The organism is Vibrio sp. LB10LO1, from assembly GCF_010092875.1.
Lineage (GTDB): Bacteria > Pseudomonadota > Gammaproteobacteria > Enterobacterales > Vibrionaceae > Vibrio > Vibrio campbellii.
The window spans coordinates 1-229503 of the sequence record NZ_JAADJW010000004.1; the positions used below are offsets into that span (position 1 = coordinate 1).

General features: G+C 45.6%; 206 protein-coding genes and 1 pseudogene. 124 read left to right on the plus strand and 83 right to left on the minus strand.

Annotated elements, in window-relative coordinates; translation table 11 throughout:
* A partial coding sequence (locus GXP65_RS25205) for a hypothetical protein (protein ID WP_240334960.1) occupies positions 1–358 on the plus strand: 358 nt, incomplete at its 5' end.
* Positions 359–796: 438 nt separating this feature from the next.
* Positions 797–1216: a VOC family protein gene (locus GXP65_RS03830; protein ID WP_162092060.1), complete on the plus strand. Its 420-nt coding sequence runs from the start codon at positions 797–799 to the stop codon at positions 1214–1216.
* A 107-nt stretch (positions 1217–1323) separates the two neighbouring features.
* Here GXP65_RS03830 and GXP65_RS03835 read toward each other — a convergent pair whose 3' ends face one another.
* From GXP65_RS03835 to ltnD, 5 genes are all read right to left on the minus strand, one after another.
* Positions 1324–2781: a TRAP transporter large permease subunit gene (locus tag GXP65_RS03835; RefSeq protein WP_038871418.1), complete on the minus strand. Its 1458-nt coding sequence runs from the start codon at positions 2779–2781 to the stop codon at positions 1324–1326.
* Positions 2782–2894: 113 nt separating this feature from the next.
* Entirely contained in the window at positions 2895–3671 is a 777-nt protein-coding gene (gene otnI / locus GXP65_RS03840; protein ID WP_162092061.1) for a 2-oxo-tetronate isomerase, read from the minus strand.
* The gene (locus tag GXP65_RS03845) at positions 3671–4318 is read right to left on the minus strand and encodes an aldolase (RefSeq protein ID WP_029388722.1); all 648 of its coding nucleotides are present in this window, start codon (positions 4316–4318) and stop codon (positions 3671–3673) included. Before GXP65_RS03845 ends, otnI begins: the two co-directional genes overlap by 1 nt.
* 11 nt (positions 4319–4329) lie before the next feature.
* Entirely contained in the window at positions 4330–5586 is a 1257-nt protein-coding gene (otnK, locus tag GXP65_RS03850; protein ID WP_162092062.1) for a 3-oxo-tetronate kinase, read from the minus strand.
* A 25-nt stretch (positions 5587–5611) separates the two neighbouring features.
* A complete protein-coding gene (gene ltnD, locus GXP65_RS03855; RefSeq protein ID WP_162092063.1) occupies positions 5612–6520 on the minus strand; it encodes an L-threonate dehydrogenase in 909 nt (302 codons plus the stop codon).
* A 276-nt stretch (positions 6521–6796) separates the two neighbouring features.
* Between ltnD and GXP65_RS03860 the strand changes: the two genes are divergently transcribed.
* The 3 genes from GXP65_RS03860 to GXP65_RS03870 all read left to right on the plus strand — a co-directional run bounded on the left by GXP65_RS03860 (position 6797) and on the right by GXP65_RS03870 (position 9838).
* Positions 6797–7561, plus strand: coding sequence for a DeoR/GlpR family DNA-binding transcription regulator (locus GXP65_RS03860; protein WP_005429062.1), 765 nt, complete (start codon positions 6797–6799; stop codon positions 7559–7561).
* Positions 7562–7782: 221 nt separating this feature from the next.
* Entirely contained in the window at positions 7783–8478 is a 696-nt protein-coding gene (locus GXP65_RS03865) for a VC0807 family protein (RefSeq protein ID WP_005533925.1), read from the plus strand.
* A gap of 274 nt (positions 8479–8752) precedes the next feature.
* Positions 8753–9838, plus strand: a complete 1086-nt coding sequence (locus GXP65_RS03870) for a methyl-accepting chemotaxis protein (RefSeq protein WP_162092064.1) — start codon at positions 8753–8755, stop codon at positions 9836–9838.
* 92 nt (positions 9839–9930) lie between these two features.
* Here the strand turns inward: GXP65_RS03870 and GXP65_RS03875 are convergent, their stop codons facing one another.
* Both GXP65_RS03875 and GXP65_RS03880 read right to left on the minus strand, forming a co-directional pair.
* Complete coding sequence (locus GXP65_RS03875) at positions 9931–10944, minus strand: zinc-dependent alcohol dehydrogenase family protein (RefSeq protein WP_162092065.1); 1014 nt, start codon at positions 10942–10944, stop codon at positions 9931–9933.
* Between the two features lie 95 nt (positions 10945–11039).
* Positions 11040–11639 (minus strand): LysE family translocator, encoded by a 600-nt coding sequence (locus GXP65_RS03880; protein WP_005429054.1) that lies wholly within the window; start codon positions 11637–11639, stop codon positions 11040–11042.
* A gap of 120 nt (positions 11640–11759) precedes the next feature.
* On the opposite strand from GXP65_RS03880, the gene GXP65_RS03885 reads away from it, so the two are divergent.
* Positions 11760–12242 (plus strand): Lrp/AsnC family transcriptional regulator, encoded by a 483-nt coding sequence (locus GXP65_RS03885; protein WP_162092066.1) that lies wholly within the window; start codon positions 11760–11762, stop codon positions 12240–12242.
* 71 nt (positions 12243–12313) lie between these two features.
* On the opposite strand, the gene GXP65_RS03890 is transcribed toward GXP65_RS03885, so the two are convergent.
* The 3 genes from GXP65_RS03890 to GXP65_RS03900 form a co-directional block, all read right to left on the minus strand.
* The gene (locus GXP65_RS03890) at positions 12314–13969 is read right to left on the minus strand and encodes a DUF5011 domain-containing protein (RefSeq protein WP_162092067.1); all 1656 of its coding nucleotides are present in this window, start codon (positions 13967–13969) and stop codon (positions 12314–12316) included.
* 324 nt (positions 13970–14293) lie between these two features.
* Complete coding sequence (locus tag GXP65_RS03895; RefSeq protein ID WP_162092068.1) at positions 14294–16444, minus strand: DUF5011 domain-containing protein; 2151 nt, start codon at positions 16442–16444, stop codon at positions 14294–14296.
* Between the two features lie 300 nt (positions 16445–16744).
* On the minus strand, positions 16745–17554 hold the full coding sequence (locus tag GXP65_RS03900; RefSeq protein ID WP_086371340.1) for a helix-turn-helix transcriptional regulator: 810 nt from the start codon (positions 17552–17554) through the stop codon (positions 16745–16747).
* A gap of 84 nt (positions 17555–17638) precedes the next feature.
* Between GXP65_RS03900 and GXP65_RS03905 the strand changes: the two genes are divergently transcribed.
* From GXP65_RS03905 to ompV, 5 genes are all read left to right on the plus strand, one after another.
* On the plus strand, positions 17639–17881 hold the full coding sequence (locus tag GXP65_RS03905; protein ID WP_050913836.1) for a hypothetical protein: 243 nt from the start codon (positions 17639–17641) through the stop codon (positions 17879–17881).
* 55 nt (positions 17882–17936) lie between these two features.
* Positions 17937–18629, plus strand: a complete 693-nt coding sequence (locus GXP65_RS03910) for an MOSC domain-containing protein (RefSeq protein WP_162092069.1) — start codon at positions 17937–17939, stop codon at positions 18627–18629.
* A gap of 200 nt (positions 18630–18829) precedes the next feature.
* A complete protein-coding gene (locus GXP65_RS03915; protein ID WP_162092178.1) occupies positions 18830–19336 on the plus strand; it encodes a GNAT family N-acetyltransferase in 507 nt (168 codons plus the stop codon).
* A 118-nt stretch (positions 19337–19454) separates the two neighbouring features.
* A complete protein-coding gene (locus GXP65_RS03920) occupies positions 19455–19664 on the plus strand; it encodes a hypothetical protein (RefSeq protein WP_050904451.1) in 210 nt (69 codons plus the stop codon).
* 200 nt (positions 19665–19864) lie between these two features.
* Positions 19865–20641, plus strand: a complete 777-nt coding sequence (ompV, locus tag GXP65_RS03925; RefSeq protein WP_162092070.1) for an outer membrane protein OmpV — start codon at positions 19865–19867, stop codon at positions 20639–20641.
* Positions 20642–20721: 80 nt separating this feature from the next.
* Here the strand turns inward: ompV and GXP65_RS03930 are convergent, their stop codons facing one another.
* The 3 genes from GXP65_RS03930 to GXP65_RS03940 all read right to left on the minus strand — a co-directional run bounded on the left by GXP65_RS03930 (position 20722) and on the right by GXP65_RS03940 (position 23311).
* Positions 20722–21960: a DEAD/DEAH box helicase gene (locus GXP65_RS03930; RefSeq protein WP_162092071.1), complete on the minus strand. Its 1239-nt coding sequence runs from the start codon at positions 21958–21960 to the stop codon at positions 20722–20724.
* A 162-nt stretch (positions 21961–22122) separates the two neighbouring features.
* A complete protein-coding gene (locus GXP65_RS03935; RefSeq protein WP_162092072.1) occupies positions 22123–22665 on the minus strand; it encodes a peroxiredoxin-like family protein in 543 nt (180 codons plus the stop codon).
* A gap of 109 nt (positions 22666–22774) precedes the next feature.
* Positions 22775–23311, minus strand: coding sequence for a nuclear transport factor 2 family protein (locus tag GXP65_RS03940; RefSeq protein WP_038871481.1), 537 nt, complete (start codon positions 23309–23311; stop codon positions 22775–22777).
* A gap of 149 nt (positions 23312–23460) precedes the next feature.
* Between GXP65_RS03940 and GXP65_RS03945 the strand changes: the two genes are divergently transcribed.
* Positions 23461–24351 carry a LysR family transcriptional regulator gene (locus tag GXP65_RS03945; protein WP_162092073.1) on the plus strand — a complete coding sequence of 297 codons (891 nt, stop codon included), beginning with the start codon at positions 23461–23463 and terminating at the stop codon, positions 24349–24351.
* A 62-nt stretch (positions 24352–24413) separates the two neighbouring features.
* Here the strand turns inward: GXP65_RS03945 and uxuA are convergent, their stop codons facing one another.
* The 3 genes from uxuA to GXP65_RS03960 all read right to left on the minus strand — a co-directional run bounded on the left by uxuA (position 24414) and on the right by GXP65_RS03960 (position 27613).
* Positions 24414–25601: a mannonate dehydratase gene (gene uxuA, locus GXP65_RS03950; protein ID WP_162092074.1), complete on the minus strand. Its 1188-nt coding sequence runs from the start codon at positions 25599–25601 to the stop codon at positions 24414–24416.
* Between the two features lie 129 nt (positions 25602–25730).
* Positions 25731–26522, minus strand: a complete 792-nt coding sequence (locus GXP65_RS03955; RefSeq protein WP_010453760.1) for an FCD domain-containing protein — start codon at positions 26520–26522, stop codon at positions 25731–25733.
* Positions 26523–26629: 107 nt separating this feature from the next.
* Positions 26630–27613, minus strand: coding sequence for a TRAP transporter substrate-binding protein (locus GXP65_RS03960; protein ID WP_061009026.1), 984 nt, complete (start codon positions 27611–27613; stop codon positions 26630–26632).
* 322 nt (positions 27614–27935) lie between these two features.
* Here GXP65_RS03960 and GXP65_RS03965 point away from each other — a divergent pair, with 322 nt between their 5' ends.
* From GXP65_RS03965 to GXP65_RS04005, 9 genes are all read left to right on the plus strand, one after another.
* Positions 27936–28448 carry a TRAP transporter small permease gene (locus GXP65_RS03965; protein ID WP_009706639.1) on the plus strand — a complete coding sequence of 171 codons (513 nt, stop codon included), beginning with the start codon at positions 27936–27938 and terminating at the stop codon, positions 28446–28448.
* Positions 28449–28462: 14 nt separating this feature from the next.
* Positions 28463–29764, plus strand: coding sequence for a TRAP transporter large permease (locus tag GXP65_RS03970; RefSeq protein ID WP_009706640.1), 1302 nt, complete (start codon positions 28463–28465; stop codon positions 29762–29764).
* An 81-nt stretch (positions 29765–29845) separates the two neighbouring features.
* Entirely contained in the window at positions 29846–31309 is a 1464-nt protein-coding gene (locus GXP65_RS03975; protein ID WP_162092075.1) for a fructuronate reductase, read from the plus strand.
* 12 nt (positions 31310–31321) lie between these two features.
* Complete coding sequence (uxaC, locus tag GXP65_RS03980) at positions 31322–32734, plus strand: glucuronate isomerase (RefSeq protein ID WP_162092076.1); 1413 nt, start codon at positions 31322–31324, stop codon at positions 32732–32734.
* Between the two features lie 3 nt (positions 32735–32737).
* Entirely contained in the window at positions 32738–33715 is a 978-nt protein-coding gene (locus GXP65_RS03985; RefSeq protein ID WP_162092077.1) for a sugar kinase, read from the plus strand.
* A 9-nt stretch (positions 33716–33724) separates the two neighbouring features.
* Positions 33725–34354, plus strand: a complete 630-nt coding sequence (locus GXP65_RS03990; protein ID WP_005429019.1) for a bifunctional 4-hydroxy-2-oxoglutarate aldolase/2-dehydro-3-deoxy-phosphogluconate aldolase — start codon at positions 33725–33727, stop codon at positions 34352–34354.
* 323 nt (positions 34355–34677) lie between these two features.
* Complete coding sequence (locus GXP65_RS03995; protein WP_010453753.1) at positions 34678–35202, plus strand: YgjV family protein; 525 nt, start codon at positions 34678–34680, stop codon at positions 35200–35202.
* Between the two features lie 318 nt (positions 35203–35520).
* Positions 35521–37572 carry a glycoside hydrolase family 3 N-terminal domain-containing protein gene (locus tag GXP65_RS04000; RefSeq protein ID WP_162092078.1) on the plus strand — a complete coding sequence of 684 codons (2052 nt, stop codon included), beginning with the start codon at positions 35521–35523 and terminating at the stop codon, positions 37570–37572.
* A gap of 67 nt (positions 37573–37639) precedes the next feature.
* Positions 37640–38035 (plus strand): hypothetical protein, encoded by a 396-nt coding sequence (locus tag GXP65_RS04005; RefSeq protein WP_005429015.1) that lies wholly within the window; start codon positions 37640–37642, stop codon positions 38033–38035.
* 51 nt (positions 38036–38086) lie between these two features.
* On the opposite strand, the gene GXP65_RS04010 is transcribed toward GXP65_RS04005, so the two are convergent.
* Positions 38087–38680, minus strand: coding sequence for a lysozyme inhibitor LprI family protein (locus GXP65_RS04010; RefSeq protein ID WP_162092079.1), 594 nt, complete (start codon positions 38678–38680; stop codon positions 38087–38089).
* 452 nt (positions 38681–39132) lie between these two features.
* Between GXP65_RS04010 and GXP65_RS24990 the strand changes: the two genes are divergently transcribed.
* Positions 39133–39309, plus strand: coding sequence for a hypothetical protein (locus GXP65_RS24990; protein WP_005429013.1), 177 nt, complete (start codon positions 39133–39135; stop codon positions 39307–39309).
* Between the two features lie 79 nt (positions 39310–39388).
* Here GXP65_RS24990 and GXP65_RS04015 read toward each other — a convergent pair whose 3' ends face one another.
* Positions 39389–44131 (minus strand): Ig-like domain-containing protein, encoded by a 4743-nt coding sequence (locus GXP65_RS04015; RefSeq protein WP_162092080.1) that lies wholly within the window; start codon positions 44129–44131, stop codon positions 39389–39391.
* 264 nt (positions 44132–44395) lie between these two features.
* On the minus strand, positions 44396–45397 hold the full coding sequence (locus GXP65_RS04020) for an arginine deiminase-related protein (RefSeq protein WP_005429011.1): 1002 nt from the start codon (positions 45395–45397) through the stop codon (positions 44396–44398).
* Between the two features lie 406 nt (positions 45398–45803).
* Between GXP65_RS04020 and GXP65_RS04025 the strand changes: the two genes are divergently transcribed.
* A complete protein-coding gene (locus GXP65_RS04025; RefSeq protein WP_162092081.1) occupies positions 45804–47642 on the plus strand; it encodes an ABC transporter ATP-binding protein in 1839 nt (612 codons plus the stop codon).
* Positions 47643–48278: 636 nt separating this feature from the next.
* Positions 48279–48986 carry a hypothetical protein gene (locus tag GXP65_RS04030; protein ID WP_038888680.1) on the plus strand — a complete coding sequence of 236 codons (708 nt, stop codon included), beginning with the start codon at positions 48279–48281 and terminating at the stop codon, positions 48984–48986.
* Positions 48987–49066: 80 nt separating this feature from the next.
* Here GXP65_RS04030 and GXP65_RS04035 read toward each other — a convergent pair whose 3' ends face one another.
* Positions 49067–49543: an Lrp/AsnC ligand binding domain-containing protein gene (locus GXP65_RS04035; RefSeq protein ID WP_005449899.1), complete on the minus strand. Its 477-nt coding sequence runs from the start codon at positions 49541–49543 to the stop codon at positions 49067–49069.
* Between the two features lie 322 nt (positions 49544–49865).
* On the opposite strand from GXP65_RS04035, the gene GXP65_RS24995 reads away from it, so the two are divergent.
* Positions 49866–50033, plus strand: a complete 168-nt coding sequence (locus GXP65_RS24995) for a hypothetical protein (protein WP_005428989.1) — start codon at positions 49866–49868, stop codon at positions 50031–50033.
* Between the two features lie 7 nt (positions 50034–50040).
* Here the strand turns inward: GXP65_RS24995 and GXP65_RS04040 are convergent, their stop codons facing one another.
* Entirely contained in the window at positions 50041–50289 is a 249-nt protein-coding gene (locus GXP65_RS04040; RefSeq protein ID WP_038888678.1) for a hypothetical protein, read from the minus strand.
* Between the two features lie 600 nt (positions 50290–50889).
* Between GXP65_RS04040 and GXP65_RS04045 the strand changes: the two genes are divergently transcribed.
* A complete protein-coding gene (locus tag GXP65_RS04045) occupies positions 50890–51423 on the plus strand; it encodes a GNAT family N-acetyltransferase (protein WP_045371333.1) in 534 nt (177 codons plus the stop codon).
* A gap of 146 nt (positions 51424–51569) precedes the next feature.
* Positions 51570–51929, plus strand: a complete 360-nt coding sequence (locus GXP65_RS04050) for a hypothetical protein (protein WP_045416343.1) — start codon at positions 51570–51572, stop codon at positions 51927–51929.
* Between the two features lie 151 nt (positions 51930–52080).
* Here the strand turns inward: GXP65_RS04050 and GXP65_RS04055 are convergent, their stop codons facing one another.
* Positions 52081–52320: a hypothetical protein gene (locus GXP65_RS04055; RefSeq protein WP_005428980.1), complete on the minus strand. Its 240-nt coding sequence runs from the start codon at positions 52318–52320 to the stop codon at positions 52081–52083.
* 148 nt (positions 52321–52468) lie between these two features.
* Here GXP65_RS04055 and GXP65_RS04060 point away from each other — a divergent pair, with 148 nt between their 5' ends.
* A complete protein-coding gene (locus tag GXP65_RS04060; RefSeq protein WP_162092082.1) occupies positions 52469–52999 on the plus strand; it encodes a GNAT family N-acetyltransferase in 531 nt (176 codons plus the stop codon).
* Positions 53000–53049: 50 nt separating this feature from the next.
* Here GXP65_RS04060 and putP read toward each other — a convergent pair whose 3' ends face one another.
* The 4 genes from putP to GXP65_RS04080 form a co-directional block, all read right to left on the minus strand.
* On the minus strand, positions 53050–54543 hold the full coding sequence (gene putP / locus GXP65_RS04065) for a sodium/proline symporter PutP (protein ID WP_051117699.1): 1494 nt from the start codon (positions 54541–54543) through the stop codon (positions 53050–53052).
* A gap of 137 nt (positions 54544–54680) precedes the next feature.
* Positions 54681–55388 carry a 1-pyrroline-5-carboxylate dehydrogenase gene (locus GXP65_RS04070; RefSeq protein ID WP_038888670.1) on the minus strand — a complete coding sequence of 236 codons (708 nt, stop codon included), beginning with the start codon at positions 55386–55388 and terminating at the stop codon, positions 54681–54683.
* 11 nt (positions 55389–55399) lie between these two features.
* Positions 55400–58531 (minus strand): bifunctional proline dehydrogenase/L-glutamate gamma-semialdehyde dehydrogenase PutA, encoded by a 3132-nt coding sequence (putA, locus tag GXP65_RS04075; RefSeq protein WP_162092083.1) that lies wholly within the window; start codon positions 58529–58531, stop codon positions 55400–55402.
* Positions 58532–58931: 400 nt separating this feature from the next.
* Positions 58932–59744 carry an AraC family transcriptional regulator gene (locus GXP65_RS04080; protein WP_162092084.1) on the minus strand — a complete coding sequence of 271 codons (813 nt, stop codon included), beginning with the start codon at positions 59742–59744 and terminating at the stop codon, positions 58932–58934.
* 770 nt (positions 59745–60514) lie between these two features.
* Here GXP65_RS04080 and GXP65_RS04085 point away from each other — a divergent pair.
* The gene (locus tag GXP65_RS04085; protein ID WP_005428959.1) at positions 60515–61234 is read left to right on the plus strand and encodes a helix-turn-helix transcriptional regulator; all 720 of its coding nucleotides are present in this window, start codon (positions 60515–60517) and stop codon (positions 61232–61234) included.
* Between the two features lie 68 nt (positions 61235–61302).
* Here the strand turns inward: GXP65_RS04085 and pdxH are convergent, their stop codons facing one another.
* The gene (pdxH, locus tag GXP65_RS04090; RefSeq protein ID WP_162092085.1) at positions 61303–61938 is read right to left on the minus strand and encodes a pyridoxamine 5'-phosphate oxidase; all 636 of its coding nucleotides are present in this window, start codon (positions 61936–61938) and stop codon (positions 61303–61305) included.
* A 128-nt stretch (positions 61939–62066) separates the two neighbouring features.
* Between pdxH and GXP65_RS04095 the strand changes: the two genes are divergently transcribed.
* From GXP65_RS04095 to GXP65_RS04125, 7 genes are all read left to right on the plus strand, one after another.
* Entirely contained in the window at positions 62067–63965 is a 1899-nt protein-coding gene (locus GXP65_RS04095) for an ATP-binding protein (protein WP_162092086.1), read from the plus strand.
* Positions 63958–65184: a response regulator gene (locus GXP65_RS04100; RefSeq protein ID WP_162092087.1), complete on the plus strand. Its 1227-nt coding sequence runs from the start codon at positions 63958–63960 to the stop codon at positions 65182–65184. Before GXP65_RS04095 ends, GXP65_RS04100 begins: the two co-directional genes overlap by 8 nt.
* Before the next feature lie 112 nt (positions 65185–65296).
* Positions 65297–66688, plus strand: coding sequence for an HlyD family type I secretion periplasmic adaptor subunit (locus GXP65_RS04105; protein WP_045371313.1), 1392 nt, complete (start codon positions 65297–65299; stop codon positions 66686–66688).
* Between the two features lie 113 nt (positions 66689–66801).
* Complete coding sequence (locus GXP65_RS04110) at positions 66802–67485, plus strand: transglutaminase-like cysteine peptidase (protein ID WP_012130390.1); 684 nt, start codon at positions 66802–66804, stop codon at positions 67483–67485.
* A 5-nt stretch (positions 67486–67490) separates the two neighbouring features.
* On the plus strand, positions 67491–69404 hold the full coding sequence (locus tag GXP65_RS04115; protein ID WP_162092088.1) for a LapD/MoxY N-terminal periplasmic domain-containing protein: 1914 nt from the start codon (positions 67491–67493) through the stop codon (positions 69402–69404).
* A 16-nt stretch (positions 69405–69420) separates the two neighbouring features.
* Entirely contained in the window at positions 69421–71535 is a 2115-nt protein-coding gene (locus GXP65_RS04120) for a type I secretion system permease/ATPase (protein ID WP_005428951.1), read from the plus strand.
* Positions 71536–71932: 397 nt separating this feature from the next.
* Positions 71933–72520: a mechanosensitive ion channel family protein gene (locus tag GXP65_RS04125; protein ID WP_162092179.1), complete on the plus strand. Its 588-nt coding sequence runs from the start codon at positions 71933–71935 to the stop codon at positions 72518–72520.
* A gap of 55 nt (positions 72521–72575) precedes the next feature.
* Here GXP65_RS04125 and GXP65_RS04130 read toward each other — a convergent pair whose 3' ends face one another.
* From GXP65_RS04130 to GXP65_RS04140, 3 genes are all read right to left on the minus strand, one after another.
* On the minus strand, positions 72576–73025 hold the full coding sequence (locus tag GXP65_RS04130) for a hypothetical protein (RefSeq protein ID WP_162092089.1): 450 nt from the start codon (positions 73023–73025) through the stop codon (positions 72576–72578).
* 58 nt (positions 73026–73083) lie between these two features.
* Entirely contained in the window at positions 73084–73512 is a 429-nt protein-coding gene (locus GXP65_RS04135; protein WP_162092090.1) for a hypothetical protein, read from the minus strand.
* A 1614-nt stretch (positions 73513–75126) separates the two neighbouring features.
* A complete protein-coding gene (locus GXP65_RS04140) occupies positions 75127–75756 on the minus strand; it encodes a hypothetical protein (protein ID WP_162092091.1) in 630 nt (209 codons plus the stop codon).
* Between the two features lie 729 nt (positions 75757–76485).
* On the opposite strand from GXP65_RS04140, the gene GXP65_RS04145 reads away from it, so the two are divergent.
* Positions 76486–77070 carry a flavodoxin family protein gene (locus GXP65_RS04145; protein ID WP_162092092.1) on the plus strand — a complete coding sequence of 195 codons (585 nt, stop codon included), beginning with the start codon at positions 76486–76488 and terminating at the stop codon, positions 77068–77070.
* 64 nt (positions 77071–77134) lie between these two features.
* Here GXP65_RS04145 and GXP65_RS04150 read toward each other — a convergent pair whose 3' ends face one another.
* Complete coding sequence (locus GXP65_RS04150; protein ID WP_162092093.1) at positions 77135–78760, minus strand: ABC transporter substrate-binding protein; 1626 nt, start codon at positions 78758–78760, stop codon at positions 77135–77137.
* 187 nt (positions 78761–78947) lie between these two features.
* Between GXP65_RS04150 and mpaA the strand changes: the two genes are divergently transcribed.
* A complete protein-coding gene (gene mpaA, locus GXP65_RS04155) occupies positions 78948–79658 on the plus strand; it encodes a murein tripeptide amidase MpaA (RefSeq protein ID WP_346265898.1) in 711 nt (236 codons plus the stop codon).
* A 20-nt stretch (positions 79659–79678) separates the two neighbouring features.
* Here mpaA and GXP65_RS04160 read toward each other — a convergent pair whose 3' ends face one another.
* A complete protein-coding gene (locus GXP65_RS04160) occupies positions 79679–80530 on the minus strand; it encodes an SIS domain-containing protein (RefSeq protein ID WP_162092095.1) in 852 nt (283 codons plus the stop codon).
* 242 nt (positions 80531–80772) lie between these two features.
* On the opposite strand from GXP65_RS04160, the gene murQ reads away from it, so the two are divergent.
* From murQ to GXP65_RS04180, 4 genes are all read left to right on the plus strand, one after another.
* Complete coding sequence (gene murQ, locus GXP65_RS04165) at positions 80773–81675, plus strand: N-acetylmuramic acid 6-phosphate etherase (protein WP_162092096.1); 903 nt, start codon at positions 80773–80775, stop codon at positions 81673–81675.
* Between the two features lie 28 nt (positions 81676–81703).
* Positions 81704–83158 (plus strand): PTS N-acetylmuramic acid transporter subunit IIBC, encoded by a 1455-nt coding sequence (gene murP / locus GXP65_RS04170; protein WP_162092097.1) that lies wholly within the window; start codon positions 81704–81706, stop codon positions 83156–83158.
* A gap of 152 nt (positions 83159–83310) precedes the next feature.
* Positions 83311–84369, plus strand: coding sequence for a porin (locus GXP65_RS04175; protein ID WP_162092098.1), 1059 nt, complete (start codon positions 83311–83313; stop codon positions 84367–84369).
* 224 nt (positions 84370–84593) lie between these two features.
* Positions 84594–84842, plus strand: a complete 249-nt coding sequence (locus GXP65_RS04180) for a hypothetical protein (protein WP_132698235.1) — start codon at positions 84594–84596, stop codon at positions 84840–84842.
* On the opposite strand, the gene GXP65_RS04185 is transcribed toward GXP65_RS04180, so the two are convergent.
* On the minus strand, positions 84839–85741 hold the full coding sequence (locus tag GXP65_RS04185) for a LysR family transcriptional regulator (RefSeq protein WP_162092099.1): 903 nt from the start codon (positions 85739–85741) through the stop codon (positions 84839–84841). The two genes, GXP65_RS04180 and GXP65_RS04185, sit on opposite strands and share 4 nt — an antisense overlap.
* Positions 85742–85833: 92 nt before the next feature.
* Between GXP65_RS04185 and GXP65_RS04190 the strand changes: the two genes are divergently transcribed.
* The gene (locus tag GXP65_RS04190) at positions 85834–86487 is read left to right on the plus strand and encodes a CatB-related O-acetyltransferase (protein WP_162092100.1); all 654 of its coding nucleotides are present in this window, start codon (positions 85834–85836) and stop codon (positions 86485–86487) included.
* A gap of 66 nt (positions 86488–86553) precedes the next feature.
* Here the strand turns inward: GXP65_RS04190 and GXP65_RS04195 are convergent, their stop codons facing one another.
* From GXP65_RS04195 to GXP65_RS04210, 4 genes are all read right to left on the minus strand, one after another.
* On the minus strand, positions 86554–88233 hold the full coding sequence (locus GXP65_RS04195) for a FapA family protein (protein WP_162092101.1): 1680 nt from the start codon (positions 88231–88233) through the stop codon (positions 86554–86556).
* Between the two features lie 412 nt (positions 88234–88645).
* A complete protein-coding gene (locus tag GXP65_RS04200; protein ID WP_162092102.1) occupies positions 88646–90664 on the minus strand; it encodes a GNAT family N-acetyltransferase in 2019 nt (672 codons plus the stop codon).
* 115 nt (positions 90665–90779) lie between these two features.
* A complete protein-coding gene (locus GXP65_RS04205) occupies positions 90780–91754 on the minus strand; it encodes a ParB/RepB/Spo0J family partition protein (RefSeq protein ID WP_162092103.1) in 975 nt (324 codons plus the stop codon).
* Between the two features lie 7 nt (positions 91755–91761).
* Complete coding sequence (locus GXP65_RS04210; protein WP_162092104.1) at positions 91762–92979, minus strand: AAA family ATPase; 1218 nt, start codon at positions 92977–92979, stop codon at positions 91762–91764.
* Positions 92980–94220: 1241 nt separating this feature from the next.
* On the opposite strand from GXP65_RS04210, the gene GXP65_RS04215 reads away from it, so the two are divergent.
* Entirely contained in the window at positions 94221–96191 is a 1971-nt protein-coding gene (locus GXP65_RS04215) for a replication initiator protein RctB domain-containing protein (protein ID WP_012130354.1), read from the plus strand.
* 324 nt (positions 96192–96515) lie between these two features.
* Here GXP65_RS04215 and GXP65_RS04220 read toward each other — a convergent pair whose 3' ends face one another.
* Genes GXP65_RS04220 through GXP65_RS04230 form a run of 3 tightly spaced genes read right to left on the minus strand, consistent with a single transcriptional unit; the run spans position 96516 to position 98766 of the window.
* On the minus strand, positions 96516–96983 hold the full coding sequence (locus GXP65_RS04220) for a transcriptional regulator (RefSeq protein WP_162092105.1): 468 nt from the start codon (positions 96981–96983) through the stop codon (positions 96516–96518).
* Positions 96983–97915 carry an ATP-binding cassette domain-containing protein gene (locus GXP65_RS04225; RefSeq protein WP_039986455.1) on the minus strand — a complete coding sequence of 311 codons (933 nt, stop codon included), beginning with the start codon at positions 97913–97915 and terminating at the stop codon, positions 96983–96985. Before GXP65_RS04225 ends, GXP65_RS04220 begins: the two co-directional genes overlap by 1 nt.
* Positions 97912–98766, minus strand: coding sequence for an ABC transporter ATP-binding protein (locus tag GXP65_RS04230; RefSeq protein ID WP_045399602.1), 855 nt, complete (start codon positions 98764–98766; stop codon positions 97912–97914). The genes GXP65_RS04225 and GXP65_RS04230 overlap by 4 nt, the downstream gene beginning before the upstream one ends.
* Positions 98767–99127: 361 nt before the next feature.
* Here GXP65_RS04230 and GXP65_RS04235 point away from each other — a divergent pair, with 361 nt between their 5' ends.
* Entirely contained in the window at positions 99128–99325 is a 198-nt protein-coding gene (locus GXP65_RS04235) for a hypothetical protein (RefSeq protein ID WP_005428900.1), read from the plus strand.
* A gap of 164 nt (positions 99326–99489) precedes the next feature.
* Positions 99490–100548, plus strand: a complete 1059-nt coding sequence (gene ribA / locus GXP65_RS04240) for a GTP cyclohydrolase II (protein WP_080637460.1) — start codon at positions 99490–99492, stop codon at positions 100546–100548.
* Between the two features lie 80 nt (positions 100549–100628).
* Here the strand turns inward: ribA and GXP65_RS04245 are convergent, their stop codons facing one another.
* A complete protein-coding gene (locus GXP65_RS04245; protein ID WP_045371263.1) occupies positions 100629–101384 on the minus strand; it encodes a transporter substrate-binding domain-containing protein in 756 nt (251 codons plus the stop codon).
* Positions 101385–101452: 68 nt separating this feature from the next.
* On the opposite strand from GXP65_RS04245, the gene GXP65_RS04250 reads away from it, so the two are divergent.
* The 3 genes from GXP65_RS04250 to GXP65_RS04260 all read left to right on the plus strand — a co-directional run bounded on the left by GXP65_RS04250 (position 101453) and on the right by GXP65_RS04260 (position 104534).
* Positions 101453–103378 carry an ATP-binding protein gene (locus GXP65_RS04250; RefSeq protein WP_162092106.1) on the plus strand — a complete coding sequence of 642 codons (1926 nt, stop codon included), beginning with the start codon at positions 101453–101455 and terminating at the stop codon, positions 103376–103378.
* 94 nt (positions 103379–103472) lie between these two features.
* On the plus strand, positions 103473–103682 hold the full coding sequence (locus GXP65_RS04255) for a DUF3283 family protein (RefSeq protein WP_005428896.1): 210 nt from the start codon (positions 103473–103475) through the stop codon (positions 103680–103682).
* 135 nt (positions 103683–103817) lie between these two features.
* Positions 103818–104534, plus strand: coding sequence for a YebC/PmpR family DNA-binding transcriptional regulator (locus tag GXP65_RS04260; protein WP_005428886.1), 717 nt, complete (start codon positions 103818–103820; stop codon positions 104532–104534).
* Between the two features lie 82 nt (positions 104535–104616).
* Here GXP65_RS04260 and rodA read toward each other — a convergent pair whose 3' ends face one another.
* From rodA to GXP65_RS04275, 3 genes are all read right to left on the minus strand, one after another.
* Positions 104617–105699: a rod shape-determining protein RodA gene (rodA, locus tag GXP65_RS04265; protein WP_005428884.1), complete on the minus strand. Its 1083-nt coding sequence runs from the start codon at positions 105697–105699 to the stop codon at positions 104617–104619.
* A gap of 316 nt (positions 105700–106015) precedes the next feature.
* On the minus strand, positions 106016–107026 hold the full coding sequence (locus GXP65_RS04270; RefSeq protein WP_162092107.1) for a DUF2955 domain-containing protein: 1011 nt from the start codon (positions 107024–107026) through the stop codon (positions 106016–106018).
* A gap of 10 nt (positions 107027–107036) precedes the next feature.
* Entirely contained in the window at positions 107037–108086 is a 1050-nt protein-coding gene (locus GXP65_RS04275) for an HlyD family secretion protein (protein ID WP_162092108.1), read from the minus strand.
* A gap of 119 nt (positions 108087–108205) precedes the next feature.
* On the opposite strand from GXP65_RS04275, the gene GXP65_RS04280 reads away from it, so the two are divergent.
* From GXP65_RS04280 to GXP65_RS04315, 8 genes are all read left to right on the plus strand, one after another.
* Entirely contained in the window at positions 108206–109126 is a 921-nt protein-coding gene (locus GXP65_RS04280) for a LysR family transcriptional regulator (protein WP_162092109.1), read from the plus strand.
* A gap of 84 nt (positions 109127–109210) precedes the next feature.
* Positions 109211–109879, plus strand: coding sequence for a hypothetical protein (locus GXP65_RS04285; protein ID WP_162092110.1), 669 nt, complete (start codon positions 109211–109213; stop codon positions 109877–109879).
* A 9-nt stretch (positions 109880–109888) separates the two neighbouring features.
* Entirely contained in the window at positions 109889–110587 is a 699-nt protein-coding gene (locus GXP65_RS04290; RefSeq protein ID WP_162092111.1) for an ABC transporter ATP-binding protein, read from the plus strand.
* Entirely contained in the window at positions 110575–111843 is a 1269-nt protein-coding gene (locus tag GXP65_RS04295) for an ABC transporter permease (RefSeq protein ID WP_162092112.1), read from the plus strand. Before GXP65_RS04290 ends, GXP65_RS04295 begins: the two co-directional genes overlap by 13 nt.
* Positions 111836–112621: an outer membrane lipoprotein-sorting protein gene (locus tag GXP65_RS04300; protein ID WP_162092113.1), complete on the plus strand. Its 786-nt coding sequence runs from the start codon at positions 111836–111838 to the stop codon at positions 112619–112621. The genes GXP65_RS04295 and GXP65_RS04300 overlap by 8 nt, the downstream gene beginning before the upstream one ends.
* 45 nt (positions 112622–112666) lie before the next feature.
* Positions 112667–113995, plus strand: a complete 1329-nt coding sequence (locus tag GXP65_RS04305) for a hypothetical protein (RefSeq protein ID WP_162092114.1) — start codon at positions 112667–112669, stop codon at positions 113993–113995.
* Entirely contained in the window at positions 113996–115018 is a 1023-nt protein-coding gene (locus GXP65_RS04310; RefSeq protein WP_162092115.1) for a sensor histidine kinase, read from the plus strand.
* Positions 115019–115034: 16 nt separating this feature from the next.
* A complete protein-coding gene (locus tag GXP65_RS04315; protein ID WP_162092116.1) occupies positions 115035–115826 on the plus strand; it encodes a LytTR family DNA-binding domain-containing protein in 792 nt (263 codons plus the stop codon).
* Positions 115827–115966: 140 nt separating this feature from the next.
* Here the strand turns inward: GXP65_RS04315 and GXP65_RS04320 are convergent, their stop codons facing one another.
* The gene (locus tag GXP65_RS04320) at positions 115967–116461 is read right to left on the minus strand and encodes a peptidylprolyl isomerase (RefSeq protein ID WP_162092117.1); all 495 of its coding nucleotides are present in this window, start codon (positions 116459–116461) and stop codon (positions 115967–115969) included.
* A gap of 353 nt (positions 116462–116814) precedes the next feature.
* On the opposite strand from GXP65_RS04320, the gene GXP65_RS04325 reads away from it, so the two are divergent.
* Together GXP65_RS04325 and GXP65_RS04330 are read left to right on the plus strand one after the other, a co-directional pair.
* Positions 116815–117261 carry an ImmA/IrrE family metallo-endopeptidase gene (locus GXP65_RS04325; RefSeq protein WP_162092118.1) on the plus strand — a complete coding sequence of 149 codons (447 nt, stop codon included), beginning with the start codon at positions 116815–116817 and terminating at the stop codon, positions 117259–117261.
* Between the two features lie 47 nt (positions 117262–117308).
* Complete coding sequence (locus GXP65_RS04330; RefSeq protein ID WP_162092119.1) at positions 117309–118031, plus strand: hypothetical protein; 723 nt, start codon at positions 117309–117311, stop codon at positions 118029–118031.
* Between the two features lie 65 nt (positions 118032–118096).
* Here the strand turns inward: GXP65_RS04330 and GXP65_RS04335 are convergent, their stop codons facing one another.
* The 3 genes from GXP65_RS04335 to GXP65_RS04345 form a co-directional block, all read right to left on the minus strand.
* On the minus strand, positions 118097–119758 hold the full coding sequence (locus GXP65_RS04335; RefSeq protein WP_162092120.1) for a methyl-accepting chemotaxis protein: 1662 nt from the start codon (positions 119756–119758) through the stop codon (positions 118097–118099).
* Positions 119759–119933: 175 nt separating this feature from the next.
* Positions 119934–120320: a DUF393 domain-containing protein gene (locus GXP65_RS04340; RefSeq protein ID WP_162092121.1), complete on the minus strand. Its 387-nt coding sequence runs from the start codon at positions 120318–120320 to the stop codon at positions 119934–119936.
* A gap of 41 nt (positions 120321–120361) precedes the next feature.
* Positions 120362–121135, minus strand: a complete 774-nt coding sequence (locus GXP65_RS04345; protein ID WP_162860250.1) for a DUF4344 domain-containing metallopeptidase — start codon at positions 121133–121135, stop codon at positions 120362–120364.
* Positions 121136–121333: 198 nt separating this feature from the next.
* Between GXP65_RS04345 and GXP65_RS04350 the strand changes: the two genes are divergently transcribed.
* The 4 genes from GXP65_RS04350 (at position 121334) to GXP65_RS04365 (ending at position 125465) form a co-directional block, all read left to right on the plus strand.
* On the plus strand, positions 121334–121966 hold the full coding sequence (locus tag GXP65_RS04350) for a CatB-related O-acetyltransferase (RefSeq protein ID WP_162092123.1): 633 nt from the start codon (positions 121334–121336) through the stop codon (positions 121964–121966).
* 560 nt (positions 121967–122526) lie between these two features.
* The gene (gene gltS, locus GXP65_RS04355; RefSeq protein ID WP_005428854.1) at positions 122527–123762 is read left to right on the plus strand and encodes a sodium/glutamate symporter; all 1236 of its coding nucleotides are present in this window, start codon (positions 122527–122529) and stop codon (positions 123760–123762) included.
* A 285-nt stretch (positions 123763–124047) separates the two neighbouring features.
* Positions 124048–124818, plus strand: coding sequence for an SDR family oxidoreductase (locus GXP65_RS04360; protein WP_051118038.1), 771 nt, complete (start codon positions 124048–124050; stop codon positions 124816–124818).
* 101 nt (positions 124819–124919) lie between these two features.
* Positions 124920–125465, plus strand: a complete 546-nt coding sequence (locus GXP65_RS04365; protein ID WP_162092124.1) for an OsmC family protein — start codon at positions 124920–124922, stop codon at positions 125463–125465.
* A gap of 95 nt (positions 125466–125560) precedes the next feature.
* On the opposite strand, the gene GXP65_RS04370 is transcribed toward GXP65_RS04365, so the two are convergent.
* Positions 125561–126088: an RNA methyltransferase gene (locus GXP65_RS04370; protein ID WP_162092125.1), complete on the minus strand. Its 528-nt coding sequence runs from the start codon at positions 126086–126088 to the stop codon at positions 125561–125563.
* Positions 126089–126302: 214 nt separating this feature from the next.
* The gene (locus GXP65_RS04375) at positions 126303–127400 is read right to left on the minus strand and encodes an FAD-dependent oxidoreductase (protein WP_162092126.1); all 1098 of its coding nucleotides are present in this window, start codon (positions 127398–127400) and stop codon (positions 126303–126305) included.
* 135 nt (positions 127401–127535) lie between these two features.
* Here GXP65_RS04375 and GXP65_RS04380 point away from each other — a divergent pair, with 135 nt between their 5' ends.
* Complete coding sequence (locus tag GXP65_RS04380) at positions 127536–128105, plus strand: TetR/AcrR family transcriptional regulator (RefSeq protein WP_162092127.1); 570 nt, start codon at positions 127536–127538, stop codon at positions 128103–128105.
* A 74-nt stretch (positions 128106–128179) separates the two neighbouring features.
* The gene (locus GXP65_RS04385) at positions 128180–129541 is read left to right on the plus strand and encodes a tetratricopeptide repeat protein (protein WP_162092128.1); all 1362 of its coding nucleotides are present in this window, start codon (positions 128180–128182) and stop codon (positions 129539–129541) included.
* Positions 129542–129637: 96 nt separating this feature from the next.
* Here the strand turns inward: GXP65_RS04385 and GXP65_RS04390 are convergent, their stop codons facing one another.
* Genes GXP65_RS04390 through GXP65_RS04400 form a run of 3 tightly spaced genes read right to left on the minus strand, consistent with a single transcriptional unit; the run spans position 129638 to position 131693 of the window.
* Positions 129638–130468, minus strand: a complete 831-nt coding sequence (locus tag GXP65_RS04390) for a hypothetical protein (protein WP_061066069.1) — start codon at positions 130466–130468, stop codon at positions 129638–129640.
* Positions 130468–131325 (minus strand): ABC transporter ATP-binding protein, encoded by an 858-nt coding sequence (locus tag GXP65_RS04395; RefSeq protein ID WP_162092129.1) that lies wholly within the window; start codon positions 131323–131325, stop codon positions 130468–130470. The genes GXP65_RS04390 and GXP65_RS04395 overlap by 1 nt, the downstream gene beginning before the upstream one ends.
* Positions 131322–131693 (minus strand): GntR family transcriptional regulator, encoded by a 372-nt coding sequence (locus GXP65_RS04400; protein WP_162092130.1) that lies wholly within the window; start codon positions 131691–131693, stop codon positions 131322–131324. The genes GXP65_RS04395 and GXP65_RS04400 overlap by 4 nt, the downstream gene beginning before the upstream one ends.
* 447 nt (positions 131694–132140) lie before the next feature.
* Between GXP65_RS04400 and gltS (GXP65_RS04405) the strand changes: the two genes are divergently transcribed.
* Positions 132141–133367, plus strand: a complete 1227-nt coding sequence (gltS, locus tag GXP65_RS04405) for a sodium/glutamate symporter (protein WP_005448891.1) — start codon at positions 132141–132143, stop codon at positions 133365–133367.
* Positions 133368–133649: 282 nt separating this feature from the next.
* Here the strand turns inward: gltS (GXP65_RS04405) and ulaG are convergent, their stop codons facing one another.
* Positions 133650–134717 (minus strand): L-ascorbate 6-phosphate lactonase, encoded by a 1068-nt coding sequence (gene ulaG / locus GXP65_RS04410; protein WP_162092131.1) that lies wholly within the window; start codon positions 134715–134717, stop codon positions 133650–133652.
* Between the two features lie 124 nt (positions 134718–134841).
* Positions 134842–135597 (minus strand): HTH-type transcriptional regulator UlaR, encoded by a 756-nt coding sequence (gene ulaR, locus GXP65_RS04415; RefSeq protein ID WP_162092132.1) that lies wholly within the window; start codon positions 135595–135597, stop codon positions 134842–134844.
* A gap of 386 nt (positions 135598–135983) precedes the next feature.
* Here ulaR and GXP65_RS04420 point away from each other — a divergent pair, with 386 nt between their 5' ends.
* The 16 genes from GXP65_RS04420 to GXP65_RS04495 all read left to right on the plus strand — a co-directional run bounded on the left by GXP65_RS04420 (position 135984) and on the right by GXP65_RS04495 (position 153535).
* Positions 135984–137744 carry a PTS ascorbate-specific subunit IIBC gene (locus tag GXP65_RS04420; RefSeq protein ID WP_162092133.1) on the plus strand — a complete coding sequence of 587 codons (1761 nt, stop codon included), beginning with the start codon at positions 135984–135986 and terminating at the stop codon, positions 137742–137744.
* A 123-nt stretch (positions 137745–137867) separates the two neighbouring features.
* Complete coding sequence (locus GXP65_RS04425) at positions 137868–138344, plus strand: PTS sugar transporter subunit IIA (protein WP_009702554.1); 477 nt, start codon at positions 137868–137870, stop codon at positions 138342–138344.
* Between the two features lie 9 nt (positions 138345–138353).
* A complete protein-coding gene (locus GXP65_RS04430) occupies positions 138354–139046 on the plus strand; it encodes an L-ribulose-5-phosphate 4-epimerase (RefSeq protein ID WP_039986419.1) in 693 nt (230 codons plus the stop codon).
* A gap of 4 nt (positions 139047–139050) precedes the next feature.
* Positions 139051–139872 carry a Cof-type HAD-IIB family hydrolase gene (locus tag GXP65_RS04435; protein ID WP_017818330.1) on the plus strand — a complete coding sequence of 274 codons (822 nt, stop codon included), beginning with the start codon at positions 139051–139053 and terminating at the stop codon, positions 139870–139872.
* A 5-nt stretch (positions 139873–139877) separates the two neighbouring features.
* Positions 139878–140525, plus strand: coding sequence for a 3-keto-L-gulonate-6-phosphate decarboxylase UlaD (locus GXP65_RS04440; RefSeq protein WP_005434690.1), 648 nt, complete (start codon positions 139878–139880; stop codon positions 140523–140525).
* Between the two features lie 8 nt (positions 140526–140533).
* Entirely contained in the window at positions 140534–141415 is an 882-nt protein-coding gene (locus tag GXP65_RS04445; RefSeq protein WP_038898432.1) for an L-ribulose-5-phosphate 3-epimerase, read from the plus strand.
* A 183-nt stretch (positions 141416–141598) separates the two neighbouring features.
* Entirely contained in the window at positions 141599–142027 is a 429-nt protein-coding gene (locus GXP65_RS04450) for a hypothetical protein (protein WP_162092134.1), read from the plus strand.
* A 625-nt stretch (positions 142028–142652) separates the two neighbouring features.
* Positions 142653–143198, plus strand: a complete 546-nt coding sequence (locus GXP65_RS04455) for a hypothetical protein (RefSeq protein ID WP_162092135.1) — start codon at positions 142653–142655, stop codon at positions 143196–143198.
* A 68-nt stretch (positions 143199–143266) separates the two neighbouring features.
* Entirely contained in the window at positions 143267–143791 is a 525-nt protein-coding gene (locus tag GXP65_RS04460; protein WP_162092136.1) for a hypothetical protein, read from the plus strand.
* Complete coding sequence (locus GXP65_RS04465; protein ID WP_162092137.1) at positions 143788–146577, plus strand: CS1-pili formation C-terminal domain-containing protein; 2790 nt, start codon at positions 143788–143790, stop codon at positions 146575–146577. Before GXP65_RS04460 ends, GXP65_RS04465 begins: the two co-directional genes overlap by 4 nt.
* Before the next feature lie 14 nt (positions 146578–146591).
* The gene (locus GXP65_RS04470; RefSeq protein ID WP_162092138.1) at positions 146592–147317 is read left to right on the plus strand and encodes a hypothetical protein; all 726 of its coding nucleotides are present in this window, start codon (positions 146592–146594) and stop codon (positions 147315–147317) included.
* Positions 147301–148353, plus strand: a complete 1053-nt coding sequence (locus GXP65_RS04475; protein WP_162092139.1) for a hypothetical protein — start codon at positions 147301–147303, stop codon at positions 148351–148353. The genes GXP65_RS04470 and GXP65_RS04475 overlap by 17 nt, the downstream gene beginning before the upstream one ends.
* Positions 148354–149226 (plus strand): OmpA family protein, encoded by an 873-nt coding sequence (locus GXP65_RS25465; protein WP_162092140.1) that lies wholly within the window; start codon positions 148354–148356, stop codon positions 149224–149226.
* Positions 149227–149413: 187 nt separating this feature from the next.
* Positions 149414–151324: a hypothetical protein gene (locus GXP65_RS04485; RefSeq protein WP_240334962.1), complete on the plus strand. Its 1911-nt coding sequence runs from the start codon at positions 149414–149416 to the stop codon at positions 151322–151324.
* Between the two features lie 245 nt (positions 151325–151569).
* Positions 151570–152514 (plus strand): helix-turn-helix transcriptional regulator, encoded by a 945-nt coding sequence (locus GXP65_RS04490; protein ID WP_162092141.1) that lies wholly within the window; start codon positions 151570–151572, stop codon positions 152512–152514.
* A gap of 154 nt (positions 152515–152668) precedes the next feature.
* Positions 152669–153535: a glycerol kinase gene (locus GXP65_RS04495; protein WP_162092142.1), complete on the plus strand. Its 867-nt coding sequence runs from the start codon at positions 152669–152671 to the stop codon at positions 153533–153535.
* A 126-nt stretch (positions 153536–153661) separates the two neighbouring features.
* Here the strand turns inward: GXP65_RS04495 and nagB are convergent, their stop codons facing one another.
* Entirely contained in the window at positions 153662–154462 is an 801-nt protein-coding gene (gene nagB, locus GXP65_RS04500) for a glucosamine-6-phosphate deaminase (protein WP_005531216.1), read from the minus strand.
* A 375-nt stretch (positions 154463–154837) separates the two neighbouring features.
* Between nagB and GXP65_RS04505 the strand changes: the two genes are divergently transcribed.
* The gene (locus tag GXP65_RS04505) at positions 154838–155089 is read left to right on the plus strand and encodes a DUF3081 domain-containing protein (protein WP_005428828.1); all 252 of its coding nucleotides are present in this window, start codon (positions 154838–154840) and stop codon (positions 155087–155089) included.
* A gap of 147 nt (positions 155090–155236) precedes the next feature.
* On the opposite strand, the gene GXP65_RS04510 is transcribed toward GXP65_RS04505, so the two are convergent.
* Entirely contained in the window at positions 155237–155590 is a 354-nt protein-coding gene (locus GXP65_RS04510) for a DUF413 domain-containing protein (RefSeq protein ID WP_010453583.1), read from the minus strand.
* A gap of 148 nt (positions 155591–155738) precedes the next feature.
* On the opposite strand from GXP65_RS04510, the gene GXP65_RS04515 reads away from it, so the two are divergent.
* Entirely contained in the window at positions 155739–156632 is an 894-nt protein-coding gene (locus GXP65_RS04515) for a LysR family transcriptional regulator (protein ID WP_050906632.1), read from the plus strand.
* Positions 156633–156791: 159 nt separating this feature from the next.
* On the opposite strand, the gene GXP65_RS04520 is transcribed toward GXP65_RS04515, so the two are convergent.
* Together GXP65_RS04520 and GXP65_RS04525 are read right to left on the minus strand one after the other, a co-directional pair.
* Positions 156792–157235 carry a DoxX family protein gene (locus GXP65_RS04520; protein ID WP_005428503.1) on the minus strand — a complete coding sequence of 148 codons (444 nt, stop codon included), beginning with the start codon at positions 157233–157235 and terminating at the stop codon, positions 156792–156794.
* A gap of 347 nt (positions 157236–157582) precedes the next feature.
* On the minus strand, positions 157583–157786 hold the full coding sequence (locus GXP65_RS04525) for a hypothetical protein (protein WP_005428499.1): 204 nt from the start codon (positions 157784–157786) through the stop codon (positions 157583–157585).
* Between the two features lie 204 nt (positions 157787–157990).
* Here GXP65_RS04525 and GXP65_RS04530 point away from each other — a divergent pair, with 204 nt between their 5' ends.
* From GXP65_RS04530 to GXP65_RS04540, 3 genes are all read left to right on the plus strand, one after another.
* Positions 157991–159358 (plus strand): Ada metal-binding domain-containing protein, encoded by a 1368-nt coding sequence (locus tag GXP65_RS04530; RefSeq protein ID WP_162092143.1) that lies wholly within the window; start codon positions 157991–157993, stop codon positions 159356–159358.
* Positions 159355–159837: a methylated-DNA--[protein]-cysteine S-methyltransferase gene (locus tag GXP65_RS04535; protein ID WP_045371156.1), complete on the plus strand. Its 483-nt coding sequence runs from the start codon at positions 159355–159357 to the stop codon at positions 159835–159837. The genes GXP65_RS04530 and GXP65_RS04535 overlap by 4 nt, the downstream gene beginning before the upstream one ends.
* Before the next feature lie 98 nt (positions 159838–159935).
* Positions 159936–160760 carry a hypothetical protein gene (locus tag GXP65_RS04540; protein ID WP_162092144.1) on the plus strand — a complete coding sequence of 275 codons (825 nt, stop codon included), beginning with the start codon at positions 159936–159938 and terminating at the stop codon, positions 160758–160760.
* A gap of 84 nt (positions 160761–160844) precedes the next feature.
* Here the strand turns inward: GXP65_RS04540 and GXP65_RS04545 are convergent, their stop codons facing one another.
* The gene (locus GXP65_RS04545) at positions 160845–161453 is read right to left on the minus strand and encodes a YitT family protein (RefSeq protein WP_162092145.1); all 609 of its coding nucleotides are present in this window, start codon (positions 161451–161453) and stop codon (positions 160845–160847) included.
* Positions 161454–161669: 216 nt separating this feature from the next.
* On the opposite strand from GXP65_RS04545, the gene GXP65_RS04550 reads away from it, so the two are divergent.
* The gene (locus tag GXP65_RS04550; protein WP_038888560.1) at positions 161670–162065 is read left to right on the plus strand and encodes a GFA family protein; all 396 of its coding nucleotides are present in this window, start codon (positions 161670–161672) and stop codon (positions 162063–162065) included.
* Between the two features lie 26 nt (positions 162066–162091).
* Here GXP65_RS04550 and nhaD read toward each other — a convergent pair whose 3' ends face one another.
* Both nhaD and GXP65_RS04560 read right to left on the minus strand, forming a co-directional pair.
* On the minus strand, positions 162092–163522 hold the full coding sequence (gene nhaD / locus GXP65_RS04555) for a sodium:proton antiporter NhaD (protein WP_162092146.1): 1431 nt from the start codon (positions 163520–163522) through the stop codon (positions 162092–162094).
* Positions 163523–163942: 420 nt separating this feature from the next.
* Entirely contained in the window at positions 163943–164968 is a 1026-nt protein-coding gene (locus GXP65_RS04560) for an acyltransferase family protein (protein ID WP_162092147.1), read from the minus strand.
* Positions 164969–165222: 254 nt separating this feature from the next.
* Here GXP65_RS04560 and GXP65_RS04565 point away from each other — a divergent pair, with 254 nt between their 5' ends.
* Positions 165223–165813 (plus strand): TetR/AcrR family transcriptional regulator, encoded by a 591-nt coding sequence (locus GXP65_RS04565; RefSeq protein WP_162092148.1) that lies wholly within the window; start codon positions 165223–165225, stop codon positions 165811–165813.
* A 122-nt stretch (positions 165814–165935) separates the two neighbouring features.
* The gene (locus GXP65_RS04570; RefSeq protein ID WP_077262566.1) at positions 165936–166790 is read left to right on the plus strand and encodes an alpha/beta hydrolase; all 855 of its coding nucleotides are present in this window, start codon (positions 165936–165938) and stop codon (positions 166788–166790) included.
* A 118-nt stretch (positions 166791–166908) separates the two neighbouring features.
* Here the strand turns inward: GXP65_RS04570 and GXP65_RS04575 are convergent, their stop codons facing one another.
* On the minus strand, positions 166909–169443 hold the full coding sequence (locus GXP65_RS04575; RefSeq protein ID WP_051117561.1) for a glycosyl hydrolase family 18 protein: 2535 nt from the start codon (positions 169441–169443) through the stop codon (positions 166909–166911).
* Between the two features lie 370 nt (positions 169444–169813).
* Positions 169814–170317, minus strand: coding sequence for a DUF2850 domain-containing protein (locus GXP65_RS04580; RefSeq protein ID WP_012130287.1), 504 nt, complete (start codon positions 170315–170317; stop codon positions 169814–169816).
* 220 nt (positions 170318–170537) lie between these two features.
* Between GXP65_RS04580 and GXP65_RS04585 the strand changes: the two genes are divergently transcribed.
* Both GXP65_RS04585 and GXP65_RS04590 read left to right on the plus strand, forming a co-directional pair.
* A complete protein-coding gene (locus GXP65_RS04585) occupies positions 170538–170822 on the plus strand; it encodes a pyrimidine/purine nucleoside phosphorylase (protein WP_012130286.1) in 285 nt (94 codons plus the stop codon).
* A gap of 140 nt (positions 170823–170962) precedes the next feature.
* Positions 170963–171244, plus strand: coding sequence for a hypothetical protein (locus tag GXP65_RS04590; protein ID WP_005428352.1), 282 nt, complete (start codon positions 170963–170965; stop codon positions 171242–171244).
* Between the two features lie 22 nt (positions 171245–171266).
* Here GXP65_RS04590 and GXP65_RS04595 read toward each other — a convergent pair whose 3' ends face one another.
* The gene (locus tag GXP65_RS04595; RefSeq protein ID WP_045455750.1) at positions 171267–172451 is read right to left on the minus strand and encodes a GGDEF domain-containing protein; all 1185 of its coding nucleotides are present in this window, start codon (positions 172449–172451) and stop codon (positions 171267–171269) included.
* Positions 172452–172896: 445 nt separating this feature from the next.
* Here GXP65_RS04595 and GXP65_RS04600 point away from each other — a divergent pair, with 445 nt between their 5' ends.
* Positions 172897–174195, plus strand: a complete 1299-nt coding sequence (locus GXP65_RS04600; protein WP_038888546.1) for a carbohydrate porin — start codon at positions 172897–172899, stop codon at positions 174193–174195.
* A gap of 211 nt (positions 174196–174406) precedes the next feature.
* On the opposite strand, the gene GXP65_RS04605 is transcribed toward GXP65_RS04600, so the two are convergent.
* Together GXP65_RS04605 and GXP65_RS04610 are read right to left on the minus strand one after the other, a co-directional pair.
* Positions 174407–174898, minus strand: coding sequence for an ankyrin repeat domain-containing protein (locus tag GXP65_RS04605; RefSeq protein WP_162092149.1), 492 nt, complete (start codon positions 174896–174898; stop codon positions 174407–174409).
* A gap of 4 nt (positions 174899–174902) precedes the next feature.
* On the minus strand, positions 174903–175358 hold the full coding sequence (locus tag GXP65_RS04610) for a hypothetical protein (protein WP_162092150.1): 456 nt from the start codon (positions 175356–175358) through the stop codon (positions 174903–174905).
* A gap of 406 nt (positions 175359–175764) precedes the next feature.
* Here GXP65_RS04610 and GXP65_RS04615 point away from each other — a divergent pair, with 406 nt between their 5' ends.
* The 7 genes from GXP65_RS04615 to GXP65_RS04645 all read left to right on the plus strand — a co-directional run bounded on the left by GXP65_RS04615 (position 175765) and on the right by GXP65_RS04645 (position 183596).
* The gene (locus GXP65_RS04615) at positions 175765–176769 is read left to right on the plus strand and encodes a LacI family DNA-binding transcriptional regulator (protein ID WP_045455755.1); all 1005 of its coding nucleotides are present in this window, start codon (positions 175765–175767) and stop codon (positions 176767–176769) included.
* 22 nt (positions 176770–176791) lie between these two features.
* On the plus strand, positions 176792–178039 hold the full coding sequence (locus tag GXP65_RS04620; RefSeq protein ID WP_162092151.1) for an extracellular solute-binding protein: 1248 nt from the start codon (positions 176792–176794) through the stop codon (positions 178037–178039).
* A gap of 62 nt (positions 178040–178101) precedes the next feature.
* A complete protein-coding gene (locus GXP65_RS04625) occupies positions 178102–179091 on the plus strand; it encodes a sugar ABC transporter permease (protein WP_162092152.1) in 990 nt (329 codons plus the stop codon).
* A 1-nt stretch (position 179092) separates the two neighbouring features.
* Positions 179093–179977 (plus strand): carbohydrate ABC transporter permease, encoded by an 885-nt coding sequence (locus tag GXP65_RS04630; RefSeq protein ID WP_009706754.1) that lies wholly within the window; start codon positions 179093–179095, stop codon positions 179975–179977.
* Between the two features lie 25 nt (positions 179978–180002).
* On the plus strand, positions 180003–181352 hold the full coding sequence (locus GXP65_RS04635) for a GH1 family beta-glucosidase (protein ID WP_162092153.1): 1350 nt from the start codon (positions 180003–180005) through the stop codon (positions 181350–181352).
* Positions 181352–182446 carry a sn-glycerol-3-phosphate ABC transporter ATP-binding protein UgpC gene (gene ugpC, locus GXP65_RS04640; RefSeq protein ID WP_010453536.1) on the plus strand — a complete coding sequence of 365 codons (1095 nt, stop codon included), beginning with the start codon at positions 181352–181354 and terminating at the stop codon, positions 182444–182446. The genes GXP65_RS04635 and ugpC overlap by 1 nt, the downstream gene beginning before the upstream one ends.
* 130 nt (positions 182447–182576) lie before the next feature.
* Entirely contained in the window at positions 182577–183596 is a 1020-nt protein-coding gene (locus GXP65_RS04645) for a substrate-binding domain-containing protein (RefSeq protein WP_005428256.1), read from the plus strand.
* Between the two features lie 55 nt (positions 183597–183651).
* Here GXP65_RS04645 and GXP65_RS04650 read toward each other — a convergent pair whose 3' ends face one another.
* Positions 183652–184431, minus strand: coding sequence for a transporter substrate-binding domain-containing protein (locus GXP65_RS04650; RefSeq protein WP_162092154.1), 780 nt, complete (start codon positions 184429–184431; stop codon positions 183652–183654).
* Between the two features lie 525 nt (positions 184432–184956).
* On the opposite strand from GXP65_RS04650, the gene GXP65_RS04655 reads away from it, so the two are divergent.
* From GXP65_RS04655 to GXP65_RS04680, 6 genes are all read left to right on the plus strand, one after another.
* A complete protein-coding gene (locus tag GXP65_RS04655) occupies positions 184957–186591 on the plus strand; it encodes an ABC transporter substrate-binding protein (protein ID WP_045383137.1) in 1635 nt (544 codons plus the stop codon).
* A gap of 103 nt (positions 186592–186694) precedes the next feature.
* Positions 186695–187669 carry an ABC transporter permease gene (locus GXP65_RS04660; RefSeq protein ID WP_005428401.1) on the plus strand — a complete coding sequence of 325 codons (975 nt, stop codon included), beginning with the start codon at positions 186695–186697 and terminating at the stop codon, positions 187667–187669.
* An 8-nt stretch (positions 187670–187677) separates the two neighbouring features.
* Positions 187678–188670, plus strand: coding sequence for an ABC transporter permease (locus GXP65_RS04665; RefSeq protein ID WP_009706761.1), 993 nt, complete (start codon positions 187678–187680; stop codon positions 188668–188670).
* Positions 188667–189620, plus strand: a complete 954-nt coding sequence (locus GXP65_RS04670; protein WP_162092155.1) for an ABC transporter ATP-binding protein — start codon at positions 188667–188669, stop codon at positions 189618–189620. The genes GXP65_RS04665 and GXP65_RS04670 overlap by 4 nt, the downstream gene beginning before the upstream one ends.
* A 13-nt stretch (positions 189621–189633) precedes the next feature.
* A complete protein-coding gene (locus tag GXP65_RS04675; RefSeq protein WP_038888527.1) occupies positions 189634–190617 on the plus strand; it encodes an ABC transporter ATP-binding protein in 984 nt (327 codons plus the stop codon).
* Between the two features lie 65 nt (positions 190618–190682).
* A complete protein-coding gene (locus tag GXP65_RS04680) occupies positions 190683–194132 on the plus strand; it encodes a hypothetical protein (protein WP_162092156.1) in 3450 nt (1149 codons plus the stop codon).
* Between the two features lie 89 nt (positions 194133–194221).
* Here the strand turns inward: GXP65_RS04680 and GXP65_RS04685 are convergent, their stop codons facing one another.
* A complete protein-coding gene (locus tag GXP65_RS04685; protein WP_162092157.1) occupies positions 194222–195226 on the minus strand; it encodes a LacI family DNA-binding transcriptional regulator in 1005 nt (334 codons plus the stop codon).
* 952 nt (positions 195227–196178) lie between these two features.
* On the opposite strand from GXP65_RS04685, the gene GXP65_RS04690 reads away from it, so the two are divergent.
* On the plus strand, positions 196179–197477 hold the full coding sequence (locus GXP65_RS04690; RefSeq protein ID WP_005428254.1) for a carbohydrate porin: 1299 nt from the start codon (positions 196179–196181) through the stop codon (positions 197475–197477).
* Positions 197478–197676: 199 nt separating this feature from the next.
* Here GXP65_RS04690 and GXP65_RS04695 read toward each other — a convergent pair whose 3' ends face one another.
* Positions 197677–198555 (minus strand): AraC family transcriptional regulator, encoded by an 879-nt coding sequence (locus GXP65_RS04695; RefSeq protein WP_162092158.1) that lies wholly within the window; start codon positions 198553–198555, stop codon positions 197677–197679.
* 259 nt (positions 198556–198814) lie between these two features.
* Here GXP65_RS04695 and GXP65_RS04700 point away from each other — a divergent pair, with 259 nt between their 5' ends.
* Positions 198815–201589: a glycoside hydrolase family 3 protein gene (locus GXP65_RS04700; protein WP_162092159.1), complete on the plus strand. Its 2775-nt coding sequence runs from the start codon at positions 198815–198817 to the stop codon at positions 201587–201589.
* A gap of 197 nt (positions 201590–201786) precedes the next feature.
* Positions 201787–203127, plus strand: a complete 1341-nt coding sequence (locus GXP65_RS04705) for an MATE family efflux transporter (RefSeq protein ID WP_005434790.1) — start codon at positions 201787–201789, stop codon at positions 203125–203127.
* An 85-nt stretch (positions 203128–203212) separates the two neighbouring features.
* Here the strand turns inward: GXP65_RS04705 and GXP65_RS04710 are convergent, their stop codons facing one another.
* Positions 203213–204892, minus strand: coding sequence for an RluA family pseudouridine synthase (locus GXP65_RS04710; protein WP_162092160.1), 1680 nt, complete (start codon positions 204890–204892; stop codon positions 203213–203215).
* 194 nt (positions 204893–205086) lie between these two features.
* Between GXP65_RS04710 and GXP65_RS04715 the strand changes: the two genes are divergently transcribed.
* Positions 205087–205884 carry an HAD family hydrolase gene (locus GXP65_RS04715; RefSeq protein ID WP_162092161.1) on the plus strand — a complete coding sequence of 266 codons (798 nt, stop codon included), beginning with the start codon at positions 205087–205089 and terminating at the stop codon, positions 205882–205884.
* Between the two features lie 129 nt (positions 205885–206013).
* On the opposite strand, the gene GXP65_RS04720 is transcribed toward GXP65_RS04715, so the two are convergent.
* The 3 genes from GXP65_RS04720 to GXP65_RS04730 are packed head-to-tail and all read right to left on the minus strand — an operon-like array spanning position 206014 to position 207981.
* Positions 206014–206418: a hypothetical protein gene (locus tag GXP65_RS04720; protein ID WP_162092162.1), complete on the minus strand. Its 405-nt coding sequence runs from the start codon at positions 206416–206418 to the stop codon at positions 206014–206016.
* A gap of 10 nt (positions 206419–206428) precedes the next feature.
* Entirely contained in the window at positions 206429–207520 is a 1092-nt protein-coding gene (locus tag GXP65_RS04725) for a GGDEF domain-containing protein (RefSeq protein ID WP_038888511.1), read from the minus strand.
* A complete protein-coding gene (locus tag GXP65_RS04730; protein ID WP_162092163.1) occupies positions 207517–207981 on the minus strand; it encodes an oxidoreductase in 465 nt (154 codons plus the stop codon). Before GXP65_RS04730 ends, GXP65_RS04725 begins: the two co-directional genes overlap by 4 nt.
* A 281-nt stretch (positions 207982–208262) precedes the next feature.
* Here GXP65_RS04730 and GXP65_RS04735 point away from each other — a divergent pair, with 281 nt between their 5' ends.
* Positions 208263–208634 (plus strand): DUF805 domain-containing protein, encoded by a 372-nt coding sequence (locus tag GXP65_RS04735; RefSeq protein ID WP_005428270.1) that lies wholly within the window; start codon positions 208263–208265, stop codon positions 208632–208634.
* 49 nt (positions 208635–208683) lie between these two features.
* On the opposite strand, the gene GXP65_RS04740 is transcribed toward GXP65_RS04735, so the two are convergent.
* The 3 genes from GXP65_RS04740 to GXP65_RS04750 form a co-directional block, all read right to left on the minus strand.
* A complete protein-coding gene (locus GXP65_RS04740; protein WP_162092164.1) occupies positions 208684–209874 on the minus strand; it encodes a BamA/TamA family outer membrane protein in 1191 nt (396 codons plus the stop codon).
* A 202-nt stretch (positions 209875–210076) separates the two neighbouring features.
* Positions 210077–210916 (minus strand): S-formylglutathione hydrolase, encoded by an 840-nt coding sequence (fghA, locus tag GXP65_RS04745; protein WP_005428252.1) that lies wholly within the window; start codon positions 210914–210916, stop codon positions 210077–210079.
* Between the two features lie 156 nt (positions 210917–211072).
* A complete protein-coding gene (locus GXP65_RS04750; RefSeq protein WP_005428461.1) occupies positions 211073–212221 on the minus strand; it encodes an S-(hydroxymethyl)glutathione dehydrogenase/class III alcohol dehydrogenase in 1149 nt (382 codons plus the stop codon).
* A gap of 294 nt (positions 212222–212515) precedes the next feature.
* Between GXP65_RS04750 and GXP65_RS04755 the strand changes: the two genes are divergently transcribed.
* The 4 genes and pseudogenes from GXP65_RS04755 to GXP65_RS04770 all read left to right on the plus strand — a co-directional run bounded on the left by GXP65_RS04755 (position 212516) and on the right by GXP65_RS04770 (position 215151).
* Positions 212516–213331, plus strand: a complete 816-nt coding sequence (locus tag GXP65_RS04755; protein ID WP_162092165.1) for an arylamine N-acetyltransferase — start codon at positions 212516–212518, stop codon at positions 213329–213331.
* A gap of 64 nt (positions 213332–213395) precedes the next feature.
* Positions 213396–213581 (plus strand): annotated as a pseudogene (locus GXP65_RS04760) (hypothetical protein); the annotation flags it as partial.
* 119 nt (positions 213582–213700) lie between these two features.
* Positions 213701–214213, plus strand: a complete 513-nt coding sequence (locus GXP65_RS04765; RefSeq protein WP_162092166.1) for a GNAT family N-acetyltransferase — start codon at positions 213701–213703, stop codon at positions 214211–214213.
* Between the two features lie 68 nt (positions 214214–214281).
* The gene (locus GXP65_RS04770) at positions 214282–215151 is read left to right on the plus strand and encodes a LysR family transcriptional regulator (protein ID WP_162092167.1); all 870 of its coding nucleotides are present in this window, start codon (positions 214282–214284) and stop codon (positions 215149–215151) included.
* Positions 215152–215225: 74 nt separating this feature from the next.
* Here GXP65_RS04770 and GXP65_RS04775 read toward each other — a convergent pair whose 3' ends face one another.
* Complete coding sequence (locus GXP65_RS04775) at positions 215226–215999, minus strand: siderophore-interacting protein (RefSeq protein WP_162092168.1); 774 nt, start codon at positions 215997–215999, stop codon at positions 215226–215228.
* Between the two features lie 319 nt (positions 216000–216318).
* Here GXP65_RS04775 and GXP65_RS25215 point away from each other — a divergent pair, with 319 nt between their 5' ends.
* The 3 genes from GXP65_RS25215 to GXP65_RS04795 are packed head-to-tail and all read left to right on the plus strand — an operon-like array spanning position 216319 to position 219576.
* On the plus strand, positions 216319–217242 hold the full coding sequence (locus GXP65_RS25215) for a phytanoyl-CoA dioxygenase family protein (RefSeq protein WP_240334964.1): 924 nt from the start codon (positions 216319–216321) through the stop codon (positions 217240–217242).
* A 44-nt stretch (positions 217243–217286) separates the two neighbouring features.
* Positions 217287–218426 carry an MFS transporter gene (locus tag GXP65_RS04790; RefSeq protein WP_240334966.1) on the plus strand — a complete coding sequence of 380 codons (1140 nt, stop codon included), beginning with the start codon at positions 217287–217289 and terminating at the stop codon, positions 218424–218426.
* Complete coding sequence (locus GXP65_RS04795) at positions 218407–219576, plus strand: ATP-grasp domain-containing protein (protein ID WP_045455823.1); 1170 nt, start codon at positions 218407–218409, stop codon at positions 219574–219576. Before GXP65_RS04790 ends, GXP65_RS04795 begins: the two co-directional genes overlap by 20 nt.
* Positions 219577–219653: 77 nt before the next feature.
* Here GXP65_RS04795 and GXP65_RS04800 read toward each other — a convergent pair whose 3' ends face one another.
* On the minus strand, positions 219654–221585 hold the full coding sequence (locus tag GXP65_RS04800) for a S9 family peptidase (protein WP_162092170.1): 1932 nt from the start codon (positions 221583–221585) through the stop codon (positions 219654–219656).
* Between the two features lie 271 nt (positions 221586–221856).
* On the minus strand, positions 221857–222441 hold the full coding sequence (locus GXP65_RS04805) for a LysE family translocator (RefSeq protein WP_162092171.1): 585 nt from the start codon (positions 222439–222441) through the stop codon (positions 221857–221859).
* Between the two features lie 148 nt (positions 222442–222589).
* Between GXP65_RS04805 and GXP65_RS04810 the strand changes: the two genes are divergently transcribed.
* Both GXP65_RS04810 and GXP65_RS04815 read left to right on the plus strand, forming a co-directional pair.
* Positions 222590–223030, plus strand: coding sequence for an Lrp/AsnC family transcriptional regulator (locus tag GXP65_RS04810; protein WP_010645422.1), 441 nt, complete (start codon positions 222590–222592; stop codon positions 223028–223030).
* Between the two features lie 211 nt (positions 223031–223241).
* Positions 223242–224420, plus strand: coding sequence for a lytic polysaccharide monooxygenase (locus GXP65_RS04815; protein ID WP_162092181.1), 1179 nt, complete (start codon positions 223242–223244; stop codon positions 224418–224420).
* A gap of 78 nt (positions 224421–224498) precedes the next feature.
* Here the strand turns inward: GXP65_RS04815 and GXP65_RS04820 are convergent, their stop codons facing one another.
* A complete protein-coding gene (locus tag GXP65_RS04820) occupies positions 224499–225113 on the minus strand; it encodes an HAD family hydrolase (protein WP_162092172.1) in 615 nt (204 codons plus the stop codon).
* A 16-nt stretch (positions 225114–225129) separates the two neighbouring features.
* Positions 225130–225459 carry a multidrug efflux SMR transporter gene (locus tag GXP65_RS04825; protein ID WP_005428450.1) on the minus strand — a complete coding sequence of 110 codons (330 nt, stop codon included), beginning with the start codon at positions 225457–225459 and terminating at the stop codon, positions 225130–225132.
* Between the two features lie 193 nt (positions 225460–225652).
* Here GXP65_RS04825 and GXP65_RS04830 point away from each other — a divergent pair, with 193 nt between their 5' ends.
* Positions 225653–226399, plus strand: a complete 747-nt coding sequence (locus tag GXP65_RS04830; protein ID WP_162092173.1) for a hypothetical protein — start codon at positions 225653–225655, stop codon at positions 226397–226399.
* Positions 226400–226567: 168 nt separating this feature from the next.
* On the opposite strand, the gene GXP65_RS04835 is transcribed toward GXP65_RS04830, so the two are convergent.
* Positions 226568–227458: a LysR family transcriptional regulator gene (locus GXP65_RS04835; RefSeq protein ID WP_162092174.1), complete on the minus strand. Its 891-nt coding sequence runs from the start codon at positions 227456–227458 to the stop codon at positions 226568–226570.
* Positions 227459–227563: 105 nt separating this feature from the next.
* Here GXP65_RS04835 and GXP65_RS04840 point away from each other — a divergent pair, with 105 nt between their 5' ends.
* The 3 genes from GXP65_RS04840 to GXP65_RS04850 all read left to right on the plus strand — a co-directional run.
* Entirely contained in the window at positions 227564–228958 is a 1395-nt protein-coding gene (locus tag GXP65_RS04840) for an MATE family efflux transporter (RefSeq protein WP_162092175.1), read from the plus strand.
* A gap of 4 nt (positions 228959–228962) precedes the next feature.
* Positions 228963–229190, plus strand: a complete 228-nt coding sequence (locus tag GXP65_RS04845; protein WP_162092176.1) for a hypothetical protein — start codon at positions 228963–228965, stop codon at positions 229188–229190.
* 39 nt (positions 229191–229229) lie between these two features.
* On the plus strand, positions 229230–229503 hold a 274-nt coding region (locus GXP65_RS04850; protein ID WP_162092177.1), incomplete at its 3' end, for an ISAs1 family transposase.

The window sequence follows — 229503 nt, forward strand, 5'->3', positions numbered from 1 at the left end:
TTGCAAGCACCTTACCCAACATTCAGCTTCAAACCAACAACCCCACCTAACCTCCCCTTGTATCAAACTCCAAAGCTCTCAATATATCGAGCTCAAAGGGGAGGGACTGGTCCTGCAATCGCGGACAATTCAATTCACAATGCAACATCACAACGCGCTGAAAGTAGATTCTGAATACTCGCTTAGGCTCCTTCAGAATGACGGTGGGAAAGCACTAAGCTCACAACAACAAAGAATAACCCTCCCCTTTGATAGCCGCATTCAAATGCTGGGCAAACCATGTCGAGAAAAGGGGGAGTTGGAGGGGGTTGCAAGCACCTTACCCAACATTCAGCTTCAAACCAACAACCCCACCTAACCTCCCCTTGTATCAAACTCAAAAGCTCTCAACACTCCGATTTCAAAGGGGAGGAACTGGTTTCGTGTTCGCAGATAGTTCAATTCACAATGCAACATTACAACGCGCTGAAAGTAGATTCTGAATACTCGCTTAGGCTCCTTCAGAATGACGATAGGAAAGCACTGTTCTCACAGCAGCAAAGAACACTCTCCCCCTTGATAACCATATTCAAATGCTTGGCAAACCAAGTTGAGAAAAGGGGGAGCTGGAGGGGGTTGCAAGCGCATAACCCAACATTCAGCCTCAAACCACAAACCACAAACCACACCTAACCTCTCCTTCTATAAAGCTTCAAGAAGCTCATATAAAAAATCCCAAAAAAGCCCTTTACCTAAACTTAACTTGAGGTTTTAGCATGTTCATCGTTGGCTAGAAAATGACAAAAAGGAGCAAACCATGATCCAGCTAGAACACGTGAACTTAGTGGTAAAAGACATCCCTGAAATGCTGAAGTTTTACCAAGTGGCCTTTCCGCATTGGTATGTGCGTGATGAGGGGGAAGGCACATGGAGCGGCAAGCACAGAAACTGGCTGCACTTTGGCGATGAGTATCAATACATTGCGTTGAGCGACCACGGCGAAGGCAACAATCGCGATTTAGATGCTCATCAAGTTGGGTTGGCGCATTTCGCTTATGTGACCAATAACGTTGACGCGGTGGCGAAAAGACTGGTTGAAGCGGGCTACCCAATCGCCCAATCCGGCGCGGATGAGCCATACCGAAAGAACGTCTATTTTGTTGACCCTGCCGGTTTTGAAATCGAGTTTGTAGAATACCTGACCGATGATCCAAAACTGCGTAACTCGACAAGTTAAGTTCTAACTTTTATCTCTCTTTTATCAAGAAAGAGCAGCGTCTTAGATACCCAAAAGCCCCTAACTTTTCAGCTAGGGGCTTTGAACATTTTACCTTGAGCGAGTGATTAGCTAGCGGCTAATTCAGGCTTCGCTGCCTTGTTGCTTTTTGACTTCATCCAAACGATGACGGCCGCAAGCACTAAGATTGGTACCAGTGGGTCGATGAGCGTGCCACCCTTACCAAAGACTAGGTTTAGCGCCATAATGATCGATGCACCAATCGCCCACGCCACGGTTGACGATACTGACCAGATTTTAATTTGGTCTGCCAACTCTGTAATGCCTAGCGTACGGTTGATGATGTGGAAGTAAGAGTCATTAAGGTGTGAGAAACCAACCGGGCCAACCGCACACGCCAGCGCCACGAATACAGGATCCAGACCTAATGTCTCGACTAGAGGTAGCGTCATTGTCGCAGCAACCATCATCGATGCTGTAGCCGAACCTTGAATCAATCGAAGCATAGACGCGATAGCCAATGGCACAAGTAGTGGTGGGATACCGCTGCTAGCAATAGCTTCTGCCACTTGTGGGCCTGCGCCAGACGCTTTAAGTACCGCGCCCATTGCACCACCACAGCCCGTTACCACTAGGATAAGACCCGTTGTTGATAGCGCATCATCCATCGAGCCAACCATGTCTTTACGTTCGATGTTGCGAGTAAGACCGTACAACGCCATTAATACACCAAGACCTACAGCAACAACTGGGTTACCAAGCAGCGACAATGCCGTATGAAGGAATGTGTCTCCTGAACCAACTAAAGTGTTGATAAGGATAAGTGCAATCGGAACAAGAATTGGACCAAAAGAAAGGAAGTTACTTGGCAGCTCTTTGTCGTCCGTTGCTTCTACTTTTTCTAAGTTTGCCCAATCCGCTTGGTTAGTGATCCAACCATCACCATTTGGTACGCGGTAGTATTCATTACCCACACGGCGGATGTAAATCATCGAGAGCAGCATCATAGGTACAGACACCATTAGCCCCCACAGCATGTACTCACCTAGGTCGACACCAAGAATACCGGCTACCGCAACAGGACCCGGTGTTGGCGGCACAAGTGCGTGAGTGATAAGCAGACCAAGTGCGAGCGTCACACCAAGACCAACGGCAGATTTACCCGTATCTCGTGAAATTGCGCGAACAAGAGAGTGCAAAATGATGTACGCAGAGTCACAAAAAACCGGGATTGCCACCAGCACACCAGTAAAGCCAAGCGCCAAGTCTTCACGGCCTTTACCACAGATCTTAACGAAGGTTTTCGCCATACGAACCGCCGCACCAGAGCGCTCAAAACACGCGCCCATGATGACACCAAAGGCAATGATCAAACCGATACCGCCTAGCACGCCGCCGAAGCCCGCTTTAATCGCATCAATGAGTTCTGTCGGCGCCATGCCTGCAAATAGACCCATGATAATGCTCGCAATTACCATTGCCAGTGCGACGGGAATACGTGTTTTTATGATCATTCCCATCATGGCAAGAATACCGATGACAATGCCGATTAATGCTCCATCCATTTTTATGTTCCTTTTGTTTCTGATTCTGTAGGGTGCGTGCGGCTAGGCGATGAACTCTCATCACCTAGTACACGTTGTTGCGCAAGCAACTGAAATTGTTATAAGTATTTTTATTAGAGGTAAGGACGAACCCAACCAAGACCTTCTTCAGTACTGTGCCTTGGGTTGTATTCGCAGCCAATCCAGCCTTGATAACCTGAGTCATCCAACACGTTGAACAGGTGTGGGTAGTTCAACTCACCTTCTGACGGCTCATGCCTTTCAGGTACTGAGGCGATTTGAATGTGGCCGGTGTAAGAAGCGACTTCACGGATTAATGTGCTTAGGTCGCCATCCATAATTTGAGCGTGGTAAAGGTCAAGTTGCAGTTTTACGTTTGGACGATCCACTTGCTTAATCAGCTCGACCGCTTCGCGTTGATGGGCGACAAAGTAGTTCGGTACATCGCGATTGTTGAGTGGCTCTATCATCAGCTCAACACCTTGCTCGGCAAACTTATCCGCTGCATAACGAATGTTTGAGATGAAGGTTTCAATATGCTGCTCACGAGTGAAACGGGAATCAACGATGCCAGACATAGCGTGAACCTTTTTACACTTCAGTGCTTTGGCGTACATCAGCGCAGTATCGACGCTCGCCTTAAACTCATCCTCTCGGTCCGGAATCGCGGCGAAGCCACGTTCACCAGCATCCCAATCACCCGGAGGCATGTTGAAGAGTGCTTGTTCAAAACCGAATTGCTCCATCTTGTTGGCCAGTTCTTGCGCCTCGAATGCGTATGGGAAGAGGTACTCTACCGCTTTGAATCCCGCTTGATGCGCTTTCTCAAAACGCTCTAAAAACGGCACTTCTGTGAATAACATGGTTAGGTTTGCTGCGAACTTAGCCATTATTTACCTCTCCCTTTTAGGTCTTGAACCTCGGCATCCGTTAGGTAGCGGATGTTGCTGTCTTTAAGAATGAACGCCAGTTTTGCGGTTTCTTCCAGCTCTTCAGCGTTGTCTACTGCATCTTCAAAGTCTGTGCCTGTAATGACCGGGCCGTGGTTAGCCAGTAAGAAGGCACGATAGTCACCAGCACGTTGTGCGAGCTCTTCTGCGATTTGTGGATCCCCCGGACGCAGGTAAGGGATCACTGGTAGCTCACCAATGCGCATCACAAAGTAAGGTGTGAATGCTTTGATGGCATTGGCGCGGTCTAACTCTTCAAGGCAAGACAACGCCGTTAGGTACGTTGAATGCAAATGCACGATGGCATTGCATTGCGAATTATTGCGGTAAATGGCTAGGTGAAATGCCACTTCTTTCGACGGCTTTTTACCCGAGATATGGTTGCCATCGATATCCACTACAGACAGTTCTTCTGCCACTAAACGCCCAAACGAGGAGCCCGTCGGCGTTGCCAAAAAATGGCCATTCGGTAATTTCACAGACAAGTTACCAGCACCGCCCGTTGCGTAGCCGCGCTCAAACATAGAGCGAGCCATGGTCACCATTTGATCTCGCAGTTGCTGCTCTGTCATTAAATCTTTATTCATCACAATTCCTGCTATTCAAAAAGCGACTGCGCTTTGGCAAAGAAATGCTCATCACCAAAGTTGCCGGATTTCAGCGCCAGTGAAAGCTCGCCATCGACGGATTTCACCCAAGGCACGCCCGGCGCAATTTGAGGACCAATATGGAACCCTGTTACCGCGAGGCTTTGCGTAACAACGCCAGATGTTTCGCCACCAGCAACGATGAAGTTCTTCACACCGTGTTGCTGCAGTTTGATAGCCAACTTACTGAAGAATTGCTCAACGGCATGGCTAGAGGCTTGTGCGCCAAACTCTTCTTGAATGGCTTTTAGAACTGTTGCCTCTGCGGTTGCGTAAACCAGCGGAGCAAATTCACTGTCGATATTGGTCATCACCCAATCAAACACGTGATTTGAGTACGCTTCATCGGTAAGGCAGGCTTTCACATCAATCGCGAAGTTCGGTGCTTGTTGTTTGTAAATGGCAACTTGTTGATTGGTCATCACAGAACATGAGCCAGAGAACACCACCGTCGGCGCCTTGGTTGGGTTGCCCGCTTTCTTAGCATCGCTTTGATCGGCCAGATGTTCTGCCCAGTTCTTAGCAATCCCCGCCGCTAGGCCAGAACCACCGGTAACCAGCTTAAGAGATTTCGCTGCCTGACCGAGCGTCACTAGATGATCGGCATTGAATGCATCGACAACAGCATAGCGAACACCTTGTTGTTTGAGGGTTTCAAATCGCTCAGACACCGCTTGGGAGCCTTGCTCAATCACTTGGAAGTTCACCAAACCAGATGAGCCTTGTGACTGCGCATCCATCATGCGAATCAAGCTAGAATCTGTCATTGGCGTCACTGGGTGATTGCGCATACCAGAATCACTGAGCAGGTCTTGGAATACAAACAGGTGGCCGTTGTAAACCGTGCGGCCATTAACCGGCAACGCAGGACAAACAATGGTGAAATCTTCATTCAACTCGGCTAGCAACGCGTCAGTAACAGGCCCAATATTACCTTCAGCGGTGCTGTCGAAAGTTGAACAGTACTTAAAGTAGAACTGCTGGCAACCATTGGCCTTTAGCCATTTTAGCGCTGCCACCGAATCGTTGATTGCTTCATCGACAGGACAAGAGCGAGATTTAAGACTGATCACAACCGCATCGGCATGGATATCAACCTCTTGCTTTGGAATGCCGTTAAGCTGCACGGTGCGCATGCCATTTTCTACAAGGAATCCGGCAATATCAGTTGCGCCAGTAAAGTCGTCTGCAATAACACCTAATAACATAATTACTTCTCCACTTTACTTGCGCTTATTTGTCTTTGCTTTCCACACCAGGAAGCTCAATACCGTTAAAGATTTTGATAACGGCACTGTCGTCTTCCTGACCAAAACCCGCATTGCTTGCGCTTACAAACATGTTTAGGGCGGCACTGGAAAGTGGCAGAGGGAATTTCAGATCTTTCGCGGTATCTGACACAAGGTTTAGGTCTTTAACGAAAATATCGACCATTGATTTAGGCGAGTAGTCACCGTCGACGACATGCTTCATGCGGTTCTCAAACATCCAAGAATTACCCGCGGCATTAGTCACCACGTCATACATCAAATCCAATGGAATGTTTGCACGAGCGGCAAGCGCCATCGCTTCGGCACCTGCTGCAATGTGAACACCAGCAAGCAGTTGGTGAATGATTTTCACTGTCGCGCCAAGGCCTACAGCTTCACCAATGTTGTATACCTTGGCAGCCGTTGCACTCAGTACAGGCTCCAGCGCATCAAAGGTGCTTTGCGCGCCCGACGCCATAATGGTCATCTCACCAGCTTCTGCTTTTACTGCGCCGCCAGATACAGGCGCATCGAGCATCACAAGATTGTGCTCAGCCAATTTGGCTTCAATTTGCTTGGCGTCTTCTGCCGAGATAGTGGCTGATACCATGACAGGCGTATTGGGTTTAAGCGCAGCCGCAAGACCTGTTGTGAACAATACGGTGTTAACTTGCGCCGCATTCACAACCAAAACCAACACAGAATCAAGTTGATCGGCAAACTCGACTGCGTTGGTAGAAACCGCTTTCGCGCCAAATGCACCCAGATCTTCCAAAGCACTAGGATTCAGGTCGAAACCATATACATCAAGGCCAGCACGCACACATGACTTCGCCGCGCCCATTCCCATAGAGCCTAAACCGATAACACCGACAGATTGAACTTCGCTCATAACAACAATGCCTTCTTGGTAAATTGAATTTTGTTAATTCTTGTTTAGTTGGTGTGATTATATGTGAAGCACTAATCCGAGACTTCGCTTTAAATCACATTTTTTCACACAAATTAACAAGAAAGTGATATTTACCCCTTTATGGGCAGAGATAACCCGATCAGTTAACACAAGGGAGGGCAAGGCTTATTAGGTTGAGAACAGATATTCACAGATATTCACAAAAAGCGAAAAGGTTGGTAGGATACTGAAAAACAAGAATATAGAAGTGAAATCATGATCCCTGCAGAACGTCAAAGAACCATCTTGTCCCTGTTATCACACCAAGAAGTGTTAAGCATTTCAGATTTAACCGACCACCTTGGCGTATCACATATGACCATTCGCCGTGACATCGTAAAACTGGAATCCTCAGGTAAAGTCGTCTCTGTTTCTGGTGGAGTGCAACTGGCTCAGGCTTTACATTCTGAGCTTTCCCATGACGCTAAAGTCGAGCAACAAGCGGATGAGAAGGTTCAAATTGGCAAACTTGCTGCCACGTTAATTGGCAAAGACGCTACGATTTACTTGGATGCGGGAACCACTTCTCTAGAGATCGCCCATCAAATAGCGGATCGTGACGATCTATTAGTGATCACCAATGACTTCTCTATTGCGGGTTTCCTGATGACGCACAGTCAATGTGAGCTTTACCATACTGGGGGCAAAATTGATCGTGAGAACCAATCCACAGTTGGTGGAAAAGTCGCAGAGTTCTTGAACGGATTGAACATTGATATTGCCTTTATCTCTACGTCTTCTTGGAGTTTGAAGGGCTTATCAACGCCAAACGAAAACAAAGTCCTTGTGAAAAAGGCCATCATCAAAGCGGCACAAACTAACTACCTTGTTTCTGACTCCACCAAATACGGCCAAATTGCCAGCTTTCATGCATTAAATATCGAGCAATTAGACGGCATCATTACCGATTCCAATCTGTCTGACGTAGTAACACAAGAACTGATGGACAAAGGGTTAAGTGTGATTAGAGGCGACCAATAACTCCCCCTTCTCGCCTCAAAAAACAAAGAGGCTTACCCGTTTTAGGTAGGCCTGGTTAACCTACCCAATAACACCTAAAACCCTGCCCAATGAGGGCTCATTCGCTGTTTATTTCATAAGTCGTTACACAACTCGGGGCTTTAAGGCTTTACATCTGGCGCAAGGAGTAGAACACTTCCCCCAAAGTAAAATTCAGCCGACATAGTAGAGTCAGTAAAGTTATGAGTAACACCACGGCGAAAAAGTCGAATCCCCTATTCGAGATCCTGTTTAACGTCATCATCCCTTCATTCATTTTGATGAAGTTCAGTGGTGAGGAGCACCTAGGTACAGCAATGGCACTGGTTGTCGCCTTGATGTTCCCATTGGTGTATGGCGGCATGGACCTTATCCGCAACAAGAAATTCAACTTCATTTCTGCACTTGGTTTTATCAGTGTGCTGTTAACTGGCGGCATCGGCTTGCTAGAGTTAGATACGCGTTGGTTGGCATTGAAAGAAGCATTAATTCCGGGTTTGATTGGTATCGCGGTACTTGGCTCTACCTTCACCCGCTACCCGCTTATGCAGAAGATGCTGCTGAACGACACGATTTTGAACCTACCGCTGATTAACGAGCGTTTAGAACAGAATGGCAAAACTCAGGCGTTTGAACGTTGCTTGATGTCTTCTAACTACCTATTCGCAAGTACCTTCGCGTTCTCATCAGCGATGAACTATTTCCTAGCAACTTGGATTGTGACTAGCCCTGCAGGTACTGCCGCGTTCAATGAAGAGTTGGGCAAGCTAACGCTTTACAGCTACCCAATGATTGCGATTCCGAGCATGTTGATGATGTTTGGTATTTTCTACTACATCTGGCGCCAAGTTCGCGCAATGACATCGCTAGAGACTGAGCAGATTTTTCATACCAAATAATGCTCGTTCCGCCTCGGTAGGCAAAGCGAGATAAAAAGACCCCCGATAGTTGATCACCAATTATCGGGGTTTTGTTTTTAGAATGAGGACACTACGACGCACGTGTAAAAAAGAGTTGTTAAGCCCTGATTCTCTAAAGTTCATATCTCTTGTTTCAATAAACCTTACAGAAAAAGTGTGATTCAGCTTGGCAAATATATGAATGTCATCGTGTATTAAATACTCAACTCGATTAGCATGGATTTTTTAACATCTCGTTACATTTATAAAATCTATGTTTGGATTAAAACGAATCAAATCGGAAAATGAGGCGCTTAAGCAAGAGCTCGCAGACCTCAAACAGAAGTACCAAACTGACGTTACTGCTCTGGAAAAACAGCTCCAAGAAACACAACAGCTTGTTCGCACTGCACAGCAAGAGCACCACAATAGCGACGAGTTGATGTCGAGCAGTTTGAAAGGTGGGGACATGCTCCAAACCATTCGAACCGAGATGGTTGAAAGTGCACAGTCGATGGCGCATGAAAACCAAGAGCTGCAACAACTTGATGAGATGTTTAAACAAACGCATCAAGCTCTTGCCCGCCTTGATAACCGAGCAGTGAAGATCAGCACTCAAGCTTCCCAAAGTATTGAATCGGTTCAAATATTAGATAACACCGCCACTTCTATCTCTCACCTTGTATCGACGATTCAAGAGATTTCTGATCAAACCAATTTGCTCGCCTTAAATGCAGCGATTGAAGCTGCGCGTGCTGGCGAGGCTGGGCGTGGGTTTGCGGTGGTGGCTGACGAGGTAAGAAACCTGGCAGGTAAAGCCAGCGAGGCTAGTGAACAAATTGATTCGTTGGTGAATCAAGTGCTCACTCAGGTCAACGCGATTAAAACCTCTATCGATGAAAACCAGACCTGTGCAGAAGAAGTTTCAGCCTCTTCCGCACAAATTGGTTCTATCGTGAACGAAGTCGTCGTGAAATCGGAACACATGCAGCAGGTGATCCATATTGCATCCACCCGTGCTTTCTTGGACACAGTGAAACTTGATCACGCCATCTGGAAGAACAACATCTATCGCTTACTACAGAGCGGAGCATTTGGTGAAACGGTGAATAGCCACTCAGAGTGTCGCTTAGGCCAGTGGTACTACCGTGGCGATGGCAAGGCTTACAGCCACCTAAGAAGCTATGCGCTACTTGAAGAACCACATAAAGGCGTGCACGACAGCGGACGTGAAGCAATGAGCCAAGCTAAATCTGGCAACATGTCAGCGATGGTGACCGCGATTAACGCCATGGAAGATGCCAGCGAACAAGTGGTAGTGCAAATCGATCGCTTGATGGATGAGATTATCGCGAGTTAACAGCTGCTCAATAACCCCCAACTAAAACGCAAAAAGGGATGGTGAATGCTATCCCTTTTTTGTTCTTCAAAATACCCTATGCTTTAATACAGCTACTGCATGGTCAGAATGATTTTGCCTTGCAGCGCAACCGATTCATCTTCTATCAGCTCGAATGCGCTCTGAAATTGTTCCAACGGAAGGTAGCGATCCACATCAAGTTGTATCTGGTGTTCCATAAAGTGTTCTAGCATCTCAACAAAGACTTTTTTGCGAACGCTCTTACCAACTGATTCTTCCCAATAGCGCAAAAAGAACGTACTAAAGTCGATATTGTGCTGCTTCATACAAGCGAAGAAAGCAGGCTCATAAGGGGTGAGAGAAAGCGTTCCGTAATTAATATACGTTCCCGAACTAAGCAGAACTTGGATTAGTTCGGTGCCAAACTTGCCGCCAATGGCATCGAACGCGACATTGGGTTGAGGTAACTTTCGTGCATCGATTTGAGATTGCAGATCTTGCTTACTATCTAACACAGCAATGGAATCGTATGGATAACGCTCGGGCGCGGAGCTTATCGCAATCAAAGTAAATCCGAGCGAGTGCGACAACTGAGCGAAGATCTTGCCAATAGCAGAATTGCCCGCGTTGATGATCACCACATCGTCTTTGCCCAACTTGGCAACGTGAGTGGTGATCACCCAAGCCGTCAGGGCATTGATGTATAGCTGGCAAGCGTAGCCGCTCTCAAGACTTTCTGGCACTACAAAGACATTCTCCGCAGGCGCATCGACATAGCTTTGCCAAGTCCCGCTTTGTGCCACCAGAACCTTTTGCCCAATGTGAAACTCGGTTTGATGCGGATCGTTTATCTCAACCACACGCCCTACCGCTTCAAACCCTGGCACTCGCGGCGGTACATGGGTACGACGATACTGCCCTACTCCCTGAATCGATAATCGGTCGCTTGGATTAATGTTCGTGGCTTCGATTTGCACGCGAACGTTACCCAAAGCCAGTGGCTCTAGCTCAACATGCTCCAACACCAACGATTCACTTGGCAAACCAAAGCTCAGTTGATTAACGCGAGTGTTTGTCTTGGTCGAGTTGGTCTTAGTTAAGCTCATCTGGATACCACTGAATTGCTTGAGGGAATATGGCGCACCATAGCGAAACGGGTATATAACGTTTTCTCGGCGCGCACGTCAAATTGGATAAGAGCCTAAACTGGCTGACTCAGCATAAACACCACTACTAACGCTAGGCTGCTGCCCATGCATCGGTTTACCCACACTACCTTTTGTGGTGACTGAATAAAACGGTTTAATACGGTGCCAAAGTACGCCCACGCAAACATCCCCAGCACACCGGTTCCCACCATTACGCTAATGATGATCACCACCTGAGTCAGGTAATCATTGTTTGGTGAGATGAATTGAGAGAACACTGTCAGTGACGCAACCCAACTTTTTGGATTAAGGATTTGCACCCAAACGCCAGATAAAAAGCCGGACTTTTTCGCATTCGAATCATTATCGAGTTCCATTGTGGCAATCGACCATGCGAGATACAGCAGGTACGCCGCACCAATCCACTTTAACGCCGTGTACAAATCTGGGTAAAGGGTAAACAAACTGACAAGCCCCACACTTGCCCCAACCAACATGATGATCACCCCGACTGCATTACCCAATACAAATGGCACGGTCGCAGAAAAACCATATCGGCTAGAAATACCTAACAGCGCGACGTTGCCTGCTCCCGGCGTTAAAGAAATAGAAACGGCAAACAACAAAAATGCCGCCAACAATTGAGCACTCATGCACTCTCTCCCAAAAAGTAATCAACAACTATGGGAACAGTCTAACGATTTGGGTAGAAAGAAAATTGCTATCTGCGCTACGATAAAAGCCAATTTGAGCAGACTATTTCTAAAATAATTATGAAAAAGAAAGAATCCACCAACTTTGAATTGGATAGTACCGATTTCGCCATTCTTGACCATATTCAGAAAGATGGTCGCATGAGTAACTCTAAGCTTGCCGAGACCGTTAACCTGAGTGAAACGCCCTGCTGGCGACGCTGGAAAAAGATGGAAGAGGAAGGCTACATTGAGGGTTATGCCGCGAAGCTGAACCGTAAAAAGCTCGGTTTCCAAGTTTCTGGTTTTACTCTGGTTACCCTCGGCAGCCATGAGGTAGAAAACACCACGCCTTTTGAAGACTTTGTCGCTGAAACCGACTGGATCTTAATGTGTCACTGCATTGCTGGCAGCGCAGATTATATGGTGCAAGTGGTGGCTCGAGACTTAGACGAATACTTTGACCACATCAGTGCGATTCGCCGCGTGAAAGGCATCAGCGCCATTCAATCCAACGTATCCGTAAAGGAAATTAAGAGTACCTTTCAGTTGCCAATCGGTTAGGAAAACTTTTCCATACCTAAAGAAAAGCCAGCGACACAGCGCTGGCTTAGGGTATTCATATTAAAACTGGTTTAGTGGTTATCGCCCCAGTAAAATGGGAGTATAACGTCATCTGCTCTCGTATGCATATAAATACGTCCTTTGTACATGAATGGGTTAGAAAGCCCAACATCCAAGCGTTCCTCTCCGTTCTCCCACATGTGATTAGAGAGGCTATATCTTCTCAAAGTTTGTGTTTTCTTAGTTTCTTTGTTCTCTTTAACGGATTTATACATAAAGTCATAAACATATTGACCAATAAATAGAGAATCACCATCTAATTCCGAGCCCAATGACGATGAATTAACGTTTTCCGACCACGTATTTTTTGTCGTATCAAAAATCATTCGAGATTGAGTAGAGTAAACATGAATCTTATCGTTAACTACTCTCGTTGCTTCCACTTTCCCAAACACCAGTTCTTGAGCATCCAAAGATGGATGCGGAAGCGGTTCCCACATGTTCAGTTTAAAATCAAAACTGTAGTTAGATTCTTCTGAAAAGAGGTAAAGCTTACCATTTACAACTTGTGCTGCGTGTCTTTGGAGTTGAACTATATTTAGATCCTTAGGGGCCTCACTTATCACCTCCAAAGAAAGGTCACTGTTGTGTAAACGATAAAGATGCGTTTCATCAAACAAATAAATTTCACCTTGATTGACCACAACATACATGTTTTCTTTATTCTTATAATCTCCTTTATTAATAGCAATCTTGATCTCTTTCTTTTGAATAAGGTCATACTTAGCTATTAAATAAGATACATCCCACTTACCACGGTCCTGATGAGATTCAACATCACCTTTATCTAGAATTCGATAAATTGAATACAAGTTATCACCAACGGCGATGTGACTATCATCTTTAACCCAATGGCCTTGTTCGATAATCTCAGACAGTGGTTTATCAGAAATCTTGTAACCAGGAATATTTTTTTCATCAGTATCATCTAATTCGATACTCAATTCCTTTACAAACACGTCATTGCTAAATACTTCAGCAACAACCATTTCTTTACCCTCAAACTCTTCATCATCATGAATCGCTAGCGTAAAGTACCCACTCTTTGATGTTGAATTCTTCACCTCAACCAACTCAACATCCAGCACCTTACCTTGTTCTTTCTCAACCGTCGCTGTGGATTGGTTTGAAAGCTTAACTGTTATTGTCGACGCATCGATGTTGTCTGACTTTACGTCATACCAAATTCGGTGCTGGTATTCATTCTCATACAGAGTAATCTTGCTGTCTCTAAAGACAATGCCTTCAACAACTTCAACGACTCGTTTTGCCGTTGCCTCATTGCCTGCGGTATCTGTGACCTTGTACGTTAGTGTGTAGGTGCCAACAGTACCAGTATCTATCTGTTTGTAGTCGCTAATCTTAACGCGCTTACTAATGTCACCATCCACGTTATCCGTTGCACTGTAGCCAGGATCCTCAAACACATTACCGAGATAAATGGTGATGCTGTTGCCTCCCTCTAACGTGATTACTGGTGGAGTTTCATCTTTCTTATTCTCAATTGGAGGTTTTGCAGCAGGGGTGGAATCAGAGTCCCCACCACCACCACATCCAGACAACAGGCTAGAAACAGCCAAGGTCGCCAACAACTTATTAACATTACTCGCAGTCCAAGCGATATTTCTCACGTTATAAACCTCTGTTACATTGTTATTATTCGTCACTGCTGCTCATCAACTCCGTTGTTATCACGAGCTCACATTAACGTCTTCAATCTACTTCAAACCCATGATATGTATAACTTTTAGGCGAAAGCATCATAAAGTAAATGCAACTCGTTTAATGTCAGGCTGTGTATTTTTTTGTCATTCACGACATGAATTTAAAAACAGAAAATGATTCAAATAAAATGTTAAAACTCGGTTAGATTGGGCTTACTAGGGGTGAAGCTTATCGCTCGGTGTTCGAACTTTTTTTTTGGGGGGGGGGGGGGGGAAAGAAAAGCCAGCGACAAGGCGCTGGCTTAGGGTCTTCATATTAAAACTCGTTTAGTGGTTATCGCCCCAGTAAATAGACAACAAATCAGTGCTTTTACCATCGGTCATGTACAAACGGCCTTTATACATAATAGGGTCATAGTCAAAGTAAGGTATTACTCGTTCATCAACACTTGTTACCTTCATATCGGCATCAAACTCATAACGAGTGAAATACTTAACTTTATCGCGATTTAAAAAATCGTACGCAAAGCTACCAGAGAAGTGAGCCCGGTGAGAAAGTGTCGCTTCAACCGCCGACTTACCTTTATACCCTTTACCAACCTGTGACCATGTCCATTCTTTTGTGTTAAAAACACTAAAATACTTTTCCTCTAGGATGTATATATCATCGCCCACGACCTTAGTCCCAGAAACGGACATCGCCCAATGCTTTCCATATACTCCTTCATCTGGAAAATCAGGAAGGCCTAGCCACTCACCAGTTTCAAAATCATAACTGTGGTATCCGTGTCCGTGGAGAAGGAAACTTTCATCGTCAAGTCCGTTGTCAAACACGTAGAGCTTATTACCTAAAATGGCTAAGATTTTTTGGCTTGGGCGAGACCCATGCTGAAAGTGTGCAGGTACTAAAGAGACAAGTCTCGGAGTTAAGTCGTTTTTATCAACTTGATATAACTTATTCTCGTTAAGCCAGTAGATCTCATCTTGATAAATAACAACTTGAGGCCAATAGGGTTGAATATCAAATTTGATTGACCAGTGCGTCAAATCAAGATATTTCACTCGGCTCTGATTGATTAGGTCATATTTCGCTATCTTCAAACCATCAAAGGCGTAAAGCATATCATCAAGAACAACCCTTCTATAGTATGGCACTTGCCCAATAGCAGTTAGAGCGCCGTGCTCAACTAGTCCTTTAGAATCAGTATCATCCAGATCAATATTCAGTTCCTTAACAAACGCCTTGTCGCTCAGAACGTTTACCACGATCCTTTCTTTACCTTCGAACTCTTCGTCATCATGAATAGCCAACGTGAAATATCCGCTTTTAGACGTCGAATTTTTCACCTCTACCAACTCAACATCCAGTGTCTGGCCTTGTGCTTTATCGACCGTTGCTGTGGATTGCTCGGACAGCTCAAATGTTATTTTCGACGCATCAATGTTGTCTGACTTTACGTCATACCAAATTCGGTGCTGGTATTCATTTTCATACAGAACAATATCGCTGTCTCTAAAGACAATGCCTTCAACAACTTCGACGACTCGTTTTGCCGTTGCCTCATTGCCCGCGGTATCTGTGACCTTGTACGTTAATGTGTAAGTGCCAACAGTACCAGTATCCGGTTTGCCGCTAACCTGTACACGCTTGCTGATGTCACCATCCACATTATCTGTTGCAGTAAAGCCTGGGTCCTGAAATTCATCATTCAGATAAACGGTGATTTCTTCACCACCTTTTAGTGTGATTTGAGGCTTCTCGATATCTGCAACCGCTTTACTCTTTACCGTCACTTTACGAGATGCCGTTGCTTTGTTACCCGCTTTATCCGTTACCTTGTACGTTATTGTGTAGGTACCCACAGTGTCAGTATCCGGTTTGCCGCTAACCTGTACGCGATTGCTGATATCACCATCCACGTTATCTGTTGCACTAAAGCCTGGATCCTGAAATTCATCGTTCAGATAAACGATGATTTCCTCACCACCTTTTAGTGTAATTTGAGGCTTCTCGGTATCTTTGTCGCTCTCTACATCTGGGGCCGGAATCGCTTTGCTTTCGACCTTCACTTCACGAGATACCACAGCTTTGTTACCCGCTTTATCCGTGACTGTGTACGTTATTGTGTAGGTGCCCACAGTGTCAGTATCTATCGGTTTGTCGTAGCTAACCTTAACGCGCTTACTGATGTCACCATCCACGTTATCTGTTGCAGTAAAGCCTGGGTCCTCAAATTTATCATTCAGATAAACTGTGATGCTTTTGCTCCCTACTAACGTGATTACTGGTGGGGTTTCATCTTTCTTATTCTCAATTGGAGGTTTTGCAGCAGGGGTGGAATCAGAGTCCCCACCACCACCACATCCAGACAACAGGCTAGAAACAGCCAAGGTCGCCAACAACTTATTAACATTACTCGCAGTCCAAGCGATATTTCTCACGTTATAAACCTCTGTTACATTGTTATTATTCGTCACTGCTGCTCATCGACTCCATTGTTATCACGAGCTCACATTAACGTCTTTACTCTACTTTAAGCCCATAATAAGTATAATTTTTTAGGCGAAAGCATCATAAATCATGTGCAACAAGTTTAATGTCAGATTATGTATTGCTTTGTCATTCGCGACATGAATTTAAATACAGCAAATGATTTAAATGAAATGTTAAACAACTCAGTTAGATTGGGCTTACTAGGGGTGAAGCTTATCGCTCGGCATTCGAATTTTTGAGGGAAAGAACAATCTGCAATACAGCTTCAGCTTTGAAAACAGAACTTATCGGCTATTCATTCGAAACTGCTGTGGGGTGACATCAAAATAGGCTTTAAACGCTTTGATGTAGGAAGAGTCATTTTGATACCCCACTTGATCGGCAATGCTTTGGATAGAAAGCTCTTCGTCAAGCAAAGAGAGCGAATAAATCAGCCGAATTTGTTGCCGCCAAAGTTGGAACGAGGTGTTGAACTCTTTGGAGAACAAGCGCGACAACGTTCGCTCGGATGCACCGACTTTCTCTCCCCACTGTTTGAGTGACCAATCCAATGCTGGCGTGTCGGTCAGCGCTTCAAATATCAGCTTTAATCGCCTGTCTTCTGGCAGCAATAACTGAAAGGTCTGCACGTTGTCTTTCATGATTTGATCGTGGAGTACGCCAAGCAAGCGTGATACTTCCTCATCACTGACAAACCCTTCGCATTGGCGGCGTATTTCCTGTAGCAGCTCGTTCAAGAACGGTGTGAGAGTGATGGTCCGCACTTGATGCTCGTACTCAGTACCGAACTTAGGGTTTAGATAGATACCGACAAATGTCGTATGGCTTAGCGCGATGGATTCATGTTGAATACCCGCAGGTACAAACAGCGCAGAGGTATGGGGTACAAGGTGTTGGTAGTGATCGGTTTTGGTTTGTAATAACCCTTTGATCGGGAAGATGACTTGATGCCACGTGTGTTGGTGCAGCGCATCAATGTAACCTTTCGGCATGTCGATGGTCTTAACCAAAGCTGGTGAGTGAGGATTAGCAGCCATCATCTCATTGGAGGTCATAACACCGGAGTGAGAATCGATTTGGCGGGTTAGCATCATTAACTGTCCTTACATCCCTATTCTGACACAAGCTCACTAGGCTATCATGCCCGGCAAAGTGAATGAAGCCGTGAGGTGTGACGTATGCGATATCAAGTGGAAATATCCAAAGAAAACCAACTCTTATTCAAAGTCGATATTGATAACATCAACCAAAATAAATGCGAAGCATCGCTTGAAACCGTGTTAACCAAGTTCCCTAAAACGGAAGGTTATCAACGTCATGTGTTGGTTTCAGATAGCGAAACGCGCTACTTAAAAAGCACAGAAAAGCGCATTGAAGTACTGGCAGCGATTCCGGTATTCAAATCACTGGGCGAGCGCTAACGCGGCCTTGTCTCATACCGTTTGGCAAATCAGTTTCAGGCGATAAGGAAAGAATATGAAGAAGTTAGGCGTAGTTAACAGCGTATTAGCAGGTAAAACCGTTGCTTTTGCACATGGTGCGAAAAGTGCGATTAACAAACAGGTTCTGCCGCAGCGTCAGCATGCAACAGAACTGGGTTTTACCAATGATGAACAAGGCGATCCACGCTTTCATGGTGGGATTCAAAAAGCCCTTCATATTTACCCAAGCGAGCACTATCCAGTTTGGCAGCAGGAGCTGGGCGACAAAGCGATTTTCCAATCAGCTGGGGCGTTCGGTGAGAACTTAAGCTCAAGCGGCGTAACAGAAGCGTCCATTTGCTTGAAAGATAAAATCCGAATCGGAACAACCTTATTGGAAGTATCTCAAGGTCGCATGCCTTGCTGGAAACTCAACGTCCGCTTCGAGCAAAACAACATGGCGAGAAGACTACAAGACACGCTTCGAACAGGCTGGTACTTCCGAGTGTTGCAAGAAGGCGATATCGGCGCTGGTGACGAGATTATTCTGTGCGAAAGACCTTACCCAGACTGGTCATTGGCTCGCATCATGGGCGCTGTGTTTACTGGTTGCCTAGATAAAACAGAGCTAAGCCAACTGGCGGAACTTCCATTAGTTGAATCTTGGGGCAAGCTTGTCGAACGTCGCTTGGAAACGGGTGAAGTCGAAGATTGGGAAATGCGTTTGGTTGGCCCGACTGCGGGTTAATTCCCTTTCTGACTCCCCGATAGATCGGAGCGTATCCCTTCTAATATTAGCCCCACAACCAAGTCAGTGGGGCTTTTGCTTTTTAGCCGTTCAATACAGCAAATCTGTATTTAAGCTGGAGCTTGGCAATTAACAAAGGTTAATGAATCCCGTACAAATACTCTTTATGTTGTACCCCAAATAATACAAGGGGAAGCATGATGCTCGAATGGAGAATTAAGAAATTCGCAAACCTGTCTGTTCAAGAGCTTTACGATTTTTTGCAGCAAAGAGTCAATATTTTCATCGTAGACATGAACACGCCATACAGCGATTTGGATGGTAAGGATAACCATCCCGACACCTACCACGTAATGGGATATGATAACGAACGTCTGGTGGCTTATAGTCGTATTATGCCTCCGAAAATCGGATACCCCGTTGACGTTTTACCCTTGCTGAACTCTGATGCCAATGACGTGTGTATTGGTCGCGTTATCGTCGCAGAAGATTACAGAGGGAAAAGCATCGGTAACCAATTGATGCAAGTGAGTTTCGATGCCACAAGAAAGATCTACCCGAACGACAGCATTTTTATATCCGCACAAGCACACTTGAAAGACTACTACGGAAAGTTCGGCTTCGATGTTGTCACCGATAGCTACTTGGAAGATGGGTGCACAATGTTAGGTCTAAGACACACTCCGAAAGTTATCTGCTCAGCATAAAAACCATTCATCATCCTATACGTTCACTTATAACGCTATTAGGCGTTTTATCTCAAAGCCAAAACCGTCATCACTTTGCTCTGTATCGTGTATTGAAACAAAGCAAAGGAGAAAGGCAATGAGCGGACAGTTAGTAAGATTGGCTTTAAGATGGATGCATATATTGTGTGCGCTGTTGGTGGGTGCAGCGCTTTATTCACCGCTGAAGGCAAATGAAATGTTCATGACTTTAACGTTATTTGTACTTGTTCCCGTTGTCGCCATCACAGGCGTTATGATGTGGAAGCAAGGGAAAGTCATGAAGTACCTTCACCGCAAACCCAGTTAAACCATCTCAACGGCGATAGAGATCATCTATACCAACGTCTCAACCATGCCTTCATAGCGGGCATGGTTCTACGTCTTAGCATTTTTTAGGTGAAACCATACATTTCTTAAAGTCATCATTACACTTCCATACGCTCTTCTGATAGAGGGTTACAACTTTATTTTGTACAGTGTTCAAAACCAAATAACTGGGACAGAACAATGAACAAAACAATTATTGCATTATTAACGTTGACGGCTGCAGGCACGGCAACAGCGGGTGATACTTACATTCGTAACGGTAACATCTACAACAACGAAGGTGGCTGGATGGTCGAAGCTGGCATAGTACAAGCGAGCGATCTTTTCAAAGACCAAAAACACAACACTGCGCCAGTTCTAAACGGTGGTTACCATGGTGAAGACTTCAACGCTGATTTAGGCGGTATTAACTACCGTTTCCTAGGTGACAACGATGAACTACTTAACATGAGTGCTTACGTGGTAGGTAGCGGTGTACCTCGTGATAGCGATGTAGCGAAGAGCCTAAAAGGTACGAAACGACGTGATATCGCGATCGATCTAGGTTTGAACGCAGATTTCAGACTTGATCCAAACAACGTAGTTTCAACTTACCTACAACATGATGTATCAGGCGCTTACAAAGGCTTCCAAGGTGGTGCCACTTACTTCCATATCATGAATATCGGTAATGCTGATTTCGTACCATTTGCGAGCGTGTCTTACCAAAGCAAAGATTACGTTGACTACTACTTCGGTGTAACAGACAAAGAAGCACGTACAAACCGCAAAGTATACACAGGCGACGCAACCGTAAACTACGGTTTAGGTTACAAACTGGTAGTGCCAATCACTGAGCACTGGCAAATCAGCCAAGTATCACAATATACACGTCTAGGTAGCGGCATCAGCGATTCTTCTATCGTAGAGAGCGCAAATCAATGGGCAGTAGGCGCGACAGTTTCTTACAACTTCTAAGCAATCCCCCCTATTTAGACACACTCTCCATTTAATTAAAAAGCCATCATTACGATGGCTTTTTGTTTATTTGAGCTTGTCTACTTAGCTTGAGGCGCTTGGCGTTTCGGCTTGCCTTGGAACTGCTTAATGCTCTTTTTGGCATTGGTTCGGCGATTGGCTTTTTTATCACGTGGGGCACGTTTGCTTTCGCCTGTTGATGGCTTATCCGTTACTGGGAAACCTTCTAGGTCTTGCGTTGGCAATTCACGTTGCGTCAGGTTACGGATCGCGCTAAGCGCTTCGGCTTCGCCATGGCAGACCAGCGACATTGCAACACCTTGCTCGCCTGCACGGGCTGTACGTCCTACTCGATGAACATAAGTCTCTGCGTGCATTGGCAACTCAAAGTTAATCACTACTGGTAGTTGCTCGATGTGAATACCGCGCGCCAGTAGATCGGTGGCAATTAGCACCTGTGTTTGCCCAGATTTAAACTGCGCCAGCGCTTCTTCTCGCTCTGCTTGGCTCTTATTACCGTGCAGCGCATTAGTTGTGATCCCCGCTTTGTTCAACTTCTTCGCCAAACCATCAGCGTTCTCTTTCGCGCCAATAAATACCAATACCTGCGTCCACGCATTTTGCTTGATCAGTTCAATCAAAGCTTTGGTTTTACTGCCTTTGTTGACGAGATACAGCGTTTCGGCAATAGCTTGATTGGTGCTGTTTTCTTGATGCGCTGCTACCTGCTTTGGTGCGTGCATCAGCTGCTTGGCTTTGCCCTTCAACTCATCTGAAAACGTTGCTGAAAACATTGCGGTTTGACGCTGGTTTGAAACCTGCCCTGCAATATTTTGCACGTCAGGCCAAAAGCCCATATCCAACAAGCGATCCGCTTCATCCAGCACTAGGTAATGGATATTACTCAGGTCCAAACCGTTGTTCGCCAGATCAACTAAACGGCCTGTTGTCGCCACAAGAATGTGAGGATTTGACGCAAGTGCTTGTAGTTGAGTCTCTTTATACACACCACCACACAAACACACTGCGTTGAGGCCAATAGCTTGACCAACTTGGTTAATCGCCTCGCTCACTTGTGTCGCCAGCTCACGTGTTGGTACTAGAATCAGCGCTTTTTGCTCTGGATTTATACTTAGCTTTTCCAACAAAGGCAAACCATACGCAAGGGTTTTGCCGCTGCCCGTGTTTGCTAATGCCAATACGTCTTTACCACTGAGTAGTTCAGGAATTGCCAAAGCCTGAATATCGGTTGGCTTCTTGAAGTCTTTTGGCAGTGCGTGAATCAGCTCAGAACTCAAAGAGAGAGTAGAAAATGGCATTAGCTTAACCTTGTGCTTTTAGTTGAAGAGGCAGTAAAACAATATAGATGCAGTAAATCGCAGGCGCGGACTTTACCACAATCCAGTAGACGAACAATCCCATTTTAGAAGAGGAAGTCTGCAAACGTCGTTGGTTTTTAATGCCTCAAACCAAAACAGTGATTAGATCGCCGCTTGGTAGGTACCACGAATAGGGTAATCATTTTCAGGGTTGCGGATAAATGCTAATCCCGAGAGCAAGACTTCCAGATCAGGTCGAGCGAATGGACCATTGGAAATATCGACTAACTGAACTTGTCCTTTGCTGTTCACCACAAACAGGCCCGGCTCTGCAAAGAGATGGTCTGTCTCTTTTTCTGAGCGAGGCTCCGAGATGTACAAACCTAACGTTTGCATCTGCCCTACTGTCAGGTCATAAGCGATTGGGAACGTGACGCTCAGTTGTTCCATATGCTGCTCTAGCTGTGCTTGGCTATCTGCGGACACCGCTACGATGTCCATCCCGAGTTGTAAGAATCGCGCTTTTAGTGTCTCTAGCTCGTTGAGGTAACGAGTACATAAAGGGCAATGTTTGCCGCGGTAAACCACCACTAAGCGCCAATCGACATTCTCAGAAGGTGTACCCAGCTCGATAGCTTCGCCACTTAGCGTTGGCAGAGTGATGGAGGGGAACAAGTCACCTGCGGTAAATTTTGTGGTTGTCATTATTCAGTCCTATTTACTTCACGTTGTTTAAGATAAAACGAGCGCGACACAGGTTGGAGTGGATAGCATTGCTGCCCTCACATGTCGCGCTCCAACTAACAGACCAGAGTTATCGTTGAATGTATTCGTAACTTTCGTCAGATTTATTGCGTTTACCTACGTACTTATCTTCAAAATCTGGAGACCACACTGCGCTCGCATCTTGGTTTTGGTTCCAATCAAAAGCGGTAAAACGGTGTACCATTTTCCAAACACCATCACGACGTTCAAAACGGTACAGGTGGCGACCACCTAAAATGCCTTCTTTGTCCACGCCATCTTCTTCATGCACGTGGTACGCCCACACATAGCTCTCTGCAGTTGCTGTATCGCCATCCACTTCGATGAGAACGTTGCTGATGCGGTGCTGTGTAATTTTGATCGCTTCAAACCCTTTCATTGCTGGTTCAACAAAAGCGTGGGCATTGTCGTTATAGAAAAACAAATCTGGGAAGATTGGGTCTTGATGGTCTTCAATAGCATCTTCCCAGTAAGTGGACTTCATCAGCTCTGCGTCCATACGATCTAAAGAGCGAGCATGACGGAAAATCACTTCAGTAATATCTTGTTTATCAAGTAGTAGTTGTAGTTTTTGTTGCATGTCCATAAGCGCCTCCATTTGCGAATCAATCTTGGTTAATCTTTCTTACCGATTTGTCTTTCGGCTTGGGATGTATCTTAGAACCAACCAATATCGACTAAAACTGAGCTACAATGACTAGTATCTATGCTTATTTGGAATAATTGAGAACACTAATGGACCAACTAAGTGCAATGCGCGCATTTGTTCGAGTGGTACAAACGGGCAGCTTTTCTGCCACAGGTCGTGAAATGAATACCTCACAAACGACGATCAGTAAAAAAGTGGCAGCGTTAGAAAAGAAAATCGGCGTCAAACTCCTCGCTCGAAGCAGTCGCGATCATGCTTTAACGCCTGCGGGCGCGAAGTATTATCAAACTTGCGTTGATATTTTAGGTGAACTGGATGAAGCCGAAGCTGAGGCAAGATCGGAGGTGGCTTCTCCACAGGGAACGATTCGCATCTCAGCACCAGTAGCGTTTGGTCGCATTCTGCTTGCCCCTATCATGGCAGAGTTTTTCCAACGTTATCCTGATATCAAAGTGGATTTACAGCTCAGTGACCAGCACACAGACTTGATCAGTGATGGGATAGATGTCGCAATTCGAGCTAAACAACTGGAAGACTCGACGTTGATTGCGCGCCATTTGTTTGATAATCCAATGCTCGTTTTAGCGGCGCCGAGTTATCTACAACAGCACGGTGAACCCAAAAATCCTGAAGACTTAAAACAACACAATTGTTTGGTTTATTCGCGGATGAAAGACATTAACGTATGGAGCTTTACCAAGCAAAATCAAAAACATGCCGTCGCGGTAAATGGTAATTTTCAAAGCGACAATGGGGATGTATTACTAGAGGTCGCATTAACTGGAATGGGGATTGTCATTCTTCCGATTTGGATGGTTGAACATCACTTAAAAGAAGGTCGACTGACGCAATTGATGAGCGACTACACAGGGCAAAACTTGCCTTTTAATGCGGTGTACTTACAAAGCCGTTATACGCCTCTTAAGGTTCGCTGCTTGATTGATTATCTCAAAGAAAAGCTGCCCAACGGCGATTAGAAACAAGAAAAGCGCAGAGCTAAAACTCTGCGCTTTTAAAAGTGGTTTTACATTGTAAATCGTTACTTGGTGTAGAAAGCGCGTTTTAGTGCCATTTCCAGACCGCGCACTTCAGCAAGGCCTTTCAAGCGACCGATGGCTGAGTAGCCTGGGTTGGTCTTCTTCTTCAAATCATCCAGCATTTGGTGACCATGGTCAGGACGCATTGGGATCAAACGGTGATCGCCTACTTCTGCGCGGCGTTGTTCTTCATCCAGAATCGCCATCACCACGTTGTACATATCCACATCGCCATCTAGGTGCGCGGCTTCATGGAATGTCATTGGGTTACTTTCTTCACGCTTGGTTGAACGCAAGTGAGTGAAGTAAACACGATCGCCATGCTTTTTAATCATCTTCACTAGGTCGTTGTCACCACGCACACCGTAAGAGCCGGTACACATGGTTAAGCCGTTCATCTTGCTCGGTACTTTTTCGGTTAACCAATCGATGTCTTCGATGGTTGAAACAATGCGCGGCAAACCAAGAATTGGGCGCGGTGGATCGTCTGGGTGTACAGCCAGCTTCAAACCATGCGCTTCACACACTGGCATAAGTTCTGCTAAGAAGTGCGCCATGTGCTCACGCAGCTTATCTTTGCTGATGCCCGAGTAACGGTCTAACTGTGCTTGGAACTCTTCTAACGTGTAACCTTCTTCAGCACCCGGCAAACCAGCAATGATGTTGCTTGTCAGTTGTTGGATTTGCTCCGCCGTCATGTTGTTGAAGTACTCAAGCGCTTGGGCTTGCTCAGCTTCGGTGTAATCCGCTTCTGCGCCAGGGCGTTTAAGAATGTGCAGCTCAAATGCCGCAAATGCGATTTGGTCAAAGCGCAGTGCTTTAGAGCCATCCGGCATTTCAAACTCGAGGTCGGTACGTGTCCAATCTAGCACTGGCATAAAGTTGTAGCAGACCGTATCTACGCCGCACTCTGCAAGATTACGCAGCGTTTGTTTGTAGTTGTCGATCCATTGTTGGAAGTTGCCCGTCTGAGTTTTGATTTCTTCGTGAACAGGAACACTTTCAACCACCGACCACGTTAAGCCTTTCTCTTCGATGATGGCTTTACGTTTTAAAATCTCATCTTTCGACCACACTTCACCATTTGGAATGTGGTGTAAGGCATTCACGATGCCTGTTGCGCCAGCTTGACGAATATCGTCTAGCGACACTGGGTCATTCGGACCGTACCAACGCCAAGTTTGTTCCATGACACTCACCTTTTTTAAGACGCACTCAACCCGCTCGAATTATTCAAGCTAAGTGCACAACGACTTCTTAATATGCAGCCACGATAATGCAGCTGCGCTGACTAGAGCCGACCGAAGCCGGCAATGTGGTTAACTGTTTTCAGCGCCCTGCAGAACAACAGGGTTGGAACTGAATAAGTAACCATCAAAATTCGGGTCATCGATGTCAGACAGCTCCAGCAGGCGCTGTTTAACGTTTTCAAGGTGTTGCCACATGGCATTTTTTGCAGCGATTGGATCTTTACGCTGCAATGCGGCAAGGATTTTGGCGTGATCGTCTAACCACTCTTCACGGTAGTCTTGACCAGCAATGCGGGAATGAAGTTTCTTCCACATTGGGCTGCTCTCGCGTCGCTCCCAAGATTGCTTCAGCATGTCCACCAACACAGAGTTTTGAGTTGCCTCTGCAATGCACATGTGAAACTTCTCATCACCGTTACAATCTGCGGTGCCACTGGCGAGTTCTTCTCGTTCTAACTCAAGGGCTGCACGCATTTTCACGATGTCGCCTGGCGTTACTTGCATCGCTGCAAATTCCGCAATGTTACTTTCAAGCAACTGGCGAGCTTGGAGCATTTCAAACGGACCGGCATCATCGCTGATCACGTTTTCACGGGAGTTCGGTTGAGATGGAATATTGATGACATACACCCCAGAACCTTTCTTCACTTCGACAAGGTTTTCCAGCTCAAGCATGATGATCGCTTCACGCACTACTGTGCGGCTAACGTCGAGACGTTCTGCGATATCGCGCTCAGGCGGCAACCTATCACCAACCTTGTACAGGCCGTTGATTAACTCTTGTCTTAGGACTAGACCGGTTTCTTGATACGGTCTTTTCGGTTCAAAAGGCATCATGATGATATTATCACTATATTCCATCTAACTTCTCACGCCATCATAACGACCAATAACAATTGGTCAACCTCTATGTACCAGAATGTGGTAACACCTTGTTTTCGATTGTTTCGTACTAATTAAATTGTGAATTATTGAACGGCTTTAATTTTCTCAACCAATTCATTTAATTCAGGATTTGTCTTTTCTAGGTCCGCATACATTGGTTGAACCGCTTCAGCAAATGCTGCTTTATTTGGCTCCACAAATGTCACGCCCATCTTCTCTGCTTTCGCGCGCTCTTTCGCTTCAGATTCAGCCCATAGTTTCTTCATGTATTCCGAAGAGTCTGCTGCTGCTTTCATCAGTGCTTTTTGCTGCTCTGGCGTTAGCTTGTCGTAAGTCTTCGTTGAGATAACCAAAACATCCGGAACCATAGTGTGCTCATCTAAGCTAAAGTACTTTGATACCTCACTGTGACGGCTCAAGCTGAACGATGGGATGTTGTTTTCCGCAGCATCCACAACACCTTGTTGCAATGCTGTGTAGAGCTCACCGTATGCCAATGGTGTTGGGTTACCACCTAACGCTTTTACCATCGCAATCGCTGATGGGCTTGGCTGTACGCGCACTTTCAGACCTTTTAGATCTTCCGGCGTATTGATTGGTTTATTGGTGTAGAAGCTACGCGCACCGGCATCGTAGTAAGTCACACCAATAAAGCCGCTGTCCGCTGAAGAATTCAGGATTTCACGACCTACTTCACCGTCTGTCACTTTGTAGTAGTGGTCTTTATCGCGGAACAAGTAAGGCATGTTGAATGCTGCGTAAGCTGGGGAGAAAGCTTCCAATTCTGCCGCGTTGCTCTTCACCATATCTAGAGCGCCGTTTTGCATTAGCTCCATCGATTCACGCTGTGTACCTAGCTGTGCATCAGGGTAAATGCGGATACGAACTTCACCGTCTGTCATTTCACGAACTTCTTTTGCCATAAAGTCCATTGCTTTATGCACGGCATGGTCACGAGGGTGGTTGTGACTCAGCTTCAAAGTGGTCGCAGCATAAGCAGAAGCGGTGGCGCCGAAGGTCATTGCAGCACCGACTACAGCGCTTAAAAGAGTCTTACGCGTCATCATTGTTCTATTCTCCTTGGATTGGTTGTCCAATATGTAGGGTAGTTTTAATTTTTTAACGGTATTTCTTGTTTCGAGGCCATTATTGGCGATCAAAAAACCTATCGTCAAAACAAAAATGCAAATTGATTGACCAAAATCACAATCACAACCCTTAAATTGGTCAACCAATCCAATTGTGAACCTGCTCACGTGACAACCAAATCGGCTAACTTATAATCCGACCAGAAAGATTAGCGTATGTTACTGCCCTACACAGAAACAACTTCTTACATTGGTTAACCAGTTGTTATGAGGTACGCGTATTTACTTAAAGGAAATAAAAATGAATAAATTGGTCAAATACATCAACAGGGGGCTGGCCGCCTTTACGGTCTCTCTCTCGACCTTCCTCGTCATTTGCGTAGTCTGGCAAGTGTTATCACGCTATGTGATTGGCAAACCAAGCACCGTTACTGACGAACTTGCTCGCTATCTCTTTATGTGGGTTGCGTTAATTGGCGCGGCATACACCACTGGTCTTAAACGTCACCTTGCGATCGACTTGCTAACAATGAAGCTGCAAGGCAAGCGCAAACTCATCAATGAAATCGTCATCCAAATTGCCATCGCACTGTTCTCTTACGTGGTGTTGGTTCACGGCGGTACACAACTGGCACTGAAAACACTGGCAACTGGCCAGTTAACACCAGCGCTTGGCTTGGAAATGGGCTACATCTACTTCTGCCTACCAATCAGTGGCGCACTGATGATCTTCTACTCTGCGGTATTTGCTTTCGACCGTGTAAAACAATTGACGTCTGGTGAAGCCCTACTCACCGACACACAACTTGATTAATCGAGGGTTCCACAATGGAATGGCAATTAATTCTCACCCTATTCGGTAGCTTCGCGGTCTTATTGACGATTGGCGTACCGGTTTCTTTCGCTATCGGTTTGTCATCGCTAGCCACTATTTTAATGAGCTTACCGCTAGAACCTGCTATCGCCGTTGTGGCGCAGCGTATGGCAGCAGGCCTTGATAACTTTGCTCTACTAGCAATCCCGTTCTTTATCTTGGCGGGTAACATCATGAACCAAGGTGGTATCGCACTACGTCTTATCAACTTTGCAAAAGTGCTTGGTGGCCGCCTTCCTGGTTCACTCGCACACGTGAACGTAATGGCGAACATGATGTTTGGCTCGATTTCTGGCTCTGCGGTAGCGTCTGCAGCAGCGGTTGGCGGCACCATGTCTCCTCTGCAAAAAAAAGATGGCTACGATGAGAACTTCTCTGCAGCAGTGAACATCACTTCTTGCCCGTCTGGTTTGTTGATTCCGCCAAGTAACACACTGATCGTGTTCTCATTAGTGTCTGGTGGTACGTCTATCGCGGCATTGTTCCTAGCGGGTTACATTCCTGGCATCTTGATGGGTCTAAGCATCATGGTGGTGGCGGGCATCATTGCAAAACGTCGTGGCTATCCAGTGGCAGCACGTCCTTCTCTGGCAATGGTTTGGAATACCTTCTTGAAAGCAGCCCCATCTTTGGCACTGATTGTGATCATCATGGGTGGCATCATTGGCGGTATCTTTACGGCAACAGAAGCCTCAGCTATCGCGGTGGTTTATACCTTTGTGCTAGCGGTGTTGATTTACCGCGAAGTGAAATGGCGTGACATTCCAAAGATCATCCTAGAGTCTGCGGTGACCACTTCTATCGTATTGCTACTGGTTGGCGCATCAATGGGCATGTCTTGGGCGATGGCAAACGCCGATATTCCTTACATGATTGCAGACGCCCTACTTGCTATCTCTGACAACCCAATGATGATTCTACTTATCATCAACGTCATTCTGCTGATTGTCGGTATCTTCATGGACATGACACCAGCGGTACTGATCTTTACGCCTATCTTCCTGCCAATCGCACTGGATATGGGTATTGACCCTGTACACTTCGGCATCATGATGACCTTCAACTTGGCTATCGGTATCTGTACCCCACCAGTAGGTAGCGCGTTGTTCATCGGTTGTTCTGTGGCGAACGTTGCCATCGACAAAGTGATTAAGCCTCTACTTCCATTCTACGTTGCACTGATTGCAGCCCTAATGGCCGTAACCTTTATTCCTCAGCTAAGCCTGTTCTTGCCTAACCTTGTTCTTGGCTACTAAGCGCTTGGTTATAAGTTTTAGATTACGCATTACTAAAATACACCATCCCGCAGGTTCGCCTGCGGGAAAAGGGATACCAAAATGAAGACTATTTCGAACTCCACTCTGAATGACCACGTTCTGCTTCCGGACTACGACCGCTCAACACTTAAAAGCCGTATTGTTCACCTTGGTTTCGGTGCTTTCCACCGCGCACACCAAGCTCTATTCACCAATGAAATGCTGAGCAAAACAGGCTCTGACTGGGGCATTTGCGAAATCAACCTATTTGGTGGTGAAGACTTAATTCAATCGCTGCGCGCCCAAGACCACCTCTACACTGTGGCAGAGAAAGGCGCAGAATCGACAGAGGTAAAAGTGATTGGGTCAGTGACTGAATCACTCCATCCAAGCCTCGACAGCATTCAAGCGGTGTTAGAAAAAATGGCAGAGCCACAAGTAGCGATCGTTTCAATGACGATTACCGAGAAAGGCTACTGCGCCGACCCAGCGACGGGCACGCTTGATAAAAACAACCCGCTAGTCATTGCTGACCTTGTCAACCCAACTGAACCAAAGTCAGCACTGGGTTACATCGTGCAAGCACTGAAGATACGCCGTGAACGCGGTCTGACGCCATTTACCGTGATGTCTTGCGATAACGTGCAAGAGAACGGTCACGTAGCAAAAGCAGCGGTACTTGAGTTCGCTCAACTGCTCGACCCAGAATTGCGCGACTGGATTGAAACCAACGTTACCTTCCCTTGCACCATGGTTGACCGCATTGTGCCAGCAGCAACCGAAGAGACGCTGACTGAAATCGCTGAGCTACTTGGCTGTGAAGATCCATGTGGCATCGCTTGTGAACCATTCCGCCAATGGGTTATAGAGGATAACTTCGTGGCAGGTCGCCCAGATTGGAACGTGGCTGGCGCAGAATTTGTTGCCGACGTTGTGCCTTACGAAGAAATGAAGCTGCGCATGCTAAATGGTAGCCACTCGTTCTTGGCCTACCTAGGCTACCTTGGTGGTTATGCGCACATCTCTGACACCATGACAGATGAAGGTTACCGCAAAGCGGCATTCGACATGATGATGCAAGCACAAGCCCCTTCTCTGACCATGCCAGAAGGCACCGATTTAGAAGGCTACGCCAAGCTGCTTATCGAGCGCTTCACTAACCCAAGCTTGAAACACAAAACATGGCAAATCGCGATGGATGGCAGCCAGAAGATCCCACAACGCATGGGCGGCAGCTTACGATTCCATCTTGCTCAAGGTTCTAACTTCTCTTGGTTAGCAACAGCGATTGCAGGTTGGATGCGCTACGTATCTGGCGTGGACGAGCAAGGCAACGACATTGATGTTCGCGATCCAATGGCAGAGACACTACGTCAGATTTGCGACCAACACGGCTTGAACGTTTCTGTTGTGCCTGCGTTGCTCGCTGTTGAAGCCATCTTCCCTGCAGAGCTTGGTCAAAACCCACAAGTGATTGATGCGGTGAGCAGTGCTTACCAATCGCTAATCGATAACGGTGCTCGTGCCACTGTCGCTGCGTTGTAATAGGAGTTAACGATGAAGAATTTCTTGTGTGAAGACTTTTTACTCTCAAACGAAACTGCACGTCGCTTGTACCATGAGCATGCGTTCCACCAGCCAATTTATGATTACCACTGCCACCTAAACCCAGCGGAAGTGGCGCAAAATCGTCAGTTCGATAACTTGGGTCAAATCTGGCTTGAAGGCGATCACTACAAATGGCGTGGCATGCGCTCGGCAGGCATTGAAGAGCGCTTGATTACGGGTGATGCGAGCGATTATGACAAATACATGGCGTGGGCGAAGACGGTTCCTCAAACCTTGGGCAACCCGCTTTACCACTGGACGCACCTAGAACTGCGTCGCCCATTCGGCATTACCAATACGCTGTTTAGCCCAGACACCGCTGACCAAATTTGGCATCAATGTAATGAGCTGCTTGCGACACCTGAATTTACGGCTCGCGGCATCATGCAGCAAATGAACGTCGTAATGGCGGGCACGACCGATGATCCTATTGATTCACTAGAACACCACAAAGAGATCGCAGAAGACGACACCTTTAACGTTAAAGTGCTGCCGAGTTGGCGTCCGGATAAAGCGTTCAAGATTGAATTGGACGTGTTTGCGGATTACATGCACAAATTGGGCGAAGTAGCAGACATTGAAATTCGCCGCTTTGATGATTTATTGAGTGCGCTTGATAAACGTTTGGCACACTTCGATGCACATGGCTGTCGTGCGGCAGACCACGGCATTGAGATCGTCCGTTACGCGCCAATTCCAAGCGAAGCTGATTTAGATGCGTTGCTGACCCGTCGTTTGAGTGGCGAAGTACTGTCAGAGCTTGAATGTGCGCAATTCTCTACCGCAGTTCAAGTTTGGCTCGGCAAACGCTACGCACAATTGGGCTGGGTCATGCAGCTTCATATTGGCGCACAACGCAACAACAGCACACGCATGTTCCAACTACTAGGTGCTGATGCTGGCTTTGACTCGATTGGCGATCGCCCATTTGCTTTTGAACTAGCACATCTATTGGATGAAATGGACCAAACCAATGAGCTGCCTCGCACCATCCTTTACTGTTTGAACCCTCGTGATAACGAAATGATGGCGACCATGATTGGCAACTTCCAAGGTGGCGGCATCGCGGGCAAAGTGCAGTTTGGCTCGGGTTGGTGGTTCAACGATCAGAAAGATGGCATGCAACGCCAAATGGAACAGCTTTCTCAACTTGGTTTGCTCAGCCAATTCGTCGGCATGTTAACGGACTCGCGCAGCTTCTTGTCTTACACTCGTCACGAATACTTCCGCCGCATCTTATGTGACATGGTCGGTCGTTGGGCAGAGAACGGCGAAGTTCCAAATGACCTATCGTTACTTGGTCCTATGGTCGAAGACATCTGTTTTGGTAACGCAAAACGCTACTTTGAAGAGAGGGCGTAACCAATGAAGCACATCGCCATTATTGGTGAATGTATGATTGAGCTGAATGGCAAACCGTTCGGCTCAATGCATCAAACATTTGGTGGGGATACGCTCAACGCTGCGGTTTATTTGAGCCGCGGCTGCGAAGCCAATAACAAACCTGATGAAGTCAAAGTCTCTTACGTTACAGCGCTTGGCAAAGACCCAATCAGCACGGGTATGCTGACTCGCTGGGAAGACGAAGGCGTCTCAACAGATTTAGTGCTGCGCGATGAGATTCGCACGCCGGGTTTGTATTTGATTCAGCTTGATGACCAAGGCGAGCGTACGTTTCTATATTGGCGCAATCAATCAGCAGCACGTTACTTACTTCAACATCCTAACTTTGGCCTGGTTAAGCAAGCATTAACTCAAGTGGATGCGGTGTTTCTCAGCGGTATCTCTTTAGCCATCTTGCCAGAAGAAGACCGAATTTCACTGCTCAACTTATTGGTCGAACTTAAAGCCCAAGGTGTTGAAATCGCTTTTGATAGTAACTTCCGCCCAGCACTATGGCCTCAAGACAATAATCAAACCGTCAAAAACGTTTACCAAGCCATGTATCAACTGACGGACGTTGCCTTGGTGACTTTTGATGATGAGCAATTGATCTGGGGTGACGAAACACCAGAGCAAACCATTGAACGCCTTACCTCTCTTGGCGTGGGCAAATGCATCGTCAAGCTCGGCGCAGATGGCTGCTTAGTTCAAGACTCAACAAATCAGGGTTCGAGCGCGGCTCTGGCTCCACAAGCCGTGCCAACCCAACCTGTCGCTCAAGTGGTGGACACCACATCGGCGGGCGACTCATTCAATGGTGGCTTTTTATCGGCTTACCTTGCTGGCGCCGATCTCGCGACTTCATGTCAAAGAGGCAACGCCCTAGCAGGTGCTGTGATTCAACATCGCGGTGCCATCATTCCCAAAGCATTCACACAACCGGCGCTTGGCGTCGTTTAAGGAACATTCATGTCTAGCATTAAAGAACAATTGAAAGCTCTGAAAGTCATCCCAGTTATCGCCATTGATAAAGCAGAAGACATTATCCCACTGGGTAAAGTACTGGCAGAAAACGGATTACCAGCGGCTGAAATCACCTTCCGTTCAGCAGCGGCTGCAGAAGCGATTCGTCTACTGCGTGAAACCCAGCCAGACATGCTGATTGGCGCAGGTACGGTACTGAACCGAGAGCAAGCAATTGCAGCAAAAGAAGCAGGCGCAACCTTTATCGTATCGCCTGGCTTTAACCCAAATACCGTGAAAGCGTGCCAAGAAATCGGGATTGATATCGTACCGGGTGTAAACAACCCAAGCACAGTTGAAGCCGCACTGGAAATGGGATTAACCACCTTGAAGTTCTTCCCTGCCGAAGCCTCTGGCGGCATCAACATGGTGAAATCACTGCTCGCGCCATACACCGACATCGAACTGATGCCTACTGGTGGCATTAATCCTGCGAACATCAAAGATTACTTAGCTATCCCGCGCGTATTGGCATGTGGTGGTACGTGGATGGTAGACAAGAAACTGATCGAAGCGGGCAACTGGGAAGAGCTTGCACGCCTGACTCGCGAAGCAGTAGCGCTTGTGAATGAGTAATGATTGGTAAGTAATCTCAGGCTCTTGAGTAACCCCTTAGCGAATTAGATAAAGTGCCCAGCCCTCCCTTTGTGGAGGGCTGATTCGTTCAAAGCATTACTCAATTGATTGGGTTATCGCGGTAAGTAGATTCCTGATCTCGCCGAGGCTCGTCGGAATGACAAATATCTCCCTATTCGTCATCCTGAAAAGCGAGGCACGAGCGTGATTCAGGATCTACTCACAGAGTGAATCAAACTCTAAAAAATTGGCAACTTTGAAGGATGACCATTGCTTACTCACTTAATGGAAATAACTCAAAGAACAACACTCTAGGGAAATAAATGGAAAACTGGTTAGCACAAGGCATTGGTGGCATCGCGTTTATGGTTGGCGTAATGGCCTTCTGGCAGAAAGACGACATGCGCTTTCGCTATCAGATGATGGCGTTTTGTTTCATCATGGGTATTCACTTTACCCTGATGGGCGCAACCGTCGCCGCCATTGGCGTGATCATTAATGGCATTCGCAGTTTCGCCTCAATCAAAACTCAATCACGTAAAGTAATGTGGTTCTTCATTGCTCTTATGTGGCTGATGACCCTACCAAACATCACTCACTTTTTTGAGCTACTCACGGTAATCGGATCGTCCGTCGCCACTTGGGCGCTCTTTTCCAAACAAGGCATCACGCTACGTAGCTTAATTTTGTTTAATTCCTTCTGCTGGGTCAGCCACAATATTTGGCTTGGCTCTATCGGTGGTTCATTAGTCGAGAGTACATTTATCATCACCAATTTACTGACCATATATCGCTTGTATCAATCGAGTAAAAATAATAACCAAACACAAACTTTAAATCAGGGCTAATGTATTTAGCCCTTTTTCTCACCTGATAATAATTTTGGCATAAGCGATAACAACCATAGCGTTACATAGAATTTGGAATCGACATAACACAAACTTAAGGTGCTGATTTTAAACGATTTAAACAACAATGAGTAGACTACAAAACTAAGATCACATTTAATTTGGTCAACCTATTTTTAATTATATATTGAGTTAAATCACCTAAATAAAAAATATGGTGATCCAAATCTTCAGTTTAATTTATTTTGGTTAACCAAAATTGCACTAATTACTAATATTGGTCTGGAAAAACAACTATACCAACATTAGGACAGCGACATGAAACGCCTTACCCAACTCACTCCTATCGCAGTGGCGCTTGTTCTCGCAGGGTGTAATTCATCCGACGATGACAACAGCTATGTTCAACCAGAAGTCTTCTCTCGAGTACACGACGTACTCAGCGTTGACGGCTATCAATTTAGAGATTCCAATGGCAACGGAACGTTAGAGCCGTTTGAAGATTGGCGTCTCACACCGGAAGAACGCGCCACCGATCTTGTTAGCCGAATGACGCTTGAAGAGAAAGCCGGCATGATGCTTATCGACACACTAAACTCCGGTGAAGGCGGTGTCGTGACAAGCAAAGGTCAAGACATGATCGCCGATGCTCAGATGACCCGTTTTATCTTCCGTAACAACGTGGTGGAAACCCCAGTAAACGCGCCAAACTGTGATAGCGGGCGCTCTGGCTGCCAGATTTCACCTAAAGAAGCAGCGACTTTCATGAACAGTGTTCAAGAGCTGAGAGAGAAAACCCGCATGGGTATCCCTGCTCTATTTAAGTCCAATGCACGCAACCACATCGACCCATCCGCAAAAGCGGGTATCAACGTCTCTTCGGGTGCATTCTCGGCTTGGCCAAAAGAAGCTGGACTTGCAGCCACTCGCGATATGGCGCTGATTGAAGAGTTTGCGGGCATCATGAATGAAGAATGGTCATCGATTGGTTTACGCAGTATGTATGGCTACATGATGGATTTGGCGACAGAGCCTCGTTGGTACCGCGTACATGAAACCTTTACAGAAGACGCGGATCTTGCGGCAGATATCATGCGCTCTTTGATCAACGGTCTACAAGGTGGCGGAGCCATTGACCAAGACAGTATCGCCCTTACGATCAAACACTTTCCTGGTGGTGGCCCTCAAGAAAACGGCGGTGATCCTCACTACGACTTTGGGCAAAACCAAGTCTATCCAAAAGACAACTTTGATTATCACTTGATCCCGTTTATTGCCGCAATTGATGCTGGTGCCTCTTCGATCATGCCTTATTACGGCATACCAGTAGATCAAAAGTGGATGCCAAATGATGTGGGCATGTCCTTCTCTAAAGGCATTGTGACCGATCTGCTGCGTGGTGAGCTGGGCTATACCGGCAACGTTAACTCCGATACAGGTATCATCGGCGACCGTGCGTGGGGTGTGGAAGATAAAACCATCGACGAGCAAGTTGCGATGGTTATCGAAGCTGGCGTCGACGTTCTCTCTGGCTTTAACGATAAAGACGTCATCGTAAATCTGGTCAACAAAGGACTGATTGACGAAGAGCGCGTCGATCTTTCAGTGACTCGTCTGGTCAAAGAGCAGTTCCAACTTGGTTTGTTTGAGAACACGTATGTGGACGTCGATAAAGCCCAAGAGATTTTAGGCAACGCCGAACATCAAGAACGTGCAGACTACGCTCAGAAGAAATCCGTGGTTCTGCTGCAAAACACAGACAAGACACTGCCGCTCGCCAAACCAAGCGCCGACAAAGCAGTTTCGCTCTACGTGATGGGTATGGATGAAACCATCGCTGGTGACGAGCGCTATGGCTTTGATGTGACCTCAGGTGATTATGAAGATGGTGAAGCTCGCCCACCAGTACCAGCAGGCACCGATTACGCCGTTATTCGCGTGCGTGTTTCCAATGAAGGTGCGGACCCTGAGCTTATCTTTGGTGGTGCAAACCCAGATGAACTCGACCTGTTGGCATTCAGCCAAATGGCAACCGCAGCATCTTGGAAAATTGAGCCAAGTCTGACCGATATCCAAGCTGTCATGAGTGAAGTTGGCGCAGAAAATACCGTGCTTTCGATTAACTTCCGTCAACCGTTTGTATTGGATGACGCAAGTAACATGAAAAAGTCGGGCGCAATCTTAGCCACCTTCGGTGTATCAGACAGCAACTTAATGGAAGTCCTTTCAGGCAACTTTGCTCCTCAAGGCAAGCTTCCATTTGCACTGGCAAACAGCGCGCAAGCGATTTTGAACCAGCACTCTGACTACCCAGGTTATGACGAAGCCGACACCTTGTACGAATTCGGTCACGGGCTAAGTTACGAATAACCTTTTACCCACCTAACTAGGCAGTGTCTCGGCGCTGCCTTTGTTGGATCTACTTTAGGAATAAACCATGGAACACATACTGCAGTTAGACTGGGTTGACCAAAGCATTCCCCATAAAGTTTGGGTGGAGCAATACTACGACGGTTGCCGCATTTGTTTAAAAGTCGTCAAGGATGTTGAGCCAGAAATGCTCTCACTGATTGTGCCTAATATTGATGTAAAAAGCGTTCGTCAGGCATGGCAAGGCAAAGCTATCAACGTTACACCTGCTTATGATGATGGCGTACTTTTCACTCAAACCCGTTCATTATTCAACCTCCCTCATGGGTGCGTGATTTGGGCAGTGACTCATATCAAGATGCAAAATGGTTTGAAGATGTCCGCAGACAAACTCTGTTTTGTACCAAAACACTCAAAGCAAGATTCTCGCTTTCAACAAGAGCATCATGCTGAGGCATGTTAAATCAGCAAGGTCAGCCCAGTAGCTGACCTTGTTTTTGTTTATTCTTGAAGGTTAATCTCTGAGCTTACACTTCATAAGAGGTGCCTCATATCCCCATTGAACGGCAACCATTCCTTCGTCCTCGTATTGAACTTTTTCGTTTCGACCCAAGAAGAGACCATCTTTATCTGAGGCTGCCATAAAAACGGAACTGTCACCAAACTCAGCCATCAGGGTAGTTGGATCCGTCATATAACGTGTTAGCACCACTTCTTTCGCTTTATTTCCGTCACAAGCGTAAAATTCCGCCCCAAAGTTACCGACGAGTCTATAACGCGTTTGAAGTTCTGCAATTCGGTATTCATATTCCTGCTTCAAACATTGTTCTTCATCATTACTCTTCCAACACTCATTTCGCCCTCGAATCCAACCAACTTGCTCAGCTTTCAGCGTGTGTTGACCAGCTTGTTTATCGTCCACCGCTTTCGCCTTTTTGTAGACTTCGGACATCTGTCTATCAAGCTGGCTCAACATTTCACTTTGACAAATGGCTTGCTCAGCTCCACTTAAAGAATCATTGTTGCAATCGAATGATGGACTGGCTGCACTAGCGCCAGCAGTGAAAAAACTCATCGTCAACGCCACTAAAATGTTGGATACCTTCATAAAATCTCTCCCTGATCTTCCGTCATCTTGAGTCTAGTCAACTTCTTTTCAAACTGAGAAACAGAGACTTGTTCAACGTTTAAATGATGAAGTAAATAAGGTGAGTTCAAGGCATGTGATTAGTGCCAATAAAAAATATATTTATCCCCAGATCCCAATGACAGTATTTGTGATATGGCTTCGAAAAGTTGCTGAAAAAATAGAGGGGAATACAGCCAGGCATAGAGTAAACAAAGCACGGGGAAATTATTGCTTTTCTTTTGAAATCATACGCCTAAGAAGTACCTCGCAATATGCACCAAGCCTCCTATTGTCAGAGCTTTGTCAAGACTCGTTAAGCGGGCTGATCCACACATGAAACCTTCACACCACGGTCATAATCTAGGGTCTAAAATTACTCTTGAACTCGTGTCTACGGACGAAATTTTCAATCGCTATTGTGGGAGGTTGTAATGGAAAAATACTGTCCAGTTTGTCAAACCGAGATGATTGATCGCAGCAATTATTTCATCTGTCCGAGAAATAACATCGGCGAATGTGCTTACGACGGCTACGAGGACCACCACAGTCACTGCTGTCATGATAACCAAGAACACACTCATGAAAGAGAGTTGGTTACTTCGGTCTAAACAATCTTAGAAAAACGACGTATAAAAATGCCACTCAGTGTTGAGTGGCATTTTTAATAACAAAGCGTAGCTGATTTAATTAAGGACAACTCAACGGGATAGTAGCCACCACATCACTATAATCATCCACCTTAACCGACACGTTATAACTATCGCCCTCAGTCGGAGTAGTACATGTAACCGCTACATCATACGTACCGTCTAGACTATTGAACTGAGCATCACCGAATGTTGCAATGCCCAATTGATTGATAATGCTACTCGCAAAGCGAACACTAATATTATGCCCTCCATGCGTAATGATGTTGCCAGAGCTGTCTCGTAAGGTAACAGTTATCGTTGTTGAATCTGTTATCGAGGCAGGAGTCGCGCCACTTTGAGCAACATCGACTTGAGTAACAGTGAGCGACACCGTATTTGTCAGTACTAAATCCCCAACGGTAGCACTCACGACATAACTGCCAGCAGTATCTGCAGTAACTGACACCGTGTACGTACCATCACCATTATCTACAGGAGTACCATAGCTTAGCCCCGTACCTTCCGGGCTCAACACCAAATCACCGTAGCTTTCTGTGTAAGCACTGCCATCAGCTTTCTTTAAAGCAACCGTGATAACTGCACTATGATCGCCACCCACACCAAAGGTAGAAATATCACTTGTGATGGTAGACTGAGAATCACTTGGCGGTAAAGCCTCAAATGTGAGGTTTAGCATGCCAACGGTTCCTGAGTCATAGGTCGCAGTAACAGTGACCTCACCAACAACACTAGAGCTAATGTTGCTTGTGTACACCCCATCGCTAGTATTCACTAAATCAGTCATATCAGCAGAGCCCGCTGTAATCGTGAGCTCAGGACTGTTCGATGCTGGAACAAACGCATTGCCAGCGTAGTCTTGCAGCGTGATGGTCAATTGAGCAGTACTACTGCCATCTGCCGCGATGGTGGTGATATCGGCTTGCAATGTCGACTGTGATAAATCAATGACGGCATTAAAAGTAAGCTCAATATCATTAGCCAACTGAGTGCCACCTATACTCGCACCAAGGGTATAAGCACCTGCGTTCACCGTTGTAAAGACAGCCGTATACGAGCCATCACCGTTGTATGTTTTTGATTCTTCCGTTACCCCACTAGGCACAGAGAATGAAATCTCCCCCGCGGACGATGTATAGTCAGCACCATTGGTGTCTTTTAGCTGAACCGTTACGGTGATCTGGTCACTACCATCTGCATTCGCGGAGTCTTTATCACGGCTGAACGCTGCTGCAGATAGATTTAAGACTTGAGCATAAGACAAAGAAATAGAGCTGGATAAATGGGTTCCCCCAATAGATACTCCTGCTGATTTAGTACCGGAGATCGAACTAGAGAAACTCACAGTATAAGTACCATCACTATTATCTTGAGAAGTAACTACACTCACGCCTGCTGGTAATGAGAGGTCCAGAGTACCGCCTGAACTTGTGTAGTTGTTACCTTCCGTATCTTTCAATTGAATGGTTACTGTGATCACATCGGATCCGTCGGCATTGGCAGAACTCTTGTCCGCGCTGAACGCTGTATTTGCTAGATCAAGGACAGGAGAAAATACGATGTCGATTGAATTACTCAATCTGTCGCCAGCTAAAGAGGCACCAATAGTAAAGCTCCCTGAAGTCGTACTTGAATACTTCGCCGTATAGCTTCCATCGCCGTTATCTGTCGAAGAGATCAGAGTCAATCCTGAAGGTTCATCAAACGATAAAGTACCTGCGGAGCTAGTGTAGCTTTGCCCTTCAGAGTCTTTCAGTTGAACCGTCACCGTGATCACTTCACTACCGTCAGCATTTGCAGAACTTTTATCACGAGTAAATTCAGTGTTGCTGAGGTCAAGAACTGAAGTAAATTCAAAGGAAATGGATTCAGTAAATTTACTGCCATCCAGTGATGCCCCGACAGAGTAAGATCCTGAAGTCAAACTCTTGTATTTCACTGTGTAAGAGCCATCCCCATTATCTTGGCTACCAACCTGAGTTAACCCAGTTGGTGTATCGAATGTGACTGTACCGCCAGAGCTGGTGTAATCATTCCCTTCTTTGTCTTTTAGCTGCAAGGTGACAGTGATAACGTCAACGCCATCTGCACTAGCTGAACTCTTATCAACTGATAGATCTGCGCTGTCGGTATCTAACACCGGAGTAAACTCGATATCGATGTTATTAGATAGCGCACTACCGGCAATGGAAGCCGTGATATTGAAGGTTTGTGACGTTTTACTAGTGAACACTGCGGTGTAAGTGCCGTCACCATTATCTTGAGAAGACGCCAAAGTTAGCCCTGTGTGCTCGCCAAACGTAATTTCACCACCAGACGATGCATAGTCATTTCCATCCGCATCTTTGAGCTGAACAGTGACCGTTATTTGCTCACTTCCATCAGCATTGGCGGACACTTTATCTCGGCTAAACACGGCATTTGAGAAATCGACCACAGCCACAAATTCCACCGTAGCAGAGCCTCCTAATGCATTGCCATCAATCTCTCCGGAGATAACCACTTCTTGCGCTTTTGTTGAGGTTACTTTAGCGCTGTATGTGCCATCACCATTGGAGGTAACATCTGAGATGACTACCCCTTCAGATGGCTCAGCCGTCAATGTCAGAGTGCCGGAATTTGATTCGCGAGCCGTACCAAACTCATCTCGTTCCTGAACAGTAATAATGATTTCTGCGACACCGTCCGCCAGCGCTTCTGTGTTCTCAGCAAAAACGAACGTTTGAAGGTAATCAATCGGCAATTCAGCAAGACAATATTCGTTAGAGCTTGGTAACTGAATATCAAAAGTTATCGCGTTATCCGCACTGGTCGTAACGGTTGTACGTTCACCCCAGTAGTAACGGCTCTCGAAGTAAGAGTAGGCGGAACCGATGTATTCAATTGACTCGACCGCATCACCCTGCGTGCTGTTACCGTCAGCGTCTGTTCTTCCCCATAGGTAATGAGAATAGTCTCGGTTGTACATCCAGAAATACGTATCAGGTGCTGCTTTAAAGCGTGTGACAGCCATATCATCGTCGGTACATACCAAACGGGTCTTGATGGCTTGTTCAATTTTGTCACAAAGCTGAAGCGACATAAGAGAAATGTTGGTGGTATCTGCTTTGGCAGTAAACTCCACTTGGGCCCAAGTTTGTCCTCCGTAGTAGTAGAGACGATATAACCCGTCTTCGACCAAGTTGGAGAAAGTGATGGTATCTCCATTCATTTGGCCCGAAGTTTCGTAAGAATAACCAGAGTAAAGGTAGTAGTAACCTGAGTCGACGGTTTGAGTTTTCGTTTCATCGATTGGACAAACTAACGACAGTCCGGTTTCGATATCAATACGAGGAGGGTTTACAATATTTAAGGTCACCTTGAAGGATTTAGTCGAGTCACTCGATACACCAAAACAGAAGTCATCGAGATCGAGCCCCTCTGTTCCATCGGCTACTTCAATGACCTCACCGTCCACTTCAATCGACGCTAATAAACTGTTGCCTTGGCTATCCAGTAAATCAAAGTGACCAGCGAAGGCAGGTACTCGATTGATATTTAGCTTCTCAGGGTTATCACCCCAACCCGAAGGTTTGTAAGCCCAACCACCGCCAGCTTTGGCAAAGGAAAGGCGCAGTTTTTGATTATTGGGGTCACCATTTGCATCCACAACATCGACATCAAGTTGACAGCGATCTTGTCCGTACCAATCCAGATTGTAGTATGAGAGGTGAGTGATTGGTTTCGAGACGGTAAAGGTGTTTTCGTTTTCTTGCTCTATAACGGCATCACCTTCGTAGCGCCATTTACCCATTGAGTCGGTGTAACTCCAAATAGGGATCGTGCCATCGTCTAACGCCAAAGGCTCGCCCGTTTGCGGGTTCACCGTGGATTTTGGCACTTCAAACTCCAAATTGACGCCTTCTCCATCGAATGAAGACACTTTGTTACCGCTTTCATCGCCAATCTCAATCGCCACAAAACCGGCAGAAATAAAGGTCACGCTGTCAGGTGAGGTGATATCGCTTGGGAGCTCGCCATCAAACCCGTCTGGCGATAAACCACCAGGGAAAAGGTATAGCGGGTTATTCTCATCGTCAGCTAGGCCTTTTGGATCCGCTGAAAATAGCATCATCGAAACAGAAACCTCTCCTACAGGCGTAAAAGGCTGTCCATCTTCACCGATGAATCCTGTTCCTGCAGGAATCGACAACTTAGCGGTCGCACCATCAAGGATTTTACCTCCGTCCGTGCTGTCATCTTTGGCCACCGTTGCAACATCAACGGAAGAGCGGGTCACGTGCCCATCTAGCTCAACACGTTCTTCAACAAATGTGGTCGCCTCCTCCGCTGTTTCTGACTTAGGGACAATCTCAATCCAGTAATTATCCGACATGGTGGTTTGGGTAAGATCAAACACTTGAGAGTTAGAGAAGAAGCCATCACCTCTTACAATCACCGTCATTTTAGCCACTCCACTATTCACATCGCTGGCGTTATCGACGTCAAAGGTGAATGGCACAATTCCAGACTCAGGAACCACCACGACATTACTTTGAAATGCTTCCCCTTGATGGAAACCAGCCACTTCTCTTCCTAAAACATCTTGCACTCGAACGGCAAACGTCTCATCCTGATTAGCAACATCAAAAACAAACAGCAGTTCTAGATTGGACATTTCTGTCTCATCGACTCGATTAGAGACGTTAAGTGATAAGCTTTGTTGGTGAGAAATTTGAGATGTTAATGAGGTGGTCGTTTCAGTGATAGAGTCATTACAGCCAAAGACGGTAAATAATGACATTACTCCTATCAAACAATACAACCACGCCCTTCTGCACGTGTTGATCGTAACCATAAACTAGCCTTTATATTTATATGAAACACAATACATATAAATAGCAGCTAACTAGTACACCTGCAGGATGTATGGATAAAATCATACTCAGAGCACATTAAGATGAAACGAATGGTTTGGTATTCATTCTCAGCGTCTTACTTAGATAAAACGAATAAAAAACACCACATCTTTCAACATGGTGCTTTTTGGGGGAAACTCAGGGTTGGTTTACAACACGGCTTTGCGGCTTGGTAGGAACACTTCGCCTAACATACAGCGTACAGAGCCACCACCAATCGATTCTATGGTAGAAACGTCAAATGGCAGCAATTTACCGTGTGTCGCTAGTTGATTTCTTTGTGCTGGAGAGAACGCATCGTAAGCTGATTGAGACATAGCAATGACCTTATCGCCGCGTACCGTTTCCAGTTGTAGAATGTTGCCGCAGAACTGGTTCATCTGCTCAAGTGAAATCGAGATAACCTGCTTGTCTTTCGCCAACGATTTAAGCACAAAGCGGCGCTCAAACTCAGGGATCACCTCATCACAAATCACGCAGAACTGCTCACCCACCGCCATCATCACGTTAGTGTGGTAAATCGGTGCGCCAGAAGGCAAACGAGTTTGGAACGAAATGACACGATCATAGCCAATGCGCTTGGCGTAATCTTCTAACACCAGACGATCACAACGTTGCGAGAGCGCGGCATAAACGGTCTTATTGAAGTGGTCAAACACCATCACGCCTGTGCTTTCTAGATAGGCTTCTTCATCTAGATATTCGGTCAGTGAGTCTTGTTGATGCACTTCTCGACCCGCGTGCGCTAATGCAGCGACCAACGCATCTGGGCGAACCTCATGCTGACGGTTTTCACACGCCATCGGGAAGGTATACAAAGTACCTTCTGGGGTAGTGCTAAACCAGTTATTCGGGAACACTGCATCTGGCGTAGCGATGTCAGATTGAGGGTAATCAAACTCAACCACTTGCACGCCTTCGTTTCGCAAGGTCTCAACCATCGCAACAAATTCAGCCATGGTATTACGTGAGACTTCTTCTTGGGTTAGCGATACTTGGTGTTGAAACTCGTTGTCTTGCGCAGTTTCTTCGTTAAAACGAAACTCTTTCGGCGGCACCATCACAACACAGTTCGCGGTATGACGCAGAGCACTTTGCGTGCTTTCTTCTTTTCCATGTGCATTCTGAGGCACTGATTCGTGTAATAGCATCCAATACATTCCTTTTCACTAGAATGATGAGATTGTAAATTTATTGTTAACTTCAGTTTTGCTGTTTTTAATAATAATTCCCTCACGCAGAAGTAATAATTACTGGAAAAGCCACCATTAACCCGACTTTTTATTGTCACTTTGCCGATTTACTGTTTTGTGACGCGTGAATGGTCATCTCAAGAATAATGCACTAGCGAATTCTTTATAACCAACTAGTTACATTTAAAAAGCAATCGGTTAGACTATTTTTTCGCCTCTCACACATACGCAAAAACGTCTGCTTTTCTGGCTAGCAGACCACAATATGTCTTATCTCATACTCGGTATTAACTGCTTCGTCCAAGGCAGGAAGAATTGATGGATTCAATTACTGAGATGGCAACTATTAACTTTAGGATGAGTTATGTTTAAACGATTTGAAGGCTTTACTGAGCCGTTCCCCAAATCACAGCCTGATCAACCCCCTGCGGGGATCTTTGCGTTTTTACGCCATTACACGCGCGGCTTTGAGAAACCGCTGATCATTATGTCGATCATGTCGACGATTGTGGCTATCGTAGAAGTCTCTCTATTTGGTGCCATGGGTCAGTTGGTTGATTGGCTGTCCACCAGCAACCCAGAAACCTTTTTGCAAGACAACAAAGCGGACCTTATTTTCTACGGCACCTTACTGCTGGTTATCATGCCGATTTTGGTGGTGGTTTACTCTCTGCTGATCCACCAAACTCTGCTGGGTAACTACCCAATGTCGGTTCGCTGGCTTGCGCACCGTTACTTGCTCAATCAAAGTCTGAACTTCTATCAGGATGATTTTGCAGGTCGTGTTGCCACTAAGGTGATGCAAACCTCTCTGGCGGTGCGAGAAACCGTCATGAAGACGATGGATGTTTTCGTCTATGTCTTGGTTTACTTCACCAGCATCATCGTGATGTTGGCCGCCGCTGACTGGCGCTTGATGATCCCAATGTTGGTTTGGCTAATGGCGTACATCGCGATTCAGATCCACTTTGTCCCGAAACTAAAGGCCGTGGCTACGGAGCAAGCAGATGCACGTTCAACCATGACAGGTCGCATTGTAGACAGCTACACCAACATTCAAACCGTTAAGCTTTTCTCGCACAGTAAACGAGAGACCGAGTACGCCGAAGAAGGCATGAAAGGCTTCTTAAATACCGTGTATCGACAAATGCGGTTGGTAACCGGCTTCGACGTTGCGGTGGAGATCTCCAACTATCTATTGGTGTTCTCGGTAGCTGCGCTATCGATTTATTTGTGGTTGGATAGTGCGATAAGCGTTGGTGCCATTGCGATTGCTGTCAGCTTAGCCCTGCGTATCAACGGCATGTCGATGTGGATCATGTGGGAAGTCGGTGCCCTATTTGAAAACTTGGGTACCGTCGTAGATGGCATTAAGACGCTGTCTAAACCTATCGACATCAAAGACAAAGCCAATGCGAAAGATCTGCAAGTGCCTCAAGGCGGTATTCACTTCGACAACGTGAGCTTCCATTATGGTGAGAAAAAAGGCGTGATTAACAACCTCGACCTTAATATCAAACCGGGTGAGAAAGTGGGCTTAGTTGGGCGCTCTGGCGCAGGTAAATCAACCTTAGTGAACTTGTTATTACGTTTCCACGATGTGGAAGAAGGCAGCATCAAGATTGATGGGCAAGAAATCTCAAGCGTCACGCAAGATTCTTTGCGCTCGAAGATTGGTATGGTGACACAAGATACGTCCCTGCTGCATCGCTCAATCCGCGATAACATCTTGTATGGCAATCCAGATGCAAGTGAAAAGGACCTGATTAAAGCGACCAAGCAAGCGCACGCACACGAGTTTATCGAAACCCTAACCGACCCGTTCGGCAACGTGGGTTACGACGCACAAGTGGGTGAGCGTGGTGTGAAGCTGTCTGGTGGTCAACGCCAGCGTATTGCGATTTCACGCGTGCTGCTAAAAGACGCACCTTTACTGGTGCTTGATGAAGCGACTTCAGCACTGGATTCAGAAGTTGAAGCCGCCATTCAAGAGAGCTTGAACGAGCTGATGCAGGGCAAAACGGTTATCGCCATCGCGCACCGTTTGTCGACCATTGCGCAGATGGATCGCTTGATTGTGCTCGATAAAGGCAACATCGTGGAGCAAGGCACGCACAAAGAGCTTATTGCCAACAACGGCATTTATGCACAGCTTTGGGCACACCAAACGGGTGGTTTCCTTGGTGAAGAGTTAGAGAGTTAATGCGCTTCAATACCAATAAATACCCCAAAAAAACGGCGCTCTAAGCGCCGTTTTTTCTACGATTTTACTATATCCACTTAAGCCATCCAATATTTCACCACACACAATTAGTGATCACGATCACTAAAAATCTCATTTATGAAACACTTTTATGGGTGCAAGTCACAAAATTTCTGGTAGTATAGCGCCCCGTTGCGTAATCGTTAGCAGTGGACACAACGCAGAGTAGCAAGCTGGATTCATTTGTAATTTCACTTTTTGAGAAACAGCTATACTCAATTGATGGCTTAGTTATTAATCTAATAATAAGGTAATTAGCTTATGTGTAAATGTGGTTCAATGCAGATCGTACAAGTAAAACAAAGTTGGGCGGATAAATTATTCGGCTACTCAGAGCGCTGGAAATGCCAACTTTGCCGTAAGGTCTTCCGCTTCTAAAAGCACAATAAAAAATAATCTTAGAGTTTCTAAGAAAAAGCAGTGGCCCGACAATGATTGTCGGGTTTTGTTTTTTGGCGCATTCCAATTCTCCCTCCCCAAATAAATCCAAGTGAGCTCAACCTAGCATCTACCTATCGCTTAGGTATAAAATCATGCCCACTTATTACTTCATCAATTCATAAATAATCGGTCACTATGAACAAAAGTTTGCTGACTAATATCCTTGCTATCGCCATGATGGGTGCGGGATATCACATTCAAAATGATTACCTTTGGTACGCGGGTCTGTTCGCTTTTTCTGGCGCTATCACTAACTGGCTAGCCATTCATATGCTATTTGAAAAAGTACCCGGCTTATACGGATCAGGCGTCATTCCAGCACGTTTTGAAGAATTTAAATTGGCCATCAAAAACTTGATGATGGAGCAATTCTTTACTGAAGCAAACATCGACCGTTTCCTAAATAAAGAAATGGCAGGCGGCATGAAAATCAACCTTGAGCCTGTGATCGAGAAAGTCGATTTAAACCCAGCCTTTGATTCATTGGTCGAAGTCATCGAAGGCTCTCAGTTTGGTGGCATGCTTGCAATGTTTGGCGGTGCAGAAGCACTGCAACCCATGCGCCAACCGTTCGTGGAAAAAATGCAAGAGTCGATTATTGAGCTAAGCAAGAGCGACACCATTAAGGAAGCACTAAAAGAGCAAATGGAATCGCCTGCAATGATGGATGAAATCAAGCAGAACATTGAAAGCATCATTGACCAGCGCCTGAGTGAGCTGACACCCGCTTTGGTTAAAGAAATCGTGCAGAAGATGATTAAAGAGCACCTTGGTTGGCTCGTGGTTTGGGGCGGTGTGTTTGGTGGCCTTATCGGTGTACTAACCACATTCGTAAGCGCATAAAAAACTAACCAGAACTTGATATACGAAAGGAGCCTCATGGCTCCTTTTTTGTGTCTGATATCGACGTATCCCCAATCTTATTAACCGAGTAATTCAGGGTTCACACCAAATCCCGTCTTATGTTCTTCGATAACCACTTCACTTCGAGTTTGGATCACGCCCGGTAGTGTCCCAAGCTTACTCGACATAAATTCCTGATAAGCCTTCATGTTCTTTACTCGAACTTTAATCATGGTGTCGAAATCACCTGACAACGAATAACACTCTTCAATTTCAGGCATGAGCTCTACCGCTTTGGCAAATTTCTCGAAAATCGAGAAGCTGGTTTGATCAAGACGAATATGAATAAACACCTGTACATCTAGGCCAAGCTTCTCTGCATTGAGCTCTGCGTGATAGCCATTTATGTAGCCTTCTTTCTCCAGCCTTTTTACGCGTTCAGAGCATGGTGATGTGGTCAAGTTCACTTGCTTTGCTAATTCCACCACTGGAATTCGCCCTCGAGAATGCAACACTCTCAAAATTTGTAAATCAATTCTATCTAGTTGATAACTCATTAACCACATCCTTGTAACAACCCAGGAGCCACCAGATTAATAGTAACTATTCAGTTTGCAAATAGTGAAATATACATCGTGTGAAACCCATATAAATTTAACGATTGCCCCGTACAAAAAAGCACCAACCGTTCCAAAAATGAAAACTTTTATGTATGTAATTTATAAATATATTGAGCAAACTAGGTAACTTTATTTATTAGATAAATTTGTTAACAAAAAAATGGAATGGTGAACTTTGAAGAGAAAAATATGAGCTTTTAAGAAAAGAATTGAGCCAAATTGTAAGGCAATAATAGGCAAAAATATCAAGGAGAAAGCAATGTTAACCCTACAACTCGCGTACAAGCCGTTTGGTGTTGGCGAATGGACGTACACGACCGTTTCGCACGAGGTCGCAAAGTCACTGGCGTCTGAATATGCCTCTTATGGCTGGCCAGTCATGATCGATGGATTACCTTTCGCAACAGAAAAAGAGCTGGCTGCGTAAACGCCGATTACATGATCGCTGATGTCTGTCGCGCTGGATGTTGAACCACTTCACCAATAGCGCGATGGTTACAACAGCGACAGTAGTATTGTGGTTCCATCTCGTAATAATGTTCACCAGTTACGAACTTGGCCATTAATTGTGTGAAGCTCACCACTTTCCCTGTCAGTGTTTGGATTTGCTCTGGTTCACAACGCTTCATGATCACTTTGTGCTGCGTTGCTCTTCTACAAGCTGAGCAATAGATATCCGGCATTACAATCTCTCCCTGTATTTTTCGTTACTACTGACAATTGACATATTTTGTTCAAAATAATTCCACAATAAAAAAGCCCCTTCTCTTTTTTGTGTCCTAACTCCAAAAATTTCCGTACACGCGCCCGAAAACTGAGACCTTGGTCAGTCCGCCTGCTTTCGGACCGAACAATGAAAAATAACACCTATGTATGCAATACAATGAACCATCACACACTACATATTATTGAGTGCTTATCTTTACATTTCTCTACAGAAAACTTCACACATTGGATTGAAATAGAAGTAAGGGGGTCGTTATGCGAATTTAAGCAATTTACAGTGTGAATTATGTCCTAATCAGGTCAAATTTCATGTGCAGAATGTAATTTCAAAACACATGCTAGACTTCATCACCCCATCACCAGACGCGTTAGTGATCGTGACTTAGTAGTGTCCCACGCTCTCTCCCTCAAGAACGATGTTTAACGTGATTCGCGGTGCCCAACCCAGAACCAATGAAGCGGGTGTTCAATTCCCATTTAGCTATTTAAGATACTTGGATGCTACTTCTGACCAGATCTTGATGTCTGGAGCACCCAATCCGTGAGGTAAAACCAAGATGCCAGCACAACCCACTCTCTTCACCGAACGACTTATTCTTCGCCCATTTCATCACAACGATTGTGAGCGTGTAGCTTTGCTCGCTGGTGAAAAAATCATCGCAGATATGACCGCTAACGTCCCACACCCTTACGAACCACCAATGGCAAAAACATGGATAGATGGGCATGGCCCTATGTTCTATGAGCGCAGAGGTGTCGTCTATGCCATTACATCGCGTAGCACAGGGGAACTGCTTGGTGCGGTGAGTTTACCGAGAATAGAAGACGGGTACGGTACATTGGGATATTGGATTGGCGTGCCTTACTGGGGAAAGGGTTATGCTTTTGAAGCATCTAAAACCCTAGTTGAGTTTGCTCAATCATATTTCGAACTCGTCGGTATTCGTGTGATGCACTTAGCAGAGAATCAACGCTCAAAGTCAGTGATAAAGAAACTAAATGTGCCTTATATAGGAAACAAAATCCTTGGCATGCAAGGCGTAGAACGCGAAGTTTGCGTCTACCAATGCAGATTTGATGCGAGTAACTAAACCTGAAAGCGTTCCGCAAACTAAAGAAAGCACTGAGTGTACGGTGGGACTTGCCTCTTAGATTTGTTGTTCAGCGAAACTAAGCGGCTCTCATCGTGACATTATGATGTGCAAAAGATAACTAGATAGAACATGGAGTCATTGGCATGGAAAGCCTCGCGAAATCTCTCAATCAACTAGGGTTCCGCTGTCATGCGTTAGATAGAAAAGTCAAAGTAGAACTCGGTAGCTTCGGGCAGTTTGTTTACATTGTAAAAGATTACCAAAGCGGTTGTTATATCGTTCAAAGTCACGTAACCATACAACTGATAAGCTTTGTTTTAATGCTTGGTGTTGGCTTATATGGTTTGGCTGCTCAAGGAAGTGCTCTTAGTGCGGTGATTGCAGCGATTTCTCTTGGCGGCTTAATCAACCTAATCTTAATCGAAGTAAAAACGCTTCCGCTTAAACGAAACTTACAACAACTATCGAATATAGGCTTAGAAGAGGTGGAGAATAGTCATTGATACGCTACACCACGAAGGAACCCTATCAGTTTCCTCACACTTACTCCGATAAAAGTGGTTAGCGCAATAAATAAAATAACTTGAACATAAGAGTGATAACTGAGAATGCTTAATACAAAAAAGCCAGCAGTGATGCTGGCTTTTCTCTCTCTTAGTCTTGAGCGACTTTCACGCGAATCTTGCTTTTCGCTACGCTGGTCATGTTCAGCGCTTCCAGTGCAGCAATCGCTTCTGCTTCATCTGGCATGATCACAAAGCCGAAGCCTTTTGATAAACCGGTTTCTTGATCAAGAACCAATGTACAAAGTTCCACTTTGCCGTGCTCAGAGAACAGTGCACGCATGTCTTGCTCAGTCGTTTGACGAGCCAAGTTTCTTACTAAAAGTTTCATAATGAACCTAGTGATTTGAATAACCATACAATTCTCTCAGGTTCTTCCAAGCAAACCAAGTGAATAATATTGTGCGAACAACTAGATCATTCTAAGTACATCTGTTTAAATGATTTTTCGTTTATTTTTCACCCAAAGGAGAGCCGGAATGGAAACGAAACGTCTTAAGCTAATTCCCGCTTGTTTAGAGCGTGCAGAAGAGGCACATCAAGCGGTATTACGAAGCCAAAAGACACTCGAAGTGTATCTTCCTTGGGTACCACATGTGCTCACACTAGAGGCCATGATTGAGGGAACAGAAAAAGCCATCGCGAACTTTGAAAATTTCGAAGAGGAATTACGTTACTTCATCATTGAAAAAGAGAGTGATCGCTTAATTGGTGCCGTTGGCTTAATGATTAAAGATCAGGAAGTACCCTCATTTGAAATCGGTTACTGGCAGGATGATAGCGCTGTAGGTAATGGCTATATTTCTGAAGCGGTGCTTGAACTAGAGCGCTACGCGTTCGAGGACCTTGGTGCGAGACGCATTGCGATTACCGCAGATGCAAGCAATGCTAAAAGCCGTGCCGTCGCAAAGCGTTGTGGTTATGACTTTGAGGGTGAGCTTAGACACGATCGTGTTTCTACCTCAGGAGAACTGAGTAACACGGTAGTTTACGCCAAAATCCGTCATTAAAAGCAAAAAAGCCCGCGATGGTCGCGGGCTTTGTTTTCACTTGAGAATGATTAGTCTAGCTCAACCAATTTCTTCTCGTATTCTTTGTGTTGCTCAAGCACTTCTTGCGCTGCACCACCAGTCAACTTACTTACAACAACGATCGCAATTGTTGAGAAGATGATACCTGGTACGATTTCGTAAACGTCGAACCAACCGCCTGTTAGCTGTTTCCAAACAACGATAGTCACGCCACCAATTAGGATACCTGCTAGTGCGCCGTTACGGTTCATACCACTCCAGTAAAGGCTAAGCACAACTGCTGGACCAAACGCAGCACCAAAGCCTGCCCAAGCGTAAGATACAAGACCAAGAACAGAGCTGTCTGGCGTCATTGCTAGGAATAGCGCAATAAGAGAAATCACGATAACGCCTACACGACCGATCATTACCACTTCTTCAGACGTTGCATCTGGCTTAATCACTTGCTTGTAGAAGTCTTCTGCTAGAGCTGATGAAGATACTAGAAGCTGTGAATCCGCTGTACTCATTACCGCCGCTAGGATTGCCGCCAATAGGATACCTGCAATCACTGGGTGGAATACCGTGTTCACCAATAGCATGAAGATTTTCTCGCCATCATCAACCTGCATACCAGGGTGACCAGTTACCCACACTAGACCAACAAGACCAACTAGCATTGCACCCGCCATAGAAAGCGCAGTCCAACCCACAGCGATACGACGCGCTGTTGTTAGATCTTTGTTTGAACGAGAAGCTTTAAAACGCGCTAGGATGTGCGGTTGACCAAAGTAACCAAGACCCCATGCCACCAAAGAGATGATCGCGACAGCCGATAGAGGCTCACCTTTTACGTCGTTCCATAGCGTTAATAGCTCTGGGTTGATGTTGTGCATATCCGTCGCTAGTTGACCTAGGCCACCATCCATAACGGCAACAGGCACGATCATTAGCGCCGCCGCCATCAATAGACCTTGTACCAAGTCCGTCCAAGATACCGCTAGGAAACCACCAAATAGCGTGTATGAAACCACACACACCGTACCAACGATAACGGCAATGCTGTAATCCAAGCCGAATACGGTCTCAAACAGTTTACCCCCTGCTACCAAGCCTGAGCTGGTGTAGAAAAGGAAGAATAGAAGAATGAAGAACGCAGAGATTGTCTGAATCAGTTTCGACTTATCGTTAAAGCGACGCGACAGGAATTCAGGCAGCGTTAGTGCATCCGTTTGAATGCTGTACGTACGTAGGCGTTTTGCACTGATTAACCAGTTTAGCCATGTACCCACAAGCAGACCACCTGCTAGCCAGAATGCTTCAATACCTGCTGCATACGCATACCCCGGAAGACCAAGTAGCAACCAGCCACTCATGTCTGATGCGCCCGCAGAAAGTGCCGCTGGCCATGGACCAAGGCTACGACCACCTAGGAAGTAGTCAGATGAATTGGAAGTCCTCTTATACGCGTAAACGCCAATGGCAACCATAATTAGTAAGTACGCCACGAAAGTGGTCGTGATAGCAAAGCTATTTTCTATCATTTGATAGTCCTCGTTATAATTATTTCCTTCCTTGCCCTCTTTGATATTTTGCCATCGCAGCAATACATCAAAGCAAGAGATACCAATCCGGATAAGCTCTCAGGCCCTTTTGATTCAGATTGGTATCACAAGTCAGGTTAGTGGGAGTCGCTTCCCAACTCGAGTAGAGTCGCGTTACCGCCCACTGCTGTAATATTTATCGTTCGAGTACGCTCAGTAATGAAGCGCAACGACAGATGAGGATCATGAGTCAATGTCGGTGACTCTAAATCCGTTTCAGAAACTAAGCCGACGATGGCACCGTCACGCTTAGCCAGTTGCAGGTTAAGCGCGTGCTCAACCTGTGAATGCCCAACATAACCCACACTACGTACGTCACTGTCTAACAACGGGGAAGACGCATCGTACGCAACCACTTGGACTAAGTTAGATGGGAAGTTTGCTGACGCCACAGCATGCTTAACCAATTGATTAAGCTCTGCATTGTCACTGCAAATCACCACACTGTTGCCTGCAATCAAAGCACAGGTGATCATTGCAAATGTGCTGTACAGTGCGTTCTCTGTGTGTTCTAGGTTGTTTTCACAAACGACCAAAGCCACACCGCGACCCGCTGTGTACAGCTCGTTAGTTTCACCCGTAGGGCCCACTAACTGATGAGTTTCTGCCAACAGAGACGAGGCTTGCTGTAAGTGGTAAGACACCACTTTGCCAACCACGCTATGCTGCTCTTCAATGGCAGATTTAAATGCCAGCAAATGCTCGCATTTGTAATCAAAATCGGTCAGATTCCACTGCTCCCACGCAGAGAATGCATCTTTAAAAAACGTGATCTGATGAACCATAATGCGACTCCTTACGCCTTATCTGCTTGAACAAGATGTTGTTTAGTAAAGCGGTATAGGTAGTGAGGACCACCGGCCTTCGGACCCGTACCCGACAAACCTTGACCACCGAATGGCTGAACGCCAACGACCGCACCGACCTGATCGCGGTTGATGTAGCAGTTACCCACGCGAGCGTGTTTTTCAATCCAACGGTAAGTGGTTTCGTTACGGCTGTGGATGCCCATTGTGAGACCAAAACCAGTTTGGTTGATTTGCTCAACCACATTTGGTAACTCAGACGCTTTAAAGCGAACAATGTGCAAGATAGGACCGAATTGCTCTTCTTTCAGAACATTAATGCCCGAGATTTCGAACGCACTTGGTGATACAAAATCACCGTGCTGACACGCTTCATCCAATTGCAGCTGTGCAACTTTGGTTTGCGTGTTTGTCATGTGCTCTAGGTGAGCAAGGAGTTTATTTTTTGCATTGCTGTCGATAACCGGACCCACATCGGTTTTGTGTAGGTAAGGAATACCAACATGCAGTTCATTCATCGCACCTTGGATAAGGTTGATGATGCGATCCGCAACGTCTTCTTGAACGAACAGAACGCGCAGGGCAGAACAACGTTGACCAGCAGAAGCGAAAGCAGAACGAATCACGTCACGCACAACTTGTTCTGGTAGTGCCGTACTATCCACAATCATGGCGTTTTGACCGCCAGTTTCAGCGATAAACGGTACTGGCTTCGCGCTACGCTCGGCAAGCGTCACATTGATGCGTTGCGCCGTTGCTGTCGAACCAGTAAATGCCACACCAGCAATCGCATCGTGAGATGTCAATGCATGACCGATTTCACCACCACGGCCCGGCAATAGCTGAATCACGCCCGCCGGGAAGCCTGCTTCTAGCATCAGTTCAATCGCACGCGCCGCAATTAAGCTGGTTTGCTCAGCTGGCTTAGCCACAACTGTGTTACCTGCAACCAATGCCGCTGTGACTTGACCAAGGAAGATCGCCAGAGGGAAGTTCCATGGGCTAATACAAACGAATACACCCAAGCCTTCGCGGCTAGAAATGCGTTTCACGCCATCAAAGCCTTCTAATTCGAACGGTTGAAGGTTTTGCGCTTGTTTCGCGTAGTAACGACAGAAATCGACCGCTTCACGCACTTCATCAATACTATCGTGAATCGTCTTACCCGCTTCTTGGTGACAAATCGCCACCAGCTCAGCCAAGTTTTCTTCCATCAGATCCGCAAGCTTATCTAGGCACGCCGCTTTTTGTTCAATTGCGGTGCCTTTCCACTCTGGGAATGCAGCATCAGCCGCTTCGATTGCAGCGGAAACATGATCAAGGCTTGCGAAAGCCACCTGACCCACTTCAATACGACGATCGTAAGGGGCAGTAATGATCTCTGCAGAGTTTTCCTTGATCATGCTTTCGGCATGTTTTTCGCCGTTGATGATCGGACCCGCGGTCCACTTCTGGTTCAGGAAACTTTCAACCTGCGCTTCAAACGGCTTCGCTTCGCTATCGATATCAACGTTCACACCGTACGAGTTTTTACGCTCTGGGAAGATGCCGGTTGGCATTGGAATTTGACCGTTGTGTAGCGTCTCAAAAGAGGTCAGCACATCAACAGGATGATGCGTCAGCTCTGAAATAGGACAACGCGCATCCACCAAACGGTGCACAAACGAACTGTTTGCGCCGTTTTCTAGTAAGCGACGAACCAAGTAAGGCAGTAGATCCGCATGGCTACCGACTGGCGCGTAAATACGTACTGGCTGACCATAAGTGTCCATTACATGGTTATAAAGCGAATCACCCATACCATGCAGACGTTGGAATTCGTAATCTTTGTGCTCTGCCATTACAGCAATCGCAGTAACAGTGTGCGCGTTGTGACTAGCAAACTGCGGGAAGATATTACCGCGCACGCCTTCACTCAGTAGGAAACGCGCACACGCTAGGTAAGCAACATCCGTCGCTTCTTTACGCGTGTAAACAGGGTAGTTCTCGTAACCCGCTTGTTGCGACCACTTGATTTCGCTGTCCCAGTACGCGCCTTTTACTAGACGAAGCGGGATCAAATCACCCTGCTCTTTCGCTAGACCGTTTAGCCATACGAGTACAGGCAGTGCACGTTTCGAGTAGGCTTGAACTACTAGACCAAACTTGCCCCAACCTTTCACTAGGTCGCTGCGGTACAGTTTTTCAAACAGTTTTAATGACAGCTCAAGACGGTCCGCTTCTTCTGCGTCAATCGTGATGGCAACATCCACTTCGATAGCGCGTTTAAGCAGTTGCGTTAAGGTGTCATAAAGCTCTGTCATCACGCGTTCTTCATTCGCCACTTCGTAACGTGGGTGAAGTGCAGAAAGCTTAATAGAGACAGAAGGCGCAGGGCTCGTATCACTGCCGTACGTTTCGCGGCCAACGGCTTCAATCGCCATTAGGTAATCTTTGAAGTACTTGCTTGCGTCTGCCGTGGTCAGCGCCGCTTCACCCAACATATCGAATGAGTAAGTGAAACCTTTGTCGCGCATTGGACGACCGTTCTTCTGCGCTTCTTCAATAGTACGACCACGTACAAACTGATGACCCATGATCTTCATTGCCTGATACATGGCTTTGCGAATCACAGGTTCTGAGAATTTGTTTACCAGACGGTTTACAGCCTGACCTGGGCTCTGGGTTTCTTGCTCACCAAGACCAATCACTTTACCCGTTAGCATTAAGCCCCAAGTTGAAGCGTTAACGAACACGGAATCAGAACTCTTAAGATGAGATTTCCAATCCGCTACGCTTAACTTATCTTTAATCAGTGCATCCGCCGTTGCTGAATCAGGAATACGCATCAATGCTTCTGCAAGACACATCAGCAAGATACCTTCATGAGTATCTAAGCTGTATTCCAGCAGTAGCGCATCAATCATCTGAATTGACTTCTTATCCGCACGGATGGCTTCGATAAGCTGGGTTGTTTGGATCGTGATTGCCGATTTTTCTTCCGCTGTCGGCGTCGCTAGTGGCAATAATTGCTCTAGCCATTGAGACTCGTCCACCATGTACAATGGCGAGATCAGTGACCACAACTTATCAAGCGGCTGCTCGATAAATTCCGGTGTTAACACGTTCGTTGCAGTAAACATGCGTTTTCCTCAATCTCTCTCCTCGAAAACCGCTTCGAGGATCATCAATGGCTGGCAGTGTATTTTGAGCCCGAGAAGAATACTTGTCAAAAACTCCGAGCTTTTTGCTAAAAACTCGCTTTTATAACAAAACATCTACATAGTCACACGCAATTACATAATATATTGTGTTGTAAAAATTCATCTTTGCCCGTCATTTACAACAAAGGTAGATAGGTTTTGAGCAATTTTTGTTTGAATAAGAAGGATTTAGATTGCGCTTTTGTGAGGAACGGACAAAAACAATGAAAACTTTCGGAGAATTACGCAAAAAAGTTCGACTTTCCTGTACAAAACGCAAGCACAAAAAAGCCGCGACTCATGCGCGGCTGTCATCAGATAAGCAACTATACCAATATAGTTAGCCAACCTGTTTCTTATACTGAGAAGGCGATAACCCTTGTAAACGAGTAAAAGTATGCGTAAAGGTACTTTGGCTCGAGAAACCTGTGAATTCAGCAATTTGTCCCAAGGTTAAGTGACCTTGTTCAATCAAATCGCGCGCCATGTCGATGCGTTTGCCTAGCACGTACTGATGCGGCGTAATGCCCATCTGATCTTTGAACAAGCTATGGAATTGGCTTTCGCCCAAAAACACACTGCCCGCCAGCTGCGCCACACTGATTTTGTGGCTCAAGTGCTGCTCGATGTAACGGTCAATCGCATCCAGATCAAAGCGAGACTCTTTCCTCGACGTTTCAAATGCTGAGATATGACGCTGCATCAGAGCAATCACGGTATCGTTACACGCACGGCTTAGCAGTAGGTCATCTGGGTGATTACGCATCTCTTGCACCAGCATCTGAATCAGCTTTTGGATTTGACCATCCAACTGGAAGTAAAGATGAGAACGCTCTAGATTGTTGATTTTCTGCAGCATCTCGGAGTCATCATTGGCTGGCTTTGGCATATTGAGCACCAAAATATCTGATTGATGAATCACGCCGCCGAAAGCATGATCAGAAGACGCTGTTACGATACAACCTTGTCCCGGACCAACCAGGTTGCCCTGTCCACGCACTTCAAATTCCGCTTGTCCTTTCAAGCCGATCACGATCTGGGTGTAAGCATGATCATGGCATTCCATATAAGACGGAAGCGTGATCAATTCTGCTGGCTTAGGCAGCATGATCTCTTTATGCAGCAGGGCTTTCGGGTTATCTGGGTTACTCATTTCAACAGTCGTCTTTACACGGTCAGCTTACACCTTGGCATCATATACCTTCTCGGTTGGGTTGCAACTCCTCCCCGAGTCAATCGCACAAGATCAAACCAACACGATCAAGGCTCTCTACATGATCATAGTTCCGGAACGATGATCATGTAAGAGTAACTTACGGTCAATGTGCAACCAATTTTTTTAACAAAAACGGGCAGATAGCAAAAATTACCAAAGGTGAGACAAACACTTAGCAAAGATCCTCGCAATTAAAATGCACATTAATGTAAAAGGTAAGATGAAAATTACGATCGAACGCGCACGAAATGCCCGAAAAACAGTGGCATAGAGGGATTTCCCCCCTTACTAACCTCTTCTCGATTCAATACATTAGACCTCGAGCTCTAGGATGCATACGACCCTGAGCTCATCGGTATCTACTTGATACCTCTAACTTACTTAGCAGACCCTCGCTACGTAATTTAGAACCTCTTCTACACGTCGACAAGATTATATCTTGTGTTGCCAGCCCGTCTTCAGGCTGGCTTTTTTTTGCCTATCGCCAATGAAAACAATGGCATAAGCTGCTAATATATCGGACATCTCACTGTATCCTGACGTTAATCATCACGCAGAGCTATCTTGATAGACCTTCTCTCTTCCAGTTCTATCTGGCGCGATTCTCGAAAGCATGATCAAGGTAATGCGATAATGTAAACGCAGGCAAAGCAAAGTGAGGGAACGACCTGTAATCATGCAGGCGATATAGCAGTAGTGAGTCCCTTGTGAATATTCCAGTCAATACCATAGAACAGTCGCTCCTTCGACAGCTACCGGGTTGTTGGGGATGCAAAGATAAAGATTCGGTATTCCGCTATGTGAATCAGGAATACGCCGAGTTAATTGGGTACGATTCGCCCGAAGCTTGTATCGGTAAGACAGACTTCGAAATGGCTAGCCCTACCATTGAGTGCGCCCAAGACTTTCAAGAACAAGACAAGCATGTGATTGAAACCGGCGAGTCGCTGAAGATCCTTGATATACATCCTTATCCAGATGGCCATTGGCGCGCGCACATTTTTACCAAGACACCTTGGAGAGATGAAGACGGCAACATCATTGGTACCATCTTTTATGGCCGTGAGCTAACGGACACCGCTGTGATTGAAGTCGGCTATTGGGTTTGCCGAGCCATTGGTGGTGCACCAAATCAACAGTCTATCTTCCGTTTTTCTAATCTTAAACCCGAGCCAGAAAAGCTGACCTGCCGTGAGCAAGAGACGCTATTCTTACTGCTCTATGGTAAGAAACCGCAATTTATCTCTCAAGTGATGGGGATTTCAACCAAGACAGTAGAAGGGCATGTCGCTCGTCTGCGCACTAAATTTGAAGCCAACAGTAAGAACGAGCTTATCGATAAAGCGATGGAAGCAGGTTACGGCTCCATCGTGCCAAAGACGCTGCTGAAACATCAGTTGTCTGTTGTTCTCAATGGCGAACGTTGAATTTCCAAACTCGAAAACAAAAACACCGCCCATTTCGGCGGTGTTTTTTTATCTCGTCATCGAAGTGACTACGGCGCAAGACGGTCGATGTTCCACTCACCTTCTTGATTTGAGAACAAGAAGCGGTCATGCAGACGGTGTTCACCACCTTGCCAGAACTCAATGCTTTGTGGCTTAACGCGGAAACCGCCCCAGAAGGTTGGCATAGGAATCTCACCTTTAGCAAACTTCTGCTTCAGCTCTAAAAACTTACCTTCCAATACGCCACGTGCAGAGATGCGGCTGCTTTGCTTGCTTGCGATCGCCGCTAATTGGCTCTCTTTCGGGCGAGAAGTGAAGTACTTCATGTTCTCCATCGGTGTTAGCTTTTCTGCCACGCCCGTGATGTGAACCTGACGCTCAAGGGGGTGCCATGGGAAATGCAGGCTGATGTTGCTGTTATGCCCAAGCTGCTGCGCTTTGCGGCTGCCCAAGTTGGTGTAGAACACAAAGCCATCTTTATCGACACTTTTTAGCAGCACGATACGTTGAAACGGCATGCCGTTTTCGTCCACTGTTGCGACCGTCATCGCCGTAGGATCCGTTAGCCCCGCTTGTACCGCTTGCTCTAACCATAGGTTAAATTGATCAATCGGATCTGCTTTTAAATCTTTACGACGCAGGCCACCTTTTGTGTACTCACGACGAATATCAGCAAGTTCCATCTTCACTCCTTCACTCGTTTTTGTCGATTGTGCGCCCGATACTAAGGAAATACAAGGACAGCAAGCAAGAACCCTGATTGCAGTTTTGTGCTGTGTCACGTTGTCGCAGCAGCTCACAACATCATTAAATGCCTTTTGATAACATGGCGTTAAAAACCAGTGAGCCAATCGTGAACCTACTTAACCCCAAAGCTCTGCGCCATTTTTTGTTGGTCTTGCTCGCCATCGGTCTGGTCGGGCTAATGTTGACCCATAAATACGCAACCCAGCATCAACATGATCAGTGGCAAAGCAAGTTACAAACTCAAGCTTCACAGGTCGCCCAAGAAATCGATTATGAATTGGCAAAGTTTGAGCAAATCCCGAACTTACTCAGCCATGATCCAAGATTGCTTGAAGCCGTCAAAGTAGGTAAGCCATCAAAATCGCTCAACTTATTGCTCGCCGATTGGTTAGCACAAAGCCTCGCTGATACCATCTATGTGCACGACAAAACCGGCTTAGTTATCGCATCTAGTAACTACCAGCAAGACGACAGCTTTGTGGGCTCGAACTTTGCCTTCCGTCCATACTTTCAACACGCCTTAAATGGGGAGAAAGCTCAGTACGTTGCCCTTGGCGTACGTTCCAACAAACGCGGCTACTTTTTCTCATCCCCGCTTTGGGTTGAGGGTGAGGTCGCTGGCGTCATTACGGTTAAAGTAAACTTGGAGCAACTCGAAAAAGGGTTAACCCAAGAAAATGGTGGGTTACTGGTTACCGGTGTGCACGATGTCGTCTTCATGAGCAACTTGCCCGATTGGCGCTACCGAGCCCTATTCCCATTGTCTGAACAGGCAAAACGAGAGCTTAACCAGACTCAACAATACGGTGATACCTTGCCTCAATATCGTGGCGAGTTGACTGGACAAAGCGGCGCGACGCAGTTGGAGAACAATCAGCTATTGGTTTCACCCAACTACCTCGCTTACGCAACAAACTTATTCGACAAAGGTTTTCGTGTTGTCGCTCTGATTAGCCAACAAGAAGTGTTTGCTGCGGTATTGCAAGCGGATGTGATTTACCTTTTGCTGTATTCGCTCGTTGGCCTAATAGCCTTAGCGTGGTTTCAAATGCTAGTCAACAAAGCACGATTAGCAAATATGAATACAAACTTGGAAGAAAAGGTCACGGAACGCACCATAGTACTGAGCCAAGCCAACCACCAGCTGCAACAAACCGTGCACCAATATGAACAAAGTCAACAAGCGCTCAAGCAAACCCAACAAGAGCTCACTCAAGCCGCGAAACTCGCACTATTGGGCGAGCTGTCTGCCAGCATCAATCATGAAATCAACCAACCACTTGCTGCACTTCGCACCTATACAGAAAACTCTCAACGTTTAATGGCGATGGAACGCTACTCTATGGTGACAGATAATCTCGGCAAAATGCTCTCTCTCAATGACACCATTGCCGAAGTCATTGCTCGTTTGAAAGTCTTTACGCGCAAAACGGACAATAATTCGCACAACGAGGTGTCCGTGCTACACGACGCGGTACATAACGCAACGCGCATTCTGAGCAGCAAGCTGATCAAACAAGGGGTGACGCTAAAAGTGCCAAATATTGAATGCGACGTGAAACTCGCCATTCACAGCGTCGAGCTAGAGCAAGTACTGATAAACCTCTTCCATAATGCAGCCCAAGCGATGGAAGGACACTGTGTCGATCCACAAATTTCGATCGCGATACAGTGCAATGAAAACAACTGCGATATTCTGATTTCCGACAACGGACCAGGTATGTCAGAACAAGCATTAGCCAAAGTATTCGATCCATTTTTCACCACTAAACCTGAGGGACTTGGGCTGGGTTTAACCATTTCAAAACGTATTTTAGAAAGCTATCAAGGCTCTCTAAGTGCTTACAATCACAGTGCTTTCAGTGATATGGATACGCAATCCCAGCAGTCAGGCGGCATGACCTTTATTGTCAGCGTGCCTTTAGTCCCACCTCGTCCTGCAGAGGAACACTCTCATGCATAATCCCGTTTTCTTTGTTGATGATGAACCCCATATCCGAGATGCGGTTACTCAAGCGCTATTAATCGAAGGGATTGACGTCACTTGCTTTCCAAACGCAGTTGAAGCGCTGCAACAAATAGACCCAAGCGCACCGGCATTGATCATCACTGATATCCATATGCCCGTGATGAATGGCCTAGAGTTTATGCGCACACTGCTAGGCAAAAATAGTCACTTTCAATTTATCGTCTTAACCGGCCATGGCGATGTGAAAACTGCCGTCGAAGCGATGAAGAGTGGTGCGTACGATTTTCTCGAAAAACCCTTCTCTACCGAACAGTTACTTAAGTCACTTAATAACGCTGGTGACAAGTTGGCCTTATTACGAGAAAACGTCTGGCTTAAAAAAGAACTCGACATGCAAACCCATGTTGGTCCCAAGATGATTGGTCACAGCCAAGCCATGGTCGACATTCGCCGTACCTTGATCAGCACCCCGCTCCACCAGCCGCTGATTTTTGTCGGTGAAGATGGAACAGGAAGAAGACTGGCTGCGCAGTTTGCTCACGATATTCACGCCACACCGGAAAATGAATTGTTCATTGCTTCTGGCGAAGATTTGTACGAGCTTTCTCTCGATGCACTAGACAAAGCCATACATCATCTTACGGACGGTAAAAGCCATTGCAGTTTGTACCTGCACAGTGCAGAACACATCTCGACAAAACAGTGGCAATGCTTATTTGAACACCCAAAACTGCAACGTGTCTTTGGCGCAGCCAACACAGTCGACAAAGACATTGAAAGCTCAGTAAGGATAATTCGTATGCCAAGCTTGAATGAACGCAAAGAAGACATCGGTCCCCTATACAAACACTTTGTGCGTCACGCAGCGAGTCGCTATCAACTCCAACCTCCTCAGATTAGTCTCGATGAGGTAAAACGCGTTACGGAACTCGATTGGCCTGAAAACATCAAACAATTGAGGCAATTTGCGGAGTTAAGAGCGCTAAAACCCGATGTGTTTCGTATGGAGGATTGGAGCAGTGAAAAGAGCATCGAAATCCAAAGTATGACTCAACGCACAGAACACTTTGAATACTGCTTATTGTTTGACGCCTTGCAACGACACAGAGGCAGACTCAAAGAGGTTCAACTAGAATTACAAGTGTCGCGCAAAACCTTGTATGACAAACTAAAAAAACATCAGTTGGACAAAACACAGTTCAAGGCACAGTAAACAAAGGGATGCTTACCCTTTCACACATTTTTATTAACCGAGCATGCTGACATGCTCGGTTAATAATAATAAGATCAAAAAGATAAACCGTCTTTATAGAACAAGGAATGTGATGAGCCGAGACAACTACAACAAACTGAGCAGCGACGAGCTAGACTTTGTTGATGACAAAACCGCTGCTTTGCTCTTAAACACGCCAAATAGTGCCCGCTTAATGCTGTGGGTGATGGTGCTGTTTTTTGTTGCGGCCATTGGCTGGGCATCATGGGCTGAGATCGACAAAGTGACCGTAGGCCAAGGCAAAGTCATTCCATCTTCTCAAATCCAAGTGGTGCAAAACTTGGAAGGTGGTTTGGTCAAAGAGATCTTAGTCAAAGAAGGCCAACAAGTTGAGAAAGGTCAGCAACTGCTGCTGATTGACGATACCCGCTTCCGCTCCGATTTTCGTGAGCGCGAACAGCAAGTTGCCAACTTAACCGCCTCGGTACTGCAGCTTTCAGCCTCAATCAACAGTGTCGAAGTCAATCGTGATTTTGACGACAGCAACTGGGAAAAGAATGTCGTTATCGACTACGGCAAACTGACGTTCCCACCAACACTTGAAGAGAACCGCCCTCGCCTGACTCAACGTCAGAAAGCAGAATACCGCGAAGACTTGGATAACCTGCGCAACCAAATTTCGGTCATAGACCAACAAGTTAAGCAGAAACAACAGGATTTGGTGGAGATTCAAGCGCGTGTGAGCAACCTTCGTCAAAGCTATCGTTATGCAAAGAAAGAACTGGATATCACCAAACCTCTGGCTGATGAAGGCGTCGTACCTAGAATTGAACTCTTAAAGCTGCAACGTCAGGTGAACGACACCCGTCGAGAAATGACGTCTAGCGAGTTGAAGATCCCTGTCATCAAATCGGGCATCCGTGAATCGATGCTCAACCGTATCGATGTCGCGTTGAAATTCCGCTCCGAGCAACAAGAAAAACTCAACAGCACGCAAGACCAGCTCTCAGCACTAGTCGAATCAGCGGTGGGCTTGGAAGACCGAGTAAACCGAACCGTGGTGGTTTCTCCAGTAACGGGCACCATCAAGACATTGAATGTCAACACCGTCGGTGGCGTTATCCAGCCGGGTATGGACATTGTAGAAATCGTGCCGACCGAAGACACCTTATTAGTGGAAGCGAAGATCGCGCCGAAGGACATCGCTTTCTTGCGTCCAGACCTTCATGCCATCGTGAAATTCACTGCGTACGACTTCACTAAATACGGCGGCTTAGAGGGAGAGTTGGAACACATCAGTGCCGACACCACACAGGACGAAGAAGGCAACAGCTTCTACATCGTCCGTGTACGCACAGAGAAAACAAGTTTCGGACAAGATGCGGACTTACCTATCATTCCAGGTATGACAGCATCTGTTGATATCATCACAGGGAAACGAACGGTACTCGAATATCTACTCAAACCGATTTTGAGCGCCAAAACCAACGCACTGAAGGAGTAAGTGTTTGCAAGGTACAAACAATGTGTTCTTACATGATGACAAGTGGTTAAATAAAAAGCACTTTTCTCACCAACGAACCCATTTCAAGGGTACACTTGTGATGTGAGTCGAATATGCCATCCAAATTGAAGCGTAAAGTTACATTATTAATCAGCATCAGTTGTTTTTCGTTCCAAATTGGGGCGCTCAACAGCAAAGAGCAACGATGGGTCGATACGGTCACTTCAGTTTATGGTGAACGGGCAGGGCAGCGCGTCAAAACATGGCGAGAGAATTTGGATTCCTTACAAGTCCAGAGCAATAAAAAGAAACTCTCCGGTGTGAACAACTTTTTTAACCAACTCTATTTTGTCGATGACATCAATTTGTGGGGCAAAAAAGACTATTGGGCAACACCACTCGAGTTTATAGGCAGTAATGCCGGTGATTGTGAAGACTTCACGATAGCAAAGTATTTCTCATTGCTCGAACTCGGAATCCCAGATTCAAAAATGCGCTTGGTGTACGTAAAAGCGATCAGACTAAATCAATTTCACATGGTGCTGGCGTATTACCCAACACCAAGCTCTGAGCCGCTCATCCTCGACAATCTCAACCCAGAAATTGTTCGAGCTTCCAAGCGTAGCGACTTACTACCGATTTACAGTTTTAATGGTAAAAACTTGTGGCTAATGAAGTCTTCTGCCAGCAGTGGAGAGCTAGCAGGAAAAGCCTCACGTTTGAGCCTTTGGAATGACTTACGCTCGCGCGAACGTAAGTTGCAGTTAAAGAAACCTAAAATTAACTATGACGAGTGAAAAACATGACCCTATATAATAAGCTTGTAGTGGGAATGGTTACGGTCTTTTTACTTTTGATGGCATCAGTATTCGTAATCCAGTTCAACACTACTCGAGACAGCTTGGAGCAGCAGCAACGTTCAGAGGTCAACAACACCATTAACACCGTTGGTTTGGCACTGGCACCGTATCTAAAAGACAAAGATAAGGTCGCCGTTGAATCCGTGATTAATGCGTTGTTCGACGGCAGTACTTATTCTGTCGTACGTCTCACCGCGTTAGATTCCGATTACCAAATCGTACGTTCATACCCGGTTAAACCGACAAGTGTGCCGCAATGGTTTATCGATTTAAATCTGTTCAAAGCTATTCACGACAAACGCGTGGTAACCAGCGGTTGGATGCAGCTTGCAGAAGTGGAAATCATCAGCCATCCAGGTGCAGCATACGAACAGCTATGGCAAGGCTTTGTTCGCCTGCTGACTGCGTTTGGCGTTATCTTCCTAGCAGGCCTTTTAGCAATTTCTTACATCCTACGTCGCTCACTCAAACCTTTAGCGGCCATCGTGAAGAAAATGCACGAGATTGCTAACAACCAATTTGGCGACCCACTGGCTCGTCCAAAAACCAAAGATTTGATTGCAGTCGTCGACGGCATCAACTCGATGTCGGCACAAATCGAACTGTCATTTAAAGAACAGGCAAAAGAGGCGCAGCGTCTGCGTGCTCAAGCTTACCTAGATCCAATCTCCAAACTGGGTAACCGCTCGTTCTACATCAACCAAGTTGATCAATGGCTGGCAGAGCAAACGCAAGGGGGTATCGCGCTACTCCATGCTGAGTACATTGGTGACATTTACGAGACCAAAGATTACCAACGCGCCGATGCCCACGTGAAAGAGTTATCTCAACGTCTCAAGAACACCATCGATGTACCGGGAGCAACCATTGCTCGTCTGTCTAGCGACGAATTTGGTCTACTATTCCCGCACATGGATGAGAGCGAGTTGCGCATTCTCGCAGACAGCATCGTCAACTGTGTGAATGGCCTTAATACCGATCCTACTGGCATGGCGAAACCAAAAGCGTCACTGGGTGTCGCGCACAGTAAAGATCAGAAAACACGTACAGAAGTGCTATCGATGGTGGATAACGCTCTATCAAAAGCCAAAGCGCAGCCAGATAAAGCTTACGGCTTCGTGGGTGGTGAAAACACCTCGAACCTAATGGGTAAACAGCAATGGAAAGCGCTGGTTGAAGAAGCGATTCACAGCGACTGGATTAAATTCCGCTTCCAGTCTGCGAAGAACACTTGGGGTAAAGTGTTCCACAATGAGGTGTTCTCAAGCATCGAAAAAGATGGTGAAACCTACCGTGCGAACCAATACTTGTTTGCTCTTGAACAGTTAGAAGCAACCAACATCTTCGACCAATACGTCATCGAGTCGATGATCAAGATGCTTGAAAGTGGCGAGCTAAAAGAGCCAGTAGCCATCAACATTGCCCAAAGTAGCTTGTCTCAACCATCGTTCATTCGTTGGACCACTAGCATGCTAGAGAAGCACTCAAAAGTGGCTCCTATGTTGCACTTTGAGCTTCCAGAAGCGTGTTTCATTGACCATCCGCACCACACGGCTCTGTTGTGTAATGCGATTCGTCAAGCGGGTGCGGAGTTCGGTGTTGATAACTACGGCCGTAACTTCCAGTCACTTGAGTACATTCAGGAATTCCGCCCGAATTACGTAAAACTGGATTATCTGTTCACCCACAACTTGCACGACGAGAAACAAAAGTTCACGCTGACATCGATTTCTCGTACCGCTCATAACTTGGGTATTACGACGATTGCATCGCGTGTTGAAACACAGATTCAGTTGGATTTCCTAACCGAGCATTTTGTTGAAGTCTTCCAAGGCTTCATTGTCGACAAGGAATAACGAAGGTACACCAAGGATGAAAGACCCTTTACTGAATTCGCTCATTTACGTTAGCCGATACTTCGGGCTAGCCAACTCACCGGAAGCACTGATTAACGGCCTTCCGCTCTCTGATGGCAAGCTCACTCCGTTTCTGCTACCACGAGCGGCGGAAAGGGCCGGATTGGTTGCCAAGGAAAACCGTGCAGAATTAGACAAGATCTCGAGCCTGATTCTGCCGGCTATCTTACTTCTCAAGGGTGGCGATTCTTGCGTTCTCAATAGCATCGATGTTGAGAAACAAGAAGCTGAAATCACCACCCTAGAAAGCGGAATGGTGCCTATCTCCATTCCGCTAGAAGACCTACTTGAGCAGTACACTGGTCGCTACTTTTTAGTTAAAAAGCAATTCCGTTATGACGAGCGCTCTCCCGAAGTGCTCAAAACCAAAGAAGGTCACTGGTTCTGGTCAACATTGTGGCAATCGAAACGCATCTACCGCGATGTACTTATCGCTTCTCTCCTCATCAACATCTTTGCCATTGCGGCACCAATGTTCACTCGCTTGGTGTACGACAAGGTAGTACCAAACCTCGCGTTTGAGACTTTATGGGTGTTGGCGAGCGGTATCTTCGTGGTGTTCCTGTTCGACTTCTTACTCAAATCGCTGCGTAACTACTTCATCGACGTTGCGGGTAAAAAATCCGACATCCTGATTTCCTCCAAGCTGTTTAGCAAAGTGATGGGTATCCGAATGGAGTCCAAGCCACCTTCAGTGGGTGCTTTTGCTCGACACTTGCAAGAGTTCGAATCCATTCGTGAGTTCTTCACCTCGGCCACGGTAAGTGCGCTAATTGACTTACCTTTCGCAATTTTGTTCCTAGTCATCATCTGGCTGATGGCGGGCGATCTGGTTTACGTACCAATGATTGGTGTGGTAATTCTGATGATTCACTCGGCGCTGATTCAAGGTCCACTTCGCCGCTCGATTGAAGAAGGTTCTCGCCTTGCTTCACAGAAATACGCCAACTTGATTGAGAGCTTATCTGGCTTAGAAACGGTGAAAATGCTAAGTGCACAAAGCCAATTCCAATACCGTTGGGAAGAAGCCGTTGCGCACATGGCAAACTGGAACATCAAGAGCCGTCGTATCACCGACAGTATTCAAAACGCAGCGGGCTTTGTGCAGCAAAGTAGTAACGTCGGCATGATCATTCTAGGCGTGTACTTAATTGCCAATGGTGACCTAACCATGGGTGGTTTGATTGCTGCAACCATGCTGAGTGGTCGAGCGATTGGTCCTATGGTTCAGCTTTCTTTGCTTTCAACTCGATACAACCAAGCGAAATCTTCAATGACCATCATCAACCAAGTGATGGAAATGCCAGACGAGCAAGAAGAAGGCAAACGCTACATTCACCGTCCTATCGTACAAGGTAAGATTGAGATTGACCGTGTGACCTTCCATTACCCAGATGCGCCAGTGGCATCGATTCGTGATTTAAGCCTAACGATTAATCCAGGTGAAAAAGTCGCAATCATCGGTCGTATTGGTTCGGGTAAAACCACGCTAGAACGCTTGATAATGGGTCTGTACAAGCCGACAGAAGGTCACGTGCGTATTGATGACACTGACATCGAACAACTTCACCACGTGGATGTACGACGCAATATCGGCTGCGTACCGCAAGATTCGAATCTGTTCTTCGGTTCTATTCGCGACAACATTACCCTAGGTCGCCCGCTCACCGATGATCGCGATGTATTAGACGCCGCCAACCGTGCGGGCGTGACCACCTTCACTCAATCAGATCCTGCGGGTCTAGAGCGCCAAGTGGGCGAAGGTGGCGGCATGTTGTCTGGTGGTCAACGTCAAGCTGTGACCATTGCAAGAGCGTTCTTGGGTCGCCCTCCTGTGCTCTTAATGGATGAACCAACCAGTGCAATGGATAACCGTTCAGAGATGCACATCAAGCATCAATTAGCGCAGTTAAAACCAAGTGAAACGCTGATTTTGATTACGCACAAAACCTCAATGCTCGATATTGTTGATCGCGTGATTGTGATGGAGAAAGGCAGCGTGATTGCTGATGGTCCGAAAGCACAAGTGCTGAATGACTTGAAGCAAGGTAAGGTTCGCGCCGTAAGCTAAAACCGCATAAGCAGAAAATCAAAGCCCCGTCGAACCCAGAGTTTTACGGGGCTTATTTATAGAGGGTTAATAAACCAAAGTAACCAAACTCTTCGAGGAATATCCAAAGCAGCACAAAACCAACAATAGCCACTAACCCCATGATGGCCCTTTCATCTTCTTCCATTGCATCCCCCCTCTCTGTACGTAACATCAACAAGCTACTGATCTAGATTAGCAGCTGCCGACACACCAGATATCAGGGTTCATTCCCTCTCAATTCGGAACTGAGATATAGGTCAAAATTCGTTCAGCAATAATCGTGCTCTGCATTGAAAATAGTTAATTACTTGCGAGCCAAAATCGGCTATAACTCGCGCCTTCTTAATATTCTCGAGTTGAAGAAATGAATCATTGGATGCATTTAGAGCAAATCAGTCAGTATTTCACGGCTGGCTCTATCGGTTATAAAGTGTTGATGGGCGTCATCATTCTGATCGCTTATCGCTTGCTAAAGAAAATCGCCAACCGTGCGATCCTAAATTTGGCAGAAGCTAAAGGCGTAAACAAAGCACGCTTGAGCTTTATTCAGCGCTGCTTCAACGTCGCGTTCTTGTTTTTGTTTGCTTCGCTTTTCGCCATCGTAACCGGTATTGGCTACGGCGATGTGTCACTCTTCCTATCGTCTATCTTTGCGGTATTGGGTGTGGCTTTCATCGCACAGTGGTCGATTCTAAGTAACATCACAGCAAGCTTTCTGATCTTCTTTGTCTTCCCATACCGCGTCAGTGATCGAATTAAAGTCGTGGATAAAGACGAAGACATCAGTGGTGAGATTCAGGAAATCCGCATGTTCCATGTGCTGATCAAGCACGACAACGGCAACCTAATCACTTACCCAAACAACTTGATGCTACAAAAAGCGGTACTCAAACTGGCAAAAGAGAAAACCAAGCTTGAGGAGCCAAAAACCGCCTCACGCATTTATACCCGCAGAAAGAAATAGCCCATAAACAACCGATGTATCTACATTGGCTTTTTACTTAGATAAATTAGCCAGTTTAATCGGAGCCACATAGCCGGAATGGAAAGTAGTTACAGAGATCTCTATCACTTTCTATCTTCGTTTCCAGCTTGATTTTACGTTTACCGAGATAGAGATAAAAAATAGGCCTTCTTTCTATTAGATAGTCTTCTAAGATTGAATCATCATCAAGTATTCTCGTCTCGACTTCAATTTGCTGGTATGCCTTGAGCGTTGTTTTTAGATCGTTGCATTTATCAACTGACATGCCAGCATTATATCGTTGAGCTCTGTCCTTTCTTGCATCGAGGATTTCGATATATGAGCCAGAGCGAGTGTTGTATTCACAAGTGACGCGACCAATTTCAAATGATTCTGTCAAATACTCAACGCGCTCAGGCGGCACATAGCCATACCACAATGTAAACAAAACAAAGATGATAAAAGATACGTGCCAACGATCTAATTTTATTATTTTCTTTCCCAAGTTTTTTCTGCTCCTTTCAGCGACAGAGCTAGCACCAACATTTCTGTAATACACTAATTCATATACATGCTACTAAAGGGATATACTTACAAAATCCTGCTTCGGTTGTATATTGATCTTGATAGATCATTTCTTTTCCTAAATATATCTGTTGTAACTCAATATTTTTTCCCTGATCATAACTTGCATCATAGGCACCGGAAGCAACTAATGTTGTTGTGCTTAAAAGTTGTGTTTGTAACCACCTGCACATCCGTGGTGATAGGCTATCTGCATAATATTGTAGATTGTTTTTTTTATCTTTAATTATCGCAACTTTTGTCCCATTTCTCCATCCCCTAGAATCAGCACAAAGCACCTCATCCAAGCTCAAGTTTACAGTCTTAAATGTACTAGTATCAGGTGTTGTACAAAATAGCCAAACTAAAAATATGCTGAAAAGCGTAAAGAGAGTACCTATTTTCAAAAGTCTTACTGTTGTATTCATTATATTCTCCGATTGTTTTATTTTACCAACGCCATCAGCTAAATTAGAGGTGGAATACTAATTATTTTCCCGAAAAAACTTATACTAAATCGTCTTTTGATATCACTTGGTGGTCACAAACAAACCAAAATTAATGGCAAAAAACAGTGAAGAGAAAGAACGCATAAGCTGAAGGTCACCACTGTATTCTTTCATGATAAAAACATGACACATTGCCGAAACCAATAGCGCCACTTTAACTAGAGGAAGCTTCTTCTTGGAGAACCTTAAATACATGCAGAAAATAGAGATGGCGCAAGCAAAGAAAAAAATCGTCATGAATAACCCTAGCTATAACAACCTGTTTATCTGTTATTTTTATCTAAAGCATATCAAAGCAGTGGGAGCAAAAAAGATTGAGAAAAGCAATCTAGCATTCAAGTCTGGATCTGATTGACCTCGCTCTTCCATTAACTGTCGCATAGAGAAAAACACGTTAGACAAAATGTTCAAAGTTTGGTCTCCAGTATTATTTGAACAAATATTATCTCTTATTGAGCATAAGAGGTACCCGTAAAGTCACGAACTTCTTCTTTCACTATGAAAACTGCTCGATAGATCAAAATAAAATTTCCATCCTTTAAGCCATTTGTACCCCTCTAATGCTCATAGAACTGATACCCAAGAAGAGGAAAGATTGCTTTACTTTGTACTAAGTAAAAATCAACCAAATCAAGCTATTTACTAACACTAATCTTCTCATCATTTCGAACTCGGTAAATCAGTAAACCAAACAAAGGGAGATTAATAACGCAAAAATGCTTAACGGCTAAAGTAGCTAACCCAGGCAGGTTAAACCATATGTAAGCATGGGAAAATATAGAGACAACAAAAACAAAAAATATAAAGTGCCGAATTTTATATATCGTCAGATTATTTAATAACGGAAGAGAAAGTGTTACATACAGGTATAACGGTATCCATATTGGTAGTTGATAACCATATGAATAAAACTTTACCATCATAATGGTTATCATTATGAGAAATAGTCCCGCAAAAACTCTAGAAATTATAACCATGTTTATTCGCTTCTCTCTTTATCTTCGTAATAGATATCACGCTGCCACTTAGGCATCCAAACAAACCGCTACCGAACTCACCAACATGATCACGGGTATACATCAGCTATTTTTATTCCGCTTTCACCCTCTGATAAAGGGTCAAAAATATTGGTATGTTAATTACGAAAAAGTAACCGATGACAGCTCCCCTTGTTGCAGGGAACGTTAACCAAACACCGAAACACAGCACCACAGAGACCACGAAAGCCATTATGATTATTACTTTAATTTTGACCAGAATCGAATTAGGGAACAAAGGTAATAAGTAAACTAGTGCAAAAGGAATGAAAGCATAAAGATTGGTATTACCGTCGCTAATTGAAAGCTCGGTGTGCAGCATAACTACCAACATCAATAGTAGAAACAGTGATACGACCCTCGATAAAACGATCATCTACTCATCCTTTTTAAGATATTCCTTTAACGCTTTTATACACGACATACCAACGCTACATCGTTGAACTCTATCCTTTATGCTACGAGAGCTAGCACCAATACTTCAGCAATAAAAACATCACTTACATGTGTTCTTCTTTTTCAAGGAGATATACTCATCTATATACCCGACTCCACCATTCTCTATAGACTTAATCAAATATTTCATAGCCTTACATTCATTATTTTCTTTTAAGTACACCTGGCTCATTATATATAGAGGAAAAGCTGGGGCAGCATTTTTGTACTCCAGAATTTTTTCCAATAACCTAATAACTTCATCGTGATCATAATTTTCTTTATTATAGTATAGAAAATAAGCATAATTTGCTGAAGTTATTGGGTCGTTATATTCATCTCCTTTCTTATACCAATGCGTCAAACTATCTTCAGAAAAAAACTTCTCCTCTGAGAAATGTGCCACAAGCTGTCTTATGGCGTATTTATTACCGCAATCCCCAGCAACCTTCAAGTTTAATAAAGCCTTATCGAGTTTTTGTTCAAAAACGATACCTCGATAATAAAACATTCCTTTAATATAGTGATAACTACACTCATCTTTATACTTTATTTCTTCAAGGTTATCGTATACATCATAGCTTGTAGTGTTGAGGACTTCACTAAAAATATCCAGATAAAGATCATTACTATATGAAAACCTACTAAATAGAATAGTAAGAATCCAAAAAACCTTTCTATTTATGCTCAAAATTAAACTCCCTGTTATTGCATTCTGATTTACAGTAATTAATTAAATCATCTAGCTTAGATATGTTATTTATAGCCTCATAGATTCCGTTACTTTCAACTACTAACTTTGTGATCACTCTAATTCTATTATTATTCGTAACTTCAGATGTGAAGCTTAACACTTCAGCCGATTCACTTAAACCAGGAATATCAATAACTGCTTCAGAACCAATTTTGTCAGGGTTATGATAACCAACAAAAGTACAAACAACCATGCTGCCCGAATTACATTGCCTCACTCCACTATATTGCGTAAGTTGTGCTGCCTCATACGTTGCACCACCTCTTTCTTACCAATAAACTTCAGGGCCAATTACTTGTGAACTTGCTATTCTTGGCAAACCACGAATATCCTTTTGATTCCCTAAACCATCACCACTAAATCCTTTAATAGGCTCATTCAACATCCTAAAAACTGCAGCGCTTACCACACCATTGTAGAATTCTCCTCTAATCAAAACGGACTTGAATGTTCTCCCGGTTACCACCCCGAAAGCAAACCGCTCAATAACAAGGTCCCCTGCGGATAAGTTAGCGATCGCGGTTACTTCAAAAACAACTACATTGCTCTTAAATCAATCAGCAAACATTTAGTTAACTCATTTCAAACCATCTCTTGACCTCAACCAAGCTTGAGGTTTTAGCCTTATTCGCACGATTCAAAATCAACAATGAAAAAGGAACCATTGTGTCTAAAATTGCGATTATTTATTTCTCTAAAACCGACGTTACTGGTCAGCTTGCTCGCGCGATTGCCGCTGGCGTTGAACAACAAGACATTCAGCAGCAAGGTGAATGTGAAATCCTCTCTCACCGAATTGAAGGCAGTGAGATTATTGAGGGACGTTTTGTGAACCCTAGCCTAATGAATGAACTTGCTGAGTGCGATGCGATTATCTTTGGCTCACCGACCTATATGGGCGGCGTAGCAGCGCAGTTTAAAGCATTTGCCGATGCAAGCAGTGAATCTTGGTATTACCAAAAATGGGCGGGCAAAATCGCGGCTGGCTTTACCAGTGGTGGGGCAATGAATGGCGATCAGTCAATGACGTTGCAATACCTGCAAACGCTAGCTAGTCAGCACGGTATGATGTGGGTCGGATTGGATAAGATCAGCAATTCTGGCGAGCAGAATCTGAATCGCTACGGGGTGCAAGGTGGCATTGTTGCTCAAGGTGATGATTGCGGCCAGTTGCATGCCTCAGATGTTGCAACAGCGGAGTATCTTGGCAAACGAATCGCCATTCTCGTGAATAAGCTCTCCACTCGCTAGCAATAAAAAGAAGCCCCGCTAGATACATCTTCGGGGGCTTCTTATTTATCGCTTATGTTGAGCGCTACTTCTTGATGTAGAGGTCTTTCGAGTAAATGCGACCCTCTACGTTGTTCTTGGCAAAACCGCCAACCGTAGGACGAACCAAACGCGCTTGCATGTAGTAGTAAATCGGTGCGATTGGCATATCTGCCGCCAACAATTGCTCGGCTTGGTCATAGAAACCTTGGCGCGCTTTCTCATCCGTTGCGGCCAATGCACTGTTCATCGCCTTGTCGTAAGCTTCACTGCTGTAACGCGCAAAGTTACCTGATGAACCAGAGCGCAGTAGACTCAAGAAGGTGGATGCTTCGTTGTAATCTCCACACCAAGAAGCACGCATCACATCGAAGTCCCCTTGCTTACGGGCAACGAGATAAGATTTCCACTCTTGGTTTTCTAATTCGACTTTCGCGCCCAAGTTGTTCTTCAACATGGAAGCAATCGCCACTGCTATGGCCTTGTTCGATTCACTGGTGTTGTACAGCAATTTGAAATCCAGAGACTTACCATCACCGTATCCTGCTTCTTTCAGCAGCTCACGCGCCTTTTCATCACGCTGTTTCTGCGTCCATGTGCTGTATTCTGGCTGAGTCGCATCAAAGCCGGCGGTGTATTGGTGTGCGAACGTATAAGCAGGCAGGTTACCCACTTGCGTGACACCATTCGTGATCACATCACGCATCATCGAATAAGACACAGCTTTACGAACTCGCTCATCATCGAACGGAGGACGTGTTGTGTTAAACGCGTAGTAGTAAGTACAGAGTAGCGGAACCGCGGTATACGCTTGCTCGTAATCTTTCTTCAGCTTTTGCGCCATGTGGGTTGGTACATCTGAGGTAATGTCCACTTCGCCCACCGCATAGCGATTGATCGATGCGTTTTGGTTCTCAAATGGAATGTATGTCACTCCAGTGAGATGAGTATCCGCGCTATCCCAGTAGTTTGGGTTCTTTTTCAGTTCAATGCGTTCATTCACCACCCATTTATCCAGAACAAATGCACCGTTGCCAACAAACTGCTGTGGGTCACTCCACGGCTTTTCGCTGTTCTCAACCGTTGCTTTGTGTACCGGCATCATCGAGGTGTGGCCTGTCATTGCAACAAAGTACGGCACCTTGCTATCAAGTTCGAAGCGTAGAGTATGTTTATCGACGGCGGTGATACCAAGATCATCCAGTGGCTTTTTACCTTCTGCTACGTCGGCGATGTTTTTGATCTTAGTAAGTTTGAGATACCAAACATTGGGAGAAGCGGTTTTCGGGTCTACTGCACGACGCAGTGAATAGACAAAATCATCCGCTGTCACAGGATCACCGTTCGACCATTTGGCGTCTTTACGCAGCTGGAACACAAAGGTTTGGTTGTCTTCGGTTTGCCAAGATTCCGCAACACCAGGAACGATATTGCCATCGCGGTCTTGAATGACTAATCCCTCAAACAAATCACGAATCACGTGCATCTCTGGTAAGCCTTCGGCTTTTGCAGGGTCTAGCGTCGCCGCTTCTGCATCGTTTGCTCGTACTAAGTGTTGTTCTGGTGCGAGTTGCACACCATCAGGTAAAGAATCAGCTAAAGCTGAAGCGGATAAAAATGGGGTCAATAAAGAGGAAACCAGCAACGCTGTTGAATGCTTTTTAAAATCCATATCGTTTTTCGTTCTCCTAACACGTCTTTTGAAGCAAGTACCACAATTCATCATACAAGCATTGACGAACTTTAAGTGTTCAGTTTATATCCGAGTAATCTCAAGATGCTAAGTTCAACGGCTGTAACATGAGTTATATATAGCTTGAGTGATGAATAGATACTACTCGAACAATCAGGAGATTACGGTGAGTCTAATTCCAAGAACGGAAAGAGCGGCATTTTTAATTACGCCAACATCATATGGAAAATCGGTACTGGGCGCGCCGTTGTTGTACTTCCCAGCACAAGTAGAAAGTAACTCACGAGGCCTTATTCTCGCGGGGACACACGGCGATGAGACAGCCTCAATCGCCGGATTGTCGTGCGCGTTAAGAAGCTTGCCAGCGGAGTGTCTGAAGCATGATGTGATTTTATCGATGAACCCAGATGCAAACCAACTGGGTACACGAGCCAACGCCAATCAAGTCGATCTAAACCGTGCGTTTCCTACACAGAATTGGACAGAACACGGCACGGTCTATCGTTGGAGCTCGCATACACCGGTTCGAGACGTGAAAGTAAAAACAGGCAACAAAGAACAGCTAGAGCCAGAAGTTGACGCACTAATTAGGTTGATTGAACTGCGCAAGCCAAAATTTGTGGTCTCGTTTCATGAGCCATTAGCGTTTGTCGACGACCCTGCTCATTCTGATTTGGCCAAATGGCTCGGCAAGCAATTCAATCTACCTATCGTTGACGATGTTGATTACGAAACGCCGGGGTCTTTCGGTACTTGGTGCAATGAACGCCAACTACCTTGTATTACGGTAGAATTGCCCCCGATCTCGGCGGATCTCACGATCGAAAAGCATCTCGATGCGTTTATTGCTTTGTTGCAGCACGATCCAGATCTTTAATTTCTAACTATACGAAGCGATCAAGTAAGGATCTGCTTGATATCGGTACTGATATCACTGATCAACTGACGCGCGCTTTCGTCTCTTTGCTGCACCAAAATAATAAACAGCAGATCCGTAATCACGTTTTGTGCCGTACGCGAAGCAATGGAAGAGCTGCGATGCTCTGTTTCATTGGCGATGGTATCAAACGTGATGTCCGCGATGTCTCTCAAGCGGCTTCTCCCCGGAGCTGACAAAGCAATCACCTTTGCTCCCTGCTCTTTCGCCGCTTCCGCAGCCACCAGAATCTCTTTGCGTTCTCCTGAAAAAGAAATCGCGATCTGCACGTCTTGTGAAGAGAGCGTGCGCGCAACCGCAATTTGTACGTGACTGTCTTGTTCTGATAGTGCGGTAATCCCAAGCTTAAGCAGTTTAAAACTCAAATCTTTTGCCGTAAGCGCAGAGCCGCCAATACCCACCACTTGCACACGGCGCGCTTCACTCAACCACTTCACCGCTTGATGACACGCCTCATAAGAGAGCGCATTGGTCGTTTGGAACATAGCGTCGGTTTTCGCTTTAACCAGTTTTTGCGAAATCACCGCAATCGGGTCATCCGCCAAAATGTCACTGTGCAGAGGCGTGGATTGCATCGCTTGCTTACGACCAATCTCTTCGTTCAACGCCAATTTGAACTCGCTGTAGCCTTTATAGCCAATTCTCTGGGTGAATTTGACGATGCTTGACTGGCTCACTTGCACTTGCGCAGCAAGCTCTTGACTGGTCAATTGCGCGGCTTTCGCTGCATTTTCGACAATCCAATCGCCAACCAAACGACCACTTTGAGAGAGTTGAGTACGTCTTGCGACGATTTTATTGATAACGGACACGACAAAATTCCAAAAACTTTAAATAAATTATTCCAAAACAGAAATAATCACACTTTTGTTTAACTGCCTGATTAACTTAACAACCCTTGTTTCTACGTAGGTTATCTCATCAGTATTCTCTGTCATTATTCCAAATTTTCACTGAACAAAGAATAACCTCAAGTGTGATTTTTATCACCAAACCTGAATATTTTATTCCATAGAATCGCCCTCAGATTGAACATTTACGAAGAGTACAAAACATGAAAATTGATTTAAGCCGATTGGTGACAGAAAGCCGCAATCCAGCGAGCGCAGAGATCGATACGCTTTCTACCATCGAGATGCTGCAAGTCATTAACCAAGAGGATCAGAAAGTCGCTTTAGCGGTGCAAGCCGTATTGCCACAAATCGCGCAAACCGTCGATGCCATTACTGCAGCGTTCGCCAATGGTGGCCGTTTGATTTACATGGGTGCAGGTACATCTGGCCGCCTTGGTATTCTTGATGCGAGTGAATGCCCTCCAACTTATGGCACACACCCAGATATGGTTATTGGTTTAATTGCTGGTGGTCATCAAGCGATTTTGAAAGCGGTAGAAAACGCAGAAGACAACGCTCAAATGGGCCAAGACGATTTAAAAACGCTGAATCTGACTCAGCATGATGTTGTGGTTGGCATCGCTGCCAGTGGCCGTACTCCTTATGTTTTAGGTGGTTTGGAGTACGCAAAATCTGTTGGAGCAACAACGGCATCAATCGCATGTAACCCTGAATGTGCAATGGCAGAAGCGGCCGACATCGCCATTCTTCCGGTAGTGGGCGCAGAAGTCGTCACCGGCTCTTCACGCATGAAAGCGGGCACAGCACAAAAATTGGTGCTGAACATGCTGACTTCTGGCGCAATGATTCGCAGCGGTAAAGTGTTTGGCAATTTAATGGTGGATGTAGAAGCCACCAACGCCAAACTGATTCAGCGTCAAACTAACATTGTGATTGAGGCAACAGGCGCAACAAAAGAACAAGCAGAAAAAGCCCTTGAAGAGTGTGAACGTCACTGTAAAACCGCAATTTTAATGATTCTGGCTGATTTGGATGCTGAGCAAGCCAAGTCTCGCCTCGCCGAGCACAACGGTTTTATTCGTGCAGCACTAAATAATAACTAAATAGCCCTAGTCCTGAAGGATAGTCCCTATGGCCAAAATTACCTCTAACACCGTATCGCAATTGCTCGCCGCAGTGGGTGGCAGTAACAACGTAAGTAAGTGCGGTAACTGTATGACGCGTTTGCGTTTATCTCTCGTGAATAACAGCTTGGCGGATCAATCCGTCATTAAACAAATTCCCGGCGTAATGGGTGTGGTAGAAAGCGACGAGCAATTCCAGATCATTCTTGGTCCCGGTAAAGCTCAGCAAGCTGCCGATATGATGAATAAGTTGATCGACAGCTTAATCTCTGGTGACAGCGAAGAGCCTGACGCACCACAACAGGATCTTTCTGCAGTCGCTGCAGAGCAGAAAAAACAGATGAAGAGTAAGCAAACCAGTGCGGTTCAGCGTTTTCTGAGTAAGTTTGCCACCATCTTTACACCGCTGATTCCCGGCTTTATTGCTGCGGGTTTGCTGCTTGGTTTTGCCACGTTATTGGAACAAATCTTCGTGCTCGACCAAACGCCCAGCCAGTTTATGTTGGATTTGATTGCCTACATGAAGGTCTTTGGTAAAGGCCTGTTCGCTTTCTTAAGCATTCTAATTGGCTACAACGCTCAACAAGCTTTCGGTGGCTCAGGTGTCAATGGCGCCATACTCGCTTCGCTATTTGTGTTGGGTTACAACCCCGATGCAACGTCGGGTATTTATTCAGGAATGAATGAGTTCTTCGGTTTTGCGATTGACCCGCGCGGTAACATTATTGGCGTTTTGATGGCAGCGATCATTGGTGCTCAGGTCGAGAAAAAAGTGCGTCAGTATATGCCCGACGATCTGGACATGATCTTAACGTCAGTTGTCACGCTTTTGATCATGGGTGCAGTAACGTTTTTGATCATCATGCCAATCGGTGGTGAGCTATTCAAAGGCATGTCTTGGTTGTTCCTAAACTTGAACGACAACCCATTAGGCGCCGCGATTTTGGCAGGTTTGTTCTTAATTTCCGTGGTATTTGGTATCCACCAAGGGTTTGTGCCGGTGTACTTTGCCCTGATGGAAGCACAAGGTTTTAACTCGCTGTTTCCTATCCTAGCGATGGCTGGTGGCGGTCAAGTAGGTGCTTCTATGGCGCTGTACTTCAAAGCCAAGAAAGACGCACTGCTACGCACACAAGTAAAAGGTGCCATCATTCCAGGTCTACTTGGCATCGGTGAACCCCTGATTTACGGCGTGACGCTACCGCGCGTTAAACCGTTCGTAACCGCTTGTATTGGCGGCGCAGCGGGTGGCTTCTTTATCGGTTTTGTCTCTTACCTTGGCCTGCCTGTCGGTTTAAACACCGTCTTCGGACCATCTGGTATCGTTGCAATCCCTCTGATGACCTCGGCTAGCGGCATATTTGCCGGCATGATGGTGTTCGTTGGTGGCCTACTTATCTCTTACATCGTTGGCTTCCTAGCTACCTACTTCTTTGGCTGCAAAGACGTTGATTTAAGCTAAATCATTCTAACCCCTATAGGAATGGACTAGCTCGCGTCCTTGAGCTTTCAAGGGCGCATCCTCTCTCTACTTCTCACGACATTGATTTTATTCCGTTATTCGGAATGGGCTTTGTCGTGCTTAAAAACAATAGAAACGAAAAGGTCGTTCACATGAAAAAGCACATTTTGACTCTACTTCTCCCTACTCTGATGGCATCGAACGCAGCGATGGCTGCTCAACTTTACCAAGCAGAAGACGGGTCGGTTTTGAACATTTACTCTCGTCTTGGTTTTAACGTCACCAATAAAAATGATGAACACGGTGATGCCAATGGCGAATTTGATGGCCGTATTGGTTTGAATGGCTCACAAACCATCAACGAACACGCCTCTGTCATTGGCCAAGCGCAATACCAAGTGGGTGCAGCAGAATACGCCAACCAAGTGAACGACAAGCCTTCTCTGACAGCGCGTTACGTTTGGGCTGGTATTGATGCGCAAGATTACGGTCGAATCACAGGTGGTCGTGTTGCGTCAGGATTAATCATGTTCACCGACATTGGTGATGTATTTGCGTCGTCAGACGTATCTATGGCACGCCAAGCAAATAAAGTGGATAAAACCGCGACACAAGTTTTCCGTCAAGACGGTACGCTGCAATACCAAAACCGCATTGGTAACTTCGATGCATCTGTGGCTTACATTATTGGTAACAGCACCTCTGAACTCGATTACGGCTACAACGCAGCACTACGTTACACCCTAGAAATGGGCGATTTAGGCACACTAGCTCCTGTAGTTGCAATGCAAAAGAGCAAGGGCGATACGCGTGAAAATAACGATACCGATTACACCTTCTGGGGTGCAGGTACGCGTTACTACTTGGGTGATTTGATGTTAGGCGCGCTTTACTCAGAAGATGAGCTAGAAGGTTACTTCTCGGAAACCAGTACCGATAAAGTCATGGAGCTGACCGCAGTTTACAGTGTAAATGACAAATGGGCGCTACGTGCAGGTTACCGCTCTCTAGAAAACAGCGACGGCGACGATCTTGAGCTGAAAGATACGACAGTTGAAGTGCAATACAAACTGACCCCTCGCTCTTCTATCTACACAAGTTACGTTGACCGTAATGGCTCACGCGGTTACGACAACGCACAAGAAGTCTCGTTTGGTGGTGCACATGCAGATGAAAGCTACTACCACTTCGGGCTACGTTACGAGCTGTAAATGTCCATACACTCGTTTTAGTTAGCTAAGATTTCCTCCTCGATATTTTTCCTGCCTTTAAAATATCGAGGAGTGAAATCTTCCTTCTTTTCAGTTACTAGCCACTCTATGAGTTTCCTAATAGGCATTGCTGTCAATTATCATTACATGCATGTTTACTTTTTCATCATTCAGCAAAGTACTCTCTCATCAATTAATCATCACTGAATCAATATGAGAGCCTTATGCCTGTAAAATTCTGCTCACACTGCAACAAACCGACTGAACACAAACGCGTGATGAAACGCATCAACACTCAACCTGAAAACATCAACGGCAAAACAGCCCGTTTAATGGTGTTGGTATCACGCTGTTTTACCGGTAACCACTATCACGAGTTAACGCCTCAATTCTACTGCCGCACTTGTAATCAACACTTTCAAGGCACTGCAGAGATTAAAGACCTGCACGCTCAAGACAACCTATCTATTTAAAATGATTGCTTTTTGAAATGCTCAATAAACGCCTGCGTTCGCTTTGGTAAATGCTCACGTTTAGGATACAGAATATAGAGCGGTAGGATCGCATCAGTTTGCCATTCAGGGAGTAACGGCACGAGTTGCGATAGCTCTTCACCGCTAAGTTTCTCCAATGCGAATTCATCCAACATTGCAACGCCACATCCCGCAAGAGTGGCTTCAAGCATAGATTGAACTAAATTAAAGCTAAGTACACTTTGCAAAGCCACTGAAACTTTTTGCTTGGTTTCCCTATGATGAAAGTGCCACGTATCGAGGTTCAATGCTTCATTGCGATACACAATATGGTCAAGCTGATGAAGTTCTTCCGGCGTAGTTATGTTTGGTTTGTTAGACAAGTACGCTTTGTGTGCGAACGGTTTACAGTGTAAAGAGCGCAGATGGTGGCCAATATAGCCCTCGGGTGGATTATTCGTGAAGAAAAACGCCACATCAAAGCCAGACTCAATAAGATCCAAAGGCGTTTCTGAAAAGATCACTTCGAACGTCACTTCAGGATATAACTGGCGAAACTCGATCAAGGCTCGGTTCAATAACGCAGCCCCAAATGACGCCGACGCGGCGATGCGCAAATGCCCGGCGACTCGGTCACTTTCCATCACTTGTTCATTAATCTGCTCCGCTCCTTCCATCAAACCCTTTACTTGCTGATAAAAGCGCAGCCCATCGTAAGTAAGATTAAATTGCCTTGTTGTACGCTGAATCAACTGCACTGACAGAATCTCTTCTAACTGCCTCAATTGACGGCTCGCGTGCGCGTTTGAGCAACGCAGTTTTTTCGCCGCACCAGCAATACTCTTCTCTTCACATAGAGCGATGTACATCGGCACATAGCTTAGCCACTTTATTTCCATATGGTAATTATGATTCTCTAAAAATAATCTACTGGAAATAATAGAAAGGCTCTACACTGCTTACAACTTAAAATTGGAACGGAGAATCACGAATGAACGTATTCGATACTTGGTTAAAAGGGCAAGTGATCAAAGACCATGTCACTAACCCGAATATTGAGGTAGGAGACTACAGTTATTACTCGGGGTTTTATCACGGTAAAACATTTGAAGATCAATCGGTTCGTTATTTGATGGGCGACAGCGTTACCCAACAAGAGTGGCAAGATGGCGCTTATGGTGAAGTGGACAAACTGATCATTGGCAAGTTCTGTTCAATCGCTTCTGGCGCGACCTTTATGATGGCTGGCAATCAAGGCCACCGGGTAGATTGGATTTCGACCTTTCCATTCTCTCCTGAAGAGTTTGGAGAAGATGTACAAAGCGGCTTTGAACGCGCAGGTGATACTGTAGTTGGTAATGACGTGTGGATTGGTAGCGAAGCGATGATCATGCCGGGCATCAAGATTGGAGATGGTGCCGTGATTGGTGCGCGCTCAGTCATCACTAAAGATGTCCCGCCCTACTCGATTGTTGTTGGTCACAATCATATTGTTCGCCAGCGCTTTGACGACGAATGTGTTGCCATGTTGTCAGAGATTAAATGGTGGGATTGGCCCATTAACCATATTAAACAAGCAATGAAGATAATGTGCAGCAGTGATGTACGCGCGCTTGGTGCTTACTACCAAGAACACATTGCCTAGCGTTTAAAAGCAAAAGCCCGTGTACCTCTCAATACACGGGCTTTTTTCAATCTTCCAATTAAAGAGTTAAATCGCGACGACGTCTTCTTCCTCTAAATTTGCCGCCACTTTGATTTCGTATTGGTTAAAGCTAAACACACAACCGCCATGGGTGCGTTTGGTTGTCACCTGCTCGTCTCCAAATTGCACCGTAACACGGGTAAAAACGCGATCTTTGGCTTCGACAATATTCTCTTCCAGTGAGACCTCAAAGTCGTGCTCTGTGTGTTCTAGCTTCTGTTTAACCTCATCAAGACGCTCATTGTTTTGTGCCTTTAATACTTCGATTTGAGCTTGTTCTTCGTCGGTACGTTCTGCTTTCGGGCGCTTCTTAAATTCAAGCTCCTTACGAATCACATCCATCGTGCCTTCTTGGGCGGACTTGTATTCTTCTTTTAAGTTGGTAATACGCTCTTTGAATACAGCGTAACAGGCAAAAGCCTCGATTTTCGTTGCTGTATCACCTTCTACACCAAGCTGAGAACAAAGTACCTTACTTCCTACTTTGGCATCACCACCGCTTAAAGTGCCGTTTTTACCGCTGGCATCAAGTACCGTCAGGTTGCGTCCACACACAATGTCGTTATTCATACTGTGTACAGCGAGCTCTATATCCTCGCCAGACTGCAATTCACAATACTGGGCGTAACTGGCACGAATCGATGTTTTGGTTCGAACGTGGCAACTCTTCGGCTGACCATCACTCACTGTGTGGCCAATAATGCCTTTCGCCACTTGGATGTCACCCTCAGCTTGTACGTCCGCGGATTCAATAAAGCCACCAACGGTAATAGAGCCGGTCGCTTTAACGATCATGCCAGATTCAATATTGCCGCCAATGATGACGTTGCCTTTAAACTTAACGTGTCCGGTATTTACGCCCACACTGTTCAGACACAGCGCATTATCAACTTCAATGGTTTTGTCTTTGATGAGAGGCGTACCAGACACAGAAGCAATCAGAAGATTAGGATCGGCTTTGCTGATTTCGGTTCCTTTGCCCGGTTTGATAGGGCTGTCTTTGCCTGCTTGAGGAGGAATCACGCGACCTTGCACAGTAAAGCCTGGAATACCCTTGGTAGCAGGCGTTCGATGCATGACCTCGTCGCCAATATCAACGGCAATGGTTTCACCTAAGTTACGTAAATCAATCTTATCGCAAGTGGTTTGGCCTTCTTTTGGCTTGAGGATACGTTTGGTGATGTCTTTGACGAGAGGCGTAAAGATAGCGTCTTTACCTTTGACAGGTTGTTTGCCAACGGCGACAGGTTGAGTGAAGGTTTCTCCGGGTTTAAGTTGATTACTGACGACCATGACTTTTTTGAGCGCCAATTTGTTGATGCCTTTCGACACTCGCGCATGAGCAAGCGCTTGAACGATTTCAGGACCACGCAAACCGCGGCCACCATAAGCGCCAGTGATGTTCATACTAGCGAGCATGTCGTTGTTCGACAGTTCAACTTCTACCTGAGCATTCTTAATCTGTGCGACGACGATGCCTTCGTATGCTTCAGCTTTACGCTCACGAGCACAGTTAATGAATCGAACCACTTCAGCGTCATCCACAAACGCCTGACTGGCATTCATTGCTTGAAGCTGTTCAGGCAACTCCTTTTGATTTAGCTCACTTCCCAGTTCAACATCTCCTGGTAAGCGGGCAAAAATCCTCGTTTTGTCTTCCGACCATTCAAGGCATATCTTCCACATAACCAATCCATCTGCTACCCATCACCTAACTCAGTCTAACCAAAATCATTTTCTGAACAAACCTCTCAATTCTCAGAATCAGGCTCACATCACTAAAGGATGTCCCGCAATTTCTGAGCTTGAAGCAGACAAACACAGAATTTCTAAATCGAGTTTGGATTCATTTATTAGCCACACTGCCTAAGTTTGACTGGTACATAGCAAGCGATATCTAAATAAAAGTGGAGGTATGCTTAATGGCCATAGTGACTAGACTACAAATTGCTTATTTAGCTCAAATATCAATATCATTCAAAAGAACGAGTTCCCATTTACAGTGTAAATTGAGATTGTCTTTACACCTTGCCGTAGCCCTTGACTAAAAAGTGCCAAATCAAAAGGGAGGATTTACATTGTAAATTACTCGCTCTGTTTACACTGTAAATTTAGCTATCAAAACTTGTAGCTCGTTTCTTATATGTGCTTCAACTTGCTTACGTCCCGGCAAGCCATATTGCTTAGCGCACTCACTCCAGTCTTTGTTTAAGAATAATTTACTGATCATCAAGTCAGACACATCAGCCAAACCACATTGCAGTAACCATTGCTGAATCCAAACAGAGACCGATTCAAAGTTATTACCACCTTGAGCATAACACTCGATTAAAGTGCGCTTCGTTAAATGGGACGGGCAAGTAGATACCGAGGTTGGTAATAGCGCGCGAAGCAAACTTGGCTCTAACTTAGGATACGTAGACGCTGCACTCAATGGCAACAGTTCTTCGAATAGCAACTTGGCTTCGTTTATCCAAGTTTGTTGTGAGCCACATTGACGAACCATCAACAACGAGTAACACCCACTTGCCGCATCTCGCATACTTCCAAGACGAATGGATTCAAAACCAGATAGCTTCCAAAACGCAATCAGTTCTTCTGTTGCTCCAAAGCTGGTGGACAAATAAGAGATATGTGGCGCCGTAGTTTGTTCCAGCAGCTTCAACATTTGTTGGCCAATCCCCTGACCTTGCAAGTCTGGATGAACTGCAATTCGCATCACTCGCAAAGTAGAAAGCGCACCCACATCAGCGTAACCAAGTTGATTGATGAGGGTCACTGGCGTCAGATGCCCTTTCGGACGACGTTTCCCAAGCTGAATATCTTTAATGAGATTCGAATCGAGGTTGCCCTCTTCCACCGTTAACATCACCCCAACGATTTCATTATTATTCTGAGCTACGTAAATCTGGCAATGTTCATCTTGCAGGAGATGCAACAAATCATTTGGCGAGGTTTGATAATGCGCATTCACGAGTAACGCGAAGCACGTTTTCAATACGGAAGGATTAGAAATCAACGCTGACTTACGGAGGTTGATTAATGAAATATCGCCAAGCTCGACAGGCTGACTCGGAGTGAGTTCTGCATCCAGCAAAAATGCTTGGTAGAGCCATGCTTCTAAATTATCGTTTGTCGCCCATCGAATAGGTTGTTGAAGATGATAAAGCTTCATTCCTGGTCTTTGCTTTTGTAGCCAATCAACAAACTTAAGCGTGAAGCCACGGCCACAACCTTCATAACCATGAATGGTTGTTGAGAACACGAGACGATGATATTGCTCAGTAATCTGCTTAAGCATAGGAACCGGAATCGCAGCAGCTTCATCAACCAACAACAAATCACACTCAGGTAAAGTAGAGAGTAATTCATCCGGCGCAATAAACTGAATGTAGCCCTGCCCCGCTTCTAATCGATCTTTCTTAACCCGCTCTGCGGTTGATAGCATTCTCAGTGCGTGCTGATAGACCGGTTCAACCGCTTTGATGCTTGGCGCTGTGACGAGAATTCGCAGTGGCTTTTGCTCTAAAAGCTGCGCGCATGCAATGCCTAACGCACTGGTTTTTCCTCGACCACGATCGGCGGTTAATACTAACGGACGTTTACGATGCCCTGTCACCACTTTTTCGATAAAAGAAACCGCTTCAGTTTGCTCGCTATACTGATGCGCTTTTTCCGCTTGAATGAAATCTGGTAGTTGAGGTAATGGTGAATTTTCCTCAATAACGGTGAGTTGTTGCCATTGCGTTTGCATCCACAGTTCGGCTTCATCCGCTTCTTGGTTTTTATTGGCAACCACAATCAATAGTCCACCGCCGACGAGCGCGCCAAGAGCCGAAGTAAAACTGTTAGCATCAAGCTCTTTTCTCGCATCAAACAGCAAAACGTCACACTCGCGACCGAGCAACATATTGCCTTGCTTTGCATTTATGCAGAGGGCATTTTCTAGTTGCCAATCCCCAACACAGAACCACGTTTGATTTTGTTGCTTTTGATGAAAGTCGGCAATCAAGGTGTTTTGCCAATCGGCATCACCATAAATCACTACGCCGTTGCGTTGAAAGGCTTTGTAAGATTGGAGCTGAAGCTGAGGAAGGAATTCAGGTTGTGCGAGCATTACGTATATCCAAGCATTAAACTGACGCCATATTATCACATCTCGATTCATGGAGACTTTGCCAAATTGCAGACATAAAAAAACCGCCCGAAGGCGGTTTCAAACAAGGAGGGTTTTACTTCATTTTGCTCTCAACGAAAGCCAGAATTTCTTCCATCAAGCTGTCGTCTACTTTCTTCAAGTTAAGAGCAAGGTTGTTACCTTTACGGCTGTAGCTTGCACGACCTTTAACTAAATCGACTTTTTCTGCTTTCTTAGCCGGCTTCGCAGGCGCTAATTCTGCAATCCAGCTTTCGATGCTTTCTGTCACTTCTTTAGTAAGACGGGCCACACCTTGAGCTGTACTGCGCTGCCACAAATAACCTTCCGACGTACGACACTTATCCAACAAGTTTTGTTGTTGTTCGCCGTTCAACGTCGAGAATTGCTTATGCAGCTTAACAATCGTTGGACGACCTAAATCACCAACATTCGGGTAAGCTTGCAGAAGTTCAAGTGGAAGTGCAGCGGCTTTTAATGCGCCACTCACCAATGCTTCACTGCACTGGAACATTTTTGCCAACGCTTTTTGGTCTTCAGCTTCGCCACTTTCAAGCTTCGCCTGCATCTCTTTACCTTTTTCGTATAGAGAGAGTGGCTTGTGCGCGTTTGCAACATCAGAAAGGAACTTCGCATGGTCTGTGTTGATGCCGTCACCAACGTAAACCAAGAAATCCTGTCCCGCTAAGATACAAGACATACGACGGCGGCTACCGTCTAATACTTCAATCTTGCCGTCTTCAGTGCGACGACCAACCGCTGGATACTGTTGACCACGTTCTTTCAACGTCACCAACACATCCGATAAAGCGTGTTCGTTTAGGAAAGATTGCTCACGAGCGTTCTCTGCAAATACGCTAGTGTCTGTCGCCACTTTATCTGCAGGAATGCGCACCAATTCAAACTGAACGGTGTTCTCGCCTGCTACAGCAAGTTCGATAGTTTGTGCTTTGTCTTTTACTGCCGTTTGCGCTTCTTGAGGTGTCGCAACACGACGCTTATTGGTTTTACCAAATAATTTCGCGTTTAATTCTGACGTTTTCAATGCCATTTATTCATTACCCCTGATTCAGTGACGGCCAGTTAGAGTGCAGTACGCGCTCTAGTTCTAGTGCGCTCTTATGTACCGCATCTTGTGCAGTAGCGAGTGTTTTCTTACCACCTTCGAAGTCGCCTACGGTTAAGTCAAACACGGTGCTGTAGGTGTCAGCACAGGTTTCGAATGCGCGACTACGAGGAATGGTGGCCATCATAACTTGGTCACCTAGAAGATAGTTCATTTCAGTTAGAACAGAAACTTGCTTCTTGTTGTCGTCTTCAAACATGGTTGGCATAAGACGAACAAACTCAAGACCATTCCAATCTTCCGGGAACATCTCGTAAACCGTTGGAAGGTGTTGGAAGAAATTTACTGTTGAAGCCCAGTCAAGACGCTTCGCTGCACAAGGAATCAATAGCGCGTTTGATGCGTACATTGCATTCCATACTAGCGGGTCAACGTGTGGACCGGTATCAATCATAATCACGTCGAAGTCATTCGCGATCTTGTCAATCAACTGCTCTTTCAACAGACGAACGATATCTAGCGATGGGTCTTCAGAGAGTGTTTGCCACGCTTCTGCGTTGAACATGGCGTCTTCTGGGAAAGCAGAAATCGACTTCAAGTTCGGGTATTGCGTTGGCAACAGCACGTTCTTGTGTAGAAACTCACGATCGATTTCAACGCCATCTAGCACGTTACCAAGCATGATATCAACTGCAGAATAGATATTGTCGTGCTCTGCCACACTGATTTGTGGGTTCAAGAACAGACGCAGAGAACCTTGAGGGTCAAGGTCAATCAAACAAATGCGGTAACGTTTATCTAGGTTTAGCGCCAGACATGCCGCTAAGTGAACCGCTGTCATCGATTTACCCGTACCACCCTTTTGGTTTTGTACGTTGATGATCCACGGTTTGTTTTCAGAATTCTTTTTGCGTTCATGGAATTTAGGCACTTCTGCCGCATCCATTAGCATGTGCGCTTCTTCAAGCGTGATTGAATAATGGTTGGCATTATTCTTTGTAAATTGATGACCTTCCGCTTCCATCTTACCGATAGCATCGTCCAGCTTACGGCGAGTCAAACCTGAGCGGGTTTCCATCATTGCCTTAGACATTGGTGGGAAGTAGTTGTCACTACGCTCTTCCAAAACAATCTCAATACGGTCAGCTTGAACTTGTTGGGTAAGTTCCGCTAACTCTTGGAGATTTTCAATCGTTGTTTCTCTTTTCATGCCAAATTCCGTTGGAAGGATATCTGTTTTTAATTGTACAGCACTGCAATCCTAAAACAACAAAAAGGTGCACGAACATTTTGAATAACCATCACATAAAAAATACTCACAAACGCCTGTTTTATGATTTCACCTTAAAAACATCACAAAATTTAATCAAATCTATGCGAATAAAGTGCTTCAAACCTTGAAAGAATAAAAATGTCACACTGTCACGTATTTACAATGTAAATCTAACGTTTTTCCGGAACGATTATAAAAAGGCACTAAATTACGGATAGTGTGAGATGAATCTAGTGTTTGATGGTGGCTCAGCGTTTTAATTTAAAAATACAAGGAAAACCAGCCTTGATCATGCGTCCAGTATGTTTAGGCATGTAAAACAGCGATATTAAACGGAAGTATGATCAAGGAGTCTTCATGATCATACTTCCGGTAAGAACAGAAAATACGAAAGCATGATCAAGGAAGTTATGTGTCCTTGTACGCCACACATCGATTTTTCAATGCGATCAATTTACTGGAAAAATGATCAAGTGTGTTTTGTCCTCGGAAGCATGATTTTTCACGGTCAATTTACGGCTGAATGCAGATAGACTGGGGGATAGAGGCAAAATCAGAGATAAAAACGTGGAACGATGAAAATAAATCGAAAACAAAATGTAGAACGCGATATCATGATCATGCTTCCGCCAATTTCTAGATAGCAACAAGGAACAAGGCGGCTAGCTTAAAACTGAGGAATATTTCAGCATTTGCGTAAATTGTATTCACAGTTCATTGCAGAACGATGGAAAGCGACGCTCTTGATCATTGATCCGAAGGTAAAATGCCCTTGCTTTACAGCAAATCAGAACAAACTTTTCCAAGCCTTCACGGTATTTCTGTGGATAAGTTGTACAAACATCATGATCATCGTTTCAGGACCTTTTTGATCATCTTTTCAGAAACTTAATGATCATGCTTACGAGACTTTGTGATCATGCTTTCAGGGATTTGTTGATCATCGTTTCGGAATGTTCATGATCATAGTTCCAGAGTGCCACTTTAAAATACCTATTTAAAACAGAAACTTACGCAAGCAAAAATCTTCAGATCATTAGATCATATAAACAATAAGATCAGATTAATCAAAAAGATCAGTTATTTAAAAAACAAAGATTTTTTCTTTATTTATGATCTGTTTTTCTTTATTCTTCGGAACCATAGCAAAACTACGGCTAGTGTGATCTGGATCTAAAATGACCGCTGATGAAAAAATTCTGATTAAAGCGCCAAGAAGCCATAAGGATGGGCACCTTTTTGAGGTACACGAATCTTCTGCAGATTGGGTAGAACAATACCAACACTTCAAAGGGGTAACCAAGAGCATCTTAGAGTTGCTTAATCTGATCTCTTTACGAGGATTCAGCAGCAAAGACGGTTTGGTATCGACAACAGAAATTGTTGAAGCAACCGACGGTCAACTGACCAGAGCCGCCTTGCAACAACGCTTACGTGCTGCTGTGAACATTGGTTTGTTTCATCAAACACCAGTACGTTTTGAAGAAGGCCTTGCTGGCAAAACCATGCTGCACAAGTTCGTCAACCCGAACCAGCTCATCTCAGCGTTAGGTGCCACCAGCTTAGTTACAGAAAAAGTTCGTCAGAGCGAAAAGCAAAAGCGTTCTAAGGCCTTAGCGCAAACCCAAGTGAACAAGCGCCTGTTGAATGAACATGGTTTGAATACCCCACCGATGATGAAGGATGAAGCGGATCAATTTGTCGTTTCTCCAACTAATTGGGCAGGGATCATCGACCAAGCCTTAGCGCCTCCACGCACTCGCAAGAGTTACCAGAAATCCATGGTTTCGATCTCTGGCACCAAAGCCGTGATTGAAACACGATCGTCGAAAAACATCATGACAGTGGACGATCTGATGACCTTGTTTGCTCTGTTTACGCTGACTGTGCAATACCATGATCATCACAAAGATCAGTACCACATGGACGCGGCGCATGTGCCGAATAAAACCCCGTTGTACATCACGGATATCTTGTCATTACGTGGCAAGAAAGACAGCGGCCCTGCACGAGATTCAATCCGCGACAGTATTGATCGTATCGAGTTTACTGATTTCCAATTGCACGAGCTCACTGGCCGCTGGTTGAGTGAAAACATGCCAGAAGGCTTCAAGAGTGATCGTTTCCGTTTTCTTGCTCGAACCATCACTGCATCGGAAGAAGCACCAACAGAAGGCGCTGACGGTGAAATTCGCATTAAGCCAAACCTTTACATCCTCGTGTGGGAACCGTCGTTCTATGAAGAACTGCTTACGCGTGATTATTTCTTCTTGTTCCCGCCAGAAATTCTGAAACAACACACCTTGGTGTTCCAGTTGTACTCGTTCTTCCGTAGTCGTATGGTGCGTAGACACACCGATTGCATGTTATTGAGTGAGCTGAACCAAAAACTGGCCCGTAACATCGAATGGCGTCGTTTCTCAATGGATCTGATCCGTGAGTTGAAGCGCCTGTCTGATGGTAAAGGGACGGAAGATCTTTTTGTTGTGAACTTATGGGGCTATCACTTAACGATCGAGACCATGATCGAAAACGGCAAAGTGATGGACTACCAAATCGACATCAAATGCGATGTGGAAGAAGTATTGCGTTACTCGCGTGCTCGTACGACCAACGCAGGAAAGCGTAATATGGCCCCTACGCTGCCAAACCCACTTCGTAATGAAATGGTTACGAGGCAGCAGCTAGACGAGCTCTCAGGCATCATAGACGGCGAATTTGAGCCTATTCAGCGTAAAGCTCCCTCTCCACGTGGTAATTTGGGCCGCCGAGTGAAGCAGAAAAAGCACCTAGTTGAGATCAATGCGGACGAGATAACCATTACTCTATCCAAATATACCTCTCCAGAGGCTCTAGAACGCAGTATAACGGCTTTATCGGCGATGACAGGGCATTCCTATGCCTCAATCAAAGAAGAGTGTTCTGACTTCATAGACAAGCTCGATTTCTTGCGAGTAGGGGATGCACCTCTGCCTTACGAGACATTAAGCAAAACAGTCGAGCTGTTTAACAGCCAAAACGATGTCAAACATCTCACCATTGAGCGTCTAATCGCAGGCTTAGCCGTTCGCCGAAAAGTGTGTCGCCAGATTTTCGAGGGGCACATGGATGAGATGGTATTCAGAGCACTTGATGAAATGGCGATTTAATATGAATCAAGCGGATGCTTTTTGAGTAATAAGCATGACTAATTGGTTCAGAATGTAACAATGAATTGCACTGATGGAAATCAGACCTAACTCTTACAAATCACTGACATTGCGGTTCCGAGGGCAGACTAAGATTTATCCCGAATAGACAACCTTTTGTCCTTTCTGATGATTAATAGATTGGCTCATATTGTTACATTCATTCTGAATAGACTTCGCGAGTTTCTCCTCAAGAAACTCGCTTTTTTTTATCTAAAATTCCTGTCCTGTGCATCTGCTTATAACTGACAAGTCTCGGTCTGTTACCTTGATCATCTTTCCGAATCAATGACGTAATCCTTGATCATGCTCCCTGGTTTCATTCCAATTTAACGATCGCATCAATGCAACGTGTGACTCGATCAAGTTGCTCGCCTGCTGCTGCCACTCATTTTGATCGTGTTGCTGATTGCAGAACTCTAGCGCCAGAACGGTCAAATGCTGCAAACGTTTGAGACACCAATCCTTGATAAGAATATCGGTCATCGGCTGGCAAGCCGCTTGTTCTAGCTTCGCACCTGTGTATTGGAGGATTTGAAAGGCTTTTTTATGGTCTTGATGCCTAGCGTGTTGAAAGACTCTTAGGCAGCCATCTAGCCAACAAGCGATAGCTTTACTCTGTTCGTCCGTCAGTTCTGGACCAAACACAGCAACAGGCGCTTGGTATAAGATCGCTTCTAAGCTTTCTACTTGATCATGCTTCCGATTGTCATACCAATCTGATAGTTGATCTTGCCAGGTCATCAAATCCATTAGGCTGCCTCAGTCCATTGTTTTACAAAGTGATTTGGTCCGATTTGATCATAGTCTTCGACCACAACGCTGCTGCGACTGCGGATCTCATCGGCATCTACTGAATAGTTTGGTTCACTTTCTACAAGGTTGCCAAATGGTAGATCAGGATCTGGCACTGCAGAGATCAATAACTTAGTGTATGGATGCTGTGGATTCTTTAAGATCGCTTGAGTGTCTCCCCATTCCACAATTTGTCCTTTGTACATCACCGCGGTTTCTTCTGCGATGTAATGCGCAGTCGCAAGGTCATGAGTAATGTACAGAAAGCCAATTCCTAACTCTTGCTTCATACGTTGCATCAGGTTGAGTACACCTAAACGAATCGATACATCCAGCATCGACGTCGGTTCATCAGCAAGAATGAGCTGTGAACCTACCGCCAGAGCACGGGCGAGATTGACACGCTGACGCTGACCGCCACTGAGTTCGTGAGGGAATTTGTTGAGCGTTTCCTCTGGTAGTTCGACCAAATCCAGCAGCTCTAGCAGTTTGGCTGGGATTTCTTTGTCACTCTTCACCTGCTTATGAATCTTCAGTGGGCGAGTTAAATGGTGGCGAATAGTATGGGTTGGATTTAATGAGCCAAAAGGGTCTTGAAACACCATCTGAACCTTGCTGCGGTAGTCCTGAATCTCGCCGCGAGCAGTAATGTCGTTAATGTTTTTGCCGTTGAAAAGAATTTCACCATCGCTGGCTGGATACACCTTGGTAATCAATCGCGCGCAGGTGCTTTTGCCGCAGCCTGATTCGCCCACTAGCGCAAGGGTTTTACCTGCATAAAGATCAAAGCTCACGCCCTGAAGCGCACGGAAGGTTTCTTCTTTGGCGAAGCCACCACCGACTTTGAATTCCTTGATCACGTTTTTCATTTGGATGATCGGTTCACTCATGCTGGCGCTCCTTCCGTTTGTGGCTGTTTATGTACATCGTGAATATTCGGGAACGAAGCCCATAGCTTTTGGGTGTATTCGTGTTGAGGATGATTGCGGATTTCGTATGAGCTATTCACTTCAACAATCTTGCCGTGGCGCATGATGGCAATGCGGTCGCACAATTGGCTCATAAGCGCTAAATCGTGGGTAATAAAGAGCACTGAGAAGCCAAACTCGTCACGTAACTGATAGATTTGCTGCAAGATTTCACGTTGAACCACCACATCGAGCGCCGTGGTTGGCTCGTCCATGATGATCAATTTGGGATTGAGGGATAGGGCAATCGCAATCACCAAACGCTGACGCATGCCACCGGAGAACTGATGTGGGTATTCTCCCAGACGATTTCTCGGAATGTTGACCAAATCGAGAAGCTTCTCTGCGCGGTCTTTGGCTTGCTCGTTGGTTAATCCTTTGTGGTGGCGTAATACGTCGGCAAACTGTTCTTGAACGGTGAGAACGGGGTTTAGTGAGTTCATGGCACTTTGAAACACCATGGCAATCTCGCTCCAGCGCAGCGTATTTAGCTCATTGTCAGGCAGACGAAGGATATCCTTGCCTTCAAATAAAATTTGTCCCCCAGAGATAAATGCAGGCGGTTTGTGTAGACGGTTGATAGAGAAAGCTATGGTACTTTTGCCACAGCCTGATTCACCCGCCAGACCAAATATTTCGCCCTTGCCAATATCGAAGCTTACCGATTTCACGGCATTAAAATCACCGTTGTCGGTGATGTAGTCCACGCATAAGTTTCTGATCTGAATGACGGGATCAGAGTGGAATGCCTGATTCAGGTTTAGTTCACTCATAATTACACCTTACCAATACAAAAGATAATTATTATCATTATCAGGTGTGTAAGGTTTGCGAAAGATAAAACCGTCTGATCAGTGAAGTGACTCGAAAGTTGAGTGTAATAAAAAGAATTTTTTCCGTTATGAACGTGTGAATTTGTGGGGGAAAAATGAGAGCTGGATCAGCTCACTTTTCGTAGGGGGAATTCTTCAAATCTAAACGCTAAAAAGCGTGTTTGCAAAAACTAAATGATGAATCTATTAACGAGTTGATGAAAGGTCGAAAGGGGTCACATTTCCCTACAGTTTTTCTTACCTCTGCATTGGTGGTTTGCTATAGATTACCCATCGAAAACATGGTGTGTTCGGAGGAAATATGTCCATTAATTCTATCGACCATGAAGAGATGAGCAACATCGCTCACAAATGGGAACTCCCAGAAGAAGAAACCGTTGTGAGACCAGAGAAAATCGTGAAATCTGCCGAAGCAAGACGTCGTATTGAAGCACTTCGTGAGATCCGTGAAAGCGGCTTGAGCATCGAAGAGGCAAGGGAACTTGGCTTAATTCACTAATTCTCGCACTGCGGAATAAAACCACGGGGTAGTCATAAGGCTGCCCTTTTCATTTTTTGTTTTATAACCCATTGTTTGACTTTCTTATCCTGCGTTACTAAACATTATATCAATAGCGATATGCTTTTTGTTGACTATTAAGTAGCAACGTCAGGAGTACGATTATGGTTGATCAGATCCTTTTCTATGAACCCGATGAATCCCACGGTTTCCTCTCCAATTTTTGCCAAGCTCCCATCAAAGTCTCTACCCAATCTTGGCCCACTAGCGAACACTATTACCAAGCTCAAAAATTCAGTGACCTCAAACTGCAAAACAAAATCTTCTTAGCCAAAAGCCCCGACGAAGCCTTTGCTTTAAGCCGCAAATATCAGCACCTAGTAAGAGAAGATTGGGATGACGACAAACTCTCAGTGATGGCGTTTATCGTTCGTGAGAAGTTTCTGCAAAACCCTCAGCTTGCGAAACAGTTGATGCAGACCGGCAACGCGTGTCTCACCGAACACTCGCACAAAGATGCATTCTGGGGCGATGGGGGTGACGGTTCTGGAGAAAACCATTTAGGAGAGATTTTGATGAACGTACGTGCAGAGCTAAAGCATGTAAAGCCATATAACTTGGTGCGCTTTGTCGATAAAGCCAAACTGCCTACCCAATGGGGCACGTTTATCATGCATGGTTTTATCGAGAACGCGACGGGAAAAGAGCATCTGGCTTTGGTGTATGGTGACCCAGCCAGAAGTAAGGCTCCGCTGATTCGTTTGCACTCAGAGTGTTTAACCGGTGATGCATTGTTTAGTACTCGTTGTGATTGTGGTTTCCAGCTTAACCGTGCGTTGCAAAATATTGTCGAAGAAGGCTGTGGCGTGCTGCTCTATTTACGCCAAGAGGGAAGGGGAATCGGCTTAATCAACAAGATTCGTGCGTATCATCTTCAAGATGAAGGTGCCGACACTGTTGAAGCCAATGAGCGTCTTGGCTTTGCTGCCGATATGCGTGATTACGCGTTTTGTAAGGGGATGCTGGAGCATCTTGGAATCGATAAAGTACGTTTGATGACCAACAATCCACGTAAGCTCGCAGCGCTGAAGAAGGTGAACATCAATGTGGTTGAGCGGGTACCTCTGCAAGAAGGCAATAATCCCCATAATCAACACTACCTTCAAACCAAAGCCAATAAGCTTGGCCATATGTTTGACCCTAAGTTTGTAGAACAAGATTAATCATAGAGACGATATAAAAATTAAACCGCCAGCTAATCAAAGCTGGCGGTTTTTGTTACAGATTGGGTGTGAGCGGCTAGCTAGATATATTTTTTGATGATGTCGTCGAGTTTTCCGGAACTTTTTAGTTCTGCTAGGCGCTTATTGATAAAGCTCTGCACTTTGGGGTTCATCTTAGGGGAGAAAGCGAGATAGATGGCGTAGTCTGGTATCACTGCGCTGAAAGATTGAATCTGGAAGTCACCCATCGGCAGTTCTAAACGATGGATGTTGTACACGACGCGCGATTCCATTTCGACAAACGCGGTATCGCCAGGGGTTCGTTGTAAAACGCGATAGGCGGCCTCGTAATCTTTGACGCGCATTTCATTGACGGTACCGTTTTCAAAAAAAGGGCTGAGATTCGGGTAATCAAAGCCAAGTAGAAGCACAATTGAACGACCTTGCATGTGCTGCATATCGCTGAATTTGAATGGTGCTTTACTGCTCGATACCAATACGTGTTTTACAGTGTAAATAGGTTGTTCTGAGAGATTTTCCGATTGAATCTTCCCCCATTTTGGGCTGCCGTAAGTGACCCAATTTTCTTCTCCCCCCGCTTCGAGTACCGAAATCATGCGCTTGAATGGGTAGGTGTGGTATTTCACTTCATAATCGGATTCGGCAAAGATAGCACTAACAATGTCTGTCACAATTCCTGAATGTTGTTCACCTTGCTGCTCAATTTGAAATGGTCTGGCTTGATCAGCTATCACGTAATAATTCACTTCACTTGCCATAGCGTAAGAGCTTAAGGCTATAAAACTAAAGCCTAATGTTCGTAACAGTCCTTTCATCCTAACCTCGATTATTGTCGCGACCTGACTATATTTATATTAGCGCAAGTTTAAGGGAGCGATTTCATATGGAGATAAAAGAGCGAGCTCAGCGCCGATTTAGTATCGGAAATCAATTGATGCTGGCGATTTTTGTGTTGAGTTTAATCTTTACCATAATCAGCTCTTCCATCAGTTTATATCGTGATTTCAACGATGATCTTGCTCGTCTAGATAGTGAGCTTGAGCAGGTGAAAACCAGTTACTTATCCAGTTTTTCTGCCAGTTTGTGGGTTGAAGATCGAGAGCTATTACTTACTCAGGCAGAAGGAGCAATGCGTTTACCCTCGGTGGATTATTTAAGAATTGCGACGCCAGATGAAGTGATCTTCGAACTAGGCAGCGCATTAACGGAAGATCGGATCGAGCGGCAGTGGCCCTTGCAATACGATATGGGGGTAAAAACTTATGATCTTGCTGAAGTCACAGTTCAATCGGATCTTACCCAGATCTATCAAGGGTTATGGCAAACCTTCTTTTTTCTGGTGATCGCGGAAGCGATCAAGATCTTTTTACTCATCCTAGGTGTTTTGTGGGTCACGTTTCGCTTGATGGTGAAGCCTCTAGAGCTGCTCTCTGGGGCCGTAAGCGATTTCAGCGGGGGCCATGTACCAAGCAAAGTGACATTGCCCAAACGTTGGTTCTTTGATGAAGTCAGTTTGTTGGAGCGCAAATACAACCGAAGCGTTGAGCGTATCAGTGAACACCAATTAGAAATTGAACAAGCGCGCGATAAAGCTGAAGTCGCAAACCGAAAGAAAAGCGAATTCCTTGCCACCATGAGTCATGAGATTCGCACACCAATGAACGGCATTATTGGTATTGCTTCGTTGCTCGGAGATACCAAACTCGATGAGCAACAAAAAGACTTCGTATCCATAATCAATAGCTCTTCCAACTCGCTAATGGTGATCATCGACGACATCCTCGACTTTTCTAAAATTGAAGCGGGTAAGATTGAACTGGAAGCCACGACCTACAATCTACTCGATTTACTTCACGAGGTAGGGCGTCTTCATACCGTCAAAGCGCAGCAGAAAGGTCTACAACTGGTTTGTGATATCGACCCTCAGTTACCGTTAGAGGTGAAAGGGGATATGGGCAGACTCAAACAAGTGTTGAGCAATTTGCTCAGTAACGCAGTGAAGTTCACTGAGCGTGGACACGTTAAGTTGATGGTGTCACAGGTGAGTCGGGAAGCGGATGTTGCCGGCGTGCATTTTCGAGTGGTGGACTCAGGCATTGGCATTGCTAAAGAAAACCAGCAAACGGTATTTGAGAAGTTTCAGCAAGCCGATGGCAGTACCACGCGTAAATACGGCGGTACTGGTTTGGGCTTAGCAATCTGCAACAGTTTAGTTGAAGTTATGGGCGGGGAAATCCGTCTGACCAGTGAACCCGGTCTAGGCAGCTGCTTTGAATTCACCATTCCACTCAATATCGTCAGCGATAAGTCTATCTCTCCTCAGACGCCTAACGTGTTTGATTTTCCGAATGGGGTGAGCAATGCGATTGCTGCTGAACATATCCAAACGACCAAAGATGAGGGCAAGCCTTGGATTCTGGTCGTTGAAGACACGGCGGTGAATCAGAAAGTCGTGCGAATGATGTTAGAGAAACTTGGCATGCAGGTGAATGTCGCCGAACACGGTGAAGATGCACTTCGACAATGCCAAACTCATCAGTTCGATTTAATTCTGATGGACTGCCAAATGCCAGTGATGGATGGATTTATTGCCACTGAAAACATTCGTAAGATGGGCGAGTGGGGACAGCAAGTGCCGATCATTGCTTTAAGTGCCAATGTAATTAAAGAAGATCAACAACGCTGCTTTGATGCAGGGATGAACGAATTTGTTGCTAAACCGGTGACAAAAGAGCGCTTGCAGCAAATCTTTGAGCGATACCTACCAGAGTCATTGCAAACGCGATCGAATCCGAAACAAGCAACTTGAAATTGATCAAGTAAAGTGCGTTTCACTTCTTAAAAGTCAAATCTGTGTGCTATAGTGCGCGGCTAGTATTTATTAAAGTACCTTGAGGCTGTGAATGTCGTTCAATCTATCCCTGTTACCGCCTGACGAGAAAAACAAAATCGAACTTGATAAACAAGCGTCTTTTTTGGTTTGGAAGCTTAAAGAAGCGAAATCTGGTCCAGAGGTAATAGAAGAACAGCTGTCTAAGATTAACGACGCTGACGAAAAAGTCTTTTTTCAACAGGCGGTCGATAAGTACAAACGAGTAATGGGTGTCGCATAAAGCGAACCGTGGCTCTGGTGTAAACCACAGCGGCGAATGAGGTTTCCTCCCCATTCCTTTGCAAGGTGAAAGGTAAAACTGTTCACTCTTTGCTAAAATCCTTCGCATTAAATTTGAATTTAGAGAGACATCCCGATGGGAAGAAGTTTTGAAGTGCGCAAAGCCTCTATGGCGAAAACTGCAGGCGCAAAAATTAAAGTTTATTCCAAATACGGTAAAGAAATTTACATGTGCGCGAAAAACGGTGGTGGTGATCCAGACATGAACTTGTCTCTGAAGCACCTGATCGCAAAAGCGAAAAAAGACCAAGTTCCTGCACACGTTATCGATAAAGCGATCGACAAAGCGAACGGCGGCGGTGGTGAAGACTACACACCAGCACGTTACGAAGGCTTTGGCCCTGGCGGCACAAGCGTGATCGTAGACTGTCTAACAGACAACGGTAACCGTACATTCCAAGACGTTCGCCAATGCTTTGTTAAAGTGGGTGCGAAAATTGGTGTTGAAGGTTCTGTTTCTCACATGTTCGATCACCAAGCTGTATTCCAGTTCAAAGGCGAAGATGATGAAATCATCCTAGAAACGCTAATGATGGAAGACGTGGACGTTACTGACGTTGAGCTAGAAGACGGTGTTATCACTGTATTCGCACCTCACACAGAGTTCTTCAAAACAAAAACTGCGCTTAACGGTGCATTCCCAGATCTAACGATCGACGTTGAAGAAATCACATTCGTTCCGCAAACTCACACGCCAGTAGCGGGTGAAGACGCAGAGAAATTCCAGAAGTTCCTAGACCTTCTAGATGACTGTGACGACGTTCAACAGGTATACCACAACGGCGAACTGTAATTCGGTTCTCCAGTTGTAAAAAGGCTTCCCGAGGGAAGCCTTTTTTGATCGTGTTGTTTGTCTTTTTTATTGGGACTAGCGTTTAGGTGTTTCGATACTTGGAGTAACACAGCGACATGATCACGCCAAAACAGATGCCTTGGGTTAGCATCGCAGTACCACCGTAGCTAAAGAACGGCAGTGGGCTGCCCATTACTGGCAACAAGCCACTTACCATGCCTGTGTTGATGAAGGCGTAAAGGAAGAAGCTCATCGCCAATGCGCCGCTCACTAAGCGACTGAAGAAGTGCTCAGATTGGCACGCTAGCAGCATCACACGCGCCGTAATGAATAAATACAACGCTAACAACACCACACAACCAATAAAGCCCCATTCTTCTGCGTAGGTCGAAAAGATAAAGTCAGTATGGCTCTCTGGAATAAACCCTAACGTACCTTGAGTGGCATTCATCCAGCCTTTGCCTTTCATGCCGCCAGAACCAATCGCAATCAACGATTGGATGATTTGGTAGCCCGAACCCAGTGGATCCGATTCAGGGTGCAAGAACTGCGTTACACGGCTCTTCTGATACGCTTCCATCACAAAGAACCAGAGTATTGGCGCCAGCGTAAGAATACTCACCAAAAAGCCGCCAATTATCTTCCAGCTCATGCCAGCAAAGAACAGCACAAACAACGCGTAGATCACCGTGAAGATAGCACCGTCCAAGTCTGGCTGTAAGGCAATCAAGCCCGCAGGCACAAAGGTGATCAGCAAACAGAAAGCAATTTTGCGAATGTCTGGTCGGCCACCTTCTAGATGCAGCATCCACGCGATCATAATGGGGATTGAAAGCTTGATAAGTTCCGAAGGCTGGAAGCGGAAGAAGCCGATATCGAGCCAACGCTGCGAGCCATTGGTGCTATCGCCAAACAGCGCAACGGCAGCCAAGAGCGAAACCGCAACCAGATACAAATAAGGCGCTGAACGCTGATAACTGGACGCAGGAATCGACGACATCACCAAAATACACACCAGCGTCAAACCGCATCGAGCGAGGTGCTTAAAGAGCATAGCTTCATTGAATCCACTGGCACTCCAGAGAGTGAGTGAACTCAATAGCATGATCGGAATGATCGCCATCAGCAGTGGCAAATCAATCCTAGGGAAGAAACGCTTGTTCATCTTCTACAACCTAAAAACGCCCCAACGCGGGGCGAAAACAACCAGAACTCTGCGAGCTCAAACTATTCCGATGCTAAGAATCCAATTTGGAGATAACAGACACCACGCAAAGGTGTGCAATAGAGGAGTGTGCGACGCCGCCTGTTATGGGTAAGCTGACCTGGAAAGCCGTGGGATGGATAAATACACCAGGCTGAGGTTTTACGCCACACTTTTTATAAGGTTGAAATGGAAATTGGTACAGACAGCGCAATGAAATGAGCGCGATAAGAACAAGAGTCGCCTTAAGTATTGTGCACTTAAGGCGATGGCGTGATTACGCTTGGGCTTTTTCTGCTTTATGCGTGAAATGGTACAGCGCCCAAAGCACAAACAAAGTCACGGTGAGCTCCCAAGCTCGAAGGAAGGTGCTTTCCAAGCCCAGTTCGCTGCTGGTCATGTACAGCTGAATCGGCAGCATGGTCGCCAACAATGCATCAGCATGAACGTCTTTGGCTGGGCCTTTCGCTTTTGCCATTGATGCGGTGATCATAAAAGCAAGCAAACCCAATACGATGGTGTAGTAACCGAATGTTGATTGATGCCCTGCCATCAACAAGGTGAACACTACAGCTAATGCACAGCCACCCACTTGAGTTTGAAAACGGCGGTCAACCACGTCGATAAAGCTTTTGTGTGTGGTTTGCGTTGCTGCGGCAATCACTGGCACCAAACAAAACGTTGCTGAGATGATGTCGACAATCATCAAAAACGCGACACCAAGACCAATCAACGCGAGTGAAATGGCTCGGCTTTCAAACGTGACGGGTTCTTCCTTAAATGCTGGAGGCTTACCGCCACGTTCAACAGGGAACAGAGCTACCATGGTTTTTGCGACGACCATGGTAATCAGCATCGACAGCAAGATTTCATGAATGCGCATTGGCATGTCCATGGTAGTGTGCTGAGCAAACACCACAATCAGAATCCAGTTGAAGGTTGGCATTAGCATCTGACCTTTCTTCGGCGGTGTGGTTGCTCTACGGCGCATAAAGTCGAAGAAGAACAAGCTAATGGTCCACACCACAAACGGATGCTGTGAAAACACTTCAGTCACCACCAATGCTGTACTTGCTGCTAATAACGTAGGTAGCAAGGTGCGAAGCAGACCAAGCCAAGAATAGTCTTTGTTCTTGGTCATGATGATGGTTGGATACAGCGCCAGATAAACTGGAGAATCAAGGTTCAGCAGTTTGCCCAGCACCATACAAATCGTCACAGTAAGGGCGACACGCAGTGCTTCATTGCGCTCAGAACGGTTTTGAAACAGGCTTTCGAAGGTCCACATGGTTCACCCCTTAGTAGATGTAGCGGAACATCGCCACCAAGTGAATCCAAGCCGAACCAATGACATCCATAACAGGATTGCCGCTTTCAACGATCACACTCGCTCGTGAACCAGAAATCATTGAAGGATCCAATTCGTTAACTGTAATGCGGGTACGCACTTTCTGTTGCTCACGGATCCAACGAGTATCATTGGTCACGTTAGAAAGCTGTCCATTAGCATTGTTGGTATCGTAAATCGCACGCTCTTGGCTGCTGACTTCACCAGTAAACACTTTGCCCGGTAGTGCATCGAAGGACACCAACACTTCGCGACCATTAGTTAGCTTATCAATGCCTTTTTCGTTGAAGTCCGCACTGATCCACGCGTGAGCTTCGTCCACCAGCATCAATGACGCTGTGCCTTGTGTAATGTAGCTGCCTGATTGCAGTTGCAAGTTTGTTACCACGCCTTCGGTTTGCGCCACGATTTGGGTGTGGCTTAGGTCCAGCTCCGCACTGGCAAGTTTTGCTTCTGCTAGTTCAATAGCTGCTGTGCGGTCTTGAGTAGAAAGCTCTGCCTCAATACGTTTCACTTCCGCGTTTGCTGCTTCAACGGCGCTGCTGGCAACTTGTGTATTGGTTATCGCGTCATCAAGCTCTTGCTCAGTTGCCAGCCCTTTATTGCGCAGTTTTTGGTTACGCGCCAGTTTTTGCTTCGCGTTGTGGTATTCGAACTCGCGTTGGCTTTGGGTTTGTTTCGCTGCTGCCAATTGTTGCCATTTCGCGGAATCTGATTCACGTGCTTGGCGCAGTTCGGCTTTGGCTTGTGCCACTTTCAATTGGTAGCTGCTGGCATCGATAGCAAACAGTGGCTGACCTTTTTCAACCAATTCACCGTTATTCACCATCACATCTGTGATCACGCCCGATACCTCCGGCGCAATGGTTGCGACATTGCGATGCAGTGTCGCTTGGGTGGTGAAAGGGGAAACATTATCTGAAGTTACTAAAAAAGCGGAGAACAAAGCTGCCGCTGAAAAAACAGTGTATATCGCGTATTTATAAATATTTTCTTTCACGTCTGTACCTAGTATTCATTCGTTATTAAGCGCCGCGTTCACGGCATATTCGGGTCTCTTTTCTACGTGGGCTAGGTTATACTCATCTAAAATTAGAAAAAATAACCAATGGAAGAAGTATGAATTCCATATTTGGAAACGTTGATGATCTGTACCTGTTTTGCTCAGTGGTTGAGCAAGGCTCTCTACTCGCGGCAGCGAAAAAGCTCGAATTGCCGGTCTCTACCATGTCTCGTCGTTTATCGGCGCTGGAAGCACGTCTAGGGCTCAGATTGCTGGAGAAGAAAGGGCGTGAGTTGGTGGCAACCGAGACAGGCCTACAGGCGTTTGATCAGCTCAGCAGTGCGATGGCGCAGATTGAATCTGGCATTTTGCAGCTCAACCAACAAAGCCAACAAGTCGAAGGGCGAATTCGATTGGTGATGCCAAGCCGCTTCTACAATGACTTGGTCGACAAGGTGGTTGAGGACTACATCAAAACCTACCCCAAAGTGACCATCGATCTGCTGCTTAGCCAAGTGAATTCGATTCCAGAAACCGATCGCGATCTGGTGGTGACATTCGAATTGGATGGGTTAGATGACATGATCGCTCGTCCGTTGTTTAAAGCGGAGCACGCCTTTTTTGTTAGCCCAGAGTACCTAGCGCAAGCGGGTGGCAATATTGAAAGCTTAGAGGATTTAGCCAAGCAAGATTGGGTTGCCAGCACGCACACCACGCAAGTGCCTATTTACCAACAAGACAAGCTGGTGGACATGCTCAACTGCAAGCCGCGCTTAGTGGTCAATGATATAACCGCAGTGATCAAAGCAGTGGAAAACGGCTTGGGGATCGCCTCGATTCCCATTCGTCATGTGAAACCTGAGCTGAATTTGGTGCAGGTTGCGCAGTCCTACAGCCGTGGGGATCGTCAAGCTTATCTGGTTTATCGCCAACGCAACTACCAGCCTAAGGCTCTCAGCTTAATGATTGAGGCGATATTGCAGGCTGCCGAAATGCAAAACCATTCATCCTCTCTCAATACCATTCACTCCGCATAACTGCCATTGGTCGCATGCAAAAGCAGCGTGCGATCTTCTCCCTTAATCTGAAACCATCAAATCACGTTCAACTAAGGACAGTACATGATGGTTTCTCAATCTCGCTCAATCAAAGCTCTTAAACTGGCAAGTACGTTTATCGCCGCATTTGCACTCAGCAGCAATTTGGCTCTGGCTAACCCAAGTGAGCGCACACTCAGTCAATTCAACCAAGCAGCGCAAGGTGACTCTGGCTTAGTTGATACCGTTTACGGCGAATTATCCAAACAACTCGAAGAGCAAGGCGCAACGCCGGTGACCTTAGTTTACTTGGGCAGTGCGGAGACGTTGCAAGGTCGTGAGGCGTTTATGCCTTGGAACAAGATGAAGTTCACCGAGTGCGGTCTTGCCACAATCCAAAAAGGTCTGGATTTAATGGCGAATCAGCCAGTACCACTGCAAGAGCAACAACGCTTACAAGGCTTGCCGGAATACCAATTAGCCACCGCCATGGCAGCCACTACGTTTACCTCTCTGCCAGACATGTTCAATCACTTTGAGCGTGGCTACGAGCTGTACCTTTCTCTGCTCGATGACGCGAGTTTTAGCCAACAACCTTTCTCGGCTACTTCGTGGATTTACCGTTATGCCATTGAAGCGGCACTGCGCGCTGAAGATGTTCAACAAGCCAAAACATGGTTAGCGCAAATGGAGCAATTGGGCGACAGCAATCTAGAAACGCAAACCGCGAAAGCGTTGCTAGCCAAGTATTAGGGAGGCGTCATGATCGTTTTTAATCAACTCAGTCGCGATTACGCCCTTGGCAGCCAAACCGTACGTGCATTGCGAGACGTGTCTGGTGAAGTGTTTGCGGGCGAAATGGTGGCGCTGTGCGGACCGTCGGGCTCAGGCAAAAGCACCTTACTTAACGTGCTTGGCATGCTGGATACTCAATACCAAGGTCAGGTGACATTTACAGGCAGCCCATACCCAACCGGACAAATGCAAGCGGCGAAAATGCGCCGTGAAAAGCTTGGTTTTGTGTTCCAAAAATTCAATCTTGTCCCCGTGATGACAGCGTTAGAGAACGTGGCGTATCCGTTACACCTCAACGGCTTTTTAAAAGCAGAGCAAACCGAGCTCGCTACGCAAATGCTAGAACACGTTGGCTTGGGCGAATTTATTCATCATATGCCCGATAACTTGTCGGGCGGTCAGCAACAACGTGTGGCAATTGCTCGTGCGTTAGTACACAAACCAGCATTGGTGATTGCTGATGAGCCAACCGCAAGTCTTGATAGTCAAACTGCCAACAAGGTCATCGACATTATGAAAGGACTTGGACACGAGCTTGGTACCACTTTTATTGTCGCTACACACGACCCTCGTATGGCATCCCGCTGTGATCGCACCATTGAATTGGTGGACGGCAAAATCACCCAAACGCACGCAAGTGTGGAGGAGGTTTCATGGGCAAGCTAATTCCAGTTTCCGTTCGCCTTGCTTGGTTGAATCTGCAACGCAATCGCCGCCGCAGTTTGTTGTCGATGGTGATCATCGCCATTGCCGTGTTTGCCTTAACCAGTGCGGGCGGTTTTGGTCTGTACACCTACGACAGCTTGAAAGAGTCGACAGCGCGTGACACGGGGCATCTAACGTTAACCACACCGGGTTACTTCGCTAAAGAAGAAGAGATGCCGCTGAGTAACGGGTTAACTCATGCCGACGACATCACCAAGCAATTGATAGGTTTGAATGAAGTGCGAGGCGTTCAACCACGAGTTGAGTTCAGCGGTTTGATTTCCAACGGCAACAAGTCCTCGATCTTTATCGGCATTGGCGTGAACGAACGCGAATTCGATATGAAAGGACCGTTTTTGGATGTGCGCGAAGGGCAAACACTTTCCAACATTCATGCATCGCGTTATGACCCAGCAGAGCCAGAAGTGATGCTCGGCGTTGATTTGGCGAACAACCTAAGCGTGCACTTTGGCGATTGGATTACCTTGCTGGCGACAACTACCGATGGCGCATTGAATGCGTATGACTTCAAAGTACGTGGCATCTACTCAACCGGCGTGCCTGAGCTTGATAAACGCCAGCTGTACGTACACATCAACAGCGCGCAATCGCTGCTCGGTTCAGACAAAGTCAGCGCGTTGTCGGTCTTTCTGTTCGATACCAGTTTAACTAGCCAAGTCGAGCAACAAGTGGCTTCGGTTCTGAGTAAGCAAAAGAAGAACTTTGGCGATCAAGATATTGAGATTACGCCTTGGCAAGAGCGTGCGTTCTTCTATCTCAAAGTGAAAGGTTTGTACGACCGTATCTTCGGCATCATGGGCGCAGTAATGGCGTTAGTGGTCTTTGTTGCGCTGTTCAACACCATGACCATGTCAGTCACCGAGCGTACACGTGAAATCGGCACATTGTCAGCACTTGGTAGCTACCCTCGTGAAATCATTGCTGGGTTCTTGCGCGAAGCAGGGTTACTTGCGGTGATTGGCAGCTTAATCGGCGCTTTGTTTACTGGGTTAGTTACCGTCTTACTGATGGTAGTGGATGTGCAAATGCCGCCACCGCCAGGACGCACCGAAGGTTATCCATTGACGATTTACTTTTCTTGGGAGCTGGTGGCTGTTGCAGGATTCGCAGTATTGATGATTTGTTTGGTTGCGGCGTTTTTCTCGGCGCGCAAAGGGGTGAACAAGCCAATTACGGAGGCACTGATTTATGTTTAATTTCAAATCACTATTACCAATTGCATTGCTGACGGTAACTGGCGTTGCAAGCATGAATGCCAGTGCTAATGAAACACCGCTAGATGCACAGCAAGTCGCGCAATTGATTGAAAAAGCGGATAGCTACCGCTTGCACGATGATTCCTCCAAAGTGGTGTCTCTGGTGCGCTTATATCAAGACCAAGAGTTAGATAAAACCCGCCTTTACCACGTGTACACGCGTCCAAATCGTGAATCGCTGGTGGTGTTCAAATCAGCAGTCGAAGCTGGGCAAAAGATGCTGATGATGGGCGACAACTACTGGCTGCAAATGCCAAAGAGCCGCCGTCCGATTCGCATTACACCAATGCAGAAGCTGCTTGGTGAAGCGTCTATCGGCGACATCTCAACCCTGACGTGGAGCCAAGATTATCAAGGTGAATGGAAAGCGACAGAAGCTGTTTCGGTGAACGGAGAAAGTGTCGCGGCTTATCACCTTGCGTTAACCGCGAAAACCAAAGGGGCGAGCTATCAGAAGATCGACTTGTGGTTGTCTGAGCAAGATGCGTTTCCAATCAAAGCTGATCTTTACTTGCGCTCGGGCAAACTCGCCAAGCAAGCGCAATACGGACGTGCAAGCGACAACGGTGAAGACTACGTCAGTGAGATGACCTTGCTTGATAGCATTCAGCCGAGCAAAAAGACCGTTATCGAGTACCAAGAAATCGTGCCTTGGCAACTGGACAACAAGTTCTACAACCCAAGCTATCTGCCTAAAGCCAATACGACTCAGCTTTAGCGTGAATTCCGTAAATAGAACCAAGAAAACGAGCAAGGAAGTCACATGAAACCGCACCAGCCTAACCTTACCAAAAGCACCAGTTTGTTGATTGCAGCCTCATTGTGTGTGGGCGCAGCAGTCCCTACTTTTGCCAATGATGAGCTGAGTTTTGAGTGGGATTGGGCTGTCAGTTACGAAACGGCCAAGCAGCGTGATAGCGCATTTATACAAGCGCAGGGCAGTTCTCGTGATTCACTCAATGCGCTACTGGATGTGCAGGTAAACTATCAAAACTTCAGTGGCTTGTTTGCTCTGTACAGCCAAGGTTTGTACCTCAGCCAACGGGGAGAGAGTGAGTGGTGGAGTGAAGCTGATAACCAATTGCTGATTCGAGAGCTTGCTTGGCTAGGGGAGTGGCAAGTCGGTGATACCACACTTGATGTGAGCTTAGGTAAGTTGCGCGTGGATTGGGGCGTGGGTTATGGCTACCGACCATTGGATCTGTTTAAGCCGTATCGACAAAACCCTGTTGGCTTAGTCGCAGAAGAGGGTGCGGGTGTGTTTTCACTTTCACACTATGATATGGCAGGCGAGTGGACGGTGATTGCGACGGATTCAAGCTGGGGGCAACAAGACCAAAGTGCACTTGATCAAGCCGCAGAGCAACGAGGTATTGGTATCCGTCGTTATGCGCTGGTGGGTGACACCGAGTATCAACTTATTGGTTATTACGATGATGTGCGCCGAGGTTTACTTGGCGCCAGTGCCATTGCGGTGTGGGATGAGTCCATCGCCATGCACGGTTCCATGCTGTGGCAAAAGCAAAGTGTCGGCTATCAGTTTCAGCAGGATGATCTTTACCAACCCGTTTCGGTTGAGGACCAGGGCAGCGCATTCCAAGCCTTAATTGGGTTGAATTGGGCAAACCAAGCCGGACACAACGTGATTGCTGAATATTGGTACGACAGCCGTGCATGGTCGAAAGGCGAATGGCAACAAGCAATAGAGCGTGGCGAATTACTCTCTCAGATCCCCGACCATAATGTATCTCTACTTGCGACAAGCTACGCCCAAGGGTTTCAGCATGCCAATATCGTTCAGCATAACGTAATGCTGCACTGGAGTTGGGATGTGGAAGCGTGGGCTGCATGGAACGGTAAAGCGGATATGGGTTGGTTAAGCGATGTAACCCCTACGTTGGATGTGATGCTGTCGCCACAAGATGGCGGTGTGATTGTCACGCAGTGGCTTAATTACCAATGGATTGATACCGGCGATCAAAGTGTAGAAGTGGAAGTTGCCGCACGCTTTTTAACCGGAGACGACCAATCTGCTTACGCACAAATCAATGATAAGCATATGATTGTATTTAACATCAAAGGGAAGTTCTAAATGTGTTCAGCAAAATCAGTGGTGAAAAGTGGATGGCCGCGTAGCTTATTAGTGACCACGGCATTTTGTCTCTTTATCTCAGCAATGACGCTCTCAGTTTGGGGCGGTCCATACTATGTGCATGTGCTGGTAAGCTTTGGATTTGGCTACTCTGCTATCTTCTTCTCATGGTTGATTGACCGTTTGTTTCCAACCATTCCACGTACGATAGAAGTGGTTTGTTCGCTTGTTGCCTGTTTATTGTTTGGGGTGATTAATGCGCAATTTTGGCTCGGAGAGTATTTTGGTATCTCCGATATGATCCCTGTTGGTTTAATGGGATTACTGTTTAGCGGTATGTGTTATTTCTATTTTTACTCGCGCGAGAAAGAGGCGGTTGCTCAGCGAGAGTTGGAAAGCATCAAACGTGAGAAAGCAGAGCAAGACCGCGCATTGTTACTAAGTCAGCTGAAGCAGATGCAAAGTCAGATTGAGCCCCATTTCCTATTTAATACCTTGGCGAACATCAGCGCGCTCATGTCGCAAGATGTTGATAAAGCTAAGCTGATGCTAGAACAGTTAACCGCGTTACTGCGAGCAACGCTAAAAAGCTCACGCGAAGAACACACCACCATCGACGATGAAACTGCGTTAATTGAGGCCTATTTAGGTATTCAACAAATCCGTTTGGGTGAACGACTCAGTTACCAGATTGAGGTGGAAGAGGGTTTAGGCAGAACCGAATTACCGCCGATGATGCTACAACCCTTAATAGAGAACGCTATCATCCATGGCATTGAGCCAAAGCGTGAAGGTGGCGAAGTGAGTTTGCAGATTAAGCGTGAGCAACAGAACTTGCAAATTGAAGTCAGAGACACTGGTGTTGGCCTAAATCACGTTAGCGGCCATATGGGCTCAGGTGTTGGTTTAAGTAACCTCAAGCAGAGAATTGAAGCTTTGTTTTTAGGGAAGGGAGAGGTCTCCATTAGTGAGTCTGCTCAAGGTGGCGTTTGTATTCGCTTGAGTTGGCCAATTGAATCGTGATTAGGGAAAGATATAAATGAATACTGGGTTTACTGCGATTATTGCTGATGATGAACCGTTATTGAGGCGTCATCTAGATAAAAGCCTAGCCGAAGTGTGGCCAGAGCTAGAGGTGATCGCTAAGGTCGCAGATGGCGAACAAGCGTTACAAGCCATAGAGCAAAGCCTACCTGACATTGCGTTTCTCGATATTCGTATGCCAGTTTTGGATGGCATGACATTAGCGCAAAAGCTCAATCGACTCGCGAACCCACCTTTGATTGTATTTGTCACCGCGTACGATGATTACGCCATCAAAGCCTTTGAGCAAAATGCCGCCGACTATCTGCTTAAGCCGATTTCGGATGAGCGCCTCCTGATGACTTGTGAAAGAGTGAAAGCACGCCTTGCCAAGCGAGAACAAGAAAGCAGCAATGTGCAGATGAGCAGCCTGTTAGAACAGTTGCAGCAATTATCCGCGCCACAAACGCCGCAGTATTTACAGTGGATCAAAGCGACGCAAGGGGAAGATATTCATCTGATCGCCACATCTGATGTGTTGTATTTCAAAGCGGAAGAAAAATACGTTTCTGTGTATGCCCAACAAGGACAAGGCAAAGTGCAGGAGTATTTGATTCGCACATCGTTGAAAGAGTTGATAGGGCAGCTTAACCCAGAACAGTTCTGGCAAGTGCACCGTTCAAGCGTGGTGCAAGTATGCAAAATTAACAAAGTAAACAAAGACTTTGCTGGAAGAATGTTTGTGCATGTTGGGGAAAACAAGCTCCCCGTGAGCCGTGCATCCCAAAGTTTGTTTAAAGGGATGTAATCGCTAGAACTGCTCACTCTTTACACTGTAAACTCGCTGCTCATTTGTTTCAGCAACGAAAACAAAAAGCGCCTAAGTCATCAGAGATTAGGCGCTTTTTTCGTTTTATTGCGACGATTTCTCCGAAGAGGCGAATGGGTTTATTCGCTGACTGTCACTTTCTCGATAATGATTGGATCGCATGGCACATCATCGTGACCAAGCTTAGAGGTCGTTTTTACTTTCGCGATGCGATTTACGACATCCATACCCGCGGTCACTTTACCAAACACGGCGTAGCCCCAGCCTAGGTTGGTGGTTGCGGTGTGGTCTAGGAAATCATTGTCTTCCAAGTTAATGAAGAACTGTGCCGTTGCAGAGTGCGGTGCATCGGTACGCGCCATTGCGATAGTGCCAACAAGGTTCTTTAGACCACGGTTTGCTTCGTTCGCGATCGGTGCGCGCGTTGGCTTTTCTGCCATGTCTTTGGTATGACCGCCACCTTGGATCATAAAACCGTCGATAACGCGGTGGAAAATGGTGCCGTTGTAGAAGCCATCTTCACAGTATTTTTTGAAGTTCTTTGAGCTAACTGGTGCTCGTTCTAGGTTCAGTTCAATCTCGATGTCACCGAAATTGGTGGTCATAATAATCATCTGGTTTGCCCTTGTGGGTGCTACGTTGGCGGCATTATATGGACATTAGGTTCCAAAACTAAAGCTTTTGTCATAATTGATAAGGTGAAATCAGGAAAGCGTGTGTAGCTTTATTGGTTCACAATAGTCCACATAACTTTTTGGAGAAGTTCGATAAGCTACTTTTGTTGACACGATACCATTCTTTATTTATGTATTTGTCTGTGTATGCTAAAATACTGACATAGTAGCTCTTAAAGTTGCCCTTAGAGGTTGAATACCTTTTGTCTAAATTACAGACAGAGTACGCCGAAGATGGATTTGGGCGTGTCAGACTAAATAAAAATAATAATAATTTACGATAGGAATTAATCATGAACGCATCTCAAGTACTAGCGGCGTACTGGGATTACAAGTTACCAGTGAACGTCGAAGATATTGCATACAAAATGGGCATTACAATCAACAAAACAAGGGATGATAACCACGGTAGTGCTTATATCGATGAAAATGGTAACAAAGCAATAAATATCGATGACTCTATGCCATATTCCCGCCAGCGCTATGCTATCGCTCATGAAATCGGTCATCATGTCTTGGGGCATGTAATCGATAACGGGGAAAAGTTCTACTACTACGGTCATATAGAGTCTTGTGAAAACGATGCTCATTTATTTGCTCGTCAACTTACAATGGCTAAGCCTGTAATCGATCATATCCTTGGTGCTGCTGATATTAGTTCAGTTGAGCAGATGTCTAGCATTTTTGGAATTGAAGCTAGCAAAATGAGAGTTCGCCTAAAAGAGTTAAAGCTTGTCTGATTGCCTTTCCAGATTATAATAAGCCCCTCATTTTGAGGGGTTTTTTTATGTCTGAAGCAGACGATTTCACTAGAAGTGTTTCTAGTCATGGTATTACGTATGACCTTGGTCAGGAGCCTGATAGTCCGAGTTATTCACCGCCACCACCACCAATTCCGAGTTCACCTATAGAGAACTCCGAAATTGTTGATGTTTCGATACTAAAAACGTTTCAGCAACGACGAAGTGATTTATTTTTATTCGTTTCAGCAGTAGTTTTTATTATTACAATCGCATTTATATGTGCGTTTATGTATTGGACAATTAAGAATTCAAATGCATCTATCGTTGCTTATGGTAAATATCAAACTCAAGTTGCAGAAGTAATTCAAAAGCGTGTTGAGTCTAAGTCTACGGTCCCCAGTGAATTGGCTATGAGTGATGTGCATCAAAGCTCTAAGTTTGCCTCGACTAAGCCTTTACATGGAGTGAACTTGAATTTCTATCAACAAGAGAAGAAAGAAAAGAAGAAAGAAGAGCTTGACAACGCTATGTTGGGGGTAGTTACTAAACTAGGCTTCTACAGTTTAGCGCTTACAGCTTTACAAGCAACAATTGGACTAACGTTGCTGGTTCTGCTTTTAAAATACATATCCTCATACAGGGCTAATATGGAAGATGTTCATGACGCCAATATAGAAAGCCGAGAACATATTGTTAGTTTACTAAATGAAATCCAAACTCCTGTTAAATCAATAGTGGAATCCATAGTTAGTGTAGTAAAAAGGTAACAAAGCGACTCAATGAGTCGCTTTTTTCTTTTCTATTTCCATGGTTAGTTGGGGCATTTACTGATCTAAACCGTAAAGCGACCGACTAAGTCGTACAGCTCGTTGGCTTTGTGGTTAAGGTTGCCACTGCCTGCACGGTTTTGATTCGCAAGGCTTGCCGACTGACTGCTTTGTTGAGAGATCACTTCAATGCGCTGTGAAATCTCTTGCCCAACTTGGCTTTGCTCTTCGGTTGCCGTTGCGATCAAGGTGTTCATGTCCATGATGTTAGCAATTGCGGCTTGGATTTCTTGCAGTGCGGCAGAGGCTGCTCGTGCTTCCTCAACCGTTGCTTCACCACGCGCTTGGCTTGAACCCATGGCTTTCACTGCTGCATCCGAGCCAGACTTCAACTGCTCAATCATTTGGTGAATTTCGCCTGTGCTGTCTTGAGTGCGACTCGCCAGTTTACGAACCTCATCGGCAACGACCGCAAAGCCGCGACCTTGTTCGCCTGCACGTGCTGCTTCAATGGCTGCGTTTAGTGCCAATAGGTTGGTTTGCTCGGCAATATCTTGAATCACTTCTAGCGAAGAAGAAATGTTTTGTACATCGCTCTCTAAACGAGAAATCACCGTGCTGGCTTCTGAAACTTCTAAAGCGAGGGCTTCGACGGAGTTCGCTGCTGAATCAACAATGTGCTTCGCTTGCTGTGAGTTTTCATCGGCATCTTTTGCTGATTGCGCAGCCTGATTAGCGTTGCTTGAAATCTCGTGCGCTGTTGCCGTCATTTCAGTCATTGCCGCAGCGACTTGTTCCGTCTCTTCTCGTTGGCCAGACGCCAGCTCATCCACCTGAGAAGCTCGCTGTGACATGTGATTGGTTTCTGAAACCACTTCTTGCCCTACGTGGCTAACGCTCTTGATGATGCTTTGTAGGCTCTCAACAAAGGTATTGAAGTTGCGGCTAAGCTGGGTGAACTCCGGTACGCTTGATTCTTCCATGCGTGCGGTTAAGTCTGCATCGCCTTGTGCGAAAGAGTGAATCGAAGCGTCAAACTGTTCAATCGGCTTCATGATGCTGCGGTTAACGAACACCGCGAAGATCGCAACGATGGCGGCAATCGAGACACAGAACAGGGCGATTGCAGTCAGTGTGGTATTCAAGGCTTGATGCGCTGAGTCTTCCATGCTCGCGATAATGGCGTCGATATCGTCAGTGTAGAAGCCTGTACCCAGCATCAAATCCCATTCAGGAATAAACACCGAGTAGCTCAGTTTCGGTAGTGCTTCGCTCTGACCGAGTTTCGGGAAGTAATAAGTCGTGAACTCACCGGTTTTGGAATTGTTGAGCAAATCCTGAATCAGGTAATTGCCTTTCTTGTCTTGCAAGTTATAGAAATTTTCTCCGATGCCTTTGGTGTTTTGACCCGTCACAACGCGAACGCCTTTTGAATCGTAGCCAAAGATGTAGCCGGATTGGCCAAACTCCAACTGCTGCAAAATAGGCAATGCTTCTTCTAGTGGGGCGTTTTGAGCGAGCAATGGCTCAATAGCAGAGCGAGCGAGTTGAACGTAGTTTTTGAGCTCAGCTTTTTTCATCTCCATCATTTGACTTCGAGTCTGCTCAATTTCTTGTTCGTTATAGGCCGTGGTTTGCAGATAGGTAAACCACATCATGCCTATTGCCATGGTTAGAATTGGAATTATTGAAAGGATATATAGTCGTTTTCTGATCGTCAGATTCATAGAGACGTCCTTCTCTCGGCGCAGCGTTACAAGTAACAAGCTGAACAAGCTTGCCTGATAAAATCATTAATACTTATTGTTGTAATGCTTAGAGATTAACCGAGTTAATCAATCAGAAGTACTGGAAATTTATAAATCTAGACTAAGGTCGTAGCATTTTAAAGCAGGATCACAATTAACGTGAACACGAATCATTATTGCAGCGAGAAGTGCCCGTTAACCAGTAGGAGACGCGGTAGCGGTTTTTGGCAAATTTAAGGTAAAGCCAATCCGCAACAGGTTTGACAGCGCGCCAACGCAGCGGAGCATACAACCAACCGCGACCGACCAGTTGCCATGCACGATGAGTCACGTCCAACCCAAGCAGCAGCTCTCCCTTATCGTTGAGGGCGTGCAAAATGGTGTTGGCTTGTTCCGGATCGATCTGCGGATAAGCGGCGAACGCTTCGCTGTAGATATCGACGGTTTTAATCTGCTGCTTGGAATCGCGTTGTTTTAGCGCCTTCATCTCTTTGGCGCACAAGGGACAAGTGCCATCGTAAAATACGGTCAGTTTGGTCATGATTGAGCTCATTATTGGCTGTTCTTATCCCTTTTACGCGATTATTTTTCTTTTAGTTCATTGTCTTGCAAGTAATGCAGCCAATTATCACGGATGTTGCCGTAATTGAATTGGCAGAACTCTTTACGATCGCGTAAGTAATCTTTTTCTACCTCATCTAACAAGGCTTTATACCGCTCTGGATTGCTGCCGTAAACCAGACACAGGGTAGAGAAGTAACGCTGTAGATCGAAGCTGTGCTCGTCAATGTACTCGCCAAAATCGTAGTAGTCCGGTCTGTCGTCGGATTCGAATGCGAACATGTCTGCAGCACTGATCGCCACATCGGCACCGTCATCGACGTAATCAATCAACAAAATGGTAGCGAAGTTGTCGACCGCATCTTCTTCCTTGCCTAGTACCGGAATGTTTTGATCGGCAATGTAAGCATGTCCGGCTTCGTGCAATAACGTGTGCAGCAAAGTATCGAGCGCGCCCGTTTTCGGTGATTTACCGTAACGTTCTTGGTATTTATTGTTGGTGAAGTAGTTGAATGATTCCAGATAGAAGGTGTAGGGAATATGGACGGTGTGGGTTTCTGGATCGTAAAGTGGACCGTCTTCGCCACCGTAGGTCAGTGTTAGTGGGTTATCAAACGGAAAGTAATCATCAGAAAGCTGGGCAAAGATGTCGTTCACTTCACTGCTTTCAATCACTTGTGCAGCAAAGCGATCGTCAGCAGTTTCCGCAGGGCGGTATTCGATTTTAATGTTTTCGCTCGCAGACGCTGTGGCAGCAAACAGCAGCAGAGAGACAAAGGCAGAGTGACTTTTCATTTTCGGAATCTTGTTATTTGTTTGGTTTGCTTGAAAATTATACATGCTTTTTATAGTGTGCGCGCTGGAGGGCACATTCATGAATAATCCATTACTATTGCAACCCCGCATCCAATAGGCGTTGTTGGCTGAGAACGCAGCAACAACGCCACGAGAAATCGTTCCGTGGCATACATTTACTCTATTGAGGTAATTGCCATGAAAAAACATTGGTCCAAATTTCAGTACCTGCACCAAGTGGTGCAAAACCAAAACATCCACATCAAAGGCACCCACAGTTATTACAGCGATTGTTGGGATAACGGCTTCGAAGATTCTGTCGTGCGTTATCTGCATGGCGATGAAGTCAGTAAAGCGTGGCAACCGAGGTGGGAAGTCGATCAGCTCTACATCGGTGATTACGTTTGTATCGCGGCTGAAGCGGTGATTTTGATGGGCGGCAACCATAATCACAGGACGGACTGGTTCTGCCTGTATCCGTTTCTTGATGACGTTGAGCAATCTTACCAAGGCAAAGGCGATACCGTGATTGGTGACGCGGCTTGGATTGGTATGCGCGCGATGATCATGCCTGGTGTCAAAATTGGGGAAGGTGCAGTGATCGCGGCAAACAGTGTGGTGACTAGAGATATCCCGCCTTATACCGTGGTGGCAGGATCGCCCGCAAAACCCATCAAGCTTCGCTTTGAGCAAGACACCATCGATAAGCTGCTCGCTTTGCAAATCTACACGTGGGATGAAGATAAGTTTGAGGCGCTTCGCTCTTTCGTCTGTAACAATGATATAGAGCAGTTAATCATTGCAGAAGAAAAGTATAAAAGTGGCGAATAGCACTGAAATGAGGAAAATTTTCAGCGATATGTTATAATCTCGCTCCGTTGTAACGAGAACACTTGTTGCAAGCTTGAGAATTTCCCGGGATTCGGCTCGTTCCAAACACCATGAGTCAGAGTTTTTGAACTACGATGGGATACAAGTAAACCCAGATGTTAGAGCGCCACCTCGGCGTTCTATTCGTTATGACGGGAAGGAACTTTGCTCGATAGTGATGATCACTTTCTGTTTAAGTAAGGGAGCCCGATAGCGGTTCAGAAAGTGTCACTCGACAATACTCACAACACGATATCCACCTTCTGCAAGCAGTCATTTCTGTTTGTATATGAAGAGGATAAGAAGGAGCTTAACAGGCTCCTTTTACATTTTAGGGCTTGCGAATAGCGCGTAAATCAGAACATCGCTTAACGACCGTCCCTTAAACTAGCCTAAGGCGCATTTAACACAACCTTTTGAGTATTTTCGAAAAAATATAGCGAGAAAATTTGCTATTGAGCGAAGGTTAAACTAACACTCAATCATTACGGAGGATGAAGAGAACAATAATAAGAGGCGATATGAATCATTTAATATCTGTAGGTGCACTGGAGTCCTTTTTGGTTGCGATCAGTGTGCTTTTCCTGGGGCATTTCATTAATGCTAAGCTACCGATCTTAAAGAAATTCAACATACCTGAGCCGATTGTCGGGGGCTTAATTGTCGCCTGCATCATTACTGCTCTTCATTTTAACGGCGTCGACTTGGAGTTCGACTTACCGTTGCAGAACACATTTATGCTGATGTTCTTTGCTACTGTTGGTTTGGCTGCAAACTACACTCAGTTGATGAAAGGGGGCGCGAAGGTTTTCATTTTCTTAGCCGTCGCGTCGTTCTACATCATCATTCAAAACGGTGTCGGTGTCTCACTGGCAGCGGCATTGGGTTTAGATCCGCTGATGGGGCTTATCGCTGGTTCGATTACTCTGTCAGGTGGTCACGGCACAGGTGCGGCGTGGTCACAAACTTTCCAAGACGTTTACGGTTTGAATAACGTATTGGAAATCGCGATGGCGTCAGCAACATTCGGTTTGATCATCGGTGGTATCATCGGTAGTCCGGTTGCGCAGCGTCTGGTCGAAAAGAACAACATCGAATCTGAGTATGGTCGTGGTGGTCGAGATGCGAAAACCCACGAGAAATTCCCAGAGTTGGTGACGTATAACGAGTACGAAGAAGACAAAGTTACCGCGAAAAAAGTAGTTGAGAAACTGTTCTTCCTATTGATCTGTGTAACCGGCGCTAAGTACGTAGAACAATGGGTGAGCACTTACGACATCCAATGGTTGATGATTCCAGACTTCGTTTACGCGTTGTTCATCGGTGTGATCATCACTAACTTCTTGGAAGTGACCAAGATTCGTAAGCTCGATGCCGAAACGGTCGACATGTTAGGTACGGTATCGCTGTCTCTGTTCTTAGCGATGGCTTTGATGAGCTTGAAACTATGGAACATCTTCGATCTAGCGATCCCATTCTTGGTGATTCTAGGCGTGCAGTCAGTGATTCTGGCTATCTTCACCTACTACGTAACGTTCAAGGTGATGGGTAGCAACTACGACGCTGCAGTTATTGCTGGTGGTCACTGTGGTTTTGGTTTGGGTGCAACCCCAACAGCGGTAATGAACATGGGTTCAATCGTTAACCGCTTCGGTCCATCACCACAAGCGTTCATGGTTGTGCCGATTGTTGGTGCATTCTTTATCGACATCGTTAACTTGATCATTCTACAGGGCTACATCTCGTTCCTTGGTTAGATTGATAAAAATGCTTATAGAGGCCACAGTTTATCTGTGGCCTTTTTTGTACTTATTGATGATTTGAGCGGATTAAATAAAAAAATATTTTACATTAAGATATTGAATAATAAAGAAATGATAAAATATACCTACCAGTAGGTAGATAAAGTTGTTGACGTAAAAATAATATGATCTTAAAGTAGCAACCACTGACGAGGAGCTGGGTTCCAAACCACCTCCTTTTTTAATAAAAATGCTACCTACTTACTAGTAGGTAGGTAAGTAAGAGAAAGGAAACGTATTATGTTCAACACATCTTCAATTGCACTTATCGTAGGTGGCTCATCAGGTATGGGTAAAGCGACAGCAGAACGACTTCTTAAAGCTGGTGTACCTGTCATGATTCTTTCACACGATAAAAACAACCTCGCTGAAGCAAAACAGGATTTAGAAAGTGTGACCAAAGGTCAGGTAGAGACCGCTCAAGTTGACCTGTATGACCCAAGTGCAGTGAAAAGCTTCATCGAACAATTGAATGCTGAAAAACGTCATATTGGTTACTTGGTTAATGCTGCTGGCTTCTTCAAACCGGTTGATTTCCTTGACCACTCAGAGCGTGATTACGACCTACAACTAGATATGAACCGCGCGTTTTTCTTCATCACTCAGGCCGTGGCGAAAAACATGAAAGAGCACGGTGGCGGTGCGATCGTAAATATCGGTTCTATGTGGGCTCACCAAGCAATTAAAGCAACGCCATCATCAGCGTACTCAATGCAAAAAGCGGGTCTTCATGCTCTGACGAAAAACCTAGCAATCGAACTTGGTGATCACGGCGTACGCGTAAATGCTGTAGCACCAGCTGTTGTGATGTCGACGATTTACAAGTCATTTATCGCGGAAGAAGAAATCGAATCAGCACTACAAGGCTTCAATGACTTCCACCCAATCGGCCGTATCGGTTCAACAGAAGATGTGGCGGACGCGATTGAGTACTTACTGTCAGACAAATCATCTTGGGTAACTGGAACAGTACTTAACGTCGACGGCGGCGTAATGGCTGGCCGTAACTAACCTCACTAAACGTGCAAATTGGGGCCTTTCACTCCATCCCTAAAGGCCCCAATTAAAAATTCAGTAGTAAACACGACATCAAATAATAACAAGGACATATCATGGATAACTCACCACTAAACGGCATTAAACTCGATGACCTAGCAGCTTACACTCAAGTGATCACTGAAGACGCAATGCAGGCGATCTCTGAATACGGCATTGTTGCCGAATGGAAAGGCGGCGTTCACAGTGAAATCCGTACTTTGAATCAAAAGGTTGGCGGAAAAGAAATCGTCAAAGACTTCAGTTTCGAAGTTGGTGAACCAGAAGAGCTATTGGGCAACAATGCATACCCAACACCTCAAGATTACCTATTGGGCGGCATGGCTGGTTGCATGATGGTGGGGTTTGTTGCGGGTGCGAGTGCTCGTGGTATCAAGCTAGACGCTGTGAAACTAACCATCAAAGGTGCCCTGGATTTACGTGGCTTCCTAAATGTGAGCGAAGAAGCGCCGGTTGGCTTTGATGAAATCCAATTTCAATTTGAAGTAAAAGGTGAGGGGACTCAGGCTGATTATGACGAAGTCATTGCGAGCGTACAGCAGTTCTCTCCAAACTACCGCACCATTAGCGATGCGGTGAAAGTTTCAGCTATCGTTGCATAACCAAAACGTTAATCAAAAATCACGCACACTTTTTCACTGCTTTGAGCCTATATTTCGATATAGGCTCTTTTTTATTCAGCAGTACCAAATCTAAATTATTGCGCTGTTACGCAGTCTTTGACCTTCAATCGATTCTTGTTGTCTCGGTTAGCCATCACTTGTTGATGGTCGTCAATCGTGCCAAGGTTTTTCGCCAAACGATCATACAAGACAACATTGACTGTTGCCGCCAAGTTCATGCAGCCATTGGTGGGTACATACACCACGTGATCGGCCTTATCGACAACCTCTTGCGGAAGTGAGCCATCTTCTGGGCCAAAGATATACACCGCGTTTTCTGGGTGTGCAAAAAGAGGCAACGCTGTAGCGCCGACGGCCAACTCAACACACACCACTTTCACGTCTTCAGCAAGGTGAGCAGTGAGGTCGTCCATTTCGACCAAATCGATACGTTCGTGCATGTTCTTGGTGTCGGTTCGGAATTTTGCCGCACGATTATAGCGAGTGCCGTTATAACGAACTTGCGTGGCGTCATAACACCCTGCTGCGCGCATCACCGCGCCCACATTGGTTGGATCTTTAGGGTTATACAGTCCAAGAATGACCGTTGGCTGTGCTGTCATTGCTGTTGTTCTACTTAATGGTTAATGGTTTTAGGATAAGAGCTTTATGTTCGTTGAGCGTGGGATTATGGACTTAACCCGCCAGAAGTACTATCACAATATTTTTTAGAAGTAGAAGTAGAAGTAGAAGTAGAAGTAGAAGTAGAAGTAGAAGTGAGGGACTAGTGGGTTACGGGGAGCAGTAATCTCCCCATAAATGAATGGATAATGCAATTTAACGAGCGGCGAGCTGTTCGATCACACTCTCTGCTGCTTCTAATGCGCCCTCAATAAATCCGCCGAACTCTTTTGCCGATTCCGTTCCCGCAAAGTACATGCCCTGTTGGCTTAATTGCTTCAGTGATGCGTTGAGCCCATAACGCGGGTGATGAGTTGGCATTGTGTGATCCTTTTCAACCGCTGTGTATGCCTCTTTCGACCAGTCCAGCAGTTTTACCTCCGTGACGTTATAGGCCTCAGGGCCAAAGAGTCGCGCTAGTTGCTCAACGGCCATGGTTTTCAATTCGGTAGCGCCTAGTTTCGCGCGAGTTTGAGCATCGTAACCGATAAAACCGAACAGGGCGGCATGACCATTTTCAGCACTGGCGTCATGAATTTCCACCAATGGACCAACTTGGCTGTTTGCGTAACCAGACAATCCGTTTTCACGCCAGAAAGGTCGGTCATAAATGGCGAAGAATTTCGCGTGAGCGGCCATCCAGGTGGGCGTTTTGTCCAGCGCGTTCAACGCCGTTTCTGGAAGGGCAGGCGTAAAGCGGATGTTATTAGCAATCAAACGATGAGGGAGCGCAAAGATGATGTTCTCACTCTCTAAAGTCAACTGCTCTGCTTGGTGGATGACATCGACGCTATAACCTTGAGCTTCATTATGGCTTACTGCGTGTACTTGATGTTCATATTTGATGTTTTCTGGGTTGAGTAACTTTGTCACTCCCGCCACCAATTGCGCCATGCCACCCGATACCCTCATGGATTGAGGAGAAGAAAAGAACTGATTCGAAACTTGACGAATACCAGCCTGCCCGGCTTGTTCGATTAACATATCGCCAGTTTCGTACTGTTCTAAGATAGGCAGCGATAAGTTGTCGACAAGCCTCATGACGCGATGGTTCATGTTGGGCCAAAACCACGATGGACCGAGGTCAAATTGGTCACTTTGACTGTGTGCAGCCAAGCTCGCAGAAGAAATAATTCGACCACCGAGTCTGCTTCTCGCCTCAAGTAGCAAGTAGCTATGCCCTGTTTTCTCTAGATACGCTGCAGTGTAGAGACCGCTTAAACCGCCTCCGATAATAATAAAATCGTATTTCATTGTTTGCCCTTGATGTTAATTATCTACTGATAGGTAGGTTAGGTCTTTTTTGAAAAAGAAACAATACCTATCGGTAGGTAGACAGATTTGTGAGGGCATGCTATCTTTTGCGAAAATGTTTAAGGTGGAAACCACATGAAAGAACTTAGCCCAACGGCTGCAAAGATTGCCGACCTTGCTGAAAGCTACATACAAAGCCGAGGTTTTAATGGTTTTAGCTTTCGCGATATCCAAAATGAACTGGGTATCAAGACCGCGAGTATTCACTACCATTTCAAAACCAAGCAAGACTTGGCGGAAGCGGTGTTTGAACGCTATCTCGCAAACTACGAAGCGGCGTTAATTCAGATCGAGAGCCAACCAAGCAGTGCTAAGGAAAAAATTGAAGCGTTGGCTGATATTTTTATTGGTGTACGCGAGCAAGATAAGCTGTGTTTGTGTGGCATGTACGCTTCTGACTTTTACTCTTTGGCAGATGGTCTAGAAGGGCTGCTGTCGCGCTTTGTACAAACGAATGAGCAATGGCTACAAAAAATCATTGATCAGGGTATAGAAAACGGAGAGTTCGATTTACGAGTGGAATCCGCCCAAGTTGCAAGGCTAATCTTTGTTGCGCTGGAAGGGAGTATGTTACTTTCTCAGTTTAAAGATGCTGATTACATTCGTAGCGTGAAGGCGAGTTGTCTCGCACTCCTTAAACGCTAATATTTTCATAATATTACCCGCGATAAGTGCGGGTATTATTTTAAATCCAATAGCTATCTACTGGTAGGTATGTAATGATTAAAGACAAAAGAGCGCTAGAGATGAACGGCATTGATGCCGCAGGCGCAGAACAATTTGAACGGATTCTCGAAGATACGTTGACCTTTCTTCCCAGTGCAATGAGCGATCTCGATCAGCTGCTACTGCGCTATCCGGACTTTATGATGGGATGGATTTTTAAGGCGTACAGCCATGCGAGTGATGGGCGTCGTTCTACTTTACCCATCGTGGCTAAAATGGCTACACAGGTGGATAAGTTCGCGCAATCGGCAACCAAACGTGAAGCGCTGCACATGCATGCGTTGAAACAGTGGAGCCAAAGCAACCTGAAGGGGGCTCTGGACACGTGGCAACATATTCTGAGTCTTTGGCCTTTGGATATCATTGCCTACCGCCAATTTACAGGGCAAACATTTTGGTTTGGCCAAAAGCAACGGGCACTGCAAGTTTCTTTGCAAGTTTTACCCTACTGGGATGAGCAGACACCAGGATATTGGATGTTTGCCGCCGCTCATGCCTTTGCACTCGAAGAGGCGGGGGAATATGAATTGGCCGAAGCATTTGCGCGCCAGACGTTAGGGTTGAACCATCAAGATCTAATCGCCAAGCATACGATGGCTCATATTTTTGAGATGCAAGGCGAGGCGAAAGAGGGCATCGAGTTCTTGCAAGGTCATGCGAGTACATTTGCGAATCACAATGCCTTTCGAGGTCACCTTTGGTGGCACCTTGCGTTGTTCCATCTTGAGGAAGGTAATATTGATGATGCCTTGGCTTTGTTTGATCAGCACATCTATCCTGCAGAGTCTTCGATATACCTTGATATTCAAAACGCAGCGTCGTTGCTGGCTCGCTTGGAGTTCATGGGAGCTGATGTTGGAGAACGTTGGCATCGATTGAGTGCCGGAGCGCTAGAGATTTCGGCCGACAGCACTATCATGTTTACTGAAATTCACAATGCCATGGTGTTAGCGAAAACCGATCATCATGACCAGTTAGATGCCAATATAACGCAAATTATCAGTTCGCCACTACAAACTCAGGAAGTGGAGTTTATGACAGGCAGCAAGTTGATGCAGGCCATCAAGGCGTACCACAGTTCGAACTACCGTCATTGCATTGAGTTGATCAATCAAGTAAGAGATGTGCACAGCAAGCTTGGGGGAAGTCACGCGCAGCAAGACGTTATCTCACAATACCTGCTGATGGCTCATGCGCATTTACAACAATGGGATGAAGTGGCGTGTCTGTTGAAAAATCGCTATATCGCAAGAGCACAACCGCTGCCAGCAGAGCAGATAAAGCGAAAGTTGGCTCAGTTCGATGAAGTGAAAAACATCGACGCTTTGCTGCCTAGCTTAGTCAAAGTGGTTTAGCGCAAATGCTGCTTGGGTGCGGCAATAAAATGGGGTCGGAAATAAAAAAGCGAGGACAGTACCTCGCTTTTGATGGGTTTGTTTTGCTTGTGCTTGTTAGTTCACAGTACGGCTAAATTTGATGCTAGCTGTCCAAGCAAGTACACCGATGAAGGCGTATATCCCAACGTTCATCCAACCTGCATCTGGAATCGCGCTGAACGGGTTTGGCGCAAGAATCGCGTGCAGTGGTAGATAGAAAATTGCCGAGAAGAAATCATCCAGACCATAGTAGTTGAACATCGCAATCGGCATCCAGCGTAGCGCGTAAATACCAATCAAGATAACCAACAGTGGTGAGTTCACTTTCTGTGAGATTGCCATTGCAGTCAGTGCAAGCGGCAATAACAACACGCCAGCCACCACCATTCGAAGCAAGAATTCAATCCAGTTCAGCAGCACGAAGCCCAATGATGCTTGGCGATACAATAACGCCAACTGGTGGTCTGTTGAAACATTCAACATCCACAGCATAAAGTCGGCAGCGAAAACCAATACCGAACACACTAACGGAATCACCAATAAACCAAACGTCAGCTTCACCAGATGGGTTTTCACGTCACTGACAGGCATACTACGCCAAAACATGATACTGCCCTCTGAGCGCTCTTTACGCAGCGTTCTTGGGAAGTATTGAGTGCCAAGCAAGATAGACAACAAACCAATGCCACCTGTGATCAGCATGTTGACGTCATCGCCGAGCTCTTTGTGGATGTCACTGACATCACCGCCAAAGCTCATTTGGAAGAACATATTGTGTTGCAGTGTCGAGCTGCTCATTAAGCTGACGAACAGCAGCACACCACAGGCAAACATAAATAATGGCACGCGTGTAACCAATGGGTTCTCTAGCCATTCTTTACGCAACATCGCGACAATCGATTTCATTATGCTGCCTCCTTCTGCAATGCCAAGAACAGATCCGCAAGCTTGACGCCATACACATCACCCAGCCCAGCAACTTGCTCTGCGTATTGTGATGACAGCAACCATTTAGTCGTGCCTAAGCCCTTTTGTGATGACAGTGGTTTCAGCACTTCGATTTGTGCGCGATGCTCATCACTGGCATCGAGAATGAAGTAATCTTCGCTGATGCTGTCCATTGAGGTTTGCAGAACAGCTCGGCCGTGTTTAAGGATCAGCACGTCCGTCAGTAGGTGTTCGATTTCCGATACTTCATGGCTCGCGATGATCAGCACACGCTCGCCATCGTGGAACCATTTCAGCAAATGACGGTAGAAGGTATCGCGATAAACCAAATCCAAGCCAAGCGTTGGCTCGTCCAGAATCAGAATCTGTGTATTGGTCGCGATGACGACAGCCAAGTGCAATTGCACCTTCATGCCTTTCGATAAGGATTTGATACGTGCACGCGGCTTGATGTCGGTTTGACGAAGCATGGCATCGGCTTTGCTGCGATTAAAACCTGGGTGTACGCCCTCGGTGTAATCGAGCAGCTGAGCAACCGTCATCCAGTTTGGTAGAACGTTCACATCCGAGATGTAAGACAAGCTCTGCATGATTTTGTCGCGTTGCATGATTGGCTCAAAGCCGTTAATGCGAATGGTGCCCTGATATTCGTGTGCACCGAGTAGGGCGTTAATGAGAGTCGATTTACCCGCACCGTTATGACCTAGCAAGCCAAGCACTTGACCCGCTTGTAGATCAAAGCTCACGTCATGCAGCGCTTCACCCTGCTGACGATATTGCTTGGAGACGTGTTTAACACTGACTAATGCGCTCATTGGTCACCTTTAATATGTGTTTGGATTTGTTGGATAAATTCATCAAGTGACATATCCAGACGTTGTAATGTGTCGGTGATCTGCGGAATTTGTTGTTCAAGGAAACGGGCTTTTTCATCAGCAAGCAGCTGTTTTTTTGCACCTTGGGCGACAAACATGCCTTGCCCACGTTTCTTTTCAACCAATCCTTCATCAACCAATAACTGATAGCCCTTCATGACCGTCAGGTGATTGATCTTCATATCCGCAGAGACACTGCGTACCGAAGGCAAAGCTTCGCCCTCTTGCCAGATGCCTTGCAAAATTTGCTGGGTGATCTGGTCAGCCAACTGACGGAAAATCGGTTGGCGATCATGCCAATGCGTCATGATTGGTTTCCTTGGCTGAGTTGGTGTTATATATATGTATAACACCTTGAGGGTGAGATAGAAAGCGCCAATCTTCTTGAGTTGTTTTCTCAATCCCTTTTGTTGATGACATTTCGCCAAAATTGGCATCGGAGTTTCACGCAAAATTTGCGCGCAATCGCATACGTTTTTGTCCTCAAAAACTGGCAAAAAATTGTTCACTTCTCATAAGTTGAGAAGGGCGATGAAAACGAGAAAATTGCGCGACAAAACTTGGTGAAAAAGTGTGTTTTTTCATTGAGTGAGAATTGGGTGAATATCCGAGCCATTGCTTTCTTATTTAATGAGAATTTAGTGGATTTGGACCCTAGAAAACCACACGTTCAGTAGGCACTCTGACCTGCCTAAATACCGCTCAACCTGCGAGTTGTTACTCAAAGGATGAGAAAAAGGAGGCAAAGAGGTTTTATGAATCAGGTCATTTCTGTCGGTCCACAAGAGTCGTTTCTCGTCGCTATTTGTGTGTTGTTCTTGGGACAATTCGTTAACGCTAAATTACCGATCTTAAAGAAATTCAATATTCCCGAGCCAATCGTGGGTGGTTTGATTGTCGCATGTGCGATCACCGCGATGCATTTCAATGGCGTGGATTTAGTTTTCGATTTACCGCTGCAAAACACTTTCATGTTGATGTTCTTCGCTACCGTTGGCTTAGCTGCGAACTACACCCAGTTGATTAAAGGCGGCGCTAAGGTATTTATCTTCTTAGCTGTAGCATCGGTGTACATTCTTATTCAAAACGCGGTCGGTGTATCTTTGGCAACCGCACTCGGCTTAGACCCGCTAATGGGCTTGATTGCCGGTTCGATTACGCTGTCTGGCGGTCATGGTACGGGCGCAGCATGGTCACAAACCTTCCAAGACATGTACGGTTTGCACAACGTTTTAGAAGTGGCAATGGCATCCGCTACCTTTGGTTTGGTGATTGGTGGCATCATCGGCAGCCCAGTGGCGCAGCGCTTGATTGATAAGCACAACCTTGAATCTGAATACGGACGCACCAACCAAACTCACGAACGTTTCCCTGAATTGGTGACTTACAACGAGCACGAAGAAGACCGCGTAACCGCAAAGAAAGTGGTCGAGAGCTTGTCGATCATCCTGCTGTGTGTCACTGGTGCTGGCTACTTAGAAGGTTGGGTGAGCAGCTTTGGCATCAAATGGTTGATGATTCCGGACTTCGTTTACGCGCTGTTTATCGGTGTAGTGATCACCAACATCATGGAAGTGACCAAAGTTCGCAAAGTGGATGTCGAGACGGTCGATATTCTTGGTACGGTTTCGCTGTCTCTGTTCTTAGCGATGGCGCTAATGAGCCTAAAATTGTGGAACATCTTCGACTTAGCAATCCCGTTCCTCATCATCCTAGCGGTGCAATCGGTGATTCTGGCAGTCTTCGCGTACTACGTAACGTTCCGTGTGATGGGCAGCAACTACGATGCAGCAGTCATCGCAAGTGGTCACTGTGGCTTTGGTTTGGGTGCAACCCCAACCGCAGTGATGAACATGGGCTCTATCGTTAACCGCTTTGGTCCATCACCACAAGCCTTCATGGTGGTGCCTATTGTTGGCGCGTTCTTTATCGACATCGTCAACCTAGTGATTCTGCAGGGCTGTATTTCTTTTATTAAGTAACCTGCCTCGCTCCACAAAACAAAAGCCAGTCCTGTGAGACTGGCTTTTTTGATCGGCTTAGAGCAATAGGCATCAACAATTTAGATTATAGGAATGAGCCATGTCCTTTAAATTCATCAATGACTAATATTCGGTTTGTTGAGGACGTTACTGATGCGAAATCGTCGGACATTTATCATCAGTAATTTCCTTTTCTCCTTATAAGACTCTAGCTAATTGCCCGTCGCATCCATCATCGCGACGGGCTTTTTTTAATCCTGCCAAACGGACGTTGCGACGGAATTACAAGAACGCTTTGTATGGCAATTCTGGTTCATTTTTGAAGATATCGCTAAAGCCACGGAAGTGTTGGTAGTGCATGCGACCTTTATCGGTTGGGAAGGTGTATTTGCCCCCAACTTGCCAGAAGAACGGTGCGAACTTGTATTGCAGGCGGTCTTTCTTCATGTTCCACAACACTTCGATTTCGCGTGGGTCGTTTTGGAAGTTCGCCCAAATATCGTGGTGGAATGGCATCACGACATCACAGTTCAACGATTCTGCTGCGCGTAGGATGTCAGAAGACGTCATCTTGTCAGTCACGCCGCGAGGGTTCTCACCGAATGACAACAGTGCCACGTCGATTTGGTATTCGTTGCCGTGCGCTGCGTAGTAGTTCGAGTAGTGCGAGTCACCAGAGTGGTAAACCGACCCGCCTGAAGTTTCAATCAGGTAGTTCACCGCGCGTTTGTCCATGCCGTCGAGGATTTCTTTATCATAAGATGAAGTGCCCTCTGGCAGTGTGACAAGTGCAGTACGGTCGAATGAATCCAGTACGCGGATCTTCATATCGCCGACCTCAAGTACATCGCCCACTTTCGCGACAACACAACGCTCTTCTGGTACGCCCCAGCCCATCCATAAATCGACACAAGCTTGTGGACCGATGAACTTCACGTGGTCACCACAGTTTTGCAGTACCGCCGCCGCGACGTTCACGTCGATATGGTCAGCATGGTCGTGGGATGCCATCACAGCGTCGATCTCTTTGATAGCAAATGGGTCAAGCGGGAAGATAGTAGTACGTAGGTTTGGTTGCAGTGCTTCGACGCCGCCCATACGCATCATTTGGTGCTGGTTCTTCATGAAGGCATTTTTTTGCGTCTTTTTGCCCGTACCACACCAAAAGTCGATAGAGATGTTGGTGTTGCCCTCACTCTTCAACCAGATACCTGTACAACCTAGCCACCACATCGAGAATGTATTTGGTTCTACCACCGTATTTTCGATCTCTTCGTTTAACCAGGTACCCCACTCAGGGAATGTATTTAGGATCCAAGATTCACGAGTGATTTCATTTACTTTACTCATAGCAACACCTTTTTGTTTCACAATTTTTATTAAATTTGGGATGTAGGGAGCCGAGCGCCTTAATTTGTGGTTAAGGCACTGAGCTGAATTATTTTTATTTATTTGAGAAAGAGGCTAGGGCGCGTTAGACCAGAATGACCTGTGTCCCTTTTGCTTCTATCGCTTTGATGACCTCTGAGTTGGCGTTTTTGCCTGTGATCAGAATGTCGATTTTCTCGGTAGGACAGAACAACATGCCTGTTCTGTGACCCACTTTGGAGCTGTCTACCACGACGACGAGCTTATCGATTTGCTCAAGCATTTGCTGCTCTGCCACCGCGGTTAACATGTCGGCTTTGTAGAGTCCGGCTTCGGTTAAACCTTTACCCGAGGTGAACATCCAATTGCCTGCGTAACTGCCAAGCGAGTTGGGCGCCGGATTTAAGAACAATTTTTGTGAACGGTTGTATTGACCGCCAATGATGATCACATCGTCATGGTCTTCATTGATCAGGTAGCTTGCCAATGGGAAGTAGTTGGTGACGATCTGCACGTCTTGCCCACACAACTTCTGCCCTAGTAGGAAAGCAGTCGAACCGCAGTTGATGACCACGCTGTCGCCAGACTGACAAAGCTCAGCGGCTTGCATCGCAATCAAGGATTTTTCTTCGTAATGCTCAGTGCTGTTGATGTTCAGCGGTGACCATTTTTTCTTTTCTGCTTCGACGCGTTCTGCGCCGTTGCGTACTTTGCGTAGTTTGCCTAGCTCATCTAGCTTAGAGATATCACGGCGAGCCGTCGCTGGAGAGACGTTAAAGCTCTCAATAATGTGTGAGACGTTAATCGTCTGATTTTCTTCTAATAAAGACAGAATGCCATTGTGTCTTTGTACTTCGTTCATACCCATCACCCTATTTGATTCAAATTCACCGAAATGTGTATCTAGTGATTATTTGGTGATTACTTGTGATTTGTTTTGATTCTATTAATCACGCTCCTGATTGTCAAATTCAAGACTGATGAAAATCTGAACTTCATCACAAGAATTTATAAGTTATTGTATTTATTGGTAATTTAATTTTTGTGTGTGATCCGATTACCATTTGTAGGGTTTTTTGGAGGGCAAAATTGATAAATATCAAAATAATCACAAATGAGCATTGCGTGATTACTTTTGATTGTTAGAGTTTATTTCGTGAGCAAAAACTGAGTAGATTCTACGACATCAGATGGAATCACTCTGACCTACATACGATTACAAATAAAAAACACTCTAGGGGTAAAGATATGGAGTTCTTGTACGACATCTTCTATATTTTTTACAGCCAAGTTATGACCAAAGCCCCACTACTACTGGGTTTGGTAACATGCATTGGCTATTGGTTGCTGAGAAGAGACGCTACCACCATCATTAAAGGTTCCATCAAAACGATCGTGGGTTTCATGCTGGTTCAAGTGGGTGCGGGCACCCTAGTTGCTGGCTTCAAACCTGTGATTTCCAAACTTTCTGAATACCACGGGCTAACTGGCTCGGTCATTGACCCTTACACCTCCATGATGTCTACCATGGAAGCAATGGGCGATAACTACTCTTGGGTGGGCTACGCCGTTCTATTGGCATTAGGTATCAACATCCTCTTGGTGCTGTTACGCCGCTACACAGGTATCCGCACCATCATGCTGACTGGTCACATCATGTTCCAGCAAGCAGGTCTGATTGCGGTGTTCTACTTTGTGCTTGGCGCAAGCATGTGGGAAACCATCATTTATTCTGCGGTGTTAATGGCGCTGTACTGGGGTATCTCCTCCAACATCATGTTCAAGCCAACTGAAGAAGTCACCGGCGGGGCGGGATTCTCTATTGGTCACCAACAACAGGTCGCGTCTTGGATTGCAACAAAAGTAGCGCCAAAACTGGGTGATAAGAACGACAGCGTTGACCACCTAGAACTGCCTAAATGGCTACACATCTTCCACGATAGCATCGCAGCAACGGCGATTGTGATGACGGTGTTCTTCGGCATCATTCTGCTTTCATTCGGTCTTGATAACCTTCAAGAAATGGCGGGCACCACACACTGGACTATCTACATCTTAGAAACGGGTCTGAAATTCGCTGTAGCGATTCAGGTGATTGTTGCCGGTGTACGTATGTTCGTTGCTGAGCTGTCTGAGGCGTTCAAAGGCATCTCTGAGCGCGTGATTCCAAACGCGGTATTGGCGATTGACTGTGCGGCTATCTACGCATTCTCTCCAAACGCAATGGTATTTGGTTTCATGTGGGGTGCGCTTGGTCAGTTCGCAGCAGTACTTGCAATGCTGGCATTCGATGCGCCAATCATGATCATCCCTGGCTTCATTCCAATGTTCTTCTCTAACGCGACCATCGGTGTATTTGCTAACCACTTCGGTGGCTGGAAAGCGGTGATGAAGATCTGTTTCGTGATGGGCATCATCGAGGTACTAGGTTCTGCTTGGGCTATCCACCTATTTAGCCAACACGGTACGGAGTTCAACGGCTGGATGGGCATGGCGGACTGGGCACTAGTGTTCCCACCAATCATGCAAGGTTTGTCTGCATCGAAAATGTTCTTCTTCGTTCTTGTTGGTCTGTCTCTGGTTTACATGTTCTTCGCTTCTCGCAAGCTACGTGCTGAAGAAGACGCGCAAGGCACAGTAGAAATCAGTGAAGAGCCAGAAGTGATTGAAGCGGTAGAGCAAGCAATCAAAGCGAGCGACGGTCTGCGCCCAGTAAGCATCCTAGCGGTATGTGGTAACGGTCAAGGTTCATCCATGATGATGAAAATGAAGATCGGTAAATACCTAGAGAAGAAAGGCATTCCTCACGTGATGGACTCATGCGCAGTGTCGGACTACAAGTCGAAGCTCGCGAGCACGGACATCATCGTATCGTCGAAGCACCTGTCTGCAGAGATGGAACCAGGTGAAGGCAAGTTTGTACTCGGGGTGCAAAACATGCTTAACCCTAACTCCTTCGGGGACGAGCTACTCGACATCATCAATAAAAACTTTGTACCAGCAAAATAAAACAGCATAACCAAATACTTCTCTCAATGAAGAGATAAGAAACCAATAACAAACAGCGGATAACAACAGTGGTGCTGGGCTTCGGACAGCCAAAGTCACGGCACCCAAACTGGAGATAGAACAATGGGATTAAAACAATCACTGATCGACAACAACTCAATCAAACTGCAAGCAAAAGCCTCTAACTGGCGTGAAGCCATCAAGATTGGTACGGACATGTTGATTGCCTCTGGTGCGATTCAGCCTTCCTACCACGACGCGATCATCAGCAGCGTGGAAGAGTTGGGTCCTTATATCTGCATCGCACCTAACTTAGCTCTGCCACACGCACGACCAGAAAACGGCGTGATTCGTACTGCTTTCGCACTGGTTACGCTAGAAGAGCCAATCTACTTTGAAGGCGAAGACGAGCCAGTTGATGTGTTGATCACGCTAGCGGGCAGCTCTTCAGACGAGCACATGGAAGGTCTGATGGAAGTGACCCAAGTGTTGGATGATGAAGACAGCGAAACGGGCGTGGATTTAGACAAGCTTCGCCGTTGCCGCAGCAAAACCGATGTATTCAACGTGATTGATGAAGCTCTGGCTGTTACTGCCTAAGGAGAAATCATGTACAGCGAACTGAAACAACGTGTGCTCGAAGCCAACCTCAAACTGCCGAAATACGGTTTGGTGACCTTCACCTGGGGCAACGTGTCTGAGATTGACCGCGAGCGCGGCGTGATTGCGATTAAACCATCAGGGGTGGAATACGATGGCATGCGCGCTGAGCACATTGTGGTGGTCGATCTAGACGGCAATGTGGTGGAAGGCTATATGAATCCATCCAGCGATACCGCGACCCACATTGAGATCTACAAAGCGTTCCCACAAGTGGGTGGCGTGGTGCACACCCACTCACGCAGCGCAACGATTTGGGCGCAAGCGGGGATTGATATTCCAGCGCTGGGCACGACTCATGCCGACTACTTCTACGGTGATATTCCGTGTACTCGTAAGCTCTCACAACGTGAAATTGCCGAAGAGTACGAGAAGAACACCGGCTTGGTGATAGTGGAAGAGTTTCGTCAACGCCGCATCGACCCAATGGCAGTACCAAGCGTGATTGTAGCAGGGCATGCGCCTTTCTCTTGGGGAACCAACGCTGACGATGCCGTGCACAACGCCGTGGTATTGGAAGAGATTTCTGCCATGGCATTAGCAACGCGTTCACTCAACAGCGGCATCAAGATCCAGCCTGAGCTTTCTGACAAACACTACCTGCGTAAGCACGGTGAAAACGCCTACTACGGGCAGAGGTAACGACATGTACAAAGTGCTTGCTTTAGATTTAGACGGAACCGTCCTCACCGATGACCACAGCATTCACCCTGAGGTGAAAAAAGCGATTCAAGAAGCGCAGCAGAAGTGTCACGTGGTGATTGTCACCGGACGCCATCACACCGCGGCACGCCCGTATTACGATGAGTTGGGTCTTACCACGCCTATCATCTGCTGCAACGGCACTTATGTTTATGACTACCACAATGACCGAGTGCTCAAGCACAACTCCATCGAGAAGGAAGATGCGCTGACGTTCATCGCCTTAGCGAAGGAGTTTCAGGTCAAGATGGTGATGTACGTAACCGATGCCATGACGTACTCAAACTACAACCCAATTCACTACATGGAAGCGTTGGAAAAGTGGGCGAAAACCGCGCCTGAGCACCTTCAACCTAAGATCTACAAAATCGACTCGTTCAGTGAAGAAGTGCGCAATACCGAGTTCGTGTGGAAATTCGTGGTGGAAGGCTTACCAAGCTCGGTAGAACGCTTGATTGAAAACCCATGGGTGAAAGAGAAATTTAACGGCGAACGCTCGTGGTCGAATCGCATCGACTTCGCAGCAAAAGGTAACAGTAAAGGCTTAAGACTGGCGGAATACGTTTCTGAGCTGGGTTATCACCCGAATCATGTCATTGCCGTGGGCGATAACCACAATGATATTTCCATGCTCCGTTACGCCGGATTAGGCGTTGCCATGAATAACGCAGACGAGACGGTACGTTCAAGCGCCCGTTTGGTGTGCGAAACCGATAACAATAACGACGGCTTAGCTCGTCTGATACGTGAAAAAATTCAAGGATAAGCATCATGACCAAACCAATGATTCAAATCGCTCTAGACCAAACTAACCTAACTGACGCCGTGGCGGTTGCAAGCAATGTACATAGCTACGTCGATGTGATTGAAGTGGGCACCATCTTAGCGTTCGCAGAAGGGATGAATGCAGTCTCGACGCTACGTAAGAACCACCCGGACCACATTCTGGTGTGTGATATGAAGACCACTGATGGCGGCGCGATTTTGTCTCGCATGGCGTTTGAAGCTGGTGCTGACTGGATTACGGTTTCAGCCGCAGCGCACATTGCAACCATCGAAGCGTGTAAAAAAGTGGCGGATGAGTTTAGCGGCGAAATCCAAATCGAAATCTACGGCAACTGGACGATGGAAGATGCGCAAGCGTGGGTGGATCTTGGCATTACTCAAGCGATTTACCACCGTTCTCGCGACGCAGAGTTGGCAGGCATTGGCTGGACAGACGCTGACATCAGCAAGATGCGTCAACTCTCTGAGCTAGGTATCGAGCTCTCTATCACGGGCGGCATCGTGCCAGAAGACATCTACCTGTTTGAAGGCATCAAAGCGAAAACCTTTATCGCAGGTCGTGCATTGGCTGGCGACAAAGGGCAAGAAACCGCAGAAGCATTGAAAGCGCAAATCGACCGTTACTGGAACTAGGAGGCGACATGTATCAGAACCTACAACGTCATCGTGTTGGCTTGTATGAGAAAGCGTTGCCGAACGAGTTAAGCTGGGAAGAAAAGCTCAGCGTGACCAAAGAGTTGGGCTTCGACTTTCTTGAGATCTCGGTGGACGAATCAGACGAGCGCCGCAGCCGCTTAGATTGGGACGACGAGACGATTTATGCCCTGCGTCACCAGTGCGAACGTTACGGCATGCCATTGCAGTCGATGTGTTTGAGCGCGCACCGCAAGTTCCCGTTTGGCTCGGCTGATCCGAAGATCCGAGAGCAAGCCGTGCTGCACATGGAAAAGGCGATTGCATTGGCGTACAAACTTGGCGTCCGTACCATTCAATTAGCTGGCTACGATGTGTATTACGAGCCAGCAAACCGTGCTACCCACTTGCGTTTTATTGAAGGGATGAAGGAAGCGGCGAAACTGGCTGAGCGTGCGGGAGTGATGCTTGCTGTTGAAATCATGGATACCGATTACCTTAACTCATTGAGTAAGTTTGAGGTGCTCAATCGCGAAGTAAATTCGCCGTATTTCACCGCTTATCCAGACGTGGGCAATATCTCTGGTTGGAACTATGACGTATGTACTGAGCTGAAATTGAGTAAGCCGCACATTACCCAAATCCACCTTAAAGACACGTATCGCGTGACGCCAGAATACAAAGGTCAGTTCCGCGATCTGGTGATTGGCGATGGTGAAGTGAACTTCGATGCCATCTTCCGCACACTCAAAGAGACAGACTGCGTCGTGCCGCTGGTGATTGAGATGTGGGCGCAAGATGAACATTGGCGTGCGCACATTCAAACCGCCCAACAGCGCTTAAATCAAGCGTGTGATCATGCGGAATTGCCAAGGTTGTTTGCCGCATAATTCTCTCTTAACCGTATAAACACTTACATGCTCCGGTGCTCGTTATTGGGCACCGTTTTCCCATCGTGGGAACGTGCAGTTTTTAACCCTCGTGAAAACTGCACTCTTTCGTTTCATTGGTTGACTTACCATCAGGGTTGGCGCAAAGTTGCGCTTTGTCGTTATGAAACCCCGTTAATCTGAATGAAATTACTCCATCTGCAACTTTTCTGGTACGAAAAACATCACACCCTATTGGAGATGGAAGACTTGCCAATTCTCACCCCAGCGCAAGAACAAGATCTGCGTGAGTGGGCGAAGACACGCCGCAAAATCCTCAGCTACGAAGTGCATCAACAACCTTGGGTAAAAGTGAACGTCGACGGTTTCTCGTCGATTTTAGAGCTCAAACCAAATGGCACGTTGGTGGAAAAAGACTTGTTCAGTGAGCGCGGTTTGCAGGGACTATGGAAGGTCAGCGGCGGCTTCTTGTTTATCAAAGTCATCAGCGGCGAATTCATCGTCGAATACCAAATTGTTGGTCACACCGAAAACAATGTGCACAGTGGTATCGAGTACATCAACGGCAAAATCAGTACTTACAGCAAGTTTGCCAAGCTTGCAAATAATTAAGCCGATTCAATTCGATGTAGAGAAAGGAGCCAAAGTGCTCCTTTTATGTAAGCTGCTGAACGGAATAAACATTCAATTAGGCATTACTAATCCAAATAAAATTAATAAGCTATACATAGGTATAACATTTTTATTAATATCCTTGTGGTAGGGTTCTTATTCATCAATTTAACTAAAGCTATAGAATAAACTAACCCTTCATTTATTATAAAATTTAAAACTCTAGTTTTGCCCGTTGGATCCATCATCACAACGGGCTTTTTTATTTTTGCTCTACACGAAATGATAATAAATACAAACATGCACATTATTATTAGGCAAGTTGATGGTATTTATTTTAATTGTGATAAATTATGATAAGTAATATTTGCTAAGCCAATCGTATCGTTTCAATTTTTTACATAGCATAGAGATTGATTAATAATAATTAGGCATGAGTTATCAAAAAATTTTACTTCTGTTAAATTGATTGTTAAATAATCATTGATAATGAGTTTACTGGTCTTACCTGAGTTGTGATATTAAATAATCTAGTAAAAATTATCAGGTAAGATATCTCAAATCGAGATGCAGTATTTAATGGAGTGTATATCTACTCAATCAAAATAAACATGAGGTTTTATTAATGAAAAAGCAAGTTTTAGGCGCTGCAGTAAGCGCTGTGTTTGGTATTTTTGCAGCGACTTCAGCAGTAGCGGCACCAGCTGAATCAACGATTTTATGGAGTGGCACAATTCCGGGTGGTTTTGTAGGTACGGATATTGGTCTAGCAAGCCCATCAGGTGGTCAGATTCAACAAGGCCAAGTTAGTGCGAATGAAGATGGTACTTTCTCTTCAACTATTGTTCCTGTTCGTGCGTTTGCTTTAGATGGCGTTACTGGTGAAATTGATCCCGCAACAACATACCCAAATGCGATTAACTGGTGGGTGGCAAATCGAGCAATTCAGCACAATGGTGTGGCTGGTAATGCATACGATACAACTAATCTTGTTGTACAAGTTAATGGTTCTACTGTGGCTGATAACGAACAAGTTGCGACAGCAGCAGGTAATCCGGATGCGTTAATTCAAGTTTCTTACACGAGTGCTCCTACTGGAGTTGTAACACCGAATGATGCGATTTCCGTTCGTACTACTCTGTTTGCAGAAGGTGACGTAGGCGCTCTTTAAATTCTAGCCGATGTTTTTTAAGGCTGCAAAAATGCAGCCTTTCTTTATTCTGATTAGGTTTAACTATTGTGATGTATTTTAATGTATTTTTTGTGACCTTATTAAGTTTAATATCTTACTCTGTTTCCTGTGAGGTTATTAAGAACACGCTACCTGTATCTACATATATAGATAAATCTAAACTATACCCATATTCACTATCGATGGAGTCGAACCCATCTAAATTAATTTTGAATTATAGCGAAAATCTTAACAGATTTAATGACTCAACCTCATTTTTACTTGTGAACACAAATATTCCGGCTCAAGAGAGTGTTTTATTTTATTATCGGTTAAACTTGTTGACTAATGATTCTCAGTGTCAAGAAATTAATTCACCTGACGGTACATCATTAATAGATTTCATGAACGTTTTTATCGATGGAGAATTGATAAATGAAGGTGATATTACCTCTCTTAAACCTTTGGATTCTATCGATGAAAGTGGCTTTCGTATTGGCCAAAATCAAGTACTAATACGGAGTGATGAGATTAATGATGTTGCTTTAAAATGCAATGGTGAAGTGTCTGTTTTAGCGGAACTATCCATATGAAAAAGTTGTTATTAGTCCTGATGATTTTGCTGACAAGAATTGCATTTGCAAATGTACCAGAAGGTTTCGAGGATTTGTTTGAGCAAAAAGAAGCAAACATTAACATTGTCATAAATGATGATGCTCAATATCGCGCTTCTGGTTTTTTAGGTCTTGGTTCAACGACGTTGGCAATGACAGATGAGATGAAGGTTGAGCTCAATGAATTATTAAAAAGCCAATATGTAAAGTCGAGTGCTGCAAAGGCAATCATTTCTGACTTAACATTTGGTATTACGGATTCTCCACATTGTTTGGGACGAAGAACAACTTGTCAACTGAGTGATACAACACCAGAAGAAGTGCAGTATGTTGTTGTCAACGAAGAACAAACGTTGCGCATATTAGTTCCCGACTCTTTAATGTCACAGGAACAGGAAAGCCAACGCTATGTGAGTGAGACCCGTGGTGAAAATGCCATTATTATTCACCACGATTTAAGTATGAATAGCAATATTGGATCTTCGAGTGAGATTTATTACAACAATGAAACAACGATTGGCTTACTTGGAGGCTTTATACATTCAGACTTGAATGTATCTACGACGGATGAAAACTTTAAAGAACAAAAAGTATACTTTGATGAGTTAGCTTTCCACTATCTGGAAGAGAATCAACATATAAAGGTTGGCTTTTCTTCAGAGAATATGCCTCGAGCCTGGAACAGTACTTCAATGTTGGATGCTGATGAAGATATTAGTGTTATTGAGGTATCGACAGGTACAACTAGTGAATTAGAATATAGAGATAATGAGAATCAACCTAGAATATATTTTTCCATACCACAATCTGGACGGTTATTTGTATATAGAGAAGATGGTACTCCGGTAATAGAACGCAATGTTCCAGCAGGTCAGAACTATATATCTTATAGTGATCTCCCATCTGGAATAGAAGTGTATAATATTTTGGTTAATGCAGGTAATAACGAGATCTATAATAAGTTTCATAAAGTGTATAATAATAATGGATCGAAACTAGATGTAGGAAATTGGGACTATTTTATTACTGCTGGTTCTCTAAAGAAACAGGAAATTATTGCTAATGAACAGCTTAAACCATTAGTTGATGACTATGAGTATAACGTCTTCTTAGAGGCAAGAACCGTTACACAAATAAATTCTGACGTTGCTTTTGGGGTAGGGTTATTAAATACAAGGGATGATTATTTTGCTAAGCTCGCTTTAAACTATAATCCTTCAAGTAACATTAGTTTTAATAGTCTATATGGCATTTTCGATGATGGCACTCATTACTTACAAAGTAATCTATCGCTCTATGGAATGAACTTTAGCGCAAGCCAATTTCATGATCGAACCGTCGTGGCAGATAAAATCTCATTTGCCAATTATCTTTATGGTTATGGTTCAAAAAAAGAAGTTTCAGCTTCCTATGGTCGATCTATCGGTTTCGGGCGTGCATATGTTAGTTACTCTCGCATTGTCAACGAGGGCTTAGAAAGTATGGTATTTGAGAACATAGATCAGATCTATAGTTCGTACGAGTCAATGACTGCAGGATATAGCTTTTCTAGTTGGTTTAACTCTACCGTTGATTTGCAACTGTCTCTTTCCGACGAAGTCGATATCAATGGGGGGACTTATGATAATTGGTCTATTTTAGCATCAGTATCGATACCTTTAAGCTCGAGTGGTTACTCTTCATTTAGCACCAATATTTTTGAAGGAAGCCAGCAATATACTGGTTCTATTGGTAACTCTTACCAGTTATCAGAAAATGCTTCAATGAATATTGAAGCAGGAACAACTTATTCTGATAACGCACAAGATGATAACAAAGTGAACTATTACGGTTCTACGTCTGGTAACTATAAAAATAAATATATTGATGGTAATGCATTTGCTTATGTTGATAGTCACAGCAGTAATATCTCTGGAAGTTTGAGCAGTACTACTCTTATAACCAATGACGGTATTAAACAAACTCGGAGTAAGTCAGACTCCTATCTTGTTATTAATAATGAAAACAACGCAAAGCTAAGTGACACTAATAAAGGTGACCAAGCATTTTTGGCTACTGCTAATTTAAAGGCAAATGGTACTCATACTGGTCGTATATTACTAGATCATAAAGAGGTTGTTTACCCGTTGGATCAATATCTAGATTATCAAATTGCTTTGGATGAAGATGCCAGTGACTATCACAATCTAGGAAGGTCCAAATACCAAGCAACTAGTTATCCCGGTACGGTTATGAACTTGGATGTTGACCTTAGGGAAGTGAAATCATACATCTCAATATTCAATGATATAGAGGGTAATCCCATTGATCTTGTTGAGTGTTTGGGTACAGGGTGTGTGTCTGTAGAGCAAATCACAGATGGTGTTTTTAAATTTAGAATTAGCTCAGGATTACCATTCGAATTGCGAACTAGTGCACAGCGTTGTCTTATTCCTTCTCCTGATGAGTTTTCAACACAAAATTTAGGTAAGAATTTCTGTATGCCTAATTTTGAAGAGGAAGGACAGTTTCGAATTACTCGTGGTGATAGTGGAAACTATTACTATTACGTTGGTGAGTTTAACGATATGGACATTATTGAAAGTTATGAAACCTCATTAAATGACTCATCTTTAAAATTTGTTAAACAAACAGTGGGGACTCGGACTTTCTTATTTGTTGAATCTCCGAGCCTGTTAGCACTGAACCAGCAAGAAGCTATTGAGTCTTTGAGTCAATATGCGCTTGAAGAAACTCTTGATAGACCAATGCTTGTATCGAGATAAATTAGAGATAGACAATGAATAAACAATACTTATCTTTCGTTTTATACGGATGCCTACTTTTAGGTGGAATTAGCAACTCATTGCCCGTTAGCGCTTCAACCTTTAGCGTAGATAGCCTATTAAAAGTTGGTAATGATAATGGTCATGGTACATTTACAGTAACCAACACTCAAAAAGAAACGGTTTACGTAAAAGGCGAGGTGCTTCAGGTAAAAGTGAGTAGCGGTGAGATTGAAAAAATTCCTTTAACTCGTGAAAACTTCCCTATTTGGGATTTAGCGGTTAACCCTTCTAAGTTACGTTTATTACCCGGGGAAATTCGCGATGTAGCAGTTAAGTACCTTTGTAAGGCCGATTGTGATCGGAGTCGGGATTTAGTATATCAAATCCGGTTTTCTCCAGTGAGTGCGCCAGACGAAGTGGAAGGGCAGAGTGTTAGTTTTTCTTTTGGTATGGCACCTTACTACATAGTCCCTGCGAGTCAGCAAAGAATGGAATATTCTTGGGATTATGATGAAAAAGCGCATACCGTAAAAGTTCACAACACGGGTAATACGTATTTAAAAATCCAATTTGATAACTGTAATAAGTTGCGAGCGATTAATTCTTGTCGGGCGGTATATCACGTGTTGTCTGGGCGTAAAATGAAAATAGAGCTCCCTGAGGGGATTCAAGGGAGAAATGTTCAGGTGACCGTCGCAAATCATGATCAAAGGTATCAAGATGAGTTTACTTTATAAAAAGTTAGTTGCTCTCATCTTCGTGTTCTATTTGTCTAATGTTGGAGCTGCCACTCTACATGGTGTGATTGAGGGGAGTCAATTGTGGTGGAATAACGGCCAATCAATGGGGAACTATGTTGCTCTGAGTAACTGGAAGCCTATTAATGGTTTGACACCTACACATGAATGGCTTCCTGGTACATTCCTCACTCTACCAAATAACACTATTACCCTCCAAGGGCCAGGTGGAGAAGTAAATGTAGAGATTACTGTTGCAGGTTTAGAGTATGAACTTGGACAGGCTTCTGCTCATTTTACTGACCGAGGCGCTCCCATGATTGGGAGTTCGTCTTGCAACGTATCTGAGCAGCAAGGCAGCACCACTAGGCTGATCGGGAACAACTGCGTTGCAAACGAAAGTTATGTGACGACTGATCCTGCAATCCAGTACACCCCATTTCAATTTGTACGGCCACTTCTAGAAGTGGATAGCAATGCGGTTGTTCAGGCGTTTAAAAACTCAGGCGTTGTTAGTGGTGTTTATTCTGGAATGGTGACAGTACAACCTGTCTATTATTTTAAGTCAAATACAGGCACATGGACTTATCGCTATGCAGCGTCGGTGCCAATGATTGTAATGATTGACTATACAGCAGCTAGTCTCGATAGCGTTCAAATTGAAGGTAATGGTGTTATTCAGCCAACTTATGACACGCTGAACCATAAAGTGTCTGGGGACACGTTATTTAATATTGTGGCGAAAGGTTCTTTTACCAGTGGTGTTCAACTGACTTTGGATGATGTTCCTTATGAAATGGAGTTTGAATCAACGGGCGTGGAAAACCTTCCTTATAATATTTCTTGCATTGGAGCATGTTCCCAATCTCAGCTCGTTGTCGATGGTATACGTCAACAACCAGAGGCCGTTATTACGGGCAGCGATTCAGAAGTTTCTTTTCGCCTCAAAGTCCATTATGACGCTGCAGATGCAGATAAAATTGAAACGGGGCAATACCGCGGAGAGTTTTCCTTTTATTTAGAGGAAGCATTGTAAGTGGCTAAACAATATGTGAAATCGCTATTTGCTATTCTTTTGTTTCCTGCTTTGGCAAATGCAACAGAAGAGTTGGGCTGGGCGGTTGAAGGAAGATTTTATTCTGGTGAAGAATCAGCAACGTCAGTTACCCTTGCTGTTGAGTTGTGGCAGTTGAAATGGCGTGTTGGTGGCTATGTACCTTTTAACACATTCAAGCAAGAGAGAGAGTATTTTGAAAGTGATATTGATTTTGGTGTAGCGAAAGAGTTTAAAATTACAAAGGGTCTTAATTTTAGTTTAGGTGTAGGAACGCTAGGAAATAACCTTTATTCTGACTATAGTTTATTGTATCAACTCAACCAAAATAATTTTTTGAAAACTGGCTATCGTTTTCACGCTGATGGAAATTTCGTGAATCGTAACGAGATTTATATTGGGTTAAGCTATTATTTTAATAGCCAGCCTCAAATAGAACTCGAACCAACAGTTGTTAAAGATGTGCAAGAAGTCGTGATAGAATCCGCTGAAAAAGAGCAAGTTAAAAAGGAAGAATTGTATAATTTTCAGGAAAGTGCCGTTGTTAATTTTAAGTTTAATGATACTGTAATGGTTAATACTAAACCTTTAGAATTGCTACTAAGTAATTTGATGAAAGAACCTAAAGAATGGTCAATGGTTATTGTTGGTCATACTGATAACGCTGGTAGTAAAAAGATAAATCAGAAAATTTCAGAGCAACGAGCTAATTCGGTAGCTAATTATTTCATTGAAAATGGAGTTTCTGTAAAAAAAATGAAAATAATTGGAAAAGGGGAAAGTGAACCAATTACTAGTAATGATACAAAATTAGGAAGAGAAAAAAATAGACGAGCTCATGTCAACGTAAAGTAGTTGGATGAAAATAACTTTAATATAGCCCTTTTGATAAAGAATAAAAATTAGGCATTAAGATTATTTATTTTATTGAAATGCAGAATGTCTATTAAATGTTCGATTTATTCTACTCCAAATAGAAAGAGTGTGCAGGTTATCACTTGGTACAACTTTTTTGTTGTTCATAATTGTATTGGTAAACGTAATGATAAATGAAGCAAGCCGATTTGATTCTAAACTAGTAGTAGCTTTGTCTATTGCTTTAACTGCGTGCGGAGGAGAAGGTTCGGGTTCTCCCTCTGCCCCGTCTCCTGAACCAATAATCCCTCCTGTTGAAAGTGACACTATTTACTATGCTCAGGATGTTGTTAGAGAAACTGTTCTTACTTCAAAATTTGATGTTGATCTATCCGATAGTATGGAATCTTCTGATGGCTCACAGGTGGTTTTGACCGATGTGATTCCTTTGAATGCTCATGATGGTTGTGAAGTGCAATCTATGGGAGCTACTAGCTTTACGATTGATGCTGATGGTGCCAAAGCATGTGATTATCGTTATATAGTTGGATCTCCACTTGTTTCTCGTTCCACTAGCACTATAGGTGATGGCTATTCCGAAGCAACAGTTAGAGTCGTGGTTGGGGAAACTACTGACCAACTTCCACCATTATCTGGTGTTACTTCTTCCAGCACGTCAGTAAAGATAGATTTGCCTTTCGAGTTAGGGAAGTTGGGCTATGATATTGATACGACCGTTTACTCTTTATCTACAACTGTCAACCTACCAAATGACAATACTACCTATTCCAGTGCAGTTTCTGACCCAATAGAGAACACAATTGAGTACATGCCTGGAATGGGCATACCAAGTGGTGTTGAACGCATTCTGTTTAGTTACAGCGACGGTTTAAATATATTGAGTGGTGTTCTAGATATTGCGGTTTCGCAGAATGGGAATAATGCTCCTGTTGCTGAATCTAAGATTGTTACAACATTTACTGACCCTAATTCGGGGGATACTTTAAAAGCGATCCCTTATGGGGAGTCAATGAGGTTTGACGTCACTGATCTCATTAGCGATAGCGATGGTGATACTCTTCACTTAACTGATGTATACAGTTTCGGAGCTAAAGTCTCTATCCCTGATGATGCAAATGGAGATGGTAATTATTTCAATGATACGCAGTTCGATTTTTTAAGCGAACAACCTGGAGAGGCATCGGTCACATACGTTGTCTCTGATGGCAAAGGCGGGTATGCCACAGGAGTTGTGTCATCATATGTTAGTAGTCCCTACGGTAGCATTGTTTCAGGAGGTTTGATATTCCTTCCACCATTAAGTCATGTGCGAGCTGTATCTGCTGGGATATCGAGCACCCCACAACAGGGAAATGGAACTACCTCATTGGAAAACGTGATTACAGCTTCACACAGTTGGGATACCGCAAATAACCTTTGCTTAGCACAAGGAGCTAGACTTCCGACCGTTGTAGAACTTCAAAGTTTATACAGCGACGGAAATACTGGTGGTGGGGTTTTTGTAAATCACAATTGGCCTGTAGATTTACCGTATTGGACAAGTAACTCTGGTACCGGCGGGAGCGCTTATCATCGCTCTATCGATTTGTTAAATGGGACGAGTAACGCTAACGATTTTAATGGTAACCTCCGTTATGTTAGTTGTGTTGATGAAACTCCTCCAGGTTACCCAGTTATTTTTTTTGGGAATGAAGTAGGCGATGATTACTTGTTTGATGTACGTATTAACACAAACATAGGTTTCGGGTGTGGTTGGATAGTTGACTCGATGTATCAGGAAGGGGGAGCTCATATTGGCGGTTCCGGAGGATCTCATCATTCTATCTCGGTAGAAAGTATAGGAAGAATTGAAGCTTGGTGGGGGCCTACAGGTTTTGGTTCTGCTGAGGTAGACGAAATGTCCCGATTAAAGTTATATAGCACAAGTGGGCATCTAATGTTAACGTGCGGCAACAAAGATTATAGTAATCAACATTATAGTTCCTATACCCTTTCTGATTCAGAAGTGCTCACAGGGTTTAAGGCGTTTGGTAATGCTTATTTGAGTGGGTTAGAGCTTTGGATTGATACTAAGTAAAGTTTCATCAGATATGAAAGTTTAACGATCTATTGTAATGACTGAACGGTTCTTTCAGCTTGCATTTACCTAAAAAGAATGCCTTCACAATAGCTTCTAGCATGTAAGTGCTAGAAGCTATTTTTTTGGCTTTGTACTAGCCTTATTAGGCATTCTTATTTTTAGTAGTGATGTCTTTGCTTGTTCTTTTATCAACAGAAAATGAGATCATGGCTGTTTTGAAGAAATAACAATAGGAGTATGGAATGTTTGGCAAACAGTTAAAACAGATTCGTAAATCCAAAAACTATACACAAAGAGATTTGGCTATTGCTCTTTCGTCAAAGGATGAAGAATTCGCACTTTTGGATTTGGTGACGATTAGTCGCTGGGAAAGGGAGGTAACTTCGCCAACGAATGCAAAAGCACTAAGGGTTCTGCGTTGTCTAACGACAGATGTTCGCCCGTTTTTGTGTTCGCTTATTAGTGATGAAAAACCGGATGAATTAGAAAACTTTCTGCTTGAACGATTCGAGTCAAACTTTCGTAACATGACCCTAGCTGCTTTTGAAGTTGAGGTCACTGATAATGAAACCCCGATTTGTCATAGCCAACTATTTCATAGAGTTGATGATAATGTTATTCACATGCTTAGACGGTTTCATGACCGATATAATTCCGAGCGACAAGATCTGTTCAACCTTGATCTCTATCTCTATCAAGAAGAACATCGAATCTTTAGTGTGAGGGTGCATCCTGAGGAGGATAGCTGTGATGTCATTGGGCACACTATCGCATTTTTTTTTAATAACGCAGAACTCTATGAGGAAGCAAAGCACTGCGATGTAGATTTCCGTCAATCTATTCGATTTCGAGATACTAAAACGTGTGCTTTGTATGTAGCAACTTCATTTTCTAGCACGACGGCAGTATTTCGTTATCAATGGGGTACTTTCCTTTATTTTCTTGCTAAAAACGCCAATATCACGGAGGTATACATGAATGTATTATCCGGTCAGTTAGTCGACTTTCTAAGTGAAGTTGGATTTGAAATCATAGGGACCAAAACCCCAGTCGATATAGGTGGAGTAAAGCTAGGTGCAAGAAGGTACGAGCGTTGTGTTGTTCGAGTAGATACGAGTGTCCTTCTTACGAACAAAATTTCTTTAAGTTTAATTAAAGATTTTTTAAAGAGTGACTGTAACTCTTAACCTGATTCAAGGTACCTGATTCGTGTATAGCCCGGTAGGCTGGCAGTAATGATATTTAGTAGCAATGTAACAGTTTACTAAGTATTTCTCCTGAAGTTTGCGGTAATATTATCCCCTTTACTATTCCTACTTTACGCAGCAGGAGGCATGAATCGTGTCTGAAAAAATATCGACGTCGGCGCTGGCAAAAATGCGTCAGATAGAAGCCAAGCTGCTGTTTGCGGATCTCAAACGCGCTGGCTACATCGTTCGTCAAGACGAGAAATGGATTTTGACCGAAGAGGGCGCCAAGTTCGGCGGTGAGTATGTCGATCACCCTAAATTTGGGCAGTTCATCGTATGGCCGACCAACTTGCACATCGAGCTTGCCGCAACGTCTGGAAAAACTTATAGCGCAACCCAGTTAGGTGAGAAGCTTAAGCTTAATGCCAAACGCATGAACCAGCTGTTAAGTGAATTAGGTTGGATCAGCAAATCCGAAGAGGGTTGGAGCTTAACCGAAGCCGGAATCCGCGCTGGTGGCCAGCAGAGAACCGATAAAGAGTCGCAGAATACCTTTGTGGTGTGGCACGACGTAGTGCTGCGTAACAAGCGTCTCAAGCAGTCTGTGATTGAGTTTTTAGGACAAGATGCCGAGTCCCATTCCACTGATAAGTCATTTTCTAGTTTTCGCCAGAAGTTTGAAGCTAAGCACCGCACTTTAGATGGGCATTATGTTCGTTCTAAAGGAGAACTGTTGATCGATAACTGGCTGTATTTGGCTGGTGTGGTGCATGCTTACGAGCGCCAACTGCCGATCGACCAAGACGTGACAAGCGATTTCTACCTTCCGGGTGGCAAAGTCTATTTGCAGTTTTGGGGCAGCGATTCTGGCGAGATGTTAGAAGCGGAGCGAGAGAAGGTTCGTGCGGTGTACGAGCTGCATAACTTCAACCTCATTGAAGTTGAACCGAGCGAGTTAGATAAGCTCGATGAGGTATTGCCGAAACGTCTGCGTCAGTTTGGTATTCAAGCTTACTAAGCACCGCGCTAGCGGTTGTTTAACTTCCTAAACCTTCAAACCTGCCAGTCTTTAAAAACGAAAAAACCCGTGATGACTCACGGGTTTTGTGTATTCAGCGTTTATCTTTGGTTGTTACCCGAGGGATTAGAAACCTTTGATGTTTTCCGCTTCTAGCTCTGAGAAGTACTTAACTGTCTTCACTTTAAGCTCTTGTTGTGAAGGCTCATCACAAACGATCACTGCTTTAGGGTGTAGTTGAAGTGCAGAAACCGTCCATAGGTGGTTTACGCTGCCTTCTACCGCTGCTTCTAGAGCAAGTGCTTTGTTGTGACCAGTTACTAGGATCATCACTTCTTCAGCGTCTAGTAGCGTGCCAACACCGATAGTTAGTGCGTACTTAGGAACTTGGTTGATGTCGCCATCGAAGAAACGAGAGTTCGCGATACGAGTGTCTTCAGTTAGTGTCTTGATGCGAGTGCGAGAAGACAGAGAAGATGCAGGCTCGTTGAATGCGATGTGACCGTCGTTACCTACGCCGCCCATGAATAGGTTGATCTTGCCGTAAGACTTGATTTTGTCTTCGTAGCGTTGGCATTCCGCTTCGTGATCTTCCGCGTTACCGTTAAGAAGGTTGATGTTCGCTTCTTGGATGTTCACGTGGTTGAAGAAGTTGGTGTACATGAATGAACGGTATGATTCTGGGTGATCCGCAGGGATACCGATGTACTCGTCCATGTTGAAAGTCACAACGTGTTCGAAGCTCACTTCACCAGCTTGGTAAAGTTCGATCAATGCTTTGTAAGTTGCTAGAGGAGTGCCACCAGTAGGTAGACCCAGAACGAACGGACGCTCAGCTGTTGGTTTGAAGTCGTTGATGCGCTTAGCGATGTGTGCTGCTGCCCACTTGCCTACTTGTGCTGCTTGAGCTAACGGGATAAGTCTCATTTTGTGCCCCTAGTTATTGGAATTTAAGATGTCCTGAAACATTAATTCGCATTATAAAATAAGTAATGGCGATCTGCTATTGTTTTAGGTCAAAAATTTGCTTTTTCTTTAACCAATGTTGCTTTTATCAACAGTTTTTACGTTTGCTTCTCGCCGTTACCCTCTTATGTAGAGAAGGTTAGGTTAGTTGATTAGCGTTTAAAATTTATGACTGAAATTAAGTTTTTTGGCTGATAGGGCGAGTTAAATTGAACCAAGTTGCGTAGCAGAAAGGGAAGAAAAATGCCGAACTTATGATCTCACGCAATCTATGGTGTGGCACGGCGTTTTTTCCTTAACCATAATTAAAGTGTGTTTATTGCTGAGGGAATCGCAATGAAAAATGAATTAGACGCAACCAAAGTGCTGCAAGCATACGAATGTGTGATGAACAACGGCACGCCTACTGAGTTTGGCAAGATGTATGAAGGGGTAGAAGCCTTTTCTGATTACGATGGCTATAACGTGTTTCTTAGAGGCAATGGCGTGGAGTTAAAGGTGGGCTTCCACAATACCTATCATTTGGAGTACGACCAAGAGCATCTCAAAGACAGTTTCTTGAAGAAGGTCGCCATGCTGGCGAAGTGAGTACTCGCCAAATAATGGGTTTATTAAAAATGAAAAAGCCCTAAGGGATTCCACCTTCGGGCTTTTTGGAAAAGAAAAAGTTTTTTGCAACACCACAGAACGAATCGTTCCGCAGTTTAGCCAAGCATTAAATCTTGGCTGTGTCGATTAATCGTCTTCTGCTAGGCTCTCTTCTGCGTAGTCATCTGACGCTTCTGGTTTGTTACGACCGTTTAGCGTGTGGAAGCGTTTGCGACCACGAGCTAGCTGTACGTATTTAAGCCAAGTGCGCTCGATCTTAGTTTTCGCTTTGCCTGGGTTTTCCAGAACTTTTACGAAGTGTTTTTCTTCGCTGTTCTCAGGTGTCAACTCGCCTGACTCTAGGCCAAGCATAGTATCCCCATAAATTGTTAGGATTTCCTCTTCTGAAAGAGTAAAATCGCCAGACTTTGCAAAGCCGCGTGGGAATTTTACGTTGTCGTAAAAACGTTTTTTGCCATGACGAAATTCAGTGTCAGACATATCAACAGCCTCTGTAACCGTTATTGATGAATGTGATGAATTACGGCGAAAATTAGGCGCAAAGCTAACAAAAGAAAAACAAAACTTTTTTGTCGTCAAAATTTTAATTAGTTGTTAATCTGGTTTTATATTGACCAGGAGATGGTTTATGGATGTAAAGGTCTTTCGAACATTTTTAGAGCTGGCAAAGGTTCGTCACTTCGGACGAGCTGCTGAGAACTTGTACATTACTCAAGCCGCTGTGAGCGCACGCATCAAACAACTCGAAAGTTATTTCGATACGCAGTTGTTTATTCGTGATCGAAATAACATAAAGTTGACCTCCGCAGGTGAGCGTTTAATAGGCTATGCCGAGGTGATGGTGACCACCTTGCAGCAAGCCAAACTCGAATTATCCCTCGAAGATGGCAAAGCGTTGCAGCTCACCATGGGTGGTACGCCGAACATTTGGGACGCTTATCTGCAAAACTGTTTGAGTGTGGTAACAGACTCATTTGGTGGTTACGGCTTTATGGCAGAAGTCATGGGGCGTGAGATGCTAAGCCGCAGCCTGCTTGAGCGCACTCTCGATATGGCGTTCGCCTTCGATCAAATCAAAGCGGATGAGCTTAACTGCAAGAAAGTCGCTGACGTGGTGTTGGTGTTGGTGTCTACCGAGCAAGATTCTCTCGATACGGTGTTTGATAAGAAATACGTGTATGTGGATTGGGGCACGCGCTTCGCTTCAGAACACGCAGAACGTCACCCGAAAATCCCAGCGCCTTACCTTCGTACTTCTACCGCTCGTATCGCGTTAGACTTCGTTTTAGAGAAAGGTGGCAGTGCATACCTACCAGCGTCTCTGGTAGAGCCGTTTATTGCAAGCGGGCAGCTCCACAAGGTGTCTGGCGTAGAAGATTGGTACCGTCCTATCTATTTGAGCTATCGCAAAGCCAGCACGTCTGTAGACGCGATTAAGCAGGTTGAAGAAATCGTAAAAGAGATTGACCCGTTAACGGCGTACAGTTTGCAGCAAATAGCCGACATTCCAGCAGACGAGTAATTTCTGCTTTTGCGATCCAGTGCAAAATTAAACGAAAACCCCTTGGTGTGAAGCCAAGGGGTTTTTTGTGTCAGTTTACGCAAATAGCAGCGTGTTTATAAATCAAACGTCCGATTGAAGCGAGAGTTGTGGCACTTCTAATGTCGTTTCTACTCTCGTTTAGGCCAATTTCTGACGTAGCGTTTCATCTAATGCGGCTTTGCCTGCGCCAGAGAAAGCGAGAGAAACGCTTGCTGCCAGTAGTGCTAAACCAAACTCGTAACCGTTGTTCGACATAAACAAACCGTTTTCAAAGTGAACCGAGAAAATGGCGATCACCATGGTGAATGCTAAAGCCACGGCTGCCGGGCGGGTAAGCAGGCCAAGTAAGATGAACAAGCCGCCAAAAAATTCTGCACTGCCTGCTAAAAATGCCATCAGCATGCCCGGGCCTAAGCCAATTGATGCCATCCATTGACCTGTACCTTCAAGCCCATAACCGCCAAACCAGCCAAAAAGTTTTTGCGCGCCGTGCGCCATAAAGATGAGACCGACTGGAATGCGAAGTGCGAGTGCGCCGTAGCCTGCATTTGAAGTAGTGATTTTTTGTAGTAGTGCTTTCATGACTTTATCCTTTCTCGAATTTTTATGATAAGGAGTACTGCCCCCTTGTTGTTGAAATCAGTGTAGGTAGGAGGAGAGAAAGAAAAAATTGGGGCAATTTGATGTTCTCGTTCGACAAATTCGATGGAACGTTTTTTCATTTTTAAATACAGAACGTTAGAACGGATAAAATACCTGGTTTTGGTGCTTTTACAGGACGCTTTTGATTATGAAAGTCGCAAAAATTTGAATGACTTTCTCTACGTCGGTTTGTCTTCTGGTATGGCGCCTGTGCATGGTGAGCAAAAAAAAGAGCACAGGTGACTGCGCTCTTTTACTTTCACGATTAACAAGGGAGAAAGGAGTTTTTATAGATTCATTAAACTTTCAAGCGAGTCTTCCACACTGTTGTAGTGATAAGTGCGAATATTCACACCATCAGTCGCATTGATTTGAATTTCTGAAATCTCGTTATCAGAGTCGCGCTCAATAATCCCTATAGAGTGCTCGACCGATTTGCTGGTAATAACCTTGTGATTTCTAAGTACAATCACGCACGTATGTAAGTCCATGCCAATTCCCTTTAGCCGACGTTGTTGTGTTGTTCTGACTATAACCTTAGTGCACAAATTTGCTATTGCCAAAGTTTCTTAATATTGAGTTCCGAAAATGGCTAATTTACAGTAACTCCCCGTTCTACAATGAAGTTATGCCGGTCGAGTGGTGAATAAGTTAACCACTCGTTGAACACCAAATGCGTAAGCAGGGACAGCACTATGCTCATCCACCCACATACATCGTTGACCTTCGAACAATGCCAAAAAGCACGCATGGCTCGTGATAGCCGTTTTGATGGGCGCTTTTACATTGCGGTGAAAACAACAGGGATCTTCTGTCGCCCAATCTGCCCAGCTAATTTGCCCAAAGAGGAAAACGTCGAGTACTTCACCGACAAGACTCAGGCTTTGAAGGCTGGATATCGCCCTTGTTTGCGTTGTCGTCCAGACAGTGCGCCAGGGTCATGGGCGTGGAAGGGCGTCGAGACCACATTCCAACGTGCGATCAAAATGATCGATCAAGGTGAGTTGCATCATCAGTCTCTTACCGAACTCTCTGAGCGTCTTGGGATCTCGGATCGTTACTTGCGTATGCTGTTCGAGCAATATTTGGGGATGTCACCTAAGCAATATGCGCAGTATCAACAGTTGATGTTTGCCAAGCAGCTTCTGCATTCGAGCTCGATGTCAATCACCGAAGTCGGTTTTGCCGCGGGTTTTAACAGCACTCGACGTTTCAATGATGCGTTTCAAAAGATCCTTCAGCTAACGCCTTCTCAAGTGCGTAGAAAGGAATTTGATGGCGTAGGGACGAATCGAATTGTATTACCTTATCGTGGTGCTCTGAACTGGCAACACATGCTCAATTTTTATCGTCTGCGTGCGATTGAAGGAATAGAGCAAGTCACACAAGAGGCTTATCAGCGCAACGTTTTGTTGGGTGATTGCCATGTACGATTCAAGGTCACTCAAGGAGAAGGTTATCTTGAGATGGAGTTCGATATTGAAGATGTCACTAAGTTGCAGAATCTGGTGTCTGGTGTGCGTCGCATGTTCGACCTTGATGCGGATATTTGCACGGTGGAGCAGCACCTTGAATACATTGCGCCGGGGTTGGTGAAAACCCAGGGGATTCGTATTCCGGGCGTCTGGAGTGCGTGGGAAGCCGGTGTACGTGCTGTGCTAGGGCAGCAAGTGTCGGTTAAAGCGGCTATCGGGCAACTTAACTTATTGGTAGCAACACTCAGCAGCGATCAGCAAGCGCGTCACTTTCCAACCCCAGAAGCGATTGCCAATGCCGATGTCAGCTTTTTGCGTATGCCGCAAAGTCGTAAAGACACACTCGTGCGATTTGCTCAGTACATGCAGCAGAGTCCAGAAGCCGATCCGCAGCAATGGCTGGAACTAAAAGGCATTGGTCCGTGGACGGTGAGCTATGCGCAATTGCGCGGTCAATCTCAGCCCGATTGCTTTTTAGACAAAGACTTGGTGGTGAAGAAAGCTATGCCAAACTATCCGTCATTGAATGCTCAGACTGCGTCGCCTTGGGGCAGTTACGCGACTTTTCACTTATGGAATCAATCATGAAATCACTTTATACGGTAATGCCAAGTCCGTTAGGCGCAGTGACTATTCAAGCGAACGAACAGGGTTTGTTAGGAATTTGGTTTGAAACATGTACCACCAAACCAGACGATTTGGGTGAGCGCGATGATCAACATGCCGTGCTTAGCCAGACTGTGACTCAATTGGAAGAATACTTTGCTGGGTTGCGTAACGAATTCGACTTGCCCCTTGCAGCGACAGGCACTGATTTCCAAACTCAAGTTTGGCATGCTTTGACGACCATTCCTTATGGTGAGACATGGAGTTACCAAGATCTGGCGAACGCCATCGGCAATCCGAAAGCGGTGCGTGCGGTGGGGCTGGCAAATGGTAAAAATCCAATTTCTATTGTGGTGCCATGCCATCGTGTGATCGGCAAAAGTGGCAAACTCACTGGCTATGCCGGCGGGGTAGAGCGCAAGCAGCGACTATTGGCGTTGGAGAGAGGTACGCCACTTTAAGTGAGACCATTCTCAGAATCTGGCAAGGTTTACCTTATTTGCTTAAATTTTGTGTAGGGTGGTAAGCAATCCAGAGCAATGAAAAGGATAATAAGGATATGTCGTTCAAAACGGATTTTGATGCATTTATAAACCAAAGTTGGCAGCAACATGAAGCCGAGCCGCAACCAACATACAACCAACTAGAGCAAGCGCTTAGCGAGGTAGAAGACACCAACCATGCTGAGCGCATCTTACCCTTGATGTTGCACACATCCATCGGTCACCTGCACGATCCAAGTCAGTTTCTCACTAGCTTAGATAAGATTGAAAATGGTGGTGTAGCAGCTCAATGTCTGGCGCGTCAGAGAGCCAAAGCTGTCGCGCAGTACTTCGTTGACCAAAATAAGGACCAGATTACTGAGTTAGAAGATGTCGATCAGCGTCGCGTGTTTGCTCAAATTGCTAACGAGCTGTCGGCAATGAATGAACTAGAGCAAGCCAGCACATGGTTGGCAAAAGCAGCCAACGGTATAGATTCAGGCCAAGCTGCCGAGCCTTTAGCGCGTTCAATTGCCATTACGGGTAACAACCTTGCCTGCCAATATGAAGAGCTTGAAAGACGCTCTGAAGCGCAAGTAGAACACATGCTAGAGGCTGCGACACTGGCCCTTGAATATTGGAAGGTTGCTGGTGGCTGGATACAAGAAGAGCGCGCAGAGTATCGCTTAGCCATGAGTCTTCTTAAAGCGGGTAGTCCGCAGCAAGCCAAAGTGCATGCTGAACGCTGTGAGGCAATCTGTCGAAAAAATGGTGAGGATGCTTTCGAGCTTTTCTACGCTCACGATTTGCTGATGCTGGTGCACCATCACTTAAGCCAAGCGAGCAAGCAAAAACTGACGGCAGATGACCAGAAATACTGTGAGAATTCGCCATTGGCGTAATGTTTTCATTAGTGAGCTAGAACAAACAAAAAGCCCCAGAGTTAAAGGCTCGGGGCTTTGTTTTTTAATCGTGAGCCTGTGTTATTACGCAGCTTGTGGCTTGGGTTGATAACGCCCTGGTTTGTGGTTCATGGCTAAGATTAAGTTGGTCACCACAGCGCCAAGTACAGAAAGGCCAATTAAGTAAACATCGACGATAAACAGCGACATCACAACGATAGTGCAGTCGAGCGCCATTTGTACTTTACCTGCACGAATGCCAAAGCGTTCCTGAAGGTAAAGCGCCAAGATGTTAAAGCCACCTAAACTCATCTTGTGGCGGAAAATCACCAGCATCCCCATACCAATCAAACCACCACCGAGCAGTGCGGCATAAACGGGTTCAATACGAGAAATCTCAATCACATGGTGCAGGTGGTCTACCGCAAAAGAAACGATCGAAACCGCAATAAAAGTGTTGATGGTAAAGCGCCAACCCATGCGCATCACAGACAAAATGTAGAAAGGTAGGTTAAGTACGAAGAACACCTGACCAAAACTGAAGTCACTGATCTTAGTGAGGAAGATTGCTAAACCCGCTGTTCCGCCAGTGAGCAATCCAACCTTGTTGAAGAAGATAACCCCAAGTGACACTAACGCACTACCGAGCGTCAGAGCCAAGAGGTTCTCTCTAAGGCTATGATCTTTATCCATAAAGTATTTTCCTTGGTTTTAAAACCGTATTAACTGCAAGCACACAGCCAAACGGATGCGGTCGGCAAAACGCCAACCAAATAGTGATAAATCGCTAAATAAAATGTCGTGAAAAGTGATGGATGTCGAGTTTTTGACCTAGATTGCGCGGATGTTAACTGTTTAACAGACTTTACACATTAAGCTAAGCAAACACAGAAAGATTGAGGAAATGTCATGATTAAACAAGTAGGTAGTACGATAATTCAGCCTCTACATCAGCTTTCTTGCCATTGCGGAAAAGTGCAAATCGAACTGTCATTACCGAATGGAATCGAGAAGCCTAGACGCTGTGATTGTTCCATGTGCCGACGTCGTGGGGCGATTGTGGCATCGGTGCCTTTGAATGGGATTCGCATCATCCAAGGTGAGAAAGCACTCAAGCTGTATCAGTTTAATACCAACACAGCTAAGCACTTCTTCTGTGGTGAATGCGGCATCTATACCCACCATCAGCGCCGCTCAAACCCGAGCGAATATGGCTATAACGTTGGCTGCTTAGAAGGCGTAAATCCTTATGATCTAGGAGAGATAGAAGTGATGGATGGCGTGAACCACCCATCAGACAGATAAGTGTATTTAGAGTGGATGAAGGCCGTTTAAGTAAATAAACTGCCATTCATCCATAGATGCGCGGCAATACTTGCAATGTAACCTAGCGCAATCACCGGTGCCCATTTAAGGTGCCCAAAGAAGGTATATTGTCCTCTTGCTGCGCCCATGAGAGCAACGCCAGCAGCAGAGCCAATCGATAGTAAACTACCACCGACACCAGCGGTTAGTGTCACCAATAACCAGTTACCCATCGACATACTTGGTTCCATGGTCAATACCGCAAACATCACTGGGATGTTATCGACGATGGCGGACAGTATTCCCACCATGATGTTTGCCCAAATTGGATTCCACTCGGTGTACATCACATTCGAAACCAGCCCAAGATAGCCCAGCAAGCTCAAGCCGCCAACACACATGACCACGCCGTAGAAGAACAAAAGGGTGTCCCACTCGGCGCGAGACACACGGTGGAAGACATCAAATGGCACGACAGAACCTAAGCGCTTGAGCGCGTAATCGTCCCCATTGGCAATCGCCATCGCCGCTTTTTTGGCAAGGGAGTGTTTGAGCGTTCTACGCAAGAAATAACCGAAAAATTGCAGATAAGCGAGGCCCATCATCATCCCCACCACTGGCGGGAAGTGTAAAACGGCGTGGAAGGAAACTGCAGTCGCAATGGTCAGGATAAATAAACCAACAATACGTCTTGCGCCGCGTTTGAGCTCAATGTGTTCGTGTACCGTATCTGGCTTAGTGTTTGGTACAAATAACGACATGATGAATGCAGGGATGACGTAGTTTATCAGCGAAGGCACAAACAGCGGCATAAACTCAGCAAAGCTGACGTGCCCTGCTTGCCAAACCATCAGAGTGGTAATATCGCCAAACGGACTGAATGCACCGCCCGCGTTGGCCGCTATGACAATGTTGATACAAGCTAAGTTTACAAATCTTGGGTTATCGCCCGAGACTTTCATCACCACAGCACACATCAATAATGCCGTGGTCAAGTTATCGGCAATGGGAGAAATCACAAACGCTAGGCTACCTGTGAGCCAAAATAGCTTCTTAAAATCAAAACCTTTGCCAACCATCCATGCTTGCAGTGCGTCAAACAGCCTTCGCTCTTCCATCGCATTGATGTAAGTCATCGCCACCAGTAGGAACAATAAAAGTTCGGCGTATTCCAGAAGGTTGTGTTCCAGTGCGGCTTTAGCCACGTCAGCTTGGCTGTGCTGGGCAAAGGTGTAGCCAATCAAAATCCAGATTAACCCGGCTGCGAGCAATACGGGCTTAGACTTTCGCATTTGGAGGTATTCTTCCAGCATCACCAGAATGTAGGCAATGGTGAAGAAAATCAGCGCGGCATAACCGACGGTCGAATTGACGAGATTAAGATCACTGGTCGCAGCTGCAAAGGTGGAGCTAGAAAATATCAAACAGCAAAACGCGACAATTGGATAGATTGGCATAGACATTTCTCCTTGTCTGACTGGAGAAATTTTAGCCACATATTAATAGGTTAAGTGTGAGTAAGCTCGAATTAACGGTAGGAGTTTGGAATTGATGTAGCTTGCGCCACTACTTTCTGAGTGACGCAATGCTCGCCGCGCCAAATAGGATTACTGCAGCGTATAAACCATAAGTTAGCCAATGGCTAATTTCTAAAAAAGGAACGAGTCCTTGACCTGCCCACATACCGCCTCCGTTTAATGAGCATTTTGTTGATGTCAGACAAATCTAAATTAAATGAACAATGTTTTTTGTGAGTGAAAGCAAATTACAAAGTATTAGAAATGATAATTTTGATGAGTGAGAGAGAGCTCTCATTTTTATAAAGTCTGCACTAGCCAAAAAGTGGTAGTGCAGACCATACATAGTGCTGAATGGATTTAGCGCAGTAATAATTTTTTCAGTGGTGTTGCTTCAATGCCTTTCACAAGCAACAAGGTCACCACAATGGTTGCTGGGTAAATGAAGGCGTCTTTGGCTAAGTTTTCTAGCCCCAACATACCCGCTACGTTCATCATGATGATGATCACTAATAAGTGGCTGACGTAGATACCTAAAATGCTCGGGGACCACTTAAACACCCATGGCATGTTACCAAAGTTTGGATGGGCAAGAAGCCACATGAATACGCCCAAAGACCAGATAACAGTACCGAACAAAAAGTCGTGCGAGTTAAAGGCGATCTCATAATCCATCAAGTAATAGGCTTCGGCGAAATGAATTGCCATACCAATAAGAATTAATCGAATCGTGTTGTTGCGAGACCATTGCGACTGGTGCTGTCTGGCTAGGTAACCAAGCACTACCAGTAAGGTACTGAAGAACGGACCATTACGAGTAAAGAATGGCGCTGGCAGATCAGTGAGTGTGACGTAGCTGCCTGCGAACACGCCATAGATATAGAGCAATACCGCTGTTGGAAGTAGCAGTTGCATCATGCCGATTCGAACCAGAAACGCAATGATGGCTACAGCGATGATGAGTGCTGGGATGAACCATAGATGTACCAAGCCCCCTTCCAGTAACGAATTGATTGGGTTCGACATTAAGTAGCCCCAATAGCCTTGTCGCTCGGCGAGATAGCCTGCTTCTGCAACCACTTGCCAACGGAACGGCACCAACAGACAAATCGCACTCCAAACCAACCATATCTTAAGCAAAGGCTTGGCATAGTCTTTTAGTGTCTCAACGGGATTCGTGCTGAGTTTCGGTTGGATGAGATAGCCGGAGATGAGGAAAAACAGTGGCACAGCAAAACGAGCTAGCTGGTTGAGGATATACCCAACCCAAGGCACTTCATCCCATTGCCAATAGGTGAGAGCCATCTGACAGTGAAGCCCTACGATCGCAAACATCGCGATGATACGAGCAAATTCTAAACTGGCAATTTTCTTTGTGGTTGCCATAAGTACTTACCTAAAAAAGTGAAAAATCGCTGCGAAATTAGCAGTTAATGACTCAGTTCTCGCGCTAAAAAGTCAACGGATGTGCATTTGGTGGTAACCAGTTTCTTAAATTCTGACTCACCTCAAATTTCGAAAATTCATATTCATTAGGTTACTCAATGTATTGAGGGCGTGAGTGTGTCAGTGGGTATACATTGGTTTGACCAGTAAATTGATGACTTGTAAAAAAGTACGATCGTGCTAAAAGTATGTTTATGAAAAAAGGAAAAGTAACCAAAGAGCTGATACTGCAGCGTGCATTCCAACTGGCGAGTGAAAACGGGTTGGAAAGTCTCACTATTGGCGAGCTCGCTAAGCAGTGTGGTATGTCGAAAAGTGGCCTATTTGCTCACTTCAATTCCAAGTTGAATCTTCAACTGTCGGTGTTGGAATTTGCCAATCAAGTATTCGCTGAGCGCGTAATTGCGCCTGCGCGCGAGTTAGGCGATAGCAACATTGAGCGTAAAGTACGTGGCTTGTTGGACACTTGGATGACGTGGAATCACTCTTTTCAAGGCAGCTGTATGTTCCTTGATGCTTGGAACGACACCGCAGAAGAAGGCTGTGCGTTGCAAGCAGCATTGCGCAAATCGATTGATACTTGGTTGAATTACTTAGAAATTCAAATCAAGAAAGGCAAAGAAAACCAAGAGTTTGTCGCCGATTTAGACACGCGGCAAGCGACCTTTGATTTGTACGGGCAGTACTTAAGTGCACACATATTTTACTCGATCAAAGGGCAAGAAGAGAGCCAGAGACTGTTCTGGCAGGGCATCGATAACTTGTTTACTCGATGGAAGCGCTAACCCCGCGGTAACGGGTATAGTAAAAGATTCAAAATGAAGAGCGACAACGAGCGCTCTTTCTTATCAGTATAAAAAGCACGACCGTTCTATTTTGTGCAAAGCTGATAGTTAAGGAAACGATCATGAGTGAGAAAATTTACTTCAATACTTCGCAGAAATTCAGTGTTAAACGCAGCTTGGTCAACATCAGTACCCGCCTGCATCACACGTTGGCGCCGTCACATGCAAAAAAGACCGCGCGTAAACTGTTGCTTACTCCCGCTCGTACTCAGCCAAAAAATGTCGAGCCACAGGGGCTTATTAAAAGCGAAGTGCAAGGTCATGCCGGCGCAATTAAAACCTATCAGCTTGGTAGCGGTCCGGTATGGGTTTTGACTCACGGCTGGTCAGGGACTGCGAGCCAGTTCTACCCGTTGATGGAGCATATTGCGGCATCGGGTTACACCGCATTAGCGTACGATCATCCTGCTCATGGTGAGAGTGAGGGACAATACGGACATATTCCAGCGTTTGTATGCGGTCTTGAAGATGTATTAGATTCTGTCGATGAGGTTGCAGGTTTGGTGGGGCACAGCATGGGTACCGCTTCAGCGCTAGAGTGCCGCCACAGTAAATTAGAAAACAAGCCTTTGCTGTTGATCGCGCCAGTGCTTAACTACGTTGAAAACCTATTTGGCAGCATTGCGCGTTCAGGTTATTCAATGAAGTTATTCAAAGCGGTGGTTTCGGAAGTAGAAGATCAGTTCGGCTACCCATTGCAATCCATTGACCCAGAGAAACGCCTAGCTGAGCGAGAAGCGAAAACCATTATTGTTCATGATGAGCAAGATAAGTTCACCAAACACAGTGTGTCTGCTAAAGCAGCGGACGAGATTGAACGAGTGGAACTGGTTACTACGCAAGGCCAAGGCCATGGTCGTGTGATGAAGTGTGATGAGGTATTCCAGAGTTTCGACCGTTTAATTGAAGCGAGCTGATCATTAAAGAGTGTTGAATAAATTCTGTTAGAACAACAAAGGACAGCCGAAGCTGTCCTTTTCTTGTTTTAACAATATTCAAAGCGAGTGATGTTGAATCACAACACCTCAGCAGTGCTTAGTTACAGTTAGCTGGGCCAACTTCTTTCCAAACACCCCATTCGCCAGACTTGCTAGGATCTTGACCTTGTGTCCACCATTTAGCTTCCCAAGTTTTACCTGCGTGCGTTACTTGGTCGCCGCCAGTGTAAATAGCCGTTGCATCCCATGCGTTAGTACAAGTGCCACCACCTGTGCTGTGCTTAGATACAACAACGGTTGCACTTGCTGAAGACGCTGCCTGACCATCGCTTACGCTAACAGTGAAGCTTAGGCTTGTGTCTTGTGGGTATTCTGCTGCTGTGAACGTCACTTTCGCGCCGTTAACCGTTGCGTTTAGGCCTTGAGGTAGCGTCCAATCAAACGTTAGCGTGTCGTTTTCAGCATCGCTAGAGGCCGAAGCATCAATCACAACTACGTCACCAGCTTTCGCTGTTGCTGGAGCTGAAACTTTTGCAATTGGCGCTGTGTTATCAACGGTACCTGTTGGTTTAACCGTTACCACAACAAGATCAGAAGCGGTTGCGCCTTTGTCATCGGTTACTGTTAGTTTGAACGTTAGCTGTTCTTCTGCAGTCACTTCCGCTACATCAAAGCTTGCTGTCGCAGTGTTAGCGCCAGATAGAGCTACTGCAGTACCTGATACTTGCTCCCAAGCGTAGCTTGCGATTGTGCCATCAGAATCAGTTGAGTTGCTGCCATCAAGAACAACACTTGCAGGACCTGTTACTGCTTGGTCTGCACCAGCTGCTGCCGTTGGTTTGCGGTTTGGTGGAACAACCACACCACCGGCCATGCCTTCGTGCATTGCGTTAAGGATGTCGCCGTTATCCGCATCAATTTCCCAAGAGAATAGACCAGCTAGACCCAGAGATTTCGCGTAGTTACCTTTTGCCAATACAGAGCGGTGATCGTCAAATGTAATCAGTTCACCCGTTGAACGGTTCCACACCCAAGGTGCTTCTGCTAGCTCGTCGTAACCGTATTCGAAGCCGTTGATGCCAGCGTTGTTCGCACCTAGCATGAATGACTTAATACCTTTGTAGTCAATCACGCCATCTTCCCAAACGCCTTGAGTCGTGCTGCCTTTCAGTTTACCTGTCGCAGTACCTGTCATTGGGTCGTTTGGATCCGTCAGCGTATCTGGTGTTACGCCTTCCCAACCACGACCGTACATTGCAGTACCTAGAACCAGTTTGTTCGCAGGAACGCCTTGCGCGAGTAGAAGTTGGATGCCGTTGTCAGCCGTGTAAGCCGGGCCTTTGTACGGTTCGCCGTTTTCATCAACGCCGCTACCATCACACTGACCAGGACGCATGAATGAGCCACAGTAGAGTGCTGTTTGGTGACCAGGAACGTTGTTCCAACCGCCGTAGAAGTCGTAAGTCATCGCGAAGATGTAGTCCATGTACTGCACAGCATCTGCGTAATCAACGTCTTCAATTTTGTCGTAACCAACGCCAATTGCTGAAGTTAGCTCGTAGGTACGGCCTGTTTCCGCTTCTAGGTCATCCAGCATTGCACGCAGTTCACGCATCAACGCGATGTAAGCTGGGCCATCGTTCACTGGGTCGCCTTTATCTGCTGCAGCACCGCCGCCACCAGGGAATTCCCAGTCAATATCTACACCGTCGTAGAACTTCCACGTTTTCAGGAATTTCTTAACTGACGCGACAAATGTGTCACGGTTTTTCTTATCAACGAAGTCGTAGAATGGGTCAGAAAGTGTCCAACCGCCGATAGATGGAATGATTTTTAGATCTGGATTACGTTGCTTCAATGCCATCAGCATTGCGTAGTTACCCTTGATCGGTGTGCTGTATTCGTGACCAGCTTGAGCAAAGCTCTTTTGGTACGCAGCCCATGGGTCATGGATAACCACTTCGTAGTCATTCACACCGCGACAAGCGGTTTGTAGAGCGTTGAAGCTGTTACCACCAACTGATTTCACCGACTCGTTTGGACCACAGATTGGGATAAAGCCGTAAAGGATGTGAGTCAAGTTGTCGACAGGCATGTTATCAACCGTGTAATTACGGCCGTAAATACCCCATTCAACAAAGTACGTACCCATCACGACACTTGGGTCTGTGTTGTAGGTTTTGTTGTTTGGGTCAACATTCATGGTTAGAGGCGGTAAGTGAGAACCGTCAGTATCCGCGATAGTGATCTCTGCAGGTGCGCTCTTAGCACAACCAGTTGCGTCACACGCTTCGATTTCCATTTGGTACAAGCCACCTTGGCCGTATTCAAATGATGCCGTTGTTTGGCTACCAGTGATAGGGCCTGTTGCCACTTTTACGCCATCAAAGTAGATGTTGTAAGTGTCGCCAGAAGTGCCACTCCACTGATTAAATTTCACGTTGATCTTAGCTAGCTCATGGTACTTAACCATGTCGTTGTAGCCAGATGTGGTTTCCATTGCCAACTCAATTTTAGAAAACTGCAGGTTGTTGGAACCGTACATATCGATACTTGGTGCGGTTGGAGCCGCATTTGCAGCGCCAGATAGTGCTAGGGCAACCCCAGCTGCACATAGGTTAAATCGAATCATAACTTCTCTCTCAATCCTTGAATTCATGTTCATTAACGAACATAAGCTGCTCCTGCGACAGAAAAGACAACCAATTCACACACTGTGCAAAAGCATCCCCTTGAGCATTTCAGAGGCTTATTTTTTTTCAAAAAAAAATAAATCAACTTTCGACCGTGTTACCTAAATCTCACTACAAGAAACATAAATTTGCAGTGAAAATTCAATATTGAGCCAATATTTTATAAATATTTTGCATGCACTTAATTAATTGCTTACTCAGTTCGTACTCGTTATTTTGCGAGTGAAATTAAACTTTTACTTTGTAATAGAGTTGGTTACGACAAAAAGTGTTTGTTTTGTATACAGAAGAGGAGTGATGGATAAAAGGCTACTTGCGGCCGAAGTGTTCACTTAGAGCGGCACGACGTTTGGAAGCCGCCCCAGTTTCTGAGCCTTGAACTGTGTGCTCGAAGCCTTTGAGAATAAATCTCTGATCGGGAAAGCGAGGTTCAATACGGCGTATTTGTGGGGAGAGGTGAGAACCTGACAACTGATACTCGGTTTTACCCAAGCCTGTGTTCAGAGTGATGACTTTACCATCAAACTCAAATTGAGTGGCGATCAAACGGTGATTGCGAAAGACCCCGTTGGAAGTAAAGGAAAGGTGCTCGGTTTGATAAGGTGGGGCACCAATTTCAATCCATTCGCCATAGATTTTATCGCGATCGATGTAATCCAAATAAGAGGCATAAAGTAGATAACTGATCACGCCAAACAACGCGCACCCAAACAGAGCAAAACCTCCTTTGATGATTTTGAGCTGATGACGAGCCCAAAGTGAGGGTTGCGGTTCCGGTTTCTGCTTGCGCTTACGGCCTGTGGTGTTAGTCATGATCCCTGCTTACTTTCCTTTTCCATTATGGTGAGAAGCTTGAGCTGTAAAAACAAACAATCTCGTCTTTAACACGGTGAAACTATGATCTGATGTCCACTTTTACATTCCGAAACACAGTTATTGATAAGTTAGCTTTTCAGTAAAGGTCAATTTAGATGCTTGAGTCGCAAACCGAAACAGGGTAAAAAAGAGCTGATTTTTGATAAGGAAACCAATAATGAGTATTAAGGAAAACAGTTATTTTGCTGGTGGCGTTAAGTCGCTAGGTTTTAACCAACAAGGGCAGGATGTCAGCGTTGGGGTAATGTTGCCAGGTGAATACACGTTTGGCACTCAAGCGCCAGAGCGTATGAGTGTGGTCAAAGGTGCATTGATCGTTAAGAAAGCTGGCGAGGTTGATTGGGTCACTTACAACACCGGTGAGTTCTTCGAAGTAGAAGGAAGTTCATCGTTCGAGCTGCAAGTAAAAGATGCAACCGCGTACTTGTGTGAGTACCTATAAGCAATAAATCGAATTGAAATGAAAGCCACCTTCGGGTGGTTTTTTTATGCATGTTATTCAGAATCAAAGGTTTTTAGCAACAGGCCGTTAACTTTTGTATATACTTAGGGTAGGCACACCCATCGTTCAAGGAGGAAGTGATGGCAGTACAACGTAAACATTCAGATCTCCCTCCTCGCTATGAGGCGACGGAGTTTACAACAGAGCAAAGACATCGCTTTACTAAAGTGGCTAATGCGGCTCAAAAGCGCCGTGCTTTTTATAAGCGAGCCATTGAAAGCAGCTTAGTTGGAAAGATGAAAGAGCGCGCACTTAAGCCCGTTCTTGTCCCACGAGATGATAAACCAAGAAAAATTGGCCAAGTGATCTGGCTTATCACGTTTTTGCTTGTCGGTTTATGGGCGATGTATATGTATTCCTAAGCCATGTTTGAGTGATTCACTCTTACAAGCTGGCATCTCGCTGTAATGAAGTCACATTACCCATTCCGCCAACCAACGAATGTCTTTGATGGCGTAACTCTTCTGCATTTGAGCAATGTTCGTAATATGCATACTGGTTTTTGCCAGTATGCTTTGCGGCGTACATGGCTTTGTCTGCACAGCGAGTGAGCTCAGATAAATCCTTAGCATCTTGGCCATAAATTGCTGCTCCCACACTCATGGTCAACTCATTGATATTGTCTTCCGTCTGATAGCCTTTATTAAACAGGTTTACGATACGATCAAGGATATTATCTAGGTCCTTCTTGCAGCGCACATCGTAAAGCATCAAAACAAACTCATCTCCCGCAAAGCGAGCGATCGAATAATCGTGTTTGTCCGTCTTTCGGTCTTTGTTGCGAATATTGTTTTTCAAGCGAGTCGCAAAGTGTTTTAAAACGCGATCGCCCACATCATGGCCGTAGTTGTCATTGATGTGCTTAAAGTTATCAATATCGAGGAAAACCAGTGCAGTGACCGTATTATTCTGAGTTTGATCTAACTCTTCCAGTTTCGCGCGCGCCCAAGTCTCAAAGCTCCAACGGTTAGCGAGCCCCGTTAATTGGTCTAGGTATGCCAGTTCCTCAATGCCTTCACGATAAAGCGTTTGGATGTAGTTCACGACCTTGGAGTAGTAGTAAGAGAAGGTATGGCAGACAAAACAAATGGCCACAAGGGTGAACATAAAGCGGCGTTCAGTCATCTCACTGGCGGTAGGTACACTCTCTAAAAAGGTCAAATCGAAAAAGATGATGAGAGAATATGTCACGCTAAACAGCAGACCGACCTTGAACTCGTTAATCAAGATGATGGCAGCCACAATCGGATAGAGCCAAAGTAATCGACCGGAGGGCGCATCGCTATATAGGAGCAGCAACAACCCATCGAACATCAATACGCCTGTGAGCAACAAATCAGCGTATTGGTGGTGACCACGTACTTTGATCAGGTAGCTGATGGTTAAACATGCCAACGCACATACTCCGATGAGTAAGCTGAGCCCCCAGTTGCCTTCAAGATAGTGCAGTACAGAGCCATAGGTTAGAAATGCAGTGGCGATGCTAGAACAGAGAAAAACGATCTTCTTCTTTCTTGTCGATCGGATATCCGCCATTTCCTCTAGGCGTGCTCCGGCCAATTTCGACATTGTGTATCCCTACTTTAGACGTATCTGAAGCTTATTCTAGGTCGTAATTAAGTATTAGATGGAATAGCAAAGTCCTTATTTGTGATATGAAGCATGTTTGTTATTTATGTGAGTTATTGAATTCGTAAGAAATTTACGAGTTGTGAAATCTTTCAGAATCATGAAACGTTTCATTTATTTGTGATTGAACAGCACGTTCTTAGGACAAATTAACGTGATAGCAATTAAACAATTCTGTGAAATGAAAGCGATTTCAAATCATGCTAGAAAAATCATGATTTTCTATCTTTATGTTTTTAATGAGTAAAAATCTCTTTTTGTTTCATGCGTTGTTTCATGTCATTTTCTTAACCATTGTGGTGTGAAGCCGTAGCGGCTTTTCAATGCTTTCATTCCTTAATATTCCTTTCGAGATAACAATACATACAAATTTTAGGGATATCACATGAAAAGCTTTAAAGTTTTACCTCTCTCTATTGCGGTGGCCGCTTCGCTTGCTTCTTTACCTTCTTTTGCTGCTGATGCCGATGTTGAGGCATTAGAAAAACGTCTCCAAGAACTGGAAACGAAGCTGGAAACTGGCTATGTATACGACCAGCAACCAGCAGTGTTATCTGCAGAAACGGAAGTACCGTTGGGTATCGTATTCTCTGGTTACGCTCGTTATGGTGCGGGTTATCAAGGTAGCGATGCATTAACAGTCGGTACGGCAGGTGCATTGAACTCAAATGCTACAGGTCGTTTAGGTAACGAACAAAACGGCGGTGAATTCCAGTTAGCAAAAGCATTCAAGAGCGACGGTGGTGCGATTTGGGATTTGGTATTCATGTTAGATCATTGGGCAGACGCTTCATGGGCTGACGATGGCGGCGTAAACGTGAAGAAGATGTACGCTGGTGCCGCGAACTTGTTTGAATCCCAGCCTGATTTGTATGTGTGGGCTGGCCGTGACTTCCACCAACGTCCTCAAACAGACCTAAATGACTACTTCTGGATGATGCACGATGGTCAAGGTGGTGGTTTCTATAACCTAGATCTAGGCGGTGTGAAGTTTGACTTTAGTGCAGTCGGCCAAGTGGAAGGCGATATGGTTGGCGATAACGGCCGTTATGCGCTGACCAGTAAATTACACGGTATCAAGCTTGGCGAATCTGCTGACTTGAGCATTTACGCCAACTACGGTTTTGCATCTGATAAGCTGAAAGACGAAGACGTTGGTGATGTGACCGCTTACCAAGTGGCAGGTGAACTATCTGCTGCAGGCCAGCGTTTGATTGTTCGTTACTCTGACAACGCGAAAGACAGTGTGTTTGATTTAGCAGAAGATCAAACCGCACTATTAGTGAGCTTTGATGGCAGCACGTCAATCACTGATAAAGCGGGCATTCAATATTTAGCGGCGTACCAATCTTTGGAAGTGGAAGGGGATGAAAGCCGTGTAAACTACAACGCGATTGTGCGCCCTACTTACCAATGGAACGATATCCACTCTACGTGGCTAGAAGCAGGCTATAGCGTGGTTGATTACGATGACATCGATGCAACGAATAGCTCTTGGAAAATGACGCTATCGCAAAACATGGCTATCGGTCCTGAAACTTGGTCCCGTCCAATGCTGCGTTTCTACGCAACAGTGGGTAATGCAGATAACGAGTACACAGGTTTTGATTCTGTGACTGGTGAGAAGATTGCAACCGATGTTGACACAGTAACGGTTGGTGCAATGTTCGAAGCGTGGTGGTAAGCCACACCTAGTTAACTACTGTCCATGTAAAGATGGTAAACACTTAAGGCAGAAGTATCAGGTGTTTACCATCCATTCATCTCTTAACCCTTATATTTCACCTTTTATAAGGCTGTCTTTTTTAGACAACTCCCCATGTTGATATCTGGGGAGTTTTTCTTTATTAAGGTTGCTTTTCGTTTTTATTGATGTTGTTGGATTGCCCTAAAACTCAGGATAGGTAAGCATCCTGCAGGATTTTTCGCATTTCTTCTCTTTCTGGCGTTGAATTTTTGTGTTGCATGAACTCAATGAATTCATATGCATTCATATTGGAAATTGAATCTACAGTGCTAGGGTTGGCTCCTCTGTGGAGCAGCCATTTTAACGTCTGAATATCATTGTTAATTATTGCTGAGTGAATTGGCAGTCCACTGGAGCCAACTTCCTCATTAATGTTGTAGCCACCATCAATGAGTTTCTCCGCAAAAAAGAATTTATATTCGGTTGGGCTATTTAGCACTGAAGACAAATTGTATGTTTCATTTAAGTGAGTGTTTAAATCGTCAGATACACCAAAGAGATTAAAGTATGACATACAGTTGGTAGCACTAAATATTTTAATTTCAGAACCTAAAGCGCACTCCATCAAGGTATCTTCGGTTGGTCTTAACGAAAACAGTAGCAAAACTGAACAAGCAATAACTGCTATTACTTTCTTCATATGACTAAACCCACACTCTAGTATTGTTTGTAGCGTTGTAATTTGGGATTAGTAGCGGCTTAGTTTGGGCGTATCCATAAAGCATTCCATGAACCGTACTTTTAAAATTCCGGCGTAAGGTATCTATTACCATTTGGTAGATTTTAACTTTTCTCAGATCCTTAGTCGTCGCATGATGAAACATATGCGGAGCTAGGGAGGTAACTAGGTTTTCAATAATTTTTCTAAAAGGTGCTCTAGGATTGAGTGTTGATTTCCATAACCCTTGGATAAATCCAATCTTATATGATGCATCGATGGCTTCTAGTAATAAAGCTTGAGCCATGCTTTTGAGCTCTATGGTCATGGTTGCCGAATTAAGGTCTTCTTTGAAGCTAGGGAAAAAAACCAGCAATATTTCTCTTGTTTCGTCATCATTAAACAATAGCTCTGACTCTTTAAATTTTTTTAGCGTTCTCATTGTTAACTCCAATTCCATTTCAACTCTCACCAGTATAAATAATAAGCAATCCTGGCTGAGGGCTACTTCTTAGATATACGAGTTGAGTTCATTATTTATGCAACTGATATGTATATATAATAAGCGATGACACCTCTGATTGAGGGAAGAATCTGTACTTCTGAAGTTGCTTCAATACTTAACATCTTTGTGAATCTATAAAGCAAATTACATATTTCATGAAACAGTTTCATGGATGAAAAGAAAACTGCAAGTAGCCTCATTATTTATCAAATTACTCAATTTACCCCCAAACTTGTTGTGAACTCACTCACGCTAACCACCTACTGGATATTGAATAATGCGTTCATGAAAGCGGTTTCGGAGTGTTTGAAACTTGCGATGTGGAGTCATTGAAGAGGTTGATGTGGCGACGATTAAAGATGTGTCTGAATACGCTGGCGTTTCTCAAGCGACCGTTTCTAGAGTCATTAACGGCACTTGCCGCGTTAGCCATGACAAAAAGCTTAAAGTCGAAAAAGCGATCAAAGAGTTAGGATATCGTCCAAACTCTATTGCACAGGCATTAGCCTCAAGCCGTACTGGCAGTATTGGCATTATCGTTCCTGAACTAGGTGGTCCATTTTATTCGGGCATCTTACATAGCATTGAAGAGCGCTTACGCCGCATGGGTTACCACGTGATAGTGACGGCGGGCTCGAATACCGAACAAAGCCAGCGTGAATCGGTAGAGTTTCTGCTTGGTCGCCGTGTTGATGCGATGATTCTGCACACACAAAGCCTTTCTGATGATTATCTGATCGACCTCGATAACAAAGGGATTCCTGTGGTGCTGGTTAACCGATACATCCCTGAAATGGCTCATAGCTGTATCGAGATCGATAACGAATTTGGTGGCCGAATGGCGACTGAATACTTGTTGCGAATGGGGCATCGTAACATTGCATGTATTACCGGACCTCTGGACAGATCTGACGCACGGGGGCGTCTACAAGGTTACCGCAAGGCTCTTGAAGAAGCGGAAATCGTGTATGACGAAGCGTTGGTGTCCGAGGCCGGTTTTACAGAAGAATCTGGTATCAGTGCGATGCGCAAATTGCTTAAACGTGAAAGCGGTTTCACTGCGGTGTTTGCTTGTAATGATCACATGGCGTTTGGTGCTTATGAAGTCTTGAAAGCAGAAGGTATGCAGGTGCCAGAGCAAATCTCTCTCGTAGGATTTGATGACATCTTGTTTGCTCGCTATCTCACGCCAGCCCTTACCACGGTTAACTTCCCGATAGAACAGATGAGCGCAGAGGCGGTACAACTTGTCATCCAAGCGCTGAACAAGAACAAACGTGATGTGAACTTCAAACTCACTCCTACCCTAGTGCCAAGAAGTTCGGTCAAGGAACTCAATACTCTCTAGAACAATAATTAAGGACAACAACATGAAACTCAAAACTTTGACGCTTGCCATGACGGCTGCACTTGGTGTTGCTGCAACGGTAAACGCTGCCGATGAAACTAAAATCCGCTTCGATGGTTTTCCTGACTTCGATAGCAGCTTAAAAGTGCTGTTGCCAGATTTCGAGAAAGAGACCGGCATTAAGGTTGATTACCTAATGAACAACCACGGTGACCACCATACGAAGCTGACAACCAACTTGGCGACGGGCTCTGGTGCAGGTGATGTGATTGTTGTTGATGTAGAAAAGATTGGCCCATTCGTGGCGTCGGGCGGTCTGGTAAATCTGTCTGAAAATTATGGCGCTGATAAGTACGCAGAAAGCTTTGCTCCTTACGCATGGGCGCAAGGCAAAGGTGCCGACGGTGATGTGTACGGCATGCCTGTCGATCTAGGTCCTGGCGTTATGTACTACCGCACAGACATTTTCGAAAAAGCGGGCATTGATGTTAACGAAGCGATCAAGGATTGGGATTCTTACATTGCAGCAGGTGAAAAACTTAAGCAGCAAAATGTTCAACTAATCGCTTCGGCAGCGGATGTGGCACAAGCGCTCATCTTCACCACAGTTCCTGAAGGTGAAGGTCTGTACTTCGACAAAGACGGCAACCCAGTCGTGACTTCTGAGCGATTTGTGCACGCGTTCGAAGTGGCAAAAGAGATCCGTGACAAAGGCTTGGACGGTCGCATTCTAGCGTGGTCAAACGAATGGTACGAAGGCTTCCGTAACGGCACATTTGCGACTCAGCTTTCTGGTGCTTGGCTACTTGGTCACCTAAACAACTGGATTGCTCCAGAAACAGCAGGCAGCTGGGGCGTGTCTAACCTTCCTGATGGTATTTACGGAAGCTGGGGCGGCTCATTCCTATCGATTCCAACCCAATCTAAGCACCAAGATGAAGCGTGGAAGCTAATTGAATACATGACAACCAAGCGTGAAATTCAGCTTAAACACTTCGAAACCATTGCAGCATTCCCTGCGAACACCACGACTTACGACGACCCAATGTTCGAAGAGAAAATCGAATTCCTAGGTGGTCAGCAAGCGCGTCTATTGTTTGCTGAAGTGGCGCAGAACATCAAGCCAGTGGCACCAGCGAAAGGCGATCACGTTGCTCGTTCTATCATCCTAGAGAATGCACTGATGGAAGTGCTGGATGAAGGTAAAGACATTAAGACTGCGCTTAAAGAAGCAGAGCGCATGATTAAACGTCGTACGCGTAATCTGTAATTTTTGCCAATACTTAAGGCAGGAAGGGGGCATGTCCCCCTTCTAGGTAAGAGGTCGTTACTATGAATCAGGCAGCGAGCAAGGTTATGGAAACATCACAGCGTGAGAGCATTTTTTCTCGTCTAAATTTGAAAGCGCTTACACCGTATGGATTCCTATTGCCGTTTTTGATTATCTTTTCAGTGTTCGGAATTTTTCCGTTGCTGTTTTCTATTTTTCTTTCTTTTAATGAGTGGAACCCAGTCGAGGGTTTGGGGGCAATGGACTATGTGGGGTTCGAAAACTACCACATTGCACTGACAGACCCGTGGCTGTGGCGCTCACTGAAAAACACGCTTTGGCTAGCTATCACATCAGGTGTGGCTCAGCACTTAGTTGCTTTACCTGTGGCGTACATCTTGGTGTCGCTGGGTGACCGTTTCCGTCATTGGCTGACATCGGCGTACTTCCTACCGTTCATCACATCTACGGTGGCAGCGTCGCTTATCTTCTTCAACATGTACTCGCCAAACTCGGGCATCATCAACCAAAGCTTGATGGCACTGGCAGACAGCACCTTGTTTGGTTGGGCATTCTCTTGGGTTAACGACTTCCAGCCAATCCGTTGGTTAGATGACGCGACCATGGTTAAGCCTTCCATCGCCATCATGGTGTTCTGGAAATACACAGGCTTCAACATCGTGTTGTACACCACTGGCTTGATGACAATTCCTAAAGACATCCTAGAAGCGGCACGTATGGACGGTGCAAACGCATGGCGTCGATTCTGGAGCATTTCACTACCAATGATTCGTCCATTCATCTTCTTTGCGGTCACCATGACCATCATCGGTAACTTGCAGTTGTTCGAAGAACCTTTCGTCCTAACGCGCGGTACTGGTGGTACGGGTCAGTCTGGCTTAACCATCTCTATGTACCTCTACAAAGTGGGTTGGGAATGGTTAGAAATGGGTACAGCGTCAGCAATTTCATGGCTGCTCTTTACCTTGATTGCAGGCTGTACAGCGGTTCAATTCTTCTTCTTCGGTAAGAAAGGTCTAGGGGAGCAATAAGATGAGTACTAACACTTTACCTGCGGCGCAGCGTTGGCGTCCTAGCGATCGCAGCATCGAGATCTTCACCAAAGTATTGATGGTGATGCTCGGCTCCGTGCTGATTGTTTCTGCCATCATGACGGTATTCCCGTTCATTTGGTCGGCGTTACTTTCAACCCGTGACCGTACTGAAATTTTTGGCACAGGCATCAGCTTTGCCATTGGTGATAGCTTAGCAGTCAACTACGCCAAGCTATTGGAAATTATGCCTTTCTGGCAGGCGATGTTTAACTCCATCTACATCGCGTTCCTAGGCACCACGATCTCATTGCTGTTTTGTAGCATGGGTGGCTATGCGTTTGCAGTCTACAAGTTCAAAGGCAAAAACGTGCTGTTTGGTATGTTGGTTGGCTCGATGATGATTCCGCCAGTATTGAGCCTGATCCCTTACTTTATGATCGTGAAGTTCCTTGGTTTGCTCGATAACCACTTAGCGGTTTGGCTACCATTCACCACCACGCCATTTGGTATTTTCTTGATGCGTCAGCACGTGGTGGCGTCGATTCCGAAAGAGCTGTTAGAAGCAGCGAAGCTAGATGGCGCAGGTGAATTCCGTACTTACTGGAGTGTGGTATTGCCACTGATGAAACCGGCGCTCGCGACGCTTGCTATCGTGCAGTTCGTCTTCTTCTGGAACATGTTCATGCAACCATTGGTGGTACTGACGACGCCAGAGAACTACGTGATTACTCAGGCACTACGAAGCGTGCAGGGCATTCCAAATACGCCATGGGGCGCGGTGATGCTAGGTACTACTATCTCTATTCTCCCGTTAGTAATTACTTACTTATTTGCTTCGAAACAGATGATTAGCGGTCTGACATCAGGCGCTGTGAAAGGTTAAGAGAAATTTAAGGCATAAAAATATAATGAATAAATTCCAATTACCCCAAGATTCTAAAATGCGCCGCCCAGAGTTTCTATTTGGTGTCGCGACGTCTTCTTACCAAATTGAAGGAGGTGCACAACTTGGCGGACGCACCCCATCGATTTGGGATATGTTCTGCAACAAATCTGGCGCCGTCGACAATGCTGATAACGGTGATGTGGCGTGTGATCACTTTCATTTATGGAAGCAAGACATTGAGATGATTCAAGGTCTTGGCGTGGATGCTTACCGTCTGTCGATGGCATGGCCTCGTATCCTGCCAGAAGATGGCAAGGTGAATGAAGAAGGGTTGAAGTTCTACGAGCAAATTATCGATGAATGTCATGCTCGCGGTTTGAAAGTGTTTGTCACCCTTTACCACTGGGACTTGCCTCAATACCTTGAGGATAAAGGTGGCTGGCTTAACCGTGAAACGGCTTACAAGTTTGCAGAGTATGCGGATGTAGTTAGTGCTTACTTCGGTGACAAGATTGATTCTTACGCAACATTGAACGAACCTTTCTGTTCTGCTTACCTAGGTTACCGTTGGGGCGAGCATGCGCCAGGTATTAAAGGTGAGCGTGAAGGCTTCTTGTCAGCACACCACCTCATGTTAGGCCATGGCTTGGCGATTCCACACATGCGTAAGAACGCACCAAACGCAATGCACGGTTGTGTGTTCAATGCGACGCCCGCCTACCCATACACAGAGGCAGATGTAGAAGCGGCAGAGTACAGTGATGCAGAAGGTTACCATTGGTTTATGGACCCAGTGTTGAAAGGGACATACCCAGAAACCGTACTTAAGCGCCAAGCGCACAACATGCCGATGATTCTAGAGGGTGACCTCGATATCATCCGTACTGACCTAGACTTCATTGGCATCAACTTCTACACCCGCTGTGTGGTGCGATTTGATGCGAACGGCATGCTAGAGAGCATTCCTCAACCAGAAGCAGAGCACACCTTTATTGGTTGGGAAATCTACCCACAAGCGCTAACTGATCTATTGCTGCGTCTAAAAGCGCGTTACTCAAACCTACCGCCACTGTACATCACTGAAAACGGCGCAGCGGGTGATGATCACCATGTTGCCGGTCAAGTGAATGATGAACAACGTGTGCGCTACTTCCAATCGCATTTAGAAGCGCTGGATGAAGCGATCAAAGCAGGCGTAAATGTGAATGGTTACTTCGCTTGGAGCCTAATGGATAACTTCGAGTGGGCGTATGGCTACAAACAACGTTTTGGCATCGTACACGTTGACTACCAAACTCAAGAGCGCACCTTAAAGCAGAGTGCGATTGCGTACCGAAACATGCTGCTAGAGCGAGCTGAGGAGAACAAATAATGGCTAAAGTAGAATTCAAAAACATCAAAAAATCTTACGATGATGTGGAAGTCGTCAAGCACTTCGACTTTACCGTTCAAGATGGCGAATTCGTGGTTTTCCTTGGTCCATCGGGTTGTGGTAAATCGACCACACTGCGTATGTTGGCAGGTTTAGAGAGCATCACAGCCGGTGAGATTTACGTTGGCGATAAGCTGATGAACAAAATCGATGCCAAAGACCGTGACCTTGCGATGGTGTTCCAAAGCTACGCGCTTTACCCACACATGACGGTTTACGAGAACATCGCCTTTGCGCTCAAGCTAAAGGGCATGCCGAAAGATCAAATCGACGTTGAAGTGCGCAAAGCGGCGAAAATGCTGGAGCTGGATGCACTGTTGGATCGTAAGCCGAAAGAGCTGTCTGGCGGCCAGCGTCAACGTGTGGCGATGGGACGTGCGATGGTGCGTACACCAAAAGTATTCTTGTTTGATGAGCCATTGTCTAACCTTGATGCCAAGCTCCGTGGTGTGATGCGTGAAGAGATCAAACACCTTCATCGCGAACTGAAAACGACGACGATTTACGTAACCCACGACCAGATTGAAGCGATGACATTGGCAGATCGTATCGTGATTCTGAAAGATGGTTATGTGGCTCAGGTTGGCACGCCAACTGAAGTGTTCCAACGCCCTGCAAACAAGTTCGTGGCACAGTTCATCGGTAACCCGTCAATGAACATGTTGGATGCGAAGTTAGTGGGTGAAGAAGGCAATTGGGAAGTCGAACTGGGTGATGTTCGTATTCCTTTACCAGAGCGTTTTAAAGCCCACGCATCGAAGAACCTAGCCCTGCACTTTGGCGTTCGTCCGACGGACATTCATTTGCGTTCAGAGCAAGTGGATCACGACCGCGTACTGCCGTTCCCGGTGAAAATCAAAGATAAAGAGCTATTGGGTGCGAGTATTCTGCTGAAGACAGAAATCGCTGGTCAGCCTTTAATGGTGGAGACGCAAGCGGCTGAAGTGGATGTGGATACGCTAACTCTATACTTGGATTTGGATGCGATTCATCTATTTGACGCGCTGAGTGAAAATTCTCTGGCAACGTTCTAATCTGACATATGAAAGCCAGTGCGCTTAAGGCGTGCTGGCTAATTACCAAGCTCTCATTTCTTATCGTTAAGCGTTGCCGTACTCCTTTCGGTTAAATATATTTCTATCATTAGCTTGCATGTTGGTAACTATGAAAAAGAAAAAACGCGCTCCATCCATTTACGATGTCGCCAAACTCGCCGGGGTTTCACCGAGTACCGTATCTCGTTTTCTCAATCGCACCACCTTTATTTCTAAAGAGAAAACCATTGCGATAGAAGATGCGATCAAAGCGCTCGATTACAAACCGAACTACCAGATGAATCAGGGCAGCAATACGCGCTCGATGACGATTGGTGTGTTAGTTCAAAATCCAGAAAGTCCTTTTACCAGCCGTATCTTTAACGATATGGAGCGGTTCCTTGGGCCAAAGGGCTACTCGCTTGTGATTGCTTCGGGGTACTGGCAACACAGTATGCAGTTACAGGCGTTGGATTATCTTGAAAAGAGCAATGTTGATGGCGTGATTGTGGTCGCTGGCAGCTTAACCGAGCATGAGTTGGTTGAGTATGCGAGAAAGATTCCTGTGGTTGCAGTCGGTTACAACTACACCGGTGAGAAGCTGCATTCAGTCAATATCGATAACGTTCTTGGTGGCCATATGGCGACACTGCATTTGTTGCAACAAGGCCATGTGAACATCGCCCACATCAAAGGGTTACTTAACCAACCAGACGCGGTTGCACGCTTTGTTGGTTATAAGAAGGCACTCACTGAAGCGGGGATTAAAGTACGTAATAACCTGATTAAGCAGGGCGATTTCAGCAGCGAAGTCGGTTATGAACGCACCGTTGAGTTGATTGAATCCAAAGTGCATTTCTCTGCGCTGTTTGCCGCTAATGATCAGACCGCTTATGGGGCGATAAAAGCGTTGCACGACCACGGTTTAAAAGTGCCGGAAGACGTCTCAGTGATAGGCTTTGACGATCTGCCTACTTCGAAGTATTTCACGCCGGGGTTGACCACACTACGTCAACCTGTTGAAGAAATTGGGGTAGCCTGTGCCGAGTCGATTCTTGGCTTATTGACTGGCGAGCAGTGCAATACTCGACTTCCACCGATTGATCTGATTGTGCGTGATTCAACGGTATCGAAATTTCGTCCTCAATAAGCCAATACACAAGTAGCCAATACTCAAAAGCTAGGGTTACTTGGGTATCACTGCTCTAAGCGGGTAACAAGTCCGATTGATAGTAAGCCAGTTCACTGGGCAGAATAGGGTTGGTCAAATGAAACACACGGCGCTGGTGGAGCTTCATTGCACGCACATCTGTGCCGTAGGTTTGTTCAAATAACTCATCCAGTTCACCATTGTTCAGGCTGCGTTCCAGCCCCAACTTGAGCTCTGTAAACAATTCGGCCTTTTCTGGATGGCAGTAAAAAACCAGTGGGAAAGGGTAATAGAGCATAATAGTTGGTTCCACGACCAAATCGGGAACAAGGTACGCGTATTGTGTCACGATCGCTTCGGCTTCATTTGCACCGAGTGCCATGTAATCACATTCGCCACTCTGTACGGCTAATAAGCGCTCCTCTAGGCTGCCATGCTCTTCGACTTGGTATTGATTAACGCGAAACAGATCGGCATCCGCCCAAGTTGCAGGAATACCAATACTCATTTGTTTTAGCTTCGCTTCACTCAATCCTCGAAACTCTGCCAATCGGTCTTTACGGACAATCAAAACTCGGCAGCCCAATAATCCTTTACATAAAGGCTGTGGAAGCATCAGATAACTGCCCTGAGCAAACTTCTTATTGCCAGCAACGGTGACGAGCAGATCAGTTCCGTGGGAGAAGACTTGCCCTTCATCCTTTGCATCTGGATAGTCAGTTAAGTCATTGTTTACAAACAATTCCTGTTGAGAGTTTTGAAGCGCAAGTTGCAAGGCCTCCCATTCATATTGCTGACGAATCGTTGATTTATTGCCATTCCAAAATTGCACCATGGCGCTCTCCTCTATGTGGATCATATTAGATTATGATTTCACTGCTTATTTAATATTGAAAGCGCTTTCTTATGGTTTCTTGATGTTTTGTGTGCAAGCGCACGGAGGCTGTATTAATGAGCGCGCTTTATTGAGGCTGACTCTTACGTAAAACGGTTGTGACATCACGCATGATCAAACTTGCATGAGCTCACAAAATACAAGGTTTTGGTGTTATTTTTAACTCATTGAAATTATTAGGCTTAATATCTAAGTGAGATCTGGCGCTAGTTTAAGTTATTGAATATATTGATCTTGTTTGATTGTGATCAGAGCTTTGTTTTTGCTCACTTTTATTGAAGAACCTAAGCATTTTTACGAGTATCTATCGCATAAAGAAAGCGCTTTCTTTGTTGTGGATTCGAGCCTGTCAGTGTCATCAGCAATGATGAATTGATTACACCCTACATCAAAGTTCGCTTCATTTTTTTGAAATAAAAAGAAAGCGCTTTCTTTTCGTATCCAACATTATAAAAGGACAATGTGATGCATAAGAAAACTCTGCTCGCTACATTTGCTGCCAGCATGATGCTTGCTACTACCGCTCAAGCGGACACCATCAAACAAGGTGGTACGCTAACGGTGCCAATCATCAACACCGGGTTTGTTGAAAACTTTAACCCATACACGACTAAGGACACCTTACACGGCATTATGTTCGAGCCACTGTTTGTGTTGAACAACATGACGGGGGAAACACACTATCGTTTGGCTGAGTCGGTTGAATATTCTGATGACCTAAAAACCATCACGCTAAAATTACGTGACGGCTTGGAGTGGTCTGATGGTGCGCCATTAACGGCAGAAGACGTGGTGTTCAGCTTTGAGCTGACAAAGAAAGCGCCAGCATTTGATGTCAAAGCGATTTGGCCAACGGGTAACCTAACGAGCATTGAAGCGACAGATAAACAAACGGTGGTATTCAACCTAGCAGAGCCTGACTCGACTTTCCTTTGGAGCATCGGTGCTTACCACATTGTCCCTAAACACACTTGGTCGAAAGTAACAGATTACACAACGTTCACTAACCCTAATCCTGTAGGCAGCGGCCCGATGACGACGGTGAAGTACGTAAAACCGCAGCAGATGGAATTGTGTCGTAACCCACATTACTACCTAGAAAACCGTCCTTACCTAGACTGTGTAAACTTCCGTTCTTACAACGATAACTCACAGATCCAGCCAGCTCTGATCAAAGGTGAAATTGACTGGGGTTCAAACTTTATTGCAGATGTTGAGTCCACGTTTGTTGGCCAAGACAAAGAAAATAACCACTTCTGGTACCCAGCGAACGATGCGATTCACTTGTACGTGAACACCAAGAAAGCCCCGTTTGATGATTTGCGTGTACGCCAGGCGCTGTCTATGTCGTTAGACCGTGAAGCAATTGTTGATATTGCGGCTTATGGTTACCCAACCGTGAACTACAACGTCGGTGGTATCGCTGAGCTGTACAAAAAGCACATTGATGAAGATGTGAACAAAAAGTTCGGCCACTTAACGCAATACGATGCGAAGAAAGCACAGAGCTTGCTCGATGAAGCAGGTATTGTTGACCGCAATGGCGACGGCTTCCGTGATAACGCTGATGGTTCTACTGTTGAGTTTGATATCGAAGTGGTTAACGGTTGGACGGACTGGATTCAGGTCGTGCAAATGGTGACGGAATACTTCGCGGATGTGGGCATTAAAGCCAACGTGAAAACCGTTGACTGGGCCGTGTACGACAAGAACTTGAAAGACAGTGCGTTCACCATGTCAATCAACTGGTCAATGGTGTCGGATAACCCAATCCTTGCATTCCAAGAGTACTACCACACATCACGCGTTGGTAAAGGCTTCCACGCAGGTCACGGTGTGCACTCACCTGAAATCGACAAGTTGATCGACAGCTTCGGTAAAATTGGTGATGCAGAGAAACAAGAAGCAATCATCTCTGAACTTCAAGAGTTCACGGCAGAGAACATGCCATTTATCCCGCTGTTCTCAAACCCAACTTGGTTCCAATACAGCACGAAAAATATCGTTGGTTGGCCAAGTGAAAAAGACCCTTACATCCAACCGGTTTGGTATGACGGCGGCAAGCGCGTGATCATCCTGAACAACCTACACCTGAAATAACTAGCGATTTCAATTTGTAGGTAGGTTTTTTAATTAACATCGGAGCCGCAACCGTAATTGCAAAAGTAAGTGCGTGTTGTGGCTCGTAAGTTAAAGGTTTGATATGTCGTTTCTAGCTCGCCGATTTGGCTTTTATTTTACTGCCTTTCTGATTGCGATCTCTTTCAACTTCATGTTGCCACGCCTTATGCCTGGTGACCCTGTTGATGCCTTGTTTGCTGCGGCGCAAGGTCGAATGGATCCTGCTCAGATGGATGCTGTACGTGAGATGTACGGCTTTGTTGATGGCAACATCTTTGTTCAATACATCGCTTACATGAAAAGTGTTTTCACGCTTGATCTTGGCCCATCGGTTTTGATGTTCCCAGTCAGCGTATCTGAAGTGATTGCGATGGCACTGCCATGGACCATGTTCCTAGCGCTAGGTTCTCTGATCGTGGCGCTGATCATTGGTGTGAGTATTGGTACTTATGCCTCTTACCGTCGTGAAGGACTGTTTGGTCAAATCGTGCCGCCAGTACTGGCCTTCATCAGTAACTTCCCTTACATCGTTACTGCTTTATTGCTGTTCTACTTCTTCGGTTTGAAGATGGAATTGCTGCCGTTGGCATACACCTATGACCCGTCGTTGGAGCCTGGTTTTAACTGGGAATTCATCAGCAGTGTAGCGAAACACGCAATCTTGCCAATGGGCTCAATGGTCGTGGTTGGTATCTCGACATGGGTGTTCAATATGCGTAACGCGATGATCAACGTGCTGGGTGAAGACTACGTCACCATGGCAGAAGCGAAAGGCTTAAGCAGCTACAAAGTAATGAGCCGCTACGCAGGTCGTAATGCGATCTTGCCTGTTGCAACGGCGATTGCGATGGCGATTGGTTTTTCATTCGCAGGTTCAATCATGACTGAGGTGGTGTTCAACTACCAAGGCTTGGGCAACATTCTGCTGAAAGGCATCGTGGCGCGTGATTACCCACTTATCCAAGCCATCTTACTTATCTTAGTGACGGCGGTTCTGACTGCCAACTTCATTGCTGATCTGCTGTACGTGTGGCTTGATCCACGAATTTCGAACTAAGGTGCATCATGGAAAAATTAATCAATACCCCAACGCCTTCTGAGCACGATGAACTGATGACTCGTGAGTCGAAATTCTCTTGGAAGCGCATCAAAAAAAGCTTCGGCAAAGTGTACGCTTTTTTCTATGGCAACCCGCCTGCCATTATCGGTGGTTTGCTGCTGTCGATTGTTCTAGCTGGTGCGATTTTCGCTCCTGTGCTGGCAACGCATGACCCTGACCGTCGTGTTGCAAGACCACACGTAGCGCCAAATGCAGAGCACGTACTTGGCACTACTCGTAGTGGCCGCGATGTTTACAGCCAAGTGTTGCACGGCGCGAGAAAGTCACTCACGGTTGCGATTTCAGCTGGTGTGATTGCAATGAGCCTAGCCGTCATTATCGGTGTCTCTGCGGGCTACTTCGGCGGCAAAATCGATGAGCGTCTTAACTTCCTAACTAACGTTTTCTTGGTGTTCCCTCAGCTACCTTTGCTGATTGTACTCGCCGCTTTCTTAGGGCAGGTGGGGTCCCTCGTCATCACCATATTGCTCGGGATAACCTCCTGGCCTTGGGGGGCTCGGGTCATTCGTTCACAAACCATGGCGATTCGAAATAAAGAATTCATTATCTCGGCAGAAGTAATGGGCGAATCAAAAATCCGCATCATCCTAGTCGAAATCCTACCGAACCTTGTCTCGATTGTATTTGGTGGTTTCTTGGGCACAGTGATTTACGCAATGGGCTCAGAAGCTGGCCTTGGCATCCTAGGTTTGGGTGACGCAACAGAAGTGAGCTGGGGCTCGATGTTGTACTGGGCACAAACGTCTTCGTCTCTATACACCGGCGCTTGGTGGGAGATGTTAGTTCCTGCGATGGCTCTCGCAATCACAGGTGGTGCACTGGCACTGATCAACATGTCGATTGACCAAGTGAGTAACCCGAAACTTCGTACTGGTCCACACATTAAGCTGTGGCACAAACTGAAAAAAGAAGCAGATAAGCGCCGAGGTCTAAGATGAGCAACTTATTAGAAATTAACAACCTATGCGTCGATTATGTATCACCAAACGGCGTAGCTCGTGCAGTGAACAACGTCAGCATCAGCATCGCTCCGGGTGAAACGCTCGGTATCGCCGGTGAGTCTGGTTGCGGCAAAAGTACCTTGGCATTTGCTATCTCACGTCTGCATAAAGCACCGGCTCTGATCTCTGAAGGGGAAATTCTCTACAAAGGTCATGACGTGTTGAAGATGAACGATAAGCAGCTACGCAACTTCCGCTGGAATGACGTGTCTGTGGTGTTCCAAAGTGCAATGAACTCTTTAAACCCAGTGATCACCATTGGTGAGCAGTTAACCGACGTGATTCTTGCGCACCGAAAAGTGACTTACCAAGAAGCGTATGACCGTGCGGTTGAGCTGCTTGGTGTGGTGGGCATTCACGGCGACCGCATGGCGAGCTTTCCACACCAATTGAGTGGCGGCATGCGTCAACGCGTGGTGATTGCTGTTGCGCTCGCGTTAGAGCCAAAACTGATCATCATGGACGAACCAACCACCGCGCTCGATGTGGTGGTAGAGCGTGAAATCCTTAATGAACTTTACGAGCTGAAGAGCAAATTTGGTTTCTCGATTCTGTTCATCAGTCATGACTTGAGCTTGATGGGCGAAATCGCAGACCGCATTGGTGTGATGTACGCGGGCAACTTAATTGAACTTGGGGATGCGAAGAACGTATTTGGTGATCCTCAACACCCATACACCAAAGGTTTGATTTCTTCATTCCCAACCATTCACGGACCGAAAGAGCGTTTATACGGCATTCCGGGTAACCCTGTGAACCTACTGAAAATCCCGCAAGGCTGTAACTTCCAAGCGCGTTGCAATGCATGTTTTGCAGAGTGTCAGAAGAGCGATCCAACCTTAGTGCCAGTTACAAACGGCAACCTAGTGTCATGTCATTTGATGTAAATGGGAGAGAATAATGGATAACGTAACAAACCCAGAAGTGATTCTCTCAGTAAAGAATCTAGTGAAAGACTTTCCTATTGGTCAGTCTGCAAAAAGCAACTTGATGCGAGCGGTGAATGACGTCACGTTTGAACTGCGCAAAGGGGAAGCGCTGGCTATCGTAGGTGAATCTGGCTCAGGCAAAAGCACGGGCGCACGCGTTCTGACGCGCATCTACGACAAAACCGATGGTGAGGTAACGTTCAAAGGCCAAGAGTTGGGTGAATACATTCAAGAGCACGGCGAGCTGGAATACGCGCGCCAAGTGCAGATGATTTTCCAAGACCCATTTGGCTCGCTGAACCCAGTTCATACCATTTACCACCATATTGCACGTCCGCTTCTGATCCACAAACGTGCGGAAAAAGACGCGATTCCAAAGTTGGTTTACGAACTGCTTGAGCTGGTTGGTCTGTCTCCGGTGAAAGAAACCGCAGAAAAATACCCACATGAGCTAAGTGGCGGTCAGCGCCAACGTGTTGCGATTGCTCGTGCGATTGCCGTCGACCCTGAAGTGATTCTGGCGGATGAGCCTATCTCAATGCTCGACGTGTCAGTTCGCTTGGGCATTTTGAACTTGATGTCGGATCTGAAAGACAAGCACGGCATCTCTTTCATGTACATCACTCATGACATCGCGACCGCGCGTTACTTCGCGGAAAAAACTGCCGTCATGTACGTGGGCCACATGGTCGAGTGGGGCAACAGCGACAACGTGACACAAAATCCGCAACACCCATATTCCCAGTTGTTGCTCTCAGCGGTGCCTGAAGTGGGCAACTCCGGTAAACGTGATTTGATGGCGAAGAAGGGTGAGATCCCGTTATGGAAGCCAAGCAGCGTAGGCTGTCCGTTTGCCAGTCGCTGTTTAAAAGCGACCGAAGTGTGTACTCAATCGGTGCCTGAAGCGACGAAAGTCGGCGAAGACCATTACGCACGCTGCCACCACTTAGGATAAAAACAAATTAGCTTATTAAAAAAAGCGTAGAAAGAAAGCGCTTTCATGATTATTGGAAGAACATTATGACTTTTGAACATTATTCTTGCCCAACCGTAGAGGGAAGCTTCGTCGATTTGGACGGCGAGCGATACTACAAGATTTCTCATGTCGACCAAATGAACCCGTTTTTCATCAGTGTCGTGTCGGCCAGTGACCATTGGCTGTTTATTTCATCCACGGGCAGCTTGTCGGCGGGGCGTATTCGTCCCGAGAACGCGCTGTTCCCTTACAAATCTGTCGATCACATCCATGAGAGTGCGGAAAACACGGGTTCAAAAACCATCATTAAAGTTGCCAGCGAACAAGGCGTGGCGATGTGGGAACCGTTCAACCGCCATCATGATGGCCTCTACCAAGTTGAGCGCCATCTGTACAAAAACACCATTGGTGACAAGATTGTTTTTGAAGAGCTTAACCACACGTTAAAGCTTAAATTCCAATACAGCTGGAACACCAGTGAAGAGTTTGGCTTTGTTCGTCGCTCGCAAATCACCGATCTGTCAGGCACAACTCGAGAGATTGAGTTGATTGATGGCCTGCAAAACCTATTGCCATCGGGCGCACCGCTGTCTGCGTTGCAAACTCGTAGCGCTTTGGTCGATGCCTACAAATGGAATGAGTTGCTTGATGGCAGTTCACTAGCGCTCTTTACCATGTACGCAAAACTGAGTGATCGTGCTGAGCCAGCGGAATCTTTGCTCGCAACGACCGTATTCAGTGTCGATAACGATTATGGCCAGCGCTTATTGAGCAGCAGCCAAGTGAGCGCGTTCCGTCAAGGTCGTGAAATCCAAAATGAAACTCTGACCAAAGGCGTACGTGGCAGCTACTTGATTCACAAGTCTATCAAGCTAGAAGCAAACCAAAACAAGTCTTGGTTGATCATTGCGGATATCGATAAGAGCCATAGCGATGTGACGTCGATGCGTAATCGCCTTGCGCAGCCAGTGAACATGGCACAACAAGTTGAACAGAGCATCGCTGCCAACCAACAAGAGCTGATCAGTTTGATGTCTGGTGCGGATGCGTGGCAAATCACTGCAGAAGAAGAGACCAGTGTGCACCACTACGCGAACGTGCTGTTCAATAACATGCGTGGTGGGGTATTTGAGAACAATTACACCCTAGATAAAAAAGATGTGCTGGCGACGATTCGTAATGCCAACCGCCTTGTGTTTGAACGTCATGTTGCGCTGTTTAATGACCTGCCGGAACAGTTTACTCATGCTGAGCTTGTGAGCCTTGCTAAGCAGAGTGAAGACGCACAGTTAATCCGCTTAAGTTACGAATATCTGCCGCTGACGTTTGGTCGTCGCCACGGTGATCCAAGCCGTCCTTGGAACCACTACGAAATCAAGCTGAAAGATGACAATGGCGAGCGTTTGCTTTCTTACCAAGGTAACTGGCGTGACATCTTCCAAAACTGGGAGGCGATTGCGCTGAGCTATCCTGGCTTTATTCAATCGTTCCTAGCCAAGTTTGTGAATGCATCCACAATGGATGGCTACAACCCATACCGCATCACCAAAGATGGTATTGACTGGGAAATGCTGGAGCCAGATGACCCATGGAGCAATATCGGCTACTGGGGCGACCATCAAATCATCTACTTACTCAAGTTCCTAGAACTGGCAGACAAGTATCAGCGCGATGATCTGTTAGCGATGATGCAAACGGATGTGTTCAGCTACGCGAACGTACCTTACGAGTTGTGTGATGTTGAGAAGTTGTTCGTCAATCCAAAAGACACCGTGACGTTCAATGATGAGTTGCAACACAGCATCGAACAACGCGTATCTGAGATGGGTAGTGATGGTCGATTGGTGCTTGGTAACGACAACGACGTGTACATGGTCAACCTGACTGAGAAAGTGCTAGTACCATTGTTGGCGAAACTGAGTAACTTGGTACTTGATGGCGGCATTTGGCTCAATACTCAGCGACCAGAATGGAACGATGCGAACAATGCGATTGTGGGTAATGGCTTGTCGATGGTCACGCTGTACTACATGCGTCGCTATGTCGCGTTTTTGCAGCAACTGTTGGCAGATGCACCCGCTTCGGTCAGCATGTCTAAAGAAGTGTTTGAATGGCTACTTTCAACCACTCGTATCTTGTCGGAAGCGGCAAAAGAGATTCGCCAAGAAACCGTAACTCGCCAAACTCGCAAAGCGATCCTGACTCAGTTGGAGAAAGCCGCCGAAGATTTCCGTCAGCGCGTATACCGTGTGAATGGTTTCTCGGGCAAAACCACCGTTGAAGCATCGGCTATCAAGCAGCTACTTGAGGTGAGTTTGACCGTGCTGGATTCGAGTATTGCTAGTAACTTGCGTGAAGATGGCCTGTTTAACGCCTACAACATCCTGACGTACTCAGCGGAAAGTCTGCAGGTGGAAGAGTTGTACCCAATGTTGGAAGGTCAAGTGGCAGCCCTGAGCGCCGGCGTCCTGACACCAGCGCAAGCGGTGAACTTGCTGGATAATCTGTTTGCCAGTGAGATGTACCGCGAAGATCAACACAGCTTCATGCTGTATCCAGATCGTGACTTGAGTGCATTCATGAACAAGAACAGCTTAACGGACGCGCAAATCAATGCGGTGCCGGTGTTAAGTTCGATGCTGAGTAAGGGCGATCAACGCCTAGTAAATGCGGATGAGCAAGGTCATTTCCACTTCCATGCGAGCCTAGAGAACAGCGGTTATCTTAAAGCTCAGATTCAGCAACTCCGTGGTGAGTATGCTGATGTGGCTGAAGAAGAATGGGAAGCGATTGAAGCTCTATACGAAGATGTGTTCAACCACAAAGCGTTTACTGGCCGCTCTGGTACCATGTTTGGTTACGAAGGTTTGGGTTGTATCTACTGGCACATGGTTTCTAAGCTATTGCTTGCGGTACAAGAAAACTACTTGGCAGCGCGTGAACTGGATGCTGATAGCGAAGAGACGCAAAAGTTAGCGGAATACTACTACCGAGTTCGCGCTGGTATTGGTTTCAACAAAACGCCAGAAAACTACGGCGCATTCCCAACAGATCCGTACTCTCACACACCAAAGCATGCTGGTGCGCAGCAACCAGGTATGACCGGGCAGGTGAAAGAAGAAGTGATTACGCGCTTTGTTGAACTGGGCATTTTGGTTGAAGAGGGCGAGATTCGTATCGACCCACGTTTACTTCATCGTCATGAGTTCTTGACCGAATCGGCATCGTTCTCTTGCCAAAGTGTGGCGGGTCAAACGCAAAGCTATGTGGTTGAGAAAGATCAGTTGGCGTTTACTCTGTGCCAAGTGCCGTTTGTGTATCAACTTGTGGAGTCGAAGATTCAAGCTGGTATGGTATTAACTAAATCCAATGGTAAGCAGCTTGTTGTTGAGGGTTTGGCGCTATCGAGCGCGTTGAGTCAGCAAATCTTTACACGCTCTGGAGAGGTTGAGAAAGTCGTTGTGTCGATTCCAACATCGCTCTTAAGAGCATAAATCGCTGAAAAACAAAGGCCCCGATCGATATCGGGGCCTTTTTGTATCTGTATTCAGCCAAACCAGTTGGTACGACTGGAGTGTGGAGATCATCGTTTTCCGACAGACTCTCGCACGATTAACTCTGGCGTCAGTTTATGCTTAAGTGGGCGCTCTTGTTTATGTACTAAAGCAATTACCCCTTGAGCGGCCTCACGACCCATTTCTCGTACTGGGAAGTTTACTGTGGTCAGTTTTGGACGAATATGTTGGCTGTGGCTGTCGTTATCGAAACCGACAACTGAAATGTCCTTCCCAATCTCTAAACCACGTTCGTACGCGACGTCATATACCGCGAGTGCGATATTGTCGTTATGGCAGAAGATGGCGGTAATTTCAGGATCGCGGTCAAGCAATCGACGAGCACAGGTATGATTTAACCCGCGATCTTCATGGTCAAAGCGACCTTCTACAATCAGGTTAGTGTCGTAATCAATACCATGTTCAGTGAGTGCGTTACGGTAGCCTTGTAGACGATCTCGACTATCGATCTTGCTCAGCTGGCCAGTAATACAAGCCACTTTAGTATGGCCGTTTTCTAACATGTGCTTGGTTGCGAGATAGCCGCCCAACTCGTTATCGATAAAGATGCACTTATCTGCAACCTCGGGAATGTAGCGGTTGAGCACGATGGTTGATGGTGTCTTCTCAATAACCTCAATCAATTCATCGTCTGACAGCATGTCTGAATGAATGATCAAACCGTCGACTTGCTTAGAACGCAGGAAGTTAATTGAATCGATTTCACGTGAATGTGATTCTAAACCGCTGGTCACGATCAGATGGTTATTGTTTTCGCGTACGGTGTTTTCTGCGTTGTGCATCAAAGGGCCGTAGAAAGGACCATCTAAAGAACCAACCAGCATACCGATACTGTTTGAACGGCTAGATGCCAAGGCTTGAGCAAACGCATTCGGCTTGTAGCCCAGCTTTTCAATCGCATCAAATACCTTTTTACGGTTGGCTTCTTTGACTGTCGGATGGCCGTTTAGCGCTCGTGAGACAGTAGATTGAGAAACTTTCGCCAGCTCAGAGACTTCTTTAATCGTGATCAATGGGAAGTACCTTATCCATTCTAATTATCGAACTATGTTACTCGCCGTTTTCTATTCGTCATAGAGAAGGCATCACATTTGTCGACTTGGTCGCGCTCTGGTCTACCAAACGAGAGCCATTGGTGTATAAATTCAACAAAAATGCGCACGTGAAATCACGCGCATCTGAAAGTTCGAAAGTGCTTTCAAAAACATTAAGACTCGTTAGCCCATAAAAAAAGAGAGTAAAGGACAGAAGCAAAAGCGAATGTGATCTTATTCTCTAATTTTCATCAGCTTATGAAACAATAACGAGATTTTACAAATTCTGTTTACTGAATTATCTCCCTTTTCTCTGGTAACCTAAAGAAAGCGCTTTCCTTGATTTCATGCCAAAACAGCATTTCAACACCAAGGCTTATGCTTTTAGACGTATTGTAGTGAGCTTTTTAGAATGTGTTACAGGGGCTTTGCTTTGAGGAGTGTGATTGTTTTAGGCGCGTTCTTTAAGGGCGACTTAGTTTTGATGGATTTTAGCACTGAAATAGTGGAAGGCCCTTTTTTACAGGGGTTCTAGAGCATCGATAGAGCTTTAGAACGGTGTGATATTCACATTGTTGCATCCTGAAAATCGGCATCGAGCTGGTGCTATGAATGCAGACTCATTATCCGTTAATGAGCTTTTTGAGCTGCTTGTATGATCAATCACTCAAACTAATGATCAAATGTATCAATGATGTGATCTATACACTAAGAAAACGCTTTCTTGGTGAGTGTGATCACTTTTTAGCTCGCTTTTTGTCCATATAATGCCGTCAAAAGCGCTAGGAAATAGCCTTTTTGCTGATATTTGGGGAATTTCTGTCTTTTTACCTCAAGCATCAGCTCAGTTTGCTCATTTCTGGCAAAAAAATTTGCCTCATTAAGAAAGCGCTTTCTTGGAAATGCAAAATATAATAATGATGGAGTTATCATGAAAAACTTTAAGGTTTTACCTCTTACCCTAGCAGTGGCTGCTTCGTTTGCTTCTCTACCTTCTTTTGCTGCTGATTCTGAGATTGAAGCGCTTGAAAAACGCATTCAAGAATTGGAAACAAGAATTGAAACTGGCTACGTCTACGATCAGCAACCTGCTGTATTAACACCAGAAACGGAAGTGCCATTAGGCATCGTATTCTCTGGTTACGCACGTTACGGCGCGGGCTACCAAGGCAGTGATGCTCTGACAGTGGGCACGGCTGGCGCATTGAACTCAAACGCAACAGGCCGTTTAGGTAATGAACAAAACGGCGGCGAATTCCAGTTAGCTCGTGCCTTCAAGAGTGATGGTGGTGCAATCTGGGATCTCGTGTTTATGTTGGATCACTGGGCAGATGCTTCATGGGCTGACGATGGCGGCGTAAACGTGAAGAAGATGTACGCTGGTGCGACAAACCTATTCGAATCTCAGCCAGACCTTTATGTTTGGGCTGGTCGTGACTTCCATCAACGTCCACAAACCGATTTGAACGACTACTTTTGGATGATGCACGATGGTCAAGGCGCAGGCTTCTATAACCTAAACCTTGGTGGTGCGATGTTGGACTTCGGTGCGGTAGCTCAAGTTGAAGGCGACATGGTAGGTGACAACGGTCGCTACGCAATCACAAGTAAACTTCACAGCATCAAACTGGGCGAGTCTGCGAATTTAAGCCTATACGCCAACTATGGTTTTGCTTCTGAAAAATTGGATGGCGAAGATGTTAGCGATGTAACGGCATACCAAGTCGCGGGTGAGCTATCGATGTCGGGTCAACGTGTAATTGTTCGTTACTCTGACAACGCAAAAGACAGTGTGTTTGACCTAGCTGACGGTCAAACAGCAACACTAGTGAGCTTTGATGGTAGCACTTCATTGACTGACAAAGCGGGCATTCAATACCTAGCTGCTTACCAAGCACTTGAAGTGGAAGGTGATGAGAGCCGCGTCAACTACAACGCGATTGTTCGTCCAACTTACCAATGGAACGATATCCACTCTACGTGGCTAGAAGCGGGTTACAGCGTGGTTGATTACGATGACATCGACGCAACCAACAGCTCTTGGAAAATGACGCTATCGCAAAACATGGCGATCGGTCCTGAAACTTGGTCTCGTCCAATGCTGCGTTTCTACGCGACAGTGGGTAATGCAGACAACGAGTACACAGGTTTTGATTCAGTAACAGGTGAGAAGATTTCATCAGACGTGGATACCGTGACAGTAGGTGCCATGTTTGAAGCGTGGTGGTAAGCCAATACGTGGATTCTTAACTCAAGTGCGGCTCTTGGGGGCCGCGCTCACTCCATTGGCAATATGCGAGAGGTAATGCCCGAGCCGAGAAACGATTTGCAACATACTATCTTGAATCGACTTGGGGATCTTACGGGGGAGCTCGATTATATTGCAGTGAATGGTTACCCATTCATAGCCGCTGGCATAGCGGCTTTTTTTATGCCGGTAAGAAATGCTCTTTGCGGTAACTTCTCGGACTGTGCTGAAACTTCTGTTTAAAGCATTTCGAGAAATAGTTGCTGTCCGAAAATCCACACAGTTCGGCGATGTGCTGTACCGAGCGCTCGTTCTCTTCACACAATAACTTTGTCGCGTAGTTCAGCTGCACATCACGCAAATACTGGTTTGGCGACGTGTCTAAAAACTGGCGAAACAGCCTTTCTAACTGACGTTTACTGATGAAGGCTGCTTTCGCAATTGCATCGCTGTTTACGCCGACATCACTGAAGTGCTGCTCGATAAATACCAAGGCACGGCTGAGTGCAAGTGTGGTTTGTGGCAACTCTTGGCTCTGGTCTTGATACATTCGGGAAAGAGCAATCACCAACTGCTGCATTAAGCTGGTTAGCATGACTTCAAATCCGGGCTGTGAGGCTTCATATTCCGACTTCAAATCTGACAAAAGGCGCTCGATTTCTGGCAATTGCTGACGGTCGAGGGTCAGTTTGGCTTTGTACTCGGTGGTTTGTCTCGCGATTGGTTCGACTTTGAACATGGCTTGGTAACCGGATAACTGGCGCATCGAAGGGATTTCAAAAAACGGCGTGCTGGAGTCAAACATCAAATTAATGATCTTGAGTTTGTTTACGTCTCGAAAGCCGTGCTCTATGTCGCCATTAATCACAAATACATCACCTTTGCGCAGTGGGTATTCGTATTCTGCTACCGTGTGTTTACCGCTGCCACTGACCACTAAAAACAGTTCAGAAAAGTCATGTTTGTGGGCGGCAAAATCACAATGGTGATGTCCGTCGACGTAGGCAAACTTGAGATGACTGTGCTTCTGATGTGCTTTAAGTTGGTAGATGATGCTCATGTCGCGATATTCCTTTTTACTGTCGTCATTTTGGTAGAATGGCGCATTCGGTCAGCATACTATTTCCCCATAGAAAAACGAATTATCATCGACGTTTTTTGCCCGTTTTTGCTGGGCTGGCGACGTTTTTTAACTTGCCTTCAATGCCTGTTTAGCTGGTGAAAAGAGCGATGCCAATAACGACTTGCGCGACTTTAGTGACCCGTTGTCATTCAGCGCGCTGAAATACGAAATAAAAATGAACGGTTGTGGGTTGTGTATGAACAATAAACAAATTAGCCAAGCGCAAAAGAACCTCGTCCCTGTAAGCCGACAAGCGGCAGCTGAAGGGATTGTACTTCTCAGAAATAATGACGCGGTTTTACCTCTGACCGCGCAAGATACTCTTTCTCTGTTTGGTCGCTGCCAAATTGATACGCACCGCAGCGGCACAGGTTCGGGCGGGGCAGTGAATGTGCCTTACGCGATCAGTGCGCTAGACGGTTTGCGCGCTAATGCAAAGGTTCGTTTGAATGAAGAGTTGGTTGCGGTCTACCAAGATTGGATTGCAGAGCACCCATTTGACGATGGCGGCGGTGGTTGGGCGGCGGAACCTTGGTTCCAACAGGAAATGCCACTGACTGATGAACTTGTGGCCAAAGCGGCATCGAGTTCCAACAAAGCCATGGTGTTTATTGGTCGTACCGCTGGTGAAGACCAAGACAACGCCGACGAGCCGGGCAGCTACCGTTTAACTGCAGAAGAAGCGGACATGATCGCTAAGGTCAATCGCTACTTCAACGACGTGATCGTAGTGATGAACGTCACCAACATCATGGACATGGCGTGGTTAAACACTATCGAAGGCAATCAATCCATCAAAGGTGTGCTCTACAGCTGGGCTGCGGGTATGGAAGGCGGTCATGGTTTGGCGGATATCGTTTCTGGCGAGCAATCGCCAAGTGGACGTTTGACCGACTCGATTGCTTATGATCTTGCCGACTACCCATCATCGGCGAACTTTGGGCGTAAAGATTGCAACATCTACGTTGAAGATATCTACGTGGGATACCGTTACTTTGAAACCTTCAATCCTGAAGTGGTGCAGTTTGAGTTTGGTACTGGCCTATCGTACACCGATTTCAGCCGTGATTTGGTCGAGTTCACAACCGAAGGGCAAGGCGCAGATGCTGTGCTGCACTTTGATGTTGAAGTGAGCAACGTTGGCTCTGAATTTGCCGCCAAAGAAGTGGTGCAGCTTTATGTTGAAGCGCCCCAAGGCAAGCTAGGTAAACCTGCTCGCGTGTTGGCGGGCTTTGCTAAAACAGAAACACTTAAGCCTGGCGCGAGTGAGTTGGTTCGTATCTCAGTACCTGTTGCTTCGCTCGCTTCTTATGATGACAGCGGTGCGACCGGACATCGCAGCTGTTATGTGCTGGAAGCAGGTTGCTACCAGTTCTGTATTGGTGAAAGTGTACGTCACGCTAAGCCAGTTGCGGCGACGTACCAATTGGATGACACATTAGTCGTTGAAGTATTGAGTGAGGCTTGTGCGCCAATCCATGAATTTGAACGCATGAAGCCTGCACAAAAGAGCGACAATGGCACGTATGCGTTGAGCCATGAAATGACGCCACAACACAGCGTTTCTTTAGCTGAGCGTATCCAAGCTAATATGCCTCGCACGTTCGAGCTGACCGGCAACCAAGGCATCAAGTTGATGGATGTGAAACAAGGCAAAGCGAGCCTAGAGGACTTTGTCGCGCAGATGTCACCGGAGCAACTTGCCACTATCGTTCGTGGTGAAGGTATGTGCAGCCCGAAAGTGACACCGGGAACGGCAGCCGCGTTTGGTGGTGTATCGGACAGTCTGTTTGAACTAGGTATTCCAACGGCAGCGGCAGCAGATGGACCGTCAGGTATTCGTATGGACAGTGGACACAAGGCAACGCAAGTACCAATTGGCACTTTGCTTGGTTGTACTTGGAACTCCGCCCTAAACGAAGAGCTGTTCTTCCTAATTGGTGAAGAGTTGCGTGCCAACCACATCGATACCTTGCTTGGCCCTGGCATCAATATTCATCGCCACCCTTTGAATGGACGTAACTTCGAGTACTTCTCTGAAGATCCGTTTATGACGGGCGTAATGGCGGCAGCGCAAACTCGTGGTTTAAGCAAAGCGGGTGTGTCGGGCACCATCAAACACTATGCGGCGAACGATCAAGAAACCGCTCGTGTGGATGTGGACAGCATTATGTCTGAGCGTGCACTGCGTGAAATCCATATCAAGCCGTTTGAGATGGCAGTGAAGCAAGGTAATGCGACCACCATCATGACGTCATACAACCCAGTGAATGGACATTGGGCGGCATCCAACTACGACTTAAACACCACTATTCTGCGTAATGAGTGGGGCTACACCGGTATTGTGATGACGGATTGGTGGGCGAAGATGAATGACCCAATCGAAGCGGGTGAAGAGAGTAAAACCTTTACTTCATTTATGGTGCGTGCACAAAACGATCTTTACATGGTGGTCGAGAATGACGGTGCAGAGAGTAATGCGATGGGCGATGACACGCTAGAAGCGCTAGAAAACGGCACGCTGACCATTGGTGAGTTGCAACGCTCTGCGATGAATATCTGTCGCTTCATCATGGCCGCTCCAGTCATGGAACGACCGCTGAAAGCTTACGAACCAATCAAAACCTTTATTGCACAAACTGAGCAACCAAGTGAAGAAACGCATTCCGTTGAACAGGAAATTACCTTGAATACGAAAGTGAACGCTTCGGTTGTGCTTAAGGTGGACGAGGAAGGTGTATACCAGTTCAACGGCATGATGAAGTACGAGCGTGATTCTCTGGCTCAATCTTCTTGCAGTCTATTCCTCAATAAAGACTTCAGTATGACGTTACCAATGCATGGCACGGACGGTGAATTGATTACGGTAGAAGGTTTGACGGTGAAGTTGAATCCTGGGTTCTACACCTTGGATATTAACTTTGTTAAGCCGGGTTTAGAGCTGGAAAAAATCACGATTATCAAAGAGTAATGGTGAATGATTGGCGTGGATTTATAAGTATAAATAATAGTGTGATTTACTGGATAAATTTCTTCAAAATTCCTCAAAAAGTCACGTGACATTTTGTGCAAAAGATATACAATCCGCGCCACAAAATAAATCAATAATGTTAGCTGCCTCACAGTTTTCTGTGGGGCAGTTTTAGTTGTAGGAAAGGTCCAAAACACATGCCTAAAAGCCAGAATATCAACCAACGTATGTCCATCGTGGCATTGGCTTGGCCGATACTTGTCGAAATTTTGCTACGGACGGCTTTAGGAACCAGTGACGTATTCATGTTGAGTGGTTACTCAGACAAAGCCGTGTCTGCGGTTGGGGTAATCACACAATTAACGTTTTTCCTGATCATCGTTTCTACCTTTGTCAGCAGCGGCACGGGTATCTTGATCGCGCAATACAATGGCGCAGGGCGTGAAAAAGACTCCGTTGATGTCGGTGTCGCCAGTATCGCTTTGTCGGTGATTGTAGGTGCTTTCTTGAGTGTGTTGGCCGTGATTGGCGCAGTGTTCTTTTTGCCGTATTACGGACTAGAGGCTCAAGTTGAGCAGTACGCGCGTGAATACTTGCTGATCAGCGGTGCGATGACGTTCAACGTTACTATCGGTATCGTGTTTACCACGATTCTGCGTAGCCACGGTTATTCACGCTCGCCAATGGTGGTTAACCTAATTTCTGGTGTGTTCAACATCATTGGTAACTACATTGCGCTGTATCAGCCGTTTGGTTTGCCTGTGTATGGCGTTGAAGGTGTTGCAGTAGCGACAGTCGTGAGCCAAGTAATCGGTACGCTATTGTTGGGCGTGATTTTGAAACGCAGCAGCATCGAACTGCCAATGTCTAAGCTCAAACAAGTGCCGAAAGACGTGTTCAAGAAGATCCTAAAGATTGGTGGCATGAACGCCGGTGAAGTGCTGTCTTACAACATGGCGCAGATCTGCATTGTCTACTTTGTGGTGCAAATGGGTACATCGTCGCTAGCCGCGTTTACCTATGCGCAAAACATCGCGCGTTTCTCTTTCGCGTTTGCGCTAGCGATTGGTCAAGCGGCTCAAATCCAAACGGGTTACTACATTGGTAAAGGTTGGGTAAGCAGCATTCTGAAACGCGTGCAGATCTACTTCTTGGTCGGTTTTGCTGCATCAACGGCGGCAACGTGTTTGATTTACCTATTCCACGAAGAGATTTTGAGCGTGTTTACCGATCAGCCAGAAATTTTGGCATTAGCGGGCGCATTGGTGATGGGTTCTATCGTGTTAGAAGCTGGCCGCGTGTTTAACCTGATCTTCATCTCGGCACTGAAAGGCGCTGGTGACATCAAGTTCCCAGTACAGATGGGTATTCTGAGCATGTGGGGCTTGGGTGTAGTGTTCTCTTACATCTTGGGTATTCACTTGGGCTACGGCGTGATTGGTGCGTGGATGGCGATTGCGCTGGATGAATGGGTACGCGGTATCATCATGGCAAGACGCTGGCGCTCTCAAGTATGGACCAAGTTTAAGGTGAGTTAACCTTATCTTTTACTCGCTCTAAAACGTAAAAAAGGCACTGAAATTCAGTGCCTTTTTGCTATCTATTCTGCATTGATAAGCTGTTTTAAAACTCACACTCTGCTTGGAAACACATACGCTCTTTGCTGTACGGATGGTCCAACTCCAACATCTCCGCGTGCAAATGCAGACGGTCGGCTTTTTCGCCATACAAGCCGTCGCCAACCATCGCCATGTTCAAACCCATGTGGTGAGCACTGTGTACACGGAGCTGGTGGGTTCGCCCAGTTTTCGGGTACATGTACACCTTGCTGCGCCCGTCTTTCACTTCAATCAGCTGCCAGTAAGTTTCTGCAGGCTTACCGTGCTCAAAGCACACTAGCTGACGTGGACGGTCATCTGGATCGCCACGCATCGGGAGCGAGATTTCACCTTCAGACTCGGTCAAGACACCTTCTAGCAGTGCCATATAACGCTTTTGTACGCCGCGAGTGATGAACTGCTTTTGCAGGCTCTTGTTGGCGTGTTTGGTTAAGGCAAATACGAGAATTCCCGACGTCGCCATATCTAAGCGATGAATCACGAACGGCCCTTCGACATCTGGGAACATTTTTTGTAGGCGTGTGTACGCCGAATCCTTGATGGTTTTGCCCGGAACAGAAAGCAGACCCGATGGCTTGTTGACGATCACCATGGCTTCGTCTTGGAACAGAATTTCCAACTCTTTGTCTTCTGCCCAGTTCTCTGCTAATGGGTTTGGTTCCACATCCAAGCCTTGCAGCATATGCCCCAAAATAGGTTGGCATTTGCTGTTGCAAGATGGGTAGAATTTTTTGTGCTGACGCACTTCAGATTTCGGCGATACGCCCCACCAAAACTCCGCCAATGCAAGTGGCTGATAACCATGCTTGTACGCGAACTGAAGCAGTTTTGGCGCCGCGCATTCTCCCGCACCTGCTGGTGGTACTGGATTGGTGGTCGGAGCAAAAATGTCCACCAAATCGCGCTCGGCACTGTGGTTATCCAAGAAGCGGTATTGCTTATGCAGTTTGTGTTGTAGCGCGTTAGACAAATCTTTGCGCTGCTCTTTTAGCTCTACCAGTTTTTGCTCTAGCTCAGTTAAGCGCGCTTCTTTGATTGCCAGCTTTTCGTCCCAAGCTTGTTTGAGGTACTTGAGTACATTCTTCTCAGCGACGCTTTGTTTACCCAAATCATCCAGTAGCGCTTTTAGATCTTCTGGATTTAAGGTTTGCTCGCCTTGCTTACGTTGCTGTTTTCGTTCTGCACGACCGGCAATCATCACTTGGCGATGGGCATTTTCTTCTTGCTGATACGCTTCGCGGTCGGCTTTGATTTCTGCTTTCAGTTGTGCCAATTCTGGGTTGGCAGCAAAGGCTTTGTATTCCGCGTTCGCAGCATTGATAGCATCTGTCTCACCTCGGAAGAAGCCTTCTTCTGTCAGCATGTCGAATACGGGCGGAACAAAACCCGGAAGCAAGTTTTGATCGGCAATCTTGCCAGAGAAAGCGCTGAAATAGCCAAGCTCACCTTGCGGGTTACGCACTAGCAAAACACCGAACATTTTGCCGCGTCCGTTTTGCTCATCCTCAAGGCCGAAATCGTGTTCGAAATCAGTTTGTGTCATTAGGTGCTGCTGCAATTGCTCGGCAGCCAACACACACAATGGATTAGGCGTGTAGTAGAACGGAAACGTAAACTGCGTTGGCAAGTCGTAGCCAGAAATATCCGCAGTAAATCGAGTAAAGCATTGTTCAGGCGAGTGCATGAGAGTGAGTCCGCGCGAAATAAAAATCGAGCACGGATTGTACCTGTTTTGGCTGTGATTACTATCTTGAGCCTAGCTTACCTTGTTCAATTCAGCTTGAGATTCACCCAATATCCTGTACCTTAGCGTGATTGTTTTTTGCAGCCGTTTTCATTCGCAGAGTGACCTGTGCTGCTTATTTTTGAGTTGAAGTCATGTCACAAGCTAGCATCAAATTTATTGCCACCGATATGGATGGCACCTTGCTTGACCAATATGGTCGTTTAGACCCTGAGTTCTTTGACCTGTTTTTGCAGCTAGAAGAGAAGGGCATTTTGTTTTCGGCAGCATCGGGTCGTCAGTATTACAGTTTGCGCGATACGTTTGCGCCGATTCAAGATCGTATGATTTATGTGGCGGAAAACGGCACCTTGGTGATGTACCAAGATAAAGAGCTATACAGCTGCACTATTCCAAAAACAGAAATTGATGCGATCATCCAAGCGGCTCGTGAAGTTGAAGGCACGCACCTAGTGCTGTGTGGTAAGCGTTCGGCTTATATTGAAACCAAAGATCCTAAAGCGTTGGAAGAGTTCCAGAAGTACTACCATCGCTGTGAATACGTGCCAGATCTACTGGCCGTTGACGATGATTTTATCAAGGTTGCGATCTGTCACTTTGGTGGTTCTGAAGAGTTGGTTTTCCCAACCATGAGTGCGAAGTTTGGTCACAGCCATCAGGTTGTGGTGAGCGCGAAGATTTGGCTGGATGTCATGAATGCTGAAGCATCAAAAGGTGCGGCAATCAAACACCTTCAAGAAACCATGGGCTTTGGTCCTGAAGAGACCATGACGTTCGGTGATTACCTGAATGACCTAGAGATGCTGCAAGTGAGCGAGCATTCCTACGCAATGGAGAACGCGCACGAAGCGGTGAAGAAAATCGCACGCTTCTCAGCACCAAGCAATCGTGACTCTGGCGTAATGAAAGTGATCAAAGAGAAAGTGCTGTAATTTCTGCCTCACCAATTTCGAACATAAAAAAGCCCCGCAGCTTAGTGAGCGGGGCTTTTGTTTATCTGAAGTTCAGTATCTGAAGCTAAGAGTCTGAAGCCAAGTATCTGACGCTAAGTATGCGTCTAATCAGCGGACGTATTTCGCCGTCGCACTGACAAACCAATGTTGCAACTTGCCATCTGGGTTCTCTACCCACAGGTCGTTATGGTAGCGGTAGATGCGACCATTTACGGTGAGGGCTAGCGTGTTGTCACCGGTTTGCTCCATGCGAATAAACTGATCAGAAGTCACCAAAAACGGTTCCAAATCATCCGTGTTTGCGCCTTTGTACACGACAAAGTAACCAAACATGTTACCCGCGTCAGGGTCTGTAGAATGAATGCGGCGTCCAACCAGCGTGTAGTTGTCGTTGAGTGCTTCTTCGAGAGTTTGCGCACCTACAGTTTCGTGAGATGGGATAAACACCCAAGCCAGCACACCTATCGCGATCACTAGCAGTAATAGCACTGCTCGCATGAAGTTTTTCATCATGGTTATCCGTTTAACGTTGGAATTTCATTTTGTACATGCGCTTATCCGCTAAATTGATCAGGAAGTCAATGTTGTCGGTGTCTTGCGGGTAGCATGCCGCCCCGAGGCTGGTTGATAGAGAGCTTGCTTGGTCAGACGCAAAAATAGGCTTCTCAAACACCACATGAATGTGACGCTTCGCTTCTTCGATATCTTGCTTAACCGTTGAATTAATCACGACAGCAAATTCATCTCCACCCATTCGATAGACTTTAAAGTTATCCAGAGCCATATGCTTCAAGCGCTCGGCGACTTCGGTCAATGCGATATCACCCGCTTGGTGTCCTAGCGTATCGTTAATGTTTTTAAAACCATTTAAATCAAGCAAAAGCAGGGAAAAGGTCGTTCCTGACTCCTGCTTGTTTTGTAGGTCAATAAACAAAGCGCTTCGGTTAGCCAAACCGGTCAGTGAGTCGCTTAATGCAAGCGCTTTGTGGAACTTCGATTCCTGTTTATAGAAATACGTCATTAAGGCTACCGTGATAACGAAGATGCCTAGCAAGAGGTATTGCGCTTGAAGTAGGTCATAGGCCTGTTTCTGTTGCTGCTTATAAAGCGGGCTCGCGACACGGAAGTGCTGGGTAACGTAATCGATCATCTCCATATAGAGATTTTGTGTTGCGCGATAAAACTGACTGGCCGCAACGCTGTTACCAGTTTTGGCTTCGACTAAAATGGGCTCAAGCTGCTGAAAGCGGTCAAACAAGGAAATAAAGTACACACGAACCTCTTCTCGGGAGAGGAAAGAATCGACTTCTTTGTTATGAATCAAAAGGTCAAAGCGGCTCCAGGCGAGTTCGTATTGTAATTCGGCGCTATCAAAATTATTGATGCTTTCGTTTAGGCGCCTAGCTTCGCCAACCAGTTCCGATAACTCTTTGGATAAATGAAATAAAAACCAAGTCGCTTGGTTTTGTTGATCCGAATAGGTTTTGGTCAGTGCGCGCGTTTCCTGCAGTAGCACGATGTTGGCTACCAGCAGTGTGGAAGCAAAAATCAGAAGTAAGGTTTTGCTTCGGGATGAAAAAGGTCCCTGCTTGGGAACGTTGGGCTGTACTTTCATTCTTCTTCTTTCGTACTGATCCTATTGATTTGCCAAACCATTTGGGAGTGGTAGTAACTGATATCAAGCTCTGGGTATTTTGTGACTGGGTAGATCAGCCAATATGGTCCCTTATTGCGAACCTTGATGTAATTATGGTCTTGTTTATACGCAATGATAGGTTGGTAACGAAGGATGTCTTCACGTGAAATATAGGAATGGTAGTCATTCATTGCCCGTACTTCGACGTGCTGAGGGACTTCACCGAATGTGTGCTGTAAAAGTGTACTGAGTTTTACGCCATTAAAGTCGGCGGGTTTTTCAAGCCAAGGCAGAGCGGTGGTATAAGTGGTTTGAGGCATCGACTCAAGGTCTGACAGTGCCACAACGATATTGGATTTTTCTATACTGCTAAACTGTATCGTGTTTGCAAAAAGTGTGGGTGCAAACAAAAGTAAAGCGAGTACTACGGTTTTTCTCATCTTGTGCCCTTTGAAATTATTGCCCTTGTTTCGGCAAGATCGCGTCATAGGATCGATCTGCTGAAATCTCGGTTATATAGTTATTAATAATAGAGCCAACTTGATGAATTTATATAATACGTTATGGGTGAAAAGTAACCGTTGGTGGAATATACGTCAAGGTTAATAGCAGAGTTAAAAATACAACTATTGAATGAATATGTTATTTCGCTCATTTTGTGCGCATTTTGCATCGCGTTGTCTAACTTTCGCGACACTTTCATCTCATTAGGAGAGACGATATGTTTGATTGGTACTACAAAGTTATCCTCAACTATACCAACTTTAGTGGTAGGGCAAGACGCCAAGAGTATTGGTACTTTACGTTAGTCAATGTGTTGGTCAATTTGGTGATGGGGATCATCGATCGGGTCATTGGCAGCGTGATGCAAATGGACAATTTTGGCTTCTTCGGTGTGATTTATGCGCTGTTTATTATGATCCCGTCGATCGCGGTGACTGTACGTCGTCTACACGATTCAGGAAGAGTAGGTTGGTGGGCGTTAATCGCTTTTGTGCCAATCATCGGTATTTTGGTGCTGTTGTACTTCTTGATTCAAGACAGTGAAGAAGGCTCGAACCAATACGGCGCGAACCCTAAATATCAGTCGTGATAATGACAGACGTGATGGCGGCTGCTTTGATGGTTTGATTAGAGTGGGCTTAGATGCCTGAGCCCACTTGGAAATAGACGGCGCTGTCTTCATCGCTAAAGGCGAAGTCCATGCCTGCTTGTAAGCCGTAACGGCGGGCGATGAGGTAACGAAAGCCGACACCATAAGTGTATTCTGCATCATGTTCGAATAGCGACTCATTTGTTGACGCATAACCAAAGCCACCAAAGATATTGGTCGACCAACGAGTATTCCACTGATAAGTCAGTTGAGACTCCACTGATAAGGTTTCGTCACCTTGATAGCGATTTCTCGCTACGCCACGCAGTTCGATATCAGGGTAAGACGCTGGCGGTAGAAAGCGTTCATCGGTGTAAAGAGACTTGTATTGTCCTCGCAGTGCCAACGACCAATCGTCTGCCAACTCCCAATAGTTAATCCCTTCCACATCCAATTGTTCGTATTCGTAATCACTGCCAATGGCATCGTTGTACCATAGGAACTCCGCTTTGTAGTTGTAGCCTTGAGTGGGACTAAAGAAGTTGTTTCGGTTGTCCCACTCTAGCGTCAACCCTAATCCGGAGGTAGTGGGGGAAGTATTGGTCAGTGTTTGCAGTAGTTTGTCTGCAATAGGAGAGTTGGCGATTTTCTGATCGGTAACGAAATAGAGCTGCTTCACACCAACAAACAGCGGCGCATCAATAATGCGGTATTGAAGATGATTGAGCATGCCGCCGCCAGTAATCTCGAAATCTAATCCCTGACCATTGAATACGCTGTCTAACCCCGGCAGCGTAGATTGCGGGTAGAAAGTCATATTAAAGTCGCCATAACCGACGCCACCAAGGTAACGAACCGTGTCTTGTGCCCAAGTGCGTCGATGGCCAGCAAACCCCATCCAAGTGCCGTTTTCGGTTGCGAAGCCACCCACAGCGGTAATAGCAGGAGTCAAAAGTTGAGCACCGCCATCGAGTGAGGTTTCCGCCAGTTTGCGCCTTTTTTCTCGCTGCTCATCGGATTCATGCAAAAACACACCAGTAAAACCCAAGCCGTAGCCGACAGCAGGTTCGGTAATCACAATTGGTACTGGTAAAAAGCCGTAGGCGTTTTCAGCAAGGTATTCGCCCATATCCAATTGCCCATCAATAGGATCGAAAAAGCTTATCGCCTCGGCAATAGGAGAGGTCGCTAACAACCCGAAGCAAGTTGAGGTTAGCAGGGCTGACGTCGTTTTTTTCATAGAGTACTAATAGTAATTGAATGATGTTCGATTACAAGTTAGACGTCATTTCGCTAAATTTCAATGGGGGTTATGTAAAGGTAAAGTGAGTGTTTTTAGAATACAAAAAGCCACCCAATAATTGGATGGCTTTGTATAGAGAAGATTATTAAACCGTTTGGTTTCCACGCACTTCTATTTGCTTGCGGCGTTAAAATTGGCGTTAAGCAAATAAGTACTTAGCGTGGAAGTTCAAGTGATCAGCGATAAAGCTTGAGATAAAGAAGTAGCTGTGGTCGTAACCTGGCTGCATGCGCAGTTCGACTTCAGAATCATGGGCTTTTGCTGCCGCCAGTAACACATCAGGTTTTAATTGCTCAGCAAGGAAGTTATCGGCATCACCTTGGTCTACCAAGATTGGCAATGGTGATTTTGCTTGCTTTAGCAACTCGCTTGCGTCGTACTGCTTCCAGCTTTCGATATCAGTGCCTAGGTAAGCGGTAAACGCTTTTTGGCCCCAAGGACATTGCATTGGGTTACTGATTGGGCTGAACGCTGAAATTGAACGGTACTGATCTGAATTTTTCAGACCAATGGTGATTGCACCGTGACCACCCATGCTGTGACCCGAAATCGACTTAACATCTGAAACAGGGAAGTTGTTTTCAATGATCGCAGGCAATTCTTTGGTGATGTAATCGTACATATGGTAGTGGCGTGACCATGGCTCTTGAGTGGCGTTTAGGTAGAAACCTGCGCCTTTACCCAGATCGTAGTTTTCGTCGTCTGCAACGTCGTCACCACGTGGGCTGGTATCCGGTGCCACTATGGCGATACCTAACTCAGCCGCCATGCGAAACGCACCGGCTTTCTGCATGAAGTTCTCATCGGTACACGTCAAGCCAGACAACCAGTAAACCACAGGCACTGGGTTTGATTTGGTTGCATTTGGTGGCAAGAAGATCGCGAAGCGCATGTTGCAGTTCAAAGCGCGAGATTCGTGAGTGTACTGTTTATGCCAACCACCGAATACTTTGGCTTGGCTTAGGCTTTCAATGGTCATGGATAATCTCTCGATAAAACAATGATTTTTAACGGCGGACAAGACCGTTAAAGACAGCGGATGGCTCTCTTCCCAAAAGAAAACGTGTTCAAGAAAGAAGAGAGCCTATTTCAAATTTTCAAATATCAGTCACATTACGTGAGCAGTTATCTTGGATTACTTATCCATGTGAAGAACAGTACGGATCGATTCACCTTTGTGCATCAATTCGAATGCTTCGTTCACGTCTTGTAGACCCATTGTATGCGTGATGAATTCTTGTAGACCGAACTCACCAGCCATGTAGCGGTTTACGATTTCTGGAAGCTCTGAGCGGCCTTTAACGCCACCGAAAGCAGAACCACGCCATACGCGACCAGTTACTAGTTGGAATGGACGAGTTGAGATCTCTTGACCTGCACCAGCAACACCAATGATGACTGACTCACCCCAACCTTTGTGACAACATTCAAGTGCTTGACGCATCACGTTTACGTTACCGATACACTCGAATGAGTAGTCAACACCACCGTCTGTCATCTCAACGATAACGTCTTGGATTGGTTTGTCGAATTTCATTGGGTTGATGCAATCAGTTGCGCCAAGTTGTTTTGCTAGTTCGAACTTGCTCTCGTTGATGTCTACACCGATGATCTTGCTTGCACCAGCCATACGAGCACCGATGATTGCAGAAAGACCTATACCGCCTAGACCGAATACAGCAACAGTGTCGCCTTTTTCAACTTTAGCTGTGTTTAGTACCGCACCCATACCAGTGGTTACGCCACAACCTAGAAGACAAACTTCTTCAAGTGGTGCTTCTTTGTTTACTTTTGCTAGTGAGATTTCTGGAAGTACTGTGTACTCAGAGAAAGTAGAACAACCCATGTAGTGGAAGATTGTCTCACCGTTTACAGAGAAGCGGCTTGTGCCGTCTGGCATTAGGCCTTTACCTTGAGTTTCACGAACTGCCTGACATAGGTTTGTTTTGCCAGATTTACAGAACTTACACTCACCACATTCTGCTGTGTAAAGCGGAATTACGTGGTCGCCAACTTCAACGCTTGTTACGCCTTCGCCAACCATTTCAACGATACCGCCGCCTTCGTGGCCAAGGATTGAAGGGAAGATACCTTCTGGATCGTCACCTGATAGAGTGAATGCGTCAGTGTGACAAACACCAGTAGCAACGATGCGAACAAGAACTTCGCCAGCTTTTGGAAGTTGTACATCAACTTCTTCCATTTTTAGCGGCTCACCTGCAGCCCATGCAACCATTGCTTTTGATTTAATGTGAGTTTGACCTGGTTTGATTTCAAGTGCCATTGGATGTTTCCTTTATATTCTCAGTATATAGAGTGACGTCATAAGCGTAGTTGAGTGTTTCTCTCTGCGCTGCGTCGTTTTGTTGGTGCCCATTTTAGGTGTTTCACGAAAAATGATAATCCGGTTAAATTGAAAATGATTTTTACGCATCTGTAATAATGGGTAGTTGGAACTGTTATCTGTGCAAGCAAGCAAATAAATAAGTACCAGAAAAATCGCATTGCCGTTTGACCTCAACTGCGGTTGAGGTTTTATTGTGTCGCCACGACGAAGAAACAGCGAGTTAGGATCAAAATGAACAACACGGATTTACAGGCTTACTTGGATAAAATAGGTGTTGCACAAGCCTTAGACATCAATATTGAATTATTGTTCAAGTTGCATATCAATCAACAGAGAAAATTACCGTTTGAGAATTTTGATATTGCGTTAGGAAAGGGTGTATCCATCTCTGAACGAGACATTATCGACAAATTGGTTTATCACAACCGTGGGGGATATTGCTTTGAGTTGAATGGCTTGCTTTTAAGGGTACTGCAAACTCTTGGGTTTGATGCGCGACCATTATTGGGACGGGTGCATTTATCGGGTACACCGTTAGGCAGGACGCATCAGTTTACTTTGGTCACCATGGGCGATGAAAAGTGGATCGTCGATGCTGGCTTTGGCGCTAATACGCCGAGAGCACCATTACCATTTATTCTTAATCAAGCCATTCATACCGACACCCAAACGTTCCGTTTTATTGAAGACCAGCGCGTTGGCTATATGCTTCAAGTTCAATCTTATGATGATGAAAGTCAGTGGCTTGATATGTACAGCATGGACTTTGAACACGTGTTTGATGGCGACATAGTCTGCGGCAATCACTTTGCCTCTACCTCACCCGCTTCGCGCTTTACCTCAAGTCGAGTCGCTACTTTGTCGACAGAGTCGGGGATCATCACACTGGCGAATTACACCTTAAAGCATCGTACTAACGGTGAGGCGACGGAGATTGAGCTTGAAGCAGGCCCGGCTTACCTATCTGCACTCAAACAACACTTTGGTATTGAGCTGGATGCGGAATATCAAGATCTTAAACCGCTACCGATCGCATCGCGTGCCTAAATGGTAGGGATTGGTCTATTTGTGTTTTTTGTTATTTTAAATTATTGATTATAGACAGCATGATGAACTTGGGGACTTAGGAGAGTACTCAGTTGGTGAGGTCTTCCGCTCACGCTTTGGCAGCTTGTTTGTGATTCTTGAGAAATTCGCAACGGGCGAAGCCAGTGATCACTTCTTGATTGATACTGAGCAGCAAACGCTGACTGATCTTAAGGGTGAAGTGAAGCGCGATATTCTGAAGACTGAGTAACACTCCGAGAGAAAAATGGAAAGCGCAGCTCAGTCTGCGCTTTTTTTATTTGCGCTGTATCCCAGTAAGTGGTTTTTCAAAGGTTTACTTTTAATCATGGGAAATCAATGAGGTAAATCATGCGCTTTGAATACATACTTGATGATGCAGTCACCCCAGCTCTCGATGCAAAGCTAAGACATTTGCTTTCTACTTGCTTCACCAAAGAGCAAGATAAAATCTTTCAGACTCAACGATACTTCCGTGAAATACCACGACATCGCTACCTTATTTGGGATGGCGAAATCCTTGCAGCGCATATTGCTGTGCACGAGAAGCAAGTGATGATAGATGATCAATCCTTTCCCATTAGCGGTATTGCGGAAGTCTGTGTGCAGCCTAACTTTCGCGGGAAAGGACTGGTGAAAACATTGCTCAATTCGGTGCATCAGGATGCTATAGAGCGAGGAGATGCCTTTTCCATATTATTTGGGCGAACGCACGTCTATCAGTCCAGCGGTTATCAGCCGACAGATAACTTACACATGGAAGTTCAACCTAATCAATGGGCTAGTATCAGTGATGCTATGGTACGTTCTCTGAATATCACTTGGCCGCAGCAAGTTGTACATTTAGTCGGCTATCCTTTTTAAACAGGTTTTCTCTGCATTTAACTTTGTGTGAGAATACGCATACATAGAATTCCACAGGAACCACATTCATGGCGAATTGGGAAGGCGTGAGCGAATTTGTCGCGGTCGCAGAAACCAACAGCTTTACAGGCGCAGCAAACAAACTTAAAACGTCGGTGGCTCAAATCAGCCGCCGCGTGTCAGCGTTGGAAGAGCGTTTAGCGGTTAAATTGCTGCACCGAACTACGCGCAAAGTCTCTCTGACCGAAGCGGGACAACTTTATTATCAGCAATGTAAACACCTTGTCGAAGGTCTAGAGCTCGCAGAGTTAGCGGTAACGCAGATGCAAGCCGAGCCGAAAGGTTTGCTCAAAGTGACTGCACCTGTGACTTACGGCGAAATGAACCTCGCGCCGTTATTGCACCGGTTTATTGAGAAATACCCGCAGGTGAATCTGGATTTGAATCTGACTAACCAAAAGTTAGATTTGATTGAGCAAGGCGTCGATGTGGCGATTCGTCTTGGACGCTTGCAAGACTCTAGTTTGATTGCCAAGCGCTTGTCATCTCGACAGCTTTACGTGTGTGCTAGCCCTGCTTACTTAGATCGGTCTGGTGAACCGCATACGCTTTCTGAGCTGAGCCATCACCAATGCTTGGTCGGTACCGCCGATTACTGGCATTTTAAAGAGCAAAAGCGCGAGAAGTCTTTGCGCGTTTCTGGCCGAATCAAATGCAACAGTGGTTTTGCTTTGGTCGATGCGGCAAAACGTGGCTTAGGCTTGGTACAGTTGCCGGACTACTACGTACAAGAGGCGTTAGACAATGGTGAGCTGGTGGAAGTGTTAACCGATTACCGAGACGATCGTGAAGGTATTTGGGCACTGTACCCACAAAACCGAAACCTGTCGCCAAAAGTGCGTTTACTGATTGATTTCTTAGCTGAAAACATGAGCTGAGAGACAGGCTAAATGAGAAAAATAAGCCAAGTTGCTATGAAAGCGACCTGGCTTTTATTTTTTGTCAGTGGGAATTACTGCTCGTTTAACTCCGCATCTTCGCGCTTGATGACCTTGTGGCCGTCTTCCGACACTCCCTGTTTCCAATAGCTGCTGATGTAGATGTTTTCGCGGTCTACATCCATTTCGTTGCGGAAGTACTGACGCAGTGCGCGCATTGAATCGAATTCACAAGCACACCACACTGCGGCTTCACCTTGTTGCCATTCAAGTTCACGAACTTTGTCTGCGAGAGGTTGCTTAGTAACCCAATGAAGCTCCATGCCTGCCGGCGCTTCGATAGGTTGAATATCCGCCTCAGAAATTACGCTGATCACCGCATAGCCTTTTGCAACGGCTGGTAGAGTTCGAATTTTTGCTGATAGAGCAGGCAACGCTGTCATATCCGCCGCCATAAAGAACCAATCTGCTTCTGTGTTAAGGTTCGAAATGCTCCCAGGGCCTACGATGCTGATTGTGTCGCCTTCTTTCGCCGCCATTGCCCAGCGCGCCGCAAAGCCACATTGTAGGTCTTTGGTGATGTGACGTACGAAGTCGACTTCAATCGTGCATGCCTGTGGATCGAAGCGGCGAATGGTGTAAGTGCGCATTACTGGGCGATTTTCCTCAGAAAAGCCTTGGATATCTGTCCCCCCAACTTCGTTGAACAGCAACTTAACATAGCTGCCTTCGCAATCGAGCGGAAAATTGCCTAACGCCTCGCCCTGCAGAGTAATACGCTGCATGTTCGGCGTAATGGTTTGTGTTTTGATGATCTCGAGACTTTTAGGTTGTGGCTTCTTTTTCATTTTAGTTTTCACCTTGCGATTTTTGATAACTATTCTCTTTCGCATTAAGCGTAGCAACTAATTGTACGGCCAAACAGCATTTTTACCTACCTTTACACCTTCGTCGGTTCGCAAAAGTCAGCATTTCAAAAAACATCACGAGTTTTCACAACTTCTAACAAGGTTAAATATTGGTTGCATTTGTTAAATTCAATGTGATTCCGGTCATTTTTTAGCGCGTATTTTTTGACATGAATAAAGTTGAATATAGCCTGTGCGGGCGTCGTTGGTATGTGTTTTTGTGCATATCATGCTGTTTAATTAAATGATGAATATAATAATGAGCTTAATAAATAAAAATTTCCAAATAACTGAGTCAGATATCAAAAAGTTCCAGCAAGATGGATTTCTTCTTCTAAAAGGTGTTTTTTCCCAAGAATTTATTAGTACTGTAAAAAATAAAATCGACAATGATATCTCAGCACCAAGTGATAAATATCAGTCAGGTTTTAGCCGTATTGCTTTTGACTTATTTGAAGGTGACGAGACGATTGCATCTTTAATGACTGACACGCATTTTAGAAAGGTAATGAATCAGCTGTCTGGAAAAGAACTGCTATATACACAGGGATTGGGATTTGAGCTTAAGAAAAATGATAGTAAAGGTTTTCCTTGGCACATAGGAACGCAAAGTTTTGGCTATCAACAAGCTGAGGATTTCGGTTGCACCATATGGACCCCGCTTGTTCCTATTAATAATAATGAGCAACAAGGTGGAATGGCTTACGTTCCTAAATCAAAAGTATCTGGAGAGTTTCTGTACAACGATATCGATCCCGTTGTGTTTGAAATGACTCAGAAAAAAATCGAAACCAATTCAGACCTCTCTCTAGAAGAATTCGTGCACCTGCGCGATGGGCCGCTAAATGATGCTGCAATGAAAAAGATTCTCGACTTCTTCGCAGTACAAGATGATTATGAACTGGGCGATGCATTGATCTTCGATAAGCATGTTATCCATCGTAGTGTGTTCTTGAAAGATGGGGCGATTGATGCGCGCGCGGCGTTTGTCATGCGTTTTGTATGTTCGGAATCTAAATATGATAAGAAACGAGCGTTAAACCTAGAAATTCCAAGAGAGCACTTTAAATATAAAGGCCCAACTCGATTCCACTTAGATGTGTGTAAAGAAGATGGTGAGCTAATAAAGAGCAGTATCTTATTCAAAGGCGATATTGAAACAAGAACCTTAGCCACTAACTAAAGGAAGATGCCAGCCAAACTTCATTGGCTGGCAGTTTAATATCGATGAATAAAATCATTTACTTACCCATTACTTTTCTCGCTTTTTTACAAGGCGGGTTTTCACTTCTCTCGCTGTATCTATATCAATCAGGCATTGATCAAGAAAGCATTTCGATGATGCTGCCTTTTATGGGTATTGGCGGGTTACTTGGGGGAATTTTTGGTGGCGTTTCTAGTGACCGTTCGAACCCTAAAAAAGTGCTCATAATAATGGCCATACCCTGGCTTTTTATCCCTGCGCTCATCTCTCAAAACAATATGATTGTCCAAGTGTGTGCGATCTTTTTGATTGGCATGTCGTTGGCGGGGTGCCGCTCTGTGATCTTGTACATCATCACTTCTCAGAGGAATAAAGACCACATCAATCACTCTTTGTCGATCCGACGAATCATCATTAACTTATGTGTTGCCATAGGAAGCGGCATGATGGGTTTTATCATTAGCCAATCTAACGATTTCTATGTCATGTACTTGCTCTTTTTCGGCTTAGCAACGTTTGCTTCAATCGCAATTTATAAGGTTGACATGAATAAGTTGTATGTTCTGGATGTTATTGAGAGCAGGAAGTCTAGAAGCCAATCACTATACTTGCTTTCCATCATTTCTATTACATTGTCGCTTATTTGCTTTAGCTTTATTCCCGTTTACTACACGATTTATATTGTGAGTGAAAAGCAGTTTCCGACCGATATTGCCGGTTACATCTTCACCTTTAGCGGCGTCATTATTGTCCTATTTCAGGTTAAGCTTAGTGCACTGACAAAGAATATAGACATCCACTACCGAGTAATAAGTGGTGTTCTGCTCCTTTCTTTAGGCACATTCAGTGTGAAATATATCAGTGATTATGCTGGGTTAGCTTTATCTGTAAGTGCATGGACATTAGGAGAGATGTTGTTATTTGTCCCTGCTGTTCAATTTATATTGGAATATACAACGAGCAAGAAAGGGAAAACGATTTCCGTTTATCAATCTTTATTTTCTGTATCCGATTTTATCGCACCAATTTTGGGTGGTGCTGTTATTGCCTTTAGTTTCTCGTATATATGGGACATCTCTTTAGCGCTAGGTATCACGTCATCAGTGATCATATTAATAATAAAACAAAAGTGTGGAGTAAAAAATGAAAGTTATCAGTATTAACACGGCGAAACGACACAACGCATTATCGGTAGCATTTTTAAAAGAAAGAAAAATTGTAGTTTGTGTTAAAGATGCTGAGTTTGCCGAGTTAAGTGATGAGGTACTGGATCACGCCTATAAGGTGATTACCTTTAGTTCCGCAGAAGGATTGATGAGTACGCTGGTGACTCTCGAGTTTTTGAATGCTGATGATCGTGTTTTCTCGGCATCTGAAGATTTTATGTACTTAGCTGCGCAAATAAGAGAGCGCTTTGGTCTTAAGGGCATGACTGTGATTGAAACAGCCTACTTTAGGGACAAGTGTTTAATGAAAGAAAAAGCCTTGGCCGCTGGCGTAAATGTGCCTCGATATGGCGCGTATCAATCAAACCTTACGTTCTCAGAGATTACCCAGCACGTTGGGCTGCCTTTTGTTCTAAAACCGAAGGATTCGGCAGGAGCATTTGGTGTGCATGTGATTAGAAGTCAGCACGATTATGATGATGTCATCAATACATCCAATATTGGCTTGGGCTATGAGTACGAGACGTTTGTTGAAGGTAAGCTCTACCATGTCGACCTATTGATTAAAAATGGCGAAGTTTGCTTCCAAGCGGCTTGTGAATACTCGTTCCCAAACCTTGATTTTCAATTCGGTAAGCCTTGCCTTTCTTTGGTTCTGGAAGAAAGCCATGAATTGTATGCGCAATTGACGAACTTTGCTGCGTTTGCTGTGAAATCTCTAGGCTTAAAAAATGGCCCTTCACACGTCGAAATCTTTGTGAAAGAGAGCGGTGAGTTGGTTTTCCTTGAAGCTGCTTGTCGTACACCAGGGGCGATTATGGTTCCTATCTATCAGGCGCAATTTGATATGAATATGATTGAGATGGCGCTGGATATTGAGTGTGGGTTGGATATTGCAGAGATAGTGAAAAATGACTCTTACTGCATGGGAGGCATTTTTCCTGCGAAACAAGGTCGAGTAAATAAGATCAATAAGGTCAATTTACAGTCTGAGTTTGAGCTTAACCTCGGTTGTCAGGTGGGAGACTACTATGATGGTGTGGATAGCGTAAAAAACTTGTCGGGATCGATTGTAGTAAAAGGCAAGAGCTACGCAGAGGTGCTCGCTGATTTTGAAGTATTGAAAGCTCTTTCTCTTGTTGAATAGCCAAGCTTTTCTTGTTTGAAATCTTATTAAGAAAGGGCACCGTGGTGCCCTTTTTGTTTTTATTGAGAGTATTAATTTTATTGAGCTTGTTGAGTTTGCTCTAACAAATGCGTTTTCAGGAATCGGTCCATCGCTTGGTAACCATCGAGACGATTCTCTAAAGAGCGGAAGCCGTGACCTTCGTTCTCTTTAACGATGTACTCGACTTCAACCCCGCGGTCACGCAGAGCGTCGACGATCTGATCTGATTCACTCTTCACCACTCGTGGGTCTTTCGCGCCTTGTAGAACCAACAATGGAGCTTTGATTTGGTCCACGTGGAACACTGGTGAGTAAGCTTTCATCATCTTCGCGTCTTCTGGGTTATTCGGATCGCCCACTTGCTCATGCAGCATGGCGAGGAATGGTGCCCAGTAAGGTGGAATGGAATCCATGAAGGTAAATAGGTTAGACACACCAACGTAGTCGATACCACATTTGTAAAGGTCTGGAGTGAACGTTACACCGGCCAATGTCGCGTAACCACCGTAAGATGCGCCGTAGATACATACTTCGCCATCTTGAGCATAACCTTGGTCAATCGCCCACTTTACGCCATCGGTGATGTCGTCTTGCATTGACTGACCCCACTGCTTGAACGATTTTTCCCAAAACTCACGGCCATAACCCGTTGAACCACGGAAGTTCATTTGCAGCACTGCAATGCCACGGTTAGCAAACAGTTGAACTTCAGGTTGGAAGCCCCAGTAATCACGCGCCCAAGGACCACCGTGTGGCAGCACCAATAGCGGCAAATCTTTGGCTTCACGACCTTTTGGTAGCGTCAAGTAACCATGAATGGTCTCACCATCGCGAGCGGTATAGGTGATTGGCTTCATTTTCGCCATGTCTTCAGGTTTATGCCACGGTGCATTCGCCGCTAACTTCTCTAACTGGTCGGTATCACGATCGTAATAGTAGTAATTTGGGCGGTCAGTATCGCTGTAGGTGACGACAATCATTTTTCGTTCGTCGCGAGTGGCGTTATTGACAGAAATTTCAACGCCCGGAAGCTTCTCTTGCAGCCTCTCAAAAGTCTCTTCATAACCTTTATCCAAGAAATGATACTGACGTTTATCGGTGACATAAGAGATGGTCGTTAGCTTATTGAGCGCATTCGAGTAACTGGCGCTGGTCACGTCGACTTCCGGGTGAGAGAAGATTTCGCGTACTTCTTTATTCGCTTTCACATCGTATTCGATGATCGCCGATTTATCACGTGTGATACGAGAAGCAACGTATAAGTTCTTGTTATCTGGCGTAAACGAAATCGGTGAGAAGCTTTCTTTAAAAGTCAGATTCTTCAATGGGCGGAATTCTTCATCCACCGTATCACGATAAAGTACGGCGGTATTTACGCCATCAGAGGTTGAAATGTATCGAATGTTGCCATCGTGGTCGGTACCCCAATCGCGAACATTACCTGGGTTTTGTGCCACCAGTGTGTTTTCGCCAGTTTTCAAGTTATGGCGATAAACATCAAACACTTGTGGGTTGCGTTCATTGGTCGTGATAAGAATGTCGTCAGGCTGGCTTTCTAACGTGTCAATCACATAAGCCACAACATCAGACGTTGGCGTAATGGTTTTTTCTTCACCGGTTTTAACGTTCACCGTGACGAGGTAAAAGTTCTCATCACCACCTGTATCGCGAGAGTAAATGATGGTGTCATCGCCTACCCAGTAGTAGTACGCAATGTCTCGTCCGGTGATCGACGTAATGCGTTTCACATCCTCTGGCTTGCCAACAGGATGTACAAAGACGTTTTTACGGTCTTGCCATGGTTTCATCATTGAAATGTAATCACCAGCGGGAGAAATTTGGTAGCTAGAGACTTCAGCATTTCGGAAGAAGTAATCCACCGGATACTCTGGCGGAATGACTTCTGCCGTATTGGTGGTAGAGGTTTGGCTGCAACCCGAGATGAGTAGGCCAAAAGCGGTAGCAAGAATGAGCTTGCGAGTACGCATTGTATAACGCTCCTTGTGTGACAGACCGGTCAGCATCGTGCTTGTCGGTCAGAGTGAGTCGATTGTCGCGGCCAAATACAGGACAGCGGCAAAGCAGTGAAAGGGCAACCGATATGGGTTTAACTTATCATTTAAGCTTTTAATATTCTTATCACTGCTGTTGCTACTATGAACCAATCCACCCTTGGAAGTGGCGATTATTTGTACTTACCGAACAAGGGACTAATTGAAATTTGCTTTAAGTCACACTTATAACTGATTATTTTGTTATTTATATCATTGGGATAGTCGATAAAAGCAGAAGTGCGGCCATGCCATAGTTGAAGCCTTTTATCCGTTTAGAGGTCGTCAACCAACGTTGAAGCTGTATGCCTGCCGCCGTCCAAAAAGTCACGGACGGCAGGTTTGCCAAGCAGAAGATGCCAGCAATCAAAGCCAGTTCTAGCCAAGACCCACCGCTGCTGTATACGGTGATGGCGGTGAGTGCCATTGACCAGCCTTTAGGATTCACCCACTGGAAGGCCACTGCACCCAAAAAGCTCATTGGGCGGAAACCGTCTTTGACTTCTGTTTTGCTACTGGTAGCAATTTTGTACGTTAGGTACAGCAAGTAAGTGAAACTCAAGCCCTTGAGAATGTCATGTGTTAGCGGGTATGCATGGAACAAACTCATTAAACCAATACCGACGAGGATCAGCATCGCACCAAAACCGAGCGTGATGCCAAGCATATGGGGGATGGTACGTTTAAAGCCGACGTTGGCGCCTGAAGTCATGAGCATGATGTTGTTTGGTCCCGGGGTGAAAGTCGAGACAAACGCAAACAGTGCCAGCGCACCAAGTTGATGGTATTCCATAGTGTTTTCCTGCATTTTTGTTTTGCCTGCGTGCACTCGGGCGAAAGAGAGTTGTCTTGACTAGTCGTGAACAATGATAGGTAGAAGTGGCATCAATTTTGTGCTTTTATTTGATGAAAATACGACAGATAAACAACAAAAGGTCCCCATGGACAGATTTGACGAAAGAATATTGCAAGTGCTGAAATCAGACGGAAGAATCTCCAATGTGGAGTTGTCTGAACGTGTTGGATTGTCACCATCGGCGACCTTACGTCGTGTGCAAGATTTGGAGCGTAAAGGGATCATCAAAGGCTATCGAGCTGTGTTAGATAATCAGCAAATGGGTGTTGGTTTTGTTGCTTATGTCTCGATTGGTCTGGCTTCTCACTCCAAGCAGGCCCAGCTTGGTTTTGAAGATCACGTGCGCTTTGTTGACGAGGTAGTGGAATGCCACAACATCACTGGAGCGAACGAATATTTGTTACGAGTGGAAACCCAAGATCTTGCAGCATACAAAGCCTTCCATGCCGATGTATTGGGAGAGTGCGAGCACGTCAAAGCGATCACGACCATGGTGGTGATGGATACGCCCAAAGACGAGCGTTAATCCTTTTCCTTCGATTTTGTAGCACATCAATTTGAAGTGACTCGAAAGAGTCAGTCGAGTATGAGCAAAGTCCACATAAAATGCTGGAAAGCAGTCTGCAATCTGACAATTCCAGTATTTATTCTCACCTTCTAAATAATCGCATCCTGCTAGTTTTTCTACGTCGCTGCCCGGTTCGCGAGCAGCGGGGTAAAAAATTTAAGGATGAATGATGAAATCATACGTAACCCTTCCTCTAGTGAGCTTGGGCGCAATGGCTGCGTTAAGCTCGTTTAATGTCAGTGCCCATGGCTGGGTCGAGTTTCCAAGTGCGCGTCAAAACACCTGTTATTTAGATGGCGGCTTTTGGACTAATGAAATTCCAAACCAAGCGTGTCAGGCGGCTTATGATGAGTCTGGCGCTTACCCTTTCGTACAACGTAGTGAGATCGCTGCCAACGTGCCGAACTACCGCGATATGGCGCATGTGAAAGCGATTGTTCGTGACGGTGAGCTTTGTTCAGCGGGCGATGCTGCAAAGAAAGGTTTGAATATCCCATCGCCAAATTGGCAACGTACTAACGTGACGCCAGATGCGAACAACCAAATCGAATTGGTGTTCTTTGGTAAAGCGCCACATAACCCTTCTTACTGGGAGTTCTACCTTTCCAAACCAACTTATGATGATACACAGCCCCTTACTTGGGACGATTTAGAACTGATCGATACTGCTGGTGATGTGTATGTAGATGCAGAAAAACGCTATCGCATGCAGGTGACTTTCCCGGCAGACCGTTCGGGTGATGCGATTCTTTACACTCGTTGGCAACGCATCGATGTGGCTGGTGAAGGCTTCTACAACTGTAGTGACATTACCCTAAACGGCAATGGCACCACACCACCGACTGACCCAGTTGACCCTACCGATCCCGCAAATAATCTGACTTCTCTAGGCTACTTTGTGACACAAGGTTTTGGTCCAGTTGAATCGGGTGATACGGTGCGTTTCCGTACCTTTAGTGTAACAGGCAGCGAGATCGTGGATCTTTCACTACCAATCAGTGCTAACAACACCACGACGTGGGCAGCCGAGCTGGCCGATCAGTTTAACTCACAACAAACGGGTGATTGGTATGTGGGTATTTGGCATGAAGCGATGAAGCACTACATGTTCGATACCAATAATATCTACGCAAACCAAGTATTGGCGCCGAATGCCAACTTTAGCTACGCGTTATCATTGATTAAAAGTGATACCCAGCCACCAGTTGATCCAACTAACCTTTGGAGCAAAGACGCGGTTTACAACCAAGGTGATGTTGTGACACACAATGGTCGTGAGTGGACAGCTCAATGGTGGACTCGTGGTGAAGAGCCAGGGACCACAGGAGAATGGGGCGTTTGGCGTTAAGCTTGAACTGCTCTACATAGACAAAACCCTTCTCGCTTGAGAAGGGTTTCTTGTTTTCATCGATAGATCTTGAGCATCTCAGTGTTGCCAAGGCTGCCAATTCATCGTGGCATGATCCGCCAATTTGAGCATTGGGATATCTTCGTGGGTATCGCCATAAGCATAAATAGTCTCATATTGGCTAACGTCATACGCCGTTTTAATTCGCTCTACTTTTCTTTCTAAACTGCAATCATCGCTCTGGTAGAAGCCACTGATGCGTTTACTTTCGCTGAGTAGCTCGCTACAGAGTAGGTGGTAATCTTGGTTGCGACACCAAGGGCTTAAATAAGCGTTAAGTGATGCAGAGACCACTACGATGGTGTCGCCTTGCGCTTGGTGCCAATCGAGTTTTGCTTGGGCTTCTGGGCGAATGTGTTTAACAATCACCTCTTGTGCAAATTGTGCTCCTAACGCTTCAACTTCTTGAGTCCTTCTCCCAGCAAAAGCAATAAAGCTGGCGATAGGACGCATCCTCTTTGCAGGAAGAGCACCAGTTTTGTACAGCGCGTAAAATGGCAGAATCACTACTTTCCCTAGCCATTTTCGTGGACCAGAAACAGCGTAGTGGAGGAAGGCACTGAACATGTCTTCATCCGTTATGGTGCCATCAAAATCAAACAGGGCAAGAGAGGGCTTTTGAGTATCTGACAAGTCGCTGCCTTATGGTTTAGTGTGCGTGTCCGTGAGAGAAGTTTATCACCATCACACCTGCTGCGATAAGCGCCATCCCAATCCAAAGGCTCGTATCCATGTGCTGACGGTAAACCAGTTGCGAGATTAAGGTCACTGACACAATTGCTAAACCCGCCCAAAGCGCGTGAACAATGCCCACTGGCATACCACCTTTCATCGCCTGCGCTAAACAGACAAATGCGGCCAAATGGCCAAGCAACACTAGGGTCGCCGGCAGCGGTTTGCTAAAGCCATCGGTTGCTTTAAGTGCAACGTGTGAAAGGGCTTCGGCGCCCACGCCTAAAAGTAAGAAAAACCAGCTCATTGTTATCATTCGTCTTCGGTTGTTTTGGAATGCCGTTAGTATATTGATATCGAATAAAATGATAATCCCATGAAAAATCAAATGACCTTTACGTAATTGTAATAATAAAAATTGCAGCACCTTACATACCCTTACATTAACTGTTTGTGACAACCGTTACACTGCCGCCGTCTTTGGAAAAGAGAGTGTCGGGATGCGTAAAACTTTGCTGGGTGCGGTTGTGTTGTTCACGCTAAATGGATGTGGCGGAGAAGGAATGACGACAGACTCCGTTTCGGAGTTTAAAGACCCAAGAGCGACTTACGACGTCGAAGGCGTTGCTTTGCTTCATCACTCCATCACGGATGCCATAAGTGATGATCTTATTGGCTTTGAGGCAGAAAACTTATCACGCAAAGTGACCTATACCCTTGATCAGCTTTCTCGGGGGCTGTTGTGGGAGTTTCACGTGAGTTCTTTAGATGAGTTGCAAGCGCTGGTGCCGAATGTCGCTGACAGTAAAACTTCTTTTTTCTGGGGCTACCATCTTATGCGACTTACACCAGATATGGTGATGGTGAGTACGCCTGATGAGATTGCCCACTTCTACGAAGAGCAGGAGATCATCGAAACTCGTTTTGGTATCTCGACCTATCAGTTCAGTGAAAAACCGACCTACATCAAGATGGTGGTGTACCCAGAAGGCTTTGCGATTGAAGCTTTTAACGAAGGCTATCAAGCGGAATATGATGTGGACAAAGGTACTTATACGGTGCGCTGGCAATACGCAGATAGCGGTGACAAAAGTCGGTATGAAAAGCTAACTCTTGAGCTCAATGGTGACCAAGTCCGCTATGAAAAAGGCTCAACCACGCTCAAAGATCTTGAAGTGAAAGACAGCGTGGAACAGAGCCATCGATTTGAGTACAACCGTAAACAAAACACACTTTCTATCCAATAACACTTCAGCGAACATTTTTTCTTATCGAACATTGAAGTAATGGCTCACTTCATTTCTGAGTAACGGTTGGGAGACTGGCTCAGAGGTCATGACTTCAATTACTTTGCGCTTCACCTAGATCCTTTATTGCGCACATGGGGAAAGTTAGGGTTTCTTTCCCCCGTTTTTCTATCGAAAATAGTCCTTTGCTAATTCTGTACACCATTCCACTAGCGCTTGTGTGGTTGTCTCTTGATCCATTCCGATGGCATGAAACAGGCTAAATGGCATTTTTACATCATTCGCAAGCAGCGGGGTTGGCATTTTTTTTAGTGCCCGCTTCTGTACGTAGTACTCGCCAAGGGGTAAAGGCAGTAGTGCCCAGCCTTCATTTTTGAGCATTTTCACCATTAACGTGTGGCTGCTGACAATACGGGTATGAGATGAGAATGGCTGTATCATCCCATCACTGTTCATGTTGTTACTCGACAGGTATTGCACTTCTAATTGCGCATCTTCAATTGTGAACTGTGCTTTGTTTGCGAGCTTACTTTGTGCCCCGACATATAAGCCGTAACTGATGTAACCCAAGTGCTTAAAGATAAGCGGGTATTTTGGAGAGATTCCTCCCACAGCAGGTAATATGGCCAAATCTAAATCATGCTCAGAGACTAACTTTAATGCCGCATCTCGATGTGTTTCGATCCATTGAACTCGTACCTGGGGGAACTGAGCGAGACATCGGCGTTCAAGTTCTGCAATCAATTCAATGGGAAAATCGATGTCATACCCTAGCCGGAGTTGGGTTTTAGGCTCCATAAACATGGCACTGCCGAACTCGAGTAACTTTTCGTTTTGTCGAAGGACTAACTTTGCTTGAGGGTAGAGTTGAACCGCTCGTTCGGTTGGGTTGACTTTGCGCCCTGCGATAGTAAAAAGCTCAAACCCTAGCACGTCTTCATACGCCTTAACGAGCTCACGAACCGTGGTTCTATCTTTATGTAAGTTTCGTCCAGCGGCACTGTAAGAGTGGTGCTCGAAAACAGAAACGAAGGCGTAAATTTGATCGAGTGAGTGCAACTGGCTTCCTTATTATGAACGTAAAACCCCAACATAAGTGGTTTTTAGGATAGTAGTTTTCCTCCCATAATTGACGCAAATTTCATCATGATTTTTGCGAGTGATATGTCACTAACCTCTGTTTCTCAATCTAAAGAGCGGCCTTCGATATTCAGCGTGGATCTGTTTAAAGCCATCTTAACGGTGGCGATTCCCGTTACGCTGCAAACCATTTTGTTTTCAAGTAAGGGCTTAATTGACCTTGTCATGATTGGGCAGCTAACGGAGCAGAATATCGCAGCAATTGGTGTTGCGAGTCGCGCTTTATTTGTTGCCACCATCTTTTTGGCGGGGGTAACGGCTGGAGGCGCTATGCTCACCGCGCAATACTTTGGAGCGAAAGACCAAGGCGGCGTAACACGAAGTACCGCTCTGACATGGGCGGTGGCGACGGTTGCTGCGTTAGTCCCCTTGTGTGCGTTCCAGTTCTATGGCGATGCCATTATGGGACTGTCGACGAATTCAGTAGAAATCATTGCGCTTGGTGAACAATATCTGAAGGTATCGGGCTGGAGTCTTTTTGCTGTCGCATTCGTCGGAAGCGTTGCGGCTGGGTTACGAGCAATGCACCAAGCTGCGCTCAGTACCTGGTTCAGTGGTTTGGGTATTGTGCTAAACGTAGCATTCAACTGGCTTTTGATTTTTGGTCACTTTGGATTTCCAGAGCTCGGCCTGAAAGGTGCAGCGATCGCGACGGTGATTAGCTCATTACTTGAAGTCGCCGCTATCAGCCTATTTTTAAAGCTAAAAGCGCACCCATTGAGATTTGGTCGTCAAGAGCTCAAAAATGCTCTTCAATGGCAATTCATCCGTCCCTTCTTTTCGTTATCCATGCCGACGACAATCAATTTCCTTGCATGGTCAGGCGGCTTATTCGCCTATACCGCCATTATGGGACAAACAGGTGAGGCGGGATTGGTCGTACTCTCGGTTATCACTCCAATAGAAGCGTTTTCACTCAGCTTCCTGACCGGTATCGCGAACGCGTCGGCTGTGATTGTTGGGAACCAGCTTGGCGCCAATAAACCAGACCTTGCCTACGCCCAGGCTAAAGGGTTCACCGTGATTGCCATTGGTGTGACTTTAGTTGTGTCGATTTCTTTGTGGTTCCTGCAATCCTCGGTGTTAGACCTGTTTACTGCGCTGTCTGCAGAGACGAGGCAGATGGCTGAGCAATTCTACTTAATTTTGTGTGTTGGTATTTTGCTGCGTTCTTTGCCTACGTTAATGGTCGTGGGAGTTTTACGTGCGGGAGGAGACGTTAAGTTTTGTCTCTATCAAGACTTATCGACGCAATGGTTATTTGGCATTCCTTTGGCGGCATTGGGAGCGATGGTGTTTGGTTTTTCCGCCCCGGTGGTATTTGCGATGTTCTTCTTAGAAACCTTATTTAAGTGGGTTGCGTGTTTGTACCGCTTTCGTAGTCGCAAGTGGATGAATTGTTTAATTAAAGAAGGGTAAAAGAATGAACTTACTCAGTGTTTATGAAGCATATGGCGTGACGATTGCCGTCATAGTGTTTGCGGTTATCTATCTGTTTGTCCACGTAAAATACATCCGACATCATGCAATGCACAAACGTTTTTTGGCGGCGTTATGGGAACTGATGAAGAACACTATTCATGGCGAGCATATTCGAACCATGGGGCACGGCAAGATCATTATAAATGGGAACTTTTGGACAAACCGGTGATCAGATCAGCTAATAATTCTCTATCGTAACGTTTTAAGTATGCCTGACTCTTTTCTCCAACATTTTGAAGCTATTGAAGACCCACGTATTGATCGATGTAAGCGACATGAACTGCTCGATATTATCCTTTTAGCCGTCAGTGCCGTCCTATCAGGAGCGGAGGGCTGGGAGCAGATTGAGGATTTTGGTATTCATCGCCTAGATTGGCTCCGATGTTATCGTCCTTTTGAATACGGTATTCCACGACATGACACCATTGCTCGCGTCATATGCCGTCTGAAGCCAGAAGAAATTGAGAGCGCGTTTCAAAGTT

What these genes read in the sequence shown, in the direction of transcription:
- GXP65_RS04325 (WP_162092118.1), top strand. Translation starts at nt 116,815, where the DNA reads ATGAACGCATCTCAAGTACTAGCGGCGTACTGGGATTACAAGTTACCA.
- GXP65_RS04490 (WP_162092141.1), top strand. Translation starts at nt 151,570, where the DNA reads ATGTTTGGCAAACAGTTAAAACAGATTCGTAAATCCAAAAACTATACA.
- GXP65_RS03995 (WP_010453753.1), top strand. Translation starts at nt 34,678, where the DNA reads ATGGAAAACTGGTTAGCACAAGGCATTGGTGGCATCGCGTTTATGGTT.
- GXP65_RS04445 (WP_038898432.1), top strand. Translation starts at nt 140,534, where the DNA reads ATGTATCAGAACCTACAACGTCATCGTGTTGGCTTGTATGAGAAAGCG.
- GXP65_RS04625 (WP_162092152.1), top strand. Translation starts at nt 178,102, where the DNA reads ATGAATCAGGCAGCGAGCAAGGTTATGGAAACATCACAGCGTGAGAGC.
- GXP65_RS04635 (WP_162092153.1), top strand. Translation starts at nt 180,003, where the DNA reads ATGAATAAATTCCAATTACCCCAAGATTCTAAAATGCGCCGCCCAGAG.
- GXP65_RS04710 (WP_162092160.1), bottom strand. Translation starts at nt 204,892, where the DNA reads ATGCACTCGCCTGAACAATGCTTTACTCGATTTACTGCGGATATTTCT.
- GXP65_RS04030 (WP_038888680.1), top strand. Translation starts at nt 48,279, where the DNA reads ATGAACAAAAGTTTGCTGACTAATATCCTTGCTATCGCCATGATGGGT.
- GXP65_RS04375 (WP_162092126.1), bottom strand. Translation starts at nt 127,400, where the DNA reads ATGAAATACGATTTTATTATTATCGGAGGCGGTTTAAGCGGTCTCTAC.
- putP (WP_051117699.1), bottom strand. Translation starts at nt 54,543, where the DNA reads ATGATAGAAAATAGCTTTGCTATCACGACCACTTTCGTGGCGTACTTA.
- GXP65_RS25215 (WP_240334964.1), top strand. Translation starts at nt 216,319, where the DNA reads ATGAGCTTAATAAATAAAAATTTCCAAATAACTGAGTCAGATATCAAA.
- GXP65_RS04300 (WP_162092113.1), top strand. Translation starts at nt 111,836, where the DNA reads ATGTTTAATTTCAAATCACTATTACCAATTGCATTGCTGACGGTAACT.
- GXP65_RS04100 (WP_162092087.1), top strand. Translation starts at nt 63,958, where the DNA reads ATGCATAATCCCGTTTTCTTTGTTGATGATGAACCCCATATCCGAGAT.
- GXP65_RS04115 (WP_162092088.1), top strand. Translation starts at nt 67,491, where the DNA reads ATGACCCTATATAATAAGCTTGTAGTGGGAATGGTTACGGTCTTTTTA.
- GXP65_RS04670 (WP_162092155.1), top strand. Translation starts at nt 188,667, where the DNA reads ATGAGCAACTTATTAGAAATTAACAACCTATGCGTCGATTATGTATCA.
- GXP65_RS04650 (WP_162092154.1), bottom strand. Translation starts at nt 184,431, where the DNA reads ATGGTGCAATTTTGGAATGGCAATAAATCAACGATTCGTCAGCAATAT.
- ribA (WP_080637460.1), top strand. Translation starts at nt 99,490, where the DNA reads ATGGTTGATCAGATCCTTTTCTATGAACCCGATGAATCCCACGGTTTC.
- GXP65_RS04725 (WP_038888511.1), bottom strand. Translation starts at nt 207,520, where the DNA reads ATGAAAGTACAGCCCAACGTTCCCAAGCAGGGACCTTTTTCATCCCGA.
- GXP65_RS04285 (WP_162092110.1), top strand. Translation starts at nt 109,211, where the DNA reads ATGATGGTTTCTCAATCTCGCTCAATCAAAGCTCTTAAACTGGCAAGT.
- GXP65_RS04150 (WP_162092093.1), bottom strand. Translation starts at nt 78,760, where the DNA reads ATGGATTTTAAAAAGCATTCAACAGCGTTGCTGGTTTCCTCTTTATTG.
- gltS (WP_005448891.1), top strand. Translation starts at nt 132,141, where the DNA reads ATGAATCAGGTCATTTCTGTCGGTCCACAAGAGTCGTTTCTCGTCGCT.
- otnI (WP_162092061.1), bottom strand. Translation starts at nt 3,671, where the DNA reads ATGGCTAAGTTCGCAGCAAACCTAACCATGTTATTCACAGAAGTGCCG.
- GXP65_RS03875 (WP_162092065.1), bottom strand. Translation starts at nt 10,944, where the DNA reads ATGAGCTTAACTAAGACCAACTCGACCAAGACAAACACTCGCGTTAAT.
- GXP65_RS04440 (WP_005434690.1), top strand. Translation starts at nt 139,878, where the DNA reads ATGACCAAACCAATGATTCAAATCGCTCTAGACCAAACTAACCTAACT.
- GXP65_RS04465 (WP_162092137.1), top strand. Translation starts at nt 143,788, where the DNA reads ATGAAAAAGTTGTTATTAGTCCTGATGATTTTGCTGACAAGAATTGCA.
- GXP65_RS04535 (WP_045371156.1), top strand. Translation starts at nt 159,355, where the DNA reads ATGAAATCACTTTATACGGTAATGCCAAGTCCGTTAGGCGCAGTGACT.
- GXP65_RS04475 (WP_162092139.1), top strand. Translation starts at nt 147,301, where the DNA reads ATGAGTTTACTTTATAAAAAGTTAGTTGCTCTCATCTTCGTGTTCTAT.
- GXP65_RS03870 (WP_162092064.1), top strand. Translation starts at nt 8,753, where the DNA reads ATGTTTGGATTAAAACGAATCAAATCGGAAAATGAGGCGCTTAAGCAA.
- GXP65_RS04215 (WP_012130354.1), top strand. Translation starts at nt 94,221, where the DNA reads ATGACCGCTGATGAAAAAATTCTGATTAAAGCGCCAAGAAGCCATAAG.
- GXP65_RS04620 (WP_162092151.1), top strand. Translation starts at nt 176,792, where the DNA reads ATGAAACTCAAAACTTTGACGCTTGCCATGACGGCTGCACTTGGTGTT.
- rodA (WP_005428884.1), bottom strand. Translation starts at nt 105,699, where the DNA reads ATGAACAAGCGTTTCTTCCCTAGGATTGATTTGCCACTGCTGATGGCG.
- murP (WP_162092097.1), top strand. Translation starts at nt 81,704, where the DNA reads ATGGCCAAAATTACCTCTAACACCGTATCGCAATTGCTCGCCGCAGTG.
- GXP65_RS04290 (WP_162092111.1), top strand. Translation starts at nt 109,889, where the DNA reads ATGATCGTTTTTAATCAACTCAGTCGCGATTACGCCCTTGGCAGCCAA.
- GXP65_RS04755 (WP_162092165.1), top strand. Translation starts at nt 212,516, where the DNA reads ATGAACAACACGGATTTACAGGCTTACTTGGATAAAATAGGTGTTGCA.
- GXP65_RS04645 (WP_005428256.1), top strand. Translation starts at nt 182,577, where the DNA reads ATGAAAAAGAAAAAACGCGCTCCATCCATTTACGATGTCGCCAAACTC.
- GXP65_RS04040 (WP_038888678.1), bottom strand. Translation starts at nt 50,289, where the DNA reads ATGCCGGATATCTATTGCTCAGCTTGTAGAAGAGCAACGCAGCACAAA.
- GXP65_RS24990 (WP_005429013.1), top strand. Translation starts at nt 39,133, where the DNA reads ATGGAAAAATACTGTCCAGTTTGTCAAACCGAGATGATTGATCGCAGC.
- GXP65_RS04220 (WP_162092105.1), bottom strand. Translation starts at nt 96,983, where the DNA reads ATGGATTTGATGACCTGGCAAGATCAACTATCAGATTGGTATGACAAT.
- GXP65_RS04035 (WP_005449899.1), bottom strand. Translation starts at nt 49,543, where the DNA reads ATGAGTTATCAACTAGATAGAATTGATTTACAAATTTTGAGAGTGTTG.
- GXP65_RS04255 (WP_005428896.1), top strand. Translation starts at nt 103,473, where the DNA reads ATGTCGTTCAATCTATCCCTGTTACCGCCTGACGAGAAAAACAAAATC.
- GXP65_RS04545 (WP_162092145.1), bottom strand. Translation starts at nt 161,453, where the DNA reads ATGGATAAAGATCATAGCCTTAGAGAGAACCTCTTGGCTCTGACGCTC.
- GXP65_RS04485 (WP_240334962.1), top strand. Translation starts at nt 149,414, where the DNA reads ATGATAAATGAAGCAAGCCGATTTGATTCTAAACTAGTAGTAGCTTTG.
- GXP65_RS04260 (WP_005428886.1), top strand. Translation starts at nt 103,818, where the DNA reads ATGGGAAGAAGTTTTGAAGTGCGCAAAGCCTCTATGGCGAAAACTGCA.
- GXP65_RS04395 (WP_162092129.1), bottom strand. Translation starts at nt 131,325, where the DNA reads ATGAGCGCATTAGTCAGTGTTAAACACGTCTCCAAGCAATATCGTCAG.
- GXP65_RS04365 (WP_162092124.1), top strand. Translation starts at nt 124,920, where the DNA reads ATGGATAACTCACCACTAAACGGCATTAAACTCGATGACCTAGCAGCT.
- GXP65_RS04360 (WP_051118038.1), top strand. Translation starts at nt 124,048, where the DNA reads ATGTTCAACACATCTTCAATTGCACTTATCGTAGGTGGCTCATCAGGT.
- GXP65_RS03985 (WP_162092077.1), top strand. Translation starts at nt 32,738, where the DNA reads ATGAAGCACATCGCCATTATTGGTGAATGTATGATTGAGCTGAATGGC.
- GXP65_RS04740 (WP_162092164.1), bottom strand. Translation starts at nt 209,874, where the DNA reads ATGAAAAAAACGACGTCAGCCCTGCTAACCTCAACTTGCTTCGGGTTG.
- ompV (WP_162092070.1), top strand. Translation starts at nt 19,865, where the DNA reads ATGAACAAAACAATTATTGCATTATTAACGTTGACGGCTGCAGGCACG.
- ulaG (WP_162092131.1), bottom strand. Translation starts at nt 134,717, where the DNA reads ATGAGTAAAGTAAATGAAATCACTCGTGAATCTTGGATCCTAAATACA.
- GXP65_RS04245 (WP_045371263.1), bottom strand. Translation starts at nt 101,384, where the DNA reads ATGAAAGGACTGTTACGAACATTAGGCTTTAGTTTTATAGCCTTAAGC.
- GXP65_RS04110 (WP_012130390.1), top strand. Translation starts at nt 66,802, where the DNA reads ATGCCATCCAAATTGAAGCGTAAAGTTACATTATTAATCAGCATCAGT.
- GXP65_RS03945 (WP_162092073.1), top strand. Translation starts at nt 23,461, where the DNA reads ATGGACCAACTAAGTGCAATGCGCGCATTTGTTCGAGTGGTACAAACG.
- GXP65_RS04775 (WP_162092168.1), bottom strand. Translation starts at nt 215,999, where the DNA reads ATGAAAAAGAAGCCACAACCTAAAAGTCTCGAGATCATCAAAACACAA.
- GXP65_RS04580 (WP_012130287.1), bottom strand. Translation starts at nt 170,317, where the DNA reads ATGACTAACACCACAGGCCGTAAGCGCAAGCAGAAACCGGAACCGCAA.
- GXP65_RS04315 (WP_162092116.1), top strand. Translation starts at nt 115,035, where the DNA reads ATGAATACTGGGTTTACTGCGATTATTGCTGATGATGAACCGTTATTG.
- GXP65_RS04390 (WP_061066069.1), bottom strand. Translation starts at nt 130,468, where the DNA reads ATGAAATCGATTGTCGCGATGTTGCGTAAAGAATGGCTAGAGAACCCA.
- GXP65_RS04205 (WP_162092103.1), bottom strand. Translation starts at nt 91,754, where the DNA reads ATGGCATTGAAAACGTCAGAATTAAACGCGAAATTATTTGGTAAAACC.
- GXP65_RS04105 (WP_045371313.1), top strand. Translation starts at nt 65,297, where the DNA reads ATGAGCCGAGACAACTACAACAAACTGAGCAGCGACGAGCTAGACTTT.
- GXP65_RS04185 (WP_162092099.1), bottom strand. Translation starts at nt 85,741, where the DNA reads ATGGAAATAAAGTGGCTAAGCTATGTGCCGATGTACATCGCTCTATGT.
- GXP65_RS04770 (WP_162092167.1), top strand. Translation starts at nt 214,282, where the DNA reads ATGGCGAATTGGGAAGGCGTGAGCGAATTTGTCGCGGTCGCAGAAACC.
- GXP65_RS03880 (WP_005429054.1), bottom strand. Translation starts at nt 11,639, where the DNA reads ATGAGTGCTCAATTGTTGGCGGCATTTTTGTTGTTTGCCGTTTCTATT.
- GXP65_RS04750 (WP_005428461.1), bottom strand. Translation starts at nt 212,221, where the DNA reads ATGGCACTTGAAATCAAACCAGGTCAAACTCACATTAAATCAAAAGCA.
- uxuA (WP_162092074.1), bottom strand. Translation starts at nt 25,601, where the DNA reads ATGGAACAAACTTGGCGTTGGTACGGTCCGAATGACCCAGTGTCGCTA.
- GXP65_RS04225 (WP_039986455.1), bottom strand. Translation starts at nt 97,915, where the DNA reads ATGAGTGAACCGATCATCCAAATGAAAAACGTGATCAAGGAATTCAAA.
- GXP65_RS04700 (WP_162092159.1), top strand. Translation starts at nt 198,815, where the DNA reads ATGAACAATAAACAAATTAGCCAAGCGCAAAAGAACCTCGTCCCTGTA.
- GXP65_RS04345 (WP_162860250.1), bottom strand. Translation starts at nt 121,135, where the DNA reads ATGAAAAGTCACTCTGCCTTTGTCTCTCTGCTGCTGTTTGCTGCCACA.
- GXP65_RS04530 (WP_162092143.1), top strand. Translation starts at nt 157,991, where the DNA reads ATGCTCATCCACCCACATACATCGTTGACCTTCGAACAATGCCAAAAA.
- GXP65_RS04455 (WP_162092135.1), top strand. Translation starts at nt 142,653, where the DNA reads ATGAAAAAGCAAGTTTTAGGCGCTGCAGTAAGCGCTGTGTTTGGTATT.
- GXP65_RS03900 (WP_086371340.1), bottom strand. Translation starts at nt 17,554, where the DNA reads ATGATGCTAACCCGCCAAATCGATTCTCACTCCGGTGTTATGACCTCC.
- GXP65_RS03970 (WP_009706640.1), top strand. Translation starts at nt 28,463, where the DNA reads ATGGAATGGCAATTAATTCTCACCCTATTCGGTAGCTTCGCGGTCTTA.
- GXP65_RS04730 (WP_162092163.1), bottom strand. Translation starts at nt 207,981, where the DNA reads ATGAGAAAAACCGTAGTACTCGCTTTACTTTTGTTTGCACCCACACTT.
- GXP65_RS04450 (WP_162092134.1), top strand. Translation starts at nt 141,599, where the DNA reads ATGAAATTACTCCATCTGCAACTTTTCTGGTACGAAAAACATCACACC.
- GXP65_RS04605 (WP_162092149.1), bottom strand. Translation starts at nt 174,898, where the DNA reads ATGAAGAAAGTAATAGCAGTTATTGCTTGTTCAGTTTTGCTACTGTTT.
- ulaR (WP_162092132.1), bottom strand. Translation starts at nt 135,597, where the DNA reads ATGAACGAAGTACAAAGACACAATGGCATTCTGTCTTTATTAGAAGAA.
- uxaC (WP_162092076.1), top strand. Translation starts at nt 31,322, where the DNA reads ATGAAGAATTTCTTGTGTGAAGACTTTTTACTCTCAAACGAAACTGCA.
- GXP65_RS03940 (WP_038871481.1), bottom strand. Translation starts at nt 23,311, where the DNA reads ATGGACATGCAACAAAAACTACAACTACTACTTGATAAACAAGATATT.
- GXP65_RS03910 (WP_162092069.1), top strand. Translation starts at nt 17,937, where the DNA reads ATGAAGAAGTTAGGCGTAGTTAACAGCGTATTAGCAGGTAAAACCGTT.
- GXP65_RS04120 (WP_005428951.1), top strand. Translation starts at nt 69,421, where the DNA reads ATGAAAGACCCTTTACTGAATTCGCTCATTTACGTTAGCCGATACTTC.
- GXP65_RS04195 (WP_162092101.1), bottom strand. Translation starts at nt 88,233, where the DNA reads ATGTGGAAGATATGCCTTGAATGGTCGGAAGACAAAACGAGGATTTTT.
- GXP65_RS04805 (WP_162092171.1), bottom strand. Translation starts at nt 222,441, where the DNA reads ATGGAATACCATCAACTTGGTGCGCTGGCACTGTTTGCGTTTGTCTCG.
- GXP65_RS04585 (WP_012130286.1), top strand. Translation starts at nt 170,538, where the DNA reads ATGAGTATTAAGGAAAACAGTTATTTTGCTGGTGGCGTTAAGTCGCTA.
- GXP65_RS04400 (WP_162092130.1), bottom strand. Translation starts at nt 131,693, where the DNA reads ATGACGCATTGGCATGATCGCCAACCGATTTTCCGTCAGTTGGCTGAC.
- GXP65_RS04080 (WP_162092084.1), bottom strand. Translation starts at nt 59,744, where the DNA reads ATGAGTAACCCAGATAACCCGAAAGCCCTGCTGCATAAAGAGATCATG.
- GXP65_RS03865 (WP_005533925.1), top strand. Translation starts at nt 7,783, where the DNA reads ATGAGTAACACCACGGCGAAAAAGTCGAATCCCCTATTCGAGATCCTG.
- GXP65_RS04125 (WP_162092179.1), top strand. Translation starts at nt 71,933, where the DNA reads ATGCATTTAGAGCAAATCAGTCAGTATTTCACGGCTGGCTCTATCGGT.
- GXP65_RS04575 (WP_051117561.1), bottom strand. Translation starts at nt 169,443, where the DNA reads ATGATTCGATTTAACCTATGTGCAGCTGGGGTTGCCCTAGCACTATCT.
- GXP65_RS04590 (WP_005428352.1), top strand. Translation starts at nt 170,963, where the DNA reads ATGGCAGTACAACGTAAACATTCAGATCTCCCTCCTCGCTATGAGGCG.
- GXP65_RS04690 (WP_005428254.1), top strand. Translation starts at nt 196,179, where the DNA reads ATGAAAAACTTTAAGGTTTTACCTCTTACCCTAGCAGTGGCTGCTTCG.
- GXP65_RS04380 (WP_162092127.1), top strand. Translation starts at nt 127,536, where the DNA reads ATGAAAGAACTTAGCCCAACGGCTGCAAAGATTGCCGACCTTGCTGAA.
- GXP65_RS04560 (WP_162092147.1), bottom strand. Translation starts at nt 164,968, where the DNA reads ATGGCAACCACAAAGAAAATTGCCAGTTTAGAATTTGCTCGTATCATC.
- GXP65_RS04660 (WP_005428401.1), top strand. Translation starts at nt 186,695, where the DNA reads ATGTCGTTTCTAGCTCGCCGATTTGGCTTTTATTTTACTGCCTTTCTG.
- GXP65_RS04320 (WP_162092117.1), bottom strand. Translation starts at nt 116,461, where the DNA reads ATGATTATTATGACCACCAATTTCGGTGACATCGAGATTGAACTGAAC.
- ltnD (WP_162092063.1), bottom strand. Translation starts at nt 6,520, where the DNA reads ATGAGCGAAGTTCAATCTGTCGGTGTTATCGGTTTAGGCTCTATGGGA.
- GXP65_RS03885 (WP_162092066.1), top strand. Translation starts at nt 11,760, where the DNA reads ATGAAAAAGAAAGAATCCACCAACTTTGAATTGGATAGTACCGATTTC.
- putA (WP_162092083.1), bottom strand. Translation starts at nt 58,531, where the DNA reads ATGTTTACTGCAACGAACGTGTTAACACCGGAATTTATCGAGCAGCCG.
- GXP65_RS04540 (WP_162092144.1), top strand. Translation starts at nt 159,936, where the DNA reads ATGTCGTTCAAAACGGATTTTGATGCATTTATAAACCAAAGTTGGCAG.
- GXP65_RS04340 (WP_162092121.1), bottom strand. Translation starts at nt 120,320, where the DNA reads ATGACCAAACTGACCGTATTTTACGATGGCACTTGTCCCTTGTGCGCC.
- GXP65_RS04570 (WP_077262566.1), top strand. Translation starts at nt 165,936, where the DNA reads ATGAGTGAGAAAATTTACTTCAATACTTCGCAGAAATTCAGTGTTAAA.
- GXP65_RS04680 (WP_162092156.1), top strand. Translation starts at nt 190,683, where the DNA reads ATGACTTTTGAACATTATTCTTGCCCAACCGTAGAGGGAAGCTTCGTC.
- GXP65_RS03965 (WP_009706639.1), top strand. Translation starts at nt 27,936, where the DNA reads ATGAATAAATTGGTCAAATACATCAACAGGGGGCTGGCCGCCTTTACG.
- GXP65_RS04330 (WP_162092119.1), top strand. Translation starts at nt 117,309, where the DNA reads ATGTCTGAAGCAGACGATTTCACTAGAAGTGTTTCTAGTCATGGTATT.
- GXP65_RS04020 (WP_005429011.1), bottom strand. Translation starts at nt 45,397, where the DNA reads ATGCTATTACACGAATCAGTGCCTCAGAATGCACATGGAAAAGAAGAA.
- pdxH (WP_162092085.1), bottom strand. Translation starts at nt 61,938, where the DNA reads ATGGAACTTGCTGATATTCGTCGTGAGTACACAAAAGGTGGCCTGCGT.
- GXP65_RS04840 (WP_162092175.1), top strand. Translation starts at nt 227,564, where the DNA reads ATGTCACTAACCTCTGTTTCTCAATCTAAAGAGCGGCCTTCGATATTC.
- gltS (WP_005428854.1), top strand. Translation starts at nt 122,527, where the DNA reads ATGAATCATTTAATATCTGTAGGTGCACTGGAGTCCTTTTTGGTTGCG.
- GXP65_RS04210 (WP_162092104.1), bottom strand. Translation starts at nt 92,979, where the DNA reads ATGAAAAGAGAAACAACGATTGAAAATCTCCAAGAGTTAGCGGAACTT.
- GXP65_RS04420 (WP_162092133.1), top strand. Translation starts at nt 135,984, where the DNA reads ATGGAGTTCTTGTACGACATCTTCTATATTTTTTACAGCCAAGTTATG.
- GXP65_RS04175 (WP_162092098.1), top strand. Translation starts at nt 83,311, where the DNA reads ATGAAAAAGCACATTTTGACTCTACTTCTCCCTACTCTGATGGCATCG.
- GXP65_RS04715 (WP_162092161.1), top strand. Translation starts at nt 205,087, where the DNA reads ATGTCACAAGCTAGCATCAAATTTATTGCCACCGATATGGATGGCACC.
- GXP65_RS04305 (WP_162092114.1), top strand. Translation starts at nt 112,667, where the DNA reads ATGAAACCGCACCAGCCTAACCTTACCAAAAGCACCAGTTTGTTGATT.
- GXP65_RS04765 (WP_162092166.1), top strand. Translation starts at nt 213,701, where the DNA reads ATGCGCTTTGAATACATACTTGATGATGCAGTCACCCCAGCTCTCGAT.
- GXP65_RS03860 (WP_005429062.1), top strand. Translation starts at nt 6,797, where the DNA reads ATGATCCCTGCAGAACGTCAAAGAACCATCTTGTCCCTGTTATCACAC.
- GXP65_RS03915 (WP_162092178.1), top strand. Translation starts at nt 18,830, where the DNA reads ATGCTCGAATGGAGAATTAAGAAATTCGCAAACCTGTCTGTTCAAGAG.
- GXP65_RS04790 (WP_240334966.1), top strand. Translation starts at nt 217,287, where the DNA reads ATGAATAAAATCATTTACTTACCCATTACTTTTCTCGCTTTTTTACAA.
- GXP65_RS04830 (WP_162092173.1), top strand. Translation starts at nt 225,653, where the DNA reads ATGCGTAAAACTTTGCTGGGTGCGGTTGTGTTGTTCACGCTAAATGGA.
- otnK (WP_162092062.1), bottom strand. Translation starts at nt 5,586, where the DNA reads ATGTTATTAGGTGTTATTGCAGACGACTTTACTGGCGCAACTGATATT.
- GXP65_RS04190 (WP_162092100.1), top strand. Translation starts at nt 85,834, where the DNA reads ATGAACGTATTCGATACTTGGTTAAAAGGGCAAGTGATCAAAGACCAT.
- GXP65_RS04335 (WP_162092120.1), bottom strand. Translation starts at nt 119,758, where the DNA reads ATGAATCTGACGATCAGAAAACGACTATATATCCTTTCAATAATTCCA.
- GXP65_RS03930 (WP_162092071.1), bottom strand. Translation starts at nt 21,960, where the DNA reads ATGCCATTTTCTACTCTCTCTTTGAGTTCTGAGCTGATTCACGCACTG.
- fghA (WP_005428252.1), bottom strand. Translation starts at nt 210,916, where the DNA reads ATGACCATTGAAAGCCTAAGCCAAGCCAAAGTATTCGGTGGTTGGCAT.
- GXP65_RS04200 (WP_162092102.1), bottom strand. Translation starts at nt 90,664, where the DNA reads ATGCTCGCACAACCTGAATTCCTTCCTCAGCTTCAGCTCCAATCTTAC.
- GXP65_RS04235 (WP_005428900.1), top strand. Translation starts at nt 99,128, where the DNA reads ATGTCCATTAATTCTATCGACCATGAAGAGATGAGCAACATCGCTCAC.
- GXP65_RS04795 (WP_045455823.1), top strand. Translation starts at nt 218,407, where the DNA reads ATGAAAGTTATCAGTATTAACACGGCGAAACGACACAACGCATTATCG.
- GXP65_RS03955 (WP_010453760.1), bottom strand. Translation starts at nt 26,522, where the DNA reads ATGGAATATAGTGATAATATCATCATGATGCCTTTTGAACCGAAAAGA.
- GXP65_RS04050 (WP_045416343.1), top strand. Translation starts at nt 51,570, where the DNA reads ATGGAAAGCCTCGCGAAATCTCTCAATCAACTAGGGTTCCGCTGTCAT.
- GXP65_RS04720 (WP_162092162.1), bottom strand. Translation starts at nt 206,418, where the DNA reads ATGATGAAAAACTTCATGCGAGCAGTGCTATTACTGCTAGTGATCGCG.
- GXP65_RS04060 (WP_162092082.1), top strand. Translation starts at nt 52,469, where the DNA reads ATGGAAACGAAACGTCTTAAGCTAATTCCCGCTTGTTTAGAGCGTGCA.
- GXP65_RS04565 (WP_162092148.1), top strand. Translation starts at nt 165,223, where the DNA reads ATGAAAAAAGGAAAAGTAACCAAAGAGCTGATACTGCAGCGTGCATTC.
- GXP65_RS04135 (WP_162092090.1), bottom strand. Translation starts at nt 73,512, where the DNA reads ATGAATACAACAGTAAGACTTTTGAAAATAGGTACTCTCTTTACGCTT.
- GXP65_RS04385 (WP_162092128.1), top strand. Translation starts at nt 128,180, where the DNA reads ATGATTAAAGACAAAAGAGCGCTAGAGATGAACGGCATTGATGCCGCA.
- GXP65_RS04470 (WP_162092138.1), top strand. Translation starts at nt 146,592, where the DNA reads ATGAATAAACAATACTTATCTTTCGTTTTATACGGATGCCTACTTTTA.
- GXP65_RS04510 (WP_010453583.1), bottom strand. Translation starts at nt 155,590, where the DNA reads ATGTCTGACACTGAATTTCGTCATGGCAAAAAACGTTTTTACGACAAC.
- GXP65_RS04430 (WP_039986419.1), top strand. Translation starts at nt 138,354, where the DNA reads ATGTACAGCGAACTGAAACAACGTGTGCTCGAAGCCAACCTCAAACTG.
- GXP65_RS04295 (WP_162092112.1), top strand. Translation starts at nt 110,575, where the DNA reads ATGGGCAAGCTAATTCCAGTTTCCGTTCGCCTTGCTTGGTTGAATCTG.
- GXP65_RS04095 (WP_162092086.1), top strand. Translation starts at nt 62,067, where the DNA reads ATGCCTTTTGATAACATGGCGTTAAAAACCAGTGAGCCAATCGTGAAC.
- GXP65_RS03920 (WP_050904451.1), top strand. Translation starts at nt 19,455, where the DNA reads ATGAGCGGACAGTTAGTAAGATTGGCTTTAAGATGGATGCATATATTG.
- GXP65_RS04515 (WP_050906632.1), top strand. Translation starts at nt 155,739, where the DNA reads ATGGATGTAAAGGTCTTTCGAACATTTTTAGAGCTGGCAAAGGTTCGT.
- GXP65_RS04505 (WP_005428828.1), top strand. Translation starts at nt 154,838, where the DNA reads ATGAAAAATGAATTAGACGCAACCAAAGTGCTGCAAGCATACGAATGT.
- GXP65_RS04055 (WP_005428980.1), bottom strand. Translation starts at nt 52,320, where the DNA reads ATGAAACTTTTAGTAAGAAACTTGGCTCGTCAAACGACTGAGCAAGAC.
- GXP65_RS04310 (WP_162092115.1), top strand. Translation starts at nt 113,996, where the DNA reads ATGTGTTCAGCAAAATCAGTGGTGAAAAGTGGATGGCCGCGTAGCTTA.
- GXP65_RS04665 (WP_009706761.1), top strand. Translation starts at nt 187,678, where the DNA reads ATGGAAAAATTAATCAATACCCCAACGCCTTCTGAGCACGATGAACTG.
- GXP65_RS03975 (WP_162092075.1), top strand. Translation starts at nt 29,846, where the DNA reads ATGAAGACTATTTCGAACTCCACTCTGAATGACCACGTTCTGCTTCCG.
- GXP65_RS04005 (WP_005429015.1), top strand. Translation starts at nt 37,640, where the DNA reads ATGGAACACATACTGCAGTTAGACTGGGTTGACCAAAGCATTCCCCAT.
- GXP65_RS24995 (WP_005428989.1), top strand. Translation starts at nt 49,866, where the DNA reads ATGTTAACCCTACAACTCGCGTACAAGCCGTTTGGTGTTGGCGAATGG.
- GXP65_RS04630 (WP_009706754.1), top strand. Translation starts at nt 179,093, where the DNA reads ATGAGTACTAACACTTTACCTGCGGCGCAGCGTTGGCGTCCTAGCGAT.
- GXP65_RS04735 (WP_005428270.1), top strand. Translation starts at nt 208,263, where the DNA reads ATGTTTGATTGGTACTACAAAGTTATCCTCAACTATACCAACTTTAGT.
- GXP65_RS04845 (WP_162092176.1), top strand. Translation starts at nt 228,963, where the DNA reads ATGAACTTACTCAGTGTTTATGAAGCATATGGCGTGACGATTGCCGTC.
- murQ (WP_162092096.1), top strand. Translation starts at nt 80,773, where the DNA reads ATGAAAATTGATTTAAGCCGATTGGTGACAGAAAGCCGCAATCCAGCG.
- GXP65_RS04250 (WP_162092106.1), top strand. Translation starts at nt 101,453, where the DNA reads ATGGAGATAAAAGAGCGAGCTCAGCGCCGATTTAGTATCGGAAATCAA.
- GXP65_RS04655 (WP_045383137.1), top strand. Translation starts at nt 184,957, where the DNA reads ATGCATAAGAAAACTCTGCTCGCTACATTTGCTGCCAGCATGATGCTT.
- GXP65_RS04525 (WP_005428499.1), bottom strand. Translation starts at nt 157,786, where the DNA reads ATGGACTTACATACGTGCGTGATTGTACTTAGAAATCACAAGGTTATT.
- GXP65_RS04695 (WP_162092158.1), bottom strand. Translation starts at nt 198,555, where the DNA reads ATGAGCATCATCTACCAACTTAAAGCACATCAGAAGCACAGTCATCTC.
- GXP65_RS04600 (WP_038888546.1), top strand. Translation starts at nt 172,897, where the DNA reads ATGAAAAGCTTTAAAGTTTTACCTCTCTCTATTGCGGTGGCCGCTTCG.
- GXP65_RS04520 (WP_005428503.1), bottom strand. Translation starts at nt 157,235, where the DNA reads ATGAAAGCACTACTACAAAAAATCACTACTTCAAATGCAGGCTACGGC.
- GXP65_RS04825 (WP_005428450.1), bottom strand. Translation starts at nt 225,459, where the DNA reads ATGAGCTGGTTTTTCTTACTTTTAGGCGTGGGCGCCGAAGCCCTTTCA.
- GXP65_RS03990 (WP_005429019.1), top strand. Translation starts at nt 33,725, where the DNA reads ATGTCTAGCATTAAAGAACAATTGAAAGCTCTGAAAGTCATCCCAGTT.
- GXP65_RS04435 (WP_017818330.1), top strand. Translation starts at nt 139,051, where the DNA reads ATGTACAAAGTGCTTGCTTTAGATTTAGACGGAACCGTCCTCACCGAT.
- GXP65_RS04810 (WP_010645422.1), top strand. Translation starts at nt 222,590, where the DNA reads ATGGACAGATTTGACGAAAGAATATTGCAAGTGCTGAAATCAGACGGA.
- GXP65_RS04610 (WP_162092150.1), bottom strand. Translation starts at nt 175,358, where the DNA reads ATGAGAACGCTAAAAAAATTTAAAGAGTCAGAGCTATTGTTTAATGAT.
- GXP65_RS03830 (WP_162092060.1), top strand. Translation starts at nt 797, where the DNA reads ATGATCCAGCTAGAACACGTGAACTTAGTGGTAAAAGACATCCCTGAA.
- GXP65_RS04280 (WP_162092109.1), top strand. Translation starts at nt 108,206, where the DNA reads ATGAATTCCATATTTGGAAACGTTGATGATCTGTACCTGTTTTGCTCA.
- GXP65_RS04015 (WP_162092080.1), bottom strand. Translation starts at nt 44,131, where the DNA reads ATGTCATTATTTACCGTCTTTGGCTGTAATGACTCTATCACTGAAACG.
- nhaD (WP_162092146.1), bottom strand. Translation starts at nt 163,522, where the DNA reads ATGCCAATCTATCCAATTGTCGCGTTTTGCTGTTTGATATTTTCTAGC.
- GXP65_RS04180 (WP_132698235.1), top strand. Translation starts at nt 84,594, where the DNA reads ATGCCTGTAAAATTCTGCTCACACTGCAACAAACCGACTGAACACAAA.
- GXP65_RS04270 (WP_162092107.1), bottom strand. Translation starts at nt 107,026, where the DNA reads ATGTGGACCTTCGAAAGCCTGTTTCAAAACCGTTCTGAGCGCAATGAA.
- GXP65_RS03845 (WP_029388722.1), bottom strand. Translation starts at nt 4,318, where the DNA reads ATGAATAAAGATTTAATGACAGAGCAGCAACTGCGAGATCAAATGGTG.
- GXP65_RS04370 (WP_162092125.1), bottom strand. Translation starts at nt 126,088, where the DNA reads ATGACAGCACAGCCAACGGTCATTCTTGGACTGTATAACCCTAAAGAT.
- GXP65_RS03935 (WP_162092072.1), bottom strand. Translation starts at nt 22,665, where the DNA reads ATGACAACCACAAAATTTACCGCAGGTGACTTGTTCCCCTCCATCACT.
- GXP65_RS04000 (WP_162092078.1), top strand. Translation starts at nt 35,521, where the DNA reads ATGAAACGCCTTACCCAACTCACTCCTATCGCAGTGGCGCTTGTTCTC.
- GXP65_RS04350 (WP_162092123.1), top strand. Translation starts at nt 121,334, where the DNA reads ATGAAAAAACATTGGTCCAAATTTCAGTACCTGCACCAAGTGGTGCAA.
- GXP65_RS04705 (WP_005434790.1), top strand. Translation starts at nt 201,787, where the DNA reads ATGCCTAAAAGCCAGAATATCAACCAACGTATGTCCATCGTGGCATTG.
- GXP65_RS04800 (WP_162092170.1), bottom strand. Translation starts at nt 221,585, where the DNA reads ATGCGTACTCGCAAGCTCATTCTTGCTACCGCTTTTGGCCTACTCATC.
- ugpC (WP_010453536.1), top strand. Translation starts at nt 181,352, where the DNA reads ATGGCTAAAGTAGAATTCAAAAACATCAAAAAATCTTACGATGATGTG.
- GXP65_RS03835 (WP_038871418.1), bottom strand. Translation starts at nt 2,781, where the DNA reads ATGGATGGAGCATTAATCGGCATTGTCATCGGTATTCTTGCCATGATG.
- GXP65_RS04595 (WP_045455750.1), bottom strand. Translation starts at nt 172,451, where the DNA reads ATGTCGAAATTGGCCGGAGCACGCCTAGAGGAAATGGCGGATATCCGA.
- GXP65_RS04675 (WP_038888527.1), top strand. Translation starts at nt 189,634, where the DNA reads ATGGATAACGTAACAAACCCAGAAGTGATTCTCTCAGTAAAGAATCTA.
- GXP65_RS04230 (WP_045399602.1), bottom strand. Translation starts at nt 98,766, where the DNA reads ATGAGTGAACTAAACCTGAATCAGGCATTCCACTCTGATCCCGTCATT.
- GXP65_RS03960 (WP_061009026.1), bottom strand. Translation starts at nt 27,613, where the DNA reads ATGATGACGCGTAAGACTCTTTTAAGCGCTGTAGTCGGTGCTGCAATG.
- GXP65_RS04425 (WP_009702554.1), top strand. Translation starts at nt 137,868, where the DNA reads ATGGGATTAAAACAATCACTGATCGACAACAACTCAATCAAACTGCAA.
- GXP65_RS04815 (WP_162092181.1), top strand. Translation starts at nt 223,242, where the DNA reads ATGAAATCATACGTAACCCTTCCTCTAGTGAGCTTGGGCGCAATGGCT.
- nagB (WP_005531216.1), bottom strand. Translation starts at nt 154,462, where the DNA reads ATGAGACTTATCCCGTTAGCTCAAGCAGCACAAGTAGGCAAGTGGGCA.
- GXP65_RS04070 (WP_038888670.1), bottom strand. Translation starts at nt 55,388, where the DNA reads ATGGTTCATCAGATCACGTTTTTTAAAGATGCATTCTCTGCGTGGGAG.
- GXP65_RS04045 (WP_045371333.1), top strand. Translation starts at nt 50,890, where the DNA reads ATGCCAGCACAACCCACTCTCTTCACCGAACGACTTATTCTTCGCCCA.
- GXP65_RS04010 (WP_162092079.1), bottom strand. Translation starts at nt 38,680, where the DNA reads ATGAAGGTATCCAACATTTTAGTGGCGTTGACGATGAGTTTTTTCACT.
- GXP65_RS04550 (WP_038888560.1), top strand. Translation starts at nt 161,670, where the DNA reads ATGATTAAACAAGTAGGTAGTACGATAATTCAGCCTCTACATCAGCTT.
- GXP65_RS04025 (WP_162092081.1), top strand. Translation starts at nt 45,804, where the DNA reads ATGTTTAAACGATTTGAAGGCTTTACTGAGCCGTTCCCCAAATCACAG.
- GXP65_RS03905 (WP_050913836.1), top strand. Translation starts at nt 17,639, where the DNA reads ATGCGATATCAAGTGGAAATATCCAAAGAAAACCAACTCTTATTCAAA.